The 230,686-nt window shown below is 53.3% G+C and carries 194 protein-coding genes, 1 pseudogene, 4 riboswitches and 1 other annotated feature (1 of these 200 only partly in view); of the genes and pseudogenes, 43 read left to right on the top strand and 152 right to left on the bottom strand.

Going from position 1 to position 230,686, the window contains the following annotated elements; translation table 11 throughout:
* The 4 genes from lepA to gpr form a co-directional block, all read right to left on the bottom strand.
* A protein-coding gene (gene lepA, locus RAC89_RS21070; protein WP_306615636.1) for a translation elongation factor 4 crosses the window boundary here: on the bottom strand, positions 1 to 842 show its beginning. 970 nt of this gene lie to the left of the window's left edge; 842 of the gene's 1,812 nt are visible here — the first part of the coding sequence; it begins with the start codon at positions 840 to 842; its stop codon lies off the left edge, out of view.
* A gap of 89 nt (positions 843 to 931) precedes the next feature.
* Complete coding sequence (locus tag RAC89_RS21065; protein ID WP_306615635.1) at positions 932 to 1,300, bottom strand: DUF3679 domain-containing protein; 369 nt, start codon at positions 1,298 to 1,300, stop codon at positions 932 to 934.
* 37 nt (positions 1,301 to 1,337) lie between these two features.
* Entirely contained in the window at positions 1,338 to 2,582 is a 1,245-nt protein-coding gene (gene spoIIP, locus RAC89_RS21060; RefSeq protein WP_306615634.1) for a stage II sporulation protein P, read from the bottom strand.
* A 173-nt stretch (positions 2,583 to 2,755) separates the two neighbouring features.
* Positions 2,756 to 3,757, bottom strand: coding sequence for a GPR endopeptidase (gene gpr / locus RAC89_RS21055; protein WP_284638660.1), 1,002 nt, complete (start codon positions 3,755 to 3,757; stop codon positions 2,756 to 2,758).
* Positions 3,758 to 3,946: 189 nt separating this feature from the next.
* Here gpr and rpsT point away from each other — a divergent pair, with 189 nt between their 5' ends.
* On the top strand, positions 3,947 to 4,219 hold the full coding sequence (gene rpsT / locus RAC89_RS21050) for a 30S ribosomal protein S20 (RefSeq protein WP_306615633.1): 273 nt from the start codon (positions 3,947 to 3,949) through the stop codon (positions 4,217 to 4,219).
* Between the two features lie 67 nt (positions 4,220 to 4,286).
* Here rpsT and holA read toward each other — a convergent pair whose 3' ends face one another.
* The 9 genes from holA to RAC89_RS21005 form a co-directional block, all read right to left on the bottom strand.
* Positions 4,287 to 5,306 carry a DNA polymerase III subunit delta gene (gene holA, locus RAC89_RS21045; protein WP_306615632.1) on the bottom strand — a complete coding sequence of 340 codons (1,020 nt, stop codon included), beginning with the start codon at positions 5,304 to 5,306 and terminating at the stop codon, positions 4,287 to 4,289.
* Between the two features lie 231 nt (positions 5,307 to 5,537).
* A complete protein-coding gene (locus RAC89_RS21040; protein ID WP_306616157.1) occupies positions 5,538 to 6,794 on the bottom strand; it encodes an anti-sigma factor family protein in 1,257 nt (418 codons plus the stop codon).
* A 52-nt stretch (positions 6,795 to 6,846) separates the two neighbouring features.
* The gene (locus tag RAC89_RS21035) at positions 6,847 to 7,404 is read right to left on the bottom strand and encodes an RNA polymerase sigma factor (RefSeq protein WP_284638657.1); all 558 of its coding nucleotides are present in this window, start codon (positions 7,402 to 7,404) and stop codon (positions 6,847 to 6,849) included.
* Between the two features lie 134 nt (positions 7,405 to 7,538).
* Positions 7,539 to 8,441 carry an EamA family transporter gene (locus RAC89_RS21030; RefSeq protein WP_306615631.1) on the bottom strand — a complete coding sequence of 301 codons (903 nt, stop codon included), beginning with the start codon at positions 8,439 to 8,441 and terminating at the stop codon, positions 7,539 to 7,541.
* Between the two features lie 199 nt (positions 8,442 to 8,640).
* Positions 8,641 to 9,930, bottom strand: a complete 1,290-nt coding sequence (locus tag RAC89_RS21025; RefSeq protein WP_306615630.1) for an NCS2 family permease — start codon at positions 9,928 to 9,930, stop codon at positions 8,641 to 8,643.
* A 53-nt stretch (positions 9,931 to 9,983) separates the two neighbouring features.
* A riboswitch (purine riboswitch) is annotated at positions 9,984 to 10,079 on the bottom strand.
* Between the two features lie 149 nt (positions 10,080 to 10,228).
* Positions 10,229 to 10,699, bottom strand: a complete 471-nt coding sequence (gene ybaK / locus RAC89_RS21020; protein ID WP_306615629.1) for a Cys-tRNA(Pro) deacylase — start codon at positions 10,697 to 10,699, stop codon at positions 10,229 to 10,231.
* Positions 10,700 to 10,762: 63 nt separating this feature from the next.
* Positions 10,763 to 13,282, bottom strand: coding sequence for a DNA internalization-related competence protein ComEC/Rec2 (locus RAC89_RS21015; RefSeq protein WP_306615628.1), 2,520 nt, complete (start codon positions 13,280 to 13,282; stop codon positions 10,763 to 10,765).
* Positions 13,283 to 13,369: 87 nt separating this feature from the next.
* Positions 13,370 to 13,906, bottom strand: a complete 537-nt coding sequence (locus RAC89_RS21010) for a deoxycytidylate deaminase (protein WP_284638652.1) — start codon at positions 13,904 to 13,906, stop codon at positions 13,370 to 13,372.
* 100 nt (positions 13,907 to 14,006) lie between these two features.
* Positions 14,007 to 14,441: a ComEA family DNA-binding protein gene (locus RAC89_RS21005; protein WP_306615627.1), complete on the bottom strand. Its 435-nt coding sequence runs from the start codon at positions 14,439 to 14,441 to the stop codon at positions 14,007 to 14,009.
* A 110-nt stretch (positions 14,442 to 14,551) separates the two neighbouring features.
* On the opposite strand from RAC89_RS21005, the gene comER reads away from it, so the two are divergent.
* A complete protein-coding gene (comER, locus tag RAC89_RS21000) occupies positions 14,552 to 15,385 on the top strand; it encodes a late competence protein ComER (protein ID WP_284638650.1) in 834 nt (277 codons plus the stop codon).
* A gap of 244 nt (positions 15,386 to 15,629) precedes the next feature.
* Here comER and leuS read toward each other — a convergent pair whose 3' ends face one another.
* The 17 genes from leuS to RAC89_RS20915 all read right to left on the bottom strand — a co-directional run bounded on the left by leuS (position 15,630) and on the right by RAC89_RS20915 (position 32,407).
* Complete coding sequence (gene leuS, locus RAC89_RS20995) at positions 15,630 to 18,080, bottom strand: leucine--tRNA ligase (protein WP_306615626.1); 2,451 nt, start codon at positions 18,078 to 18,080, stop codon at positions 15,630 to 15,632.
* 57 nt (positions 18,081 to 18,137) lie between these two features.
* Positions 18,138 to 18,373 (bottom strand) — a binding site (T-box leader).
* A gap of 292 nt (positions 18,374 to 18,665) precedes the next feature.
* Positions 18,666 to 19,487 carry a class I SAM-dependent DNA methyltransferase gene (locus RAC89_RS20990; RefSeq protein ID WP_306615625.1) on the bottom strand — a complete coding sequence of 274 codons (822 nt, stop codon included), beginning with the start codon at positions 19,485 to 19,487 and terminating at the stop codon, positions 18,666 to 18,668.
* Between the two features lie 12 nt (positions 19,488 to 19,499).
* Entirely contained in the window at positions 19,500 to 20,399 is a 900-nt protein-coding gene (locus RAC89_RS20985; protein ID WP_306615624.1) for a CvfB family protein, read from the bottom strand.
* Positions 20,396 to 20,743, bottom strand: a complete 348-nt coding sequence (gene rsfS / locus RAC89_RS20980) for a ribosome silencing factor (protein WP_284638646.1) — start codon at positions 20,741 to 20,743, stop codon at positions 20,396 to 20,398. The genes RAC89_RS20985 and rsfS overlap by 4 nt, the downstream gene beginning before the upstream one ends.
* A 49-nt stretch (positions 20,744 to 20,792) precedes the next feature.
* Complete coding sequence (yqeK, locus tag RAC89_RS20975) at positions 20,793 to 21,371, bottom strand: bis(5'-nucleosyl)-tetraphosphatase (symmetrical) YqeK (protein ID WP_306615623.1); 579 nt, start codon at positions 21,369 to 21,371, stop codon at positions 20,793 to 20,795.
* Positions 21,361 to 21,948: a nicotinate-nucleotide adenylyltransferase gene (locus tag RAC89_RS20970; protein ID WP_306615622.1), complete on the bottom strand. Its 588-nt coding sequence runs from the start codon at positions 21,946 to 21,948 to the stop codon at positions 21,361 to 21,363. Before RAC89_RS20970 ends, yqeK begins: the two co-directional genes overlap by 11 nt.
* A gap of 30 nt (positions 21,949 to 21,978) precedes the next feature.
* Complete coding sequence (yhbY, locus tag RAC89_RS20965; protein WP_284638643.1) at positions 21,979 to 22,272, bottom strand: ribosome assembly RNA-binding protein YhbY; 294 nt, start codon at positions 22,270 to 22,272, stop codon at positions 21,979 to 21,981.
* Positions 22,273 to 22,307: 35 nt separating this feature from the next.
* Positions 22,308 to 23,165: a shikimate dehydrogenase gene (gene aroE, locus RAC89_RS20960; protein ID WP_306615621.1), complete on the bottom strand. Its 858-nt coding sequence runs from the start codon at positions 23,163 to 23,165 to the stop codon at positions 22,308 to 22,310.
* A gap of 28 nt (positions 23,166 to 23,193) precedes the next feature.
* Positions 23,194 to 24,315, bottom strand: coding sequence for a ribosome biogenesis GTPase YqeH (yqeH, locus tag RAC89_RS20955; RefSeq protein WP_306615620.1), 1,122 nt, complete (start codon positions 24,313 to 24,315; stop codon positions 23,194 to 23,196).
* Between the two features lie 8 nt (positions 24,316 to 24,323).
* Positions 24,324 to 24,818: a YqeG family HAD IIIA-type phosphatase gene (locus RAC89_RS20950; RefSeq protein WP_306615619.1), complete on the bottom strand. Its 495-nt coding sequence runs from the start codon at positions 24,816 to 24,818 to the stop codon at positions 24,324 to 24,326.
* A gap of 117 nt (positions 24,819 to 24,935) precedes the next feature.
* Positions 24,936 to 27,152, bottom strand: a complete 2,217-nt coding sequence (locus RAC89_RS20945; RefSeq protein WP_306615618.1) for a transglutaminase TgpA family protein — start codon at positions 27,150 to 27,152, stop codon at positions 24,936 to 24,938.
* Positions 27,149 to 28,399, bottom strand: coding sequence for a DUF58 domain-containing protein (locus tag RAC89_RS20940; RefSeq protein ID WP_306615617.1), 1,251 nt, complete (start codon positions 28,397 to 28,399; stop codon positions 27,149 to 27,151). The genes RAC89_RS20945 and RAC89_RS20940 overlap by 4 nt, the downstream gene beginning before the upstream one ends.
* A 2-nt stretch (positions 28,400 to 28,401) precedes the next feature.
* Positions 28,402 to 29,361, bottom strand: a complete 960-nt coding sequence (locus RAC89_RS20935) for an AAA family ATPase (protein ID WP_306615616.1) — start codon at positions 29,359 to 29,361, stop codon at positions 28,402 to 28,404.
* A gap of 287 nt (positions 29,362 to 29,648) precedes the next feature.
* A complete protein-coding gene (spoVAE, locus tag RAC89_RS20930) occupies positions 29,649 to 30,014 on the bottom strand; it encodes a stage V sporulation protein AE (RefSeq protein ID WP_284638636.1) in 366 nt (121 codons plus the stop codon).
* The gene (spoVAD, locus tag RAC89_RS20925) at positions 30,011 to 31,030 is read right to left on the bottom strand and encodes a stage V sporulation protein AD (RefSeq protein ID WP_306615615.1); all 1,020 of its coding nucleotides are present in this window, start codon (positions 31,028 to 31,030) and stop codon (positions 30,011 to 30,013) included. Before spoVAD ends, spoVAE begins: the two co-directional genes overlap by 4 nt.
* Positions 31,031 to 31,513: a stage V sporulation protein AC gene (spoVAC, locus tag RAC89_RS20920; protein WP_284638634.1), complete on the bottom strand. Its 483-nt coding sequence runs from the start codon at positions 31,511 to 31,513 to the stop codon at positions 31,031 to 31,033.
* 30 nt (positions 31,514 to 31,543) lie between these two features.
* Positions 31,544 to 32,407 carry a DUF421 domain-containing protein gene (locus RAC89_RS20915; RefSeq protein ID WP_306615614.1) on the bottom strand — a complete coding sequence of 288 codons (864 nt, stop codon included), beginning with the start codon at positions 32,405 to 32,407 and terminating at the stop codon, positions 31,544 to 31,546.
* A 421-nt stretch (positions 32,408 to 32,828) separates the two neighbouring features.
* Here RAC89_RS20915 and RAC89_RS20910 point away from each other — a divergent pair, with 421 nt between their 5' ends.
* Complete coding sequence (locus RAC89_RS20910; RefSeq protein ID WP_306615613.1) at positions 32,829 to 34,091, top strand: glucuronate isomerase; 1,263 nt, start codon at positions 32,829 to 32,831, stop codon at positions 34,089 to 34,091.
* 53 nt (positions 34,092 to 34,144) lie between these two features.
* Here the strand turns inward: RAC89_RS20910 and RAC89_RS20905 are convergent, their stop codons facing one another.
* From RAC89_RS20905 to RAC89_RS20890, 4 genes are all read right to left on the bottom strand, one after another.
* Positions 34,145 to 36,988 (bottom strand): RCC1 domain-containing protein, encoded by a 2,844-nt coding sequence (locus RAC89_RS20905; protein WP_306615612.1) that lies wholly within the window; start codon positions 36,986 to 36,988, stop codon positions 34,145 to 34,147.
* A gap of 41 nt (positions 36,989 to 37,029) precedes the next feature.
* On the bottom strand, positions 37,030 to 40,179 hold the full coding sequence (locus RAC89_RS20900; RefSeq protein WP_306615611.1) for an efflux RND transporter permease subunit: 3,150 nt from the start codon (positions 40,177 to 40,179) through the stop codon (positions 37,030 to 37,032).
* Positions 40,176 to 42,275: an efflux RND transporter periplasmic adaptor subunit gene (locus RAC89_RS20895; protein WP_306615610.1), complete on the bottom strand. Its 2,100-nt coding sequence runs from the start codon at positions 42,273 to 42,275 to the stop codon at positions 40,176 to 40,178. Before RAC89_RS20895 ends, RAC89_RS20900 begins: the two co-directional genes overlap by 4 nt.
* A gap of 474 nt (positions 42,276 to 42,749) precedes the next feature.
* The gene (locus tag RAC89_RS20890) at positions 42,750 to 43,292 is read right to left on the bottom strand and encodes a L,D-transpeptidase (protein WP_306615609.1); all 543 of its coding nucleotides are present in this window, start codon (positions 43,290 to 43,292) and stop codon (positions 42,750 to 42,752) included.
* A 190-nt stretch (positions 43,293 to 43,482) separates the two neighbouring features.
* Here RAC89_RS20890 and RAC89_RS20885 point away from each other — a divergent pair, with 190 nt between their 5' ends.
* A complete protein-coding gene (locus RAC89_RS20885) occupies positions 43,483 to 44,451 on the top strand; it encodes a Gfo/Idh/MocA family protein (protein WP_306615608.1) in 969 nt (322 codons plus the stop codon).
* 28 nt (positions 44,452 to 44,479) lie between these two features.
* Here the strand turns inward: RAC89_RS20885 and RAC89_RS20880 are convergent, their stop codons facing one another.
* From RAC89_RS20880 to RAC89_RS20870, 3 genes are all read right to left on the bottom strand, one after another.
* Positions 44,480 to 45,340 carry a helix-turn-helix transcriptional regulator gene (locus tag RAC89_RS20880; protein ID WP_306615607.1) on the bottom strand — a complete coding sequence of 287 codons (861 nt, stop codon included), beginning with the start codon at positions 45,338 to 45,340 and terminating at the stop codon, positions 44,480 to 44,482.
* Positions 45,341 to 45,495: 155 nt separating this feature from the next.
* Positions 45,496 to 46,788 (bottom strand): homocysteine synthase, encoded by a 1,293-nt coding sequence (locus RAC89_RS20875; protein ID WP_306615606.1) that lies wholly within the window; start codon positions 46,786 to 46,788, stop codon positions 45,496 to 45,498.
* 104 nt (positions 46,789 to 46,892) lie between these two features.
* On the bottom strand, positions 46,893 to 47,882 hold the full coding sequence (locus RAC89_RS20870; RefSeq protein WP_306615605.1) for an aldose 1-epimerase: 990 nt from the start codon (positions 47,880 to 47,882) through the stop codon (positions 46,893 to 46,895).
* Between the two features lie 231 nt (positions 47,883 to 48,113).
* On the opposite strand from RAC89_RS20870, the gene RAC89_RS20865 reads away from it, so the two are divergent.
* Positions 48,114 to 48,740 carry a LysE family translocator gene (locus RAC89_RS20865; RefSeq protein WP_306615604.1) on the top strand — a complete coding sequence of 209 codons (627 nt, stop codon included), beginning with the start codon at positions 48,114 to 48,116 and terminating at the stop codon, positions 48,738 to 48,740.
* Here the strand turns inward: RAC89_RS20865 and RAC89_RS20860 are convergent.
* A complete protein-coding gene (locus RAC89_RS20860; protein ID WP_306615603.1) occupies positions 48,633 to 50,078 on the bottom strand; it encodes an amino acid permease in 1,446 nt (481 codons plus the stop codon). The two genes, RAC89_RS20865 and RAC89_RS20860, sit on opposite strands and share 108 nt — an antisense overlap.
* Positions 50,079 to 50,612: 534 nt before the next feature.
* On the opposite strand from RAC89_RS20860, the gene RAC89_RS20855 reads away from it, so the two are divergent.
* Complete coding sequence (locus RAC89_RS20855) at positions 50,613 to 50,807, top strand: hypothetical protein (protein ID WP_284638621.1); 195 nt, start codon at positions 50,613 to 50,615, stop codon at positions 50,805 to 50,807.
* A gap of 67 nt (positions 50,808 to 50,874) precedes the next feature.
* Here the strand turns inward: RAC89_RS20855 and RAC89_RS20850 are convergent, their stop codons facing one another.
* The 4 genes from RAC89_RS20850 to RAC89_RS20835 all read right to left on the bottom strand — a co-directional run bounded on the left by RAC89_RS20850 (position 50,875) and on the right by RAC89_RS20835 (position 55,106).
* Complete coding sequence (locus RAC89_RS20850) at positions 50,875 to 51,717, bottom strand: MetQ/NlpA family ABC transporter substrate-binding protein (protein ID WP_284638620.1); 843 nt, start codon at positions 51,715 to 51,717, stop codon at positions 50,875 to 50,877.
* Positions 51,718 to 51,767: 50 nt separating this feature from the next.
* Positions 51,768 to 52,430: a methionine ABC transporter permease gene (locus RAC89_RS20845; protein WP_306615602.1), complete on the bottom strand. Its 663-nt coding sequence runs from the start codon at positions 52,428 to 52,430 to the stop codon at positions 51,768 to 51,770.
* Positions 52,423 to 53,436, bottom strand: coding sequence for a methionine ABC transporter ATP-binding protein (locus RAC89_RS20840; protein WP_306615601.1), 1,014 nt, complete (start codon positions 53,434 to 53,436; stop codon positions 52,423 to 52,425). Before RAC89_RS20840 ends, RAC89_RS20845 begins: the two co-directional genes overlap by 8 nt.
* Positions 53,437 to 53,514: 78 nt before the next feature.
* A riboswitch (SAM riboswitch) is annotated at positions 53,515 to 53,634 on the bottom strand.
* A gap of 71 nt (positions 53,635 to 53,705) precedes the next feature.
* Positions 53,706 to 55,106, bottom strand: a complete 1,401-nt coding sequence (locus tag RAC89_RS20835; protein WP_306616156.1) for an amino acid permease — start codon at positions 55,104 to 55,106, stop codon at positions 53,706 to 53,708.
* Positions 55,107 to 55,412: 306 nt separating this feature from the next.
* Here RAC89_RS20835 and RAC89_RS20830 point away from each other — a divergent pair, with 306 nt between their 5' ends.
* Both RAC89_RS20830 and RAC89_RS20825 read left to right on the top strand, forming a co-directional pair.
* Positions 55,413 to 56,114 (top strand): DNA-binding response regulator, encoded by a 702-nt coding sequence (locus RAC89_RS20830; protein ID WP_306615600.1) that lies wholly within the window; start codon positions 55,413 to 55,415, stop codon positions 56,112 to 56,114.
* Positions 56,115 to 56,223: 109 nt separating this feature from the next.
* On the top strand, positions 56,224 to 56,400 hold the full coding sequence (locus RAC89_RS20825) for a hypothetical protein (protein WP_306615599.1): 177 nt from the start codon (positions 56,224 to 56,226) through the stop codon (positions 56,398 to 56,400).
* A gap of 98 nt (positions 56,401 to 56,498) precedes the next feature.
* On the opposite strand, the gene RAC89_RS20820 is transcribed toward RAC89_RS20825, so the two are convergent.
* Positions 56,499 to 57,476 (bottom strand): aldo/keto reductase, encoded by a 978-nt coding sequence (locus RAC89_RS20820; protein ID WP_306615598.1) that lies wholly within the window; start codon positions 57,474 to 57,476, stop codon positions 56,499 to 56,501.
* Between the two features lie 328 nt (positions 57,477 to 57,804).
* Here RAC89_RS20820 and RAC89_RS20815 point away from each other — a divergent pair, with 328 nt between their 5' ends.
* A complete protein-coding gene (locus tag RAC89_RS20815; RefSeq protein ID WP_306615597.1) occupies positions 57,805 to 58,824 on the top strand; it encodes an aliphatic sulfonate ABC transporter substrate-binding protein in 1,020 nt (339 codons plus the stop codon).
* 79 nt (positions 58,825 to 58,903) lie between these two features.
* Here RAC89_RS20815 and RAC89_RS20810 read toward each other — a convergent pair whose 3' ends face one another.
* The 6 genes from RAC89_RS20810 to RAC89_RS20785 form a co-directional block, all read right to left on the bottom strand.
* Complete coding sequence (locus RAC89_RS20810; RefSeq protein ID WP_306615596.1) at positions 58,904 to 59,239, bottom strand: DUF4870 domain-containing protein; 336 nt, start codon at positions 59,237 to 59,239, stop codon at positions 58,904 to 58,906.
* A gap of 69 nt (positions 59,240 to 59,308) precedes the next feature.
* The gene (locus RAC89_RS20805; RefSeq protein WP_306615595.1) at positions 59,309 to 59,596 is read right to left on the bottom strand and encodes a hypothetical protein; all 288 of its coding nucleotides are present in this window, start codon (positions 59,594 to 59,596) and stop codon (positions 59,309 to 59,311) included.
* A 129-nt stretch (positions 59,597 to 59,725) separates the two neighbouring features.
* On the bottom strand, positions 59,726 to 60,601 hold the full coding sequence (locus tag RAC89_RS20800) for an ABC transporter permease (RefSeq protein ID WP_306615594.1): 876 nt from the start codon (positions 60,599 to 60,601) through the stop codon (positions 59,726 to 59,728).
* A 23-nt stretch (positions 60,602 to 60,624) separates the two neighbouring features.
* A complete protein-coding gene (locus RAC89_RS20795) occupies positions 60,625 to 61,398 on the bottom strand; it encodes an ABC transporter ATP-binding protein (RefSeq protein WP_306615593.1) in 774 nt (257 codons plus the stop codon).
* 12 nt (positions 61,399 to 61,410) lie between these two features.
* Entirely contained in the window at positions 61,411 to 62,610 is a 1,200-nt protein-coding gene (locus RAC89_RS20790) for an LLM class flavin-dependent oxidoreductase (RefSeq protein WP_306615592.1), read from the bottom strand.
* A 280-nt stretch (positions 62,611 to 62,890) separates the two neighbouring features.
* Complete coding sequence (locus RAC89_RS20785; RefSeq protein ID WP_306615591.1) at positions 62,891 to 63,832, bottom strand: C40 family peptidase; 942 nt, start codon at positions 63,830 to 63,832, stop codon at positions 62,891 to 62,893.
* A gap of 102 nt (positions 63,833 to 63,934) precedes the next feature.
* Positions 63,935 to 64,023, bottom strand: a riboswitch (cyclic di-GMP riboswitch).
* 285 nt (positions 64,024 to 64,308) lie between these two features.
* Here RAC89_RS20785 and RAC89_RS20780 point away from each other — a divergent pair.
* The gene (locus RAC89_RS20780; RefSeq protein ID WP_306615590.1) at positions 64,309 to 65,505 is read left to right on the top strand and encodes a PASTA domain-containing protein; all 1,197 of its coding nucleotides are present in this window, start codon (positions 64,309 to 64,311) and stop codon (positions 65,503 to 65,505) included.
* A 108-nt stretch (positions 65,506 to 65,613) separates the two neighbouring features.
* On the opposite strand, the gene RAC89_RS20775 is transcribed toward RAC89_RS20780, so the two are convergent.
* Positions 65,614 to 66,168, bottom strand: a complete 555-nt coding sequence (locus tag RAC89_RS20775) for a hypothetical protein (RefSeq protein WP_306615589.1) — start codon at positions 66,166 to 66,168, stop codon at positions 65,614 to 65,616.
* A 59-nt stretch (positions 66,169 to 66,227) separates the two neighbouring features.
* On the opposite strand from RAC89_RS20775, the gene RAC89_RS20770 reads away from it, so the two are divergent.
* Positions 66,228 to 66,464: a hypothetical protein gene (locus RAC89_RS20770; RefSeq protein WP_306615588.1), complete on the top strand. Its 237-nt coding sequence runs from the start codon at positions 66,228 to 66,230 to the stop codon at positions 66,462 to 66,464.
* Positions 66,465 to 66,634: 170 nt separating this feature from the next.
* Positions 66,635 to 67,999, top strand: a complete 1,365-nt coding sequence (locus RAC89_RS20765; RefSeq protein ID WP_306615587.1) for an MATE family efflux transporter — start codon at positions 66,635 to 66,637, stop codon at positions 67,997 to 67,999.
* On the opposite strand, the gene RAC89_RS20760 is transcribed toward RAC89_RS20765, so the two are convergent.
* Together RAC89_RS20760 and RAC89_RS20755 are read right to left on the bottom strand one after the other, a co-directional pair.
* On the bottom strand, positions 67,996 to 68,166 hold the full coding sequence (locus RAC89_RS20760) for a DUF3973 domain-containing protein (protein WP_306615586.1): 171 nt from the start codon (positions 68,164 to 68,166) through the stop codon (positions 67,996 to 67,998). The genes RAC89_RS20765 and RAC89_RS20760 overlap by 4 nt on opposite strands.
* Before the next feature lie 125 nt (positions 68,167 to 68,291).
* Positions 68,292 to 69,059: a DeoR/GlpR family DNA-binding transcription regulator gene (locus RAC89_RS20755; RefSeq protein ID WP_306616155.1), complete on the bottom strand. Its 768-nt coding sequence runs from the start codon at positions 69,057 to 69,059 to the stop codon at positions 68,292 to 68,294.
* A 188-nt stretch (positions 69,060 to 69,247) separates the two neighbouring features.
* Here RAC89_RS20755 and RAC89_RS20750 point away from each other — a divergent pair, with 188 nt between their 5' ends.
* Complete coding sequence (locus tag RAC89_RS20750) at positions 69,248 to 69,751, top strand: hypothetical protein (protein WP_306615585.1); 504 nt, start codon at positions 69,248 to 69,250, stop codon at positions 69,749 to 69,751.
* Positions 69,752 to 69,823: 72 nt separating this feature from the next.
* Here RAC89_RS20750 and cysK read toward each other — a convergent pair whose 3' ends face one another.
* The 6 genes from cysK to RAC89_RS20720 form a co-directional block, all read right to left on the bottom strand.
* Positions 69,824 to 70,759, bottom strand: coding sequence for a cysteine synthase A (cysK, locus tag RAC89_RS20745; RefSeq protein WP_306615584.1), 936 nt, complete (start codon positions 70,757 to 70,759; stop codon positions 69,824 to 69,826).
* Between the two features lie 20 nt (positions 70,760 to 70,779).
* Positions 70,780 to 71,517, bottom strand: coding sequence for an ABC transporter ATP-binding protein (locus tag RAC89_RS20740; RefSeq protein ID WP_306615583.1), 738 nt, complete (start codon positions 71,515 to 71,517; stop codon positions 70,780 to 70,782).
* A 1-nt stretch (position 71,518) separates the two neighbouring features.
* Positions 71,519 to 72,337, bottom strand: a complete 819-nt coding sequence (locus RAC89_RS20735; protein WP_306615582.1) for an ABC transporter permease — start codon at positions 72,335 to 72,337, stop codon at positions 71,519 to 71,521.
* Positions 72,338 to 72,388: 51 nt separating this feature from the next.
* Positions 72,389 to 73,450 carry an ABC transporter substrate-binding protein gene (locus RAC89_RS20730; RefSeq protein ID WP_284638601.1) on the bottom strand — a complete coding sequence of 354 codons (1,062 nt, stop codon included), beginning with the start codon at positions 73,448 to 73,450 and terminating at the stop codon, positions 72,389 to 72,391.
* Positions 73,451 to 73,553: 103 nt separating this feature from the next.
* Complete coding sequence (locus RAC89_RS20725; RefSeq protein WP_306615581.1) at positions 73,554 to 74,399, bottom strand: SDR family NAD(P)-dependent oxidoreductase; 846 nt, start codon at positions 74,397 to 74,399, stop codon at positions 73,554 to 73,556.
* Between the two features lie 192 nt (positions 74,400 to 74,591).
* Positions 74,592 to 78,176 carry a glycoside hydrolase family 44 protein gene (locus tag RAC89_RS20720; protein WP_306615580.1) on the bottom strand — a complete coding sequence of 1,195 codons (3,585 nt, stop codon included), beginning with the start codon at positions 78,174 to 78,176 and terminating at the stop codon, positions 74,592 to 74,594.
* 252 nt (positions 78,177 to 78,428) lie between these two features.
* On the opposite strand from RAC89_RS20720, the gene RAC89_RS20715 reads away from it, so the two are divergent.
* The 3 genes from RAC89_RS20715 to RAC89_RS20705 all read left to right on the top strand — a co-directional run bounded on the left by RAC89_RS20715 (position 78,429) and on the right by RAC89_RS20705 (position 80,742).
* The gene (locus RAC89_RS20715; protein ID WP_306615579.1) at positions 78,429 to 79,478 is read left to right on the top strand and encodes an FUSC family protein; all 1,050 of its coding nucleotides are present in this window, start codon (positions 78,429 to 78,431) and stop codon (positions 79,476 to 79,478) included.
* 55 nt (positions 79,479 to 79,533) lie between these two features.
* Positions 79,534 to 80,361 (top strand): MBL fold metallo-hydrolase, encoded by an 828-nt coding sequence (locus RAC89_RS20710; RefSeq protein WP_306615578.1) that lies wholly within the window; start codon positions 79,534 to 79,536, stop codon positions 80,359 to 80,361.
* An 81-nt stretch (positions 80,362 to 80,442) separates the two neighbouring features.
* Positions 80,443 to 80,742 (top strand): hypothetical protein, encoded by a 300-nt coding sequence (locus RAC89_RS20705; protein ID WP_306615577.1) that lies wholly within the window; start codon positions 80,443 to 80,445, stop codon positions 80,740 to 80,742.
* 22 nt (positions 80,743 to 80,764) lie between these two features.
* Here RAC89_RS20705 and RAC89_RS20700 read toward each other — a convergent pair whose 3' ends face one another.
* The 4 genes from RAC89_RS20700 to RAC89_RS20685 all read right to left on the bottom strand — a co-directional run bounded on the left by RAC89_RS20700 (position 80,765) and on the right by RAC89_RS20685 (position 84,259).
* Positions 80,765 to 81,274, bottom strand: coding sequence for a phosphoesterase (locus RAC89_RS20700; RefSeq protein ID WP_306615576.1), 510 nt, complete (start codon positions 81,272 to 81,274; stop codon positions 80,765 to 80,767).
* Positions 81,275 to 81,294: 20 nt separating this feature from the next.
* Positions 81,295 to 82,041 (bottom strand): type I methionyl aminopeptidase, encoded by a 747-nt coding sequence (gene map, locus RAC89_RS20695; RefSeq protein WP_284638594.1) that lies wholly within the window; start codon positions 82,039 to 82,041, stop codon positions 81,295 to 81,297.
* A gap of 124 nt (positions 82,042 to 82,165) precedes the next feature.
* Positions 82,166 to 83,209: a rod shape-determining protein gene (gene mreB / locus RAC89_RS20690; RefSeq protein ID WP_306615575.1), complete on the bottom strand. Its 1,044-nt coding sequence runs from the start codon at positions 83,207 to 83,209 to the stop codon at positions 82,166 to 82,168.
* Positions 83,210 to 83,323: 114 nt separating this feature from the next.
* The gene (locus tag RAC89_RS20685; RefSeq protein WP_306615574.1) at positions 83,324 to 84,259 is read right to left on the bottom strand and encodes a LysR family transcriptional regulator; all 936 of its coding nucleotides are present in this window, start codon (positions 84,257 to 84,259) and stop codon (positions 83,324 to 83,326) included.
* A 130-nt stretch (positions 84,260 to 84,389) separates the two neighbouring features.
* Between RAC89_RS20685 and RAC89_RS20680 the strand changes: the two genes are divergently transcribed.
* Positions 84,390 to 85,478, top strand: coding sequence for a branched-chain amino acid aminotransferase (locus tag RAC89_RS20680; protein WP_284638591.1), 1,089 nt, complete (start codon positions 84,390 to 84,392; stop codon positions 85,476 to 85,478).
* A 52-nt stretch (positions 85,479 to 85,530) separates the two neighbouring features.
* Here the strand turns inward: RAC89_RS20680 and RAC89_RS20675 are convergent, their stop codons facing one another.
* Positions 85,531 to 86,541: a DUF3231 family protein gene (locus RAC89_RS20675; RefSeq protein WP_306615573.1), complete on the bottom strand. Its 1,011-nt coding sequence runs from the start codon at positions 86,539 to 86,541 to the stop codon at positions 85,531 to 85,533.
* A 166-nt stretch (positions 86,542 to 86,707) separates the two neighbouring features.
* On the opposite strand from RAC89_RS20675, the gene RAC89_RS20670 reads away from it, so the two are divergent.
* Entirely contained in the window at positions 86,708 to 87,022 is a 315-nt protein-coding gene (locus tag RAC89_RS20670) for a hypothetical protein (RefSeq protein ID WP_306615572.1), read from the top strand.
* A gap of 46 nt (positions 87,023 to 87,068) precedes the next feature.
* Here the strand turns inward: RAC89_RS20670 and RAC89_RS20665 are convergent, their stop codons facing one another.
* The 3 genes from RAC89_RS20665 to RAC89_RS20655 all read right to left on the bottom strand — a co-directional run bounded on the left by RAC89_RS20665 (position 87,069) and on the right by RAC89_RS20655 (position 93,950).
* Positions 87,069 to 90,104, bottom strand: coding sequence for a glycoside hydrolase family 2 TIM barrel-domain containing protein (locus tag RAC89_RS20665; RefSeq protein WP_306615571.1), 3,036 nt, complete (start codon positions 90,102 to 90,104; stop codon positions 87,069 to 87,071).
* A 227-nt stretch (positions 90,105 to 90,331) separates the two neighbouring features.
* On the bottom strand, positions 90,332 to 92,143 hold the full coding sequence (locus RAC89_RS20660; RefSeq protein ID WP_306616154.1) for an ABC transporter ATP-binding protein: 1,812 nt from the start codon (positions 92,141 to 92,143) through the stop codon (positions 90,332 to 90,334).
* Between the two features lie 64 nt (positions 92,144 to 92,207).
* Entirely contained in the window at positions 92,208 to 93,950 is a 1,743-nt protein-coding gene (locus RAC89_RS20655; protein ID WP_306615570.1) for an ABC transporter ATP-binding protein, read from the bottom strand.
* Positions 93,951 to 94,116: 166 nt separating this feature from the next.
* Here RAC89_RS20655 and RAC89_RS20650 point away from each other — a divergent pair, with 166 nt between their 5' ends.
* Positions 94,117 to 94,734, top strand: coding sequence for an NUDIX hydrolase (locus RAC89_RS20650; RefSeq protein ID WP_306615569.1), 618 nt, complete (start codon positions 94,117 to 94,119; stop codon positions 94,732 to 94,734).
* 41 nt (positions 94,735 to 94,775) lie between these two features.
* Positions 94,776 to 95,801 carry a Gfo/Idh/MocA family protein gene (locus RAC89_RS20645; protein WP_306615568.1) on the top strand — a complete coding sequence of 342 codons (1,026 nt, stop codon included), beginning with the start codon at positions 94,776 to 94,778 and terminating at the stop codon, positions 95,799 to 95,801.
* Between the two features lie 58 nt (positions 95,802 to 95,859).
* Here the strand turns inward: RAC89_RS20645 and trxB are convergent, their stop codons facing one another.
* The 4 genes from trxB to RAC89_RS20625 form a co-directional block, all read right to left on the bottom strand.
* The gene (gene trxB / locus RAC89_RS20640) at positions 95,860 to 96,810 is read right to left on the bottom strand and encodes a thioredoxin-disulfide reductase (RefSeq protein ID WP_306615567.1); all 951 of its coding nucleotides are present in this window, start codon (positions 96,808 to 96,810) and stop codon (positions 95,860 to 95,862) included.
* Between the two features lie 96 nt (positions 96,811 to 96,906).
* On the bottom strand, positions 96,907 to 97,620 hold the full coding sequence (locus tag RAC89_RS20635; RefSeq protein ID WP_306615566.1) for a winged helix-turn-helix domain-containing protein: 714 nt from the start codon (positions 97,618 to 97,620) through the stop codon (positions 96,907 to 96,909).
* Positions 97,599 to 97,994 (bottom strand): Fur family transcriptional regulator, encoded by a 396-nt coding sequence (locus RAC89_RS20630; protein WP_306615565.1) that lies wholly within the window; start codon positions 97,992 to 97,994, stop codon positions 97,599 to 97,601. Before RAC89_RS20630 ends, RAC89_RS20635 begins: the two co-directional genes overlap by 22 nt.
* 150 nt (positions 97,995 to 98,144) lie before the next feature.
* Positions 98,145 to 98,600 (bottom strand): hypothetical protein, encoded by a 456-nt coding sequence (locus RAC89_RS20625; protein ID WP_306615564.1) that lies wholly within the window; start codon positions 98,598 to 98,600, stop codon positions 98,145 to 98,147.
* 207 nt (positions 98,601 to 98,807) lie between these two features.
* Positions 98,808 to 98,892: riboswitch (cyclic di-GMP riboswitch) on the top strand.
* A 100-nt stretch (positions 98,893 to 98,992) separates the two neighbouring features.
* Here RAC89_RS20625 and RAC89_RS20620 point away from each other — a divergent pair.
* Positions 98,993 to 101,149 carry a PAS domain-containing sensor histidine kinase gene (locus tag RAC89_RS20620; protein WP_306615563.1) on the top strand — a complete coding sequence of 719 codons (2,157 nt, stop codon included), beginning with the start codon at positions 98,993 to 98,995 and terminating at the stop codon, positions 101,147 to 101,149.
* 70 nt (positions 101,150 to 101,219) lie between these two features.
* Here the strand turns inward: RAC89_RS20620 and RAC89_RS20615 are convergent, their stop codons facing one another.
* The 12 genes from RAC89_RS20615 to RAC89_RS20560 all read right to left on the bottom strand — a co-directional run bounded on the left by RAC89_RS20615 (position 101,220) and on the right by RAC89_RS20560 (position 115,619).
* Positions 101,220 to 102,101, bottom strand: coding sequence for a carbohydrate ABC transporter permease (locus RAC89_RS20615; RefSeq protein ID WP_306615562.1), 882 nt, complete (start codon positions 102,099 to 102,101; stop codon positions 101,220 to 101,222).
* Positions 102,102 to 102,117: 16 nt separating this feature from the next.
* Positions 102,118 to 103,056 carry an ABC transporter permease gene (locus RAC89_RS20610; RefSeq protein ID WP_284644839.1) on the bottom strand — a complete coding sequence of 313 codons (939 nt, stop codon included), beginning with the start codon at positions 103,054 to 103,056 and terminating at the stop codon, positions 102,118 to 102,120.
* Between the two features lie 92 nt (positions 103,057 to 103,148).
* Complete coding sequence (locus tag RAC89_RS20605; protein WP_306615561.1) at positions 103,149 to 104,774, bottom strand: extracellular solute-binding protein; 1,626 nt, start codon at positions 104,772 to 104,774, stop codon at positions 103,149 to 103,151.
* A gap of 221 nt (positions 104,775 to 104,995) precedes the next feature.
* Entirely contained in the window at positions 104,996 to 107,395 is a 2,400-nt protein-coding gene (locus RAC89_RS20600) for an AraC family transcriptional regulator (protein ID WP_306615560.1), read from the bottom strand.
* Between the two features lie 168 nt (positions 107,396 to 107,563).
* Complete coding sequence (locus RAC89_RS20595; RefSeq protein WP_306615559.1) at positions 107,564 to 109,309, bottom strand: sensor histidine kinase; 1,746 nt, start codon at positions 109,307 to 109,309, stop codon at positions 107,564 to 107,566.
* A 121-nt stretch (positions 109,310 to 109,430) separates the two neighbouring features.
* Positions 109,431 to 109,706, bottom strand: a complete 276-nt coding sequence (locus RAC89_RS20590) for a hypothetical protein (RefSeq protein ID WP_284638575.1) — start codon at positions 109,704 to 109,706, stop codon at positions 109,431 to 109,433.
* Between the two features lie 6 nt (positions 109,707 to 109,712).
* Positions 109,713 to 109,976, bottom strand: coding sequence for a hypothetical protein (locus RAC89_RS20585; RefSeq protein ID WP_306615558.1), 264 nt, complete (start codon positions 109,974 to 109,976; stop codon positions 109,713 to 109,715).
* A gap of 185 nt (positions 109,977 to 110,161) precedes the next feature.
* Positions 110,162 to 111,559: an MFS transporter gene (locus RAC89_RS20580; RefSeq protein ID WP_306615557.1), complete on the bottom strand. Its 1,398-nt coding sequence runs from the start codon at positions 111,557 to 111,559 to the stop codon at positions 110,162 to 110,164.
* Entirely contained in the window at positions 111,546 to 112,223 is a 678-nt protein-coding gene (locus tag RAC89_RS20575) for a rhamnogalacturonan acetylesterase (protein WP_306615556.1), read from the bottom strand. Before RAC89_RS20575 ends, RAC89_RS20580 begins: the two co-directional genes overlap by 14 nt.
* Before the next feature lie 4 nt (positions 112,224 to 112,227).
* A complete protein-coding gene (locus RAC89_RS20570; protein WP_306615555.1) occupies positions 112,228 to 112,884 on the bottom strand; it encodes an SGNH/GDSL hydrolase family protein in 657 nt (218 codons plus the stop codon).
* A 131-nt stretch (positions 112,885 to 113,015) separates the two neighbouring features.
* On the bottom strand, positions 113,016 to 114,269 hold the full coding sequence (locus tag RAC89_RS20565) for a DUF1501 domain-containing protein (protein ID WP_306615554.1): 1,254 nt from the start codon (positions 114,267 to 114,269) through the stop codon (positions 113,016 to 113,018).
* Positions 114,270 to 114,281: 12 nt separating this feature from the next.
* Positions 114,282 to 115,619 (bottom strand): DUF1800 domain-containing protein, encoded by a 1,338-nt coding sequence (locus RAC89_RS20560; RefSeq protein ID WP_306615553.1) that lies wholly within the window; start codon positions 115,617 to 115,619, stop codon positions 114,282 to 114,284.
* Positions 115,620 to 115,793: 174 nt separating this feature from the next.
* Between RAC89_RS20560 and RAC89_RS20555 the strand changes: the two genes are divergently transcribed.
* From RAC89_RS20555 to RAC89_RS20545, 3 genes are read left to right on the top strand one after another with little or no spacing between them, the layout of a single operon-like run.
* Complete coding sequence (locus RAC89_RS20555; protein WP_306615552.1) at positions 115,794 to 116,447, top strand: futalosine hydrolase; 654 nt, start codon at positions 115,794 to 115,796, stop codon at positions 116,445 to 116,447.
* Positions 116,444 to 117,292: a 1,4-dihydroxy-6-naphtoate synthase gene (locus tag RAC89_RS20550; protein ID WP_306615551.1), complete on the top strand. Its 849-nt coding sequence runs from the start codon at positions 116,444 to 116,446 to the stop codon at positions 117,290 to 117,292. The genes RAC89_RS20555 and RAC89_RS20550 overlap by 4 nt, the downstream gene beginning before the upstream one ends.
* Positions 117,293 to 117,305: 13 nt before the next feature.
* The gene (locus tag RAC89_RS20545) at positions 117,306 to 118,127 is read left to right on the top strand and encodes a tetratricopeptide repeat protein (RefSeq protein ID WP_306615550.1); all 822 of its coding nucleotides are present in this window, start codon (positions 117,306 to 117,308) and stop codon (positions 118,125 to 118,127) included.
* A gap of 120 nt (positions 118,128 to 118,247) precedes the next feature.
* On the opposite strand, the gene RAC89_RS20540 is transcribed toward RAC89_RS20545, so the two are convergent.
* Positions 118,248 to 119,552 (bottom strand): glycosyltransferase family 39 protein, encoded by a 1,305-nt coding sequence (locus RAC89_RS20540; RefSeq protein WP_306615549.1) that lies wholly within the window; start codon positions 119,550 to 119,552, stop codon positions 118,248 to 118,250.
* A 305-nt stretch (positions 119,553 to 119,857) separates the two neighbouring features.
* On the opposite strand from RAC89_RS20540, the gene RAC89_RS20535 reads away from it, so the two are divergent.
* Complete coding sequence (locus RAC89_RS20535; protein WP_306615548.1) at positions 119,858 to 120,550, top strand: hypothetical protein; 693 nt, start codon at positions 119,858 to 119,860, stop codon at positions 120,548 to 120,550.
* A 58-nt stretch (positions 120,551 to 120,608) separates the two neighbouring features.
* On the opposite strand, the gene hisA is transcribed toward RAC89_RS20535, so the two are convergent.
* From hisA to fba, 8 genes are all read right to left on the bottom strand, one after another.
* A complete protein-coding gene (gene hisA, locus RAC89_RS20530) occupies positions 120,609 to 121,370 on the bottom strand; it encodes a phosphoribosylformimino-5-aminoimidazole carboxamide ribotide isomerase (protein ID WP_306615547.1) in 762 nt (253 codons plus the stop codon).
* A 59-nt stretch (positions 121,371 to 121,429) separates the two neighbouring features.
* On the bottom strand, positions 121,430 to 123,304 hold the full coding sequence (locus RAC89_RS20525; RefSeq protein ID WP_306615546.1) for a DNA/RNA non-specific endonuclease: 1,875 nt from the start codon (positions 123,302 to 123,304) through the stop codon (positions 121,430 to 121,432).
* Positions 123,305 to 123,585: 281 nt separating this feature from the next.
* A complete protein-coding gene (locus tag RAC89_RS20520) occupies positions 123,586 to 124,200 on the bottom strand; it encodes a ThuA domain-containing protein (protein ID WP_306615545.1) in 615 nt (204 codons plus the stop codon).
* Between the two features lie 7 nt (positions 124,201 to 124,207).
* On the bottom strand, positions 124,208 to 125,302 hold the full coding sequence (locus RAC89_RS20515) for an SGNH/GDSL hydrolase family protein (protein WP_306615544.1): 1,095 nt from the start codon (positions 125,300 to 125,302) through the stop codon (positions 124,208 to 124,210).
* A 181-nt stretch (positions 125,303 to 125,483) separates the two neighbouring features.
* Positions 125,484 to 126,407 carry an aldo/keto reductase gene (locus RAC89_RS20510; RefSeq protein ID WP_306615543.1) on the bottom strand — a complete coding sequence of 308 codons (924 nt, stop codon included), beginning with the start codon at positions 126,405 to 126,407 and terminating at the stop codon, positions 125,484 to 125,486.
* A gap of 157 nt (positions 126,408 to 126,564) precedes the next feature.
* Complete coding sequence (locus RAC89_RS20505) at positions 126,565 to 127,347, bottom strand: DeoR/GlpR family DNA-binding transcription regulator (RefSeq protein ID WP_306615542.1); 783 nt, start codon at positions 127,345 to 127,347, stop codon at positions 126,565 to 126,567.
* Positions 127,348 to 127,443: 96 nt separating this feature from the next.
* On the bottom strand, positions 127,444 to 128,373 hold the full coding sequence (locus tag RAC89_RS20500) for a 1-phosphofructokinase family hexose kinase (protein WP_306615541.1): 930 nt from the start codon (positions 128,371 to 128,373) through the stop codon (positions 127,444 to 127,446).
* Positions 128,370 to 129,236 (bottom strand): class II fructose-1,6-bisphosphate aldolase, encoded by an 867-nt coding sequence (fba, locus tag RAC89_RS20495; RefSeq protein WP_306615540.1) that lies wholly within the window; start codon positions 129,234 to 129,236, stop codon positions 128,370 to 128,372. The genes RAC89_RS20500 and fba overlap by 4 nt, the downstream gene beginning before the upstream one ends.
* A 254-nt stretch (positions 129,237 to 129,490) precedes the next feature.
* Between fba and RAC89_RS20490 the strand changes: the two genes are divergently transcribed.
* Positions 129,491 to 130,534, top strand: a complete 1,044-nt coding sequence (locus tag RAC89_RS20490; RefSeq protein WP_306615539.1) for an SIS domain-containing protein — start codon at positions 129,491 to 129,493, stop codon at positions 130,532 to 130,534.
* A 115-nt stretch (positions 130,535 to 130,649) separates the two neighbouring features.
* The gene (locus RAC89_RS20485) at positions 130,650 to 131,066 is read left to right on the top strand and encodes an NUDIX hydrolase (RefSeq protein WP_306615538.1); all 417 of its coding nucleotides are present in this window, start codon (positions 130,650 to 130,652) and stop codon (positions 131,064 to 131,066) included.
* A 28-nt stretch (positions 131,067 to 131,094) separates the two neighbouring features.
* Here RAC89_RS20485 and RAC89_RS20480 read toward each other — a convergent pair whose 3' ends face one another.
* The 27 genes and pseudogenes from RAC89_RS20480 to speB (RAC89_RS20345) form a co-directional block, all read right to left on the bottom strand.
* Positions 131,095 to 132,312: a Gfo/Idh/MocA family protein gene (locus RAC89_RS20480; RefSeq protein WP_306615537.1), complete on the bottom strand. Its 1,218-nt coding sequence runs from the start codon at positions 132,310 to 132,312 to the stop codon at positions 131,095 to 131,097.
* A gap of 26 nt (positions 132,313 to 132,338) precedes the next feature.
* On the bottom strand, positions 132,339 to 133,151 hold the full coding sequence (locus tag RAC89_RS20475) for a helix-turn-helix transcriptional regulator (protein ID WP_284638536.1): 813 nt from the start codon (positions 133,149 to 133,151) through the stop codon (positions 132,339 to 132,341).
* An 83-nt stretch (positions 133,152 to 133,234) separates the two neighbouring features.
* The gene (locus RAC89_RS20470) at positions 133,235 to 134,056 is read right to left on the bottom strand and encodes a sugar phosphate isomerase/epimerase family protein (RefSeq protein WP_306615536.1); all 822 of its coding nucleotides are present in this window, start codon (positions 134,054 to 134,056) and stop codon (positions 133,235 to 133,237) included.
* Between the two features lie 30 nt (positions 134,057 to 134,086).
* Positions 134,087 to 135,244: a dihydrodipicolinate synthase family protein gene (locus RAC89_RS20465; RefSeq protein ID WP_306615535.1), complete on the bottom strand. Its 1,158-nt coding sequence runs from the start codon at positions 135,242 to 135,244 to the stop codon at positions 134,087 to 134,089.
* 18 nt (positions 135,245 to 135,262) lie between these two features.
* The gene (locus tag RAC89_RS20460; RefSeq protein ID WP_306615534.1) at positions 135,263 to 136,414 is read right to left on the bottom strand and encodes a Gfo/Idh/MocA family protein; all 1,152 of its coding nucleotides are present in this window, start codon (positions 136,412 to 136,414) and stop codon (positions 135,263 to 135,265) included.
* Positions 136,415 to 137,460: 1,046 nt separating this feature from the next.
* Complete coding sequence (locus RAC89_RS20455) at positions 137,461 to 138,588, bottom strand: IS110 family RNA-guided transposase (RefSeq protein ID WP_306612462.1); 1,128 nt, start codon at positions 138,586 to 138,588, stop codon at positions 137,461 to 137,463.
* A 410-nt stretch (positions 138,589 to 138,998) separates the two neighbouring features.
* Entirely contained in the window at positions 138,999 to 140,564 is a 1,566-nt protein-coding gene (locus RAC89_RS20450) for a glycoside hydrolase family 43 protein (RefSeq protein WP_306615533.1), read from the bottom strand.
* Between the two features lie 347 nt (positions 140,565 to 140,911).
* Complete coding sequence (locus RAC89_RS20445) at positions 140,912 to 141,667, bottom strand: response regulator transcription factor (RefSeq protein WP_306615532.1); 756 nt, start codon at positions 141,665 to 141,667, stop codon at positions 140,912 to 140,914.
* A 9-nt stretch (positions 141,668 to 141,676) separates the two neighbouring features.
* Positions 141,677 to 143,566: a sensor histidine kinase gene (locus RAC89_RS20440; RefSeq protein WP_306615531.1), complete on the bottom strand. Its 1,890-nt coding sequence runs from the start codon at positions 143,564 to 143,566 to the stop codon at positions 141,677 to 141,679.
* 59 nt (positions 143,567 to 143,625) lie between these two features.
* Positions 143,626 to 144,666, bottom strand: coding sequence for a TRAP transporter substrate-binding protein (locus RAC89_RS20435; protein WP_306615530.1), 1,041 nt, complete (start codon positions 144,664 to 144,666; stop codon positions 143,626 to 143,628).
* 135 nt (positions 144,667 to 144,801) lie between these two features.
* The gene (locus RAC89_RS20430; RefSeq protein WP_306615529.1) at positions 144,802 to 146,097 is read right to left on the bottom strand and encodes a TRAP transporter large permease; all 1,296 of its coding nucleotides are present in this window, start codon (positions 146,095 to 146,097) and stop codon (positions 144,802 to 144,804) included.
* Positions 146,097 to 146,603, bottom strand: coding sequence for a TRAP transporter small permease (locus RAC89_RS20425; protein ID WP_306615528.1), 507 nt, complete (start codon positions 146,601 to 146,603; stop codon positions 146,097 to 146,099). The genes RAC89_RS20430 and RAC89_RS20425 overlap by 1 nt, the downstream gene beginning before the upstream one ends.
* A gap of 170 nt (positions 146,604 to 146,773) precedes the next feature.
* Positions 146,774 to 148,114 carry a hypothetical protein gene (locus RAC89_RS20420; protein ID WP_306615527.1) on the bottom strand — a complete coding sequence of 447 codons (1,341 nt, stop codon included), beginning with the start codon at positions 148,112 to 148,114 and terminating at the stop codon, positions 146,774 to 146,776.
* A gap of 29 nt (positions 148,115 to 148,143) precedes the next feature.
* Positions 148,144 to 149,343, bottom strand: coding sequence for a M20 metallopeptidase family protein (locus RAC89_RS20415; protein WP_306615526.1), 1,200 nt, complete (start codon positions 149,341 to 149,343; stop codon positions 148,144 to 148,146).
* Complete coding sequence (gene sdaAA, locus RAC89_RS20410) at positions 149,318 to 150,250, bottom strand: L-serine ammonia-lyase, iron-sulfur-dependent, subunit alpha (protein WP_306615525.1); 933 nt, start codon at positions 150,248 to 150,250, stop codon at positions 149,318 to 149,320. The genes RAC89_RS20415 and sdaAA overlap by 26 nt, the downstream gene beginning before the upstream one ends.
* 13 nt (positions 150,251 to 150,263) lie before the next feature.
* The gene (gene sdaAB, locus RAC89_RS20405) at positions 150,264 to 150,932 is read right to left on the bottom strand and encodes an L-serine ammonia-lyase, iron-sulfur-dependent subunit beta (protein WP_306615524.1); all 669 of its coding nucleotides are present in this window, start codon (positions 150,930 to 150,932) and stop codon (positions 150,264 to 150,266) included.
* Between the two features lie 6 nt (positions 150,933 to 150,938).
* Complete coding sequence (locus RAC89_RS20400; protein ID WP_306615523.1) at positions 150,939 to 152,018, bottom strand: dihydrodipicolinate synthase family protein; 1,080 nt, start codon at positions 152,016 to 152,018, stop codon at positions 150,939 to 150,941.
* A 1-nt stretch (position 152,019) separates the two neighbouring features.
* The gene (locus RAC89_RS20395; protein ID WP_306615522.1) at positions 152,020 to 153,036 is read right to left on the bottom strand and encodes an NAD-dependent epimerase/dehydratase family protein; all 1,017 of its coding nucleotides are present in this window, start codon (positions 153,034 to 153,036) and stop codon (positions 152,020 to 152,022) included.
* A 621-nt stretch (positions 153,037 to 153,657) separates the two neighbouring features.
* A pseudogene (locus tag RAC89_RS20390) lies at positions 153,658 to 154,802 on the bottom strand (IS3 family transposase).
* Between the two features lie 216 nt (positions 154,803 to 155,018).
* The gene (locus tag RAC89_RS20380; RefSeq protein WP_306615521.1) at positions 155,019 to 156,260 is read right to left on the bottom strand and encodes an ABC transporter substrate-binding protein; all 1,242 of its coding nucleotides are present in this window, start codon (positions 156,258 to 156,260) and stop codon (positions 155,019 to 155,021) included.
* A gap of 279 nt (positions 156,261 to 156,539) precedes the next feature.
* On the bottom strand, positions 156,540 to 157,820 hold the full coding sequence (locus RAC89_RS20375; RefSeq protein WP_306615520.1) for an MFS transporter: 1,281 nt from the start codon (positions 157,818 to 157,820) through the stop codon (positions 156,540 to 156,542).
* Between the two features lie 51 nt (positions 157,821 to 157,871).
* Positions 157,872 to 158,801 (bottom strand): oligopeptide ABC transporter permease, encoded by a 930-nt coding sequence (opp4C, locus tag RAC89_RS20370; RefSeq protein WP_306615519.1) that lies wholly within the window; start codon positions 158,799 to 158,801, stop codon positions 157,872 to 157,874.
* Positions 158,802 to 158,825: 24 nt separating this feature from the next.
* Positions 158,826 to 159,776 carry an ABC transporter permease gene (locus RAC89_RS20365; RefSeq protein WP_306615518.1) on the bottom strand — a complete coding sequence of 317 codons (951 nt, stop codon included), beginning with the start codon at positions 159,774 to 159,776 and terminating at the stop codon, positions 158,826 to 158,828.
* Entirely contained in the window at positions 159,769 to 160,779 is a 1,011-nt protein-coding gene (locus RAC89_RS20360) for an ABC transporter ATP-binding protein (protein ID WP_306615517.1), read from the bottom strand. The genes RAC89_RS20365 and RAC89_RS20360 overlap by 8 nt, the downstream gene beginning before the upstream one ends.
* Positions 160,780 to 160,807: 28 nt before the next feature.
* A complete protein-coding gene (locus RAC89_RS20355; RefSeq protein WP_306615516.1) occupies positions 160,808 to 161,773 on the bottom strand; it encodes an ABC transporter ATP-binding protein in 966 nt (321 codons plus the stop codon).
* 21 nt (positions 161,774 to 161,794) lie between these two features.
* Positions 161,795 to 163,429 (bottom strand): ABC transporter substrate-binding protein, encoded by a 1,635-nt coding sequence (locus tag RAC89_RS20350; RefSeq protein WP_306615515.1) that lies wholly within the window; start codon positions 163,427 to 163,429, stop codon positions 161,795 to 161,797.
* Positions 163,430 to 163,452: 23 nt separating this feature from the next.
* Positions 163,453 to 164,439 (bottom strand): agmatinase, encoded by a 987-nt coding sequence (gene speB, locus RAC89_RS20345; RefSeq protein WP_306615514.1) that lies wholly within the window; start codon positions 164,437 to 164,439, stop codon positions 163,453 to 163,455.
* Positions 164,440 to 164,722: 283 nt separating this feature from the next.
* Here speB (RAC89_RS20345) and RAC89_RS20340 point away from each other — a divergent pair, with 283 nt between their 5' ends.
* Positions 164,723 to 165,307, top strand: a complete 585-nt coding sequence (locus tag RAC89_RS20340) for an ANTAR domain-containing response regulator (RefSeq protein WP_306615513.1) — start codon at positions 164,723 to 164,725, stop codon at positions 165,305 to 165,307.
* Between the two features lie 176 nt (positions 165,308 to 165,483).
* Here RAC89_RS20340 and speB (RAC89_RS20335) read toward each other — a convergent pair whose 3' ends face one another.
* On the bottom strand, positions 165,484 to 166,467 hold the full coding sequence (gene speB / locus RAC89_RS20335) for an agmatinase (RefSeq protein ID WP_306615512.1): 984 nt from the start codon (positions 166,465 to 166,467) through the stop codon (positions 165,484 to 165,486).
* A gap of 351 nt (positions 166,468 to 166,818) precedes the next feature.
* On the opposite strand from speB (RAC89_RS20335), the gene RAC89_RS20330 reads away from it, so the two are divergent.
* Positions 166,819 to 167,427 carry a transglutaminase-like domain-containing protein gene (locus tag RAC89_RS20330; protein ID WP_306615511.1) on the top strand — a complete coding sequence of 203 codons (609 nt, stop codon included), beginning with the start codon at positions 166,819 to 166,821 and terminating at the stop codon, positions 167,425 to 167,427.
* 59 nt (positions 167,428 to 167,486) lie between these two features.
* Here RAC89_RS20330 and RAC89_RS20325 read toward each other — a convergent pair whose 3' ends face one another.
* The 9 genes from RAC89_RS20325 to RAC89_RS20285 form a co-directional block, all read right to left on the bottom strand.
* A complete protein-coding gene (locus RAC89_RS20325) occupies positions 167,487 to 168,074 on the bottom strand; it encodes a hypothetical protein (RefSeq protein ID WP_306615510.1) in 588 nt (195 codons plus the stop codon).
* A gap of 330 nt (positions 168,075 to 168,404) precedes the next feature.
* Entirely contained in the window at positions 168,405 to 168,956 is a 552-nt protein-coding gene (locus RAC89_RS20320; RefSeq protein WP_306615509.1) for a TetR/AcrR family transcriptional regulator, read from the bottom strand.
* A 159-nt stretch (positions 168,957 to 169,115) separates the two neighbouring features.
* Entirely contained in the window at positions 169,116 to 169,877 is a 762-nt protein-coding gene (locus RAC89_RS20315; RefSeq protein ID WP_306615508.1) for a DeoR/GlpR family DNA-binding transcription regulator, read from the bottom strand.
* 26 nt (positions 169,878 to 169,903) lie between these two features.
* Positions 169,904 to 171,379 carry a rhamnulokinase gene (locus tag RAC89_RS20310; RefSeq protein ID WP_306615507.1) on the bottom strand — a complete coding sequence of 492 codons (1,476 nt, stop codon included), beginning with the start codon at positions 171,377 to 171,379 and terminating at the stop codon, positions 169,904 to 169,906.
* 23 nt (positions 171,380 to 171,402) lie between these two features.
* A complete protein-coding gene (gene rhaA, locus RAC89_RS20305) occupies positions 171,403 to 172,665 on the bottom strand; it encodes an L-rhamnose isomerase (RefSeq protein WP_306615506.1) in 1,263 nt (420 codons plus the stop codon).
* Between the two features lie 23 nt (positions 172,666 to 172,688).
* Positions 172,689 to 173,063, bottom strand: a complete 375-nt coding sequence (locus RAC89_RS20300) for a sensory rhodopsin transducer (protein WP_306615505.1) — start codon at positions 173,061 to 173,063, stop codon at positions 172,689 to 172,691.
* Between the two features lie 31 nt (positions 173,064 to 173,094).
* Positions 173,095 to 175,164 carry a bifunctional aldolase/short-chain dehydrogenase gene (locus RAC89_RS20295; protein WP_306615504.1) on the bottom strand — a complete coding sequence of 690 codons (2,070 nt, stop codon included), beginning with the start codon at positions 175,162 to 175,164 and terminating at the stop codon, positions 173,095 to 173,097.
* 219 nt (positions 175,165 to 175,383) lie between these two features.
* A complete protein-coding gene (locus RAC89_RS20290) occupies positions 175,384 to 176,484 on the bottom strand; it encodes a rhamnogalacturonan acetylesterase (protein WP_306615503.1) in 1,101 nt (366 codons plus the stop codon).
* 51 nt (positions 176,485 to 176,535) lie between these two features.
* Positions 176,536 to 177,756: an oligogalacturonate lyase family protein gene (locus tag RAC89_RS20285; protein WP_306615502.1), complete on the bottom strand. Its 1,221-nt coding sequence runs from the start codon at positions 177,754 to 177,756 to the stop codon at positions 176,536 to 176,538.
* Between the two features lie 188 nt (positions 177,757 to 177,944).
* On the opposite strand from RAC89_RS20285, the gene RAC89_RS20280 reads away from it, so the two are divergent.
* Both RAC89_RS20280 and RAC89_RS20275 read left to right on the top strand, forming a co-directional pair.
* Positions 177,945 to 178,922, top strand: a complete 978-nt coding sequence (locus tag RAC89_RS20280) for a sigma-70 family RNA polymerase sigma factor (protein ID WP_306615501.1) — start codon at positions 177,945 to 177,947, stop codon at positions 178,920 to 178,922.
* A gap of 76 nt (positions 178,923 to 178,998) precedes the next feature.
* Positions 178,999 to 179,424, top strand: coding sequence for a VOC family protein (locus RAC89_RS20275; protein WP_306615500.1), 426 nt, complete (start codon positions 178,999 to 179,001; stop codon positions 179,422 to 179,424).
* A 70-nt stretch (positions 179,425 to 179,494) separates the two neighbouring features.
* Here the strand turns inward: RAC89_RS20275 and RAC89_RS20270 are convergent, their stop codons facing one another.
* The 7 genes from RAC89_RS20270 to RAC89_RS20240 are packed head-to-tail and all read right to left on the bottom strand — an operon-like array spanning position 179,495 to position 193,121.
* Positions 179,495 to 182,248 carry a GAP1-N2 domain-containing protein gene (locus RAC89_RS20270; RefSeq protein ID WP_306615499.1) on the bottom strand — a complete coding sequence of 918 codons (2,754 nt, stop codon included), beginning with the start codon at positions 182,246 to 182,248 and terminating at the stop codon, positions 179,495 to 179,497.
* Positions 182,248 to 183,510, bottom strand: a complete 1,263-nt coding sequence (locus tag RAC89_RS20265; protein WP_306615498.1) for a TRAFAC clade GTPase domain-containing protein — start codon at positions 183,508 to 183,510, stop codon at positions 182,248 to 182,250. The genes RAC89_RS20270 and RAC89_RS20265 overlap by 1 nt, the downstream gene beginning before the upstream one ends.
* Before the next feature lie 20 nt (positions 183,511 to 183,530).
* The gene (locus RAC89_RS20260) at positions 183,531 to 184,166 is read right to left on the bottom strand and encodes a hypothetical protein (protein ID WP_306615497.1); all 636 of its coding nucleotides are present in this window, start codon (positions 184,164 to 184,166) and stop codon (positions 183,531 to 183,533) included.
* 20 nt (positions 184,167 to 184,186) lie between these two features.
* Positions 184,187 to 185,473, bottom strand: a complete 1,287-nt coding sequence (locus RAC89_RS20255) for a vWA domain-containing protein (protein ID WP_306615496.1) — start codon at positions 185,471 to 185,473, stop codon at positions 184,187 to 184,189.
* The gene (locus tag RAC89_RS20250; protein ID WP_306615495.1) at positions 185,470 to 187,881 is read right to left on the bottom strand and encodes a hypothetical protein; all 2,412 of its coding nucleotides are present in this window, start codon (positions 187,879 to 187,881) and stop codon (positions 185,470 to 185,472) included. The genes RAC89_RS20255 and RAC89_RS20250 overlap by 4 nt, the downstream gene beginning before the upstream one ends.
* A gap of 46 nt (positions 187,882 to 187,927) precedes the next feature.
* Positions 187,928 to 191,317 (bottom strand): tubulin-like doman-containing protein, encoded by a 3,390-nt coding sequence (locus tag RAC89_RS20245; RefSeq protein WP_306615494.1) that lies wholly within the window; start codon positions 191,315 to 191,317, stop codon positions 187,928 to 187,930.
* Positions 191,318 to 191,363: 46 nt separating this feature from the next.
* Positions 191,364 to 193,121, bottom strand: a complete 1,758-nt coding sequence (locus RAC89_RS20240; protein ID WP_306615493.1) for a vWA domain-containing protein — start codon at positions 193,119 to 193,121, stop codon at positions 191,364 to 191,366.
* Positions 193,122 to 193,309: 188 nt separating this feature from the next.
* Here RAC89_RS20240 and RAC89_RS20235 point away from each other — a divergent pair, with 188 nt between their 5' ends.
* From RAC89_RS20235 to RAC89_RS20190, 10 genes are all read left to right on the top strand, one after another.
* Positions 193,310 to 193,480 (top strand): hypothetical protein, encoded by a 171-nt coding sequence (locus RAC89_RS20235; protein WP_306615492.1) that lies wholly within the window; start codon positions 193,310 to 193,312, stop codon positions 193,478 to 193,480.
* On the top strand, positions 193,449 to 194,426 hold the full coding sequence (locus RAC89_RS20230; RefSeq protein WP_306615491.1) for a hypothetical protein: 978 nt from the start codon (positions 193,449 to 193,451) through the stop codon (positions 194,424 to 194,426). Before RAC89_RS20235 ends, RAC89_RS20230 begins: the two co-directional genes overlap by 32 nt.
* A 2-nt stretch (positions 194,427 to 194,428) precedes the next feature.
* Positions 194,429 to 196,054, top strand: coding sequence for a hypothetical protein (locus tag RAC89_RS20225; RefSeq protein WP_306615490.1), 1,626 nt, complete (start codon positions 194,429 to 194,431; stop codon positions 196,052 to 196,054).
* A 103-nt stretch (positions 196,055 to 196,157) separates the two neighbouring features.
* Positions 196,158 to 197,003 (top strand): stalk domain-containing protein, encoded by an 846-nt coding sequence (locus RAC89_RS20220; protein WP_306615489.1) that lies wholly within the window; start codon positions 196,158 to 196,160, stop codon positions 197,001 to 197,003.
* An 84-nt stretch (positions 197,004 to 197,087) separates the two neighbouring features.
* Complete coding sequence (locus RAC89_RS20215; RefSeq protein WP_306615488.1) at positions 197,088 to 198,425, top strand: 3D domain-containing protein; 1,338 nt, start codon at positions 197,088 to 197,090, stop codon at positions 198,423 to 198,425.
* A gap of 562 nt (positions 198,426 to 198,987) precedes the next feature.
* Positions 198,988 to 199,305, top strand: a complete 318-nt coding sequence (locus tag RAC89_RS20210) for a transposase (RefSeq protein WP_306612350.1) — start codon at positions 198,988 to 198,990, stop codon at positions 199,303 to 199,305.
* Positions 199,191 to 199,904, top strand: coding sequence for an IS3 family transposase (locus RAC89_RS20205; RefSeq protein ID WP_306616153.1), 714 nt, complete (start codon positions 199,191 to 199,193; stop codon positions 199,902 to 199,904). Before RAC89_RS20210 ends, RAC89_RS20205 begins: the two co-directional genes overlap by 115 nt.
* A gap of 33 nt (positions 199,905 to 199,937) precedes the next feature.
* Entirely contained in the window at positions 199,938 to 200,171 is a 234-nt protein-coding gene (locus tag RAC89_RS20200) for an IS3 family transposase (RefSeq protein WP_306615487.1), read from the top strand.
* A gap of 322 nt (positions 200,172 to 200,493) precedes the next feature.
* Positions 200,494 to 200,784 (top strand): transposase, encoded by a 291-nt coding sequence (locus RAC89_RS20195; protein WP_218094447.1) that lies wholly within the window; start codon positions 200,494 to 200,496, stop codon positions 200,782 to 200,784.
* Positions 200,766 to 201,668, top strand: coding sequence for an IS3 family transposase (locus tag RAC89_RS20190; protein WP_306616152.1), 903 nt, complete (start codon positions 200,766 to 200,768; stop codon positions 201,666 to 201,668). Before RAC89_RS20195 ends, RAC89_RS20190 begins: the two co-directional genes overlap by 19 nt.
* Positions 201,669 to 201,876: 208 nt before the next feature.
* Here the strand turns inward: RAC89_RS20190 and RAC89_RS20185 are convergent, their stop codons facing one another.
* The 5 genes from RAC89_RS20185 to RAC89_RS20165 all read right to left on the bottom strand — a co-directional run bounded on the left by RAC89_RS20185 (position 201,877) and on the right by RAC89_RS20165 (position 208,300).
* Entirely contained in the window at positions 201,877 to 203,268 is a 1,392-nt protein-coding gene (locus RAC89_RS20185; RefSeq protein WP_306616151.1) for a sugar porter family MFS transporter, read from the bottom strand.
* Between the two features lie 284 nt (positions 203,269 to 203,552).
* Positions 203,553 to 204,899 (bottom strand): response regulator, encoded by a 1,347-nt coding sequence (locus tag RAC89_RS20180; RefSeq protein WP_306615486.1) that lies wholly within the window; start codon positions 204,897 to 204,899, stop codon positions 203,553 to 203,555.
* Entirely contained in the window at positions 204,896 to 206,329 is a 1,434-nt protein-coding gene (locus RAC89_RS20175; RefSeq protein ID WP_306615485.1) for a sensor histidine kinase, read from the bottom strand. The genes RAC89_RS20180 and RAC89_RS20175 overlap by 4 nt, the downstream gene beginning before the upstream one ends.
* Positions 206,326 to 207,294: a substrate-binding domain-containing protein gene (locus RAC89_RS20170; protein ID WP_306615484.1), complete on the bottom strand. Its 969-nt coding sequence runs from the start codon at positions 207,292 to 207,294 to the stop codon at positions 206,326 to 206,328. Before RAC89_RS20170 ends, RAC89_RS20175 begins: the two co-directional genes overlap by 4 nt.
* Before the next feature lie 115 nt (positions 207,295 to 207,409).
* Positions 207,410 to 208,300 (bottom strand): AraC family transcriptional regulator, encoded by an 891-nt coding sequence (locus RAC89_RS20165; protein ID WP_306615483.1) that lies wholly within the window; start codon positions 208,298 to 208,300, stop codon positions 207,410 to 207,412.
* Between the two features lie 111 nt (positions 208,301 to 208,411).
* Between RAC89_RS20165 and RAC89_RS20160 the strand changes: the two genes are divergently transcribed.
* Positions 208,412 to 210,478, top strand: a complete 2,067-nt coding sequence (locus RAC89_RS20160) for a glycoside hydrolase family 31 protein (RefSeq protein WP_306615482.1) — start codon at positions 208,412 to 208,414, stop codon at positions 210,476 to 210,478.
* A gap of 68 nt (positions 210,479 to 210,546) precedes the next feature.
* Here RAC89_RS20160 and RAC89_RS20155 read toward each other — a convergent pair whose 3' ends face one another.
* From RAC89_RS20155 to RAC89_RS20130, 6 genes are all read right to left on the bottom strand, one after another.
* Positions 210,547 to 213,792, bottom strand: a complete 3,246-nt coding sequence (locus RAC89_RS20155; RefSeq protein WP_306615481.1) for an alpha-mannosidase — start codon at positions 213,790 to 213,792, stop codon at positions 210,547 to 210,549.
* A 107-nt stretch (positions 213,793 to 213,899) separates the two neighbouring features.
* A complete protein-coding gene (locus RAC89_RS20150; protein ID WP_306615480.1) occupies positions 213,900 to 215,285 on the bottom strand; it encodes an ABC transporter substrate-binding protein in 1,386 nt (461 codons plus the stop codon).
* A 144-nt stretch (positions 215,286 to 215,429) separates the two neighbouring features.
* Positions 215,430 to 217,037, bottom strand: a complete 1,608-nt coding sequence (locus tag RAC89_RS20145) for a response regulator (protein WP_306615479.1) — start codon at positions 217,035 to 217,037, stop codon at positions 215,430 to 215,432.
* Positions 217,034 to 218,788 (bottom strand): sensor histidine kinase, encoded by a 1,755-nt coding sequence (locus RAC89_RS20140; protein ID WP_306615478.1) that lies wholly within the window; start codon positions 218,786 to 218,788, stop codon positions 217,034 to 217,036. The genes RAC89_RS20145 and RAC89_RS20140 overlap by 4 nt, the downstream gene beginning before the upstream one ends.
* A gap of 72 nt (positions 218,789 to 218,860) precedes the next feature.
* Positions 218,861 to 219,745 (bottom strand): carbohydrate ABC transporter permease, encoded by an 885-nt coding sequence (locus RAC89_RS20135; protein ID WP_306615477.1) that lies wholly within the window; start codon positions 219,743 to 219,745, stop codon positions 218,861 to 218,863.
* 22 nt (positions 219,746 to 219,767) lie between these two features.
* Positions 219,768 to 220,688, bottom strand: a complete 921-nt coding sequence (locus RAC89_RS20130) for a carbohydrate ABC transporter permease (protein WP_284644835.1) — start codon at positions 220,686 to 220,688, stop codon at positions 219,768 to 219,770.
* Between the two features lie 178 nt (positions 220,689 to 220,866).
* Here RAC89_RS20130 and RAC89_RS20125 point away from each other — a divergent pair, with 178 nt between their 5' ends.
* Entirely contained in the window at positions 220,867 to 221,829 is a 963-nt protein-coding gene (locus tag RAC89_RS20125; protein WP_306615476.1) for a DMT family transporter, read from the top strand.
* A 44-nt stretch (positions 221,830 to 221,873) separates the two neighbouring features.
* On the opposite strand, the gene RAC89_RS20120 is transcribed toward RAC89_RS20125, so the two are convergent.
* The 6 genes from RAC89_RS20120 to RAC89_RS20095 all read right to left on the bottom strand — a co-directional run bounded on the left by RAC89_RS20120 (position 221,874) and on the right by RAC89_RS20095 (position 230,301).
* Positions 221,874 to 223,268: a family 43 glycosylhydrolase gene (locus RAC89_RS20120; RefSeq protein WP_306615475.1), complete on the bottom strand. Its 1,395-nt coding sequence runs from the start codon at positions 223,266 to 223,268 to the stop codon at positions 221,874 to 221,876.
* 49 nt (positions 223,269 to 223,317) lie between these two features.
* Positions 223,318 to 224,637 (bottom strand): ABC transporter substrate-binding protein, encoded by a 1,320-nt coding sequence (locus RAC89_RS20115; protein WP_306615474.1) that lies wholly within the window; start codon positions 224,635 to 224,637, stop codon positions 223,318 to 223,320.
* Between the two features lie 103 nt (positions 224,638 to 224,740).
* Positions 224,741 to 225,595, bottom strand: a complete 855-nt coding sequence (locus tag RAC89_RS20110; protein ID WP_306615473.1) for a helix-turn-helix domain-containing protein — start codon at positions 225,593 to 225,595, stop codon at positions 224,741 to 224,743.
* A 101-nt stretch (positions 225,596 to 225,696) separates the two neighbouring features.
* Positions 225,697 to 226,824 carry a glycoside hydrolase family 88 protein gene (locus tag RAC89_RS20105; RefSeq protein ID WP_373429972.1) on the bottom strand — a complete coding sequence of 376 codons (1,128 nt, stop codon included), beginning with the start codon at positions 226,822 to 226,824 and terminating at the stop codon, positions 225,697 to 225,699.
* 56 nt (positions 226,825 to 226,880) lie between these two features.
* On the bottom strand, positions 226,881 to 228,491 hold the full coding sequence (locus RAC89_RS20100) for a response regulator transcription factor (RefSeq protein ID WP_306615472.1): 1,611 nt from the start codon (positions 228,489 to 228,491) through the stop codon (positions 226,881 to 226,883).
* On the bottom strand, positions 228,484 to 230,301 hold the full coding sequence (locus RAC89_RS20095; protein ID WP_306615471.1) for a cache domain-containing sensor histidine kinase: 1,818 nt from the start codon (positions 230,299 to 230,301) through the stop codon (positions 228,484 to 228,486). The genes RAC89_RS20100 and RAC89_RS20095 overlap by 8 nt, the downstream gene beginning before the upstream one ends.
* Positions 230,302 to 230,686 lie beyond the last annotated feature (385 nt).

Below are 230,686 nucleotides of genomic sequence, written 5' to 3'. Positions count from 1 at the left end.
GTAACCGTATCCCCGACACGTGTGTCTCCGACGTTCTTAATCCCTGCCACGATGAAACCAACGTCGCCGATTTCCAAGGAATCCACGATGCTCATGCGCGGCTTGAAAGCACCGACCTCGATAACCTCAAAGTCTTTGTCCGTCGCCATGAACTTGATTTTGGAGCCAGCCTTGATCGATCCGTCCACAACCCGCACATATACGATAACCCCTTTATAGGGATCGTAATGCGAGTCGAAAATAAGCGCCTTCAGCGGCTTGTCCGGAGCTCCGGTCGGAGCCGGAACCTTCTGGACGACCTGCTCCAGAATCTCTTTAATTCCGATGCCCGCCTTCGCGGAAGCAAGCACGGCGTCGCTGGCGTCCAGTCCGATCACATCCTCGACCTCCTGCTTCACCCGTTCCGGGTCTGCGCTGGGAAGATCGATCTTGTTAATGACGGGCAAAATTTCGAGGTTGTTATCGAGCGCCAAGTACACGTTTGCAAGCGTCTGCGCCTCAATCCCCTGCGCCGCATCAACAACCAGCAAAGCGCCTTCACAAGCGGCCAGGCTTCGGGATACCTCGTAAGTGAAGTCGACGTGTCCCGGGGTATCGATCAGATTCAAAATATATTCTTCGCCGTCATCAGCTTTATAGTTCAAACGTACAGCCTGCAGCTTAATTGTGATGCCGCGTTCCCGCTCTAGGTCCATCTGGTCGAGCACCTGTTCCTGCATCTCCCGTGAGGTCAATGCCCCGGTATACTCAAGAATGCGGTCCGCCAGCGTTGATTTCCCGTGGTCAATATGAGCAATAATACAAAAATTTCTGATCTTCTTCTGTCTTGCTTGGATATCCATGTCGGCAAACCTCACTAACCTGCAAATTGTCAATACTTTTCATTATAGCAGTTGTGAGGTTCCTCATCAATGGATACCCGACCCACATATTAACTAAGCACCGCCTCGAACAGCTTGATAAAGGCACGAATACCGTTATAGGCCATTATTTGCAGTAAATCTCCCGTCTTATTGCCGATCCGGTTGACTCCCGTGTCAACCTCGAGCTCCGTACGCTCTTGAGGCTTGGACGCAGCCGCGGGCGGACTGCCGGCCGTCTTCGCAGGCACCGCTGCTTTGACCCCTGCGGCAGGTGCGGCGCTGTACGCTTTCGCTTCTGCAGCAGCAGGGGACTTGCCCCCGCTGCCGGATGCGGCGCTCACAGTAGACCCTTGAATCCGCTCGGTCCCTTTGGTCGCCATATCCACGCCGAAGAAGACGCAGAAGGCAAGACCGATCGCGAGCAAAAGCATTTTCATCCAGCTTCCCTTCCCCATAACGCTTATCTCCCTTTCCTCAGCTTTGTGTTTTGGTTTCTTTATTGTCCGCCGGCGCGTTTACTTTCTCTACATTGTTGATCACTTCCGCGATGGCCACTGCCAGCGCATCCGCCGTCCGGTAGCATTCCTCGAAGCTGTTGTCGACGCCGCCGACTTCAATCAGCAGGCTGTTCGGCGAAAAGTTTTGATTATACACACCGTTCCCGTCCACGGATTTCGCATGAATCCCCTTGGATATGCCGGGGAATTTCTGCTCAAGAGCATGATGGACCTGCTCCGCCAGCTCGTAGTTTTGCTTCCAGTTCGGATTTTTCCCTCCGATAATGAAGAACACCTGCGCATAGTCCTGCCCGTTAATCTTAACCGTGGTCCGGTCGCGCCGCTGCGAATCTCTATGAATATCGAAGTAGTATTTCAGATCAGGATGCCCTGCCGATGCTTCCTGAAGAGTTTTTAAAGAATATTTGTAGGACAAGTGGTATTTGAAATCCTTCTCGCTCGCGGGATAATTTTTGTTGGAGTGAACCGCCCCTATTCCTTCCTTCTCCAGCATCATGGCTAGTCGGAGTCCGACATTCGTAATGTTGGTTTTGGCGTCGTATGCCAGATCCGGATCCTTCACTCCCGGCAGCTCCGGCAAATAAGATTCTTGATTGTGAGATTGATAGATAAAGGCTACATTCTTACCGGCCGTCTTGGGCGGCTGGGCTGACGGCTGCGGCTGCGGCTGGGCCTGCGGGTCCGGCTGCGGGTCCGAAGGGGCAGGCTGCTGGCTCAGTTCGGTAATATCGCCCGGCTTGCCGGTCGTGTCCAGCTGCTGCTTCGGATCATAATCCGCGGGAGAATCATAGTTTGGATTCGATTTGAGAGGAACCGAGCGATCCTGTGATAAGACGGGCATCTCTCTTGAGATCAGCGTCTTCGGATCGTTCGGGTTAATATCCGTCATCATCGCAAAGAGAAAGCTAGAAACGTTTGACTGTGAGAAAGTGAAGCTTTTCCGGTCGGCTTGCAGGTGCGGCATCTCCATCCCCATCATATCCATGAAGAAGCGGCTTGATACCGAGGCCGCCAGCCCCTTCATCGATGCGGATGGCGTCGTGTCCGTCATGCGGGACTGCACATATCCTAGCAAGCCTAACGCTATGAAAAACAGCAAGCATCCTGTCATAAGCAACATAACGGCACGAGTGTAAACACCGGCTTCTTGTCCGATTTTGCGATATTTGCTTAGATTAACCGTTACCGCTGGCCATTTCATGTAGGAACTACCTCCTTAAAGCGTATCTACTAACAACTCTATGAGCGGCTAATAGGAGATAGAACCGGGAATCTCATAAATTTCTCTACGATCTAGTAAACTTAAGAACATTCGGCGGCGCCTTGCCGTCTCGCAAATAAGCGTGCACACCGGGGTATGCACGCTTTCCGAGCTTAATGAGTATAGGCCGCTACGTTGTTTACATCCACGGCTTGATGCAGCGCAGCGTTCAAACCGCTGGCAATAATGTTCGCGATATCTTCGATAAATTGGTCGATTTCCTTTGGCGTCACCAGCAGATCATGCCCCAGTGGATCGAGAACCTCCTTCACCAGCTGCAAACGCTCGTTCTCCTGCATGGAATCGAGCAATCCGAGGATCTGACCCGTATTTGCCGTCTGCTGACTGAAATGGCGGTGCATCAGGTCAAACGCCGTGTTCACTATCGTTGAAGCATAAACGACCGTCGGAACGCCGATTGCGATGCAAGGAACGCCCAGCGTTTCCAATGTCAACCCCTTGCGTTTATTCCCGATGCCGGAGCCCGGATGAATTCCCGTATCGGCAATTTGGATCGTCGTATTCACTCTTTCTAGCGAACGGGAGGCCAAAGCGTCGATGGCTATGACCAAATCCGGCTGGGACTTATCCACGATCCCCTGCACAATTTCACTTGTCTCAATCCCTGTCGTGCCAAGCACTCCGGGGGCAACCGCGCTCACCGGACGATAGCCGGGACTAACCTGACCCGGCATCAGCTCGAAGAAATGACGGGTCACCATCACGTTCTCCACCACCATTGGCCCCAGCGCATCCGGCGTCACGTTCCAATTACCGAGACCGATGATCAGCACCTTGGCGTTCGGGCCGATATTCAGCTTCTGCAGGAATTGCTCGAACTGCTGGGCGAATACGGTAGCCACCCGGTCCTGCAAGGCCGTGTCCTTACGGCGAAGCGCCGGTACTTCAAGCGTAATGTAGTGTCCGGGGAGCTTGCCGAGTGCCCGAGAACCCTCTTGGGAATGAATATCAATGACGCTGACCTTAATGCCCTCATCTTCAAAATGGCTTGTATTGACACCCGGTATTTCAGGTCCGGAAGCAGCCGAGGCTAGATCGCGCGCTTCGAGTGCAAGATCGGTATAGGCCGAATAACGGCTTAAATCCATGCTCATGAAGAATAGACCCCTTTCCGATTCGTTCTGCGCCTATATTGTGTGACAAAGCAGAAGTGCTTATACAAAGTTTTGGCAGACAAGCCTTGATGGCTCTATTGCAATTTGGATTATGCCATGGTAGAATATCTAGAGTTGTCAGAATGAACCGTAGGGTTTTCCTGCAAGTTGTAGTAGGAGGTGAACGTCATGCCAAACATCAAATCCGCAATTAAGCGTGTGAAAGTGAGTGAAAAGCGCCGTCTGCGCAATGCATCTCACAAATCCGCTCTCCGTACGGCTGTTAAGAACTTCGAAACAGCTGCTGCAGGTGAGAACGTAGCTACTGCTAAGGAAGCTTTGATCGCTGCCAGCCGCAAGCTGGACAAAGCAGTGACCAAAGGTTTGATCCATAAAAATGCAGCTGCTCGCAAAAAGTCCCGTTTAGCGAAGAGACTCAACGCGATCTCCGCACAAGCGTAAGACAATGAAGCAGATAAAAGACCATGTTTCCGGCACACCCGGATGCATGGTCTTTTTATTTGGCTATTTAGGCGATCAGCTTAAGCAGGAACATTTCGAGTCCAAGCACCTTATCGATTTTGCCGCTTTTCATCTGGTAGTCCAGCTCCCCCAGCTGCCTAAGAATACCGGCCAACCTTTTCATCTCGAACCGGTTCGCTTGTCCCGCGGCTATCTTTACTGCATAGGGATGCAGCCCGAGCTGAGCAGCCATTTGCTGCTGAGAGTAACCCTGCTGCGATAAATCCTTCACTTGAAACATGATGCGAAACTGCCTCGCGATGAGCGCTACGATCTTGATCGGCTCTTCCTTGCGGCGAAGCAGCTCATTCAGCATCGTAAACGCTTGATCCAGCTTCAATTGAACGATGTGCTCGATCAGCAGGAAAATATTTTGTTCGGTGGTACGGGTCACGAGCTGCTCCAGGTCGGCAGACGTTAGCGTCCCCCCTTGTCCTACATAGAGTGCACACTTCTCAATTTCCTTCTGCAGCGTTTGAAGCCCTGTTCCCGAATAAGAAATCAACTGTTCGCTGACCCCCGGTGCCATTCGAAAACCCGCCTTCTCCGCTTCCGCCTGAACCCATTGAGTCAGCTCATCGGAGGATAACACCGAGCAAGGAACCAGCGCATCCGCTTCCTTTAACGATTTCACGATTTTCTTCCGCTCGTCCAGCTTATCGGCAGGAACCGTAAAGACGAGAACGGAAAAATCCGCGGGGGAGCTGAGATAGGCGGTAAGCTTGTCCAGCTTATGCTCTACCTTCCCGCCTTCCTTAGCACCGGTGAGGAAGAAGGCATTCGAGGCAATGACCACCTTGCGCTCTACCATAAACGGCAGTGTCTCCGCCTCCTCGATCACGACCTCCACGGGTGTCTCCGAAAGATCGTACTTCGATACGGCGAATGTCCTCTGATCCGGATCGATCAGCTTCTCTACCAGCTTATCTATCAGCTCTTGTATCAAGTAGAATTCGTTGCCGTAGCAAACATATACCGGAGCAAAGCTCCCCTTCTGAATGTGCCTTATCGCGGTCTTGTAATCCATAGCCTCATCCACCCTTATTTACGCTATTCCCCATCATACCAACAACAAAGGGATTACGTCAAAGCCCTGCGGCTTTGAGCGTAATCCCTTTGCCCGAACCCCATCTATATAAACACCGGAGGGCAGGCTCTAGAAACCTTCCCGTTCCAGTGGTCATACAAGACGTGAATCGAGTGCGATGAACTTAGTATACTATACGCAGCCGCAGAGCAATGTGTGCTGCTTCTTCCATCATTTTATGGGGTCTTTCAGCTTCTCTTCCTTAAGCTCCTTTACCCGAATGGCATACGTTTCCTTCGTTTGCTCGGACACCTTTACTTCATAAGTAAACACAAGCTCGGGAGACCATCCGATGAGGGTGACCTGCTCCGGCTTCCACTGGTAGCTGGAGGTGAAGACCGCCTTCTGCTGCGCATTGTCACGGATGACGACATGCCCCTCCGCATTGAGGGAAGCCGTATATTCATTCCCGGCGGACGTACTTTCCTTCATACCGCTCTGATCCTGAACGGAAGGAGGTGCGAAGGAAGCCATCGGCGGTAATGCCGCAATGCCATACTGCTCACCCGGAGTTTGCCGGAAGTTGCCCATACTGCCTTCCGGGGCTGATTCCGTACCGGGAGATCCCATCTTGCCCATCAATGTGCGCTCCGGCTCCGGAGCGGCTGTTGCTGCCGGCGATTGAACAGGCTCTTGACTGCCGTCAGGCGGAACGACTTGCTTCTTCAATGCCATCGAATCACCAGGAGCCGTTTCCGTCGCTTTTGCGTCCGCAGCGGCTTCAGGTTCTTCCTGCTTCGGGGAAGGAGTCGGTGCGGGCGCAGCGTTTGAAGGGTTGATCTTCTCCGACTGCGGCGGTGCGGCCGGAGCCTTATCTTTCGGGGCTTCGTCCTGCATCGTCGGCACCTGCTTGGATTGCGGAGCATCGGACTTCACATCGTTCGCAGCTGCGGGGGCAGCCCCTTGAGCCATCGGGGCCACCGTCGACGCTTGCGGTGCAGCCCCGTTAACCTCCGGCTTGGCCGAACTGGACGTAGATGCCGCTTTATCCGCACTTCCGGCGCTGATGGAAAGCAGCACTTCCGCCTTCTGATCGTTAGAAGACAATTGCTGCTGACTGAATACGAAAAATCCAAGCACTAATCCTGCAGCGACAACGCCGCCGGCAACGGGAAGCGAGACCCACTCGCGCATCCGCTGGCGCCAAGCCGGTATGTGCCGGCGCTTCGCAGGTTCAGCGGCTTCGACCGCTCCGGACGCCTCACCGGCATCAATCAGCTGAAGTCTTGGCATGATCGAATCAACAAGACTGACGGGCGGCGTCACCTTCGGCAAGCTTTCCAATTCCTGCGAAAGGTTGACTAAACGTTCAAACAGCTCGGAACAAGCCGCGCACCCCTGAACGTGCAGGAGCATTCGGCGATATTCGGTTTCATCGAGATCCTGATCGAGGTATCTCTGCATGAGTTCGATCACCTCTTGACACATCATCCCCGTACACTACCTTTCTGAACGATTCTCATATCCACTCTGCATCCGGTCATCCTTGAAACACGTCCGTACCGGTCTTTTTGTAATCCCGCAGAATCGTTTGCAGCTGCTGCCTGGCCCGGAATAAATACGATTTGACCGTATTGATCGGCAAGTCCAGCGATTCGGCGATCTCGTTATACGAGAAGTCCTGTAAATATCTAAGAACGACGACCGAGCGGTGATGCGCCGGAAGCTGGTCTATCGCCTCTCGAATATCTTTGGCAATATAAGCGGACATAACTTCATCTTCAACGGTTTTGTGCGCGGTAAAGCTCATATCGTGCTCATCGATCGAAACCGTGGGCTTGGAACGCCGGAACTTGTCGATACACAAATTCGTTACGATCCGCTGCACCCACGTTTTGAATTGAGCCTTTTCCTCATAGGAATTAATTTTCGTATATATCCGGATTAACGCTTCCTGTGCGGCGTCCATCGCATCCTGCTCATTGCCCAGAATGTAATAAGCGGTTCGATAAACGTGAGTCTCGATTTCGCGCAGTAGGGTTATTAGAGCGTCGCGATCGCCCGATTGGGCAGCCTTGATGAGTTCTGGCGCTACCACTGGGATCCCCCTCTCTTGCAACCTTACAGACGAAGTGTCCTGAACAAAGGTTGCAGTGACATAGGCTCTTTTTAGCATATCAAAATATGTACTCAAGGTACATACATAGCATTTATTCATAGAAATGCCAACAATTAACGATTTTTACGGCTCTGCCTGCTTTCAGACGGCTTCATTTCCGATACGGCAATACCTAGCAAAATGGTTGCAATACCGATCCATTGCAGCAGCCCCGACGACTCTCCCAATAAAAGCGCGGAACACAGAATGACGACGGGAAGCTCAATCGCCCCGAGTACGGAGGATAGTCCCGTATCCAGCTTCGGCGCTCCTTTGGCATACAGAAAAGTAGGAAGCACCATGCCGAACACGCTGAGCAGCAATCCCCATAACCACAGCCCTTCCTGAAGCGCACCGTTCCATAGAAACTGAGGCGGATAGATGACCGCAACGAAAATAGACGCACCCGTAATCATCCAGGCACTTCGCTGCAGCGCGGGAAGCCCCGTTTCCAGCCGTCCGCTGAAATAAATAAAGAACGTATAGCTCGCCGCGGACAGCAAGCCGAGTATCAACCCGAGGGTATCAAGCTGAGCCAGGCTTTCATACGAAAATCCGGTTGCAAGCAGCGTTCCGCCTAAGATCAGCAGCACGGCCCAGCCTTGATTCCGGCCCGGCCTTTTGCCTTGAAGCAGCCAGTCCAGCAGCAGGCCCATCCATGTAAATTGAAACAGCAATAGAACGGCGATCGATGCATCCAGCATTTGCAAGGAATAATAATAGAACACACCGGTCATTCCGGTGAAGGAGCCCCCAGCCAGCAGCTTCAGAATCGAGCTCTTGGTTACCTTGCGAAAAGATCCCGTTGTATAGCAAAGGATCCAAAGCATCGCGGCCCCGAACATTACTTGACTGCCCGTAACCTCCGACGCGGAGAATCCGGCAGCATATCCCAGCTTCACGATGCTGGATAAAATTCCATACGAAGCAGCGCCTAAAAGCACATAAATACTAGCTTTCCATTTGGTGCTCATCATGTGCACCTTTCTTTCAAAAGTTACCCTCGCCCACCCGCCTGGCCCCCAATCCTCGGAAGCCCGCAACTTATAAATTTAACAGAGATGGCTATAAGAGACAAGAGGAAACGGACCCATTATTGGGAAAAACTTCCTCATCACCAAAAAAGCCCCGATCCGCCTCTTGACGGACAGGGACTATGGTTATTGGGATGACACCTTAGTGAGCCGGGAAAAAGGCCATTTGCAAAATAAAGATCATGCCGAACGCATAAAGCATCGGATGAACCTCTTTGCCTTTGCCGCTAACGAGCTTCATCAGCGGATAGGTAATAAAACCGATGGCGATCCCTGTAGCGATGCTGGAAGTGAGCGGCATCGTCAGCAGAATGGCGAAGGCGGGAAACGCCTCGTCAAACTCCTTCCATTGAATGCGTGCCAGCCCCTCCATCATGAAGCAACCGACAATGATCAAGGTAGGTGCCGTGATGGCCGCAAGAGAGGAGATCGCGGAGATGGCCGGCGAGAAAAACATAGAGATTGCAAACAGCATCGCCACCACCACAGCGGTCAAGCCGGTTCTTCCCCCTGCGGCTACGCCGGCAGACGACTCGATGTAAGCGCTGGATGGGCTTGTCCCGAACGCAGCCCCTACCGTCGTTGCGGCTGCATCCGCCATCAATGCGGAGCGGACTCGCGGGAAATCTCCGTTCTTGGCTAATCCGGCCTGCTCTGCAACGCCGATCATCGTTCCCGTCGTATCGAATATCGTCACCAGCAAAAAGGCAAAAACAACCGTGTACAGACTATGGCTGAACACACCGCCAAGGTCCATATCGAACAGCACCGGAGCCGGCGGCATGGAAACGACGCCTTCGAAATTCAGCAGATTCATGAAATATCCGACGATGGCGGTGACGACCATCCCAATAAAGAGTGCTCCGCTAACTCGCTTGGCCATCAGCACTAAGGTTAGAAACAAGCCGATTAAGGTGAGCACCGTGGCAGGCTTATGCAGATCTCCGAATGCGACCATCGTCGCTTCGCTGGGAACGACGATGCCGGACATTTTCAGCCCGATAAAGGCAATGAACAATCCGATCCCGGAAGTAATCCCGTACTTCAGCGAATTGGGGATGGCTCTCAGAAGTGCGGCCCGGAAGGAGCTCAGACTTAAGAGTACAAATATAATACCGGCAAGGAATACCGTGCCGAAAACAACTTGATAGCTGAGCCCCTGCGAGCCCACCACACTGGCAAAATAAGCGTTCATCCCCATCCCTGGCGCAATGGCAATCGGGTATTTGGCCAGCAGACCCATGATCAGGGTGCCTATGACAGCCGAAATGATCGTAGCCATGAAAACCTGCTCGAAAGGAACGCCGGCTGAGGAGAGAATGGCCGGATTTACGATAATGATATAAACCATGGTTAAGAAAGTGGTGATGCCTGCGATAAGCTCCGTTTTTACCGTAGTTCCGTGCTGCTGCAGCTTGAAAAATCGTTCCATATTCCGCCTCCGCAATATTCTTAGGTGAAAAACAAAAAATCCCGGCTCCAGCGGACACGAGGTGCCGCTTTCGTAGCCAGGAATTACGGTTCCTTGTAGATACCCTTACCCGATTGTAAGGTTATACGAAAGTTTGAATTTGGATTATCATGTTTTCCCCTTTCGTATAATAGACGGATTTCGGTTCGATGTCAATGTGTATAGCTTATATTATTCGGATTTTGGGGATGATTATTTATCTATCCTACTCGCACTAAGTGAATATTCGCGAAAAAGCGAACATTTATTGTATTGCGAATTACGAAAGCTCAGCTACATGAGCTTCCGCCGCCTTGGCCAAATCCGCACCGGACATAAAAATTTGCAGTCCTCGGCGTCCTGCGCTAATGCTAACCGGATTCAAGGAAATCGCCGTGTCATCAAGATACAACGGATACTTTTTCTTCATTCCCAAGGGCGATACGCCCCCGCGAATATATCCGGTAAGCTGCTGCAGCTCCTTCACCTGAACCATCTCCACTTTCTTATTCCCCGACAAAGAGGCCAATCTTCTCGCATTCAGCTCCCGGTCTCCCGGAAGACAGGCTACCAGGATGCCAGTTTTATCCCCTCGTAAAACCAATGTCTTGAAAATTTGGCTGCTATTAATGCCTACCTTGCTTGCAACAGATAATGCATCCAGCTGCTCCTCATCCCATTCATACTCATGTAGCGTATAATGAATTCCCGCTGCGTCCAGCATGCGGCAGGCATTCGTTTTTGAAGACATATCGTACACGTTCCTTCCGGCATATCATAATGTGATTACCTACCATTATAAACGAAATTCACGTTAAGGAGCACCCGCCAGCTTCGTACGGACTTCGATTTTGCCTTCGCTGACTCTCATCTGAATTTCCCCCTGCTGATCCGTACGGAAGAGACTTGCCCCGGAGGTCGCCAGCCTCTCCACGACAAGAGGATTAGGATGTCCGTAGAGGTTATTAACGCCTGCGGAAATCACAGCGTTACGCGGCTGTAACATCTTCAGCCACTCGTCCGAAGTAGAGCTTTTGCTCCCGTGATGAGCTACCTTCAGTACATCCAAATTTTCCGTCAAGATGCTGCTGATCCCGGACCAGCGCTCAAGGACCTGTTTCTCCGCAGCAGCATCCATATCGCCTGTAAACAGCCATCGCGTTCGGCCCATTTCCATTAGAAACACCAAGGAGCTTTCATTTTGTTCCTTTTCGATACGTATGGCTTCCGATTCGCCCGCCTCCGTCCCAAAGGGATGAAGGAACATCAGCTTCGTCAGCTCATCCGCCTCCAATCGGTCCCCGGCTTGCGCCGAGATCAGCTGCGTTCCTTTAGCCAGCGCCGTTTCGAACAGCTTTTCCACCGCATCCGTCGGTTTTAAGGTTCCGTTAAATACTAGGCGGCTGACCGGAATATGCTCTAGAACCGCCTGCAGTCCTCCGACGTGATCCATATCCTGATGAGTCATGATCAAGTAATCGATTCGCTGCACGCCGCGCTGCTTCAGCAGCGGGACGAGCAGCTTGCGGCCGACCTCGTACGGATCCTTCCTTTCCTTCCACTCCTCTCCGGCTTTGCGGAAGCTCAAGGTTCCTCCTCCATCAACAAGCAGGGTCATCCGGCTCACCGGAGTTTGAATCATAATGCTGTCTCCTTGCCCTACATCCAGAAATTGCACCAGACCTGAACCCGTCCAACGAGGGTAGCCGTATCCGTAAAAGAGCAGCGATGAAAAGCAAAGAAAGGAGATCATACATAAGTGCACGGGCCTCCAATTGAAAAATGCAGGCATCTCCTTGGCCGTTTGCAGCTTAGGCTGCGGCGTTTCACCCTCACGGGTTTGCTCCAGCCACTCTACGGCGCCGATAGCACTGAGCGTCAGGAGCAAATAGTACAGCACAATCCATAGAGGGGAAGGCTTCGGCCAAATGGTCTGGAATAGATCCCAGCCGGCCAGCCACTCGATGGCAACGAACAAATAATGATTGACTTGAATAATTAGCCAGGCTAAAAGCTTTCCCGCTGCGGGCCAAACAAGTCCGAGCAGCAGCGCTGCCGTTCCCCCCGGCATAATCAGCATGCTGAATACCGGGACAAGAACAAGATTGGCCGCCAGCGACAGCAGTGAAAATTGGCTGAAATAATAAATCGAGATGGGAAAAGAGATCAGCTGAGCCGTCACGGTTATCGAAACCGCATCTTTTAAGGAAGACTTCTGGATGGGCAGCAGCCGATTCATATATGGCACTCCCAGGATTAAGCCGATCGTCACGAGAAAGGATAGCTGAAAGCTGACATCCATGAGATAGTAAGGCTCCCATAGAAGCATGGCCACCGCAGCCAGCAGCGTAATGTGGAGGCCGTCCTTCAACCGGTTTCGGTACGCGGCGTATAAAGCGACCATCGCCATCAGCCCCGCACGGACGATCGAGGGAGAGGCTCCCGTAATAAGGACGTAGAATGGCATAAGCGCTATGGAGGTGAGTAAATACGTCTCCTTAGTCATCCCGAAACGGCGCATGATCCAAAGCAGGCAAGCCAGGAAGATCGCTACATTCAAGCCGGAAATCGCAATAATGTGTGTGAGCCCAAGCTTGGAGAAGCGTTCGAATTGCTGCGGATCCAGATCGTCGGTAAGACCGACCAGCATGCCCTTCATAAACCCGGCCTGCTCCTCAGGGAACAGCTGGTCCACCTTATCGGCCAGCTTGCTTCTGACCGCATCATTCCAGCGAAGGGGGAGCCACCAGCCCCAGTCATCTGCAGCCGGAGGTAACACCTGTTGAGCGGCCAGCCCCTTGACCGTAAGCTGCCAATGCACCTTCTGTAAACGCAAATACCGCCGATAATCGAAGCCTCCGAAATTTCTTGCCTCCCCCGGCTTGCGAAGCGTTCCGGCCAGCTCGGCCACATCGCCGCGCTTCCAGCCAAGGGCGATCTCCTTCTCCTCCAGCTTCAGCAGCCGGATGTTAACCTGGAGCGACTCACCCTCTTTGTCCAGCAGCTTTGCTTGAAAGCTCGCGCGATCCCCGTCTACCTGTACCGGCGACACAATGCGCACCTTAAATTGCCGCTCCGACTCTTCCCATGCCTCGGGTATCACCGATTGATTGCTGCGGTCGTAGGCAGCATATACTCCCGCAGCAACAGCTGCGACAAGCGTGCCCCGCAGCAGCCATCCGCCGAAGGGCGGATTCCATACCGCCAGGCCGCAGATTAGCGCCGCTCCGGTCAATGACACCTCCCATCCGAGCCATGCCGGCTGAAATACGTAACCCAGCGCATAGCCGGCAATCCAGCATAAGGCATACCATACTAGCGGCCGCTGCTTCATTGCATCCCCCTTTCCGCCGCAATGCAAAGAACCTCTGCACACGGCTGCTTACACCGTTATGCAGAGGTTCTTCCTCTTGCCAGCCTATTAATGTTGAACTTCCGACATAGCTCCTGCGGGAGGCTCATATTCTTCCAACGCGCGGAATCGCACGCCTTTTTGCTCCATGAGCAGCCTTACCTTGTCGCTGTCTTTTGGGTAAGGCCTGTGAAATACGATTTCAATGATTCCGCTGTTCGCCAGCATATTGGCACATGTCCAGCAGGGCTGGTCCGTAACATACACGACCGATCCCTCCCTGTCCTTCCGATCCGTAAACAGAAGCAAATTTTGCTCCGCATGGATTGTGCGAATACAGCGCTGCTTCTTGATGACCTGCTCCTGTCCCTCTTCCTTTACGAGCTCATACTCCTCCACCAGCATACAGCCGGCCTCCGAGCAATCCTGAACTCCCATCGGAGCGCCGTTGTAGGCTGCGCCCAGCAGCTTTTTGCCTTGCACAAGAACGGCGCCTACATGACGTCGACTGCATTGGGAACGCGTAGAGGCCATGTAAGCCATGTCCATAAAATAAGTGTCCCAATCCTTGCGGGGCGTCGTCGACTTCTCCTGCTGCTCTGCCATGCTGACCTCCTGCTTTGCGTCTTTTGTAGTAATTACTCGTATTTTCTCACATGATGTCAAGAAACGGAAGCCATTTTTTTCATCACTGGCAAAGACCCTCTTATTCAAGTACAAGCTGCGGCCTCATTTTGTCCAGCATCTTCTCTCCGATCCCCTTGACGTCCAGGAGCTGCTCGACGGAAGTAAACTTCCCTCCGAGGCTTGTCCTCAGCTCTAGAATCGCACGAGCCCTGCTGGCTCCGATACCGGGCAGCGCCTCCAACTGCTCCGCCGTTGCCGTGTTCAGGTTGACTTTCTGCGGTTCCGCACCCTTAGCGGGCGGCTTAGCTTCGGTTGGAGGCGAGGCCGGTTTAGGTGCCGAATTCTCCTTTGTCGGCTCTCGACGGCTTTCCTCCCGATTCAGAAGCATCCGCATCTCTTCATTCACCGGCTTCCAGCCGTTTATGGCCTGCTGTTGTGCCGACATCGTTGTGTAAAATAAAGCGCCGCCCCCCAGCAGCAATGTGCCGGTCAGGATCAGTCCGGTATAACGCAATTCTCGATTCCTCCTTCAAAAAGACAGACAAAAAATTGACAGCTGGTTATAACGCTTTACTTATCCACATATACATGAGAGAGGCTGCATTCTATTCTGGAGGGATGGTCATGAGAGTAGGATTCATTGGAACAGGCAGCATGGGCAGTATTCTTATCGAGGCGTTCATTCAATCCGGAGCCTTAAGCCCGGAGAACATGGTGGCCACCAACCGCACCATGAGCAAGGTCGAGCGATTGGCGGAAATGTATCCGGGCCTTAGCGTAGCCCGATCCAATAAGGAACTGGTTCAAGCCTGCAGCGTAGTGTTCTTATGTGTGAAGCCGGGCGAGTTCAAGTCGGTCATTGACGATATCGCCGGTATCACGGAACCGAATCAGCTGTTCGTGTCCATCACGAGCCCTGTCCTCATTCGACATTTGGAAGAGCTTCTGCCGGCCAAAATCGCCAAGGTCATTCCCAGCATCACCAACTATGTTCTTAGCGGAGCGACGCTTTGCATTTATGGAGACCGTATCGAGCCGGAGGATCAGCTGCTGCTCGAAAATTTGCTGTCCCACATTAGCGCACCTATCCGCGTATCGGAAAAGTACACTCGCATTTCCTCGGATTTGTCCAGCTGCGGTCCGGCCTTCCTGGCTTACTTTGTGGAAAAGTACATTGAAGCGGCCGTCAGTTTTACCGGAATTTCTCAGGAGGAGGCCACCATGCTGGCCAGCGAGATGACACTCGGCACCGGCAAGCTTCTGACGACGGGCGGCTTCACCCCAGCCTCGCTGAAGCAGCGCGTCACCGTTCCCGGAGGTATTACCGCCGAAGGACTCCGTATAATGGAAAAAGAGCTGGGCGGCGTCTTTTACGACTTAATCCGCACAACTCATGCTAAGTATGATGAAGATGTGGAAAAGGTGGAAGCCAAGCTATTCGGCACCAAAGTCGATTAATGGCGTGATGCTTTCACGCTTTTCCTGTATGATCGCGTGGTTGCTCCTCAAATTCTCTGAAAGTGGATGACCATCTTAGTATCTCCGTGGGTGAATATCTTCAGCTAACCTCGTGCATCTTGTTTGCCGTCATTGAAATCCATTCCATGGTTTGACGGTAAGCAAAATTGCTGAAGACATCTCCCACTGATACGCAGATGGACAACACTTAAGAAAATTTCGGACAAGCCCGCGATATTTTTATTTATCCGACAACAATGTTAACCAGCTTGCCTTTGACTGCGATCACTTTGCGAACGGCTTTGCCGGACATCGCTTCCTTCACCTTATCCAGCCCCATCGCCAGCTCCTGCATAGCTGCCTCATTCGCATCTGCGGCAATCGTCAGACGTTCTACAATTTTCCCGTTCACTTGAACGACAATCTCTACCTCGTTGTCTACCGTCCAAGCCTCATCATATGCCGGCCATGCCGCATAGGTGATCGTGCCCTGATGTCCCAATCTGCTCCACAGCTCTTCCGCCAAATGCGGCGCAATCGGGGACAGCATTTGAGCGAACTGCTCCATTGCCGCCTTCGGCAGGCGATCCGTCTTGTACGCTTCGTTAACGAAAATCATCAACTGGCTGATCGCCGTGTTGAAGCGCAGTGCATCGTAATCCTCCGTCACCTTCTTGATCGTACGGTGCCACACGCGCTTAAACGCCTCGCTGCCAAGCTCCTCCTCGCTGCTAATTCGGGAGTTCAAGCTGCCGTCCTCGCTCACAAACAAGCGCCAGATCCGGCTTAAGAAGCGGTGCGCGCCGTCCACGCCGTTCGTATTCCAAGGCTTAGTCGCCTCCAGAGGTCCCATGAACATTTCGTACAGACGAAGCGTGTCGGCACCGTAGCTGTTCACAATCTCATCCGGATTGATGACGTTGCCGCGGGACTTACTCATCTTCTCCATGTTCTCGCCCAGAATCATCCCTTGATTCACGAGCTTATAGAAAGGCTCCTTCGTAGCAACGACGCCGAGGTCGTAAAGCACCTTATGCCAGAAGCGCGCATACAGCAAGTGAAGCACCGCGTGCTCGGCTCCGCCGATGTACAGGTCAACCGGCAGCCATTTCTTCTGAAGCTCCGGAGAGCAGATCTCCTTGTCGTTCTTCGGGTCGATGAAGCGCAAGTAATACCAGCAGCTGCCTGCCCATTGCGGCATCGTGTTCGTCTCACGGCGCGCCTTCATGCCGGTTTCCGGGTCAACGGTGTTCACCCAATCCGTCACATTCGCCAGCGGCGATTCTCCCGTACCGGACGGCTTGATTTCATCCACATCCGGCAGCAGCAGCGGAAGCTGATCCTCCGGCACCGTCTTCATCGTTCCGTCCTCCAGGTGAAGGATTGGAATCGGCTCGCCCCAGTAGCGCTGACGGCTGAACAGCCAATCACGCAGACGGTAGGTGACCTTGCCTTGGCCTTTGCCGTTCGCTTCCAGCCACTCGATCATCCGGCTGATCGCCTGTTCATTGGTCAGTCCGTTCAGGAAGTCGGAGTTCACATGCTCGCCGTCGCCTGCATAGGCTTCCTTGCTCACATCTCCGCCCTTCACAACCTCTACGATCGGCAAATCATACTGCTTCGCAAACTCCCAGTCGCGCTGGTCATGTCCCGGTACGGCCATAATGGCTCCGGTGCCGTATCCTGCCAGCACATAATCGGCAATCCAGATCGGTACCTTGGCACCGCTCACCGGGTTGATGGCATAAGCGCCGGTGAATACTCCCGTTTTTTCCTTGGCCAGATCCGTCCGCTCCAAGTCGCTCTTGCGCGCCGCGCGCTCCTGATATTCCTTCACGGCAGCCGACTGCCCGGCAGACGTGATGCGCTCCACCAATTCGTGCTCCGGAGCAAGTACGCAATAGGTCGCACCGAACAGCGTGTCCGGACGGGTAGTAAATACCTTGAGGCTGTCTGACTCAAAGCCTTCAATAGCAAACACCACCTCGGCGCCCTTCGATTTCCCGATCCAGTTGCGCTGCATATCCTTAATGCTCTCGGACCAATCCAGCTCCTCGAGATCCTCAAGCAGGCGCTCGGCATACTCAGTAATCTTGAGCACCCATTGACGCATCGGCTTGCGAATGACCGGATGGTTGCCGCGTTCGCTTAAGCCGTCAATGACTTCTTCGTTGGCCAGCACCGTTCCGAGCGCAGGACACCAGTTTACCGGCACCTCGTCTACATAAGCAAGGCCCTTCTTGTACAGTTGGATGAAAATCCACTGCGTCCACTTATAATAATCCGGATCGGTCGTACTGAACTCGCGGTCCCAATCATAAGAGAAGCCCAGCGATTTGATCTGGCGGCGGAAGTTATCAATGTTCTTGAAGGTAATATCCCGCGGATGCTGACCCGTATCCAATGCGTGCTGCTCTGCCGGAAGACCGAACGCATCCCAGCCCATCGGATGCAATACGTTGTAGCCGCGCATACGCTTGTAGCGGGATACGATGTCCGTTGCCGTATAGCCCTCCGGGTGCCCGACGTGCAGCCCCGCTCCGGATGGATAGGGGAACATATCCAGCGCATAAAATTTCGGCTTGGAGTCGTCGTCCAGCACCTTGAAGGTTTTGTTCGCATCCCAGTATTGCTGCCATTTCGGTTCAATAACCAAGGGGTTATACCCTTGCTGTTCCTTCGTTTCTTGTGTCATACGTTTCATCCTCCTCTATCTGCTCAACAAAAAAAGCCCCTCATCCTCTAGCTCACCGCTAGGGACGAGAGACTGGATCTCCCGTGGTACCACCCTAGTTAGCAGCGGGCATGCTTTGCCACTGCTCACTCTGACCCCTTAACGCAGGGCTTACGATCGGGCTAGCTGACATCCAGCAGCTTCACCTTCTGGCTCCAAGATGAGTTCACACCTCGCTATGACCGGCTTGCACCCTTGCACCGGCTCTCTGAAGCATAGCGGACAGCGCTACTATTTCTTATCACAGCTTCATCATGTGTAACTTTATTAGATTATATGTAAAATCCTCCCGCAGTGTCAAGTGTATCCTGCAGAGAGCCGTACTTGTTTTCCTAGTTTAGCCATGCCCTTGTTTGGTCATACTGCTAGCATAATACTTTCACACAAGGAGCCAGACCGAATGAACGGGATCATCAACGGAATCGCCTTATCGCTTCCTCTATGGGGCATCATCCTCTGCATCGTCCATTTGCTGATACGGCTTTCCTCGTAAAGGATACTTTAGGCGGATAAGACGGAGCCATGCCGTCCTGGCCGTCATTCGCTTTATTTTACCGCAACAAAAAACGCCCGCTGCGTATGCTCCGTCGCTTTAGACCACGTAAAGTCTCCGTAACATTCCACCTCGCGGAAGCCGGCCTCGCGCAGCCGCTCTTTCACCCATCCGAGATCGTACGCCCGCTGCACATGAAGCTCCTCCACCCGATGAAACCTTGGTGTGACCGCATCGTCCGAGCCGTATTCGAGAGAGCTCTCTTCCCGGACAAAGATCGTCAGCTCATGCTCGATCTCACATTTACCAGGATCGAAATCGCATGTCCAAATGTAAGCCACATCATCGTCGTTCAGGAAGTAGGGCTGGCCTTCCGCATAAGATTGCAGCTGGTGCCGGGTATGCATGTCGAAGCAGAATACTCCGCCATCGCGCAAACCTGCATAAGCTTGCTTAAAGGACTTTACCAGCTCCTCTTCTTCCGTCACATAGTTCAGACAGTCACAGAACGAAATCACAGCGTCGACCGGTCTTCCCAGCTCCCAATCCCTTAGGTCCTGCTGCAGCCAGGTAACCGAACCGCCCGCAGGAAACTTCCGCTTCCCATCCTCCGCCTTCTGCTGCGCAATCGACAGCATGTCCTCCGACAGGTCAATGCCGAACACTTCTAAGCCCTGCTCCGCGAGCGGAATGGAAATCGTCCCCGTGCCGCAGCCCAAATCCGCTACCGTCCGAGGCATCCCATGCTTCTGCCAGCACTGCCTAGCAAAGGCCAGCCATTCCTCGTAGGGCATATCCTCCATTAAACGATCGTATATGTGAGCAAATTGTTCATAAGCCATGAGCATCCGTTCCTCCTTTGATACAAAAAGCAACCGGCTCCCGTGCTACTCGGAAACCGGTTGTTCCTTGTCCTGCTTCAAATAAGTCCAGCTGCCTTCCTGATACACCAGACCTTCCTTAATCAGCTTACCCATGGCCCGTTTGAAGGCGGATTTGCTGATGCCGAAGCGCTGGCTGATCAAATCCGCGGGCGTTTCGTCCGAGTACGGCATCGCTCCGTTCGGACGCTCCCGCAGAAAGGCCAGAAGCTTGTCGGCATCGTCCCCTCTGCCATGCTCCTTCGCTTGACGCATCGTCAAATTCACGTTGCCGTCCTCCCGCACGAAGGAAACCCGTACCTTCACGGCTTCGCCCAGCCTTAGCAGCTGTGTGCGCTCCGAAGCATGAATCATGCCGATGACGCCGAAGCCAACAACGCCTCCGTCGCATACCACGAAGGTGCCCATCTGCAATGGCTTATAAACACGGGCATCGACCCACTTGTTTCGCCAGCTCGCCGGAGCCGGAAAGCAAAGCGGACGAAGCTCCTCTTCCCCGGCCACCTTGGCGACGAGCCGGCCTTGCCGGTCATGTGCCAGCTTGATAAACACCTTGTCGCCGACCTGAGGTCTCAGCTCATGAAGCTCAGGGAGCTCCTTGAACGGAAGCAGCAGGTTGCGGCCAAGCCCCATTTCCAGGAAACAGCCGAAGCGCGGATGCAGATCGACGACTTCAAGCAGCGCTACTTCACCCAGGGTGACGAGAGGCTTTTTCATCGTGGCGGCAAGCCGATCCTCCGTATCGTAGAACAGGAACACTTCAACCTGATCGCCGACCTGTACCTCTCCCACCGTCTCGCTATAATGCAGAAGCACGTCATGATCTCCCGTCGACAGGAAATAACCGTGGGGTGACACCTCTCGGGCTATTTCCAGCTTGACAAAGGTACCTGCCTCCAGTCTCATACCCGCTCTACCACTTTCGCGTCGGACCATAGCCTTTCGATGTTGTAATACTCCCGATCGTCCCTATGGAATACATGAACGACGACATCGCCCATATCGAGCAGCACCCAGCGCGCCGTATCCATCCCTTCCATGCCGCGGATTCTTACCCCCTGCTCCTCGGCTTTTTTGCGGATTTCCGTAGCGATCGCTTGTACCTGAGTTTCCGAGTTCCCGTGACAAATCACGAAGTAGTCGGCAATGAGCGAGATACCCCGCAAATTCAAGGTTACCAGATTCATCGCTTTCTTGTCTTCCGCCGCGTCGACCGCGAGTGTCATCAACTGTTCTGGCGTTATGGTCATTAAGCTTCCTCCTAGAAAAATGAATATGTAAATGTCACACCTATGAGTCCTATAGCTTCTCCGCTTCTTGGATCTCCTCAATCAAACCGTTACGTGCAAGCACCGTCAGCGGGTAAATCCGTTTTCCTTTTTCCAGCAAAAATGAGATGGTGCCGTCAAAGCCGGCAACCAGTGCCTTCTCTACACTATGTTCGGCGATTTCACGAATATTATTCACACCCGGAAAGTCTCGGCCCGGCTCGATATAGTCAGCAAGGCACACAATTTTCTCCAGCAGGGACATGCCGATTCGTCCGGAGGTATGATATCGGATGGCATGTAACACATCCTCATCCGTGACGCCATATCGCTCCTTGGCTACGATGGCTCCTGCCGGCGCATGCCAAAGCTCTTTATCGTAGTCCAGCCAATCCCCGGGGTCACTGACGTCCCGAAGCGTCTTCGCTTGCTCCTCCACCGGCCAGTACTTACATACGTCATGCAAAATGGAGGCAAGCTCCGCTTTCTCCGGGTCTGCGCCATACTGCCCGGCCAGCTTCACGGCCGTCTGCATCACTCCGAGCGTATGCTCCCAGCGCTTAGCCGGCATCTGGAAACGGACGGATTCGATAAGCTCCTCACGCTTCATACAACCGGTTCACCTCGATATATTGTTGTACCCGATCCGGCACCCAGTAACGAATGGATTTGCCCTGCTGCCTGCGATTCCGAATCTCCGTTGAGGAGATGTCCATCTGCGGCATGACTGCGGCAACGACAGCGTTCCGAATGGCATCCGGCAGCTCAGACGGATTCACCCGGTAGCCCGGGCGCTCCAGCCCAATGAAGGTAACGAGCCGGGCGAGCTCCTCGATCTTGTACCATTTCGGCAAATAACCGACCATGTCCGCCCCGATGATGTAATAAAAATGATGCTCGGGATACTCCGACCGAAGCTGGGTTACGGTGTCAATGCTGTAGGAAACGCCGCCCTTGCGAAGCTCAACATCCACCGGCTTGAACCCCGGCTGGCCTTCGACTGCGAGACAGACCATCTCCCAGCGCTGCTCGGCCGAAGCTCCCTGCGTCCTGGGTTTATGCGGAGGAACATTCGTGGGCATGAACCATACCTCCTGAAGTCCTTCCGACTCCAACGCGCTTTGGGCCGCCATCAGATGACCGTTATGAATCGGGTCAAACGTTCCTCCCATTAGGCCGACCTTCATCCTTCTCCCCCGCTCCCGTACGATCCGGAACTACTCCGGAAGCTCGATTGTCTTATGCTCCTTCGATTCTTTGTACAGCACGACAATTTTACCGATCAGCTGTACGAGCTCCGCTTCGGCGCCTTCAGCTAGCTGCTGAGCTACCTCAGCCCGGTCCTCCATAACATTGTTCAGAATCGTCACTTTAATGAGCTCACGTACCTCCAGAGCCTCGTTGATATGACGGATCAGATGATCGTTCACACCGCCCTTGCCTACCTGAAAAATCGGGTTCAGATGATGCGCCTGCGAACGAAGATAACGCTTTTGCTTGCCTGTTAACATGTTGTCCTGCCTCTATTCTCTCGTAATTTGTCCTTTTAATCGGTGAACGATTGTACAACGACTTCCCTCATCGCCGCAATCGGAGCCGGCTGCCCCGTCCAATACTCGAACGCATAGGCGCCCTGATATATAAACATGCCCAAGCCGCTATGTATGGTCGCCCCCTGCCGCTCGGCTTCACGAAGGAAGCGCGTAGTCAGCGGATTGTACACGAGGTCGCTTACGACCGTACCCGAACTGATCAGCGAGGTATCCATAGGAACCTCATCGACGTTCGGATGCATGCCCAGAGAAGTATTGTTCACAATCAAGGCAGCCTCTCCGGCGGCACCGGCCACTTCGTTCAGGCCGAGACCGATCGTCTGGCAGAAGGAGCTCATCGAAGCAGCCAGCTCCACCGCCTTTTCTTTCGTCCGATTGGCAATATACAGCTTCGAAACGCCTTCCTTCGCGAGCGCATAGCCGACACCTCTTGCCGCGCCACCCGCTCCGAGCATCAGCACCGTTCGGCCTTGCAAATCGATGCCTGTCTCTTCCTTCAGCGAACGGACGTAGCCGATCCCGTCGGTATTATAACCGATCAGCTTCCCGCCCTCGTTCACAATCGTGTTCACCGCTCCGATGATCCTTGCGCCTTCGTCAATCTCATCCAAGTAGGACATGACCTCCACCTTGTGCGGGATGGTCACGTTGACGCCGCGGAACTGAAGAGCGCGAATGCCCGCTACGGCATCCTTGAGCGTCCCGGGCAATATATGAAACGCAGCATATGCCGCATTGAGCCCCGCTGCCTCGAATGCACGATTCAGCATGATGGGCGACTTGGAGTGCCGAATCGGATCGCCGAATACACCGTACATGGTCGTATAGCTGTTGATTTTCCCCTGGTTCATTGCTTATCCTCCCCGTTACAGCCTGAAGCTAAATCAGCGATTCTCTAACCGCTACCTTTACTCCCTTAGGTGCATGGATCACAAGATCCGCTCCGGCCTCCCCGTTAACCTTCACCCAGCCTAAGCCGGAAATCGAAATATCCTGCTGCGTTCCCTTCGGAATGCGAATGGCATGTTTGGTCAGCGGCGGAAGCTCCTCGAGATCCGCGGCATTCGGCGGCGTTAGGAGGGTTCCCTTATGCTCCGCATACAGCTCATCAGCCCGCTCCAGCTTCGTCCGGTGGGCTCCGATGGCGTTCGAGAGGTAGAAGGTAAACGACTGACGCTCTCCTTGTACAAAATCGAAACGGACCAAGCTTCCGAAGAAGACCGTCTGTTTTGCGTTCAACTGATATACGAGCGGTTTAACCGGCTTGTCCGGCATCAGCTTTTGCAAATCCTTCTTATCGACAAGCTCCGTTAAACGGTGCTTGTAGACAATGCCCGGCGTATCGATGATTTCCGTTCCGTCATCGAGCGGGATGCGGACGAGATCCAGCGTCGTGCCCGGGTATTGCGATACGGTCAGCTCGGCCTCCAGATCGCTGTAATCCCGGATAAGACGGTTGATGAGCGTGGACTTGCCGACATTGGTGGCACCGACGACATAAATATTTTTGCCGTCCCGGTATTCGTCCAACGCTTCCAGCACCCGCTCGAAGCCCATATTCTTCTTGGCCGAGCAAAGCACGACCTCAACAACCTTCAAGCCCGCTTCCTTCGCTTGGCGACGAACCCAGTTGACAAGACGGTTCATATTCGTCACCTTCGGCAGCAGGTCGATCTTATTCACCACAAGCACAATCGGATTGTTCCCGACAAAACGGGAAAGTCCGCTGATCATGCTGCCTTCAAAGTCGAAAATATCGACGATATTGACCACGAGCGATTCCGTCGATCCGACATGGCTCAAGAGCCGAAGAAAATCGTCCTGGTTCAAGGTTGCGCTGGAAGCCTCGTTATAGTTCTTGATGCGAAAGCATCGCTGACATATGATCGGGTCCCTTTCCAGGGCCTTCTCCGGCACATAGCCGATGCGGTCCGCATGCTCGGTCTGTATGGAGACCCCGCAGCCTGCGCAGTTTTTTTTATCCGTAAGCATTTCCGTCATCTTGCATCCTACCTCTTCATAAGCGTGATGGCTTTCTCGATATTGCGGTTCACGATCTTGGTGAACAGGCCTTCGTCCTTCAGCTCGATGGGACTGACCAGGATCGTATGCAGTCCGAGCCGGTTGCCGCCTAACACATCGGTCAGCAGCTGATCCCCGATCATAATCGTCTGCTCCGGCTTCAGGTTCATCATGTGCAGAGCTCTGCGAAACGATGCGCCGATCGGCTTCTTCGCCCGGTAAATAAAAGGCAGGGACAGCGGCTCTGCGAATGCGGACACGCGTACCCGGTGATTGTTCGAGACGATCACTACCTGGAAGCCGATTTGACTGACAACCTTCAGCCAATCGATCAGCTCGGGTGTTGCCAGCGGCGCCTTCGCCCCGACCAGCGTATTGTCCAAATCCGTAATAATACCGCGAAATCCCTGCTTAAACAATGTATGCAGATCTATATCGAATATCGTTTTGACCTGCTCATCTGGCTTCAGCTTCTTGAGCAATAACGTTCACCTCAGGATATTGGCTTTCTACGTCAAACTATACCATAATTGTCCTTTTTGTTGCAAAAAAAGAGGCCGGCCCCATAAGCGGTTATCTTATGGAGCCGCCTCCTGCTTCTACATCTGCGACCGCAGCTTCTCCACTATCGAGGCGGTCACCCTGTAATCCTCTTCCGTCACTTCCGCTTTACTGTACTTGGCCTTCTCGAACGTATTCAGCACGCTCTCGAGATCCGCCGACATCCATTTGCTCTGCTTCGTCCAGCGGCGAACCGCTTCCCGCAGCGTTTCGTAATCCTCGCGCACATAGCCGTTACGCCTCAGGATACGCAGCATCCGCTCGCACTCGACGATGATTTTTTGCTTCAGCAGAGAGGCCCGGCGTCTCCTAGCACGCTCCCGAAGCAGCTCCGGCACTTGGAATCTCCAAGCGAGGAATGCTGCAACAGCTGCAGCTGCGGCAACCATCCCGCCGTAAGCCACATGATGCGGCTCCACGACAGAAGCCTCAGGCGCAGTGTCCTCCGGCGTTGTTGCGGCTTCTACCGCCAGATCCGGCTGCAGCTCAGGCGCAAGCGTAGCCCGTGGCAGCACGAATCCGGCCGTCGGCTCGAACGGCACCCAGCCGTAACCGCTGAAGTACACCTCAACCCAGGAATGCGCATCGGAATTGCGCACGGTATAGACGCCGCCGGCATCCGGATCGAGCGCCTCCTCCGGCAAAAAGCCTAGCAGCTCCTCGTCAATGAGCGTGGTGCCGGAAGCATAGCCCTTGACCCAGCGGGTCGGCAAGCCTACGGACCGAGCCATGACAGCCATGGCCGACGAGAAGTAGTCGCAATAGCCTTCCTTAATTTCGAACAGGAACCGATCGACGAAGTCACGGCTGCGTCCTTTGGAAAGGTCCGGCTGATTGTTGTAAGGAAACGAGGATTGCAAATATTGCTCAAGGAGCTTCGCCTTATCGTAAGGCGTCGCTCCGCTTTTCGTAACATCCGCCGCCAGCTGGCGCACTCGTGCCGGCAAGCCTTCCGGCAGCTGCAGATAGTCGGCAAAGTCCGTTTTGTTCGGTACGTCAGGCGCTTTGCGCAGCAGCTCCTCATCGATGACAGGCATTTGGGATACGACCTGATACGTTTTGGGAAACGGCTGCCGTTCGTTGTATTGCAGCTCCGCTTGCTGGGCCGTCCACTGCATCGCTTCAAAGCCGGTCTTGGCTCCATTGATGTCCGTCACCTTCTGAATGGAGAAAGCTCCGAATAACACCGGATATTTCTCCTCGTTCATCATGGTAACGGTCTGGGTGACCTCTACCGTCTGAAGCTTCCCTGCAGGCTGCCTGCTGTCCGCCGGCAGCACACTATCGGCCCTGACGGCAACGGATGCCGCCCGCCGCTCCGAATCGCTCTCTTCCCAGCCACGGCCGGAATAAAGAGATCGAACCTCCCCGCGCCAATAGCTCCGATGAGTCGTATCAACCGTCATAACGGGCGAATAATCGAACTGGAAGCCTCCGCCAAGCGAAGAGTCGTTCCTGCTGTAGCCGGAGGAGGAATCCCCTGCGAGGCCCGGAGCAACGAGCACGCCTTTGCCCGTGGTGAAGTTCATCGGCTCGCCTCGCAGCTGTCTCCACGCCGTGTACGGATCGGTCATGAGCGGCCCTACCTCCGGCATAAGCGCTCCAGCCGTTACAGTGAGAATCAGCCCTATAACCGGAATCGCGATGGAGGACGGATATTCGGCCAGGTAGCCCCATGCAGACGGGTCCTTCCGGCGAAGCTGCGAGAAATGACATAGGATCAGCAAAAACAGCCCAGAGCCTACGACAAACGCAACCTCGGTCCACAAATAAATCATGGAAAAGGAATCGCGGATACAGAGCGCCATAACACTAATCAGCATTAATGCGTAAACCCGCCACTTGACTTCGACCCACCAGATGACTGTGAGATAAACCACCCATGTGCCTAGGCCGAACCATAAATAAGGCGTCAGCTCGTAAAGGTTCAAGAAGAGCTTGGAGGAAAAGAAGCTGCCGAGCGTCATCGGCTCGACGACCTTAAACCTCTCCAGCACAGCCACGTTAATCCAGATCACGGAGATGAGCTGCAGCCCTCCTCTCAGAAGCCAGTGCAGCTTCGGCACATGCTCCCATACAAAGGTAGCGAGCAGAACAAGCTGAACAATCAACACCGTTTCGGGCAGCCAGACGCCGTCCTCTTTGGAAATCCACGAAACAAACTGGAGCAGAAACACCCCGCTTAGCAAAACGGTCAAGCGATGTGTCCAATCGGTAAAAAACAGCTTGCGCAGTATGCTTTTCGACTCCGTCATACGGCACTCCGACCTCCTAACGCCACCGGCAATTCAGCCAGCGAGGAGATGGCATAGCCCGCCATGCCTCTGCTTTGAAGCTGCTTGAGCCAAGCTTCTTTCCCTTTGAGCTCCGGTCCGATCCAAAAATGACAGGGATTCAGCTGCATCTGCTTCAACCACCCCATAATCTGAAGCATCGGCTCCCCGGATACCGGCGTAATGAGAGCAACGAAGCTCCCTGGCGCCATGTCCTGCACCTTCTCCTTCAGCACCTGGCGCATCGTATAAGCTCCGTCGGACTCCACCTCCACACAGTGCTGCATAACGGCCTTCAGCTGATTTTGCCCGAGCTTGGGCTCGAAATAAACGTCGTCCGACCCGTGCGAGACGAGGCCGAGCGACAGACCGCGGTGCGCCCCGTATTGGAACAACGAAGCTGCCACGGAGACGGATAGCTCGAATAGCTCTTCGGCTTCGTACGCCCGCTGCTGGCGATCAAGAACCAAATACGTCTTAGGCAGCGATTCCCGCTCAAATTCCTTCGACTTCCACGTGCCCGTCTTCGCCGTTGCATTCCAGTGGATCCGGGACAAACGGTCCCCGTAAATATATTCACGTACGCCGTTGATTTGGGTTGTTTCACGAACCGCCCGGGTGGTCGTCGAGTGATGGTTCGTTCCCTTCATCATCTGGTGGAACTGCTGCCACTCGCGAATCGGTACGGTTTGCGGCAGCACGGCGATCGTCTGCGGCAAATCAAGAGCTCCGCTATGCTCGAAAAGCCCGAATATATCCTCCGTCACGCACTCGGTCCGGCCGAAGGAATACATGCCGCGGCGCAGCGCGGGCGTTTTGTACTCCCACTGTCCCCGGCGCCGCCAATCCGGGACGATCGTCGTTTCAAAGACAAGCTCAATGCCATTCTTATGCACGAGCCGATCCTTCACAAAAATATAAGGCATCGGCCAAAAGCCGGGGATTTGCAAATCTATTGCAACTCCGACTGAGCTTCCGGCCTCAATGGTCGTGCCGTACTCACTGCTGCTTAAGGTGCGGTGACCCTGAGTCCGCTTAATCCCGCTCCACTGTCCGAGCAATAAATAAATACTAAGAAGAGTAATGATGACAAACAGCATGAACGCCAGCTTCCCGCCCTGAAACAGCAGGAATCCCAAGCTGCCCGCGAAGGCCGCGAGCACGCTCCAGAATTTCGCGCTGAGCCGCGGACGTTCCGCTTGGCCATGAGCGAAGATGGATTTCATCATGATTATTTCTCCCACCGGACAGGCACTCGGACCTGCTGAAAGACGGACTGCAGCACCGTGCCTACCGTCGCCCCTTCCATTCGAGCTTCCGCCTGCAATATGATTCGGTGCCCGAGGACATAGGGAGCAAGGAACTTAATATCGTCAGGAATGACATAATCGCGTTCCTGCAGCAGCGCATACGCCTTGGAAGCTTGAACGAGCGCCATGGTCGCGCGGGGACTGGCGCCGAGGTAGATCGAAGGATGCTCGCGCGTAGCTCGAACGATACTGACCAAGTAACCGGCCACGGCTTCCTCCAAATGCACCTGCTTAACTTGCTTTTGCAGCGCCAAAATCTGATCCACCTCCGCAACCGCTTCCAGTTCGTCGAGCGGGTGCACAATGCTCTGGGATACGATCATCCGGGTTTCCGTCGCTTCATCGGGATAGCCTAGGCTGAACTTCATCATGAACCGGTCCAGCTGCGCCTCCGGCAGCATATAGGTGCCTTCGAAGTCGATAGGGTTCTGGGTCGCCAGCATCAGGAAGGGCTTCGGCAGCTCGTGCGTTTCTCCGTCTACTGAGATATGGCGCTCCTCCATCGCTTCCAGCAAAGCGGATTGAGTCTTGGTAGTCGCCCGGTTGATCTCATCGGCAAGCAGGATGTTTGTCATAATCGGTCCCGGACGGAACATAAACACCTCATCCTTCGGATGGTAGATCGAAACTCCGGTAATATCGGTAGGCAGCAAATCGGGATTGCATTGTATTCTACGGAACTGGCCGCTGATCGATTTGGCCAAAGCCTTGATCAGTACCGTTTTGCCGGTTCCGGGCACATCTTCCAGCAATACATGACCGCCGCCGATCATCGCCGTCAGCAATAACTTAATTTCGTCGGTTTTCCCGAGGATGCATGATTCCAAATTCGTTTGAATGCGCCGCAGCGCTTGCACATCTTCTTTCAACATGGTTTCCATCGTCTCCAGCCTCCCCGTAAGATCATGCACATCATGTCCATAACATCTACTACGTAATAACCGTCCAAAAGGTTTTCCATTCCAGCTGCGGGCAGACTCCTAGAAGCTTACTCTCCATTTTACAGCAACGAAAAAACGCCGTATACGTGTAAAAATACTGAAATTGTTTGTATAATTACACATTTATGCCATATTTCCCGCGGCTTTCTGTGATTCCTACGGAAAAGAGCCCCAAAGCACCGCTTAGCTTAGGCGGTTCCTTTGAGGCTCTCGTAATGGTTTTGTCGTTATCCTTGTGGCTTGAAGACCAGCGCTGCAAGAAAGGAGAAAATGATCGCTGCCGAAATACCTCCGCTGGTCACCTGAAAGATACCCGTGATAATACCGATCGGACCGCTGCGCTCCAGCTCGGACATGGCCCCGTGCACCAAAGCATTGCCAAAGCTTGTTATCGGCACTGACGCTCCCGCACCGGCAAAAGCGATGAAACGGTCGTACAAGCTGACGTCGCCGACCCAAATGCCGTCGACAATCGCACCCAGCACTACGAGCGTACTCATCGTGTGCGCCGGAGTCAGCCGCCCGACGTCCATCATCAGCTGCCCAAGAACGCAAATGGCTCCTCCACATATAAAAGCCCATAGAAATGTCATTCGTAATGCCCCCCGCTTTCTATAGCTACTGCATGTGCGATACAAGGGATGCTCTCCCCTTGCTGGAAGGACAGCGGAGAAAGCAGTGCACCCGTAGCAACGACCAGTACCCGATGCAGCTCGCCGCGCTTTAGCTTTTTCAGAATATGACCGTACGTTACTGTTGCCGAGCAGGCGCAGCCGCTTCCTCCGGCTTGCACCGGCTGATTCTCAACGTCAAAAATCATCAGGCCGCAATCGCGAAATCTCGTTTGATCCATGGCCACCCCTTGCTCCTTCAAGAGATCGCTGGCGATATCAAATCCGACCTTGGCTAAATCACCCGTCACAATAAGATCATAATAGCCCGGCTCACGCTCAAAATCGCGGAAGTGAGCCGTAATTGTATCCACCGCCGCCGGTGCCATCGCGCCTCCCATGTTGAAGGGATCCTTGATGCCTAAGTCAACGATGCGGCCGATCGTAGCGCCGGTCACCACAGGCCCCCGGCCCTCCTTGGCAATAATCGCCGCGCCAGCTCCTGTGACCGTATACTGCGCAGTCGGCGGCTTCTGAGAGCCGTATTCGGTCGGATAACGGAATTGCTTCTCCGCCGTGCTGTTATGGCTGCACGTTGCCGCCATCACATGGGTACCGTAGCCTCCGTCCACAATCATCGAAGCAATCGCCAAGCCCTCCATGGATGTGGAGCAAGCGCCGAAGATCCCAAGGTAAGGAATTTTCATCGAACGGACGGCGAAGCTGTTGCTGATGATCTGATTCAGTAAATCCCCGCCCACATAAAACTGTATCTGATCATTGGATAACCCCGAGTGTTCGACAGCGAGCTTGGCCGCCTCCTCCAGCATGACCTTCTCAGCCTTTTCCCAGCTCGCCTGGCCGATGATATTGTCCTCGTGCACCACATCGAACTGATCGCCAAGCGGACCCCGGCCTTCCTCCGGGCCGACCACCGTTGCCGCACTAAAGATGACCGGCTTATTCCGAAACTCCCAGCTTTGCTGACCCTTATGCATTTACTTCCACCCCATCCCCAGTGCAAGATGTACAAGAGCAATGAAAAACGCCGCGACCGTACCATAGACAATGACGGACCCTGCCAGCTTAAACATGTTCCCCCCGACGCCGAGAACCAGCCCCTCGCTGCGATGCTCTATGGCTGCGGAGGACATGGAATTGGCAAAGCCTGTAACCGGTACGGCAGTACCTGCGCCTGCCCATTGGGCGATTTTGTCATATACACCGAACCCCGTTAGTAAAACCGAAATGAAAATCAACGTGGCCACCGTCGGATTATTTGCCGTTTTCTCCGAGAAACCGAACCATGAAATATACATCTGCGTGATGCACTGACCAAGAAAGCAAATAAAGCCTCCAACCAAAAAAGCCCGAACGCAGTTCATGAAAACAGGCCTTGCCGGCTCCTTCTTCTTCGCAAACGCCTGATATTCCTTATGCGACCAATTCAATGAACCTTTCGATTTTGTTTTCGTCGCCATACCGATCCTACTCCTTCTCTCGTTCTTGGTTTAACGGGATTCGTCAGGTGTCATGCCTGCAATAAGCTGTTTGAGTCGTTCCGCTTGCCTAGCATACTTCTTCATATCATCTTTTGGAGGTGCGGAGGCATCGCGATATTTCAGCAGCTCCGCTTCACATGCCTGCATTGCTTCCAGGAGCGTATCCTTAGTTGCCGTCTGGACTGAATCCGCCTCGTCATTGTACAAGTCAATGTAAAGCCCTCCATCCGTATCCAACTGACCGAAGAAAACCTGATCTAACGTAAGGTTTAGCTTGTCCAGCTCCTTTAGGACCCATTCCCGTGTCACGCCAATTTTAGCTAAAGTGTCGTCCATCAATTCTCCGTCTTGAATTAAGGTATGCGGTGAATGCACTGCCTTAACCGGAAGCTTAATATCATTTGGAGTAAGGGGCTGGTTTCCTTTCTTCAGCATGACACTCACTTCACCGCTTGGCTCCAGCGTTGCAAATTCCACATCGGCCACCCGAAACGTATTTTTTTTGCGCAATTCCTCAAGCAGCTCGTCGATGGTCAAATGTTCTTTCAGCAGATTTTTGTCAATAATTTTACCTTTATCAATAAGGACTGTCTCTTTCCCTTCAAAAAGCCATCGAAGCCACTTGCTGTGAAGAGTGAGCTTCTCTATCCATAGGGGGATAAGCGTCCAAATCAGAATTGCCGCGAGGCCGTGAAAATAGTGCGCTTCAAGCTCCGTTGACATAAACCCGGCCAGCTCGCCCAAAGTGATCCCGGTGACATATTCAAAAAAGCTAAGCTGGGAAATCTGCTTTTTCCCGCGAACGCGCGCCAGCACAAACAAGATGACCAAGGCTCCTAAGGAACGGATGACTATATTTAACGTACCCTCCACGGCTAGAGCTCCTTTACAGACTCAGTAATCAATGCAACAACAATAATTATTTGCTAAAAGCGTCTTGGTTATTTAGTGGATAGGTTTTACTTTACTTGGAAACCCGTCGGAGCAATGAAAAAGAGCCCTTCGGAGACAATTCCGCAAGGGCCGATTCAGTTTCCCGGGCAATTACAAGGCAATCAGCAATAAAATCACGAGCAGGATGAAAAGCACTAAGGCCATCACTGCATAGCTTTGAGCATGCATACGAACCGCTCCCATCAGGCGATTTAAATGTTCAACTAATCACAGCGTATGCAGCTTCGAAAAAAAAGGGCTGTGCACCTGCCTATCTCTATACCATGGATTGGCAATCGTGTTATAATAACGTCATTGTTCACGTTAACATAATCTTATTTTGCAGGAGGCGTCATCATTTATGAGTATTCAGTCGAAGGATCAGCTGCTTGAGTTTGTTCATGAAGCCGTTCGGAATACCCCGGTTACCGACATTCACACTCACTTATTCGCCGAGTCGTTCGGGGAACTGCTGCTATGGGGGGTGGATGAGCTGCTCACCTACCATTACTTAATTGCGGAGACGTTCCGCTACAGACAGGATTTATCCTATGAAGACTTCTGGCAAATGACCAAGCGGGAACAGGCGGATCTGATCTGGCAGACGCTGTTTATCGAGCACACCCCTTACAGCGAAGCGTGCCGCGGGGTCGTTACGGTATTGAACCGGCTTGGGTTCGATGTCGGCAAGCGGGATTTGGAGAAGTATCGCTCTTATTATGCCCATGTGAGTGCAAGTGAGTATATCGACAGAATTCTGGAGCTTGCTAAGGTAAAAACCGTCGTCATGACGAACGATCCGTTCGACGCGTACGAGCGAGAGCGCTGGGCTGAAGGGGGATCCGTTGATCCCCGTTTCTTGGCGGCACTGCGGATTGATCCGCTGCTTAATTTATGGGACGGCACTTGGCCGAAGCTGGCCGAGCAGGGCTATGATGTGAAGGAGGATCTGTCCGGATCCACGCTTGCCGAAATACGCCGTTTCCTGAAGGACTGGATCGCCCGGATGAATCCGCTCTACATGGCCGTATCGCTGCCGAATGACTTTGCTTATCCGGAGGATTCGGTTCGCGCGCGCATTATTGACGAGTGTATTATTCCTGTAGCCCGCGAGGCGGCCATCCCGTTCGCGATGATGATCGGCGTGAAGCGCAAGGTCAATCCGTCGCTTAAGGATGCTGGAGACAGCCTTGGCAAAAGCGATATCGGAACGGTAGAGCGCATCGTCAGCAAATATCAGGATGTGAAGTTTCTCGTCACCATGCTCTCCCGCGAGAATCAGCACGAGCTTGCCGTCACGGCGAGAAAAAACCGCAATCTGCTGATCTTCGGCTGCTGGTGGTTCTTGAACAATCCGAGCTTGATCGAGGAAATTACCCGCATGCGCTTCGAGCTGCTTGGCGGCAGTATCATTCCGCAGCATTCGGATTGCCGGATCCTGGACCAGCTGTTATACAAGTGGGACCACTCGCGCGGCATCATTGCCAAGGTGTTGTACGACAAATATGCCGATCTGTTCGACGCCGGCTGGCGTCTTGAGGAGGACGAGATCAAGCGGGATGTAGAAGATCTGCTGGGCGGCACCTTTTGGAAGTTCCTCGGAAAGCCGGATCCTGCTGCATAAGCTTACGAAAAATAGACCGCCGCGGCGCAAGTGCCGGGCGGTCTTTCCCATAGTTATAATGCTTCTGCCTGCTTCACAGCCTCTGCATCCGGTTCGAGCGTGCCTCCTGCTGCAACCGTAAGCATCCGCTCAATAATGACAATCGACTGCGCTCTCGTTGTCCGTTCCTCCGGAGCCAACCGGCCGCCGGACAGCCCCTGCAGTAAGCCTAGCTTTACGGCATTCTGCAGAGCCCACGTAGGTTGCACTACAGCCTGCGGCGACTGAAGCTCCTTGATTGATACCCGCACGGCAACTCTGGCCATCTCCGCACGAGTCATCGGCTCATCCCATGCAGCCTGGACATCCTCTTGTCCATACACTCCCGCTGCAAGCAAGGCATCGATGTACGGTATGCTCCACGCTTGCCCGGCGGAAGGTGCCGACGTCGGCAGCTTCAACGCCACCGCCGTCATCTTCGCAAACTCCGCTCGCGTGACGGGCAGCTCAGGCCGAAAGCTTCCATCCTCATAACCGTCGACATAGCCCTTGCCGGCTGCGGCGGCAATAGCCTTCTCCGCCCAATGTCCGGACAAATCACCAAATAGAGGCGAGAACCCTCCCACTGCCGTCGGAGTAGTACCGTTCTTAAACGAGCCGTCTCCCAGCTGACCATTGATATTCGAGCCCCAGGTCCAGACGGACCCATCCTGCAGCATGGCCGCCGAGTGCGACCCCCCCGCAGCGATTGAAGCTACTGCTCCGGGTACCGCTACCTTCACCTGCTTTAAACTGCTTGTGTTCGACCCATCCCCCAGCTGTCCCTGAGTGTTCGAACCCCAAGACCATAAGCTGCCGTCCTGCCTCAATGCCATGGAGTGATAACCTCCGGCTGCAATAGCCGCTACATGATTGATTTCCAGGATGACCGGCTCCTTGCGGAGCGTAGAGGTACCGTCCCCGAGCTGGCCGTAAGTATTGTAGCCCCATGCCCAAACGGTGCCGTCCTTCTTTAGGGCCAGAGAGTGCGTCCGCCCTGCTGAGATGGCCTTAACGTCCGACAGGCGATTCACAGGCACGGCGTAGCGCACCGCGTCCCCCTTGCCGTTGCCGAGCTGCCCGCCCGTATTGTCTCCCCATGCCCATACTTTGCCGTCCGAGCTCAAGGCAAGCGCGTGGTTATAGCCGGCAGCAATCGCTTGTATATTGCTTAACCCGGGTATCCGAATCAAGCTTTTCTCTCCCATGATTTGACCGTTCGCAAGCTGACCGAAGCTGTTGTCTCCTGCCCCCCAGACGGTGCCGTCCGCCTTCAGAACGATCGTAAAGCTGTTGCCCACAGCTACGGCAGCCGCTCCGGACAGTCCGGGAATAGGCGCCGGCTCCCTCCTGCCGTCCGTCGTCCCGTCCCCGAGCTGGCCGTAAATGTTGTTGCCCCATGTCCAGACAGTTCCGTCGGACTTCAGAACGGCTGTATGCCCGTAGCCTGCAGCGACCTGCTTCACTCCCTTCAGGGAGCTGAGTGCAGAAGGTTTATTTCTGTAATTTCCTTTGTCCAGGCCAAGCTGCCCGAAGGTGTTCTCCCCGAAGGCCCAGAGCTGTCCATTGTTACGAACCATCGTAAAGCTGTCCCCTGCTGAAAGAGCGACATCCGCCATCGGATAGCTGTCCGTCTTAGGTCCTCCATCCTCCTTACTTGGCGGGGCCGCTGCAGCTTTTACGTTAAAATCCCCCACCTGCTGTGGCTTATACCGGTCTGTTGTCGTTCCGTCTCCCAGCTGGCCGAGCGTATTGTTTCCCCAGGTCCAGAGCGAACCGTCTTCCTTCACTGAGAAGGAATGAAACCTTCCGGTCCCGAAGGCTTCTACCTTGCCTAACGATTCCATCTCCATGGGAACACTATATTGCGCCACTTCCTTCGTTCCCAGCTGCCCCAAGCCGTTGGAGCCCCACACATAAAGTTCATTATCGCGGGTCAATGCCATGGCATGGGAATTTCCTGCAGCGATCTTCTTCACTTTCGGCAAACTTATGCTATTGCTCAGTGTCGATTTATCATTGTAGCTGCCGTCCCCCAGCTGCCCGGCAAAGTTGGTGCCCCATGCGTACAAATAGCCCATATCGTTCAGTGCTAGGGAAAACCCGTTGCCCGCTGCAATCTCCACAGCATCCGTAAAATACGGAATGAAGTAAGGCACGGTGAGATACCCCGTGGAATACTGATTCATCTGGGTTCCATAGCTGGCGGCGCCCCATACGCAAACCTGATTCTTATAGCCGTCGTACGGACTGTTCCATATCGCGAGCACGTGGTTTGCTCCGGATGCGATCGCTTTAATATATTGCAGATTAGGAATCATCGCCGGAACATTTCTCCCGGTCGTCGTGCCATCGCCCAGCTGGCCCCTGTCGTTCGCTCCCCAGGTCCAGACGGTCCCGTCCTTTTTCAAAGCAACCGAATGCGAATTCCCCGCAGCGATAGATACGATATTTTCCAGTCCCTTGATTTGAATCGGCGTCATCCGGTCCGTTTGCGTGCCGTCGCCAAGCTGTCCGCTATCGTTCTGGCCCCAAGCCCACACGGTTCCGTCTTTTTTCAAGGCAAGGGTATGGTTCAAACCTGCGGCGAGAGCTGTAATGCCCGTCAGACCCTCAACCCGGCTTGGAACAAAACGGTTTCCTCCCGCTGTTCCGAGCTTCCCCCGCAGATTATCCCCCCATGCCCATACGGTTCCGTCCGCTTTCAGCGCCACGGAAAAGCCCTGGCCGCCCGTCACCTGCACCATCGGCTCGTTTGCCTGCGAGGGAGCGTCAGCGGCTAACGCAGCCCCCCCTCCCGCAAAGGACGACCATATAAGAAGCAGCAGCATCGCCCAAGACCAGCTGCGCCGTGCGAAATCATTCCTAAATGGCTTCATTGTGTTGTCTCCTTACTGTAATAACCATAGTTCATTTCCTGCTATACGCCGGCAGCCGAATCGCTCGTCAGCTCGGCAGGCTTACCGCGCCGGAAGCGGCGCTTCATCGCATCCGTCATGCCGTCCATTAACGTATACACCACCGGAATCAGCACCAGGGTAATGATCGTGGAGAAGGTCAAGCCGAAGGCCACTACCGTAGCCATCGACGCTTGCGCCTCCGCCCCCTCTCCGAAGCCGATGACAAGAGGCAGCATTGCCAGTACCGTCACTGCGGTAGTCATCATAATCGGCCGCAAGCGCACCTTGCCTGCTTCGATTAACGCATCGTACAGCGTATACCCCCGTTTGCGAAGCTGGTTGGTATAATCGACCAATACGATCGCGTTATTCACGACGATCCCGACCAGCATAATCATCCCCATAATGGAGTTCATGTTGATCGTCCGGTTCGTCAGATACAGTCCTACAATGGCGCCGATAAAGGTCGGCGGCAGTGAGAACATGATGATAAACGGTCCGTACAGCGACTCGAATTGGCTTGCCATCACCATGTAGACCAGCACGACAGACAGAATCAGCATCAGATAAAGGCTGCTGAAGGCACTGTTCGTATCTTGTCTGGAAGCCAAAGTAATGGAGTAACCGTCCGGCGCGGGGATGTTCTTCAAAATCTCCTCCACCTGCTTCATGACGTCGCCAAGCGGCGCACCCGATACGGCCCCTTGCACGGTCGTCAGACGTTCGCCGTTAATATGCCGGATCTGAACCGGGCTTGAGCCCGGCTCAACCTTTGCAATGGCGCTGAGCGGAACTTGAGCTCCCCCTTGCGCATTAATGACGATTTGATTCAAATTCTCGAGGTTGTTGGTGAATTCCGACGGGAATTTCACCAGAACGGAAATTTGCGTGTCCCCCGCTTTAAACTGGGTCGCCACCGAGCCCTGGTAGGCCGTCCGGAGGGCGGTCATGACCTCTCTCGCGGTTACTCCATAGTACGAAGCCGCGTCCCGGTCGATCTTGAGATCATAGGCGGGAATACTTCGCTCCAGCGTATTCTGGACGCTTCGCAGGGTCGGCAGTGTCCGCATCTCTTCCGCAACCATGTCACCCAGCTTGCTGAGCACAGCCATATCGGGCCCGTTCAGATTGACTACAACCGAATCGGCTCCCCCCCCGCCGCCTCCAAGACCCGGAAGCCGAACGGAGGAGCGGGCGTTAACGTTGATCTGCGCACCAGGGTATCCCTGCGTCAGCGTACGCACCTGATCGACTACCTGTTGGGTCTTCAGCGTGCGTTCTCCCAGCGGCTTGAGCGTTACCGCAATGCTGGCGTTGTTCGTGGAGGCGCTTTGAAAGGCTCCTCCCCCCGCGCTGCCCACGGTAGTGAAGATGGTATCGACATCGGGCAGATCCTTGATTTTGTTCTCTACCTTCGTGGCGATATCGTTAGTAATCTCGAATTTCGTGCCTTGCGGCATGCTGATGTTGACATTGAACTGCCCTTCATCGGTAGAGGGCATCAGCTCATTGCCGACGAATTTGACAAGAAAGACGCTTCCTCCCAGCATGGCAACCGTTGCCACAACGATCACCCAGCGATGGCCGAGCGACCAGCGGAGAATCAAGGCATAGCCGGAGGTGAACCGGTTCATTCCTCTGCCGAACCACACGGCAGGGTTGTAGGAGCGGCCTTCAGGCAGCGTCTCCTCATGATGCTTCTTCAGCAGCTTCGCCGCAAGCATCGGAACGAGTGTGATGGCCGCGAACAAGGCGGCGATATGGGAGAAGCTTACCGTAAGCGCCATCGGCGCAAAGAAGTTTTTGATGATGCCGTTAATGAACACCGTCGGCGCAAAAACGGCAATCTGTGCCAGGGCGGATGCAAGCACCGCCGTACCGACCTCAGCGGTACCCTTCTTGGCTGCTTCTATCGGAGATAAGCCCTCATCCCTTTTGCGGAAAATGCTCTCCAGCACTACCACGGCAAAGTCGACAAGCGAGCCGAGACCGAGCGCCAAGCCGCCCAGCGTGATCGTATTGATCGTCTGGTTGCCGAAGTACATCATACTGAAGGTGCTGATAACCGAGATCGGAATTACGACACCGATAATCAGCGTTGCCCGAATACTATTTAAGAACAGCATAAGAACAATGATGGAAAAAATAGCCCCGAACAACGTGTGCTCTATTACCGTATTGATCGAGCTTTTAATGAATTTCGACGAATCGTTCAGCACGGCCAGCTTGACGCCCTCCGGCAGCTGGCTCTCAATTTCCTTCATCGTCTTGCGAATGTTATCGGCGACGGATACGGTGTTCCCGTCCGATTGCTTCTGTATGGATAAGCCTACGCTTTGCTCCCCGTTGCGTCTCGCGTCGAAGGTAACCTCCTGATACGTATCGACAATTTTGGCAAGCTCGCTGAGCGGTACGGATTGGCCGCGTGACAGCGGCACCCGGACTTTTTCAATCTCCCCGGTGGATTTAAATTCGCCGTTGATGCGAAGCGGTACCAGCTGCTGACCTTTATACACCAAGCCGGCATCCTGCGTCTGGTTATCGTTTCCTAGCGCCTGGGTCACCGAATTGAGGGTGAGTCCGTACTGCAGCAGCTTATTCTGATCAAGCAGCACTTGAATTTGCCTAGTACGTCCACCCGTTACGCTAACCGATGCCACACCGTCTACCCGCTGCACGGCGGGGCTGACGACGTTGTCGGCAAGATCGCGCAGGGTCAGCAGATCGGCATCCTTCCCGTAAAGCGATAGGTTCATAATCGCCTGGCTGTTCGGGTCCGCCCGGTTGACGACCGGCGCGTCGGCGTCCGATGGAAGCTGCCTTCGCACCCGGTCGAGCCGTTCCCGCATCGTCTGGGTAGCCTCCATAATGTCGGTGCCGTAATTGAACTGCACCGTGACGGTGCTTCCTCCTGTCCTTGAGTTCGAGGACACGGAGGATACATTGGCGATCGTTGCCATCGAAGCCTCAATCCGGCTGGTCACTTGCGCCTCTACCTGTGCTGGAGAAGCGCCTGCCCAGTTGACGGATACGGAAGCCGTCGGAATTTCCATGTTCGGGTATAGATCCACCGGAAGCAAGGGTGCTGCGATCGAGCCCAAAATCGTGATGGCGATCATCAGCATCATAATGGTAACCGGACGGTTCACCGAGAAATTCGCTAATTTCACTGACTTCCACCCGCTCTCTCGGTTTGCCCTTGGCCACCCTGCGGACTCCCTTGCTGATTGGTCTGCGGCTGCCGCTGATTGCCTTGACCGCCTTGACCGCTTGGCGCATTCTGTCCGCTTTGTCCGTTCTGTCCGCCCTGGTTACCCTGCTGGCGTTGCGTGCGCTGGTTGCCCTGCTGATTTCCTTGCTGGTCCGTTGCCGCACCCGGCTGCCCGTTCGGGGCCCCCTGCTGACGCTGCCCGCCGCTTGGCTGGGCCGCGCCCTCCTGGCCCGGCTGCACCACTTGGACTGCAGCCCGATCGGACAGCAGCTCCTGTCCCTTAACAACGATCTCGTCGCCTTCCTTCAGCCCGCTTGTAATTTCAAACAGCGCGCTGGTAAGCGTTCCGACCTTCACGGACACCTTGCGGGCACGTCCCTCCTGCACGATGAAAACCGCGTTGCCGCTCGGCTGGCTGAGCACCGCATCGGCCGGCACCATAATCGCTTTGCGGCCCTCCGATTTGAGGCTTGACGTCGCAAACATGCCCGGCAGCAGCTCATGCTTCGGGTCATTCACCTGGATGTCAACGCCGTACGACTTCGTCACCGCATCAAGTGTAGGCCGAACCGCCGACACGATGCCATCGAAGGTTTTGTTTAGGGTCGGTACATTCACCTTCATTTCCATGCCAACCTTGATTTTACCGATCGTGGCCTCAGAGATGCTTACTGTAGCCTGAACAGGGTCAACCGCGGCGATCGATACGATATTCGCCTGTGTGCCGGCGTTCTGGCCGACCGGCGTATTAATTGCTGTAACGACCCCGTCAACCGGGGACAGCAGCACGCCGTCCTGGAGCTGCTCCTGCAGGTTGCGCAGGTTCGTTTGGGCCTGCTGGTATTGAGCCTGGTTGACCGCGAGCCCTTCCTTGGATTGTGAGTTTATGTAATCCTGCTCGTTTTGCGCAAGCGAAGCGTTCAAGGAGCTTAAGCTCAGCTGCAGCGTGGCTTCCGCGTTCGCCAAGGCAAGCTGATCCTTCTGCACCGTTTGCGAGTTGGTTTCCATAATCATCGAAAGGTTAGTTTGCGCATTGGTCAGCGTGATCAAATCCCGGTTTAGCTGCTCTTGCGCAAGCTGTACCGCTTGCGAGGCTTCCGCCGTCTCCACCGCGTTCTGCGCGTTAATCAGCGCGGTCTGTGACACGCTCGACGGATTCTGCGCCTGCTCCAGCTTCAGTTGTGCCTGCTGAAGCTTGACCAGCGCTGCGTCAATCCCGTTTCTGCTGGTCACGGCAGCGATATAAGCGTTCTGTGCAGCCTGCACATCGAGCTGCAGCGACTGCAGGTTGTTAATCGCATTCGCTTGGGAGGTTAAATAGCTGTCCTGCTGCGCGGTGAGGGCGTTCTTCGCGTTCTCCAGGTTCGTGTTATAAGTAACGATCGCGCTGTTCAGGCTTTGCTGGGAAATCGCGACCGCTTGCTTCGCTGCCGCAATCGTGTTCTGCTGATCGCTGATCGCCTTGTTGAAGTTCGCTTGCGAGATGGCAACCTGCTGCTTGAGTGTTGCGATCTGATTCTGCAGATCCAAAATACTTTTCTCATTGGTTGCACGCTGAGAAGCGATTCGTTTCTCCGCCGTTGCTTCGGCATTCGCCTGATCCTTAATTGCCTTTTGCAGCTGCGCCGAGCTCACGGCAAGAGCGTTCTCCTGCTGGGATATTTGCTGCTGCAGCGTGGAGGTATCCAGCTTTGCCAGCGGATCGCCTGCCTTAACCCGGTCTCCGACCTTCACCATAACCTCCGTTACCCGGCCGCTGACACGGGAGGAGACGTTAGTAGTATATTGCGGAGTGATTGATCCTGTAAACACCTGTCCGCCGCCCATATCGGACAACTTAACGACCTGCGTCTCTACAGGAAACGAGCGAGGTCCGCCGCGCTGCGCCGGGGAAGCGCCTGGCTGTCCGGGTGCTACCGTACCGGCAGGAGCAGCGCCCTGGGTATTTGGTCCCCCTCCATTCAACAAGGAAACACCGACAACAGCAATGACGGCGATGACTGCTACGGTCGTTACGATCCATTTTTTTGAAACATTCTGGATCCAGCTAAACATGTCCATACCCTCCTGAATCGTTCATTCCTATCCGCACCACATCAAGGAAGAAATCGCTTTCATTATCTGATAATTAAGACAATACATCTTGTTTCAAAATAGCTCAAATTCATGATCAAACTGTGATGGAATTGTGAAAAATGTGTGAAGAAACAAATGTAAAGGCATAATGCGAAGAATGTCGAAGGGAAGTATAAAAAAGAAAAGGACTCCCTAAGGAGTCCCTTTGACGGTGATTTTGGATTTTGGTACCTGAATCTCACGAAAGCCGGATGACTGACCTCCACTCACAATGCAGTACGGGTACTACAGTAACGAGTCTTTGGCACATCCCTCCGCTTCTATATCGATTCAAAACCTGCTTCCACGGTATTATTCGTTGAATCACTCAACGGAACCACACCTCTCTTGTTCACCGTCGATAATAATATGGCCGGTATGAGGTGTCTTTATACGCCGCTTTTCAAAAGAAAGCTATTCGATAATGACAACTACCGTTCCTAATGTTACGTGGCGAAACAACCATTCCACATCTTTATTGTGCATGCGGATGCAGCCGGATGAAGCTCTGGATCCGATGGACCAAGGCCGATTCGTACCGTGAATGCCATAAGTATAACCTCCGGTCCCAGGAACATTCAGACCCAGCCACCGGGTCCCCAGCGGATTATCCTTATGTCCTCCGGGGATTTGCTTGCGCACATACCACGGCTTTTTGATTTTGGTCGTAATTCGAAATTGACCTACGGGCGTCAGGGACTCGCTTCTTCCTGTAGCTACGGGAAAGGAATGAGTTGCATGGCCGTTCATATAAACCGTCAGCCGATTCCACCTCTTGTCAATGACAAGATACATTCCTTCCTCTTTCAGTCCGGCAAGCCGCTCCTGCTCCAGCTGCTTCTGCCTGTCATTAGGAAGAGCGGCTGCTGCTTCCGCTGCGCTCGCAGTGAAGGGCACCAAATAAGAGCCGACAAGAAGGAGGACAAGCAGCATACCATGAATACTTCTTAGTTTCATACCATACAAGACTCCATTCCTTATTTTGCAAGCATTTTACAATAGCTTCCTATATTGTTTGTTTCCTTCGGCATGCCTATGCAATAAGAAAATCTTCTTCTTACCCGACGTTTTTTCCGATTTCCAGGGATTGTCTCCGGGCGTTGTTGCGCTTATGATGGAACTACATGCGACAAAAGGAGGAAAGGTGATGAACATGCGTATCGGCATCGTAGGAACGGGCGGCTTCGCCAAGAAACACGCCGGGATTGTATCAAGAATGGACGGTTGTGAGGTAGTCGGCTTTGCAGGAACAAGCTTGGAGAAGGCGGAGAAGGCGGCCTCAGGATTTGCCGCGGCGGCGGGCTATGAGCAGGTAGAGGCAATGCTGGATAATGGAAAACCCGATGCCGTTTATATTTGTGTCCCCCCTATGGCTCACGGACCCATTGAGCGCAGCTTAATTGAGCGGGGGATCCCTTTCCTTGTAGAGAAGCCCTTGGGCGCGGAAGGCTCCATCCCCGGAGAGCTGGCGAAGCAAATTACCGAGAAGCGGCTGATTACTTCCGTCGGCTATCACCTGCGGTATACGGATGGGGCGCAAAAAACGAAAGAGCTGCTTGAGGGTCGTTATGTCGGATTGGCTAACGGTTATTGGCTCGGAAGCATGCCGGGGGTGTCCTGGTGGCGGACGCTTCAGGGCTCGGGCGGACAGTTCGTCGAGCAAACAACACACATTACCGATCTTGTCCGATATCTTTGCGGGGAGGTCAGCGAGGTATACGCACAATTCAACAGGGTCGTCATGCATGAACGGGTGCCGGGGACGGAAGTTCCCGATAATGGCGTCGTCACCCTGAAGCTCCGCAGCGGAGCGGTTGTTAGCCTGACGAATACGTGCATGCTTCCGATCAACCATACAAGCGGGCTTGATCTGGTGACGGACTTGGGTGTTGTGGAGTTTCGGGCTCATGGGGTCCGCGATATACGCAAAGGTCAAATCACCGAATTTCTTAATCAAACCGATCCATATGTCAAAGAAAATGAAGCTTTCCTTCATGCCGTTCGAACAGGCGATACAAGCAGGATACGCTCAACCTATGAGGATGCGCACCAAACCCATCTGGTATCCATGGCTGCTGTTCGCTCTGCGGAAACCGGCATGCCGGTACGTCTATAACATTACATAAGAAAAGAGGGAATGCTCTTCAGGGAGCGTTCCCTCCTTCTTTTCTATAACGGCTGGGCGGAAGCCCGTAATAATGGGTGAAAAACCGGGTAAACGAATAAATTTCGGGGTAGCCTACAGCCTGTGCTATCTCGGTAACCGGCCATTCCGAATGGAGCAGCAGACTTGCCGCCTTTTCCATACGAAGCTTCTGCAAATATTTGGCCGGAGCGACGCCCAGCTTCTCGGTGAATTTGGTTGAATAGTACGACCTGTGTATGCCCGCTTCTCTCGCAGCATCCTCTACCGTAATTCGTTCACAGAAATGAGCTTCCATAAATCGGATGCTTCGCTCCAGCCAATCGTCCTTTCTCCCTGCCGCCTCCCTGCCTTTACCCGCCTGAAGCGCACTAAAGACCCCATACAGCGCACTCATTAATCGGGCATAGCCCCCAGGCTCATTCGCCTGCGTGAAGGCGGCAAGTGCTCCCACAAGCTCCCTTTCCAGCTCCCGCGTCATCATACGTCTGGCATATGGCTTTTCCTCGGATAGCCCCGCTTCTTGCAAAAGCTCGGGCACCAGCTCACCGTCTACCGTGAGCCAGCACATTTTGAGAGGCTGCCTGCTGTCAGACGGCTGCATATATTCGTACTTGATTCCCGGGAACACACAAAAGAAGTCCCCTTCCTCCAGCTCGATCTGCTGTTCCTCATATAGAAGACGCACGGCGCCATCCATAACAAAATGCAAACTAAATGTTTCCATGATCCTCGGGCCTACGCGGTACGTCGGCTTCGCCAGGTTTCTGCCTGCGCGAAGCGGCCACAATCCGTGCAATCGTTCTTGTTCCGTAGGACTATAAAATAACAGCTCGGCGTATTCCATGCCGTAATCCTGCATTGCCGGTACCTCCCAGATGCGTTTCATGAAAGTTTAGCATACCGGAAACCTAACAAATTGACAAGGATAAAACTAAGGACTCAGCGGGTTGGAACGCAAAAAAAGGCTGCATCGAAGTAACTATTACTTCCGACACAGCCGCTTTTCATTTGCTATTAAGCTTGACTTGCTTCAATCGCCTTAGATAAATCGAACAGAATGTCATCAATAGCTTCCGTTCCGATGGACAAACGGATCAGACCCGGCGTTACGCCGCTCTTCACTTGATCCTCCGGCTTCAGCTGTTGATGCGTTGTGCTGGCCGGATGAATGATCAGCGACTTTGAATCCCCGACGTTCGCCAGATGGGAGAAGAGCTTTACATTGTTGATTACTTTCTTGCCTGCCTCTACTCCGCCTTTGATCTCGAAGCTGATAATCGCACCTTGACCTTTCGGCAAGTATTTTTGAGCAAGCTTATAGGAAGGATGGCTCTCCAGCCCCGGATAGCTTACCCATTCCACGGATTCGTGCTTCTCCAGGAACTCGGCAACCTTCTGAGCATTGGAGCTGTGACGCTCCATGCGCAGATGCAGCGTTTCCAAACCCTGCAGCAGCTGGAAGGAGTTAAACGGCGAGATGGCGGCTCCCAGATCGCGAAGCAGCTGAACGCGCGCTTTGATGATATAAGCAACCGGGCCAACCGCATCGGTATATACAACGCCATGATAGCTAGGGTCCGGAGTGGTCAGACCAGGGAATTTGCCGCTGGCAGCCCAGTCAAATTTCCCGCTATCCACGATGACGCCGCCGATAGAAGTGCCATGGCCGCCGATAAATTTAGTAGCCGAATGCACGACAATGTCCGCCCCGAAATCGATCGGACGAAGCAAGTACGGGCTTGGGAACGTATTGTCCACAATGAGCGGAATCCCGTTCTCATGCGCGATTTGTGCTACGGCTTCAATATCAAGCACGTCGCCCTTCGGATTGCCGATCGTCTCGGCGTACAGCGCTTTCGTTTTCTCGTTGATAGCGGCGCGGAAGTTCTCCGGATTGCTAGGATCTACGAATCGCACCTTCACACCCATTTTAGGCAAGGTATGTGCAAACAGGTTGTATGTACCCCCGTACAAGCTGGAAGCGGATACAATCTCGTCCCCTGCCTCGGCAATGTTCAGAAGAGCAAAGGTAATGGCCGATTGCCCCGAGGAAACGGCCAGCGCCGCAGCACCGTTCTCCAGTAAAGCGATTCGCTTCTCGAATACATCCGTGGTCGGATTCATGATGCGGGTATAGATGTTGCCGAACTCTTTCAGCGCAAACAGGTTGGCCGCATGATCCGAGTCCCGGAAGCCATACGAAGTCGTTTGATAAATCGGAACCGCCCGGGAATTCGTTGTCGGGTCGATTTCCTGACCGCCATGTACGGCTAACGTTTCCGGTAAAAACTGTCTTTCCTCTGACATTTTCCCAGCCTCCATTATTCAACTAGATAATAGCATGGTAAAACTCTCACTATCATTTGAATCTCTACTATTTTACTAAATATTAGCAGCTCTGAGAAGAGTGCTTACTTAACATACAGACGGCTTGTCTCTTCCCATTTCTCTCCCGGAGCCAGTGACAACAAACCGATCTGCTCCGCAGGCAGATCCACCATAGGCGCGTTCACTAAATTCATCTGCGGCTCAGGGCAGAAGAAGCCCGGGGTAGCATTGTTATTCCAGATCATCCAATGCTTATAGGCTGTTCCCGCATCATAAACAAGCGTGACCTTCCTGCGCACATCGGTAAGCTCCATCCGGTTTCGCCCATTCTGCGGATCGGTCGTGTAGTGATTGTCCATCGGCTCGAAGAACGGGGACAAGCCGGTTGTTTTCATCAGCTCCTCCTCCGCGGTTAACGGCTGGAATCTGCCGGTCGGCAGCATGCGCTCGTTCAGCTCGTAGCGCCGGCCTGTCGTCATCATGAACCGGCAGTCATCCGGCGTGCTTCCCGGGATAAACGGAGCGTTCAGCGTCGTATGGAAGGCTAGCAGGCATGGCAGCGGCGTGTCACCGTCGTTATTGACAAGCACATGCTGCAGCAGTCCGTCCTCGTTTAGCGTATAGCTGAGCTTGATTGTGAAGGAATGAGGCAAATAAGCATATACGGAATGCCCGGGTCTTACCTTCAAAGCAAGCGTCACCTTGCTCTCGTGGTCGTTCGATGAGAAGCCCAGCACCTCCCATGGAATATTATGCACAAAGCCGTGAAGGTGGTTATTCGTTTTCTCCTCATTGACGGGGAATTGATATACCGCTCCCTGCCAAGGAAACTTCCCATCCTCGTAACGGTTCGGCGGGAAGAGAACGGGAATGCCGTGAACGATGGGAAACTCCTTGAAGGAAGTCATCTCCTCCTCCGCCGGCTCCCGTAAGAACCTGTATCCGTTCTCCGTATCCCGAAACGCGATTAAATTAGCGCCGATTTCCGGCAAAACGGCGGCTTCATATTGGCCTGCGCGCAGCCATACCGCCTTCTCTCCATGAAATTCTCCCCAGAAGCTTTGGTTCGACATGTGATCCTCCCTAAAATATCAATGTGTAGCAACTTACCTATTCTCGATTCGATCAAGCATTCCTGCCGGTCTTTTCCAAGCAGCGCGAAAAAACTCATCCCCTTCAGAGCGGAATGAGTGGTACGAGCCAACCTGAGTGAATACACTGTACAAGCATCGCTTTGCTTCGCAGAACTCAGCATCGCTTACGAGGCAAGTTTTGCTTCGCAAAACTCTGAGGGGGATCGAGGAATGAGTATTTTTTTTAGCTACATCTTTTTAGGGTTATCGCTCGCCGCTCCGATCGGTCCGATCAATGCGGCACAGTTGAACAAGGGGCTCCGCAGCGGCTTTTGGCATTCGTGGCTTGTCGGACTCGGCGCCATGATCGCCGATATGGTGTACATGCTCCTCGTTTATTTCGGCGTCGTCCACTTTCTGAGCACGCCGTTCATGCAAACCTTCCTATGGCTGTTCGGCTGCTTCGTGCTTTGTTATACGGGTATAGAGAGCCTTATGGGGGCCGGTAAAATAACGAACGCCCGCGATGACGACGAATCCCTGGTAAAGTCGTTCTTTTCCGGCTTTCTGATGTCGCTCTCCAATCCGCTTACCATCTTGTTCTGGCTCGGAATTTACGGCTCCGTGCTGGCCAAGACGGCCAAAACCGCCGGCCCTGAGGAGCTGGTTCTTTATAGCTGCGCCATCATGCTGGGAGTGGTGCTTTGGGATATCACGATGGCTTCCATGGCCAGCACCTTCCGCAAATATTTAACGGCTAGGCTCCTTACCCTGATTTCCATACTTTCCGGCTTGTCGCTCATCGGCTTCGGCTTGTACTTTGGGCTCGAAGCGTGTAAAATGCTCCTTTTCCGGTGAGGAGGCTCCGGCCTTCTTCTTTTTTTTCCATACATACCGCATGACCAAGGTCAATACGCCAATGACGATGATAAATCCAAGACTGATCATGAAGCCGGGGCGGGTATCGTCATGAAACAAGCTGCCGCTGACAGCGCCAAGAATAAGAGCCATCCCGGCAAAACGTTTCGTCTGCCCCCAGCCTGTCAAAGTAAGAAGCTTACCGGAGGTTACTAGGATAAACAGCCAATTATACAGCAGCATTAAACCCGCCGCCGTAGTGACATAATGGTATAACCGATCCGGGAGCAGCAAGGCCATCAAGATGGAAACCATTAAACCTACCGTTGTCAGCCCGATCGCAGGCAATGGCAGCTTACGCTTATACTCCTTGGCGAACACAGGCGGAGCGTCCCCGTCCCCTGCCAGTGTGACGAGAATGGTGGTGACCGCGAATAAAGAAGCCACCATTGTAGAAAATCCGGCAATGATGAAAACCCCGTTGAACAAATGCGGAACGAAAGGTAAATTCCAGTTGTTCAACGCCAGCAAAAACGGACTCTCCTTATCATTAAATTGATCCATGGTTACCAAAACGATCGCCAAGGACAAGGAAATAAGATACACGACGGTCAGCAGAAGAATCATAATTTTCCCTGCTTTCGGCGCTTCCTTCGGTTCCTTGAGACGGGTGGCCATCAGCCCCATTATTTCGATTCCCCCGAACGCATAGAACGCAAACAAGAAAGCTGACCACAGGCCGATCGCCCCGTTCGGGAGCAGCTGCTCTCTTGTTACCGGGACCGATGGGGCGCGCGAACCGCCCGGAAGCCAGCCCAAAAGTCCGATTGCAGCGATCAAGATAAAGATGAGGATCGCGGCTATCTTCATCACGGCAAATACATGCTCCGTCCTCTCAAACCCTTTATGCCCCGTTAAAATCACGATCAAACCAAGCACCGCATAAACGGAAGCGAGCAGCCACATCGGCACATTCGGGAACCAGAATCGGGAGAACAGGGAAAGCGCCGTCATCTGGCTGCCCATAATCAGCAGCTCCGAGGACCAGTACACCCAGCCGCTGCTAAAGCCCGCCCACCGCCCGTAGGCCTTCTTCGCGTAAGAACGGAAGGATCCCTTCAGAGGCTCCTCCGCCGTCATGCGTGCAAGCACATCAAATACCATATAAGTTCCGAAGGCAGCAAGAATGAAGGCGGCTAGAACTGCCGGCCCCCCGGTTTCAATGGCAATGCCGGAACCGAGAAAGTACCCCGTTCCGATGGTACAGGCTACTCCCAGCAGCGAAAGCTGCCACCATTTCATTTTTTGTTCCTTGGCACTTCCATTGGTTTTCTCCATAGTGCGAATCCCTCCGACGCCTAAGGTATGGTTTCAATACCTTATCCTGCTTTAGCCGTTCTTTTTTTATGCACACGGGTCCTATCGCGGCTCCCTCATTCGACACAGCTATCAATGGTTCGATATTTACCTCTCAGCCCGGATACGCATTGTAGCCTGTAAAAAAATGTTATATAATATTTTTGGTTACTTGGAACTACACCATGGCGATCACGATTCGACAAGTGCCTTACCTTGAACGGGAAGGAATGATTGATGAGCTCATTTGGTGAAGAAGCAAGCACTCCGCCGCTCCAAAAAATGCGATAGAACGGCGAATTGATTTTTCAAACCTGAGAACGATTACATGAATTGAAACTTTTTCGACTTCTTTGTCGTATTATCATATAAAAAATCATGATTTGCTGTTTCAACAGATTCAATCATGGGTATAAATGAGTAGAGAAAATTATTTTCCCTATTACACCTAGAAAAGAAGTGGTTCGTTCGAACCATATAATAACGGCTCTATTATGAAAGAGAGGGATAACCACAATGAGTTACGCCATTTGTTATAAGGGTAAGCTGCTCAGTCAGGCAATGGATCGGGAACAGGCGGAAGCCAAGCTGCAGAAGCTCAGCACTTGCTTTATAGGCTTAGAGCTTGTGGAGGTGGAAACGAAGACGAAGGAAGAGACCGCGCCTCCCATTCACAAGGGTATGAATCTGCTTCAGATCATGGAAGCATAATATAAAAAGGAAAAAGCACAAGGTCCGTTCCCGGGAACAGACCTTGTGCTTTTTTTGCTTGTTTGCTCTAGAATGCGGCAATAACCGCGTCCTTGTATTTTTCCTTTATAAAGTTTTTCACATCATCCGAGTTCAGCGCCTTAACCAGCTTCTGCATTGCTTCGGAGTCTTTATTGTCCGGACGCGCCGTCAAGATGTTGACATACGGGGAATTCTTGTCTTCGATAAACAGCGCATCCTTCGTAGGAGACAGCTTCGCTTCCAGCGCATAGTTGGTATTGATCAGCGCAAGGTCTACTTCGCCCAGAGCGCGCGGCAGCATGGCTGCTTCCAGCTCCTTGATCTTCAGCTTCTTAGGGTTGTCGACAATGTCCTTCACTGTCCCCTTTACGCCTACGCCTTCCTTCAGCTTAATGAGGCTGTTCTTTTCCAGCAGCGCCAGTGCCCGGCCGCCGTTGGAAGGGTCGCTCGGAATTGCGACGGTTGCGCCTTCCTTCAGCTCATCCACCTTCTTGATTTTCTGGGAATAGGCTCCGAACGGCTCGATGTGGACACCTGCCGCCTTCACAAGGTTCATGTTCTTGTCTTGATTGAACTGCTCCATGTACGGAATGTGCTGGAAGAAGTTAGCATCCAGCTGCTTCTCAAATACTTGAACGTTCGGCTGGACATAATCGGTAAATTCCTTGATCTCCAGATTTACGCCCTGCTCCTTCAGCTTAGGCTGCACGAATTTCAAAATTTCCGCATGGGGTACGGCTGTAGCGCCTACCTTCAAGGTAACCTCTTTCGCTGCGGGAGCCGGAGCCGCTGCATTGGAGCTTCCGGAGGAAGCCTCCTGCTTGGTTCCGCATGCGGACAAAGAGAGGGCAAGTACGATGGATAAAGCTGTTGTGACTACTTTTTTCATGTGAATGGTTCCTCCTGTAGTAAAAATGCAGTGAATATTTATATGAAGCCTTACTTGCGCTGATACTTCCGGACGAGCCGGTCGCCGAGCGTTTGCAGGACTTGAACAAGCGCAAGCAAAATGAGCACGGTCACAATCATCACAGTGGTCTGGAAGCGCTGATAGCCGTAGCGAATGGCCAAATCGCCCAGACCGCCGCCGCCGATAACTCCGGACATCGCCGTGTACGATACCAAAGTGACGGCTGTAATGGTGATGGCCGCTATAAGTCCCGGCCGGGATTCCGGCAGCAGCACCTTCGTGATCAGCTGCATGCGGGTCGCTCCCATCGCTTGGGCCGCCTCGATAACACCGCGATCGACCTCGCGCAGCGCTGTCTCGACAAGCCGTGCGAAGAAGGGCGCTGCCGCGATGACAAGCGGCGGGATGGAGCCGGGAACCCCTAACGAGGTGCCGACAATCAACCGCGTAAGCGGAATGACCAGTATCATCAGAATGATGAACGGAACAGAGCGGAGCACGTTCACTACAAAGGATAGGACCGCGTAGATCAGCGGCTGCTCCAGCAATTGTCCTCTTCCCGTCAGATAGAGCACGATGCCGAGAGGCAAGCCGATGAGTACGGTGAATAAGGTGGAAGCCCCCAGCATGGAGAGTGTATCCAGCGTATTCGAGCCGATCTCGGCCCAGTCCAGCTCCATAAGCTTATCCATGCGTCAACACCTCCACATCCAGGCCGCGCTCACGAAGCAGGTCGATGGCTCGCTGCGCCTCGGCTCCGGTCTCTCTAAGCTCCAGCAGCAGCTGGCCATAGGGCGTATCCTTCAATCGCGATACCGTTCCTTGCAAAATGACGAAGGGCACCTTCGTATCGCGCATCGTTTCGTACAACACCGGCTCATACGTCATCTCACCGAGGAAGGTGATGAGGATGCGGGTTGTGTTCCCCGACGCGCGCCCCGGCCATTCTGCAGAAAGCGGTTCGGAGGCCTCGGCTACAAACTGCTTCGTAGTGGGGTGCTGCGGCTTCAGAAATACATCCGTAACCGGGCCAAGCTCCACAATCCTGCCTCCGTCGAGTACAGCGACCCGGTCGCAGATCGAGCGGATGACCTGCATTTCGTGGGTAATCAGGACGATCGTGATGCCCAGCTCCCGGTTAATGTCCATAAGCAGGGTCAAAATCGACTGTGTCGTTTGCGGATCAAGCGCCGACGTCGCTTCGTCGCACAGCAGCACCTTCGGATTCGTCGCCAGCGCTCTGGCGATGCCGACCCGCTGCTTCTGGCCTCCGGACAGCTGGGCGGGATATTTGTGCTCGTGGCCGCTTAGGCCGACGAGCCGGATCAGCTCTTGAACCCGACGCTCTACCGACGGCTTGTCCGCCTTGGCCAGCTTAAGCGGAAAAGCGATATTATCCGCGACGGTAGCAGAGGACAGCAAATTAAAGTGCTGGAAGATCATGCCGATCGAACGCCGTTCTACCTGAAGCTTGCGGTCATTCAGTGACGTAATGTCGATGCCGTCGACGATGACCTGCCCTGAGCTGGGCCGTTCCAGCAGGTTGATGGTCCGGATCAGCGTGCTTTTTCCAGCGCCGGAATGGCCAATGACACCGAAGATTTCGCCTTTGCTGATGGTAAGGCTTATATGGGATAAGGCTGTAATTTTTCTGTCTTTTACTAGATACTCCTTGGTAACTTCATGAAGCTGTATCAATTCATCCACCCCCTTGGTTAGGCATGAAAAAAGCCCCTGCACACAGAGGTACAGAGGCTGACTTTATCGCTCTTGTCCCTCTCATCTTCCAGAATCGCGCCGATTCTGGAGGAATTGGCACCATACTTCCCTGCAGTTACGCATGGAACGGTTGCCGGGCTTCATCGGGCCTTTTCCCTCCGCCTCTCTTGATAAGAAGTTTGCTATTATTTTACCTTAGGTCATTAACAAGTAGTAAGTTTATTACGATTTGGCGATACTGTCAACCACTATTTGTTCTCAGGATCGACCAGCTGACAATCCTTGAGCGGGATCAGACGCGTCTTGTGCTTGAGCTTGTAGCCAAAGTAGAATGCCGCAAACAATGGCAAGCCGATGTAGGACGAGAGCAGCGCCTTCCAATCGATTGCATCGCCGGTGACGGCCGAGTAGCCTTGCCCGATCATAACAAACAGGCAGAGCGCGAATGCAAAGATCGGTCCAAACGGATACCACCGCGCTTTGAAGGGCAGATCGTTAATACGAAAGCCTTGCAGCCGATACGCTTTGCGAAAGCGATAATGACTGACCGCGATCCCGAGCCACGCCAGAAATCCGCACATGCCGGACAAATTCAGCAGCCAGATGTAGACGACCCCGTCGCCGAACAGGGAGGTGAAAAATGCCAGCATCCCTACGGCCGCTGTGGCTAGCAGCGAGGTTACCGGAACCCCGCGGCGATTCAGCGCACCAAGCCACTGCGGCGCCTTCCCCTCTTTAGCAAGGACCCAAAGCATCCGGGTCGAGGCATACATTCCGGAGTTTCCGGCGGATAGCACCGAGGTCAGAATGATCGCGTTCATGACGGAAGCGGCAAAGGCCAAGCCGGCATTTTCGAATACGATGGTGAAGGGGCTTACCGCAATATTGTCGACGTCTCCGTTGATCAGCACCGGATTCGTATAGGAGATCAGCATCCCGATAACGAAAATGGCCAAAATATAAAATAAGAGGATGCGCCAAAATACTTGCCGGATTGCTTTCGGGATATTCACCCTCGGGTTCTCGCTCTCCCCTGCTGCAACCCCCAGCAGCTCCGTTCCTTGGAACGAGAAGCCCGCCGCCATGAACACGCCCAGCATAGCCATAAACCCTCCATGGAACGGGGCGTCGCCCTCTGTAAAGTGAGTGAAACCGACCGGTTGTCCGCCCAGAATCCCGAAGATCATGAGCAAGCCGACTCCGATAAACAGAACGACGGTAACAACTTTAATCAAGGCAAACCAATATTCGGCTTCCCCGAAGCCTTTGACCGATAAATAATTAAACAGCAGCATGATAGCAAGGAACAGCACACTCCAAGGCAAGGACGGCGTGTCGGGAAACCAGAACTTCATGATGAGTCCCGCAGCCGAAAGCTCGGCGGCGATCGTTACGGCCCAGTTGAACCAATAGTTCCAGCCTAGTGCATAGCCAAGCGCAGGGTCGACGAAACGTCCCGCATAAGTACTGAAAGAGCCGGACACCGGCATGTAGGCGGCCATCTCTCCCAGGCTGGTCATCAGGAAGTACACCATGATGCCGATCGCCGCATACGCCAGCAGCGCTCCGCCCGGTCCTGCCGTGGAAATGGCCCCGCCGCTGGCCAGGAACAAGCCGGTCCCGATGGAGCCCCCGATCGAGATCATCATCAGATGCCTTGCCTTCAGCCCGCGCTGAAGCTGTTTATTTTGTTTATTGCTCACTTGTACTACCCCTTCTTCCCTATGGACGAATCAATCCAAAAAACATCCACTAGTTTACTAGAAAATGCCGGGTTGTGGCAATGGAATTCTTTAGGCGGTAAGGTAGGTCCCGTTTGATGAAGAAGCGTCGATGCGGTATTATAAAAGTAAAATAACTTTTCGGTTGTAAAGCATACACCGTTCCTCCCTGCGCTCAAGTTAGGGATGGACGGTGTTTTTTTGTGCTTATATCCGGCAGAGGAGTGAAGGCTATTGGTATTCGAAGCTTTGTATAAGGATTTTATGCTTCGTCATGAGCGAGGCTGCTCCAAGGAACGGCTGCGGAGACTGCGGGAAGGACACGGTCACGCAGAACGGTTGTTTCTGGAGCAGGTGTGGTGGCCCGCGGTCGGTCATTTGGACGACCTGCATCCGGAATATGAGGTGTGGGATTTCAAGGACGGCGTAAGGTTCTTGGACTTTGCGTACCTTCGCGGGACCCACCGTGTTTGTATTGAAATCGACGGATTCGGCCCGCATGGCCGCGATCTGAAACGTTGGCAATTTTCCGATCAGCTGACTCGGCAAAATCACTTGGTTCTGGACCAGTGGAAGGTTCTGCGCTTTTCCTATGATGATATAAACGAAAAACCGCGTCGTTGCCAGCAAATGATTCAGCAAATGCTCGGCCGTTGGTTTGGTGTCGATGTGGAACCACAACAGCTCACTTTGAAGGAGCGTGAAATCATGCGGCTGGTCATTCATTCCCGCGGCCCGGTTACACCGGCTGCAGTGTGCGAACGGCTCGGTATTGGCAACAGGCACGCGAGAGATCTGCTCCGGCGATTAGTGCAAGCAGGCCTGCTTTCGCCTGTCTCCGGCCAACTACGCGTACGCTCCTATGGATTGAAACCGGAAGCCAAGCCTAGTATTGTAGTTGATGTTAATGGGAAGAGGGATGCGCGAAGGGGATGATCGTGGTGACGGCGGATAATTACGGCACGCGATGCCGCTATTCCGCTGAATCTCCCCCCTCTCCCCCATGTTTGCGGCATGCTGGGACGTTATTGCCTGCTGAACAGCGTTGGCCGCAACGGGAAAGGGGCAGTTACGGCACGCGATGCCGCTATTCCGCTGGATCTCCCTACCTCTCCCCCATGTTAGCGGCATGCTGGGACGTTATTACCTGGCGAACAACGTTGGCCGCAAACGCGAAGGGGCAGTTACGGCACGCGATGCCGCCGGCATGCTGGGACGTTAACCTCACGGTAGCGCTGATCGCGCGGCGTCACGGACCTCGACATGCCTTACAGTAAAAAAGGATCTCCCGCGACTATCGGCATGGGAGATCCTCACTGCTTATGGCATCTTTTTTCCTCGCGAGGTAACGTAAAGCGAGTACCACTCTTCACGCGTCAGCGTAATGTCCATTGCCGCTGCACAGGCACGAATACGCTCAGGGCTCGTTGTGCCGATGACCGGTTGAATTCCGGCCGGATGGCGCATCAGCCAGGCGAGCACTACCGCTTCCGGCGTCGTTTCCTTTTGCTCGGCAAGCTTCTGGACCAATGCGGCGGTTTGCTTCACGTGGTCCGGCTGCCCGGTCAAATCACGTCCGGTGAACAGGCCTTTGGACAACGGACCCCAGGATTGCACCTGAATATTCTCAAGCCGGCAATGCTCCAGCGTACCCTGGGCGAAATTCACCTCCGCCCCCGGCTTCTGGTTCACGAGTACCCCTGCATCGATCCAATCCAGCTTGGACAGGCTGAGCTCCAGTTGGTTAACGATGAGCGGCACGTCCAAGCTGGATTGCAGCATTCTCATCTGAGCGGAGTTCATATTGGAAACGCCGAAGGTTTTTACTTTCCCTGCCCGCAGCAGCTGGTCAAACGCCTCCGCCACTTCCTCCGGCTCCATCAACGGATCCGGCGGATGCAGCAGCAAAATATCGATGGCATCAACCTTAAGGCGGCCCAGGATGCCGTCAACGCTTTGTACGATATGCTCCTTGGAAAAATCATACCGGCCCGGCCCACCCGGTCCGTCCTCGAACCGTATGCCGCATTTGGACTGGAGCACCATTTTCTCCTTCAGCTCTGGGCGTTCGGCCAGTACTTGTCCAAATACTTGCTCCGCTTTACCATAAGCGTAGATATCCGCATGATCAAACATAGTAATTCCCGCGTTGAGGGCAGCATCTACAGCCTCATGAGCGGCACGCAGGTCCTCCGCAGTTAACGGATCCCGCTTCCAGCCTCCGCCTAGCCCCATACAGCCCAGCACCAATCGGCTTACGGCAAAGCCGCGTTGTTGCAAAGGTATTTTCCTCGACATGTCCAATCTCCCTCCGGCATTACATTGTCATTGGTACCTTACACTCTACCTAGTATAGGCCACCAAATCCCATTAAGAAATATCTGAAAAAATGTTCAGCTACTTACGTCGAGGTAACTACTCGTAAAAAGCATTGACAGCAGCCCAAAATCCTGATAATATTTATTCCATACTATTCCAATGGGAATTATTATTTATAAACATCCACCGTACACAGCGGAGACGAATACCTGCCCGACAGGTATTGGGCTCCGTTTTTTTATTTCGCCCGGTACCTATAAAGCTTAGCGGTTGAAATACGCCCATAATAGAACAGGAGGATTCATTTATGCACATTCGAAAAAAACTAGGGATCATGGCACTGGTGGGAGCCCTCACCCTTTCGATGCTGGCCGCCTGCGGAACCGTGCAATCTACAGCTACTCAAGGCGCAGGAGGCGGCGAAAAGCCCAAAGAAAAGATCGTAGTCAACATCGGGGTGCAAGGAAAGACAGGGATTCTGCCCTATGCCAGGGAAAAGGGCTATTTCGAAAAGGCCTTTGCTTCAGTAGGAGCAGAGGTGAAATGGTCGGAATTTGCCAGCGGTCCGCCGCACTTCGAGGCGCTCACAGCCGGACGTATTGACTTCGGAGCTGTGGGAGGAACTCCTGTCGTGTCCGGGCAAACGGGAGGCGTCGACTTTAAGGCAATAGCCGTCACCTCCGACGGGAAGAAAGGGAACATGATTGTCATCCCCAAAAACAGTCCGATCAAAGAGCTGAAGGATTTAAAAGGGAGAAAGGTCGGGGTGGCCAAAGGGAGCAGTGCCTATAATTTCCTCTATATGGCTATCGATCGAGCCGGTCTGAAAGGGGATGACGTGAAGGTCATTCAGCTGCAGCCGGATGAAGCAAGACCTGCGCTGGACAGCGGAGCCATTGATGCTTGGGCGGTGTGGGATCCGTATGCTACGACGGCCGTTCATCAAACCGGGGCCAAATTCCTCGCTACCGGTCAGGATCTGAACATCAATGCACCCAGCTTCCTGATCGCACGTACAAAGTTTACGAAGGAGCATCCGGAGCTGACAGTGTTATTTCTCAAAACCTACGAGGAAGCCCGTACCTATTTTGTTTCCCATCTGGATGAAGTGGTAGAGGATATTTCCAAAGCACAGAAGCTGGATAAGGCCATCACGGCAGAAGTGTTGAAAAATGCGGAGCCGATCCTGTCGCCGGCTATCCCGGAATACGCCAAGGCGCATCAGGAGCAGGCGGATTTCCTTTACTCCGTTGGGGCGATCAATAAGAAGCTGGACACCACCCAGGTTATTGACAATACGTTCGTAGAGCAAGCCTTAAAAAAATAAAGAAAACCTCTGCATTCAGCAGCGTTAAAAAAGACGCGTCAGCCCGGTTGATTAAGCCGTGCGCGCGTCTTTTTTGTTATTATTTAATAATGGTGACCGATCCGATCAAAGGAAGGGGCTTCGCTTGACCCTGCGCCGCGTTCACAATCCCAAGAATCGCAAAGATCAGAACGAGCAGGTTCGCGATTGGCAGCAGCAGCCAGCCAATCAGCGGAATGATGCCCAGCACGATATTCACCGCAATGCTCAGAAGCAGCAACAGCAGCCCCTGATTGGCATGATATCTTGCGAAGCGGGAATCTTTGGCGACCAGAAGCGGAACGAAGAACAAAATGTATCCGATAACCGCCATCCATTTATTGTTTTGTACGTCTGCTGCATCGTAGGAGCCTAAAGCCGTTTGATTCGTTTCCATAATTACACCTCGGTATCTAAGTTCTAAGCCTAGTATACCGGAATTCGCTGTAGGATTCTGTGTCGTATACTACAATCCTTGTACGGCCGACTGCACATAATTCCTTTCCTGAGAGGCCGAATGGATCGGGGAACCCTCGCCTTCAGTGTAATCCGAGGCCTCTACAGCTTGCAGCATATGCCCGTGAATGCATTGCAACGCATCCCTGCATGCGATCAAATGCTGCACCTCCATAGACAACATCCTTTCAGAAATCTCCTTGGCGGCGGTTTCGCCGAGCCATGATTCAAGCTCCGTCAAGAGGAACGAAACCTTTTCGGCATTAGGGTGATCGGGCTTATCGTTATGTATTGTCATGGTAGTCCCCTCCTCCCTCCATTATATCGAATTTTGTCGAATGAGTCATCATCAAATTAGCGGGATAAGCTGCATGCCCACAAAACAAAGGGAGAAGTGCACCCGCTATGCACATCTCCCAAGTGTAAGCTATCCCGTAAAGCTGTCCCGCCATTTCAGCCATCTTTTTTCCAAGTAACGAACGAATGAATCCGAGCCTTTGCCGACGACAGCGAAAATGATGATCCCGACAAACACGACAGCCGTCTGTGAAAACTGTCTTGCGTCAAGAATCAGGTAGCCGACACCCTCGCTTGAGCCCATCAGCTCCGCGACGACCAAGCCCAGCCAGGCAACACCGATGGACAATCGCAGGCCGAGCAGAATGTTCGGCAGCGCCGCAGGCAGCACAAGCTTTGTAATTTGCTGCCAGCGGCTAAACTCCAGGATCCGCGCCACATCGAACAGCTTCGAATCGACATTGCGTATGCCAAGAAACGTATTAACGTACAGCGGGAAGAAAGCTCCCTTCGCAATAAGCAGCACCTTGGAAAATTCCCCGAAGCCAAACCAAAGGATAAACAGCGGCGTTACCGCAAGATGCGGTATGGTACGGATCATTTGCACGGTAGGGTCAAGCGATTGTTCAAATTTCTTGAACAGCCCTGTAGCCAGCCCCAGCACAAGTCCAAGTCCCCCTCCCAACAGAAAGCCAAGCGCCGCACGATAGATGCTGATCTGCAGGTGCTTGAGGATTTCTCCCGAGGCCGTCAGCTCATAGAAGGTAACGGCAATGGTCGCAGGAGTCGGCAAAATATTGCCGGAAACGAAGCCCAGGGACCCCGCCAGCTGCCACAGGATCAGGATGAGAGCCGGCAATGCGCTGCCACGCGCGGCCCGTATCCAAGTGCTCTCCTTCAGCCCCGCGGAAGAAGGAAGCAGAGCTTCCTCCGAAGGTTGTAGTGTATTCCCCGCTTGAGTCCGGCTGCCGGCGCTTGCGGGTATGGTTTTGGCGGTTAAGCTCATGCATCATCTCACCTTTCCCCTCATTAAATCCCTGAGCTGTCGATCAGCTCCAGCTCTTCGACACGCTCGAATTCGCTTAGCACCTTATGGCGCAGCTGCTGGAACGAAACGGTCGATTTCTTGCGCGGATAGGGCAAATCCACGGGAATCACATGGCGTATCGTGCCCGGCCTCGCATTCATAATCACGACCCGGTTCGCCAGAAACACCGCTTCGTCAATATCATGGGTCACAAGAATCATGGTCGTCTGATTTTTCTGCCATATGTCCAGCAGCACCTCCTGCAGGTGTCCCCGCGTAAAAGCGTCCAGAGCGCCGAACGGCTCATCCAGCAAAAGCACCTTGGGATTCCGGAGCAACGCGCGTGCAATCGCAACCCGCTGCGACATCCCGCCGGAGAGCTCGCGAGGATATGCCTTCTCGAAGCCGTTCAGCCGAACCAGAGCGATCAGTTCATCGACCTTGCGGCGCACCTCCGGATTCGTTAACGGCAAATCGGCCGCAATATTTTTCTCTACCGTTAGCCAGGGGAACAATCGATGCTCCTGAAAAATAAACCCTTTATCGATGCTCGGTCGCTCCACCTTCTCCTTCTCCAGCAGCACTTGCCCACGGTAGTCGGTGTCCAAGCCGGCGACGATTTTGAGCAACGTGCTCTTTCCGCAGCCGCTCGGTCCGATCACCGTGATGAATTCTCCGCGCTTTACTTGAAGCGAAATATCCTGAAGCGCTTGTACCGACCCTTGAGGGGTGGGAAACACCTTGAATAGCCGAGTGATATCCAATAGTACGCTCATGGCTTCAGCTCCTTATGCACTCTCGATAGTCAGCTCCGTATTCTCTTGCGCTCGCTCTGCCAGCTTCTGCTTGACAAGCGGCAGCAGCAGCTCTCCTGTCGTTTGCGCTTCTTCCAGGTTCGGGTAGCCGGATAAAATAAAAGAGGAAATGCCCAAATCCACGTATTCCAGGATTCGATCGGACACCTGCTCCGGTGTGCCTACGAGCAGCATCGAGCCGCCGCCCCTCACTGTAGAAAGTCCTGCCCATAGGTTCGGGGCGAGCAGAAAGTCATGGTCCCGCGACAGCTCACGCAGCTCGTTTTGGCGCTTCTGGTTGGTCGCATCGGTAGTGGCAAAGCGTTGATTGGAATTGTCGATTGCCTTCCGTTCCACTTTACTGATGATGTCCCACGCTTCACGCCATGCCTCTTCCTCTGTTTCCCGAACAAGCACCTGTGCCCTTAAGCCGTAACGAAGCGTTCTGTCGATTCCCTTCTCCCGCTTCAGCTCCGCACGAAGCTGCTCCAGCTCCGCAATCTGCTCGCGTATCCAATCGATCGGCTCCGCCCACATAAGAAAGACGTCGGCCGTTTCCACCGCAGTTCGCTTCCCGGCAGCCGAGCTGCCCCCAAAATATAAGGGAGGGTGCGGATTCTGGATCGGTGCGGGCAAGCTCGCCCCGTCCTCGAGCTGAAAGTACTTCCCTTGGAACTGTACGCGTTCCGCTCCTCCATAGGTAGAATTCGACGCTAGGAAGCTATCCGAGCTTTTCTTCGATTGCGTCCAAACCTCCTTCACAATGTGAAGAAATTCCCTTGTTCGTTCGTAGCGGGCATCATGATCGTGGGCCAGAGGATCTCCGGTAGCGATAAGATCCTGCGGCGAGCCGCCCGTCACCACATTCACCAATGCCCGGCCTCCCGATATATAATCGAGTGAAGCAGCCATGCGAGCCGCCAGGACGGGCGCGATGAGTCCCGGACGGAATGCGACAAGCGGCTTAAGCTTCCGGGTATGGGCAGCGATGGCGGAGCCGACTACCCAAGAATCGATGCAAGAGCCCCCGGTGGGGATGAGTGCGAAAGTAAAGCCTGCTTCCTCCGCCGTCTTCGCTACTTGAATCATGTACTCTGCGGTAGATTCCCTTTCCGGCTTCACCCCGATATATTTGCCGTCGCCTGTCGTCGGTATGAACCAGCCGAACTCCACTTGCTGAGACTTGTTTGTCATAACATTTCACTCTCCTTTACATGTTTGAACGGATTCCCAACGATCAACTCAGAAGGGATAAAAAAAGGAGACTCCTCTTACCTGCTCCTTCAATAGGATGCAAGATAAGCGAAGCCTCCGGTGAACCGGTAGACACATATTAACTATAATTCCAATGTGTTTACTGTGTTTTATTGTGCTCAGTATAGTTCAGTATCCCATGCAGTGTCAATATCTTTTTTCTAACTTCGCATAAAAAGGAAATAGCGAGATCCCGAAGGACCCCGCTAAACGATATCCATTAGTTGGTTGCACTCCCGCCGAATAGGAACCGATATTCCCAGTGACGTCCAGCGATCGAATCGGTCCGAACCCCGCCGGATTCAGGTGAGTAGGTATGAAGCATCATTCCGTCGCCCAAGTAGATCGCTACGTGAGTAATCGTCTCGGCAGTTTTGTCAATGCCGCTGTAATCGGATGCGCTTGAGCCGTTATAGGACATGAAGAACATCAGATCACCACGCTTCAGCTGCCGCCAATCGGAAGTAACGGCGCCCTGCTTTACGTAATCGCCCTGGGCCCGGGAATCTCCCGGCACAACCGTCCGGGTAGCATCCCAAAAGGCTTGCTGCACCAAATCGGAGCAATCGAACGTCGCCGTATCGAACCGCTCCGAACCGAACTCATAGGGTGTCCCGGTGTAAGCGGAAGCCGCTTGTATGATACTTTCAATTCGCTCCTGAAGAGGCAGCACAACGGCCGTTACCGAGAAATTTGCTGTAATATACTTGCTGCTGCTGCTGAGGTAGCCGACCACGCCGTTTTTATCCTTTGCCTTATACCAGCTGTCATTGATTTTCTCCAGAACGAGAACCTCCTCGCCTGTAGACAGCATCCGGATTTTGGACGCTTCGGTGGAAGGACCGGTCCGGAAATTGACCCCATAAATAATTTTTGCATTGCTGATCAACGTTATGTACTTCGAGCTGGAGCTGACATAGCCCATAGTCCCCTGCTGATCCTGAATCCGGTACCAATAGGGATTTACCACATCAAGAACGGTAACGACCTCTCCTGTCTTCAAATAACGCATGACCTGGCTTGAGGTGCTCGGCTGGTCCCGGAAGCTTACGCCGGCTACGGCTTGTGCCTTAGTGGGAACCGTTTCCTCCGCTTGTACAGCGGAACCTAAGGAAAGTACAATAAAGAGTAAGACCAATAAGGATGCAAGCTGCTTCTTCATGCTGTGATAACCTCCGTGTCTTTGGGTTTGGAATGGAAAAGAAAAGAACCCTCTCCTTACCAGCCGTTGAAGAAAGAGGGTTATCCCGGGTTCCCTAGATCCTTCGGCAGCTGGCGAGCATGGTTGAACGATCAACCGAAGCCCCTGTAGCTTTGCGTCACCGGCTTTCGCCGGCTTTGCCATTATCGTGAGAGGTTAACTTAAATCATTTCGTGACTCTATTATAGTTTGAGTGGGTACCGATCGAAAATAGTCGAAACGATGCATCATTTCCCATGGGAAAACAAGGCTTGAAGCCCTATTGACCCCTTGTAATATAATGGAAATATAATATAGTTCACAGCTTAGAGCGGTTCAACGCTCACAGCCTCACCCGATAATTGCAAAATGTTTAAAATTGTTTCACAAAGATTCCGTAAAAATCGCCCGTTGCTTCGAATAGTATGAAAAGAAACTATCCACGGGAGGTCTACACTATGGAGAAACGATGGACTCGTTACGAGCTGCAGGAGCCCTTGATTGCGCTGCATAACGGGCATCTGTACAAGGGACGGGACCTCGCGCTGAGCCGCCAGGTTCTCGTGTTCATCGTCAAGCTTAGCGGCAGCTACCCGGCACAGGAGTATATAGAGGAATTGGGCAAAGGCGGGCATACGGCCTGGCCTTCCCTGCTGCATGTTCTGGATGCGGAGGTTACCGCTGAGCAGGTATCCATCATTCTGCCCTACGAGAAGGGAGAACCGCTGATCCGGTTGATCGAGCATCATACACTTTCCTTCGAGCAGATCGTCAAGCTGCTGGTCGAGCTGGGACACGACCTTCAGGACGTGCTGGAGCGGCGCCCGTTGGATTTTTCCTTACGGGCGGAAAATTTATGGCTCCGGCATGACGGCAAATTGAACATCATTCACTCATGGGATAAGGGAACGGCAAAGGAGCGCCCCGCGAAGGAGCTTTGCCGATTGTTTTTCCAGCTGGTTACCAGATCCTCCCATGTCCCGGAGAACCCCGAACCTTTCCGGGTTCGCCTTGCCGCGGCATTGGCGGAGCTCGGAGTACAGGAATCGGCCCGGAGCATTCTGGTCCAGGCGGCCCAGCGCACCATGCAGGAGCAAACCTCGCTGGCCGCCTGGATACGCAGTCTCCAGGACGCCTTGTCCGGCACAGGTGACCCGGAGGTCGCGTCAGTAGAAGAAACGGAAGAATACGAAGAAGAGGAACCCGTCAGGAAGAGGGGCTGGAGCTCCTTTTTCGGTAAAAAAATGTGGATCGGCCTTACGGCCGGCGTGATCGGACTTGTCGTTTTTATCGGCGTATTTGCTTTACTGTTCGAGACCGTAGGGAAAATGCTTGCTTCAGACGAGAGAAAGCCCGCCGTCACGCAAGCTACGCCACCGGTTCAGGAGAACCCGGTGCAAGAACAGCCGAAGCCCGCTCCCGAGCCGAAGCCTGCCCCTCCGGCCGGAGACGGACCGGTTCAGGTGCCCGCCCTTAAGGGGCTTAGCAAGGAAGAGGCGGAGAAGCTGGCGCTTTCCTCCGGGTTGAAATACGCTTATTTCCTCGAAGTCAACGAGCAGCCGGCCGGTAAAGTGTTCAAGCAGGAGCCCCAGCCCGGCGAAACGGTGGATAAGGGGACCCGCGTTACCTTCTGGATCAGCAAAGGGAAGCCTTAACTGCTATAAAAGCGCCCCTGCGCACGTTTGCCATGGAAGCATAATAAGGCGGTTGAAAGCTTATGTAAGCTTCCTCCGCCTTATTGTGTTTACCGCAAGCCTTCTCGGCTACTTCGCAGCTATTGCCGCCACCGTCGATAAGAAATGGGCCAGCACGGCACCCACTTGGTCGACATGGGACTCATTGATTTTGTTTTTGTACTGCATCGTGACCCTCAGAATATCTTGCTCCGGCTGCAGCAAGCGCTGCTCCCAGCTGTATGCGGTTCGCCGCTCCAGCTCCAGCACCGTGGAATCGGCCCAATCGGCCCACAGCTTGTCCGACTGCGACTGCACATACGACTCGTAAGCCGCCGGCATATCGATCCATAGCTGCAGCGACACCCCGGGCTCCTCCTCCGCAAGACGCAGCCCCCGCAGCTCCCCTGCAAAATCCAGCAGCTCGCTCGTTAAGGTGAAACCGGCACTGCATGCTCCTCCCGTATGACGGAACGTGATGCTAAAGCTTCGGCTCATATCCGCCAGGTTCACCAAATCCTCGCGCATCGTAATCAGAAATTCCCCTTGCGCATCAAGATCATAGGCCTCTCCTTCGAAAACTACCTTCAAATTGTCATAAATCGTCGGATCAAACATACCCATCTCTCCCCCGTCTTCCTGCATAATCCATCCTTATTATTATCATAGTAAAAGGGATTCCCAAAAGAAAGGAGGGACAACCCATGGCTGACAAAGCAACCCAAGCGCAAAATTCCGTGGAAACGGCCCATAACGCCGTACAATCCGCCGAAGCGAACCCTACTGACCGTCAAGTCGCTCAGGCCCAGCGTTCCCTTCGCCATGCGCAAGCTGCCGTTGATCAAGCGTTGGAAAGCAGCAGCAACGAATCGGCAGTGACCTCGTCCGTGAATCAATTAGCGGAGGACCAAGCTGCTATCAACGGCAGCGCTTCCGAATAATCGGAGGGCGATGCCTTAAGCCTGTGTCCGCTGTCAGCATACGGACACAGGTTTTTTACGTTAAGCACGTCTACTTTGGTTTATGCTCCGCTTTCTGGTATGATGTCTAAATGCATTAGGAACTCTTCATTTCTTTCCAGCAAAGCTAACGTAAAGGAACGATCATAAGCATGAACCAGACCTACACCCTGCGTCAAAAAATCAAACAGCTTCTCTTTGTATTATTGCCGATCCTGGGAACTCAGGTGGCCATGTTTGCCATGAGCTTCTTCGATGTGTTCATGACCGGTCATTACAGCGCTGTCGACCTGGCCGGCGTTGCGATCGGAACGAGCCTTTGGGTGCCCGTGCAAACCGGACTCAGCGGCATCCTGCTTGCCGTCACTCCGATCGTGGCGCAGCTTGCGGGCGCAAACCGCAAAGACTCCGTCCCTTTTAAAGTCGTACAGGCCTTATACGTATCGATCCTGCTTTCTATAGCCGTAATTGTCATCGGCATCTTCACTGTTAATCCGATCCTTAGCCTTATGCGGCTGGAGGCGGAGGTGGAGAGCGTGGCCAGGGAGTTTTTGACCGCCATTGCCATGGGAATTCCGGGACTGTTCCTCTATACTGTGCTCCGCTGCTTCATCGACGCACTGGGACACACCCGCACCTCCATGTATATCAGTTTCGTTTCGCTGCCTGTCAACGGACTGCTGAACTACTTGTTCATTTACGGAAAAATGGGGCTCCCCGAGCTCGGAGGAGCAGGAGCGGGCGTCGCTTCCGCCATTACCTACTGGGTTATCTTCCTGATTGCGTGGCAGGTTGTCGCTCGGATCAAGCCGTTTACGGAATATGCTGTCGTCAACCGGTTTTATCGAATTTCCCTAGCCGATTGGAAGGAGCTCCTGACGATCGGACTGCCGATCGGTCTGTCCATTTTTTTCGAGGTAAGCATCTTTGCCGCCGTAACCATGCTCATGAGTGAATACAGCACAATGACCATTGCGGCGCATCAGGCGGCCATCAACTTCGCTTCCTTCCTGTACATGATCCCGCTTAGCATCTCCATGGCGCTGACGATCCTGATCGGGTTCGAGGTCGGAGCGCGCCGTTACCGTGACGCCCGCATCTACGGCCGGCTCGGCATCGGCTTCGCCTTAGGCATGGCTGGAATTTGTACAGTGATTCTCCTGCTCTTTACCAAGCCGATTGCAGGCATCTACACCGGCGATCCGGAGCTTCTTGAGCTGACAGGACATTTTTTACTATATGCCATCTTCTTTCAGCTCTCCGATGCCGTGGCCGCTCCCATTCAAGGAGCGCTTAGAGGCTATAAGGACGTGAACGTTACCTTCATGGTAGCGCTGATATCTTATTGGGTCGTAGGACTTCCGTTCGGCTATATTCTGGCTCATTATACAGAAATGGGACCGTTCGGCTACTGGATCGGATTAAGCACCGGCCTTACCTTGGGCGCCATCGGACTTTTCATACGTCTGGTGCGGATTCAAAAGAAAGTGCACCTGCCCGCAAGCTCCGGGAGTTAAGAAGCGTTAGCCCTCTCCTCCCCTTCCTCTTGCTCAGCGTCCGAGGCCAGGCACAGCCCCGCCTGATACTTGGTGTTGTCCACAAACACAAAGCCGGTGAGAAACACGCTCTCCTCGGGCTGCTTCGTCACGACATGGAGCTTTTGGCAAATCAGACAATAATACATGGAATCCGACCTCTTTTCCGTCATTAAGACAATGATAGACAAAGCATATGCCGGATCCGCGCGAAACATACCTAAAAAAAGCCTGTCAGCACCGGAGCACCTCTCCTGCCGACAGGCTTTTGGCTTTAGCCTCCTGTTTGAATCAGACGTACCGATTGCTCCTGCAGCTGCTGTATATATGCCGGATCCGTCTGCCGGTCCGTGATCACCGTATCGATCTGTTCCCAATCGGCGACATGGGCGAACGACTGCTGTCCGAATTTGCTGTAGTCTGCCATCAAAACCACCTGATCGGCGATTTCGATCATTTTTTGCTTGATCAGCGCCTGTAGCTCATTCGATTCGCTGACCCCCCGCTCCGGATGAACACCCTTGCAGGAGAGAAACGCTTTATCCACGTGATACGTGCGAAGCGAACGCTCCGCAAGAGGGCCTACGTACGAAAGTGAACGCGAAGTGAGCCGCCCCCCGGTGCTGATCACCTGAATTTTCTCCTTCGTGCTCAGCTCCATCGTCACCCTGATCGAATTGGTCACAACCGTTAACGGAACGTCCGGCAGAATTTGGGCCATATACCAGGCGGTAGAGCTCGCATCGAGAATAATCCGGTCGTTCGGTTGGATCAGGCTGATAGCCGAAGCGGCAATGTCCCGCTTTTGCTCGGCATTCGTCGTTTCCCTGACCAAATAGGGAATTTCCGAGGTGCCCTCGGATTGAACGCTTACCGCCCCGCCATGGCTCCTGCGGAGCTTCCCTTCACCCTCCAGCCGGTCCAGGTCACGCCGGATCGTTTCCTCCGTCACCTGACAAAGCTCACTCAGCTCGGTCACCCGAATACTCCCTCGTTCATTCACCAGCTGTACGATTTTCTGCCATCTCTCTGCCACCAGCATCGCTTTCATCCGCTCCCTTGATTTTCCGTACCTATCCTTCCCTGCTCTCTATTGTACAATAAGACGGACAGGCAGACTACCCAAAGCGTTTCGTTCATCAATAACGCGTTCAGAGGTCGGGGATTGACAATTTCTTCATATTCCTCTACAACCTTAGGAAAGGAGTGTTGTTATTGACATTAGTTACGATGAAGAAAAGCAGGTTTGACAGCTTGACTGATGAGCAGCTTGGATGGAGCTGTATGGAGCCAACCTTTGTTCAAATGAGGGGGAAGTCGCTTTCCGTTAAAGCCGAGGCGATTGGCGCTCTTACGAAAGGGCAGCGGGCACTCTGCATGTTTCGTGTGCTCTATGACCATGCCAGGCACTCGCCCGAAGAGTTCTATGCCTGGCTGGCTTATCTGAGGGAGGTCAAGGCGTATGGAGACGGGGTAACGGCGGGTCTACAATTTTTTGGAGACACCCGAATGCTCCGAATCGTCGAAGAAGCGACCTCCTTCATAGAGGAGCGTAACCGCCTGCTCGGACTCACTTGGAACGATGTAACCGTTCAGGATGTATCTAAGGACGCTCAGCTTCAGGCTGCGATGAACGAGTCGTACTTGCACTTCCTTGAGGCCGCGGAGCACAGTCACAAGCTCATCGCCACTTATATTCGCTCACAGCCTCATGAGTTCGTCCAGTGGCAATAACACCGGTATACGAAAAAAACGGTATGCTCCCCGGCTCGACCGCCGGAAAGAACATACCGTTTTCACTGCTGATTACTCGCCGTCTTCCGGCGAAGAGAAGATCCCCATGCTCAGATAACGCTCGCCTGTGTCCGGGGCGATGCAAACCACGCGCTTCCCCGCTCCCAGCTTACGGGCCACCTGAAGAGCTGCAAAGACGGACGCGCCGGAAGAAGGACCTACCAGCATGCCCTCTTGACGCGCCAGATTCAGCGTTGTCTGAACCGCCTCCTCATCCCGGATTTGAATGATTTCATCGTATACCTTGGTGTTGAGGATCGCCGGAATGAAGCCGGGACTCGTCCCTACCAGCTTATGAGGACCCGGCTTCCCTCCGGATAATACCGGGGAGCCTTGAGGCTCCACAACCGCAATGTGCAGGTTCGGCAGGTGCTCGCGAAGCGTTTCCCCCGTACCGGTGATGGTGCCTCCCGTGCCTGCCGTCGCTACGAAGCCATCCAGCTTGCCGTCCATTTGCTCCAATATTTCCAGCGCTGTGGTCACACGGTGAATGTCGGGATTGGCCGGGTTCTCGAACTGCTGGGGAATGAAGCTGCCCGGAATTTGCTCCCTCAGCTCCAACGCCTTGGCGATAGCGCCCGGCATCCTTTGTTCGCTGGGCGTTAAGACGACTTGTGCTCCGTATGCCTTCAGTATATTGATCCGTTCCTTCGACATATTGTCGGGCATAATGAGGATGGCCTTATACCCTCTCGCCGCCGCGATCATCGCCAAGCCGATGCCGGTGTTGCCGCTGGTCGGTTCAATAATGGTCGCACCCGGCTTCAGCAGCCCCTGACGCTCCGCTGCCGTGATGAGTCCGTATGCGGCGCGGTCCTTCACACTGCCCGACGGGTTGCATTTCTCCAGCTTCACATACACTTCCGCCGAGTCGGCCGGAACGATCCGCTGCAGCCGGACGACCGGCGTTTGGCCGATCAGCTCGGTAATATTGTTATACATTCCCATGATGATAGGTCCACCTGCCTTTACTTAGCCAAATCCAAGTGCTTCATGATCTGTTCGCGCAGCTGTACAAAATCCGCCCCGTTGCGGTTGCGCGGCCGCGGCATCGTCGACCGGATGGTCTCTACGATGCGGCCCGGGCGGGGGCTCATTACATAGATCGTATCCGCCAGATAAATGGCTTCATCAATATCATGAGTGATCAGCAGAACGGTTTTTCCCGTGCCTTCCCATAAGCGGATCAGCTCGTTTTGCATCGTAATTTTCGTAATTGCGTCCAAAGCTCCGAAAGGCTCATCCAGGAGAAGCACTTCAGGATCCATCACCAAGGCTCTGGCGATGGATGCCCGCTGTCTCATGCCTCCGGACAGCTGATGCGGGTAATACTTCTGGAAGCCTGCCAGCCCCACCTTCTCGAGCATGGCATCGGACTTTTGTTTACGCTCGGTTTTGGACATTCCGGCAAGCTCAAGCCCGAAGCCTACGTTCTGCTCCACCGTTCTCCACGGATACAAGGCATGCTCTTGGAAAATCAGCACTCGGCTGGGATCCGGTGCTTGAATCGGCTTCGCATTTGCGGTCACGACTCCCGTTGTCGCCGTTTCCAAACCGGCAATCATCCGAAGCACCGTACTTTTACCGCACCCGGAGGGACCGACAATCGCAGCGAATTCTCCCTGCTCCAATCGAATATTGACCTGCTTTAACACCTCTAAAGTTCCGAATGCTTTGGAGACGTTGTCTACATGGATGGTTTGCACGTTATTCAGCTCCTCCCGTCTTCACATAGCGGTAACGGAGCAGCCTGCGCTTCAGCCATTCCAGCAGCACCAGATCGAGCAGCGCCGCGATGGTGCCGATCACGAGAATACTCATGAGAACGCCCTCCATATCGGCAACCTCCCCGCGCCAGCGGGAATAGTAGCCGAGACCGATGGAGGCGCCGCCTACCATTTCGGCTGCGATCAGGGAGCGCCATGCGTTACCGAAGGCTACCTGAGCCCCGGTAATAAACGCCGGCAGCGATTCCGGACCAAACACCTTGAGAATCAATTGCCGCTTGGAGGCTCCAAGCACCCGCGCCAGCTCCAGATGCGTACGGTTCACGCCTTCCGTGGAGTTAAGAACCGAAAGCGCCATTGGGAAGAAGCTTGCAATAATAATAACGGTAATGATCGTAGCATCGCCGAACCCAAGCAGGATAACAAAGAAAGGCACCCATGTGATCGGAGGTATCGACTGCAGGATCGAAATTAAGCTGCGGAGGTACACCGCAAAGCCTTGAGAGACGCCTGCGATCAAGCCGAGCGTAGCCCCAAAAAGGCAAGCCAACGGGTATCCTAAGGCTAGACGGTACAGACTGCTTTTGATCCCGTCGGTAAATTCAGGTTTGTTCGTACTGGCGAGCAAGCGTTTGAACACATCAGGCACATCCGGCAGCAGATAGGCCGGCAGGAACAATGCAGCTATCTGCCAAATAAGAAGAAGGCTCCCTACCGCATACAGATAGGGGAGCACCTTCTTCCAGGAGGAGCTTGACTTCGGTTTCGCTTGTGCCGTCGCTGAGGATGATGAGCCCACCGAGAATTCTCCTTACATATTGATTTTTATCATTCACCTAAAGCGCGTTCTCTATTTCTTCTGTTGCTGCTGCCAAGTAAGGTCAAGAATGTCCTTCACATTCACGGTCTTTTCCAAAATCCCTTGGCTGCTCATGATATCGGAGATTTCCTGCATACGAGTGATTTGGTCAGGGGTGATCTCCCAGTTGAAAATTTGTGTTTCAATGGCTTGTTTAATCACTTCAACCGATTTCATTTCGCCGCCATGATGGGAGGTCATGGTGTCCTTATCCACGAATTTGCTCACGAGCAGCTCGGCGGATTTGGAAGGATCCTTCTGCAGCATTTCGATAGCTTCCTTCTGCGCATCAAGAACCATGTTCACCGCATCGCGGTTTTCCTTCAAGTGCTTATCGGTTGTGATAACCACCATACAAGGGAACGGCCAAACCTTGCCGATCTCGTAGATTTGCTTCATGCCCATCGTTTTCGTCGCAATGCTGTCATACGGCTCGAATACGAATGCCGCATCCACCGCACCGGAGGCTAACGATTGAATCGCTTGCGCCGGCTCGACATACACCATTTGAAGATCCTGCTTCGTCAGATTCGCATTCTTCAATGTAACGCCGGTAAGAACGATATCCGCCGTGCTCCCTTGACCTTGGGATGCAAGCTTCTTCCCTTTCAAATCCTCCACCTTCGTGATGCCGCTGCCTTCCTTCACCAGAATGCTGTGGAAGCCCATCTGCGCGCCGCCGACAACCTTCAGTCCGGCACCCTTGGAAGCCCAAGACACGGCGTTGGTAAAGCCGAGCACGCCCGCGTCCACCTGACCGCCGACCATCGCTTTGATCAGGTCCGTACCGCTGTTAAACTTCTGCAGCTTCGCGTTCAAACCGTGCTTATCGTAAAGCTTCGCTTCATAAGCAAGCATCGCCTGAGCATCGTCCATAACGTTCAAATAACCGATCACGAAATCCTTCTTCGCCGCCGTTGCAGCGCCTCCGGTTCCTCCTGCGGATGGAGCCGCCTCTTGCTTCGCATTCGTACCGCAGGCCGAAAGCACCAGCAGGGTCATGATGACCAAGAAGCTTAGCAGGGCTTTGTTTCTTCTCTGTAGACTAATCAAGATGTGAGCCTCCCTAAATGTGAAAATACCTACTAATATAGTAGGTATTATAGTGGAATGACCAAATATGTCAAGAACTATTCTTTTTCGATAGTTCGTACGATTAAATCTGAAACGGGGGAATCCACCGGCCGTCCACATCAGTAAAACCGTATTCCTCGGCCAGCCGGCCCACCTGAAGCACACTGCCGCTTTTTTTCATCACATCGCGGTCTGCGGCTAACGCACATACGGCCCTCCCGATATAATGAGTCGATTCCGTCCGCTGCAAGGCATCCACCTTCTGCCAATTCGCTTCATCCGTATCATGGCCCGCAAGGACAAGCTCGGTCCTCATCCATCCCGGGGAAAGGGCAACGACCGCCACGCCCTTGTCCTTCAGCTCCTGAGCTAATCCGAAGGCCATACGATTGATGGTGCTTTTGGCCAGATCGTAATAGAACGCGGATAAATACTTGCCGTCGTCCCAGAAGGTCGGATGTACGATAAGCCCTCCTCCTGTTTTCAGGAGCAGCGGAACGGCATAACGATTCATGCCGAGCTGCGCCCGCACACCGCCTTGAAACATCGCATCCCACAGCTCCAACGGATATTCCCAGAAGGGGATCGGCTTAAGGCTCCATTCGAGGTCATGCCCTCCCCAGGCGTTGTTGACCAGAACATCCAGCCTGCCCTGTTCCTTCCGTATTCGCTCCACCAGCGCCTCCGTCTGCTCGTCCTGTCTGTGGTCACATCGGCAGGCATACGCCGTCCCTCCGGCTTCCCGGATTTGGTCGACCGTCTCGTCCACGCTCCCCGGAAAACCGTTCGTCGTCTCGCCGCGCACGCTTCTTCCGGACACATAAACGATTGCCCCTGCCTTCCCGAGTTCTATCGCGATGCCGCGGCCTGCCCCCCTGCTTCCGCCTGCCACCAGAGCAACCTTTCCTGCCAATGTCGTTTCTTGCATCAGTCATCGTCACCTTTCCTTAGGAATGATCCCCATGATAAAAGGCAAATATGTCATCTTCCGTCATGTTTGACAAAAGTAAAAATCGAGCGGACCGAGCCGGGTACCGCAGGTTTGGACACGCCCTCCCCGCAGTAGACAGCCGTTACAAAGAAAGAGGGTACCCGGCAGATGCCGGATCCCCTCTTTCTGTTACTCGGCGGACAGCACGATATGTGCTACCGTAAGCTTAGGAACTTCGTAGGTGAAGCTGTTGCCCGTAATCCGGCTGATCCCTTCCCGCTCGGTAATCTGCGGGCTGGTGCCGTCGAACGCCCATACGCGCGCCGATTTATACTGTGTGCTTCCGGCGATGTTCAAAACGGCATTCATCGCATGGTCATTGTTTTTGTTCATTACAATTAGATGAAGCTTGTTATCGCTGTCCTTAAAGACGGAGCCGTAGATGGAGCTGTTCTCGATGTTGGAGGTTTCGGCCTTCACCTTCGTGTCGCCGAACCTCGCGCCGCCGCCGTCGTAGTTGTTGAAGATCTTGAAGGCTGCCGTTACATAAGGCGCATCCTCTAAGTTGTTCACCATTTTCCAGAAATTCGCCAAATACACTCCGTATTTCCCGAAAATCCCGAGCACATCCGCATGGGCGATTCCGCCGTAGACGTTGTTCTCTCCACCGTAATTGTACTCTGTAATCGCAATCTTCGTTCCCGGGTTGTATTCATCGATCGACTGCTGCAATCTCGGGATGACCGGCAGGAAGGAGCTGTACCACTGCCCGATCCAGCTGTCTTCCGTATAGCTGGGATCCCACAGCGACCGCGGTGCCTGCATACGAGCCAGGTTCGCTTCGAGCTTATCATTGGAGCCGCTGTCCGTGATCCGGTAGCCGCCGGCGGAAATTTCCGGATACCAATGGAAATCGAACACATCCAGCAGCCGTTTGTTTTCCTGCTCGGAGGCGATCCGGAACTTATCGAGGTAATAATCGGCATACCAGCGATAATTTCCTTTCACGGACTCCCAATCATCCGCTGCGTGCATGCTGTACATTTCATCAAAGCTGTAGGCAACCGGGCCGAACATTTCGGCATAAGGATCGACGTGCTTCACGGCCTTGGCCAGCTCGATTCCCTTATTCAATACCTCCGCACTTCCCGGCTTGGCCGGATGCATGTGAGGATGCGTGCTCTTCCACAGACTCGGCTCGTTATCGATCGCATACCCCTTGATGCCCGTAGGCGTCGAGGCATTACCGTGCTTGTTCACGAGCAGGTTGACGAATTCATCCATGTACACCTTGTCGTCGGTTAGATCCGGCGTCAGGCTGAACGGCGCCCCTTTGGCCGCCTGCACCTGCTTCCAGCGGGAAGACGGAGCCGTCTCCGCCGAGCTTACCTCCCCATTCTTGTCCGCCGCCACATAGCCTGCGGTCTGCAGCGTGGTTAAGGTGTAAGCGCCCATAGCTTGAGATTTCTGATGAAAGCCGGAGACGCCGATGCCGGGATCGTCCATATTACCGCCCCACGGGATGCCGCCGTAATACCACGGCACGTAGTTATCGCTTCGATGGAAATAATCGTCGCCGGCATTGGAAGCATTATTTTCCCAATTGTAAGTAGACATCCGGTTGCCGCCCTGACGTCTTGAGCCCCAGTTCTCCGTACCGGTCAGGTCATCATTCGTTCCATAAATATACGGGCTGATCGGTGCGCGCTGGGCCTCCGTATCTACCGTGAAGTTAACGGTGAACTTGCCTGTAGGCACATAGAGCGTGTTCAGCTTGAGCGGCGAGCTCCATGCACCTGTCGTTGTGCCGTCCATCGCTCTCACCCGATACGTATGAGACGTTCCCTGGGCAAGGCCGGTATGGTTGTAGGTTGTTGCCGTGCCTGCATTCATCACGGAGCCGTCGACTTCGATGTCGTAGCCTGTAATCTCTTCCTGAAGCTGATTCCAGGTTACGGTGATGGCGTCCTGCGAAGCTTTCGCCCTTACGTTCTCCGGTGCAGGCAGGATTTGCTCGCCCGTAGTTTTAACGGTCAGTGCCGAGCTCCACAAACTCAGCTTGTCGCCCTTTCTCGCTCTGACCTTGAAGTTATGCCGCGTGCCGGGACGCAGCCACTGACTCAGGAACTCGTTTCCCTGCACGTTTTCGGTGATGGAACCGTCCGCATCCACATCATAGCCGGTTGCCCCCTCCACCGCATCCCAGGTCCATAGGATCGATGTTTCGTCGGGCACCGCCTTGATATTCGACGGGAACGCCGGCATATCGAGCAGCGTCGGCTCTTTTCCCCAATCCAGCTGCCCCAAGCGGTAGCCTGTTGCTTTCTCATTGGCTACCGACTCACTAGAGCCGTTGAAGGAGTAATCGTCGGTTTGCTTAAAGCTCGACCAGTCGCTTTTGTTAAGCCAAGTGTATACGCCCACCTTGCTTCCAGGCTGAAGCGTCCCTGCGTTTTCCTTGAAGCCAATCTCCAAGTAATGGTCCGCGTTTGCCGAAGGAATGGGCATTTTTACGAAGGCGGTCGTGACTTGATCCTTAACAGCTGTCGTCCAGAAGCCGAGCGACAACGGCTTCTCCCCATCGATGGTAAAATAATAACGGGCCTTCACATCCTTCAGCTCTATTGCGTTCTTGCTGATGTTGTAAATTTCAATCCCCGGGCTCGGCTGTTGAGTGGAAGCGTTCGTTCCCGTTTTGATGTTGACTTGCAATGAACCCTTGCTTACGGCAGGCGCTGTTTTCGCCTTTACTTCGCTGCTCCATAGCCCGACAGCATGGCTGCTCTTGGCGCGCACCCGATAGGAATGAGCCGTATCCGGCTGCAGCCCGCTATGGGTATAGCTTGTACCCGTGATAATGTCTACGATGGTTCCGTCCGCTTCCACCTCATACATCACATTACTGTCTGTAATGGCGTCCCAGGTTAAGGCCACCTGTGTTTCTCCGGGAACGGCCTTCAGGTTCGCAGGAGCAGGCAGCGATGGCTGCTGTACCGAGCCCACGGTAAATTGCCCCGCCTGCGCATTGTGGTGATAGACTGCCGTGCGGTCCGGCTTTTGAACGTCGACCGCCACTTGGTACACGCCTTCCGGTGCGTTTGCCGGAACATTCCAGTTCGCCGCCAGCCGCTTCACCTGCGAAGCCTCGAACGTCTCCAGGAAGGTCTGCGACATCGCTTTGGCTCCGCTTGGATCAACCAGGCTCAGCTCGACCAGCGCTTGCGAATACACGCTCGCTACAACCGAGGCGTCTACCTGCACTGAGGTCCCGGGCTGCGCCTGTGCCGGCGTCACACCGGCATTGCTGGTGAAGGTGAGCGTCGGAACTCCCTTCGTGACCGTCAGCTCTGCCGCTCCGGCATGCCATTTGTACATGCTGCTCCAGCCGGTTCCGAACACCCCCATGCTGACAATGTATTTGCCCTCCGGCAAGCCTGCGGGGAGGGTCCATTCAAACGGAACGGTCGCCGGAACGCCGGCTTTGACGCTGATATTGTCCTTGAACATTTGGTGAACCTTCTTCAGCGAAGCGTCGAATATCTCGACGTCTACCAGCAGCGCCGCCGTTTCGGGTACCGTCACCTTCGCATCCAGCTTCACGGCAGAGCCCGCAGGGGCGCTGCCCGGCTGCACTGCTACTGCGGTGTCGACTGCGGCAGCGGCAACCGCGACGGCAGACCCTCCTATCGAATGGGGGCTGATGCTCCCCAGCATAAGCGGGAATGCCAGCAGACATGCAGCGACTTTCTTTCCCATTTTTACAGATGATTCCATTTTGTGAGACTCCTTTCCTTTGTTGAGACGGTAAATCGTAGTTATGAAAGTTTGTTATCGGTCAGTTATTGGGTTCTCGTCTCTGTCCTGACACATCATAGCAGAACGTCCGGAGCGTTTACTGTATGGTTCACCACAAAGTGCGGAAGATAGTTCCGTTTTACCAGTCAGGTGATTCTTAGGAACTATATGCGTAATTTTGTCAAACCCCTTACAATCCGGTAAGATAGAAGTGGAGAGGAGTGACACAGCATGGCCTTCGGCGCCAGAGTTTTAAAAACAGGCATAGCCATTACCTTAGCCCTTTTTTTAGCCGGGCTTCTGCATATGACGCCTCCGGTCATCGCCGCGGTGGCCGCCATTTTTGCCGTTCAGCCGTCCATCTACCGCTCCTGGAGGTACATGTGGGAACAGGTGCAGACGAATGTGCTGGGTGCAGTGCTCGCCATGACGGCGGGCTTGCTGTTCTCGAAGGATCCGGTCGCCATCGGCTTGGTCTGTGTACTGATCATTGCGATTTGTCTGAAGCTGAAAATGGAGGAAACCGTCGGGCTCACCCTGGTTACCGTCGTGGCTGTCATGGATGCCGCCGGGGATTGGCATTTCGCGCTCAACCGCTTTGTTCTGATCATGCTGGGGCTTGGATCGGCCTTTCTTATCAATATCTTGTTCTTCCCGCCGAATCCGAGGAAGCAGTTCATCGCACAGATTCATTCCGTTTTTGCCAAAATGTCGCTGCTGCTGCGAACGGTCATCTCTAACGAGGTGAAAGAGGTCGTTTTCCGTGAGGAGAAGGAGGAGCTTGAGCGAAGCATCCAGTCGATTGCCGACAAGTACCGGCTGTTCGAGGAAGAGACGAAAAAGCTTAAGCGAGGCAAGGTCAGCCACATTCGGCAGCTGATCGTATATAAGCAGATGCTCCTTGCCCTGCAGAAGGGCGCAGCCGTGCTGGATGCCGTCCAGCAGCATTACTTCCAGGCCGTTCGCTCGCCGGAAACCGACACCCTGTACGATGAACACCTGGAGAAGCTGCTGAAATATCATGAGCAGGTGCTGCTCAAATTCGAAGAGAAGCTGAAGCCGGACATTCGTCTTGCCCCTTCGGGCGGGAAAGAAAACGACCGGTTTATCGATACGATGATCGAGCGGTATACCGCGAATCCCGAAGGCAAGGTACGGCTGGCTATCGTAGCGGCGGCCGTGTATGACTACGGCTACCATGTCGGGCGTCTGGATAAGCTGGTGGGGCGGGAGATGAAAGAGGAAGCGGCCGGGGAGACCGGAGAACCGGATGGTACATAGGCCTGCCTTTCTTTGGAAACCATAGGTGTGCAAACCACAGGAGGTACTACACGCTATGGAAAATTCATTTGAGGATGTTGTGCTGCCGGTCACCAGTGTGACTAGCGGTGAGATTCAGGAGGCGGCGCAGGGCATTCACTGCCTGCCCGTTCAGATCGTCAATGTCGTCTTCGCCGACAATGGCTCGGAGGGCTGGGTGCTCATCGATGCCGGCATGCCCCGCTCTGCGGAGGCGATCCTCCGAGAAGCGGAGGATCGCTACGGTTCGATGAAGCCGGAAGCGATTGTGCTGACACACGGTCATTTCGACCATGTCGGCGCCGTCGTCGATCTGGTAGAGCACTGGCAGGTGCCGGTGTACGCACATGAGCTGGAGCTCCTCTATTTGACAGGTGAACGGGATTATCCGCCGGCCGATCCTGCCGTTGATGAAGGCTGGATTGCAAAGCTCTCGCCGCTGTTTCCGAATGCGGGCATTGACCTGAAGCCCCATGTCCGGCCCTTGCCTGCTGACGGCACCGTACCCGGACTGAAGGGCTGGCGCTGGATTCACACACCGGGGCACACACCGGGCCATGTCTCCCTCTTCCGTGAAACGGACCGCTGCCTGGTTGCAGGAGACGCCTTCGTGACGGTGAAGCAGGAGTCGCTGTATCAGGTTGTGCTCCAGGAGCTGGAGCTGAACGGCCCGCCCAAATATTTTACGACCGACTGGTCCGCAGCCTGGGAATCGGTGAAGAAGCTGGCCTCCCTCCAACCCGCCGTTGCGGTTACCGGCCATGGCCGTCCGATTCGCGGCGAGGAGCTGAACAGGGCGCTCGGAGAGCTGGCCGAGCGCTTCGATGAGCTGGCCATTCCGAGCGAAGGGCGCTTCGTGCATTAGACGGCAGCATGCCAAACAGAGCCTTCAGCGTAAGCCGTCGGCTCTGTTTGTACTCTATTATAGAAGGGATTGCATACCCTTATGGCATTCGGCATTAAGAGAGAAGAACTGGCCGCATGGAAGGCAGCCGTGGCTCGCGGGGAGCTCGCCTTCCTCACCCATTACTGGATTGACGAGCGGTTTCCCGGCGTAACGTCGGTCACCAAGGTCGGCTGCTCCGATGTCGAACGATTAGCCGACTGGTGCCGCGCTAACGGACTGCCTCCCCGCCATATTCATCATCGTCCGCCATACCCTCATTTTGACCTGCTCGGTCCGAGGCAAAAGGAAATTTTACTCAAGGAAGGCTTATCGGAGCATATCCGCAGATTTAAGCTGTAACTCAGCGCCGCCGGCGCCCCGATTACTGCTCCTCACTTGGCGTAACCATCGCCTTCAACGCTTCGAAGGATACGGGCGTATAATCCCAATGCTCGACGCACAGGTTGATATACTGATTGCCTTCATACTTCTGCCCGTGAATGTGCCCGTGAAGATTCACATAGGGCATATGTTTGTTCATATACATCGGCTCATGCGATAAGAAGAAAAACCCGCCATAGACAATCGGATGCTCATGCACCTCTTGAAAACCTGCCTCGAGCCACCAGTTACGGCTTCTTCCCCGGTCATGATTGCCCATGACGAGCACCTTATATCCATGGAGTCTGCTGAGGATATCGGCGGTTTTCTCCTTGTTCAAGAACGAAAAGTCCCCCAGGTGATACACTTTATCCTGCTTGCCTACCGCTGCGTTCCACTTCGCGATCATCGCCTCCGTCATCTCTTCCGCATTCTGAAACGGACGATCCTCGAAATCGATGATATGCGCATGGCCGAAATGATGGTCCGAGGTCATAAACACCTTCTGCATGGACACGTCGCTCCCTTACGCTAAGCTACCGTTACGATGATCGGCTCTTGCTTCGTAATGATGATCGTATGCTCATGCTGCGCCGTAAAGCTGCGGTCCGTTACGCTTAGCGTCCAGCCGTCCGGCTGCTCCACAACGAATTCGGCACCCGTGGACAGGAACGGCTCGATCGTAATGACCTGGCCCTCCTTCAGCATCCGCTTGTCATGCTTGTTATACACTGGCCAAATCTCGGAGGGCGCCTCGTGAATCGCTTTTCCGACGCCATGGCTGCATAGATTGCGAATGACCTTGAAGCCGCCTTTAGCCGCCTCCGTCTCAATGATGCGTCCCACCTCGTTCAAGCGAACGCCATGCTTCAGGGAAGAGATAACCTTCATCATCGTCTCATGGGTATAATCACAAAGCCGAACCAGCTCCGGTGTGAACGGTGGCATCTGGAACGAGTGTCCGGTATCGGCCACATAACCGTCCTTTTCGGCACATACGTCGATATTCACCAGATCTCCCGGTTGAATGATCCGGCTGCCCGGAATCCCGTGAGCAACCTCTTCATTAATGCTGATACAAGTGTGACCGGGAAAATCATATATTTTCTTCGGCGCGGACACTGCCCCATGGCTTTGAAGAACGCGCCCGCCGATCTCGTCGAGCTCCTTCGTGGTCATGCCCACCCTGGCGCTGCGCTTCATTTCCTTCACTGCCAGAGCAACGATTCTGCCGATTTCCTTCAAGGCTTCAATATCTCTCTCCGAGCCGACCGTCATCTTTCTCACCACTCCAATACGTATAGGTTTAAACTTATTTTACCACAACCGGAGGGCAAAAGATGTATCCGCACTCGCACATGTTCCACAGGACTCTTATAGCAGCAGGCGGCTCTCCTCCCAACTATTCCGCCGCTTGAACCGGCTGCTTCACGGCAGCTTTCGCGCTTCGGCGCATCCCCAAAGCCGCTTCGAGCAGAACACCGGTCCCGAGCGCCGTACACTCGAGCGGCTTCTCCGCGATCATGACCGGCACGCCGGTCTCCTTGCGAATGCGCTCGTCAATTCCCTCCAGCAGGGCGCCTCCCCCGCATAGCAAAATGCCCTGCTCCACCATATCGCCGGCCAGCTCCGGAGGGCACTGATCAAGCGTGGCGCGAATAGCCTCAACGAGAGAGGCTAGATAATCGTCGATTACAGAGAAGATTTCTTTCGAGCTGATACGCAGCGATCGAGGCAGCCCGGCCACCAGATCGCGGCCCCGGATCTCAATGGAGCGCTCCTCAGAGGAGAGCGTAGCCGAACCGACCTGCATTTTAATCGTCTCCGCCGTCCGTTCTCCGATCTGCATATTATACTTTCGTTTCACGTAATCCATAATGTCTCTGTCAATGGACATGCCTGCCCGCGGAATGGTGTGGCTGGCGACAATGCCTCCTAGCGAGATAATGGCCACCTGGCTTGTTCCGCCGCCGATATCGACAACCAAATGTCCGACCGGCTCGTCGATCGGCAGCTGCGCTCCAAGTGCTGCGGCCAGCGGCTCCTCTACGGCAACCGGCTTGTGCATTCCCTTTTGCATCAGAGTCTCCTCTACGGCTCTACGCTGCACATTCGTGATGCCGCAGGGCACCGATATATAAACTTTGGAGCTGCGCCGAAACAGGCCTCGCCCCTGAAGCTTTTGCACAAAGTGCTTCAGCATGCTGCTCGCCAAATCAAAATTGGCGATCACCCCATTCATCAAAGGGTAAGCGATTTCCACATGGTTCGGAGCTCGTCCGATCATCGCTTGCGCAGACGCGCCTACGGCCAATATTTCCTGAGTGTCCTGACGATAGGCGACAACGGACGGCTCGTGCAGCACGATGCCTTTGTCCCTCTCATAAATAACGGTGTTACAGGTACCCAAATCAATTCCATAAATCGTTTCCCAACGCTTCAACACGCTTCGGATTCCTCCCTTGCTCCCTTTTTCCTACTGCCTAAAGCGGTACTGGGTATCCTATACTATTCTGTCGATACCCCGGTTTTAAGGGGAGAAGGTAAGAAATGGCTGTTATTACCGCTGTCCGCGGTCGAAGGGCTCGTCCGGTTTTTCGGGAGAAGATTCGCGAAAGCTATCGATAAATTGCTGCGCGCTTCTCGACAAATACCGATCCTTGAGCCATAAAATACCTACCTCGGACTTCATTTCGACATCCTCAATCTCCAGAATGCGCACGACGTCCATAGGAAACGAGGACATGACCGACTTTGGAAAAACGGTTGCGCCAATTCCGCCGGCTATAAGGGAAATAATGATAGCTACGCTTGAGCATTCGCAGACGATCGTCGGCTCAAAGCCATGACGCCGGCACTCGTTGACCACCTGCTCATGCATTCGCGTCGTTTTGTCGGTCTTTAATGTGAGAAAGGGGAACCGGGCAATTTCCTTCATCGGAATTGCAGACACTTCGGCATATTCCTTCCACCCGCTGGGGATAACTACCACTAGCGGATCCGAGGGCAGCGGCAGGACGCCGTATTGACTTGAGGCCGACAGCGCCTCGAAAGGCAGCCTGGCCACCACCAGCTCGATGCTGCGCTTGTCCAAGAGCTCGCCGAGAAAGAAGTGATCGCCCTCCACGATTTTGTACCGTACCTGCGGATACCGCTCCCTGAACCGTTGAATGCGCTCCGGCAGTAAGGAAATGCAGGATACGACCGAGCCGATGGACAGCATCCCCTGTACGCTCTCCTCCCGCTCCTTCACCTCGCGAATCGTCTCGTCGAATTGCAGCAGCAGCGTTTCAGCCTTGACACGCAGAAGCTCGCCCGCATCGGTCAGCTTCAGACGCTTGCCGTCGCGGTCGAACAAGCGAACGCCAAGCTCCTCCTCCATGAGCTTCAGCTGCCTGCTAAGGGGAGGCTGCTCCATATTCAACAGCTTCGCGGCGCGGGTAATTTGCCCCTCCTGGGCGATGGTCAAAAAATATTTTAACTGGCGAAAATCCATCCGGCTTGCCCCCATTCCCTTCCATACCTAAAAGGTATGATCAACACATCAAATAGATATTTTTAATATACCCCAAGAAGTGATAGCATTCAATTCATAGACTATTTTACTATAAGGAGAGACGGTCCCTATGGCACAAGCTGCACCTATCCAAATTCAGCGCACGCTTCACAAGAAAGAGAAGCCTAACGAGAATCAGCTGGGCTTCGGTATTTATTACACGGATCACATGTTCATCCTTGATTACTCTACGGAACGCGGCTGGCACGATGCCCGCATCGTTCCTTACCAGCCGATTACGCTGGATCCCGCCGCGAAGGTATTCCACTACGGACAAACGATTTTTGAAGGATTGAAAGCTTATAGAACGGAAGACGGCCGCATCCTGCTGTTCCGTCCGGAGCAGAACTTTCAGCGCTTGAACCGTTCGAATGAGCGTTTGAGCATTCCTCACCTGGATGAAAGCCTGGCTCTTGAAGCCCTGAAACAGCTGGTGCTTGTCGATCAGGACTGGGTTCCCTCCGCACCCGGAACATCGCTTTATATTCGGCCTTACATTATCGCAACCCAACCTGCGCTCGGCGTCGCTCCATCCACTCACTACAAATTCATGATCATCATGTCGCCTGTAGGAGCTTATTACGCAGAAGGCCTCAACCCGGTCAAAATCTATGTGGAATCCGACTATGTCCGCGCCGTGAAGGGCGGTGTCGGAGAAGCCAAAACGGCCGGCAACTATGCGGCAGGCCTGAAAGCACAAGAAGGCGCTACGGAGAAGGGCTACTCTCAGGTGCTCTGGCTCGACGGAGTCCATCGCAAGTATATTGAGGAAGTCGGCAGTATGAACGTGTTCTTCAAAATCAACGGTGTTGTGCATACTCCTGCCTTGAACGGCAGTATTCTTAACGGAATCACCCGCAAATCCATCATTCAGCTGCTGAAGCATTGGAACATCCCGGTGGAGGAGCGTACCATCTCCATTGAGGAAATCTATGAAGCAGGCCGGAACGGCAGCCTTGAGGAAGCCTTCGGTACGGGTACCGCGGCCGTTATCTCTCCGATCGGCGAGCTGAACTGGCGCGACGACAAGCTGACGATCCGCGACGGGCAGACCGGCGAGCTGTCCGGCAAGCTGTACGACACACTGACAGGCATTCAGAAAGGCTCCACGCCGGATCCGTTCGGCTGGACCGTTGAAGTCAAAGAAGCGCTGGTATAACAATAAAGGCAGGCAATGACGTGAAATCCCGCGTCTATGCCTGCCTTTATTGTTAGCCCTTCGCCGCCAAAGCGTCACGATCCACCGTACCCGGCGTTTTTTCCATCCAACCGTTATCGATCAGCAGCTTCGCCCCATCCTCCGCATACGTTAAGATTTCGGTCATCAGACGTGTGTAAGCCGCAACTACATCTCTTCGCATGGCCACTGAAATGGCCGTTCCATAATTCAGCACTCCCGCCGCATTCAGACCGGTGATATGAAAAAGCATCAATTTTTCGGAGAACGGAGGCTCCGTGGAATCCAGCACATCGGAATCCCAGGTCATAGGGGCCGGAAGATCGTCGTCCTTCAAGTAGGATGAAAAGACCTCCAACTGCTTTTGAGCCAAATCCTTTCCTCGTAGGAAATAATGCTTTACCTCAGCGGATTGCGCCGTTTGGGCAAAGCCGGTTATGAGTGCCTTGCCTAGAGCGTTGGTCTGAATATCTGAATAGAAATGGCTGATTTCCAATGCATTGAGCGGTCGCTTGTCACCGAAAAATCCGTTCAAGAAGCTTTCCTTCTGTACATATTCCGCACTTTCCGGCGTCGGGAGGTAGGGGGAGCGAATATACAATCCCTTGGAAAGCAGAATACCGGCTGCCTTATTATATAGCTCCGTGACGGAGGCTAAGCATTCGGAGAAATACGCCCTGACATCGGTCCGGGCCGAAACGGCCAAAGCCATTCCATACAGGGAAAGTCCTTGCTTGGCCACGTTTCGAAGGTACACCAGCATAAAGGTATCGGAAAAGAGTCGACGTGCTCCTACATTAACGTCCTTGTCCGTGAAACCATGAGGTATAGGAAACCGCTCATTTTCAAATATCGTTGTAATCGTCTGCAAATGCTGCTCCGACAAGTGCAACGCGTATTGAACCGCCTGCCGAATCTCCTCGTCCTCCACTAGCTTCATGAAATAGCTGAGAACGCACCGAGACATGCTGTCCCCCATATATCCGCTCCACAGCTGTGCGATTTCCGATGAAGTCAAGCGAATGTTATGCTCCGTTTGTGCCATAAAACTCCCTCCATGGCCTATACTTTTCTTTTATAGTTACCACTCGTGGTGATACTATCCATTATTTTGCTGCTCGCAGCATAACATGGCCTGGCAGGTCTACATATTTGGGGTTTTAGGCGGTCAAGCTAGAGTGAACGAATATCTGCGGAAGGAGCGTGCATGCATGAGTAGCATCACCCTAGGCAGCATCACGATTGATGTTCAGGACGAACGGCTTTATAATGCCGATTATTATACGATTCATTGCGAGCAAGCCCGGCAGTCCGACCATTGGCTTCAGTCGATTCAAGAGAGGCTGGAGGATCCGGAGAGAATCATCATCGAAGGAAAAGGTGCAGACACGAAGGTCTACTCCCGGCAGCCTGACGCCATCTTGAAAATGGCAAAAGCGATGAACGAGCACATGGGCATTAAGGTTACTGAGGAAGAGTTTACCCGAGTTCGCGATCTATTGATTCACAAGCAAAGCGAGTCATAAAACAAGCCGTCCCGGTGTGTTCCGAGGCGGCTTGTTTGCAGCGGCTTTATTCGTCTTCTTTAAATATAGGGTCCACGATAAGGGCAAAAGTAAATTCCTTCTCGTCCAAACGGTACTGCGGCAGCAGCTCCGGTCCGCAGGAATTCGAGCCGACTCCGCCCATCTTGTAATCGAGATGAACGACGGTCTCTTTGCGTTTGCGCAGCTTGTAATCATGCGAAGCTGCTGTTAAATCCTCAGGGGTATAATGTGCCGCGTTAAATGAAAACTCGCCGCCTGCCGGCACGGAGAACCGAAGACCCATTCCGAGCTCATTTGAAACGATAGCCCATTCGGTGCCGTAACGAGAGCCGTTCTCCTGCGGCATAATGTAATTCTCGAACATCTCATCGACCGAAAGCAAGTATTTGCCCTTGCGTGAGCTCTGACGCTTATCGATATAGCTCTCGTGCGGACCGTAGCCGAAATATTCAACCTCCTCCGCTCCCTTAGGCATGATCAGCTGCAGACCAAAGCGGGGAAGATGCACCAGCCCTTCTCTTATCTTCATACGAGCTTCCAGCGCAATGCGCCCCGTCCCGTCAATACTCCACTTGGCTTCACCATGCATCAAAGGATATCGAATATATCCGCCGAGCGAGAAGCTTACCGTAATTTCTACCAAGCTGTCGGACGTTTGAGTCCAGCTGCAGCTGTATACTTTCATTTCAGCCCGGTCGTAGCCTTCCTTTACCCACTGATTTTTGACGTTGCGGTCGTTATCCGTCGGAGCCCGCCAAATCGCAAACTTCGCGGGAGCCTGCAGCATTTCGACGTCATGCTTAGAAATGCTGATGAAGGTGCCGTCGTACAGATCAAATGCATGACGGAAATCAAAGCCCTCCACTCGAAGCACATGTCCATGCTGCGACGTGCTGATCGGTGATTCTCCTTCCGTGACGACTTCTTGAGGTTGGACTGCACCTGCGAAAGGCAGCTCAAACTGCTCAAAGGTAACCTCATGTCCGACGCCTGCCCAAGCGGTTTCCTCCAGCGTACGGAATGTAATCGTTACGAAGTACCGTCCCTTTTCCTCTAATGTCGTATATGGAATTACAATGCTCTCCTTTTGCTGAGGCGCAGTAGTCAGCGGCTTCAGCTGTCCCTGCTGCACTACCTCACCGTCTTTTTCCAGCTTCCAGCTTCCTGTAAGGTGCGACAGATCGATGAAATCGTACAGATTCGTCACTACGAATTTGCCGGTTAGTAGATCCACGGCTTCCACGCGTACCGGGGCAATGACCTTTTTGAGCTCCAGAAGTCCGACATGCGGCTTCCGGTCCGGAGTGACCAGCCCGTCGATACAGAAATTGCCGTCATTCGGTTTATCGCCGAAATCACCGCCGTAGGCGAAGAACGGCGTTCCGTCAGCCGTTTCGGTGTTGATTCCGTGATCAATCCACTCCCAGACGCAGCCGCCCATCAGCTTCGGATATTGGTAGATCACATCCCAATAATCCTTCAAATCTCCGGGGCCGTTGCCCATGGCATGGCTGTATTCGCAGAGGAAGAGCGGTTTTGTATTGGCATCGTTCTTAGCGTACTCTTCAATGTATTGGACGGATGAATACATCCGGCTTTCCATGTCGAGACTTTCCAGATTCGTATTTCCTTTATAGTGCGGGGCCGCTCCTTCATAATGGACCGGTCGGGACGGATCTCTGCGCCGCGTCCACTCGGCCATCGCAATATGATTCACGTCGTAGCCCGATTCATTACCCATGGACCAGATGATCACGCATGGATGATTCTTGTCACGCTCCACCATGCGTTCGGCACGTTCCACGAACGCCGCTTCCCAAGCCGTGTTGGCGGAGAGCTTATGGAAGGCGCCTTCCGCCCAGTGCTCGGCACTCCCCATGCCATGAGCCTCCAGATCCGCCTCGTCAATCACATAGAAGCCGATCTCATTACAAAGCTCCAGAAAGCGCGGATCATTCGGGTAGTGCGAGGTCCGAATCGTGTTCACATTGTGCTGCTTCATTAGGTGTAAATCCTTCAGCATGTGATTGACCGGGATCGTTTGCCCAAGCTCCGGATGGGAATCGTGGCGATTGACGCCCTTCAGTTTAATCGGCTGTCCATTGATCCGGAACACACCGTCTTTGATATCGACCTTTCGAATGCCTACCGGGAAAGCGAGCACTTCTTCCCCGCTATAGAGGTACAATTGATACAAGTAGGGCCGCTCCGCATTCCAGAGCACCGGGTTCGCAAGCTTGAAGCGGAGGGCTCCGCTTCCGTGAATCGAAGCAACGCTTTCGCCGACGAGCCGCCCCTCAGCATCCCTTAGCTCAGCTCGGACCTCCGTAAGCCCCGTCGTCTCCATTTCAGCGGTCAAAGTTGCCTCAAGAAAATCATCGGAGAGCTCCACTTTGTTGAAGGTGTCCCTGATGTGCACGGTATCCCGCGCGAGGAGATAGACATCCCGAAAAATCCCCGAGAACCTCCACAAATCCTGATCCTCCATGTAAGTCCCGTCGCACCACTTCAGCACCATCACGGCAATACGGTTGCGGCCGCTGCGAAGATAGGGGGTCAGCTGGAACTCTGCAGGCACGCGGCTGCCCTGACTATAGCCTACATAGGCTCCGTTCACCCAAAGGTAAAAGCAGGAGTTTACTCCTTCGAACACGATGTACTTGTCCTTGTGATCCCAGCGGCTGGACACGTGAAAATCTCTTACATACAGCCCGGCCGGATTGGCATCGGGAACGAAAGGAGGGTCGCACGGAATCGGATAGTTGACATTTGTATAATGCAGCTGGTCATACCCGTTCGTTTGCCAACAGGAAGGAACGATGAGATCATCCCATTCACTCACATCGGCATGCTCCTCGAAAAAGCCATCCTCTACTTGCTTCACGCTGGAATGGTACTGAAATTTCCAGCTGCCGTTCAACGTTCGGTAAAAGGGCGATCTTCCGCGCTTCCTGGCATTCGCATGAACGGCATCGCCATAGGGAATATAATGTGCCCTCGGCTGTTCCCGATGGACCTGAAGGACACTTGGATCCTCCCAATGCTTCGTTACAGAAATCATAGCTATGATCAGCTCCCGAGTATGGATTGGTATGAGTATATTTTGATTATAGCTTCTCTTGTTTTCAAAGGATATCAAATAATATTATGCTTGATATGACAATATTCATATGATCCGGGACACCCTCCTCATCGCTCTTTACGACCACAAGCTCCTTTCATCGGGAGGGAAAACTGCGTCTGCCGATGCAGAAAGAAAAAGACCGCCGCAGCGGTCCTTTCCCATTCCTATTCCATAACCTCTTGCAGATTCTTAAATTGTCCTGTGAACATCCGGTGATAAGTGCCCTCTTCCTTCATCAGCGCCTCGTGACTGCCTCTTTCGACGATATTTCCGCGGTCGATGACCATGATCGTGTCCGCGTCCCGTATCGTGTTGAGGCGATGCGCTATGATGAAGCTGGTTCGACCCTGCATGATGTTCAGCAGGGCATCCTGAATGTGGAGCTCGGTTCGCGTATCGATGCTGCTCGTCGCTTCATCCAGAATCAATATCGACGGCTTCGCCAGAATCACCCTTGCGATTGCAAGCAGCTGCCGCTGCCCCTGACTTAGATTGCCGCCGTTCTCAGACAACAGGGTGTCGTATTGATTAGGCAGCCGCCGGATGAAAGCATCGGCATTCGCCGCCGCTGCCGCCTCCAGCATCTCCTCATCCGTAGCATCCGGCTTGCCGTACTTGATGTTATCCCGGATCGTCCCGGAGAAGAGATAGGTGTCCTGCAGCACAATACCGAAGCATCGGCGTAAGCTGTCACGTGTGTATTCTTTAATATCCCTGCCGTCTATGAGAATGCGTCCTCCCGTAACATCGTAGAAACGGGTCAACAGATTCACTATAGTCGTTTTCCCCGCGCCCGTCGGGCCAACCAATGCGGTGCTGCTGCCTTCCTCGGAAATAAAGCTGACCTCCTTCAGAATCGGCACATCCGCGCGGTAGCCGAAGCTGACGTCCTCGAAGGTGACCCGGCCTTTCACATCGCGGAGCTCTACGGCACCCGGCGGATCCGCAGGCTCCTCTTTCTCATCGAGCACCTCGAACACGCGTTCCGCACCGGCTACGCCTGATTGAAGAATATTAAAGGTGTTCGCCAATTCGTTAAGCGGCCTGACGAACTGCCGGGAATAGCTTAGAAAGCTTGCGATGACGCCTACCGTAATATGTCCCTTCAAGGCGAGCACGGCCCCGACGATGGCTACCGCTGCGAACCCGATGTTATTAATTACACTTAAGAGCGGCATCAAAAACCCGGACCAAATCTGTGCTTTTAAGCCGACCTCATAAAGCCGTTTGTTAACGTCATCGAACTCCCCAATGGCCTTCTCCTCTTGATTAAACGCCTTGACCACCTCAATCCCGGAGATCGTCTCTTCGATATGCCCGTTCAGTCGTCCGAGCTGCGCCGATTGCTCCTTGAACATGACGCCAGTTTTCCGCGTAATGGTACGTGCCAGTAAATAAACCAGCGGTACCGTGATCAGTGTAGCGAGTGTCAATATCGGACTTAAGACCAGCATCATGATAAGCGATCCTGTGATAGCAATGGAGCCTGACATCAGCTGAACCGTGGTTTGGGATATCGTATTGCTTACATTATCAATGTCGTTCGACAGGCGGCTCATGAGCTCCCCATGCTTACGGCTATCGAAAAAGGCCAAAGGCAGCTTCTGCAGCTTGGCAAACAAGCTCTGGCGCAAGCTTTTGACTACACGCTGCGACACTCCGGCCATAAACCAGCCTTGAAGAAACGAGAGCAACGCATCGGAGACATAGGCTACCGTGAGAATAAGAATCATCGTTTCCAGCAGCCCGAAATCAACCCTGCCATCCGCCGCTGTCATGGCATCGATCGATACCCCGATGAGATAGGGACCCAGCAGCGTTAGGCAGGCGCTCGCGGCGATAAACATGAATATGATCGACAGCCGCTTGCGCTCCTGTCCTAGGTAGGACCAGAGCCTCTTTAGCGTAGCGGTAAACTGCTTGGGCTTCGCAACGGGACCGCGGGCGCGCGGACCGCCGAAGCCGCCTCCCGGCATGCCCGGCCGCTGGGCGAAGGGTACGTCCGGCGGAGGCGACTGGTCTTTGGCGGAATCACCAGGTTTAGACATCGGAGGTCACCTCTTTTCCGATTTGGGATTGGAAGATTTCCTGATACACCTTGCAGCTTTGCATTAACTCCCGATGCTTGCCGACACCAACGATCGAGCCTTCATCCAGTACGATGATTTTGTCGGCATCCATAACGGAAGTAATCCGCTGGGCAATGAGCAAGCAGGTTACATCCCGGGCGTATCTGCGCAGCGCTTCCTTGATCTTCGCTTCGGTCGCCACGTCGACGGCGCTGGTGCAATCATCCAGGATCAGGATATCCGGCTTACGTACCAAAGCGCGTGCGATGGAAAGACGCTGCTTCTGTCCGCCGGAGAAATTAACCCCCCGCTGGCCCAGAACCGTCTCATAGCCTTCCGGGAACGAGGTGACAAAGGAATGAGCCTCGGCCATTCGGGACGCCTGCTCGATCTCCTCCATGGTTGCATCCTCCTTGCCCCAGCGTATATTCTCGGCGACCGTTCCCGTGAAGAGCACCGATTTTTGCGGGACGATGGCAATGGTCTCTCGAAGCTTTTTCGGATCCAGCTCCTTCACATCCACCCCGCCGACCTTGACCTTTCCCGATAATGTGTCGTAAAACCTTGGAATCAAGCTGACGAGCGTGCTTTTACCGGAGCCTGTAGAGCCGATAATACCGACCGTTTCGCCCTTAAGGCATTGAAAGCTGATATTTCTCAGCACAGGCTCGCCCGAAACACCCTCGTAGGAGAAGGTCACGCGGTCGAATTCAATGGTGCCCCGCCGGCTGCCCTCTTTCGCCAATTGGGCATGCTCGTTCCATGTCATAGTATTATCGTGCATGAACACCTCGCCGATTCGTTCTGCGGACGCTCTGGCGCGAACGAACATATTGAATACCATGGAGATCACCATGAGGGCAAACAAAATCTGCGTCATGTAGTTGACGAACGCAATGATCGTTCCAACCTGAAGCTGCTCGCGGTCGACATACAAGCTGCCTAACCATAGTACGGCGATAATTCCGAAGTTGACGGACAGCATGATTGCAGGATTGAAAATAGCCATGGCCCGCATCACTTGAATCGACCGTCCCTGGTATTCGTTGTTCACCTCTTGGAACCGATCGACCTCATGATCGAACCGATTGAATGCCTTCACTACACGTACGCCCGACAAGTATTCCCGCATCACTCCATTCACGCGGTCCAGCGCCTGCTGCACCCTGACGAAGCGGGGATATCCCACCTTCATATTCAGAGCAATCAGCAAGCCTACTACAGGGACAACCACAAGCAGTATAATCGAAAGCTGAGGATCAAGTCTTACTGCCATAATCAAGCTGCCGATGCACAGCAAAGGCGCCTTGACGAAAATTCGCATCAGGCCGTTAAAAAAGTTTTGCACCTGCGATACGTCATTCGTTAGCCTGGTAATGAGCGAGGCCCGTTCGAAATGGTCTATGTTCCGAAATGAAAGCGTTTGTATTTTTTTGAACAAATCACTTCTCAGCTCCATACCGAAGCTCTGCGACACCCGGCTGGCAAAAATGTTGCGCATCGACGCCGCCACGGCGCCAACCGCTGTTATCAGGAACATAAACCCGCCTGTCCGCAGCACATAGTCCATTCGCCCCTCAGCTACCCCCACATCGATGATTTTGGCCATCATTGCAGGCATCAGCAAGTCCGCTGCCGCTTCCATACTAAGGAACAACAAGGCGAAGCAAAACATCTTCCAATGCTTTTTCATATACTTCAATAAAAATCGCAAAAGCCACTCCTCCCATGCTGACAGGTTTCCTTCTTATTCCTTAACCATACTCCTATCCTTTCAAAATGTCACCATTATCTTAGGAAAAATTCAGTTCAACCGCTCCATTTGGAATGCACGCTTAAGTTTCGTATAATTTGATTAAGATGAGGAGAGAGGGATGAGGATGCAGCTTAAATGGCTCGAATGGGCAAAGCAAATTCAAGCGATCAGTCAAACGGGTCTTGCCTACTCCAAGGATATGTATGATTTGGAGCGATTCCAAATGCTCCGGGATTTGAGTGCCGAAATCCTTCACGAATATACGGAAGTGGAGACGGAGAAGATCCGGAACCTCTTCGCGTTCGAGGAAGGCTATGCTACCCCAAAGGTGGATATCCGCGCCGTTGTTTTTCAGGAAGGGAAGCTGCTTCTCGTCCGTGAGAAGCTGGACGGAGCTTGGGCACTGCCCGGGGGCTGGGCGGACATCGGACTTTCCCCCAAGGAGGTCGCGGTCAAGGAGGTTCGGGAGGAAGCCGGGCTGGAAGTAGCGGCCACAAGGCTGCTGGCTGTGCTTGATAAAAAGTTTCACGACCATCCGCCCGCGCCTTCCCATGTATACAAAATGTTTATTTCGTGTCAAATTGTCGGCGGTGAAGCCAAAGAAGGGATGGAGACACTTCAGGTCGGGTTCTTCGCCGAAGACGAGCTTCCTGAGCTGTCATTGGAACGCAATACTTTGGCTCAAGTAAAACGCATGTTTGAATATGGGCGAAACCCCGATCTTGAAATTATGCTGGATTAATAACAGCAAGTGTTTACATATAGAGAGGATAGGATGAATAGATGAACAAGCTTAAGCTGGGATTAGTAGGTACAGGCAATATCGTCAAAAATGCGCACATGCCGGGATGGTCCTCCCACCCGGAAATCGAAATCGCTGCAGTATGCGATACCAACAAGCAGCTTGCCGAAGCGTTTGCTACCGAATTCGGGATCATGGCTGTATATTCGGACTATCGGGATCTGTTAAAGCGCGACGATATCGATGTCATCGGCATCGGAACACCCAACTTGTTCCACTCCGAGGTAGCGATAGCCGCACTTCAAGCAGGCAAGCATGTGTTCTGCGAGAAGCCTGACGCGATCAATCCGGAGGAAGCTGAGAAAATGGCGGCCGCTGCGAAGCAAAGCGGCAAGGTGCTCATGGTTATGCGCAACAACCGGTTCCGCGCCGTTTCCCGGTTCCTCAAAACGTACGCCGATAAGGGCCATATGGGCGAAATATATACCGGGCGCTGCGGCTGGATCCGCAGACGGGGCATTCCCGGCCGCGGGGGATGGTTTACGACCAAAGCATTATCCGGCGGCGGTCCGCTGATTGATCTTGGAGTCCATATGATCGATCTGGCGATCTGGATCATGGGCAATCCTAAACCGATAGCCGTCAGCGGCGCTGCTTATAACAAATTCGCAGGGGAGTCCGAAGAAGGAACCTTCGATGTGGAGGATCTGGCCTCCGGCTTCATTCGTTTCGATAACGGCGCTACCCTGCAGATCGAGTTCAGCTGGGCATCCAATATCGGGGAGGATCAGCGGTTTGTGGAGCTTAGGGGAACCAAGTCCGGATTCTCATTAATCGACGATCAAGTGAAACTATATACCGAGATTGAAGGGGTGCTCTGCAATGTTGAGCCGGTATTCCCTGCAAAGGATCCGAACGGGCATACGGTCAATATTCACCATTTTGTCGATGTCGTATTAGGTAAGGCAGAGCCGATCTTTACCCCGGATCAGGGTGTCGATATGATCAAAATATTGGACGCCATCTATGAATCCGCTAAGCAAGGCAAGGAAGTAACGCTCCATTAATAGAGAAACGCTCCATCCTATAGGTCGCGGATGGAGCGTTTCTTGATTATTTCAGCCGTTACGCTTGTACGGCTTGCCGATCAGCTGCATGGGATTCCTCCAAGAACCGCTCGCATTCAAGAGCAGCCATACAGCCGGTTCCCGCTGCCGTAATCGCCTGTCTGTACTTATGATCCTGTACGTCGCCGCAGGCGAAGACTCCCGGAATATTCGTTTCCGTGCTTCCCGGCTTCACGATGAGATAACCAAGCTCATCGGTCTCCAGCTGTCCGCCAAGAAACTTGGTATTCGGTGTATGACCGATAGCGACGAAGATGCCGTCCGTTTCCAGAAGCTCCTCTTGGCCGGTTTCATTATTTCGTACCTTCAAGGCGGTCACGCCGCGCTCCCCGGCTACCACTTCAAGCGGAGTGCGGTTCAAGCTCCATTTGATCTTTGTATTTTCACGAGCGCGCTCCTGCATAATTTTCGACGCCCGCAGCTCGTTCCGGCGGTTCACGATGACTACCTCGGATCCGAAGCGGCTTAAGAAATTCGCTTCCTCCATCGCGGAGTCTCCGCCCCCAACGACGATGATTCTCTTGTTACGGAAGAAGAAGCCGTCGCATGTCGCGCAGGTGCTTACCCCACGGCCGACGTTTTCCTTTTCTCCCGGAATGCCGAGGTATTTGGCGGATGCGCCCGTCGAAACGATCACCGATTCCGCTACGATCTCGCCTTGCCCCTCCACCTGCAGCTTGAACGGCCTTTGGGACAAGTCGACGGAGTTGACCCAACCCGTGCGGAATTCCGCTCCGAAACGCTCCGCCTGTTTGCGCATATTCGCCATCAGCTCCGGCCCCATAATGCCGTCAGGGAAGCCCGGGAAATTTTCTACCTCTGTTGTCGTCGTTAATTGTCCCCCTGGCTCAGGTCCTTCAATTACAAGCGGGCTTAATCCCGCTCTCGCCAAGTAAATCGCCGCTGTCAATCCACCGGGGCCGGTTCCGATAATGACTGTTTTCAACATATGAATTCCTCCTTTAAGCCACATCTCTATATAAAAAAATCATACCATCCATGCCAAGTTTCTGCATGAAGGTATGATGAAGAGCGTATGAAGGTTTCATGAAGATTCATCTGTAATTCGATATCCTACGCCGCGAACCGTTACGATATATTTCGGCGATCTAGGATCATCCGCCAGCTTCTGCCGCAAGCTCTTAATATGCACGTCGACGGAATTGCTTCCCCCGAAATAACCTTCTCCCCATACGCGTTCCAGCAGCTCTTGCCGGGAAAGAACGCCGCCGGAAGCCTGCAAAAGCACTTTCAGCAGATCAAACTCCGTTTTTGTCAGCTCCACCCGTTCGCTGCCGCGGGTCACAATCATCCGTTTCAGGTCAACGGCAATATCTTTGAAACGCAGCTCCTCCGTGTCTTTGGAGAACCGGAAGCTTTCACTTTGTGTCGAAAGCTCTTCGATCTTCGCCAGCGCTACATCTACCGGACATGGCCAAGGCAAGGCATCTCCCTTGAGCTCTTTTCCTCCCGCACCGTCAACAAGGATAAGCTGTGCTTGACTATTCCCTGCCAGAGCCGGGCTAATCTCTACGCTCCCTTTCGTTCGATCCACGATCAGCAAATCTCCCTGCAGCTTGGATAGGACCGGATCATGCTCACTGTGAAACAGAAGCACGTCATAGCAGCGTACCGTGAGTGCCAGGACCAAGGAGCGGAGAGTGGCAGGATACGGACTGATGATCACAATACGCTTGGTAGTATCGCAAAACGCACCCTCAACGGGGAGCTGCTCTTCTAGTTCTTCGTATGGCTGCATGCTGCACACACCCCCTTGAATAAAAAGTGCTCTCCCGTCATCCTATATCCGGTCTCCGCAGCGATGGCGGCAAGCCATTCCCGCGGCGCCTCCGTCAGCACCTCATCCACTCTTCCGCAGGAGGTGCACTGAATATGCTGATGATCCTCCATTCTGGCATCATACCTGCTGGCATCGCCGTCCAGCTTCAGCTCACGAACATATCCTTCTTCCGTGAGGAACCGTAAGGAATTATATACAGTCGCGTAGGCAACTTGGAAACCGCGGGTTTTTAAGCGCTCAATGATATCGGCGGCGGTCGGATGGTCGTGGGAATCTGAAATGATGTCCAGAATCATTTTACGCTGTGTAGTAAGAAGACCTTTGCGCGTCATACGGACTCCCCTTTCATTTATTTATACTTAGTTTAAATTTAACTCTAAATGAAGAGGAAGTCAACAGGGTCTTGGAACAAAAAAAGGATTCAGCAGCTCCCTGCACTACCGGCAAGAAACCAACTGAATCCTACGAAACAACCTAAATAATCAACTTGCGCTCGCCAGTAGCCGCTTGCACTCCTCCTCCAAATATCCGAAATCCTTCAAATCCCGTAAGCCTTGAAGGATAGTCATCTTATCATCGCCCGATAGCTCCAGCAGCTCGTCCAAATCAATCTTGGGATGCTTCTCCATAAAGACAAGCAAGCCTTTCGCTGCCCAGCTAAGCCGACTATCACGAAAATCGCCGACAATTTCACGGAATACCTTATGCGGCAAAATCCCCCGTTCTACAAGATTTTGGAGTGCCTGCGTCGTCTCCCTCGAGCTCATCCTGCCAAGGCTCGCAATTTCTTTCATATCGGGTATGGAAGCGGTGGCTTCCTGTATAAAGGTGCTTAGTACGATACAAACCATTTGCTCGTAAATGTCCAAGCCCGGTACCTGCATAATTTCGGAAACAGAAAATTGGCGTGTTCCGCCGGAATGCGCGATCGAATTCAAAGTCCCGGTCCCTCCCATTGGATCATGTTTTCCTTTCCATTGTAAGCGATTCATATGACCGAATTTTGTTCAAATCATGTTCATCTTTTTAAAAATATGAGACCATAGCAAAGGAAATCCATATTATTCCATAAATGACACAAAACCAAGAAACAAATGATTGCAATATTACAACATATTGCTATAATTAGTTGTGAAATCATTACTACAGGAAAAAGGCAAACTTATCGAAAGGTAAGGACGCAAAGCCTCAAGCCTAAAGAGCGACCTCTACGGCGGTTGGGTTGCCAAAGTAATCATATTCCTTTCGTGAATATGCTTGCCTTTTCATGCCCAGGCAAGCTTTTTGGCGTTTCCAGGCTTTGCTTACCAGCTGAGGTGATCCTAATAACATGAACGGTCTCATACACAAAATTTATGATTTCTTGAATCAACTTGGAGACGCTACCATGATCACCGACGTCCATGCCGTTGTCATTAAGGTGAACCCTGCATTTACCCGACTCTACGGCTGGGAGGAGCATGAGATCATTGGGCGAAGAATGCCCATGGTGCCCGAGCGGCATTGGGCCGATACGGAGCTTGTTCATCAATCCCTATTAACCAACGGACAGTTCAACGAGTACGAAACGGTGATGCAGGACAAGCGAGGAACCCTTTTTCCCGTCTCGGTCAATTTATCCGTGCTGCGAGACCCGCAAGGAAAAATCTCAGGCTTCATCTGTATTACCAAAGACTTAAGCGAGAGAGCCCGCATACCCCGAGATCTCGAATTAACAAGGGATGACCTTTGTCTCATGACGGAGCATATGACGGATAGCATACTGGTGCTCGATTTGCGAGGCAATTTCACGTACATCTCCCCAGCCTTAAGCCGAGCCATGGGGGTTTCTTCCGACCAGTCGATTCATGTAAAAGAAATCGTTGATCCCGATGAATATGGGCAAGTGATGGAATGCTATGAAAACATCCTCCGCGACAATAAGCCGCATTCCACCGAAATTCGCATGAAGCATGGCGAAGATTGGCTTGTTTATGATGCGAAGGGCTCGCCTATTCTGGAAGCAACGGGAGAAATCAAGTCCGTTATTTTCATATGCCGGGATATAACGGATCGCAAGAAAGCCGAGCTGGCTTTGCAGGAAGCGGAGGAAAAATATCGCAGCCTTGTGGAGGAGGCATTGGTAGGCGTTTATATGTATCAGGATGAGCGCTTCGTTTACATCAATCCCCGACTGGCCGAGATGTTCGGTTATTCGGTAGCCGAAATGAACCGAATCCATCCCTTGAGCTTATTTGCAGAAAAGTACCGGCCGCTTCTTAGAGAGCAATTGAATAATATAAGCGCCAAGCGCACCAAGGACCTGAATCTGCAAGCGGAAGGCGTCAAAAGGGACGGCTCCGCCATCTTCTTCGAAATGAGCGGGAAAGGAACTTTATATAACGGCAAACCTGCGGCCATAGGTACCGTGCTGGATATATCAGAGAGAAGGCGGGCCGAGAATGCCATACGGGAAAGCGATCGAAGATACCGGAAGCTTCTCGATCTGTCTCCCGAACCGATTCTCGTGCACAGCGGCGGCATCATCGTTTATGTGAACGAAGCGTGCCTCCGGCTGCTCCAAGCCAATCAGCGCTCCGATTTGATCGGTACGCATTTATTTCAATTTTTGCAAGATGAGGATACGCACAAGGCCATGCAACGGCTCGAAACCGCCTTAAGCCTAAAAAGCACTCCGGGTTACATGGAATATCGGCTTGTCTCGCTCGACGGTCAAGAAAGAGAAGTCGAATCTTCAAGTACGATGATCGATGTGGTGCTTGGCATTCCGGTCATTCAGACCGTGCTTAGGGATATTACCGAGCGTAAAAAAACAGAAGAGCTTATTCGCCGTTCAGATAAGCTGTCGGCACTCGGACAAATGGCCGCGGGCATTGCGCACGAAATTCGCAATCCGCTCACTTCTCTGAAGGGTTTCGTCCAGCTGCTTCGTTCCCAGTCCTCGGGGCATCCGGAATATTACGAGATCATGCTCTCCGAGCTGGACCGGATCAATGAAATTGTGACCGAGTTTATGAAAATCGCCAAGCCGCAAACGGCACATTTTGAAAAGAAAAACCTTGTGGAAACCTTGGAGCATATCGTTGCCCTTATGAATTCACAGGCTATTTTACATAATACCGAAATCATCATGTACTCGGAGGGTACGGTCCCTCTCATTTACTGTGATGAGAACCAGTTGAAGCAGGTCTTTATTAATATTTTGAAAAATGCCATTGAAGCCATGCCCCGCGGGGGAACTATCACGGTGTTCATTCGTCCTATTTCGGAAGGCGAAATTGATATTCAGATCACCGACCAGGGCGGCGGCATTCCGGAGTCCTTCTTGGCGAAGCTGGGGGACCCGTTCTTCACCACGAAGGAGTCAGGCACCGGTCTCGGGCTCATGGTGTGCTATCAAATCATCGAGGCGCATCATGGACACATCGATATCAGCAGTGAGCTGGGTCAAGGCACGACGGTCCGTATCCGTTTACCGATACAATAATAAAAAAAGGCTGTACCCGGGATGATGAAGTGACCCTCATCATCCACGGGACAGCCTCTTCTCTTTTTACTTACCCCTTTAATGCCCCTACCATAACACCTTTCACAAAATATTTTTGCACAAACGGATATACACACAGAATCGGTACCGTGGCTACCATAATGGTAGCGTATTTGATGGTTTCCCCGATCTGGAAGCGGTCGCCCGCATCCGCCCCCTGCGTCATATTGTCCGTAGAGTTGGCGATCAAAATTTCACGCAGCGTCAGCTGGAGAGGGAATAATTCCCGATCCTTGATGAAGATCGAGGCGTAGAACCAGCCGTTCCATTTTTCCACTGCGTAATAAAGGATCATCACGGCAATCACCGGCATGGACAACGGGATGATGATCTTGAAGAGGATCGTAAAATGATTCGCCCCGTCGATCTTGGCGGATTCCTCCAAGCTCTCGGGAACAGCCATAAAGGCCGTACGCATAATAATCAGGTTAAAGGTGCTGATGGCAAAAGGAATGATTGTCGACCACAGGGTGTCGAGCAGCCCTACATTCTTGACGATAAGATAGATCGGGATTAAGCCCCCATTAAAGAACATCGTGAAGACGATAATGAATATAAAGGCTTTGTTCCACATGACGTTTTTTCTGGATAACACGTATGCTCCTAACGCCGTCATCAGCAGGTTGATCGTTACCCCCGCCACGAGGATGAACAACGTGTTTCTGTAGCCGATGAGAATACCCGGATTCTTGAACACGCTCACATAAGCTTCCAGGCTAAAGCCAAGCGGCTTCAATAGCAAGCCCCGGTGAGTTACGAGCTGGGTGGCGTCACTGATCGACGCCAGGGCAACATACAGCAGAGGATAGAGAGTCACCAGCACCAGCAGGCCCAGCACACTATAGATAACCACATCAAATATACGATCAAACAGACCCTTATCCGTTGTCATAAGCCCCTCCTCCTCCTCACCATAAGCTGCTTTCGTTCACCTTGCGGCTGATATAGTTCGCAGAGATGAGCAAAATGAGATTGATGACGGAATTGAACAAACCTACCGCCGAGCTGTAGCTCCATCCGAACTCCAGAAGACCCTTACGGTAAACGAAGGAAGATATCACATCGGCCGTATCGTAAGTTACCGGGTTATAGAGCAGGATGATTTTCTCAAATCCGACATTCAGCAGGTTGCCCATGCGCAAAATAAACATGATGACGATGGTCGGCATAATGCCCGGCAGCGTGATATGCAGCATTTGCTTCCATCTGCTTGCGCCGTCCATACGGGCCGCTTCGTATTGCTCCTGATCGATACCCATGAGCGCGGCAATATAAATGATCGACTCCCAGCCGATTTTTTGCCAAATTTCAGATATGATGTAAATCGAACGGAACAGCTCCGGCTTCTGCAGCATCGCTTTCCCGTCATAGCCCAGATAGGTTAAGAACGTGTTGATAATTCCTTCGCTGTTCGTAAAGTCCTTAATCATCCCGCAAATGACTACCAGCGAGATGAAGTACGGCATATACGTAATCGTTTGAACCACACGTTTAAAGAGCTGGTGGCGAACCTCGTTAATAAGCATAGCAAGTATGATCGGGGCAGGAAATTCAAACAACAAGGAATACACGCTGATGACTACGGTATTCTTCAAAATGCGCCAGAAATAATAGCTGTTGAAGAAGTCCTTAAAATGCATAAGTCCTACCCAGTCGCTGCCGAGAATCCCCTTCATCGGCGTATAATCCTTAAAGGCAATGACGGCGCCGTACATGGGAGCGTAGTGGAATACAGCATAGTAGAGGAGCACCGGCACCATCATGAGATACAAGTATTTATTCAGCAAAAAGTCACGCGTCAATCGCCTGACAAAGGTCGGCTTGGATCCGGTCAGCTCCCGGGTCATTTCCAATTGTGCGGATTTGGCCATTCCACTCATCTCCTCCTTCCTCCTGACTGACTGGGAGGGCTTGCGCCCTCCTCCGTCATGCATTGGCATTAGCGTTTATTATAACGCTCCAATGCGGCCTTCTGAATTTCAATGGCACGGTCAATCTTCAGAGACTTAAGCTTCTCTACATACTTTTCAAACTGATCCAGCGGCTCTGTGCCGAGAATGATCTTCAGCGTCATTTCGTCGACCAGGGTGTTGACATCGGTCATGATTTTCGCATACTCGGAGCTTTCCTCCGGAGTTGGCGTTACCGGCGGCATCTGGTGCTTCGCTACGTCCGTTTTCCAAACCCCGATGGCTTCACGCTGATTCGGCAAAGCGAGATACTGCATAATGTAACGCTTATCTTGAACGAAAGGCCCGTTGTAGTTCGCGCGGATATGCATGGACATTGCTTGTGCAGGAGCCAGCTTATCCGGATTTTTCAGCAGAAGATCGGTATATTTCGGCTCGCCGTTCTCCAGCTTGTAGCTTACTCCTTCGGTACCGAAGTTAAAGAACATATGACCTTCCGGGCTATAGCCGTAATCAAGCAGCTTTACCGCCAGCTCGGCGTTCTTGGAGGTAGCCGTCACAGCCACCATACCGCCAGGGGAGAACGGCTGGTCTCTTTGTCCGAACTTCGGCGTATCCCCCTTCTTCAGCACCGGGTAAGGAGCGGCAGCAAGCAGACCCTTCGGATCCTTCGCTTCTACAAGCGGCTGCCATTTGCCGATCCCGCCGCCGGCATTGCCCACCGTTGCTCCGGTTGCACCGGATGCGATGTTCGCATCCCACGCCTTGATATCGACGGTGGCGATATTTTTATCGAGGAGCCCATCGGCATACCAGCTGCGGAATAACCCTAGGAACTCCTTGTACCCCTTCTCTTGAGGTCCGAATTTAATTTGTCCGTTCTCCAAATAGAAGCCTCGGGTAACGCCGTAGGCCCCCATGAAAGGCCCGTTATTGAAATCGTTAAACACGCGCGGCTTGCTGTTTACCGTAAACGGCGCCGCAGCCCCTTTCTTTTCCTTAAACGCCTTGAGCATGGCTGTCCACTCATCGATGGTCTGCGGCATCGGGATACCGAGCTCATCCAGCCAATCCTTCCGGACGATCGGTCCCTGGTACACCATCAATGACTCATCCCCCCGCAGGAACGGGAAGGCATAGTAGCTGCCGTTGTCCGTTTTGATCATTTTATCGATCTCCGGATGCTCCTTTAAGTACTTCTTCAGGTTCGGCGCATGCTTATCGATGAGGTCGTTCAGCTTCAGAATGTAACCGTCCTTTATCGCCTTCTCCGGCCCGCCCGGGAAATCGAGGAAGTTGAACTCGATCATATCCGGAAGCTCGCCCGAAGCCAGCATGACGTTCAAGGCTTCCTTAGCCTGATTGGCAGGCGGGGCAGTAAATTTCAGCGGTACTCCCGTTTTCTTCTGCCATTCTTGGAAGAACGGCGTATCCGCATGAGTTGACTTCACACCCGTCAGGTTCGTCGGAAGCTCCATCCAATACGTTAATGTTTTGTCTGTCTTAATGGGGTAAGTAGTGGGTCCCCCCTGCGGGGCCGGTGTATTCTTGTTGTCGGAGGAAGACTGTGGGGCTGGGCTGGAGCAAGCCATGACTGCCGTCCCCATCATCGTTGTTACCACTAGTGCGGAAACGATTTTCTTCGGTTTCTTCATTGGAAGACCTCCTCTTTTATATCCGGATATACCGGTTATCTAAGCCCGAGAAGCTGAATCTCTCGTACCCCAAGTGTATGATATCGCTTTCATTTTGAATATCGTAAATTCATCCAAATCGATCTTCAAAATCGATTTCCCCGATCTTGAAAAGTGACAATCACATCGTTAAAAATGACAATCTTGCATATTTTCAGGATCACCCTAGACGAAAAAAACCGCTATTCTGCGGCTTTTTTCTCCATAAGCTCCTTATATTTGCCCGGGGTGATGCTTTCGTACTTCTTGAACGTCCGGATGAAAGCATTCACATCGTTAAAGCCCACACAACCGGCAACATCGCTGACATTTTTATTCCGATCCGTGATCAGCCTCTTGGCTTTAGCGATCCGCGTCCGGTTTATCGTTTCGAGCAGGCCTTCTCCGGTATGGTCTTTGAAAAGCTTTGATAAATAGGCAGCCTTCATTTCAAAATGATCGCCGATCATCGAGATGTTCAAGTTCGGATCCTTGTAATGCTCCTCAATAAATGCATGAATCTGCGAAATCCGCTCCTCCATGACCCGCTGCTTCGATTGTTGAAGATGCTGCTGGCGGCGTGCCAGCGTATATTCACACACCTTCTCAACAAAAGCTATCAATTGATCCTTCATCTCCTGCATCGTTTCGCAAGAGGTCAGCCGTTCGATACGCTTCTCTACGTGGTGTAGCTTCTGGAGAAGCAGCGCATCCTGCGAGTCGCCGATTTCACTTAACGTTTTGATCAGCGTGCTGGCCAGATTGAGAATAAGGCATCGAGCCATAGTAACTGAAAGAACCGTACCGCTCAGGTTCCGCTGGATGACTTCCTCCAACGTCTGACGCGCCATTGGGAAATCGCCCAGCTTCACGAAGTTGATGAGCTGCTGCTCCAGCTGCAGCGGATAATAATACACTACATCCGGATCTTCCGAAGAGGTAATCTTGTGAATCTCTTCGTAGGATAAAATCTCTTCGCTTCCCATCACCAGCTTGTATTCCATGGCGTCCAGCGCCTCTTGGTAAGCATTCACGATTTCATGAATCCCCTTGTGAATACGGCTTACGGATAAGGTAACCCCAATGTGGTATTTGCTGCTCAGAAATGCCTGTGCTGCTTTGCAAATGCCCAGGAGCTCGGATAACCGTTCCTGCCCCTGCTGCTCGCCGGAGAGATTAATCAAGCACGCCTGCATCTCTTCCATTTCCACTACGTAACCGAGATGCCGTTCATTGACCAGCTCTTCCAGAACATTTTTCATAATAAAATGCATCAGCTTGGTGCCTTCCGGCTCCGCCATGCCCGGGACACGTTCCAGAAAACGTTCGCTATCGGACGTATAAATCATCATCACGGCAAAATCGTCGGAGCGCAGGCGAATATCGAATGCCGCCAGCGACTCATCGACCGGAATTTGACCATCCAGCTTCCCCTTAAGCAAGCGCTGGAGAAAGTTATTCCGCAATATCGGGTGCTGCCGCTTCCGCTCCAGCATAATCCTGTTCATCTCAACAAGCGTGTGATCCACCGCTTCCTGTATGAAGGAGAATTCGTTAAAGCTCCTCTGCCGCGGCATCTCCATTCGCCCTGTCAAGGCGTGAACAAGTCTGCGGACGGGATGATAATTTTTCATTACAAAAAAGGAGGTGAGCAGCATTCCGCCAAGCAAGCTGATCGCAATGCTCATATACGTCAGGCTGCGGACCCGCTCAGCTTTTTCCCAGAAGAGATCGCTTGGAATCAGCGAAACGTATTTCAGCTTAGACTTGGAAGACTCGATAAAGGATACCTCATATTGCTGATTGCCTTTCTTCCATAGAAAGCTGTTGTTCTCCAGCATCGCCTGCTCGAATGCAGTATCAAGCGTAATAGCTTCCTCAGAGGTAGATACCAGCGTTTGATTCATTTCATTTAATATCAGAACATGTCCCTTATTAAAGAGCTCCATGTTCTGAAGCGAGCGAAGAATGCGCGATTGGTCAACCATTATGACATTAGTCCCTACAGGAGCGTTATTCTCCGGAGGAAGGGTGCTTACGAACGCCAGCGATTTATTACGGCTTCCGTCCTCCCTCACTCGAGTCATGGTAATAAAACCCCTGAAATTTTTGCTCGTAACAATGTCCTTCCATTTGGCATAAGGAAAGGCAGCGCTTTCATGAATAAGCTTATAGGCAAATTCGGATTGTCGATAAACCCCTGGCAGCAGCAACGTATCTTTGCCCGGGATATAAATATAAAAGAGGTCAATTAAGGAGTAGGAGGCCTGGTAATTCAAAAAATCCTTCGTTACCTGATACAGGTCGTACATATACTCAGCGGGGTATCTCTCATATTTATTGGAATGCAGCAGCTCGCGGACCTTAACGTTCGTCGTCAGCTCGAGGTTCAGCCGCTCCATCGATTCAAATTGATTATCCATCATTTCACGGACTTGAAGCAGAAGGGAATCGTTCGCTTGATGAATCTCCTGCCCGAGGGTGTTGCTCGATTGCCAATAAACAATGACGCTCATCGAGACGGGCAGCAGCAGTACAGCCATGTAGGACAAAAGCCAGGTCATAAGAACGCTGCGACGGTCGATTCGCCATTTATTCAGCATACAGCCCCTCCCGTTCCTTGTACCGATTCGAAATTTGTGCATCTACCCGTTTGCCTTGACTTTAGCATATTCGCCAAGAGGTGTCTAGAGCTATCCCTTGGAATAAAAATGAGGCTGCAGCCTTAGCGGAATACTCCCCCACTTAGGTGTGCAGCCTTCATTTTATTATTATCCGAGAGGCAACCGTACGTGGAAGGTGATCGTATCAGCGCTTGTAGTGACCCGGATGCCTCCGCGATACTGATGCAGGAGGTCGTTAACAATCGATAGGCCGAGGCCGGAATGCTCGCCCTTCCTTTTGGTTGAGAAGCCCGGCTGAAACATTTGCTTTAATGAGGCTTCATCCGGCACGGTCAAGCAGGGATTGGAGACACTGAGGCACAGCACATCCTTCTCTACCCAGCCCTTCAGCTCCACCCAACGGGAATCGGCAGGCAGCTTAACGACCTCATCGAAAGCGTTGTCCACGAGGTTGCCGATAATTTTGACAATATCGACGGACTTAAGCGCGTTCAAGGACACTTGATTCAGGCTGTGAAACTCGTGACTGAAGCGGATTTTCCTCGTAATCGACATCGCTACCTTCGCCTGCACCTGAGACGCAATTACAGGATGGTGAATGTGGATGATATCATTCACTTCCAGAATCTCATCGACGAATTCCTTCGTATACGACTTCGCTTCCGCAAATTTGTTTAAAGAGATTAACGAATAGATGGTTTGTACATGGTTGATGAAATCGTGACGCTGCCCGCGAATGGTCGTGAACATTTTGTTCATATCGACGATGAATTGGTCCTGTGTCAGCTGGACCGCATCCTCCTTGGTTCGGCGAATAATTCTAGTGTAGATGCTTGCAAAAATGATGCTGAGAATTGTAGCCAGCACTATGATGTAGAAGGCGTTCATAATTTGCGCCTCCAGCTGCTTGCGAATCTCGGCGTAATCCATTACGATGCTGATCACATACGGAAACTCCTTCCCGACGATATCCGTATCCGCCGTTACAGGAATGAAGCTTTTAATCAAACGCTTGCCATCCACCGTTGACGAGAAGGTCACAACCTCCTTGGAGCTGATCGCCGTCTGGACCGTTTCCACATCCGCCGGATCCTTATATTCATAGCTGCCGAAATAAATGTCCTTCTCATATAAGGAAGTAAACTTCGCCCCGTTCTGCCCTTCGTATTGCGGTATGCTTTTGCCAAAGAACTTGGGGTTAAAGCCCGTTACTTCCAAAATAAATTTATTGTCAGCCAGAACCTCCTTGACAATCTGATCGTGCCCTACGAGCTTCTCGAATTCTTTAATCTGCGTTTCGTGGACAAATGGGTTGATAATGTAATCCGTGGTTCCGTCATAATAATAGCCCCACTTATCAATATACGTCGGATCCGTTGCTGCATGCTCAATCGGCCCGGACCAGTAATATTTCAGCTTCTGGCCTTCCGGGATCGTAACCTCCTTATGATCAAGGAGCTGCTGAAATGCCGTAAACCAAAATGTCCAGCCTTTGGTGCTCAGACCGATCTCCTTAGGGTCGGATGACTTCACTCCGACGATATCACCGTTCACTCGTTGAAATAGAGTGATATGTGATATGCCCAATGCCTCGCTTAGCTCGGCCAGCTGCTCGTTGGTGACGTCTTTCGCTTGCGGAGGCAAGGCGAGCTTCGCCGCTACGGCCGCCGCCCTCAGCTCTTGACCGACCAGATCCTCAACGAATCTTGCCGAGGTATGATAACGATTGATCGCACTGCGTAAATCTCCGGCAATCATCTCCGATTCCTTCTGTGAGCTGCGCTCCAGCATCTCTGTCGTCGTGAGAAAATACAATATATTGTTTAGGAGAATGGTAGAAAAGAAGATGATAACAAAGACGGTGATGAACTTCCCCTTTTTCGTGGCGGGCACCTATCTCACCCCAATTATATCTATGGTTGGTTAACTTTGATAAATTATAGCACAAATCGACAGTGAAGAGATGGAAAATCCTCAGAAAAAGTTTCCCGCATACAAAAAAACACAGGCAGCCTTATGCCTGTGCTCCACTGACTTCACCATAATAGGAACGCCGATAATATGTCAACAGCCGGAAATAATGCTGTGAGCTCCGAATATAGGAGGTAATTTGGCAAATGCTTCGCATATGCTCGGTCGATTCGATGCTGGAGGCGATCCGGTAAATCGTATTCAAGCTTCCAATCGCTTGATCCTTGCTGATTAAACCGCCTTCGAGATGGCGTAAGGTCGATTCGATCTCTTCATTAATAAACCACAATACTCTCGGCTTGAATTTCTCGCTGATCAACTGCGTTTACCTCCTCGGGGCATTGGTTTTGCGGCGCTGCATCCCGGCATATTCCGATCCGGGGTCCTGCACGATATGCGGACTTTCGAGCACTCTGGCATCCTTCCAATAGCAATGTACGCTGAAGCCCGGCGTAAAGCCGCGATTCATCATGCAGCCGGAACAAAAGCGGTCGATCTGCTCATCGCTTAACGTGACGATTTTGTTCCTTAAGCAGCAATACACATGACCATGATCGTTCGCTAGATTAATATGCTCTACATATGACATTCGCATCTCCCTACCATTTCTATATGAAAACCTTATATTCATAGTATAACGGATATTGTCCGAAAAATTGCTCGAAACCTCGGAAGGAACCTTGTCGAAACCCTATATAAAAACCGCATAAAATTCCTCGGGCGGAACAGAAAAAAGCCCCGGCAGGAGGCCAGGGCTTGAACGTTTTCGGCAGTCTAGCTGCCGTTTCTTTCCAGCTTGCGGTGAATTAGCCAAATATTGAGCCCGGCGAGCGCCGCCAGCAGAAAGTAAATGGTTCCGTAGGTCGACGGATGCTGTATTGCTAACACATTCCACCCGCTCCATTCGAACTCGACGGTCTTACTCATCACAGCTCCGCTGATCGCACCCGCCAGAAAGTTCGTCAGGTTGTAGATGCCCATGCCGATTCCTGTTTGTTCCTTGGGAAGCGCAGAGGATACAACCTTAGCCAGCGCCGATTGAACGAAGGTAAAGGAGCTGTTGACGAACAGCAGCGCGCATGCCACCGCGACAACCGACAGGCCCGTTACAACGGATAATGCCAGCAGACCGATGGAAAGCAAGCTGAAGGCAACATATAATGTATACTTGCTGCCGCGCCGGTCGACCAGCTTGCCCCCTACACGCCCCATCAGAGCGGCCGCCATCGCGGCAGGGAATAGAGTGAGCCCTATGTCTTGCGCCGAAAGCTGATGCAAGTGGTGAAGCATGATCGGAGTGGTCAAGAAAATGCCGAACACCGTAAACATCGCCAGAAATCCGATAATCAATCCGGAGCGAAACCCCTGCAGACGGAACAAGGAAAGCCGAATAAACGGATTGGATACTTTCTGGGTTCGGAGAAAGAAAAAGGAAAACAATGCCGCACTCGCAAGCAGCCACCAGAAATTGAATTGCGTGACCGACAGCATGAACGTAGAAACGGCGGCGCCAAGCGACCCTGCTCCGATCAGGTCGATCTTCTCACCCGCACGCACATCCTCATCCGGCAAAGATGTTCGAATAAAAGGCAGCACGACGGGAGCGGCAAGCGAGATCAAGAATAACGAATTCCACGAAAAATGACCGGCGATAAATCCTCCGACAATCGGTCCGACCCCTGAGGAGAACGCGATGGTAGAGGCGATGACCCCCATCACCCGCCCCCTCTGTTCCGGCGGAAAGAATCTTACCGGAATGAGCATCACGAGGGCCGGCACACAGGAGGCCCCTGCGGCTTGAATGAATCTTGCTGCCAGCACCAAAGGGTATGTATGCGCGAAAAAACCCAGCGCCGAACCGGCCGCGAACATAAGCAGGCCAATCGTGATCAGCCGTTTCAACGGATATTTGTCCGCCAGCTTGCCATACATGAGCGAGCCCAATGCGTAGATGATGGAATATCCCGTAACGATCCAACTGACCGAGGATGGACTAAGTCGGAAGGAGGAGGCGATATCCGGCAACGCCACATTGAACATGGTAGCATTCATAACGGAGAAAAATAATACGAAGCATAAGGCTTGAACCAAGCTTGCCTTCGCCCCGGCGGTTTTTTCCTGTGTGCGGACAGCGCTCTGCATACGGTCTTTCACCTCCCTATAGCTTGACATGGCTGGAGAGAGGCCATCCTAGTTCTGCAACCTCTTTGGCAATGAGGGCAGCCACTTCTTTTGCCCCCGTCTCATTGAAATGCGTATTGTCCTCTACCCCGTCCGGGTAGTTCGGATGCTCTCCCGGCTGAAGCCATGTAAAGAGCTGCTTGGACTTTTCGGGTCCTAAGGACTGATACAAGCGTCGCGTCAGGAGCTGAGCGTCTATCAGCGGAACCTCAAACTGCGCGGCCAGCTTGCGCATCGCTTCGGGATATGCTCCATGCGTGTCCTTCAGCTCTCCCCGCTCGTCAAAATGTCTTCTTTCGACCGAAGTGAGTAAGACAGGATTCGCCCCCGCCTGCCGTGCCGCGTCTATGTATTTGGTAAGATGCTCCGGATAGGTCGACGCCGGATCCGTGTATCGTTCATTGGTCTTCTGGTCGTTATGCCCGAATTGGATAAACAGGTAATCCCCTTTACCGATCGTATCGGTAATAGGCTTCAATCGCCCTTCCTCGAGGAAGCTCTTGGAGCTCCTGCCGCACATCGCTTCATTCTGAACTTGAACGGAATCATCTAAAAAGAGAGACAGCATCTGTCCCCATCCCGCCATGGGAGACTTATCCGCCGGGTAAGTGGCCGCCGTTGAATCTCCGGCAATATAAACTTTCATTGTGTCCATACCCCTATTCTTTATTCCAGTCAAAACCTACAGCACGGAGGAACGCTCTAGCCAATACCGTATGTCCGATTAAGCTCGGATGAACCCGGTCCCAAGCCAGTGCCGCCGGATAAATATGGCCAAGGATCGCATCCATCGCAGCTTGTGTGTCGACAAACTTGGTATCATGCTTGGCTGCAAGCTCTTTGACTACCTCTCCATATTGATCCATCGAGCGGCGCATCGCATCCGAGCGATTCGGTTCGATATAGAACGGCGTCATAAGAATCACGCCTTTGACGTTCGGAAGCGTCGTAACGATGAGCTCCTCCAGTGTGTTCCTATACTCTTCAATATACACATGTGATTCCGTGATCAGGGGCTGATCGTATTGACGCCAAACGTCATTGATCCCGATCATGACAGAAACCCAATCCGGCTTCAGCTCCAGCACGTCCGTTTGCCATCTTTCCTTCAAATTACGCACCGTGTTTCCGCTAATGCCCATATTGATAATACGGAGCGCCAGCTCCGGATATACCGTCTGAATCAAGGAGTTGACCACGGACACGTAGCCTTTGCCGATCGAATCGTTCCTCCCCTCGCCGTGCGGCCTCTTGCGATCCGTGTCCGTAATGGAATCTCCGATCATAACCAACTTCTCATTCGCACCGAAAATCATAGCTTCTCCTCCGTTTACATTTCGATCTTTTTGGCATAAAACCAACTACCAAAGTATACCACAATCCTTTTCAACAAGTCCTCAAAAAATGAAAAGCAGACCGCACCGTGCAAAGTGCCGTCTGCCTATTTTTACGAACGGAACCATGGAAACGTCTCGTAGCTCTTTCCCAAAACTTCCTTCACGTCACCGCCAAGCCAGCCGTCCAGCAGGGAGGCGTAGATGGACCTGAAATCTACGTTGTACTTCAAATCGCCGTTGTTATCCAGCTTGGTCAAGCTCGGATATTCCCCGTACATGCCTCCGCTTACGCGTCCCCCGAGCAGAAACACAGGGGCTGCCGCACCGTGGTCCGTCCCCCCTGTCCCGTTCTCCTTCACCCTTCTGCCGAACTCGGAGAAGGTCAGGACAACCACATCCTCCGCCAGCCCGTGCAGCTCCAGATCCTGATAAAAAGCACTGATCGCATTGTCATACACAGCTAGCAATTCCGCATGCTGGCCCCGTTCGTCGGCATGATCGTCGAAGCCGTCCAGCTCGGTCCAGAATACCCGGGTTCCCGAGCCTGAGGAAAGAAGCTTGACAACAAGCCGTAAATCCTCTGCGAAGGCACCGGCCGGGTATTCCGTACGATTGTCATATTGCGATACCAAAGATTGGATGGCGCTGACACTGGAATAGGCATCCGTGCCTCGACTCGCGGTCACCTGAATTTTCGTATTGTTCAGCTGCAATCCGTACATGGACTGAAACGCCCTTGCCAGCCTGTTCTTTTGATCATTCGGCGTGTTCGGATTCAGCCATTGGTACGATTCAATCGACTTCAGCAGCGGAGCGCTGACATTGCCCGTCTGAAGCGCCTTGGAGGAATATTTGCCGATTTCAATGGTTTTAAGAGGATTCGGATCCTTCGATAATGCCGATTCCAGGTAACGTCCGATCCACCCGCTCGTCTCGATCCGCTCGGGAACCCCCGTTTGCCATATATCCTTAGACCGGAAATGGGAACGGTTCGGTTCCGGATACCCCACTCCCTGCACAATGCCCAGCTTCCCTTCATCCCACAGCTTTTTAAGCCCTCGCAGGCTTGGATGCAAGCCTACTTGGCCGTTCAGGTCAAGGATCTCCTTTTCCCTATAGGCGAGCGTCGGCCTTGCATCGTAATAAGCTCCCTGTCCGTAAGGGATCAGCGTATTGATGCCATCGTTACCACCGGCCAATTGGACAACGACCAGGACGGGAGCTCTCCTGCCTGCGGTAGCTGCAGACGAAGTCGTCATACCCTCCATAATTTCTGCCTTTAAGGGAAGCTGGGTTGCCCAAGCCCCAGCAGTTAAAGCTGCAATGAAGGACGAGCTGCGGATGAGAAATTGCCTTCGATTCATATTCTACTCCCCCTATTTCATCTGAGCTTCCGGACTTATAAGTATCAGATGGATCAAGCCTTTGAGCATCGTGGCATTCTTCTTGCCTGCCGTTACCTTACCCGAATCGGTCAAATACCGGATCAGCGCTTCCTTTGTCGTTGCCGATATCGGAGTCAGCCGTAAATGAGCAATCCAGGCATCGACCCATGCCTCCGCTCCGGCGTCCCCCGACTTGGATGGGGTTTCCAGATGTTCCGGGTACCTCCGTTCCTTCACCGCAAGGCCCGCAGCCGTTTCCGCGAAACGGTATCTGGCCAGAAGACTGTTCGAGCCAAGCCACTCTTCTCCGGAAGGCCATCCATTGACATCAGGCGGGTAGTATAATTCCTGCCCCATTTGTTTTAAAGCGCTGTTGATTTTGCTGTTCTCCATCTGAAGACCGAAGGCTCTCACAATCCAAATCACATAGTCCACAGGCGCTTTCACCAAGCCTTGACGCTGCTCCGGCTCCCAAAATTCGGGGGATAAGAATAAGGCCGTAAGCACATCACCGATAACATATCGCTCTCGGAAACGTTCGGCAAGACGTTCAATCCATTCTTGCGAAGGACTTTGTGCTGCGTAAGCAGTCAGAAGCTTTTTTACAATAAACCGGCTCAGCGCTTGCTGACGGAAAAGGATCTCGATTACATCCATATCGTTCCATTTGCCGGTTTCTCCTAGTATCAGCTTCTCCCCGCTGTCATGCAGCTTTTCCCTAAATTGCACCTCTCCGGTTTTCTTGTCCGCTCTCCAGCCGGTGAAGGCTCTGGCGGTTTCCTTAACATCCTTCTCCGTGTAATGTCCGATACCCAGGGTGAACAGCTCCATTAGCTCGCGGGCATAATTCTCATTCGGCTTTCCCTTCTGATTCTGATTGGCATCGAGCCAGATCAGCATAGCAGGGTCGCGGCTGATTTTTCGGATGAGTTCCTTGAAGTCGCCTGCAGCCAAGGTCCGAAACAGCTCATTCTGGGTCACCATGAGCTCGCCGTTATCAATCTTCTTCGCGTTGGTGGCGAAATGATCATGCCAGAACAGCGTCATTTTTTCGATAAAAGGGGTTCGTGTATGTATAAGCCGGTAAATCCACTGGTTTTGCGCCAACTGCATCTGTGCGCCCAGCTTCCCTTTTTGTTCATTGACCCTCTCGATCACTTCACCGGCCGAAGGCAGGTAATCGGAGCCGCCGTCCAGCGATTCCCCGCTCACCAAGCGCCGCACCGTCTCTTCCTTCCCCAGCTGCAGCGCCAGCTCAGCCTCTTCCTTGCTAATTCCGAACGATGCCCGCATGAATAAATGCGTAATCTCCAGATCCGACCATGTCATGATGAACCGCGCCCCTCACATTTGTCAGCATGTAACTTTATTATATATGAATTCGCTTACATCCTAGTAATTAAATTTCAATGAATTTCTATTCTTATGCTCCGTTTTGGATGGCTTCCCACAAGATGATATAATAGAAGGTATGAACTTATCGTAAGCCTAAGGAGACTTTCTATGATTCCTAAGAAAAAGGTACTGATTATGACGGCTGTGGAGGGAGAGCGCGATGCCGTACTGCGCGGTCTCGGTTCACTTCCGTCTGTGGAAGTGGCTATCGGCGGTGTAGGCCCTGTAGATGCCGCCATCCATACTACCAAGCTGCTTGCTGCCGGCAAGTATGAGCTTGTGGTCAGCGCCGGCATTGCCGGAGGCTATGCTGGAAGAGCCTCGATCGGCTCCATTGTCGTAGCGAGCGAGATGGTTGCCGCTGATCTGGGAGCGGAGAGCGGGGAGGGCTTTCAAAGTCTGGACAAGCTTGGCTTCGGCTCCTCCCGTGTGGAGGCGGATGCAGATTGGCTCTCCCGAACGGTAGAAGCGCTGAACGCGGCGGGGCTGGAGGTCATTGTGGGGCCGGTGCTTACACTGTCTACGGTAACTGGTACGGCTAAAACCGCTGAAGAGCTGCAGCAGCGTATTACAGGCGCCTGTGCCGAAGGCATGGAGGGCTTCGGTGTGGCTTCCGCGGCCAAAGCCTTCGGCATCCCGGCACTGGAGCTTCGAACGATTTCGAACCCGGTAGGTCCACGAGACCGCGCTGCGTGGCGCATCGGCGATGCGCTGGCGGCACTGGAATCAGCAAGTAAAGCACTACAGGAGGTATGGAAATGAACATCGCTTTTTCCCCTTGCCCGAATGATACGTTTGTGTTTCATGCATGGGTCCACGGTCTGATCCCTGGCGCCCCCAAGCTGGAGGTGATGTACGCGGATATCGATATTACGAACAAGCTGGCGGCGGGAGACGGCGGCGGCTTGGATGTAATGAAAATATCGTACGCCGCTTTGCCGTGGGTGCTGTCCGAGTATGCCCTGCTGCCCTGCGGCGGAGCATTAGGACGGGGCTGCGGTCCGTTGGTGCTTACGAAGGACCCGGAGGCGTCAGTGAAGGGCGGCGCCGTACTAAGCGGACGCACGGTAGCGGTACCCAGCGAGAAATCGACCGCATATCTGCTGTTCCGGTTATGGGCTGCGCAACAGGTACCGGGCGGCGTGGGCGAAGTGATCGTCATGCCGTTCCACGAAATTATGCCGGCTGTCCGCGATGGGAAGGTGGATGCCGGACTAGTGATTCATGAGGCCAGATTCACCTATGGCTCCTACGGACTAACGATGCTGGCCGATATGGGTGAATGGTGGGAGCAGGATACAGGGCTTCCGATCCCGCTGGGGGCCATTATCGCGAGACGCTCGCTTGATTTGAAGTCCATTGCAGGATGGGCGCGCGCTTCGGTTGAATATGCATGGGCCAACCCCGAGGCTTCGCGCGACTATGTGATGCAGCATGCTCAAGAAATGTCACCGGACGTGGCCAAAGCCCATATTGATTTGTACGTGAACAAATTTACCGCCGACCTCGGGGAAGACGGTTATGCAGCGGTTGCCTCCCTGTTAACGAGAGCTGCCGATGAAGGCTTGGTACCGCATATCGATCCAGCCTTGCTAAGGCTGTCATAGGAGGACGCAGGGAATGAAGCCGTGGCTGAAAATACTAATCACGATTGCGGTTCCCGTGATCGTACTCATCCTGTTATTTCGCTGGAATTTGTGGGTCGGCTTGGCAGGTCTAGCCGTGCTGCTCTTCATCATCGTTTATCAGCTCCGCGCGGTATACTACTCCGTTCAGGCGAACGGGTTGTACGCCAAACAGGATTGGAAGGGAGCGGCTGAGCACTTCGGGAAGGCGTACCAGCTCGGGAAGCGTCCGGGCTTTTTAATCTCGCAGGCTTTCGTGCTGTTGAAGGCGGGTGAGCCCGCTGAAGCGGCCAGGCTTCTGGAGCAAGTGATGTCGAAGCCGCTGAACCGGGGCGAAGACATGAACGCTAAGGTCAATTACGCATTAGCCTCTTGGATGCTTGGACGCCAGGAGGAGGCCGTTCGGATGATGGAGGACATCTATCCGTCCTACAAAACCTCCATTGTTTACGGCAACCTCGGTTTGTTTTATGTGATGCGCGGCGAATTGACGCGGGCGCTGGAATTCAATCGTGAGGCTTATGAATACAACGATGCGGATAAAACCATTCTCGATAATCTCGGCCTTACCTACTTTATGCTCGGCCGGTATGAAGAAGCGAAAGAGATTTATGAGAAGCTCATGGCTTTGAAGCCGACATTTGCCGAAGCTTATTACTACTTCGGCCTTACGCTTCGGCAGCTTGGGGATGCGGAGCGTTCGCTTGAGGTGATGCGGCAAGGGCTTGCCTACGAGCCTTCGATGATCACCTCCGTGCGCCGCGAAATGCTGGAGGAGCAAATCTCTGCGTGGGAGTCGGACGCCGGAAGCAGGTAAGCTGCTCAATAGCGGAAATGCCATGCACAAATTAAGGATACGAAATCGGCAGTGAAGCACACGCCGCTGCGCCCAAACGGTCAACGTTCGGGATGCAGCGGCTATTTTATATTTTTTGATTTACGCTAACCAATCGCAATTGGTCTTCTTATCCCACAGCTGTACCAGCTTCCCCACAGGCTTCCTGCTGAACTGCTTAGCAAGCAGGTAAGCCAAATAAAGCAGCCGTTCCGCGCCATATCCCGCCGCGATAGCGATGAATGGAAGTGCCGGAGCCTTATAGCGATACATCCCGTCGATAAACAAGACGATACAAAACGCAAAGACTGCGAAAAAAGTAAACCAAATGATCGATGTCCGGCGGAAAATGCCGTTGACAATCGCTGCTATCGTCCCGAAGATAAATAAGAAGGTCGGCAGCAGGTTATAGATCAGCTTTACTATTCCCCTCACATGAGTGACATCCGTTTTCCATACCCACATGCCTAGAAAAGCAATAACTCTTCTTCCATACAGCACCATAATATGATCCCAGTTATGAATCATATAGCTGAGCACCAGACTATTCATAATATCGATCCGGTAATCAGGCCGATACGCATAATCGTAAGAGGACGCCCTATCGTATATCCAGCCCTTGGCATAAATATTGTATAAAACCATCTTGGCATTAAACTGAATCGAAGTGATCAGCGGAGTGAGCTTATGACCGGCTACCAAATAAATGCTTACCGCGGCGAGCAGAGCAGCTGCACTTCCTACGATATACTTGTGTTTCTTGATAAAAGAGGCTATCACTGCAACATTAAGCCGCTTACGGTATATAATATAGAAGAGGATAAACGCCAGCGATACTACGCCTGTTGGTCTAAATACAAGCATGTATATGGAAAATACGATGAATAAAACGAAGTATGCCTTTTTTTTCGTTTCAAATGCCATCAAGAGCAAATAAATACATAGCAATAGCAAGCTAATAAAGAAGCTGTCCGTTAAAATATACGACGCCCACATCGTAATGCCCCATATATCATAAAAAAATAAGGAAGCGATAATCGCCGTCAGCCGGTTAAAAAGAATGCGTGCGATTTGGTAAACAAGTATTACACTGAGACCGGCCGTAACCGCTTGAATGATGACAACAACCTTCGGATCCTTAAACAAAGCCATTAATAGTGTAAGTAATAGATTATATCCTAAATATAAGATATCGTTCATGTGCAAGCCGATCTTCCAATTGTTCATTAAAGCGCTTGCATAATTTAAGTACCATTGGCTGTCGTCCGAGTAGGGGATCCCCTTGCCGGAGTGAAACCGATATAGGACATAATCAAGCCTTACCTTGATAGACATAAGGACAATGGGAATGATGTAAATGAACTCTTTATCTTTGTATTTATGAAAAATGTGCAGCCATCGGTTCATTTCACACACAGCTCCAAAGGAAAGTTATCGCAGATTGGGAATCTCAATTATACATTCGACAGGAATCGACGATTCCCCTGCTTTCTTCATAGTTTTTTCACAAATTCATTATACAACAATACTGGTAATCTTTCTATAATTTACTTCAGTTTTGCTAGTTTTATGACTGAAAATCTTACGATATCAGCTAAAATTATCATAAATCCGATGGTATGAAAAAAACAGGGGTGGCGAATGATAAGCAAGGCTTCGGAGAGGCCCCCTCTCTAGAGGACTAATCCCTTATCATAAAGGAGTGTATGCTCATGTATAATCAAAATTTCTCCAACAATACCTTCGGTGCATATCAAGGAAATCCGTACCAATCCATGGGAAGCATGCAGTCGTTCTATGGTCAAGGACAACAGGCATTCGGTATGAACCCTTCCCCGGAAGCCTACCATACAGCGAACTATCGCGGGAACCAAATGGGGCATGACCAAGGGCTCCGCGGGGATGCCTTCACTCCGGCTCAGCAGCAGCAAGGCCGCGGCTACGAAACGAACTACAACACGTTCCGTTACGGCGTACGCGGGAATGAGCAAGCTTATAATAATGTAAACAGTGTGTCCTCCCAATTCGGAATGAACCGTCCGATGACCGGCATGAGCACGATGAATATGAACATGAACCGCAGCTTCCCGACCGGCTACGGTCAAGCAGGTCAATTACAAGCCCAAAGCATGTACGGACAAGCGGCATCTCCGGAATCTTATCACTTGGCCCACTACCGCGGCAACGAGCAAGGTCATGACCAAGGCCTGCGGGGTGATTCCTTCTATCCGGCTCAGCAGCAAGGCGGCCGCGGTTATGAATCCAACTTCGGCAGCTTCAGCTACGGTGTCAGAGGAAACGAGCAGTCCTATAACCAAGCGAACAACGTGGCTTCCCAATTCGGCTATACCGCAGCGCCGATGAGCAGCTTCGGAAGCTTCCAAAGCCAGGGTAACTTCCGATAAGCCAAAGACAATAACAAAAAGCGGGTCACCCGACCCGCTTTTGTTATTCTTCATGTATTTAATTGGAAGACTTCCATGAAACCACTTGCTCATACGGAATCGAGCCTCCGAATATGTCCAGGGCGCTGCCGATCGTTAAGTCGATTTTGCCTCCGCCCAAACGGTTTACGAGATCCATATCGGAAAGCTGAGAAACGCCTCCCGCATAGGTTGTTGGAATAGTAACCCACGCGCCGAGTGACTCGACAAGCTCCTTCTCAATCCCTCTGCACATGCCTTCCACATCGACGGCATGGATAAGAAATTCATCGCAGTACTGGGAAAGCTCGTCCAAATTTTGTTTCGTAACCTCATAGGAGGTATACTTTTGCCAGCGGTCTGTCATAACATAATACGAATGATCCCGTTTACGGCAGCTTAAATCCAGCACAAGCCTTTCTTTCCCTACAATTTGGACCAAGCCCTTCAACCGGTCGAAGTCAATTTGTCCGTTCTGAAAAACGTAGGACGTCACAATGACATGGCTGGCTCCTGCATTCAGGTATTTCTCTGCGTTCGTATCGTTGATGCCTCCGCCGATTTGCAGCCCTCCCGGATAAGCCTTCAGAGCGGACAGCGCAGCCTCCTCATTGCCTTTGCCAAGCATGATCACATGCCCGCCGCGAAGTCCGTCCCGGGCATACATGCGCGCATAATCCGCAGCGGACTTATCCGACTCGAAATTGGTAACCAAATCTTCCTTTTGCCCCTCGAGAAGCGTTGAACCGACAATCTGTTTGACTTTGCCGTCATGCAGGTCGATACAAGGTCGAAATTGCATTCCATACATCCTCTCTTAATCTAGCTCTAATGTATAGAATATACCATACCCGGCAAGCCTCATTCCAGACTCATCGACGGATCCTCCGTTTTGTTATCGGCTTCCTGCTGATCGTTACCGCTTCCGAAAACAAATAAATCTCTAATACCTGTTCCGCCGTCAGGCGTGAACACCGGGACGCTGGAAAACATGCTGGTAACAGTGGAAAAATAAAATTCGAACGGCTGCTGTTCCAGATTGCTCAATCTTTGCGAGAAGATGCCGGGAACAACTCGCGAACGGCTTTTCAATTTCTTTTTATAGTCCTTGCCGGTCGCTTCCCTCAAGGCAGCCTGCACTTCGTTCTTGACAACCTCTGTTTGCAGTCTAATTTTTTTCACGGTTTCATTGTAGCTATCCAATACGAACTTCGTCCTCTTGATGCCCGTACCGTTCTGACGATATTCATAAAATTCCTGCTTCAGGCCGTCCTCCGTAGGTTCGGCATCCGTCTTTCTTTGGTCCATAAACTGCCATAGGGCCTTTGTTTTCTCCAGCTTTTCCTTTTGCTCCGTACAATACCCTTTTTGTCTTTGGTATTCTTCCTCATATTCGGCAAGCAAACCCACCTCTTCTTCCCGATCCTGCATTTCCACGGCGAATAAAATCAGCTGCTCCTTATTTTTTGAACTCGCAAGAGGCTTGAGGGCATCAGTAAATAGTTGATTAAAATCAAATGGCACCAGCTGCTCCTCCGGTGTAGCCTCCAGCTCCTGGATGTCCTTCAGGATATCCTCGCGAAGCTTGGCCACAAGCTCGGCTGTAACCGTCTCCTCCTTCACTGAGCCGTAATCGGCAGCGTCCCCGCCTTTCCACTCGTTAGGTGTGATCCCCCGGTCCAGGTCATAGGGCTGCTCCTGATGCATCCGAAAATGGACGGAACGCACTTCAGCCAGCTTTTTGTTCACATCCTTGCCTTCAATTTCCGCATTATTCTTATCCCCATATTCCAGCTTATATCTTGCCGTATGGGTTTTATCCGTATGGGACAGATCGGAATCAAGCTCCTGCGAATATTGATCGTAGGTCTTCTTGCCGCCGCCGTTATTATTCAACGTAGGCTTGCCGAACCTGCCTCCGCTGCCGTTCATTACCGCTTTGGCCGACCAATGCTGCGGGATACGGGTAGGGAGCTGGATCGTCCATGGCTTGTCTTCATCCAGCTGCTTCAAATAACCGTGGTCGATTAATTGCTGCTGATCGACAGCGAAGTTGAGGCTCTTGTAGCTGATCTCCACCGTATAATCAAAATTGGCACCCTTCGTTGCCTTCCGGGCCATTTCTTCTATCGTGTTATTGTATGCGAATTTGTTGTTATCCCCGTCCTGAGGCGCAATGTTCCATTCCTGGTCCGCTTGGATGCCTCCGAGCACCTGGTAGCCGACCAGGTGGCCTCCGTTGTAGTCCATGGCACGCGCCTCATCAGCGCCTTCACGAATGCCCAGCTCCTCATATCCGAAGTGACCTATCGCGGTAGCCAAAGGACCATTCTCGCGTCCCTTTTTATTGATCGTTTTCATATTAATATTCGCTGTCACGGTGTGCGGACGGTCGCAGCTCTCTCCAAGATGCTGGGTCCCTTTAAATTGGGCCTCCGCCACATTCTCTTCGCCAAAAATCCGTTTCAGCGCTCCATAGAAGGTCGGCAAGCCCCTGTCCGCCTGCACGGATGTAAATTTGCCGTCGGAGCCTTTTAAGTCTTTAAGCTCCTCGCTGGAATAAGACTCTTTATCATAAGTATCATAGCCGGTATTGTCTTCGTTCGGCAGCTTATAGGAAGAACGCTGAATGACTCCTGAAGCCGGATTCCTTCCGCCGGCCCGGCCGCGCAGCATCTGGATGACAGCCCGATTGCCTAACGCACTCTGAAGCTGGGCCGCGTGTCCCGAACTCATAGAAGACGGCCGGACTGCGCCGCCGGTCCCCTCCATAGTCTTCCTGGAACTCGACACCGTCCCGCCCTGTTTCGAAGGCACACGTCTATCGTGACCCATTCCCCTTCACACTCCATTACAGGCATTTCATGAATCAGATTTTCTATATTCATTTTTGCATGGAATGTACTAACTGTCTACCCACTATTTCCCTAATCGGTCGGCGGGTAAGATTTATTTAATAGCGAAAAAAACTGCCTTTCCCCCTTACAATCCCGGGAAAAGGCAGTTGAGAGACAAGCTTATCTTTGAATCGCCCACCTGGCGCTGTTCAATATCAACCGACGATAAGAGGTGGGGCGGAAGGAAGGCGCATGATGGCCGGGCTGCAGATACACAACACGCCCTTGCCCGCGCTCATACGCCCAAGCCGCCGGGTAGCGGCTTCCCTCAAACGCATACTCCATAATCACTTGGCAGGCTGCCGAATGTTCCAATTCGAAGAAGTACGGCTCTTCCTCCAGCGTAAAATCCCCAACACCATCCAGCAGCGGATGGTCTGATGCCGTACCGTAGTACTGAAGCGTCTGATACGGCGGATGCGTGATGAACCTGCCGCCGACCAGCTCCTTCAGCTCAGGGAGGCCTGCAACCGAAATGCCGTTGTGAATCGCAAGCAGGCCGCCCCCGTCCTCCACAAATCGAATGACCCCCTCGGACTGTTCCGGTGTGAGCGTTTTTTTCCAGCAATCCGTGTAGGATATGCATAGCGGTGTCTCTCGATGATTCAGAGAATGGAACCGATCGTAATCCTCGGTGCATTCCAGCTCGAAATCTCCCCCGAGTATGGCTTCCAGCTCCTGTCTTACCGGCTCCAGCGGGTGCCAAGGCGCATCCGTATTGTCGCCGATCAACACGATTTTATTACGAACGTTTATGACTCTCTCCTCCTCTTAGTGAATCATCCATTTTAGCGAACGTCTGCTGCTCCATACCCGTACGCTGAAGGATAGGACGAATCAAGGCGGCCAGCTTCTCCCCCATTAAGATATGTCCGTAATCCGAAGGATGGATGAGATCCGATGTCAGAGAGGTGAAATCCGTCATGATCTCGCTGCCTTCAAAGAGGTGAAGCTTTCCATGCCTTTTTTGCGCAGCGTATTGCCGAAGCACTTCATTGAATTGATGCTCATTCACCGCCATCCGATCGTCCTCGGCTTTGAAATACGTCGCCCGGTTCGGGTAGATTGTCGTAATAAAGACCGGCTTGTCCGGATGCCGGCTAATAACCCGATCGAGCAGGTATTTGATTCTATGCTCGAACTCATTGACAGTGAGAACGGATCTCATATTTACACCGAGCTCGAAAAAGGCAAAATCCCAATCGCTGCGGCCGGCAATAAAGTCCGCTACCTCGGGCTCGCATAAGCACGACCCGCTGAGCCCCAGGTTCAGTACGTCGGTTTCCATACGTCTGGCGGCCTGCTGGGTGTATCCGTTATAGTGGCTGAGCGCTCCCGCTCCATGAGTAATCGAGGATCCATAAGCTACAAAGGCAAGCTTAGGCACTTCATCGCGATGCGGTTCGCGAATTTCGTGGCCGTAAGCATCGATGTCATGAAACACGGCGGTAAACCGGTCAAAGAAAATTCGCCAGACGCGAGGAGAGAAGGCCTGATTCCGCAGCACCTCCTCGTGGACTTGAACGAACCTGTCGGGGACCTCCAGATTCAGTGTCGTGATCGCACCGGCTTGAAGCGAATGCGACGAATGGAAAAAATCGCCGCAGAACACGAGCACCTTGCCGCTGGAGCCGTATGCCGATACGGTAACTCGGATGCTGGCGGATTCCGTAACGAACCGAAGCTCGCAGCTGTTCGATTGCACTGCCTTCGTACGCCCCTTGTCGCTCAGAGAGTGACGGACTTCCGCAGGGAAGCGATGAAGGATCACCCCGTTTAGATGTTCTCGCTGCTCTAATTCGGCTACATTGTGAAGCTTGATTCCTTTGTAAATCATCCTTTCACTCCTCACCGGTTATATGACCCTGCTACCATGATCATACCTTGAAACGGAATAGGCCGATATGGTTTTTTTAAAGTAACCTTGCGCTTTTTTAACATCCAATTGCCGAAAAAAAAGAAACCAGCCTTCATCCTTGCTTTATCAGGGATGAAGGCTGGTTTCTTCGGGGGCGATGTTACGGCAAAACATTGCCTGCAGCGCGATAAATCGCATACCATTCCTGGCGGGTTAGATGTACATCAGCCGCTTTACAGCAATCTCTCAGCCGTTCCACGCTCATGGTTCCCGTTACAGGCTGCATGCGGGCAGGATGACGGAGCAGCCAAGCGATCGCGATTGTAGTATTGGATACGCCATACTTCGCGGCAATCTCGTCGATCTTTTGGTTCAGCTCCGGGAACTTCTCATTGCCAAGGAACGTTCCTTGGAACCATCCGTACTGAAATGGAGACCATGGCTGGATGGTGATATCATGCAGCCTGCAGAAATCCAGCACATATCCGTCCCGGTTCACTGCAGCGTCGTTCTCCATGTTGACGTTAATACCGCTGGAGATCATGGTGGAGTTCGTGATGCTAAGCTGCAGCTGATTGACGACAATCGGCTGCTTCACCGACTTCTTGAGCAGCTGAATCTGCATCGGATTCTGGTTTGAAACGCCGAAGTGTCTCACCTTGCCCGAGCTCTCCAGAAGCTCAAACGCCTCGGCAACCTCCTCCGGCTCCACCAGCGTGTCCGGCCGGTGCAGCACCAGGACGTCGAGGTAGTCCGTTTGGAGCCGCTTCAGGATTCCGTCCACCGAGTCCAAAATATATTCCTTGGAGAAATCAAACGAGCCCTGCTCCTTACGAATGCCGCACTTGGATTGCAAAATGAGCTTCTCCCGGACACTGTCGTTCATGCCTATAGCATCCGCGAAGATTTCCTCGCATTGGCCTCCGCCATAAATATCCGCATGATCGAAGAAATTGGCACCTTCCTCAAGCGCCGTCCGAATAAAACGCTCGGCCTCCTTCTTCTCGAGTGATTTCATCCGCATACAGCCGACGGCAATAACAGGAACTTCGAGCGTACTGGTTCCAAGCCGGATCGTTCTCATGTTCGTTCATCCTCCCCTAATTTGTTCCCATCAATGTCCTTGGTCATTGTCTCATACCCGTGCAACCGTTATCAAGATTGTAGTTCACGTTAAACAAAAAAGCTGCCTTGATCCCCGGTCAATGACCGGGGCAGACAGCTTACTTTTGCTTATGCTTCTATGGTGCAATATAAACCTCAAGCTGCTCAGCCCTGCAGGCCTCCTCAAACCAGGTCTCGGGCGATGGGTTCATGATTACTCCTGTAGCCCGCTCTAGCGGAATGATAGTAAACAGCGCGACCTTCTTCAGCTTCGTATGATCGAATACGGCATAAACCTGATTCGAGCGTTCGATCAGCAGCTGGGCAATTCTTGCCTCATACTCCGAATGCGTCGTGAAGCCGCGCTCCAGCGAGACGCCGTCCACGCCAAGGAACATTTTGCTGATATTGATCTTCTCGATCACGTTCTCCGCAAGCGGCCCGATCAGCTCGTAGCTATTCGCACGCATCACCCCGCCGATCACAACCACCTGAACCCCCTCCGCCTCCGCCAGCTCGTAGGCGATGTTCACAGCGTTCGTAACAATCGTAATGTTACTGCGGTTCTTCAGCGCTTTGGCGATGAGGAAGGTCGTCGATCCGCCTGTCAGGCATACGACATCTCCTTCCTTCACAAGGGCTGCAGCCTCTTCGGCGATATGCTCCTTCTCCTCTTGACGGTAATAACGCTTATCGGCGAACGGGATTTCCGAGGTCGTCTGGACGAGCGATTCCTCATAGATCGCTCCGCCTATCGTTCGAATGATTTGTCCCGATTTCTCCAGATGATCCAAGTCGCGCCGGGCCGTGGCCTCCGAGCAGCCGATGGCTTCGCTTAGCTGATGAATGGAAATTTTACCGAGCTTTTTAATTAATTCCAGCGCCTGTGCTCTGCGCTCTGCACTCTTCGAATATTGCATACATTTCTCCTTTGACGATCCGTGTCCGGGTTGCAATGTATTACTCATTTTGAAGGATGAGGGCGGAGAAAGCAAGACCGGACGGGCAAAAACAGATTAGAGGCGAATGATCTGCACTTGCTCCAAACATCGCAAATATTGATCGTAGATTAGATGACCTGCTTGATGCGACATGGCATTCGCCGCTGCTGCGGCCGTAGCCATGGCCAGCTTCTCGGGAGCCGAAACGCCGAGCTCTTCCCCGTACGCCATGCCCGCAACAAAAGCGTCCCCGCAGCCCACCGTATTCACTGCTTGAATCTCGGGAGGGATGGCGCGATAGAGGGCACCGTAGATGAAGGATACCGAGCCGCTGCCGCCCAGCGTAACGCAGGCCTGCGCGATGCCAGCTGCCGCCAATTGCGCCGCCGCTGCCGCCCAGTCGCTTTCCTCCAACTGTCCCCGCCCGAGCCAATCAGCCAACTCCTGCTCGTTCGGCTTTGCAAAATGCGGCCGCGCCTGCAGTCCGAAGCTCAAGGCGGCTCCGCTAGTATCCAGGAAGGCGCGGGAACCGGAGGTATGAATGATGCCGATAAGCTCGGCATAGAGCTCGGCGGGTGCTCCTTGGGGAAGGCTTCCGGCAAGAACCACAACGGCGGAGCGCTCGGATAACCGCCGGAGCGTCGCTTTGAGAGCCTGGATATGATCGTCCTGAATCGTCGGACCCTGCTCCAGCAGTTCTGTAGATTGGCCGCTGTCCTCATCAATGATGTTGAGACAAATGCGAGACTGACCCGGAACCTTGACGAAAGCGGTATGAATGCCGCGTTCGGCCAGCCGTTCCTCAATGAAGGCGCCGCTGCTGCCGCCGATAAAGCCGGTTGCGGTCACTTCCCCTCCGAGCAAATGAACAATTTTGGCCACATTGTTCCCTTTACCCCCGGGCTCGTCAAGTTGTGAAGCAACGCGGTGAACCCAGCCGAGCTGATGTCCTTTTACATAGTAGGTTTTGTCGATGGCCGCGTTCAGTGTAACCGTTGTAATCATCGGATCTCTCCGGCTTTACCGATACATCCGCACAGCTGCATTTTCTCAATCGCCAGCCGCTTGACCGCCTCTTTTGCCGGGACCATATATTTACGGGGATCATTCTCCTTCGGATGCTCGGCAAACACCTGCTTGATCGCGTCCGAGAAGGCGATGCGCAGCTCCGTCGCGATATTCATCTTCGCCATTCCCAAGGAAACGGCCTTCTTCACTTGTTCGGCAGGAATCCCCGAGCCCCCGTGCAGTACGAGCGGCACCTCGATTCGTTCGGCGATTTGAGCGATTCTGGCAAAATCGATATTCGGCTCCCCTACATAAATGCCATGAGCCGTTCCAATAGCCGGAGCTAGAGTTGGAACACCTGTGCGTTCGATAAAGAGGCTGCATTCCTCCGGATCGGCCAACAAAGCGTCGCGCTCATCCACAACAATATCGTCTTCGACGCCGCCCACCTTGCCGAGCTCGGCTTCCACATTGACTCCGGCGGCAGCGGCCACCTCCATTACCCGGCGTGTCTGCTCCACATTCACTTCAAAGGGATGCATGGAGGCATCGATCATGACGGAGGTATATCCGGCGCGTATACACTGGACAATCAGCGAAAAATCCGTGCAGTGATCCAGGTGAAGCGCGATAGGCAATCCGGTGCGGTTCGCCGCAACCGTCGCAGCCGCAGCGATATAATCGGGCCCCAGATGTTTGACCGTACCCACGGTGGATTGAATGATAAGCGGCGATTGTGTCTCGGCTGCCGCCTCCACTACCGCTTGAAGCATCTCCAGCGTGTGAACGTTGAATGCCGCCACAGCGTATCGGTTCCTTCGGGCCGCTTGAAGCATAGCTGTTGATGAAATTAATGGCATGATGAGTTCCTCCCCAAATATAAATAAAAAAGTTTGAATTAACTCGGTTACAAATTGATTGATAATAACATTTTTATGATCATGATAAACAATTTACTCACATCAATCAATCTTTTTTTCATTTTAACAAAATAAATTTAAACATGTGATGCTGTCTATTTTTGATTGGGTTTAACATTTTGTGATTGATATTTTCAGTTTCATGTTTTACACTGTCGTTATAGCAGCACATTTCATTAAGGAGGTCATTCATCGTGAGCCTGACTTATCGTGAAACGAAACAGCAATACGAAGCTTTACAGCAAACCTACGACTATCTGCTTTCCAAACGGGAGGAAATCGTCTCCTTCGTCCGCTCTCATTCGATTCGATCCATCACCTTCGTCGGCTGCGGCTCAAGCTATTGCTTAAGCGAGTCGGCCGCAAGCTCTGTCCGTTTACGGGCGGGGATCCCCTCCACTGCACTGGCCGGAGGCGACCTTATGCTGAATCCGAAGCGTTACCGCCCTCTGCTCGCCGATACCCTGCTGGTGGCTCCCTCCCGCTCCGGAAGTACAAGCGAGGTGGTAGAAGCGGTCCGATTGATTCAGGCGGATCAGCATGTACCGATCCTGGCGATTTCCTGCGTTGCCGATTCCCCGCTATCCAAGCAGGCTGATTTCTCTTTGGAGCTCCCTTGGGCCTTCGACCACAGCGTCTGTCAAACAAGAACGGTAACGAACCTGTATACCGTTAATTTACTGCTCGCCGCCTTCCTCGGAGACGATGAAGAGTTGATTGCCGACGTGAAGAAGGCCATCGATCAAGGTGAGGCTTATATGGCACGTGTGGAAGCCGGTTTACGGGAAACGGCGCGCGCGGCCTGGACGAATGCGGTCGTACTGGCAGACGGGGAGCTTCAAGGGCTCGCTGCCGAAGGCGCAATTGCATTAACCGAGATTGCCAAGGTTCAGGCGCATGCTTACCATCTGCTGGATGTGCGCCACGGCCCTATGGTTACGGTAGGACCGGATACTTTGGTCATCGCAGCAATTTCCGGCGAAGGCACTGTCCATCAGCAAAACCTGCTTCGTGACATTAAGGGGAGGGGCGCTACGGTCATAGCCTTCGCCGATCGGGCCGAGGCGATCCCGGATGAGCACGTCGATCTGGCCGTTATTTCGGACCACGAGCTGGATGTGGCGGCCCAAGGAATTCCGTTTATTTTCCTGCCCCAAATTGCAGCACTGACAAGCGCCGAACGTCAGGGCATCGATCCCGATCAGCCCGACGGCCTGGTGGCATGGGTGAAGCTGTAACGTTCGCCTTGAGCAAAAAAAGCGATACCGGAGAATGCGCTGCACTCCGGTACCGCTTTTTTTCACGGACAAATATGCTAAGATGGAATCAAACTTGGAAAGGAGGTCTTCAAGAATGCAAGGCTACAATGTCATCATGGTATACAACCGGGATGAGGATCAACTATTGCTTTGCAAAAGGCGGAAGGATCCGTATAAAGGACTCAGCAACCTCGTAGGGGGGAAAATCGAAGCCGGAGAAGCCGGTCTCGAAGCGGCTTATAGAGAGCTGGAAGAGGAAACCGGGATTACGAGAAATGACATCGAGCTGCGTCATGTAATGGATTTTACATATTATTACCAGTCTTGTTATGTCGAGGTGTACGCCGGGAGGCTAAAGCATGACGTCTCGGTATCGGGAGAGGAGAACGAGCTCTATTGGTCGGATCTGAACCGGGATTTCTTTGATATGTCCCTATTCGCCGGCGAAGGGAATATCGGTCATATGCTGGAGCAGGTCAAGCTGTACCGGGATCAGCTCTTCGGAGAGTAAACGGGGCGGAGGTCCTCCGCCCTTGTTGTCACTGCATCAGGTCTAGGCCGAACCTGCGAAAATCCCTTGTGTCCAGCTTGTGTCCCGAAGCCCCCCAAGCTATGCCCAGCTCCGAATACAGTAATCCCTTCTCCGCTGCGGAATGGATGGTGGAGACCACGTCACGAATCGTTGTCACAACCTCTCCCTTCTCTTCCTTCACGTCAACATGCTCCGAGGGAACGGGATGAATCCGGCCGGAGGAGGCAAAGGCGCCGTTAGCGGCCACCATAAAGCTTCGGCACGCCTCCAGCGAGCAGTACAGCTCTTGGGTTTCCCCTTTCACCGCATCGATCATGTTGAGATACATATTTCGGCTTAGATTCTCGGATCCATGACGGAACGGGTGCTCTACCTTATTCTCATCCGTCCAGGTCAGCTCATTATTGTAATTCCACACCAGCTCTCCCTTTGTTCCCTTCACTCGGATATGGGGCGGCAGATTGGCATCGTGGCACAGGGTGGAATAGTAGTGGATCGCGACACCGTTTCTCGTGCTTATGCGTACGCAGGAGGTGTCTTCCGTTTCAATCTCATGTCCCTTATACAGCTCGGCCGTTACCCACTCCGGGCATGCCGCCTCCGGGTCGCCCTTGCCGGCGGCTACCAAGCAATTTTGAAACAGATGAGCTAACGGATTATGAATGCTGCCATCCATCACGTAGGCGCCGTTATGCATGATTTTACCCGCCCAAGGAGTTCTTTCGTAATATGTATTCGTGCGTTTCCATGTCCCGATGCCGGTTACCGACACGAGCTCCCCGATCGCGCCCTCCTGAATCAGCTTGAGCATATGACGAAACGCCCGGCCCGAGGTGTGCTGGAAATGGACGGTACAGACCGTTCCGTTAGCGCGCTTTGCTTCCAGCAGGGTATCGAGATCCTGTACGGTCGCCGTCGGGGGCTTCTCCATCATCACGTGAATGCCCCGTTCGATGGCATAAAGCGCCATCGGCTGGTGAAGGTGAATCGGCGCCGTGATCACGACAAAATCAAGCTCGCCATGCGCCTGCAGCAGCTCCTTATAGTCTGAATAATGCCGCGCTCCCATAGCGGTCAGCTGATCATACGAGTCCTTATGCAGCTCCGGCCGGATTTCGGCGAAAGCGATACAATCCAGCAAGCCATCCTGCACCAAGCTGCTGATCTGATTGACATGGAATTTTCCCCAGCCGCCAATGCCTATTAAGGCGATCTTCGTCCCCATTCGAGCTCACTCTCCCGGTTCGCACTCTATTCTTTATGCTGCTGCCGAAATTTATTCGGCGGCAGCTTGACAACATTGCGAAACGATCTGTAAAAGGTAGGCACGTTCTCGTAGCCCACCTCAAAGCAGATCGTAACGATATCCTTATCGGTCTCGGACAGCAGCTTCTGAGCCGCTCGGATCCGCACCTCGGTCATATACTGAAACGGCGTGATCCCGTAGCACTCCTTGAAAATGCCGTTCACATGCCTTGCACTCATGTTCATTTTGCTGGACAGATCGCCGTTCGTGATTGGCTTGAAGTAGTTGTCATCAATATATTTACGTATCCGTTCCGCCCGATAATGGTTCGAATCCGCCTTGGCGCCTTGCTGTTGGGATCTGGAGAGGAGCAATAACACCTCCTGCAAATAAACCCGCAGTGCCCAGCTGCACAGAGCGTCATGATTGCCCTGCTCGAACATCATCTTGCGTAGCAGCTGCCGAATATCCGTAGCCATCATCGGATTAATATAAAGCACCATTGATTGCCTCAGCTGCTTCATCAACAGCCCTCTCTGCACTTCTTCCCCAAGCGCAGCCTCTTCGAAGGCCAGTACAAGCAGGGTCAGTCTGCGGACGGACACGATGGAATGATCCGAGCGGGGCACGATCAGCACGAAATTATCCGGCGTCAGCTCGGACCGTTTGCCCTCCATCGTAATGTAACCGTTCCCATCCAAGACGTAGAGAATTTGGTGAATCGCATGCCGATGCTCAGCGACCTCGTGCCCGTCTCCATGCTTGCTCTCGTAGAGAAGGATGCCATTCTCCGGCAAATCGATCCTCGTTATCTCCATGCAACGAACGCCCCCGTAGAATCAAGTTATTTCCATTGTACTCCGCAGGGGCTTATTCGCAAAGGGTTGTTTCGATCCAAGCGTTACACGTGCTCCCGGAATCTTGCTTTCGTTAAAGTCAGCGCATCGTCTCCCGGCATATCCCAAATGGCCTGATTAAAGATTTCAACCTCGATCGGTCCTTGATAGCCTGCCGCTTCTACGGCCGAGCGAATCTTCTTGAGCTCGATGACGCCGTCTCCCATCATACCGCGGCCAAGCAGCATATCCGGCGTCGGCACAAGCCAATCCGACACGTGGTACCCTAGAATACGCGTCCCGGCACGAGCGATCTCCTCGTACAGCTCGGGATCCCACCAGACATGGAATACATCGACAACCACCCCGACCTCCTCCGGCGCGAACTTCTCGGCTAATGTGTTCGCTTGACCTAAGGTGTTGATGACAGAGCGTTCAGCTGCGTACATAGGATGGAGCGGCTCAATGGCCAGCTTCACTCCATGGTCCTTGGCGAAGGGCACCAGCTTCTCGATGCCTTCCTGCACCCACTGCCTGGCGAGTCCGATGTCCTTGCCTGATGCGGGACCGCATACCAGCACCAGCACATCCGTGCCAAGCTCCGCCGCTTCCTCGACCGCTCGGCGGTTATCCTCCAGCTTCGTCTCCCGCTCCGCAGCCGTCTCCGCCGGAAACATGCCGCCGCGGCATAAGCTCGATACACGAAGTCCGGCATCCCGGATCATGCGGCGTGCCTCCGTCAGCCCCGCCTCCTGCACCTTATGACGCCAAGGCGCGATCCATCCGATCTCGGCCCGGACGCATCCGGCCACCGCCTGCTCTAAGGTCCAGCGCTCCGTCGTAATTTGATTCAGACTTAACCTTTGCATCAATTCCTTGTCCGCCATTCGCAAGCGCCCCTCTCCGCAGTACTTTTGTTATTCCACTCCCGCCAGCAGCAGCATCCGCTGCATCCGCTTGGCCGCCAGCTCCGGATCCGCGAGCAGTCTCGCTTCATCGGCAAGCACGAACAGCTCGGCAAGATGGGTTGCACTCCGCTGCCCCTCGGCTCCGCCCACCATACGGAAATGGGATTGGAAGCCGTTCAAATAAGCCAAAAACACGACTCCGGTCTTGTAGGCATACGTAGGCTTTTGGAAAATATGTCTCGACAGAGGCAGCGTCGGATTCATCAGCTCGTAATAGGCATCCATACGCCCTTGATCGAGCGCCTGCAAAGCACTGGAAGCTACCGGTGCGATCGCATCGAAAATACCGAGCAGCGCATGGCTGTACCCCTGCTCGTCTCCGCTTATGAGCTCCGGGTAATTGAAATCGTCGCCGGTATACATCCGAACCCCTTGCGGCAGCTTGCGCCGCATTTCGATTTCCTTCCCTGCGTCAAGCAGCGAAATTTTGATGCCGTCCACCTTGTCAGCATGGCTTCGGATAATATCGAGGCAAACCTCCATGGCGGCGTAATCGTCCTTATGGCCCCAATACCCGGCCAGCGCCGGATCGAACATATCGCCAAGCCAATGCAGAATGACCGGTTCTTTCACTTGACTGAGAATGCGACCGTACACCCGGCGGTAGTCGTCCGGTCCTTGTGCAACCGCAGCTAAGGCCCGGCTTGCCATAAGAATGATGCGGCCTCCCAGCCCTTCGATGTAGGAGCACTGCTCCTCGTAGGCAGCCTCCACCTGCTCCAGGCTAAGGCCGGGGGCAGCCGGGAGATGATCGGTGCCGGCTCCACTCGCCACAAGTCCCCCCACGGACTTGGCTTCCTTGACGGAATGAGCGATAAGCGTCTTGGCCGCTTCCCATTGAAGGCCCATGCCTCGCTGGGCCGTATCCATCGCCTCGGCAACGCCGAAGCCGAGCGACCACAGACGATGGCGGTACGCCATGCTGGCTTCGATATCCAGCTTCGGATTCAAGATAGGGTCCGTGGTGGCGAAGGGATCGACGACGACATGCGCAGCCGAGAAAGCCGTCCGCTTCTCAAAGGATCCCTTGGCGACCCTGATAGGCTCATATCGGCCAACTTCATACAAATAGGTCGAGCCGTCCTGCCGCGGCAGCTTGATGTGCATATGCTTCCCCTCCTTTTCCTATAGGGACAGCTCAGGGATATCAATCCAGCGGCGTTCCTGCCAGGATTGAATCGCGAGCTCTGCCAGTTGGGTACCTTTAGCCCCCTCGAGGAGATCCCAAGGGAAAGGCGCATCGGCTACGACGTGCTTTAAGAACATTTCCCATTGAATCTTGAAGCCGTTGTCGAACACTTGATTGTCCGGCACTTCCTCCCATTGCTCGCGGAATTGCAGCGGATTCGGGATATCCGGGTTCCATACGGGCTTAGGGGTATTTACCCGATGCTGAGTTTTACAGGAACGAAGCCCTGCGACAGCACTTCCATGCGTACCGTCAACCTGGATGTTAACAAGCTCGTCGCGATCCACGCGAACGGCCCAAGAGGAATTGACCTGAGCGACAATGCCGCCTTCGATTTCGAACGTGGCATACGCCGCATCATCCGCTGTACAAGCGTATTTGCGGCCGTTTTCATCAATCCGTTCGTCGATATGAGTCACACCCAGACAGGACACCGACTTCACTTCACCGAACAAATTGTCAAGTACGTACCGCCAGTGAGCGAACATATCGACAATGATGCCGCCACCGTCTTCCTTGCGGTAATTCCAGGAAGGACGCTGCCCCGGTTGCCAATCGCCCTCGAACACCCAGTAGCCGAATTCCAGTCGGACGGACAATATTTTGCCAAAAAATCCGGAATCGATTAGACGCTTCAGCTTGATCAGGCCCGGGAGGAAAAGCTTGTCTTGAACGACCCCGTTCTTAATACCCGCTTCCCGCCCCAGGCGTGCCAGCTGGGTGGCTTCCTCCAGTGTTTCGGCAATCGGCTTCTCCGTATAAATGTGCTTGCCCGCTTGGATCGCCTTCTTCAAGGCCGCAGCACGGAGCACGGTCGTTTGGGAGTCGAAATAGATGACATTGTAAGGATCCGCCAGGCACTCGTCCAGGTCCGTGCTTACGCGACTGAGACCATGGGCCTCCGCCAATGCGCGCAGCTTGCTCTCCGAGCGGCCCACCAGGATCGGATCCGGCATAATGACATCGCCGTTCGGCAGGGCAACGCCTCCTTGCTTGCGGATCGCAACAATGGAGCGAATCAAATGCTGGTTCGTGCCCATCCGTCCTGTAACGCCATTCATAATGATACCTAGCTGAATCTCTGCCATGTTCTCTGCCTCCAATAGTTCATTTTTTCTCTTCCTCCCTATTGTAGGCCGTTTGCCTGGGGAAGTCTTATTACAATGGGAAACGGATTCTTAATTTTGGAAATAATTTCTCCTCCAGAAAGGTCAGTGGTTCGGGGTTTGTTCATTTCTTAGCTGGCTCAACATTTCTGCTAATAGGCAGCATGTACCCATAATTTCCATGGCAATTTTGGTGATTTGTGCTTACATAGAACATTCCAAGAGCAAGTGTCTCGTATATCGCCATGGCACCCTCTTAAAGATGCCTATTCTCACAAATCCCGTTTTAAACTTGTTTAAGACGCAAATTTCTGCACATGAAGTCAATTTCAAAACGAGCTTTTGTCGATCCCTGCGGCAGACCACGGCCCGGTAATGCTCCCTGTAAAGTTATGAAATCACCTTACTGAACCAAACATGCGTTCTTATACCACTGTAAGATGAAAAAATCGCGTTACAATGCGTCTGATGCTTATCACGGCCCGGTAACGCTCCTTGTAACGTTATGAAATCACCTGATATGAACGAAACCGTCAAGTGCTCAGCACGTACCCTTGATTTGGAGTGCTCTAAAGTAAGCCTGTCAAATGCCTTTTTTGACAGGCGGTTCACTCTGCCCATACTTTTTTACTTCGGTCTGGCTGATCAAGCCAGACCCTGCCCTACGGCGAGTAACGGGGTGCAGGGGGCGTGCTCCCTGCTGTCTTTCTTTAATTTGAGCTTGTGGTTCGAATGAGTTTCATTCCTTGGCACGAGGGCAAAATGGTTCTTTGCGCCGGTTGGCAACCTGATATTCGTGGGTTATCACAAGTGAATTGTATACGACCAGAGAGCTTACCTGCTAAACTTACGACGCGCATGAAGCCGCACTACCTGAAAGATTGACTTTGCGCAGGTGATTTCCGCGGATTATTACTCTCTGCCTTGCTTTAGTACTTTGCCCTCGAGCCAAAGAATGTAACGTAACGCATTGCCTAACTCACTAAGCCGGAATCACTTCCTTTTTCATTCAATCATACCCTTATTTTTTATGCTGTGATGCTGTTTTTTTGCTTATCTACTTCCTTGGCTATGGCCCATATGAAACCTATAAGCTCTCGGGCTACTGCGGCGATGATGGTTCCTTTGTGCTTTCCTTTGAAAAGGAGCTTCTTGTATTTGTGGTGTAATCGCTTTTGTGCTTTCCAGGAGATATTGACAATTTCCGAACTCAGTCCTTTTTGCCTATCTCGCAGCGTTTTCCGTATGGCAGGTGAGCTCCGATAGCTCCAGGCGGCTTCAACCAATACCCTACGTATATGGGCATTTCCAGCTTTCGTTATCCCACCTTGCCAACGACTCCCCCCGCTAGAACGTTCTGATGGCACCAGCCCCACATAACTCATGAGCTGCTGAGGGGATGCGAATCTTCCTGCAATGTGGCCAAGTTCCGAAGCTACAGTAACGGCTGTAATTAGGGCAACGCCATGGAGCCCCTGCAATGCTTGGATCATGGTCGCTTGGCATCCTTCACTCGTTTGCTTCTCCATCTCCGCTTCATATCTTCGGATCCGGTTCGTAGCTTCTTGGATGCTGTTTCGGTATTCTTGGAATACCATATCCTCACAACACCGAGAAAACCGTAAAGTATCTAACCAATTTTCATATGGCTGAGTCCACACTCGAACGCCCTTGGGCGGGTGGATCTGATGGCGAAGCAGAAACTTGGTTAAACGCTGTTTATGCCGATTCCTGTCTTGTACGGCATCTTCCCTGGCCCGAACCAAATCTCGCAAGGCTTCATCCTCGGGACGTGGTACATAGATCTCTGTCAATTCATTTGCTCTCCAGAGCTGCGCTAGACGTACAGCATCTCTCTTATCTGTTTTTATTCGAGTATTCCCCTCTAAGTCTGTTGGTGCGATGACGCTGCATTCCACATACATCTCCAAAAGCCATCGATACAAGACGAACCCCGTAGGGCCAGCCTCATAGCATATACTTAACTTTACGTCATCATCTTTCATTAACTGATTAACTAGTTTACGAACAGCCTCCTTCGTATGCGAGATGACACCATGGAACCTGACGGGTTCATTTCTATTTTCGGGGGCGATGGCTACAGCTATTTTTTCTTTGGATACGTCTAGACCAACATATTTTATGGTTATACTCATTACTAAACCGACCTCCTTTTGTTTGTAGCTCTGTTTTGGAATATTGATTTGATTGCTCAATCAATTGATTTCCAAATTCACCCTACGTAATGCAAAATGGTAGTCGGTTTCGTTCATTTTAACTTACCGTACCAAAAATGTGTTCATCTGCCACCGTAAGATGAAAAAATCGCGTTACAGGCGTCTGGCGCTATATCGGAAATCGCAAGCAGATTTGCGCTGCCAAAGCTCAATTAGTGCGATTGAAGTCAATATTATTATGAATTGACTTCATTAGCAGCTTTCTCCCCTTTACCCGACACATGAAGGCCTATATTTCTGCATGTGAAAAGGGGCTGATCCCCAAAAAGCAAAATTTCTGCTCTCTGGGATCAGCCCCTCTGATATACCCGTTTTTGTTAGTAAGAGATCTACAGCTCTACGATCCGGAACCAGTCTACGTCCGCATAACCGCCTGCCGGCGCGCCGGATTCTTGCGTGCAGAACAAGCCTAGCTTCGCACCGACCCAGCCGCCCGGTACGGCGGTCAGCTTGTCGCCGATCGGGTGGAAGTCCACGCCGTTCAAGCTATACGCGAAAGTACATTCCGCCTCCAGAACCACAGTGGTTTGGAAGTAGATCGTTTCTACGGACGGCAGGTCGACCACCTCCATCGTTTCCTCCGTGGCGCCCTCCTTGTTTCCGCTTCCCGCAACATAAGCGAGCTTCCAGCTCTCTCCCGACTTGCTTAAGGCAAGATAGCGGTAGTCGTAGCCGAAGACCGTAAAGCCAACGCGATCCGAAGCGGTCGCCGGCTTTAGGCTCACCTTCACAGTCGCCGTAAGATTCGGAGCCGGAAGCTTCTGGCACAGCACATTCGGCGTTTGATGCAGCGTCGTTACGCCGGCAGGCAGCGGCTCGGCATACAGTCGAAGCTGCCCGGGGTTCGCTTGCAGAGAATACCAGGAGGACTTCCAATTCGACTGCCACTGCCACTGCAGACCAAGCTCCGGTCTCTCGAATTCGTCGCTCGTGTCCGGTACTTCAATCGGCCATTCCCGTCCGACATTCGGTTTCTTGTACACCACCACCGGCTCGCCGATGCCGTCGCCGTTGGAATCGACGCCCATTTCCGGCCAATCGTTCTCCCAGCGCATCGGCTGCAGGTGAACGATGCGTCCGTAAGCCTCGCGGTCCTGGAAGTGCACGAACCACGATTCCCCCGATTCCAGCTCGACATACCCGCCTTGATGCGGCCCGTTGATCTCCGTGTCCCCTTGATGGAGCACAATTTTATCCTCATACGGACCGTCAACGCTCTTGGAACGCAAGATCGTCTGCCATCCGGTCGGAACGCCTCCGGCCGGAGCAAAAATATAGTAGTAGCCGTTACGCTTATACATCTTGGGGCCTTCCATCGTCGGATGGTTCTCTTCCCCGTCGAAGATAATATGGCCGTCATCGAGCAGCGCTTTGCCGTCGGGACTCATCCGGCACAGCTTCAGCTTGTGCTTGATGCCCGTCCGGCTCTTGGCAAACGCGTGAACCAGGTAAGCCTGTCCATCCTCATCCCAGAACGGGCAAGGATCGATCCAGCCCTTTACCTCCTTCACGAGATGAAGAGGAGACCAAGGCCCCTCCGCGGCTTCCGCCGTAGTCATATAAATTCCCTCATCCGGCGCACTGAAGAAAATCCAGAACTTTCCGTCGTGGTATCGGATGCTGGGAGCCCAAACACCGTCGCCATGCCGTACGACATCGTCATAACCGCCCGGCAGACGGTCAATCGCATAAGAGATCAGCTTCCAATTGACCAAATCCTTGGAATGAAGAATCGGAAGCCCCGGAGAGCTATTGAAGCTGGAAGCCGTCATGTAAAAATCGTCGCCGACACGGACCACATCCGGGTCCGAATAATCGGCGTACAAGATCGGATTACGGAATTGTCCGTTTCCGAGATCTGCTACCCACACCTTGTTTTCTAGATTAGCTGCCATCCTCTTGTCCCCTCCCATGGTAAAAGAACCGATAAGAAAAGCTTCTATCGAAGCCCTTTCAAAGTAGTGCATTCGTGTCAAAAAGGTAGCTTTTCTTGAAACATCAGAATCATTGAGCTCCGCTCAAAACTTATAAATTCTGATGTTATAAAAAAATAAGCGGCTGTCCGCCGCTGCAATACCGTATACAGCAAGTTTAGATAGCCATGTATAAGTCTATTATAGTACATGGCGGATATCAAATTCTTGCTATATTCATGACATAATCGCAAATACTTGAATATTCTTGTGTCATTTCCCCTTGGATCGATTTTCAACAGCACTGCGCGGGGTAGGTCAATTGTTGTTCAGTTCAGCTTCTTCTCCCCTTTACGGAATTCGGAGGGGGTTTCCCCGAGCAGCCGTTTAAACGTGTTGCTGAAATAAGAAATGTCGGCATACCCTACCCGCTCCGCAATATCCGAAATACGCAGGGAGGTCGTTCTCAGCAGGCGCCTCGCTTCCTCCATACGCAGTGTCAGCACATAATCGACGAAATTGACCTTCATCTCCTGCTTGAACAGCTGGCTTAAATAGCTCGGGTTTAAGAATACCGCCCCCGCGGCCTCCTGCAGACTGACCTCGCCGGGCAGCCTTGATTTGACAAAGTGAATCACTTGCTCAATCGTCGACATCTCTCTCGTATCGACGGCATCGCCGTCCCCCTGGCTTTCCAGCGCAGCCTGCTTTTTCAACAGCTTCTTCCGAAGCCCTGTCAGGCAAGTTTCCAGGTCCTCCTCCGTGACCGGCTTCAGCATGTACTCGCTGACTCCGTACTTCATCGCTTGCTGGGCATAGCTGAATTCATCATGCCCGCTCACAATGACCACCTCGGGAGGCCGTTCCAGCTCATGGACGAAGCGAACCAGCTGGAGACCGTCCATGACCGGCATCCGGATATCGGTCATGACCAAATCCACCTCGTTGCGTTCAAGCCAATCTCTCGCCTCCAAGCCATTGGCCGATTCCTGTACCACCTCAAACGGCAGCTCCATCCGCTCCATTGTCTTGCGAAGCGAGGTACGTACCCAACGCTCGTCGTCAACCAGCAGCACCTTATACATAAAGCCCTCCTACTCCGTTCCGTTCCGGAACGGCAATCGTATGGTGACGCAAGTGCCTTGACCTTCCTTGCTGTCCAGCATGATTCCACAGCCTTCACCGAACAAATATTTGGTACGTCTGTGAACGTTCACTAAGCCGATGTGCGAACAGTCCAGCATCAGATCCCGATGGTCCAAATCAAAACGTATCGTTTCCAGACGATCCTCCGCAATCCCGGGCCCCTCGTCTCGAACGTGAAGGAGGAAGGTCTCCTCTCCCTCTTTTTCAGCCGTAATCGTAATGCGGGTCATCCCTGTCGAAGGATCCATCGCATAATTCATGCAATTCTCCAAAATCGGCTGCAGCGAGAACCGGACAATCGACTGCCGCTCGGCCCATTCCGGCAAGCGGAAGCCGTACTCGAGCCGGGATTCGAAGCGAAATTTTTGAATTCGCAGGTACAGCTGGCTCACTTCAAGCTCCTGACGGAGATCGGTCGTCTGCGAGGCTTCCTTCAAATTGTAGCGAAACAGCTTGGAAAGCGCCGAGCTCATCAGCGCAATGTCGTCCGCATCCTTATCCAGCGCCATGCCCCGGATCGTTTCGAGCGCATTATAGAGAAAATGCGGGTTAATTTGCGCCTGCAGCACCCGAAGCTCGGTATCCTTTTGCCGCAAACTCATCTCCGTCTCCTTCAGCCGGGTGAAGTAAATCTCATCAAGCAGCTCCTTCAGCCGCTCCACCATTTTATTGAAGCCCTTCGCCAGCATGCCGAGCTCATCGTTGCTTTCTATCACCGTCTTGGTATCAAAATCACCCATTTCGATCTTGCGCATGCTTCTATGCAGATCGCGGATCGGACGAATGATGCTGGCGGTGAAGGCGGCTCCGATCAGGTAAGCGGCAAGCAAAGTAAGGATCGTAGTCCATAATATGGTTTGGCCGATATGGTTAACGCCCTGCGTCAGCTCCTTGTAGGGCACCACCGTAAGCAAAGTCCAGCCAAGCTCACTGGAGCGGCTGTAGGTCAGCAGCTCCCGGCGATCCTGCCCCATAGCGAGCGAGCCGCTGTCTGCGGTAAGCCACTCGCTGTAATTCGACTTCTGTCCGAGCTGCTGCACATCCGGATGGAATACATAATGCCCCTTGGAATCCAGGATGCTCATAAAGCCGGTCCGGCCGATCGTCACGACCTGGGCAATTTCTTGTATCCGCTTAAAATTAACATCGATGACGATCATTCCGATAGGCTTTAACGTCGTCGAGCTGAAAATGCGCTTGGCGATGGTAATCACCGGCTCCTGCCGGTCCTGCTGCCTGATGAAGCGGCTGACGAGCATCGGCTCCCCTGTAAGCGGCACCGCCTCATACCAGTATTCCTTCCTCATCTCCTCCGCCGGCACCGCGTTCTGCAAGGAAGAAGTATCGATAATCCGCAGATTGTCGATCAGCAGGGTGATCCCGGAAATATCCCCTCTCGAATAGGCTGCATTCATAAGGATTTCCTGAACCGAGCCGCGGATGCCGCTTTGCTCAATTTCCTCCTGCGTTTGCATCGAGAGAAACTCGCGCATATCCGGGTGGTTGATCATTTTTAGCGTCGTAATTTCAAAATCCCTCACATAATGCTCGACATGCATCTTCACCTGCTCAATGATCTGCCAGCTGGATTGCTGCGCTTCTCTTTCCAGTACCTCGGAGGAGCGCGTATATGAGATTAAGCCGACCACGAGCATGGGAATCATCACCAGCAAGCCGGAATAGATCAGCAGCTTAACCACGAGAGGATGATCTCTTAGTAAAATGTGGTGCGCACATCGTTTGACTATCTGCACTATGCGGTCCATCGGAAGCACCTGCCCATTAACGTTCTTCTCACCCTTCACATTCGACAACGGGCCGCGGAAAACCTCTCGCACAGCGTGCGGCAGGATGAAAGAAGAGACTCCGTCTGGCAGAGCCTCTCCTTGGGTCCTAACTATTTCTTGCTTTTGTCAATCGCGTCAAGCACTTCTTTATACTCCGGCCGGTATTTATCGATGACAGGCTTTACCGCCTCCTGCCAAGGCTTCAGGTCCTGCACCTTCGTGATGACCGCACCCGCCGCCTTCACCTTGTCCTCGGACTCCTTCTCATACTTCTTCCACTCGTCTCTTTGATACTGCACGGAGTCCAATGCCGCCTGCTTAATCAGCTTCTTATCCTCATCCGACAGCTTATCCCATACCGTCTTGCTGATGAGCAGCACTTCCGGCACACGCTGGTGCTCGTCAACCAGGAAATTTTTTGCCACCTCATAATGCTTGGAGGAATAGTAGCTCGGATAATTGTTCTCCGCTCCGTCGATGACGCCAGTCTGAATCGCGCTGAATACTTCGCCGTAGGCCATAGGAGTGGCGCTGGCCCCGAGCGCTTTCATAATATCGATATTGACTTGGTTTTGAATGACCCGAATCTTCAGCCCTTTCAAGTCCTCCAGCTTCGTTACCGGCTTCTTCGTATAGAAGTTTCTGGAGCCCGGCTCGTAATACGTAAGCCCTTTCATTTTGGATGCCTGCAGGCTGTCGAGCAGCTTCTCACCGGATTCCCCCTGGAGGAACTTCCACATATGCGCTTCCGAGTCGAAGATATAAGGCAGACTGAACACACCGTAATCCTTATTGAAGCTGGAGAGAATGCCTGTGCTGACCCTAGTAAATTCGATGGCTCCCAGCTGCACCTGTTCAACGACCGCCTTCTCCTCGCCGAGCTGGGCCGACGGGAACACATCGATTTTGATGCGTCCGCCCGAACGCTCCTTGACAAGATCGGCGAACTTCTTATCGCCCAGCGTCGTAGGGTAATCCGGAGGATGTGTCTCCGCGAGGCGGAACGTATAGCTTGGCTTCTTCACCTCTGCGGCTCCTCCGGCTGCGGGATTCCCTTGCGGCTTCTCCGTCCCTCCGCAGGCGGCCAGCAGGCTTCCGGTTAGAAGTATCGTAGCCATCGTCGTCATCAGTTTTACGGGTGTTCTTTTCATCGACATTCTCCCCTTTATTCTTAGTGGTATCTGTTGAACTGTTATTAGTATAAATGAAAGCGCTTTACCCCGGAACAGGAGTCATTTTATATTTTTTTGTAACTTTTTTAGGATTCCATATCCTTGTTGCTCATCCTATTTATTCAAAATGAGATCAGGCAGCCACATGACCAGCCCCGGCACGTAGGTGATGAGAAACAGTACCCCCACCATCGCCAGGAAGAACGGCCAGGAGGCTTTCGTCGCCTGCTCTACTGTCACCTTACCTATCGCACAGCCGATGAACAGCACCGTCCCGACGGGAGGCGTAATCAGCCCGATCCCGCAGTTCAGCACCATGATGATTCCGAAGTGCACCGGATCCATCCCCAGCTGGGTCACGACCGGCAGCAAAATCGGCGTCATGATAAGCAGCATCGGAGCCATGTCCATCGGTGCACCGAGCAGCAACAGGAGAATGTTGATCATGAGCAGAATGAGCAGCGGGTTGTCCGTTACGCTCAAGAACAAATCGGTGACCATCGCCGGAATTTTCAGGTAAGCCAGCACCCACCCGAGCGCATCGGAGGCCGAAATAAGGAAGAGCACCATAGCGACCGTACGGAACGTCTTCTTGAAGATGACCCAAGTATGCGACATCGGGAGGTCCTTGTAAACAAAAAACGTCAGAATGTACGCGTACACGCAGGCGATGGCTCCGGCTTCCGTTGCGGTAAACCAGCCGCTGAAAATGCCCCCTAGAATAATCACTCCCGTCATTAGTGACAAAAAGCCTTCCTTGACGATTCGAGGCACCTCTTTGAGCGGAATCGGCTCGCCCTTCGAATAGCCGCGCTTCACGGCAATAATGTAGGAAACGGTCATCAGTGTGGCCAGCAGCAGCAGCCCGGGAACGATCCCGGCCAGGAACAGGGCGGAAACGGAAACGCCTCCCGCTGCCAGCGAATAGATCAGCATGTTATGGCTCGGCGGGACGACCACGCCTTGAATTGCCGCGGAGGTGGTGACCGCAACCGTGTAGTCGGCGTCATAGCCTTTCTTCTTCATGGCCGGAATGAGGACGGAGCCGATGGAGGATACGTCCGCTGCGGCCGACCCGGAGATGTTGCCGAAGAAGAGGCACGCGATGCAGTTTACCATAGCGAGTCCGCCGCGTACGGCACCGACGAAGAGCTGGGCGAATTGAATCAGCCGGGTGGCCAGGCCCCCTTCTCCCATAATCGTACCTGCGAGAATGAAAAAGGGAATCGCGAGCAGCGAGTAAGAATTCATCCCCTGAACCATGCGCTGGCCTACGACAATCCAGGGAATGTCCAGGTACATGACCGTCAGCAGCGTTGAGCCGGCGATCGTCAGCGCGATCGGAAACCTAAGAAGCAGCATAAGTACAAAGCTTACGGCGAGAATGATCGTTGCTATCGTCGGATCCATTAGCTAGGCACCTCCTCTTCCAAGCCGTGATGTCGTCTCGTATCTACGCCGAACAGGGCAAGCGCACTGTAAATGCAAATCATCAAGCCCGTAATCGGCATCACGACATAGTAGAGACTGTTCGTCCAGCCGGTCGCCGGCAATGTATTCGCATATTGATCTACGGTAAATTGCCAGCCGGTGCTGAGCAGAAACAATCCGAAGCCGAAGATGCACAGCTGGATGACTTTGTCCCACACCCGGTTAAACCTTGCTCCGAACAAATTCGTGAACGAATCCATGGCGATATGAAGCTTCTCGCGAAAGCCGATCGATATGCCCATGAAGGAAAACCACACCATCAGCAGAAGCGTGACCTCCTCCGACCAGAAAAATACGAAATTGAACAGCTTGCGCGTCACCACCTGCAGGATCACGATCAGCGTCATGCCGCATAGCGCCGCAAGCGAAATGCCCTCAAAGAATGAATCCAGCGATAAGGCAAGCTTCTGCATCCGTTTCTTCATCTGTTTCCTCCCTTTCATCTTGTAAGTGCTTACATATAGGTATTGTATAGGCTGGGGACCGCTCAGATAAGGGAGGCGTTTTTAGAACTTTTTGTAATATTTTTAGGTGGTAAAAGCAAAAAAACATGCCGGACCTCCGACATGTTGGTTGGTTGCTGCATTTTCTCTTTTTACACATTCGTCAAAAATGGAAACCGTATAATCTGCTTAGGCCTTCCTTTGGCGCTGCGGCGCTCTTCGCGAACAACCTCCGCCAGATCGGCGTCCACCCATTGCAGTATCAGCCGGTGGGTGCTCCGAACGGTAATGCCGAGCGCGGATGACAGCTCATGCACATCATATTCGCTCTTACCTGCCCGCGAAGCGGAGCTTACCAGCCTGCTCAAGTAGGCTTCCGTCAAGCCCGCCTCCTTGGCGCGCTTCACCAAATCGGCGTCCAGCAGCGTAATCGTGCCGGAGGCAGGCTCGCCCAACTCAATCGGCCCCAGCAAGCTCTCGTCCTCCCGGACAATAAAGCAGGTGGCGCCCCCCGCTTCCTGCGCCCGGATTAACGCCGTTCTGGCGTGTGTTCCCGCCTCATTCGCCGTGCGGCCGAAGCCGATCCCTATGCTAAAGCTCAAGCTATGGCCAATCCTCTTCTTGGGCGCGAGCGGAATGTATTTATACCCTCCCGTCAAGCGCTCGAAGGTGCCGCGTGTCGTCACAAACAAATATTCATCACCGCCTACCATCGTCATATGGCCCTCCAAGGTTTCCACATACTCCAGCATCAGCCTTTGAATATCCAGCTTGACCCGCTGAAACTCATGCTCGGACCTTGTATTCTCCGCTACCTTGCGGAAATCGTCCACTTGGACGAGCCCGAACACGATTTGGGACTCCTTGCTGCGTCGGGTTTGCGTCGACAGCAGCGCCCTCTCCAGCGATACGACCGCATCCTGCTCCGTGGGCAGCACCCAGTCGCAGGGAACGCCCTCAGCCGCTAACGCCTCATAGACCGACCGAAGAGCCGTCAGCGCCCCCTGGGAGCGTCCCGAGCGAAACTGCTCGAGATGAAATTTCTTGATTTCCTCTACATCGATCCGCTCTTGCGCGGGGCAGAAGATCAGCTCCGGCAGTTGTTCGCCCAGCTCTTGAAAGGCATGGCGGAACGGCTGCAGCGGCAGGGTATCGACCGACATGGGACCAAGCCCCCAGAGCCGGTTCATCCGAAATAAGGAACGGTACAAACCGGACCCTGTGAGCGGGATATAATGGACTGGAATCGTCAAATGACATTGTTCGATGCAAAGCTGGTACGCAATCGGCCCGGAGTAGAGGATGACCTCCACCTCCTCGGCAAGCGCGTCGGTCAGCTGGACGGCTTCATTTACGTTCTCATAAATTCGGCAAATCGGCTCGAAGGAAGGAAAGCCCCTTGCGGCTTTGCGAAGCAAAGCCATCATAGGAGCAGGTCCGATAAAGCCGATTCGAATTCCTTTAGTCATGGAAGCCTGATCAGATTCCGTCATGTGTTGCATGTACCCCCTGAGCTACAACGTTATGTCTTGGGCAGCACCAAGGATGCCAGCATGGCCGCACCCGGAACGAGGCAAGCTTGATCCGCTGTGTATTTCGGATGATGCAGCCCAAACACTTCATTCGTATCCCCTATTGTACCTGACCCCAGCCAGAATAAACAACCGGGTACCTCCTGAAGGTATTTGGCAAAATCCTCGCCGGCCATCGTCGGTGCCGCTTCATGAAGCTTATCGCTTCCAAGCAGAGCCGCCGCCGTTTGCTTCACTTTATCCACACACTCCTCAGAGCCGGCAAGTACCGGGGTTTGCGGGATATAACGAAGCGCCGCCTGGCAGCCATGAGCTGAGGCGATATGCGTAATGATGCGCTCCAGCTTGCCCGGCATTTGCTTTTGCAGCCCGCTCGAGAAGGTTCTCACCGTTCCCGTAAGCTCGGCGGTACTCGGAATCACATTGTTGGCATCCCCGGCGTGAAAGCTTCCGATCGTCACAACGGCGGACTCAAAGGGAGAGATTTCCCTGCTCACGGCGGTCTGCAGTCCGCTGACAATACCGGAAGCGGCTACGATAGGATCGATGCATTGATCCGGAATAGCGCCATGTCCCCCGCGACCCGTTATGGTGATTTCGATCCGGTCGACGGACGCCATCATGGAGCCTTGGCGAACCGCAACATGCCCCGCTGACAGTCCGGGCAGGTTATGAAGGGCATAAATTTCGCTTACTCCCTCCAGAACGCCTTCCTCCATCATCGCTGCGGCTCCCGCATTCAGTTCCTCAGCCGGCTGGAATAAGAAGCGGACAGTGCCTGCGAGCCGATCGGCATGACGTTGAACGATTTTGGCCGCTCCTATGAGAATGGACGTGTGAATGTCATGCCCGCAGGCATGCATATGTCCCTCCCGATGGGAGCGGTAGGACAGGCCGGTCTCCTCCTGAATCGGCAGCGCATCCATATCCGCTCTCAGCGCGATCACCGGTCCCGGATGCTTGCCGCGGCATTCGGCGACAACCCCGGTTCCGCCGATGCCCTGCTTGACCTCCAAGCCTGCTTCGCTCAGAATCGTCGCGACAAGCGCAGCCGTCTTCTCCTCCTGAAACCCAAGCTCAGGCCATTGATGGAGCGCCTGCTGAATCTGCGTCATTTCCCTCTCCAGTTCCTTTGCTGCAGCCCACACGGACTGAAAAGCGAGCTCAGGCTTCACCTGATTCGTGCTCATGCTGCTCTCCCCCCTCTTCGCCTGTGAATTCCTGTGAAAATAACTGCTTCGCAATGGCCTTGCCCGTAGCGGATTGAGCCAATCCGCCCTTCGCGGTTTCCCGGAATTGCTCCGGCATTCCGCTGCCTACCTCATACATCACCTGAACAACCTCATCGGCCGGGATGACGCTTCGCACCCCCGCTAGTGCCATATCTGCAGCCGCCAGAGCCGTCACGGCGCCGAAGCCGTTACGAACGATACATGGAATCTCCACCAGTCCTGCGACCGGGTCGCAGATGAGCCCCAGCGAATTTTTTAAAGCCAGCCCGACGGCATGGACCGACTGCTCCGGTGTCCCTCCCCTAAGCTCTACCAGTGCGCCCGCCGCCATGGCGATGGCCGAGCCGACCTCCGCTTGGCAGCCTCCTTCCGCACCCGAGATGAAGGAGTTATTGGCGATGACATGACCGATTCCTCCGGCGCAGAACAGCCCCATCGTCATTTGCTCGTCCGTCCAGCCGAAACGTTCCTGAGCGCTGACGAACACCCCGGGAATAATCCCGCAGGAGCCCGCCGTAGGCGTTGCTACAATCAAGCCCATGGAAGCGTTGACCTCCGATACGGAAAACGCATAGGTCATGGCGCGGCAGGCATCCGTTCCGGCGTTCGGCTCGCCGTTTTGCTGCATATAGGAAGCTACCCGCTTCGCATCCAGTCCGGTCAGACCGCTCCGGGAAACCGTGTTTTCCGTCAGACCGCGATGAACGGCATCCTTCATTACCCGATACAGCTCCGACATTCGGCCAATTACTTCATCGGCAGTGGTGCCGGATTCCTTGCATTGGTCCGACAGCATAAGCTCGGATATGCTCTTCCCTTCCTCCTCACATCTGCGGACCCATTCCAATAAAGAGCGAGACATCATGACAGGCAGCCCCCTAACGATTCATGTCCACTTCCCGCACCTTCGACACATGAGCCACACCGGAAATTGCGCCGAGCAGGCTTGGAGCAAGCCTTTGATCCGTTTCCAGGATGGCCAGCGCCCCCGCTTCACGTCCTTGCCGATCCAGGCTCATTCGGGCAATATTGACCGAGGCGCAGCTTAAGAGCCGGGTCACCTCGGCTATCACTCCAGGGCGGTCGGAATGATAAATGAGCAGCGTAGGCGTATCCGCCGTGAACGAGCAGCGAAACCCGTCTACTTCCCGTATCACGATATTGCCTCCGCCGATGGATGCCCCCGTCAATACCAAGCTTTCTCCCAGCCGCTGAAGCTGTAATGAGACGGTATTCGGATGCTCGGCCGCCGCCTTGGCTTTGATAAATTCCGTGTCCATTCCTTCGGATTCAGCAAGCTGCTTCGCGCGTGGAATTCCCGGGTCATTTTCGCTTCTGCCCAGCAGGCCGCCCATAAGCGCCAAATCCGTACCATGTCCTGCGTAGGTTTCCGCAAAGGAACCGTACAGTGTGATCCTAGCCCGCTCCGGACGGCCTCCAAGTAATTGATAGCCCACCCGGCCGATGCGCAGAGCACCGGCCGTATGCGAGCTGGACGGACCGATCATGGCCGGACCAATGATGGAGAATACATCACGGAACCTCATGAAGCATCAATCCTTGAGCCAGCGTTCGAGGTTCGCAGCGACAAAGGCATCGTCATGTAAATGCGGGTACGCTTCGTATACCCGGGTAATTTCCTCTGCCTGCCCTTCGGAGAGCTCCTCCGCCGGGTTGAGGCACCAGCGTCCCGCCAGCAGTCCCTGCCGGCGAAGCACCTCATGGATCCCAGGAATACAGCCGTGGAAGGCGTGGGACGGATCGAAGAAGGCCGCATTGCAATCCGTTACCTCCACATTGCGCGTGAGCCACTCGGACGAAATGCTTCCGCGTTCTCTCTCCGCCTTGATTTCTTCTAGTAATTGCACAGCGCGATGGGTCCACACGGCCCAGTGACCGAGCAATCCTCCGACGATCCTTTTCTCCACGAGCTCGCCGTGAATTGGGAAGCGGTAGGTCGTCAGCAGATCACCGATAATGTTGTCGTCATTGCCCGTATAAAGAGCGATCTCGTCTCTGCGGCTCGATTCCATGACCGCCCGCACAACGTCAAGCGTCTGATATCTGTTGAAGGGCGCCATTTTGATCGCTACCACATTAGGGATGTCAGCGAAGGCTCTCCAGAACGAGTAGCTGAAAGTACGCCCGCCCACCGAAGGCTGAAGATAAAATCCGAAGACCGGCATGATCTCGGCGATCCGCCGCACACGATCAAGGTGTTCCTCCTCGGTTAATCCGGTGAGACCTCCCATACTGAGGAGTCCGCAATCATAGCCCAGCTTTACCGCCAGCTTGGCTTCCTCCCGCGCCTGTTCCAACGGACCGCAAATGCCGGCGACCCGAATAAAGGGACGGTTCATGCCCTGCTGCTCCGCACGGTTGATTTCCTCCGCCGCGAGCTCAAGCACTTTGCCGAATAAGTTGATTTCCGGCTTGCGGATTTCGAACTGGGTCGAGTGCACCCCAATGGCAATACCGCCTGCTCCGCTGTCGATGTAATATCTCGTTAACGCCCGCTGCCTTTTCTCGTCGAGCTTTCGATCCTGGGTCAGTGCAAGCGGATGTGCAGGGATCGCTAAACCTTCATGAAGTGCCGTAAGCTTTTGCTCACTTAAACGCTTTTGGACGTCCATGTTAGTAGTTCCCCTTTCTTTCTTGGAAATGAGTAGGCTTATTCCACGTTTCGCCCTCGTTCATCACCCATTCCGCAACCCAATCGATCATTTGCTGCAGGCTGATCTTCGGATACCCGAACAGCTTATGGCATTTGCCTGCATTGCTAAGCAGCGCCGTATCCGCCTCCGTACCTGTAAACACCGGCTCCTTCCCCATCCGCTTGCCGAACTCGTTCGCTACGAAGCGAAGAGGTACCGTCTCCGGACCGGTTACATTGAGAAGGGTTGGAGGCGTATTGCATAAGGTTAACGAACGAATGGCGATTTCATTCGCATCCCCCTGCCAAATACAGTTCATATGACCCATGGTTACATCAATCGGCTTACCTGACGAGACGGAGTTGGCGATTTCAAGCAGAACCCCATAGCGTAAATCCACCGCGTAGTTCAGACGGTAAATGGTCATCGGAATATCGTACTTTCTGGAAAAATGCTCGAAAACCCGTTCCCGACCGAGGCACGATTGCCCATACTCGCCGATTGGGCCCGTTGCGTTGTCCTCCGATGCTCCTCCGGAGAATACCGGGGTTAAGGGATACACATTACCGGTCGAAAATGCAACGATCCTGGAGTTGCGGTACTTCTCCGCCACACGGCCCGGCAAATAAGAATTCATCGCCCAAGTGAAATGCTCATTGCCCTTGGTGCCGAACTTGTTCCCCGCCATGTAAAGAACATTGGCGACTTCCGGCAGCGCCTGGAGCTGGCGATCGTCCAGCAGGTCCACCGCGATCGTTTCCACTCCGGCGCTTTCCAGCTCTTGCTTGAGCGTGCCGTTGGAGAAACGGGAAGCACCGATGACGCGTTTGTTCACACCCGCTTCGCGAATCGCATTGACCGCCAATTGGGCGAGAGTAGGTCCCATCTTGCCGCCTACTCCGAGCAGCAAAATGTCTCCTTCCAGCGAAGCGATATCCTTGATTAATTCGGGTGACGGCGTTGCCATTTGCTTTTCCAGTTCTTGAACGGTTCTCATTGTTCATCCACCTTTGCCATGTAGTTGATCCTTGCCTTACCTCCATCATAATCAGCGTCTATATTAAAAGACAAGTCTTTATGTTGTCTTTAATTATGGTGCTTGTCCTTTGATCCGCCGGCAAGTATCTCTGCCGATCCACATTACGCGGGCAATCGCATTTCTGCTATTGCAGACGGTGCCCGCAACACTTTTAGCGCGCGCAGTTGCACATCTGCGATTACTTGTGCCCTCACGTGCCTCCCGAGCACTCACTGACGCAGATAGTCGCATTTCTGCTATTGCAGACGTTATTCGCAGCACTACCAGCGCGCGCAGTTGCACTTTTGCGATTACTTGCGCTCTCACGTGCCTCCCACGCCCTCTCCGACGCGATAATCGCATTTCTGCTATTGCAGACGGTGCCCGCAACACTTTTAGCGCGCGCAGTTGCACATCTGCGATTACTTGCGCTTTCACGTGCCTCCCACGCCCTCGCCGACGCGGATAATCGCATTTCTGCTATTGCAGACGTTATTCGCAGCACTACCAGCCCGCGCAGTTGCACATCTGCGATTACTTGCACTTCCACGTGCCTCCCACGCCCTCTCTGGACCTCTGTCAAGAAAGTAGACACAGAAACTATGAAACCTGGTGTTGTTCATAGTACCTCTTCTCGCACTGATGCGGGGTGAGATAACCAATCGTCGAGTGGATGCGGATCCGGTTGTAGTCGAACTCAATGTACCGGTAAATTGCATCATACGCCTGTTTTCGGGTGTGAAACTTTGTTTGGTACACGAGCTCTTTCTTCATTACGCTGTGGAAGGACTCGATACATGCATTGTCGTAGCAGTTGCCCTTACGACTCATGCTGCCAATCATCTCATGCTTCGTCAGCCGCTCGCGGTATTCGTTTGAGGCATACTGTGAGCCTCGATCAGAATGGTGAATTAGACCTGGAGGAGGCTTTTGCCGTTCACAAGCCTGGTCAAACGCTTCCAACACTAGTTCTTTGGTCATTCGCTCCCCAAGCGCCCAACCGACGATTTTGCGAGAGTACAGGTCCATCACGCTCGCTAGGTAAACCCAGCCCTTAGATGTCCCAATGTACGTAATATCTGTTACCCATACCTTGTTCGGTGCAAGTACGTTAAAGCCGCGGTTTAACACATTGTCATACACCGGTTGATTATGTTTCGAGTTGGTGGTTGCTTTGTATTTCTTCACTGTGCAAGAGCGCAGCCCCATCTCTTTCATCAGGCGAGCCACTGTTTTCGTCGAGATGGTATCGCCTTCTTCACGCAATTTGGCTGCAATCTTATCACTGCCGTAACGACGCTTGTAGGCATAGAAATGATGCTGGATTCGCTTCATCCGTTTCTTGCGAAGCTTTTCCTGTTCGCTTGGCTTTCGGTTCAGCCACTTGTAGTAACCGCTTCGGGAAACGCCCATCACAGAGCACATCTTCTCAACACGAAACTGGAAGCGGAATTTACGGATAAACGCGTAAATCAGTCTCGGTTTTTCGTGAAGAAGTGCATCGCCTTTTTTAGAATCTCGTTCTCCTCTTGAAGTTCTCGATTCATCTCTTCGAGCTTTTTGAGTCGTTCGTAATCGACAAACAGTTGCGACTTTTCACCCGTGTTGGTAAACTGCTTTCTCCACGCTCGAATGCTGCTTACAGGGATATCCAATTCTTTGGACACTTCGGCTGGGGTTTTCCCACTCTCTTGCATATGTTTTACGGTTTGACGCTTGAACTCTTCATCAAAATGCTGACGAATATCTCCCATGACACACCTCGACCTTTTAGTTTATTTTATTGTACCAGGTCGCTGATAGAGTGTGTCTACTTTCTAGTCTAGCTCCACTCCGGCGCGATTAATCGCATTTCTGCTATTGCAGACGGTGCTCGCAACACTTCCAGCCTGCGACGCTCCCCCAACAACCAAAAAAAATCCCGACGACGATACCGTCGCGGGATCTGTTCAGTTCAGCCGTTACCTCTTCGCGGATTCAATCGATTTGTCCGCCTCTTCCTTGGCCGCTCGAAGTGCGGTATTCAAATCGACTTTGCCCATCGCCAAATCAAGCAGCTTTGCTGTTATCGCATTTTCTGCGTTTTTCTCAAACTCCGTCTTCGGCGAAATCGGAGCAAATTTGTTATAGTAGGCGGAGGCCAAATTTTTGTCCTTGTAGCGGCTGTTTTGCCCAAAGGCCTTCTGGATCTCCGGATTCTTCAGCACCGTCATTCCCCCGCGCTTCGAAAGCTCCATCTGATACTCCTCGGACACCAAATACTTCAGTACCTCGAACGCTTGCTCCTTGTGCTGGGAGAACGAAGGAATCGCCCAGTACACCGGATACTGCTGGCTTCCTACGCCCGGTCGCTCCTTGTAGGTCGGATATGCAGCCAGGTCCCAATTGAAAGGTACGGGATCGGCGCCAACCACCTGCCAGTCGGAGAACACCCCGAAGATCGCCACCTCCTGCGATTTCAGCCATTCGCCGGAATAAGGTAACTTGCCCTTCAGCTCGCTAATCTTCGCCTGATAGCTTGAATCCGCCGCCGGGGTCAATATCGGACTCAATATTTCTCTCCACTGTTCATTGTCGAAGGTGGATTTCAAGGTTTTCGGATCCACGAAGGGCACCGAGAACGGATTCATTCTCATGCTATGGCTTGGCGAGATCGATAGGCCGACATATTGCTTGCCTCCGTCGGAGCGATTCAGCTTGCCGGCCGTATCATAGAGCTCTTCCCAGGTCATCCCGTCCTTCAAATAGGGAACATTGAATTTATCAAAAATATCTTTGTTGTAATAGAGCGACATCCCGTTTGTTGTTACGGGCAGCCCCCAAATTTGGCCCTTCCCGTTCTCCTTCAGCGCATCGATGAGCGTAGGCTCGAATGCGGAAAGATCCACATTGTGGCTCTTGATCAGATCGCTCAAATCGAACGCAGCGTTGTTTCTCGGCAGGGTGGAGAAGAAGGTGCCGATCGACTCATAATAAAGATCGATATTGGTCCCCGCCACGATCAAATTCTCAAACTTGCTCCCGTCCCCGTCTCTCGGATTAATGTATTTGATCGTGATATGAGGAAACTTCTTGGTAATGTAGCTGGCAAAGTTTCTCTCGAATTCCTCGCGCCCCGTTCCACCAGCCGAATAAACCGTAAGCTCTACGGGCTGGCTCGAAGCCGCAGCGGACGGAGCCTTGGACTGAGGCTCTGAGCTCACGCCACCTCCATCAGTTCCTCCAGCGGCACACCCTGAAATTGCAAGCGCTGTCAATAACGTTGAAACAAACCAAACCTTTCTCTTACGCATCGAGACTCCCCCTCGTGAAGTAACGCCGGCACATAACAAGCTAACCTTCTGGCGATTACTTCACATTATAGCAGTCCGGCCCCCGATCCCTATGGGGCGATTCCTGCTTCTTTATGGGGGGATTGTATTCGATTCCGGCGTTCACTGACCCCACAAGGAAACAAGCCTGCCATTCCGGCAGGCTCATCCCTATTGCTGAAGCGAAGGAAGCTCAGCCTTCTGAAGTGGTTCCTTCTCCTTATTTAAATTGGAATGAATGTAGAACATCAGGAGCGCCGCTATGGATGCCAAGGTTCCAAGGAAAAAGACGGAGTCAATCCCCCATAGATCATAAGAGTAGCCGAACAGCAAAGGTCCGATCATTCGTCCTACATTGGCGAAGCCGCCTGCCAGTCCCATGTAGAACGGGGCGTTCCGGCCCGTTTTCTCGGACAAAAAGGTCGGTATCGTCGGCAGCAGCATCATCTCACCCAGCGTAGCCAAAATCATGCCGATCACCAGATAAACATATTCATCGTGGAAGAAAAGGATGAAGGCGAAGGCCGTGACGGTGAATATCGCGCTCACCAGCATTTGATGAACGATGTCCTGGGCGAATCTGCGTTTAATCCAGCTAGTAAACGGCTGAGCCAGAAGAATGACCAGTCCGTTTACCGTCCAGAGCAGGCTGTAAAACTTCAGGTCGAGGCCTTTTTCCTCGATGTAGGGAGCCACGCCGTTCGCCCACTGGGTGAAGGACAGCCAGAAAAACATGGAGCCGATGGAGACGAACAAGTACAGCCTTACATTGCCGAGCAGCTCCATGCGATTGAGCCGTACCGGCCCTGTCTGACTTCCCTTCCCCGAACTGTCCTCCTCGGCACCGTCTGCCGATGTGGTAACCTCCTTCATAAAGAAGAAAAGGAAACAGGCAAACGATAGAGTCGTTGTTGCCGTCAGCACGTAGGTCAAGGAAAAGGACACGGAAGCGACCAGCCCGCCTACCATAGCGCCGATCGAGAGCCCAAAGTTATTGCATACATACATGACGTTATAAAGCCTGCGCCGGTGCTCTTTCCAGCGGAAGCCGATATAAGCCGAAATGGATGGCATCGCAATACCGTTCACGAAGCCGACCATACATACAAGCGCAATGTACAAGGGCCAGCTGCTAGTCATCGCAATGGCGTATAGACAGATTGCCGAAACGAGGAAGGAGCCGGAGATCATCTTCTTGGGTCCGACCCGGTAATACAGGTTACCGCCGACGAACTCCCCGATGACACTGAACAATGCCTGATACAATATGATAAGTCCCGCTTCCCCGTACGATTTGCCCATCACATTGTGCACATATAACGTCGTTAAAGGCCACATGACCGCTTTTCCAGTGGAGTTAACGAAGCTCGCCAGCAAAAAAAATAGCGCATCTCGGGGAAAACCGCCGAATATACGCGTAGCTGCAAGCGCCAAACGGTTATTATATCTCATGAGTATCCACCGCTTTAATGTAGAATGGAGAGGGGGTTCCTCTCTATGCCGTTAAGCATTGATTTTCTTAGGATCCATGGCATCGCGGATGCCGTCGCCGATAAAGTTAATGGACAGTACGGAAATAATGATGATGAGACCCGGAGGAATCCAAAGCCAAGGCTGGCTGGTCAAAGCTGTAATCGATTGGGCGGCATTGAGCATATTTCCCCAGCTGGCTGTGGGGGGCTGTACGCCCATACCGAGAAAGCTAAGGGACGATTCAGATAAAATGGCGGCAGCCGCGCCGAACGTCGCATTGACAAGGAGCGGTCCCATCGCGTTCGGAAGAATATGCCCGAAGACCAATCTGGGAGTACTAAGTCCAAGTGCAATACCGGCTTTGACAAACTCCGTTTGGCGAAGAGACAGCACACTACCCCGCACCAGCCTAGCCACCGCTGGCCATCCCAGCAATGCCAATACGATGATTATATTCGATAAGCCTGTTCCAAGTACAGTCACCAGCACCAATATTACCATGAGCTGCGGGAACGACATAAAAACGTCCATCACCCGGTTGACCGCCATATCAAACCAGCCCCCTAAATAGCCGGCGACGGCCCCGATCGCAGCTCCGATCACCACATAAAGCGCCACTGTCACGATACCTACCGTCAAAGACACACGCGTTGCGTATATTAGTCGGCTTAATACGTCCCGCCCGACCTGATCCGTGCCAAGCCAGTGCTCCATCGAAGGAGCGGCGGTGAAGGCATTACCGATGGCGTTCGGATCATAGGGAGCCAGCCACGGAGCGAAGATCCCTACAAGGATCAGCAGCGTCAGAGCGATGAGGCCGGCCACGGCCATTCGGTGTTTGGCAAACCTCCTCATGATGATTTTCGTGTAGCTGTCGGAAACGAACACCTCGGATTTCTCCCTGAGCAAGGAGACGGTATTTGAGGCATGCAGTTCATTTTGCACATCAATGGAAGACATCGCGCTTCTCCTCCTTCCGTTTCATTAACTATACTTAATACGCGGGTCTACAACGGCATACATAATATCCGACCATAGGTTCGCCGTCAGAACGGTGAGAGCAGCCAGCATATTCACTCCCATCAATAACGGAAAATCCCGGGAAAGTATCGCCTGGATCGTCAGCTGACCCATGCCGTTCCACTGGAAAATGCTTTCCGTGATGACGGCACCGCCGATCAGTATCGGAATATCAAGTCCGGCAATGGTAATGACGGGAATGAGAGCATTCTTCAGCGCATGCTTATTGACGACCAGAAATTCTCCCAAGCCCTTGGCGCGCGCGGTCCGCAAATAATCCAGGCCGAGCACCTCAAGCACACTGGATCGGACGTAACGAACCATGCCCCCCGCAATGGACGTGCCTAGCGTGATGGCCGGCAGCGCGAGATGCGACACCGTATCCCAAAAGCCTCCGTCCTTCCCCATCGTGTGCATGCCGCCGGTCGGCAATATACCCAGCAGAACACCGAACACATAGATCAAGCCTAGCCCGAGAAAAAAGCTGGGTGTGGAGACACCGAGGAAAGATCCGGCGGACATCAGATAGTCAAACTTGGAATTCACCTTCACTGCGCAATAAATACCGATTGGAATGGCGATGACATAGCCGATGACAATGGAGGTGCCCATGAGCAGCAGGGTCGGTCCTACGCGCTCACTGATCAAATCGGCGACCGGCTGGAACGAGCTGAACGAATGTCCTAGGTCCCCATGGGCCAGGTTCAGCAGCCACTTAACATAGCGGAGCATAAAGGGATCGTTCAATCCCAGCGCCTCTCTGCGGATTTGCTTATCCGCCTCCGAGACGTCGGGATTCACATACATATCCACGGGATCCCCGGGCGCCAAATTGATTATAATGAAATTCAAAAACGTGACGCCCAGCAGCACAGGAATGGCAATAAGCAATCTTCGAATCATATAGTTAAGCATAGGCAGCCCCTCCAGTCTCAGACAAGGCCGTATCGTTCATCGGAAAATGGCAGGCGGCGAGGTGGCCCCCCTCACCGCTTAAGACAGGCTCGATTTGCCTGCAGGCGCTTTGGGCCACCGGACATCGAGTATGAAAGCGGCAGCCCGCCGGAGGATTCGCCGGATTCGGAACGTCGCCTTCCAGCACGATCCTTTTCTTTTTGCGCATATGGGGGTTGGGAACGGGATACGCATCCAGCAATGCCTTGGTGTACGGATGCTTCGGCGCCGAGAAAATTTGCTTGGTCGGCGCAATTTCGACGATCTTACCCAAGTACATGACGGCGATACGATCGCTCATATACTTCACAGCTCCAAGCCCGTGACCGATGAACAAGTACGTAAGCCGGTACTGCTTCTGAAGCTGCTTCAGCAGATTCAAAATTTGCGCCTGAATTGATACATCGAGCGCCGATACCGGCTCATCGCAGACGATCATCTTCGGCCGTAGGGCTACCGCTCGAGCTATGCCGATGCGTTGGCGCTGACCGCCGGAGAATTCGTGCGGGTATTTGCCCAAGCTCTGAGCCGGCAAGCCGACGACCTCCATTAACTCTGAAGCAATCCGAATCGCCTCCGCCTCGCTAACCCCCAGCAGAACCTGCATCGGCTCCGTCATTAGATCCGCGATGCGCTTGCGAGGATTCAGCGACGAATACGGGTCCTGGAAAATCATCTGCAGATCGGTTCGAAGCTTCCGCATTTCCTTAAGGTTCATTCGAGCCACATCGTTGTCCTGAAACCAAATGCTTCCTTCCGACACATCCTCCAGGCGAATAATGCTTCGCCCTAGCGTGGATTTCCCACAGCCGGACTCTCCGACAAGCCCCATGGTTTCCCCAGGATAAATGCTTAAGTCGATTCCGTCTACGGCTTTAATGCTGCCGACGGTCCGGGAGAATACCCCTTTTTTAATCGGATAATGCTTCTTTACCCCTTCCAGCTTCAAGAGAGGCTCTAACATGGCAATTCCCCCTTTCCTTGTTCTTCCCTTACCCCACTACCGGAAACCAACAGCGAACCTTATGCCCTTGGGTATGCTCTCTAAGCGGCGGGGGCTCCTTACACCGCTCCGACGCGAAGGTGCATCTCGTCTGATACCGGCACCCGGCCGGCATGCTGCGCAAGGAGGGTACGGAGCCCGGAATCGACCGAAGCTCCTCCTCTTCCAGCTCCACATGCGGGATGGAACCCATCAAGCCTACTGTATACGGGTGCATCGGGCGGTCAAACAGCTCGTGCACCTCAGCTTCTTCAACCACCTGACCGGCATACATGACGATGATCCGGTCCGCCATTTCCGCCACGACGCCAAGGTCATGCGTGATCAGCATAATGGACGTCTGATGGGTGCCTCTGATTTTCTTCATCAGCTCCAGAATTTGTGCTTGAATCGTTACATCCAGCGCCGTTGTCGGTTCGTCGGCAATGAGCAGCTTCGGATTGCAGGCCAAGGCCATTGCGATCATGACACGCTGCTTCATCCCGCCGGACAGCGTATGCGGGTACTGCTTCATGAGCTCCTCCGCCCTAGGGAAGCCGACCTCCTTCAGCAAGCCGACGGCATGGTTGAACGCTTCTTTGGCACTCATGCGAAGGTGGAGACGGATCGTTTCCGTGAGCTGGTTGCCGATCGTATACACGGGATTCAAGGAGGACATCGGATCCTGAAAAATCATGGCGATATCCTTGCCCCGCAGCTTGATCAGCTCCTTCTCCGACATGGCCGCCAGATCCTTACCTTGAAAAACGATGGCGCCGCTCTTGATGTAGCCGTTACGGCCAAGCAGGCGCAGGATGGACAGGGAGGTGACGCTTTTGCCGCAGCCGGATTCGCCTACAATACCGAGCGTCTCCCCTTGCTTCAAGGAAAAGCTGACATCATCCACCGACGTTACTTCTCCGTCCTCTGTTCGAAACGATGTTTGCAATCCGCGGACCTCCAATAGCTCGTTCATCGGCTCACCCCCTAATGATGGTTACTTACGCGTCCAAGTGTTGACATCGTAATGCATGCCGTCCGTCACGCCGCCTTTGCCGCTGACGTTCTTGTTTAAGGCAATGAGATTGAATTCCGAATATACCGTAATGAGCGGCACTTCCTCCTGAATCAGGTTCTGCAGCTCCGAATAAACGGCGAAGCGTTTATCCTTGTCGGTTTCACTCATCCCCATGTTAAACAGCTCATCTACACGGGCGTTCTTGAACCGCATATCGTTCAATGCAGCCGTAGAGCGGTACACGTTCGCGGGACCGTCCGGATCCATAATGCTCCCGAAGCTGCTGAGCGCAAGATCGAAATCCCCCTTCACCAGCCTGGATACCGTCGTCGGAAAGTCGAAATTGACCTGCTTCACCTGAAGTCCGATGGCCTGGAAATTTTGCTGAATGATGTTGCCGGTCATCTCTCGGGTCCGATCGCCCGTCGGCACGATCAATTCGATCGGCTTGTTCATGTCGAAGCCCGCTTCCTTCAACAACTGCTTCGCCTTCTCCGGGTCATACTCATACGCTTTGACGTTCTTGTCATGGTAAGGATGCGAGTTCGAATACGGGCCGTTCTGCAGCTCCCCGGCATCCGGCATCAGCTGCTTTACGATCGTCGGACGATCAATGGCGTAGGCCAGCGCTTGCCGCACCTTTTTATCCTTGAAGCGCTCGGTGTTGATCTCGATGGAGTTATAACGCCTTGTCGGCTCCTCCTTGGTAGTAAGGTTCGGGATCGCCTTCACGGTCTTCCACTCTGCTGCGGGGATATTGCCCACGCCTTGGGCAGCATTCATGTCGAGCTCGCCGGACTGAAGCTGTGCAACAATATTGGCGGCCGGCATGATTTTGATAAACACCTTCTCGATCTTCGGGGCTCCTCGGTAATAGTCCTTGTTCGCTTCGAGCTCGACGTAAGCTTTGTTCTCGTACTTGACAAACTTATAAGCGCCGGAAGTAACGTTCGGATTTCTCCAGAACGGATTCTGATTCAGCTGGGCGGGTGCCACGTTCTCCAGCATGTGTTTGGGAACAATAAGAATGTCGGAGAATCGTTCATAAATGAGATTAGGGTCCACCGGCTTCTTCGTTTTGATCTCCAGGTGCTTGTCGTCGATCACCTTAACCGAGCTGATCTTGGCTTCTCCCTCGGCCAGCATGCCTTTCTCATTCAAGCCATCCAGAGCGAAGATCGAGCTGCGAAGGGTCGTGATCGTCTTCGGGTTCGCGATCAGATTCAGGGTAAATTCAACATCGTGCGCCGTTACCGGCTTACCGTCCGTCCATTTCGCCTCCGGATGGATCGCGATGCTGAAGGTTTGGTTATCCTTGGTGGTAAACGATTCCGCTAGCATCATTTGAAAGTCGAGCGGACCTACCGTTTTCACGAGCGAATCGAAAAAGTATCGGTAGGTGAACACCGCTCCGCTGGAGCCGCTGCCGTCGGAATCGATCGGATTGAACATGAGCGGGGGATTGGTAATCCCGATGGCGAGCTGAGCAGGGCCGGCAGCGCCTTGGCCTTGGGTCTGGTTCTCTTCTGTCGATTTCTTAGAAGCGCTGCACCCTGCCACCAGGAGCGCACATACGATGGAGCTGACCGCCAAGCTTCGATAAAGTGATTTCATAGTACGTTTCCCCCTTTTTGGATTTATAGAGCCGGCATAACGGATGCAGCGTCTTCTGCCGCCGCTTGCTCAAGACGTCGTCTCACAGCCAGCAGGCATACGAATTCGAAGGCGATGTTCGCAGCATTCAGGGCAGTAATCTGATTTGTATCGCGATCAGGAAGCACCTCGACCAGGTCGAAGCCAATAAAATTCAAGCCGGCCAAGCCGCGGAGCATTTTTTGAGCCTCGTAGGTGTTGAAGCCGCCGACCTCCGGAGTCCCTGTCCCCGGTGCAAAAACCGGATCAAGAAAATCAATATCGAAGGTCAGGAATACAGGGCGGTCGCCGACCTTCTGCTTCACCTTGTCGCACAGCTCCGGTATCGCCAGTTCCCTAACGTCATCCGTAGTCAGGACCTCAAAGCCCATCGCTCTGGCATCCTCCAGATGGTTCGCTTTGAAGGAGCTGCCTCTCATCCCCATTTGGATGGAATGCTCGGCATCGATTAACCCTTCATCCACCGCATAGCTGAAAACGGCACCGTGCGACCACATACGTTCCGGGAATTTCGATCGGCCTGTATCGGAGTGGGAATCAAAGTGCACCAGGCAAACCGGTCCATGCTTCTTCGCGGCAGCTCTCAGATGCGGCAGAGAAATCGAATGGTCCCCTCCCAGCAGGATCGGTACGATACCGGCTTCAAAGACCGGCGTTAGCTGCTCTTCAATGACTTCATAAGATTGCTCGATATATCCCGGGTACACCCGAAGATCTCCATAATCGATTCCGGATAAATATTCAGAGATGTCGATATTGTGAACCGGCGAAATCGGGCGAATTCTCTGGGACATGGTGCGTATGGCAGACGGACCGAACCTTGCGCCTACGGCATAGCTGACTCCCGTATCGAAGGGAACGCCGATGACGGCAAAATCCACATTCTCTACAGCTTGCACATGAGGAAGATGCATAAACGTATGAATTCCGGAAAACAGCGGCTTACCCATTTCAATTTGCGGACGATACATAACCACTCACACTCCATCCCATTTTTTTGTCTCTAGAAAACAAACAGGGGCCGTTCTGATTTTCAGAATCGGCCCCATTGCCTATACAAGTCATCGCATTCAGCGTGGTTTAGTGTACTCCAATGTTTATGTCAATATATATTACACTAATTTTCTGAAAATTAAGTGATTTTGAATTTTAGTTGACATTTACCTAACATAATATTGAATTATCCGTAGTCTGTGTTATATTATCTAACATATAATCCCCGTTCTACATTCCATCCTTGAGGTGATGATGATTATGAAGATCCTGCATATTCATGATATCCCGACAACCAAGTGCAACGTGGGGCAACAATTAAAGGAATTGGGTCACAGGGTCAAATCCATTCCAGCTGAATTGCTGAGTACCCTCGGCCCCGTCCGATTCGAGCTGATCGTCCTCGATGTTCCCGCCTGCCGGCTCAAGAAGTGGCTGCAGGAGGCGAACCAGCATTTCGCGCTTCCCGTCTTTTGGTGGTGTGAGGAGCAAAAGCCTGTCACCACGGCGCCGTACCAGAAGATTGACGGAATGCTGTTCTGCGGAATGAATCCAATCGAGTTGCAGTGGTCGCTTCTCGTAGGCCTCAAAAATTATGAGCATCGCATTTACCTTGAGCGGGAGTACACCTTCCTTTCCAGCAAATTCGAGGAGCGCAAGCGCATAGATCAAGCAAAAGCCATCATCAGCAACTCCAATAACATTAGCGAAGCTAAGGCTTACGAGATGATGCGCACACAAGCCATGAGCGAAAGAAGAAAACTCATTGACATTGCCGAAGCCGTGATCACAACCAGCCGATTAAATATGAAACCCGGGCACGATGCTAGGCGAAGAAAAATATAAGCTATAAGAAAAGCTTCTATCGAAGCCCTCTCGGGGATGTACATTCGTGAGCAAGAGGAAGCTTTTCTTGAAACATTAGAATCCTTGAGCTCCGCTCAAAACTTATAATTCTAATGTTATAAATAAGCACCCGCCTTCCGTAATACCGGAAAGCGGGTGCTTCTCCTTGCTGCGATTTATTCTTGGACGGCGGCTGATTGTTTTATACCTGCGGCGTCCAGTGCACTTCGGCGATGCAGTGCGAGCAGTGTGATGAATTCAAAAGCGATATAAGCGGCATTCAGCGCAGTCACCCTCGTCGGATCTCGGTCAGGCAAAACCTCGACAAGATCACAGCCTACCAGACGAATCCCGGCAAGACCCCGGATCATCTGAAGCGCTTCATAGGTGGTGAAGCCGCCTACCTCCGGGGTCCCGGTTCCGGGAGCGAACACAGGATCAAGAAAGTCAATGTCAAATGTCAGAAAAACCGGCCTATCGGCTACCCTTTCCTTGATTCGGCTGCACAGCTCAACAGCGCTCAGCTTTTTCACGTCATCCGTTGTCAGAAGCTCAAACCCGAGCTCCCTAGTCTCATCATAATGGGTCAAGCTGGAGGTGCCTCTCATCCCCATCTGAATTGAGCTGCCGGTATCGATCCAGCCTTCCATAGCTCCGTGCCAGAACATGCTGCCGTGACCGAATTTCCTTTTCTCGTCGATATGCTTCCATGCATCCGAATGGGAATCAAAATGGACGAGACTGATGGGGCCGTACTTTTCCGCCGCCGCCTTCACATGAGGGTAAGAGATGGAATGATCTCCCCCTAGAATGATCGGCACAATCCCCTTATCATAAATCGGCTTTAACTGTTCTTGAATAATCTCGTAAGTTTGTTCGATATACCCGGGAAACACCGTCAAATCGCCGTAGTCAATACCTGATAAATATTCACTGGTATCAATTCCTTGGGCCGGGTTGGTCGGGCGGATACGCTGAGACATTTCGCGAATCGCGGAAGGACCGAACCGCGTCCCTACCGCATAGCTCGCTCCCGTATCGAACGGATTGCCGATAACGGCATAATCAACCTGGTCCAGTTCTTGAACATGCGGCAGATGCATAAAGGTGCGGATCCCGGCAAAGCCAGGCTTGCCCTTTTCGAATAACGGACGGTACATGAACAACAGCTCCTTCGCAATTTGGTTGAAAAAAAGAAAAGCTTCTATCGAAGCCCTTTCAAAGTAGTGCATTCGTGTCATAAAGGCAGCTTTTCTTGAAACATCAGAATCATTGAGCTCCGCTCAAAACTTATAGATTCTGATGTTATAAAAAAAATGACCACCCTCTTATGCGATAAGAAGGCGGCCCCATTGCCGACTCGAGTCATGTCACCGTTGACAAACCCGAATGATTCAATTACGTTATTAATACGTGATTTAATATAACATAAGAATTTGGAATTATCAATACTTTTTGCGATAGATGTTATATTATATTACATAAACTAAACACAAGTGAGGTGCACACCCATGAAGCTGATTTGCGAATCGGACGACGTACAGGACTATCTAGCCGAAACGGAAGAGCTTGATTGGCAGCATGCGGACATCAAGAGACTGCTGCCCCAGCTGGTTCAGGATCGAACAGATGAGCTCGATATTATCCAAAGCATATTCGAGTTCGTAAGGGACGAAGTTAACCATTCTTGGGATATACAAAGCAGACGCATTACCCGAAAAGCGTCCGAAGTGCTGCAGCACCGCGAGGGGATATGCTATGCCAAATCAAATCTGCTGGCCGCCCTGCTCCGGCTTCAGGGCATTCCGGCCGGCTTTTGCTATCAAAAGCTAACGATCGGAGATACGCCGGATACCGGTTATTGCATTCATGCATTGAACGCCGTTTATTTAGCTTCGGAGAACCGCTGGATTCGGCTGGACGCCCGCGGCAACAAGGAAGGGATCAACTCGCAATTTTCGATTCATGCCGAACAATTGGCTTTTCCGGTCCGCACCCAATATAACGAGGTGGATTATCCTACGATCTATAGCAAGCCCAACGCCAAAACCATGCAAGCTCTTCGGACGAATACGGATTGCATAGAGATGTATCGATATCATCTGCCGGTAGAGCTGTAGCCGGCTGCTGCGATCTAACGATGTGATTTTCGTCGGCTTCCGGCGGGTTCCTGTCATGGTTATTTTAGGTAACGATGAAACCAATTATACACGCCGTTACCCTCGATATAATCCGGCGCTCCCGGTTTGCTTTGGTCGATAGGGTGTGCGAACCACCAGCCCATCCCTACGAAGGCAATGGCCGCCAGAACGAGGAGGCGGAACCCCCCTCTTGCCAGCTTCATGTGAGTTTGACGGTATAGTATAACAACAAGACCGATGACAAGGAAGACAAACAGGGAGCCCGCGGCGATTTCAAAAAGTGATCCGATATCCTCGGGAGGCTCCCCGATCGTAATGGTATTGGATACAATTTCCCCTAACGTATAAGCCCATTGGCTGATGATCAATCCTTTTGCGATCCATCGCTTCCCTAAGCCTTCTCCTAACCGCTGCCATAAGACGATTACAACCAGCTCGACCATGAGCATGCTGAATAAGGTAAGACCTGCCAGCATCGGGTCCATCCAATCGGTGACCGGCATGCGGCCGTCCCTTGCTTTCATAGCCACATAGCCTAACAAGGCTCCTGCCAGGGGCAAGCCCAGCAATAAGGAGCGTGTCAAATTGATTAACGCTGATGAATCTTGTTCTTGTGATGGCTTCACGTATAACAATCCCTTCATAATTATTTGGATTATTATTGATTAATCAATAATATCTAACGATCCTTGACGAGGCGGGTACATAAGAGCGTATCGCTCAGCGACTAAGCATTTCTGCAAAAGTGCAACTTTCGCAAGTTACTCTTATCGATAATGATGAGATTTCTGCAAATAGGCAGCAATCCGAGCTCACATCGCCCGATTTCAGCCATAAAGAGCTCTGAAAGATGCGTCTTAGCACAAATCTCGTTTTGTACCCAAGTTTGGAACGTAGATTTGTGCTCTTTCGCAGATTTACGTATGGAGATACAAGACATCCCCCTTGAACAGCGGCTACTTCGTGCCCTTCAGCGTAAAAGCCGGCTTTAATTCGGGCATCTGGAGTACGGCGGCTACGTTACAGAGCATCCCGTTGGACATAAAGACGCTAACCACCTGGTCAGGATCGGAGAGCTTCGCAGCCACCACCCGTTCATACACCGCCGTACGGATGGCCCACAGCTTCTCCCGCACAAGCTGACGGATCGCCTCCTCGGAGATCACCATCGCCTGCATCTGCATAATGATCTCATTGCGATGGGAATCCATTAAGCCTTCGTATACCTCGATAAGCCTGGGAATCAAACGTTCCGGAGGAGCCTCGGCCAGGGCAAAGGAGCGCAGGATCCGATCAAATGCGCGATCCAGCGCCGCGATGAAAAGCTCCTCCTTATTTTTAAAAAACTTAAAAATGTAAGGCTGTGAAATCCCCGCAAGCTCTGCAATATGTGCGGTGGTCGTTTTGTAGTACCCGCTCTCGGAAAATACCTGCACGGCAGCCTCAAGGATCTCCTCCCTCCGGTTACCGGACGAACTATCCGAAGCTTTTGCGGTTTTCTTAACCAAAGAAGCACCTCCAATTACGATTAGTGATTAATCAATCACATACATTTTACCAGCCATTCCCCATCTTATCAAGTCCCCCAATCTCGCGAAAAGCAAAACAACCGTCCTGAGACAGTCCCTCGCGACCTGCTGTCCCAAAACGGTTATTATCCTCCACTACTATACCGTTATCACTGTAATTCCGCGATCCTGCAGCTGCTCTAGCGTTTCCGGAGCAATGCGGCGATCCGTAATGATGACATCGATTTCGGACAAATCACTCACATGCGTAAACGATTGTTGGCCGAACTTGCTGGAATCGACGAGCAAAATGACCTCGCTCGCCATGCCGATCATCCGCTCCTTCATCCGTGCTTGCAGTTCATTGGATTCGCTGATGCCGCGCTCCAGATGAACCCCCTTGCAGGAGAGAAAGAGCTTATCCACATAGTAGCCGTCCAGCGAGCGTTCAGCCAGAGGCCCGACAAACGACAGCGAGCGCTGCGCCAGAATGCCCCCTGTTGAGATCACTTCGATCTTCTCTTTGCCGCTGAGCTCGGTTGCGACCTTGATGGAATTGGTTAGAACGGTAAGCGGAACGTCCGGCACCTCCGAAGCCATGTACCAAGCGGTAGAGCTCGCATCAAGCAGAATGCGGTCGTTCGGATCGATCCGTTTGATCGCCGCCTGCGCAATCCGCTTCTTCTCCTCCGCATAGGTGATCTCCCTCTCAAAGAAGGGAATCTCCGGCTGTTGCCCGTCCTTCACGCTTACCGCACCGCCATGCGAGCGGCGAAGACGTCCCGCTTGCTCCAAGCGGTCGAGATCGCGGCGGATCGTTTCTTCCGTAACCTGAAAAATGTCGCTAAGCTCGGAAACTCGGATGGAGCCTCTTTGGTTAACCAAGCCTACTATTTTCTCATAACGCTCCGCAACTAGCATGGCTTACCTCTTTTCCCGCTCTTTACTTATTCTGCGATTCCCGTCAGCTTGCAGAAGCGTCCATATGCAGCGCCCCACTCAGCTTGAGCCTCCGGCATGTATTCCGTTACAGGGAAGGAATCCCGAATAGCCTGCCGCGCTTCCCAAATATCCTTGAAAACGCCCTGCGCAATCCACTGCACGGCAAGGTTCCCGAGGGCGCTGCCTTCGGAAGGTCCGGCCCACACCGGCTTGCCGATCGCATTCGCCGACCACTGGCACAGCAGCGTATTCTGAATGCCGCCGCCGACCATATGCAAGCCGTTAAAGCTTTGACCCGAGAGCCGCTCGGTCATCTCCAGCACATACCGGTACTTTAGTGCCAGGCTCTCCAAAATGCAGCGCACGAATTCGCCGGCGGTTTCGGGAGCTTGCTGACCGGTTTGGCGGCAGTATTGCTCAATCCGGGACGGCATGTCGCCCGGCGCAAGGAACAAGGAGTCGTCCGGGTCGATGAACGATTGGAACGGCTTCGCCTCTCCAGCCAGCTTCACCAGCTCAGGGAAAGAGTACGACTTACCGGTCTTCTCCCACTCGCGGCGGCTTTCGTTCAGGATCCACAGCCCCATGATGTTCTTAAGCAGACGGTACGTTCCGTAAGCCCCGCCCTCGTTCGTAAAGTTCAGCTCCTGTGCCAGCTCGTTAATAACCGGCTCCTGTACCTCGGTGCCCATCAAGGACCATGTACCGCAGCTGAGGTACGCGAAGGACCGATCCGTTGCCGGAACAGCCGCTACCGCGGAGCCTGTATCGTGCTCGGCTACCGCAAAGACAGGGATGGAGGGAACACCCAGCTCCTCGCATACGGATGCCTGAAGCATGCCCGCTTTGCTGCCCGGCTGCAGCACCTCGCCGAACCAGGATTCCGGGAGGTCAAGCTGCTTCAGCAGCTCCCGGTCCCAGCTTCCCGTTGCCGGATTAAACAGCTGGGTGGTCGTTGCATTCGAGAACTCGTTATGCATTTCACCGGTCAGGAAATATCTCAGCAAATCGGGAATCATCAGCAGCCGGTTTTCCTTCTGCAGCCAAGGGGAGCCCGCTTCCTTCAGGGCAAACAGCTGGAAGATCGTATTAAATTGAAGGAACTGAATGCCCGTTCTGGCGAAAATCTCCGATGCCGGGATGCGGGCGAACAGCTTCTCCATCATCCCTTCCGTATGGCGGTCGCGGTAATGATAAGGATTGCCCACAAGCTCGCCGTTCGGACCGATAAATCCGAAATCGACCGCCCAAGAATCGATTCCGATGCTGTCGATTTCGATGCCTTTATTTTTGGCAAGTATAAGGGCTTGCTTGATTTCGTGATACAGCCGTAAAATGTCCCAGTGCAAGCGGTCTCCCACCTGCACCGGATCATTGGTAAACCGATGAAGCTCCGTGATCTCGATCTTGCCGTCAGTCAAACGCCCGAGCATCGCTCGGCCGCTGCTCGCGCCCAAATCAAAAGCGACAATGCTTCCCAAAGGATATCACCCTTATCCGTTAATTAGTTTCCGCGCTTAAGCAGTACTTCCTGCTCGTAGGCTTTTACTTCAGCAAGCCATTCCTCGCGAACCGGAACCCCTTTGGATGCGCAATAGTAATCCCACACGGCGCCGAAAGGATACGATTTGAATTCTTCCGTCAGAGCAAGACGTGTTGTGTAATCGCCTTCAAGCTCCGCCTTCTTCAACGCTTCAACCGGATCGAGCAACGCGCGAAGCAGCGCTTTGATGGTGTTGCGGGTACCGATGACCCAAGCAGCAACGCGGTTGATGCTCGCGTCGAAGAAGTCGAGACCGATGTGCGTTTTGTCCAGCAGGTTGCCGCGCACTAATTCCCGGGAAATATCAATCAGCTCATCGTCCAGTGTCACGACGTGGTCGCTGTCCCATCTCATAGGACGGCTTACGTGGAGCAGAATGCCATCCGTAAACAGCGATAAGGAGGACAGCTTATTGGAAATCATTTCTGTCGGATGGAAATGACCCGCATCCAGACAGATCAATTTGTTGTTTTGAATACCGTATCCCATATAGAACTCGTGGGAGCCTACGACGTACGCCTCAGATCCGAGACCGAACAGCTTGCTCTCGACCGCATCCAGGTTGTGTGCCGGGTTCAGCTCTTCGGCGAACACTTCGTCCAATGCCGCCTTCAGGCGCTGTCTTGGCGCCAACCGGTCTGCCGGCGCATCCTTGAAGCCATCCGGTATCCATACGTTGGTGACGCACGTTTGGCCAAGCTGCTCGCCGAAGTAAGCGCCGATTTTTCTGGACGCCTTGCAGTGATCGATCCAAAATTGGCGAATGGAGGGGTCCGGATGGCTAAGGGTAAACCCGTCCTTTGACTTCTCATGAGAGAAGCAGGTCGGATTGAAATCTAGGCCTAAGCCCTGCTCTTTCGCCCATTCGACCCAGCCTTGATAATGCTTGGGCTCCAGCTGGTCGAGCTCGACCTTCTCTTCCGTATCCGCATAAATCGCGTGAAGGTTCACCTTATGCTTGCCGGGAATCAAGGAGAACGCTTTCTCCAAATCCGCACGCAGCTCGGCCGGTGTTTGTGCCGCGCCCGGGTAGTTGCCCGTTACGGAAATGCCGCCGGTCAAATCCTGCCCGCGGTTCAAGAATCCCCTTACATCATCGCCCTGCCAGCAGTGCATGGAAATTTTGATTTTTTCCAGCTGCTCGAGCACTTGATCGACATCGATGCCATGGGCTGCATACAGTTGCTTTGCCAATTCATAATTGGCTTGGATGGTCTTATCCATTGGATCCGCACCTCATTCTGGGATTATTTAATCGGGAAAGCCATGACGGACATTAGGGCGTTCTCGGCCTGGGTCGAATCCAGACGGCTGTATTGTACGACAACGGGAATGTCGCTTCTCACTTCAATGGCATAAGGAACTCCAAGCGGAATCTTGTTGCCTGCCTGATTGGCTAAGGAGCTCGTGCGGATATGTCTCGTACGACGCCCCGGCACAATCTCTAGGATTTCTTCAATCGGCTCGCGATCCTCGAAGAAGATCGTCAGTTCAAGGTTCGCCGCTTCCGCCGCGGTATTCAATACGCAAATGGACTCGTGACTGGTTAACGTTCCGGAGCTTTGCTCCGGAATGTAACCGTCAGGAATGATCCATACCTTCTCGCCTGTAGCTGTTGGCATAGGAAATTCCTCCTCAAGAGTGATCATGCTATTAGCGGGTAAAGGCAGCCGGTACGCCGCCGTCGATCGTCAGCATGCAGCCTGTCGTCTTATCCGACTTGGAAGAAGCGAAGAAGGCAACCCCTTCGGCGATATCCCGCGGATAGATGTTCACGAGCAGCGTGGTGCGCTTACGGTAGTATTCCTCCAGCTGATCCGGTTCGATGCCGTAAGCCGCGGCACGCTCATTGCGCCAGCTTCCGTTCCAGATCGCAGAGCCCTGCAGAATGGCATCCGGGAGAATCGTATTCACGCGAATACCGAACTCGCCGCCTTCCGCTGCGATACAACGGGCCAGATGCGCTTCCAGTGCCTTCGCCGCGCTGTAAGCCGTCGCATTTTTACCGGCGTATACGGAGTTCTTGGAGCCGATGAACACCATGTTGCCGCCGATGGCCTGCTCCTTCATCAGGATGAATGCCTCGCGGGCAACCAGGAAGTAGCCGGTACCCAGCACGTTCATGTTCAGGTTCCATTCCTTCAGCGACGTTTGGTCGAACGGACTGGAGGTAGCGAGACCCGCATTGTTGACGATAATGTCTACACCGCCGTAAGCGATCGCCGCTTCGGCATAAGCCGCTTTAATCATCTCTTCGCTTGTTACGTCAACCTTTACTGCAACAGCACGGTTCTCTCCGTACTTCGCGTTGATTTCCGCAGCCACCTTCTCTGCGCCTTCGAGGTTCAGGTCGGCCAGCACCACGTGGGCGCCTTCCGAAACCAAGCGGCGTGCCGTTTCGCTGCCGATTCCGCCGGCCCCGCCTGTAATAAAGGCTACCTTGCGGGAGAATTCCGCTTCAGCAGGAGCCAAAGACAATTTGTACAGCTCCAGCGGCCAGTACTCTACGTTGTAGGACTCGTTCTCGCTCAGGGATACGAACTCGCCAAGCGCCGTTGCACCTCTCATAACGGCGATCGCGCGGTGGTACAGAGCTCCGCTGACTTGCGACATGAACCAGCTTTTACCTGTATTGACCATTCCTACGCCAGGGATCAGAATTACGCGCGGAGCTGCTTCGAACATGACGTCGCCCTCGTTCTTGTTGCGCTCGAAGTAAGCCTGATAGCTTTCCTTGTAAGCGGCAATGCCTTCCTTCAGCTTCGCCTTCAGGCCTTCCACGTCATCCACATTCGGCGTCCAGTCGATGAACAGCGGAACGACTTTGGTGTGTACCAGATGATCCGGACAAGCCGCGCCGACCTGGGACAGGGTAGCGGAATTTTGCCCTCCTACGAATTGCAACACGTCATCCGCATCGTCGAAGGAAAGAATCATCTTCTTCACGTCGCTGACTGCGCCGCGGATCGTCGGCATCACTTGCGCTGCAATGCTTCTGCGAACATCAGCCGGCAGAGCTGCATGCTTCACGCCGCCGAATACCTTCTCTTCTTGCACGCGCGCTTCAATATAAGCTTCCGCTTCGCTAATGATCTTGATCGTTTGCGCGTACGCCTCCTCGGAGGTTTCTCCCCAAGTAACGAGACCGTGCTTCTCCATGAGCACCAGCTCAGCCTTAGGATTGCTCAATACGCCTTCCGCGATCATTTTGGACAGCTTGAAGCCGGGACGAATATAAGGAACCCAAACGAACCGGTCGCCGAAAATCTCTCTTGCTACCGCCTGACCGTTGTCCGCGCAGCAAAGGCTGATGATGGCGTCAGGATGGGTGTGATCTACATGCTTGAACGGAAGAAAGGCGTGAAGCAGCGTTTCAATCGATGCCCGCGGATGCTTGGCGTCGATCATACAGTTAGCCAGATAAGCCACCATGTCCTCGTCGGACATATCTTCCTTCTCGAACAAAGGACGAATGTCTTCCATGCGCAAACCTGTAAAGTTAGACGCTTTCATCGTTGCCAGGTCGGAGCCGCTGCCCTTCACATACATCACTTCGATATCGCGGCCGCGGAAATCCTTCACGATGGTTTTGCTGGAGGTATTGCCGCCGCCATAGTTACATACACGGCGATCGGTTCCGATCAGATTCGAACGGTAGACCAATTGATCGAGTCCTGTTGTCAGCTCTGCTGCTTTAGAAGAATCCCACAAACTTTGTACCATGTTGATAATACCTCCGAATGAATGTTTATTTGATTTTGTTTTCATCTTAACACATTTGTTTTGTTCTGAATACAACAAATTCAAAAATAATCAAAACAAAACAAAGGAAAGATATCTTACACAGCTTCCCCTTCGCATGCTGAAAAACCCGGCCTTAGGCCGGGTTCAAGGAAAGGATCATTGGCCGCGCAGGCGACGAGTACAATCAAGTCGTTTCAGCTACCTCAGATAAGACGCAAGCGGCTCTACGCCGGCTTCCCGGATGCATTCCGCCACCAGACGGGCAATGGCAATTCCGCCCTCCTCGGAGAAGTGGGTATTGTCCTGCGCCCCCTCCGGCATACTGGCATACCGGCCCGGCTCCGCCCACATAAAGATCCTTTTCGTCTCGTCTGCGCCTAGCTTCTCGAACAGCTCCTTACTCTTGGAGGCCAGATCCAAAAAAGGAACCTGCTCTCTGTCTGCCAGCTGGCGCATCGCTTCGATATATTCGCCGTGGGTATTCTTGATTTGACCCTGCTCGTCAAAAAATCTTCTATGCATCGGAGCAACCAGCACCGGATGCGCTCCGCGTTCCCGAGCACCGTCGATGTAACGTTTCAGGTACTGCTGATACGTAGTGTAAGGCAGCGTGCCCCCGTCATTGTCCTTCTCATCGTTATGGGCAAACTGAACCAGGATATAGTCGGCCGGGCGTACCCTTCTCCACAGCTTGGTCAGTCTGCTTTCATCGATAAAGCTCTTCGAGCTTCTGCCCGAACGGGCATGGTTGCAAACCGCCAGCCCTGCTGTAAAACATTTGCCGATCATTTGCCCCCAGCCCGTGTAAGGGTACTGGCCGGAAGCTTGATCCGTCACCGTGGAATCTCCCGCAAGAAACAGCGTGGGCACATCGGGCGAACGTTCGATCTCGATCTTCCGAACTCCCGGGGCGGCACCGGCAAAGGCAAGCTTCAGCTGCCCGTCTTCCACATGTACCGCGAACGTCTCGCGAATCGTCTCACCCAGGGCGGTTTCAAGCGTATCCAGCACTAGATGTCCCTGACCTGCCTTAATCGTTGTAGCAGACGGGGCCTCCGGCCTGCCGACCGTTACGGTCACCTTGTAGTTGCCGTAGGGCACATCGACCAGAAAAGTGGGAACATGCGGTATAAAATATTCTCCCGGCCAGGAATCCCGCATGTCCTCATTTCGCGAAGGCTCGGGAGATTGGGCATAGCCGTATCCCCGCTCCATGTCATAAGCATCCTGGGACTCGATTCGGATCACGCCGGCTCCGGCCTCTTCGGGAGCAAATGCAAATTGGGCGCTCCATTTCATAGCACAACCAACCCTTTCATTGAATGCATTTCTAATTCTTTCTTGGAGCTATTATAAAGACTGCTTAGGCAGCGTTTCAAATTCAGGAACATCGACCAAGTACAAATTGCCATAGCCGGACATATCGCTGGTAAAGAGCAGCTGCTTCCCGTCCGGGCTGAACCGCGGGTGCACGTGAATCTTTTGCGACTGAAAGCTTCCCCTGTGCCTGCACAAAATCCTGGGGCCTTCCAAACGGTCACCCGTCTTTTTCCATAAACAGATTGTGTCCTGAAGCTGCTCGCCATGGTAGGCGCTGGTCTGCTGCCCGTCACCTGCAATCAGGCTGGAATCATTCGAATGGACATGCATGTTCTGGAACGGAAAAGCAAACTCCTCTCCCTCCGCATTATCGTATAGGACGGAGCCGATAAATTTGCCGTCTTTGTTCGACAGCGATTCCGTATAGCCATGATAGCCGATTCTTATGCCATCCGCATGCCAATATTCATGGCCGACAAACACATGATCCGCCGACGCTCGGATCTTCCAGCGGTCTCCGGTTTCGATATTCAGGCACCAGATCCGATGATCCACCAAGTCCCACGGTCCTTCATGACAAAAGCTAATTATATGCGGCTGCGTCGGCGAGGCATTCACATGTCCGATCCAGACGTTATCCTCGTGGAGCACCTTTGCCTCTCCGCCCTCTGCGGGAATAAGCAAAATCTGGCAATGCGGCTTGGCCCTGGCCGTTTCCTCGAAGCCGATATAACCGGCTCCGAGCGACGCCTGTATCCGATCGGACAGATCCTCCTTGATACCGGCGCAGAGCCACTTCCCATCGGCGGTGCAGCTGATATTTCCCAGGCTATAACGAGCCGGTGTCTCGTAAATGACTTGTTCCTCCAGCGTCTCAAGATTCAGAGCGATGATAAGATCGTCCCGTCCGAAGTAGGCTGCTTTTCTCTTAGGATTTACATATGTCCCTTGAATTGCTGCTCGCGCATCCTTATACGCTGTCAGCTGGGTAATTTCACCGGTGGTAAGATCCATGCTGTACAAGTTCGCAGCATTCTCTCTGTCCGAGCCAAACAACAGCTTCCTGCCGCCTTCATACCAGCCGTCATTCGTGAAATACAGATGAAAGCTATGCGACAACACATCCGTCAATTGACGCATAGGTATGCCTGTGATGAGGTCCTTTGTCATTTTCCACTCTGCCGGCCATACGCTTCCCTTGCCGAAACGATTCATGCTGCCATTCACCTGACCTTTGTTTGATGTAATCACTCCCACCTTACTCGTACCTGATCTTTCCCGCCATAATAAGATCTTGCTGCCGTTCGCTCGCGGGCTTGTACATTTTTATCTGGTTTGCACAATGTTGCACGATGTTGCCGGCCTCTTTCAAGCACCGCCCGATCTTGTGATATAATTGGATAAAATTGGGCCAAAAGATAGTAGAGGAGACGTGGGAGATGAGGAAGTTCGATCAGCACAAGCATTCCGGTACGTTAGAAACGGACCTTGTCATCGCGGCTGCCGGCGGAGATGTCGAGGCTTTCGCCGAGTTAGTACGAATGTATACGAATGCCGTATGCGCCATTGCTTTTGACATCCTGCGGGACTACTTTCATGCCCAAGATATCGCGCAGGAATGCTTCGTGAAAGCGTTCCGTTCAATGCACAGCCTCCGGCAGCCTGAACGATTCGGAAGCTGGCTGTATGCCATCGCTCTTCATCTATCCATCGATTATAAGCGGTCACAGACCCGCAAATCCCATCTGCATAAGGAGCTCGGGCAACTTGCGCTCAGGGAAAACGAACGGCAAGCGGAAGATATGATCATCCGGCAGGAAATGCGTCTTGATGTCAAGCAAGCGCTCCAGCAGCTTGATGAAACGAATCGTACTATCCTGCTGTCCTTTTATGTCAGCGAAATGACGATGCCCGAAATCGCCCGCATGCTAAACATGTCGGTCACAGCCGTAGAAAGCCGAATGAGGCGAAGCCGCAAGCTGCTGAAGGAGCAGCACCTGTCCGCTTGGGCCGGGCATTTCCGAAAACGCGAAGCTTCCGACAAGCTGGTGGTCCCCGTCATGGAACGGATTGTCAAACAAGCCGGCCAATTTTATATCCCCGTGTCGGATAGAGGCCAATCGACCGAATGGTTCGTCCGTGTCCTGGGCCTCTCACTCGACCACAACGGACACATCCTGCTGCCGTCGGGTCATTGCTTGTTTTTGATCGAAGTGCGCGTGGATGTGCTTCGGGAGCACGCTTCGTCAAGGCGGCCGGCCGTAGTTTTCCTGATTGAGAACGAAGATCAATTTTGCCGGACATTGGAGGAGCAGGGAGTTCGAACGGTGCGGGAGGAGGCCCCGGGAATAGGGCAAATGCGCGTCTTTTTCTTTGATCCGGACGGTAATCGTTACGGCGCTTTTACGGCGTTCTAATTTTTTTTGAATAGCGTGACGGTTTTTTGCGGATGGAATCGTCTATATACTGAAACCAATCGAGGAGGTTATGGAAATGCAGCAACCATTCACGGATGTTGAACAAACGACTCATGCTACAAAGACGCCGCTTGTTAAGGGGGTGTTGTGCAGTTACTTGCCGGTAGCGAGCCTTGCCCGGTCCAGAGCGTGGTATATGCAGGTGCTTGGCTTGAAGGCCTTTGATCGGAATGACAGCATCCTGATCATGGGCAGCGGTCAATGGATTTTCCTCATCGAATCCAAGGACAGACCCAATGCCAACTTTACGACTGACAGCTGGGAAGGGAAAGACTTTGAAATGTTTTCCCTTACGTTCGAGACCGACAATATCGTTGCGCTCCATCAGTCGCTTGAAGAGCATGGCGCAGAGGTCGAACCGATCACGGACAACGGCTCGTGCGGACTGCAATTCCGCTTTAGAGATCCGGACGGTAACCGTTTCAACGTTTGGCAGAATTGAAATAAGCAGCGTAAGGCTGCCGATTAATTATCGGCGGCAGCCTTATGCTGCGGAGATAAGCTTTGTATGGTCATCGACTTCCGCTATTTGATCGCGTCCCTGTAGTCTTACCGGCGGGCGATCCGCCCGTGCTCTTACTGGCTGACTGCGGTTTAGTCTCCGGAAGCGGCGGTCCTATAAGGGGTTCAAGCACAACTGTCTTCCGAATCGTTTCGCTGACACCGCCATACTTGTTTTGCGCCTTGAGGCTGAACACATTCTCCCCCTCACGGAGCCTCACCTCGCGGCTGACCTGCCCTTGCCCGATCAATTCCCCTTCGAAATAAATGCTGGGCTTTCGGTCCAGCGCATCGGTCGCTTGAATTTGGAGCGTTACCGATTCGGCATACGTCCGGTCCGGCACGCCGGTCACCTGCAGCTGAGGCACCGGGCTTATCAATAACGCAGCCGCCGGCTTCCAGCCTGCCAGTCCGGCAATCAAGAGAATCAAACCCAGCAGGATGGCCAGCGGTTTTCTTCGCGCCATAACAAGCTGCTGCCATTTCGGCGCTTGGCGCCGTTTGATCTCTTGGAACAACGCCCTGTAGGCCGAATGAGACACGGCCAAGAACCGCCGGGAAACCTCCTTCTGGCGTAGTCCCCGATGATCGTAACGATCAAAATACCGGTGCAGCGCCGCACGATAATGCGGCTCTATCTCTTCGCCTGCACCTGTGAACCTTGGATCGGTAATACTCCATTCAATGAAATCATAAACGGAATCTTTGCCGCCTTGTGCCGCCATATACGCAAGAAATCGATCGAAGTCATATTTCCCTAGGCCTGTCCGCCCTCTCTCCTGGCCGGCATAAAAAGCGAAGGTGACAGCTCGGAAGGCCTCGACGGGAATTTTGCCCGTCCACGCCCGACGTAAAAACTCTTGGGCACGCTCAAGCTCCAGCGGCCCGAGCTGAAGCAAGAGCTCCTCCGCCTGCTCCTCTTCTCCCCTTTTCAAGGTAAGGATGTAATAGATCGAAGCCCATAAATCAAAGGTTAACCGCTGCCCCTTTGGCATATACGACAGAAGCCTCGGGTCCGGGCGATTCAGCATAAAGCCCATACGAAGCAGGTCCTCAGCCTCAAGCTCCCCTAAGGATAAGCCTTCAAGCAGTTGAAGCTGCAGCTCAAGCTGCATCAGCTCACTGTACTCTTCATAACGCTGCAGTCCCTCCACGGCAGGCAGCTTTTCGAAAAAAGAAAATAAGCCGGAAGCCGTCTCTATCGCCCGTTTCCCCGAATCTTTCGTTACAAGCCGCCGCAGCGCCGCTTGGGTCTGCCCGGCGAAGAAGGATACCGGAAGCACATCCGCATGAGAGGCCCAGAATGAGAGCTCGGTCATAAGCCCCCGGCTGCCCTCCGCATTCTGCAGGGCTACCGAAACACAGCCCTCGGCCGCTGCCGCCGACTGGGAATAGAGCTCTTGGAAGAAGGCGCGGAAGGAGAGCGGATGCCGCCGCAAGCTATCCAGCAGCTCGTGGCCGGCATTTGTACCGCCTGCCGTCAAGGCACGCATAACGAAGAGGGAAAGAGCACGCCGCAGCAGCACCTGCTCTCCAGGAACGGCATCCGCTTCGCAGGCTAGCATGGCGTCGGCGAGAGCGGAGTCAGCCGTCCGCCCTACATGTCCCGTTTCAATACGAAGGAGCTGAACAAGAAGCTCATGCAGCTTCTCTTTGCCCCCTGCTTCCCTTCCTTGCTGCAAGTACTTCTTAAGAGCCTTCCACACTCCGGTCCGATCCGCATCATACAAACTCGCTTCCCCTTGTCCGATTTCAAATAGACGGCATAACTCTTCATAGGCCGATACGGAATACGGCAAGCTTTCCTCCAAACCCTCCAGTGCCTGCTCACAATAATCGAACAGCTCGCGCAGATGTTCTTGCGAATGGCGCCGATGCCATATCGCCTCCAGGAGCCCGGGTGCCGCCGTCTTCGAATCTGCGCCTTTAACTTGACTGCCCCGGGCTGCGGATAAGTCGAACAGCACGTCCCGTTCCAGCTGACTGCCTGCCTGTCGAAGGGCTTCCTTATCCAAGAAGGTCACGTGAATATGCTGCTTGGCCTCCGCTTCCCCGGAGAAGGTGACTACGCCGAGCTTCCGTCGGTAGGCATAAGGCAAGCAGTCGTACACCAGCTTCATAAGCTCGCGCGCGTCCCGCTCAGCCTGAACGGCTGCCTCACTCAGAACAATATATACTTTGCGGCGGTTCGTGACGGATGCCATAACGGACAAAAGCAGCTGCCCGAACAGCTGTCGGTCCAAGCCTAACCGCGCCAGCAGCCGATCCGGCTCGTTTTCCGGCCGGGATTCGGCGGCCAGCAGCCTCTTATCGTCATTCTCTAGCTCCGGCAGGCTCTTGCCTTGCGAGTCATCATAGCTCTCAGAGAAGCTCTTCAGCCGAAAGATTCTATCGCTGCTTCGAAGCCATTCCTCCCGCAGCGCGGAAGGGACGACATATTGTTGAGTAAAGAACGCGCTGCGCTGTCCCGTGAAATCCGCTTCTACAAAGACCGTCTGCCCTATCACCAAATCCCCATGCTCCGACGGATACACAACCAGCGACGGCGGGTAGTACGTTTGCTCCGCATCATTAGCCAGTGAAGAAACCGGTGCAGGCGTCGTTCGCGGAGCCTTGTAGTAACAATAAGGATGCAGGACGGATTTAATAAAGGCGCTGTCCAAGCCCGGCGATACCGCAACCGTATCGAAGCCCTCGTTGCTGCGGAACACCCCTTCGCGGCAACGGGTATAGTAATGCTGCTGAATTCGCAATGCTTGTGCCATCACCGGCGATCTCCCCTGTCGATATATTCGAGCTGGTGAAGCAGCCATAGGAAGGGCTCATCCACTCGGATCGGGCTGATAACACCCTGAACCTGCCGGTTCACGGGATTGGAGCCTAAGGCTGACACGGCAAAATAGGCCGTATTGCGGAAATACACATCGACCGCATCTTTGAACGGCCGGTCCACCTTTTCGATGAACCTGCCGATTTCCCCGTTAATATTTTCAAACTCCGTACGGTCTAAGGCCCCGCGGTGTCTTACATCACGGAATACATTGCTGTTAGGCTGAATATAATCGCCGTCTTCCTCCTGCAGATGAAGCAGCATATCGCTTTTGGTCAGCACAATCGCCGTCGGGATGTCGGTCTTGCCGCTTCGCTGATGCGAAATGAAATTTTCGTATAGAGAAATGACTACCTCCCTAGGTTCGTCATAGCGGGCGGCAAACTCTCCTTCCTCACCGAGGTTCAGGCGAATCTTATCGCGAATGGTGCGAACCTGCAGCGGGTCCACCAGGAACAAGATGCCTGACGAGTTTTGAATGTGGGCGGCATAAATGTCCAAATAATCTCGCTCTACCATCCCCTCGCCTGCTACATCGAAGAATACAAGCAGCAGCGGAGCCTTAGTCTCGTCCTTGAACACGAATTGAAAAATAAAAGGCTCCTGCTGCTCGTTCGGGTTCGTCGATTGCAGCATGCTTCCGCGCTCGAAGATCGGTTCATGATACTGCTGGCGAAACTTCCGGGAGATGTCCGCGCTGAGCGGCATGCAGGCTGCATCGAAATGGGCCGCCGTCTCGGTCTGAAGCATATGAATGAGCGACGTCATGTAGACGGATTTGCCGACCTGGGAGGCTCCGACAATCGAGATGATATTGCTCGGCACCTGCCCCGCCGTAATCGGCAGCTCATTGTGACACTTAGGGCATAACCGCTTCCGTGTTGTGACGCCATAGCGGTCCGTGACGCCCACCAGCACCTCGCCGGAATACATCCGATGCTCCTCCGGAATCAGCTCAGGATCGATAACGGCTTCCATATCGGGCTGAGCGAGCCGGAATTTCCGGCGCCATTCATTCAACCTCATATCCTCCTGCAGGGCGAATTCATCATCGTGCTCCTTCACGTGAGCTGCCCGGAATACGACCGCAGACGGCTCGTATTTGGCGAAGCAATACGGACATACAATGCTATAGAACGGAGGCCTTTCCTTTGCCTGCGGTTGTTTGTCGAAGAACTGTTTCAAAAAGCCCAGCATGGCTGCTTCCCTCCTCCTGATTACTCCGGTACGATTTCGTAAAGATCCCCATACAGCCTGCCATCGGTCAAAAAGATCCGGATCCGGTCCTCCCGACCGATCTGAATCTCAGGCAGCTCCGTGACCCCCGCCGATAAATCCCGGTGGAGAGGATACCGCGTCCCGTCCCCGGGATGCAGCGGAACCCCGCCTGATTTTTTGACATAACATAAGGCTTCCTTCGGCACGGGTATTTCGCAGGTTAAGCGCAGCTTCGCCGAACGATGCTTACCGAACCATCCCCAGCCGTAGCGGATCGAGCAGCGAAGCTTCGCCCGCCCTCCGTTGAAACGGGCTACATGCTCGCTGTCCGACTGCCGAAGCGCCGTCAGCTGCCCCTCCTTCATCACGCACGGATATATTCTGAATACGCGAACGCCAAGAAAATCGGCAGGCACCCGGTACCCTCCTCGAGCCTTGTATTCCTCCCGGGTGTACACCTTCCACCTGCTTTCGTTCTCCTGCTCTGAGGCCAGCTCGTCTCCGGCGGCGAAGCTGCATATTTTGACATACTGGATGTCGGAGGGCCAGTGCCAAGTCAAAACGCACTCTCCTTCCGACAGACGGCAAGCAGCCTTCGTAATCCGCTGGCCGTCTCCGGGTGAATCCCCCTGCATAGCTTTCCCTCCCCAGTCCATTAACGGAACCGACTGCCGGCACGGTCTATGGACGTATTCGCGCTTTTCGAAAGGGCAGGCGGGTGGCCGCTGCGCTTAAACGGTCGCATCCCTGCGCCCCCTTCGTTCTCCTTCACTCCGTAAAGGTAGGTGGAGGCGGATAGTCCTGCGGCCAGCAGCAGATCCGCGCCGGCACGTACTAGAACGGGACTGCTGTCCGGAAGCGAAAGCTCCAGCAGAAGGCCGGCCAGCAGGCCGGCGACGGCTCCGCCGATCAGGAAGCTTCGAGCGAGATGGCGATGATCGAATACGATGCCGAGCGATAGTCCCATGAGTCCTCCCAGCAGGAGCAGACCGACCACGCGGGCTGCGGCCCGGTACAAGCTGTCCGCCTCGCCACCTCCTCTCGCTTCCATAAGATGCCATTGCTGCTCTGAGGAATAGATGCTTCCGAACGCCTCCGGTACAAGTGCCGCTTGATCCGCATGGCGAAATGTCCCGCCGGTCGCTTCCGCCAGCTGCCGCAGCAGTCCCTTTCCTTCCTCATTGCCGGCAGCGGCCAGACCGACGGTATGAATGGTCAGGCCTGCGGTCGTGTAAGGGGCCGTTACGGCCGGAGCATCGGTCGGACTGTACCCGTCCGAAAGAAGAATGACGGCTCCGCGTCTCTTCGCCGTACCGCTCTCGATCATATGCTGAGCCGCCTGCTGCAGCGCGCCCGCAATATCCGTCTGTCCAGCGGGAGCCGCCGCCTGCTTCAGGCGGGTGACTATATCCCGTCTCACGGAAGGGTCCTTTACAGCAGCGAGCGGCTGCAGCCACGACACCTTCTCGTTAAACAGCGCTATGGCGATTCGTTTATCGGCCGCTATACTCTCCACTAGCGACGCTGCCGCCTTCCGGCTTTCCATTTGTGGGTCGGTTTCCTTCATACTTTCCGACATATCGAGCAGCACCACGTAATCCTGCGGTTCGGCGCTTCGTCGCAGATCAAAGCCGTAAGCCCACTGCATAAGCGTCCCGGTTGCCAGCAGCAGGGCGAAGGAGGCGGGCACCAGCCATTTCCATCCGTCCCCCGCATACCGCAATCGCCAGTTCGCCCCGTTCAGCCGGGGGGCTATCGTTTCGGCCAGCAGGCCGCCCAAAACAATAAAGAAAGCAAGGGTGCCAAAGTAAAAGCCCATGAGCAGTGCATCCCCGAGTGTGCCCGATAGCTGCATAAGCATCCATTCTCCTGCAGCCCAGCCGGCTAAAGCGCCTGCTCCGCTAAGGATGATAAACAGTTCATTGATTTTACGCCGCATCATCCGTCCTTTTCTCCACCCTCCGTCTGAACATTCAGCCCAAGTCCAAGCATTGTCTCCCAATCAAATCTGTGCAGCTTGTAGCCGTTCTTTACATACTGCTCGTACAGCGGCTCTCCGCTGCGGTATACCATCAGATCCTCGGTGCGGAAGCCTCCCATAATTTTCAGCTTCTCCACTCCCGGCCTTTGCCCGTCATGGATGCAGCCGAGCTTACCCTGCGTCCGTTCCGCCGAAGAAAGCGCGTAGCGGATCAATTCGCTGTCGGCATCGCCGAACAAGTAGCTTTCCTCATAACGGTGCTTTTGGGTAAAACGGTATACGTCGGCACGAACAGCTGCTTCTTGCTCCAGATGGCTGCACAAATCCTCATACAGCTCTTCCTTGGTAAGCACCTGCCGATTTTCATATCTGATATTGACGTTGGCCCGCTCCAGCAGCTCTCGCTCGAACGGCTGGCAAAACAAGGAATGGGCAAACCAATCCTGCTCAGCCATCAACATCAGCCTCTTAAGGTAGGCATCATTACCGGCATCGAGATACGCAGTAACATGACCCATCCGCCGTTCGTCCAGCTCAAACCGCTTCCCCCATCGCGTCTCCAGCTCAGAGCCGATGAGCTCTACGGCCTGGCCGTAATATTCCTGTACATTCCTGCCGATACCGTCTCCGGCCTGCGAAGCATGCAAACGACATGCCTCCTCCAGCTGGAGCTCTATATTCCCGAGCTGCTCCACATATCTCCCGAGCAGCCGATGCTGCTCCTCCAGCATCCGCTCGCATCGTACCAGAAGCTCCCGCTTCAGCTTAAGCTTCAGCAGCTCAAGCCTAAGGCGGTACACCCGCTGCAGCAGCGCATCGACCAAAGCCTTCAAGGACGCCCTGCCCCCAAACCAGCGAAGCACCCCCTTGCGATAAGGTGCCAGCTCCGTCAGGCTCTCCTCATAGGCCGCTTCCAGCTCGGCCCGGCCGGAAGCCAGTCGATGCTCGAGCTCCTTCCGCCATTCTCTTACAGCATAAGCGATCCCCTGCCGATCCTCCTCAGAGGTCCAGCGAAAGGCTGCCCACAGTCCGAAGCGCCGATTGGCGACCACATTCTCTTCTATTCGCCGCCTCAGGCGTTCTGAGAAGCTCTCCGCCTCCAGCTCCTCGCGAAGCCGCTCGGCGAACCGTTCGAAGAAATCGCGGGCATGTGTGCCGAACCACGCCGTTTCGGCCTGCCTCAGCGTGGTTCGACCCAGTCCTTGTTCCGAAAGCGGCTCATACAGCAGCCCCCGCATCTCCTCCACCGGATCGGGGAACCGCTGCAGCAGCGCATCTACAGATTCCCGGGCATGATCGGCCTCCAGCCCCGCCGCCGCCAAGGCATCACGCTGCCCTGCGGGCTCATGTTCCCTCAACACCTGCACGAGTCTGCGGTGCAGCTTCAGCAGTACAGCGGAGACGATGGATTGGTCCGGCCGGGCCACCTTCGCGAGCCCCGCTGTGGCCAGCTGCGGCTGAGAGGCACCGGGCGACATCAGATTCCGGAGTAATAGCTGATGATTATACTGGCTATAAGCCGGCTGAGCCTCCTCCGGCTGCCGGCAGCGAAGGAAGCTTAACCGGCTGATGATCTCACTGCAGACAGCCGCATTGTCCCGAGCGAACAGTCCGCGTTCATCCTTGTCACCTAGAAGATAGACGGTCTCAAAGAGAGGTGACGCCGCATGCTCCGCCCGAAGCTTGATGCCGTCGGCCGTAACCAGAAGCGGCGCCTCGAAGCGGAAGGTGCGGCTCTGCATGAGCTCAAGCTCCTTCAGAAAGCTGACGGTCAAAGCCGCATCGTAAGCATAATCTTCCCGAGTCTGCTTCTCCCGCATCAGTACGAACAAGTCGGCGGACACGGACCGGAAGCTTCCCGCAAGAACGGTTCGGGCCAATACGGTGATCTCGGGCAGCAAACTGCTATACGGATCATCGGCGCTTACCACCACGGCCAGATGCACCTGCTGCAGGGAGCCGTACAGCCTGCCCTTATCCCCAATGGCTCCCGTAAGCTGACGTAGAACGACATTCAGCTGCCGGAGCCTCGTCTCCTGCTCATATAGCGTCCTTGGCAGCTCGGCACGGGTGCTGCGCTTATCCTCGCCCGATTGCGGCAGCGGATACTGCCAATGCAGTACATGCTCGGCCGGTTTGCCTCCGGCTTCCAGCTCAGCGGTACTTACAAATAAATAGCTTACCCCTTCGGGATGCGTCCATTGTGTCCGTTGGTGCTCGTACAGGTGCTCAAGCGCCGATCGGGATCGATCCCCGAGAACCAGGAGGACAAGAGGCTTTTGAAGCATGCGCCTCCCGCTATCTCCCGATTCCCTTTGCTTCCACAGCTCCTTATCCTCCGCTGCCCAGGCAGCAAGGCGATCTTCCATGACCGTTATTCCTCCTCCCTCCCGGACACGCAGGCCCGGTCTCGATTTATTTCAAGCTTCGTACCATCTCGCTTACTTTGCCGGCCATTTCCTTGTAAAAGCGGTACATCTCCTCGCCGTCCGCATAATCGCCGCGATCATAGTCCAATACCGCCTTGGCTTCGCTGTACACCTCGGACATTTCCTGCAGCTTCTGTACCAGGCCGGCGATATCCTCAGACGCCGTCAAGCTGCGGCTTCGCTCCAAGCTTTTGCGCTGCAGCTGGGCCTTCTGCTTCGGGTCGAGCCCGCGCAGCTTGCCGTACAGCTGAAAATCCAAGAACCTGCCGGCCTGCATCACGTTGGCAAGAGGCTCCCAAGGATCCTCCTCCGGCGAGTGATCGTATACATAAAGCGCACCTCTGCGGACGATGGTTCCGGTATAAAGAGCCTCGATATATTGCTTCATGAGCCGCTCTTCGTCCAAATGCGCTCCCAGCACCTGATCGAGCCGTTCGACCTGCCGGCGCAGCAGCCCGTATTTCTCCAGTTCCTCGCGTACAAGCTGAAGAAGCTCGGGCGATCGAATCAAGTTTTCCTTGGCCATCTCTTCATTTACGCTGCCGAAAATATCCCTTACCTTCTCCGAAGGAAGGCCCTGCTCCAGCAGCCCGCGCAGTTCACCTGCACAACGCTTGACCTCGCTTAGGTTTGGGCGAGCCTCGTGCAGCTGCATCGCGTAAGCCGACAGTTTCCGCTCCAGATCAAGCGGTCCCGTCAGGACGCACTCGTAGCGGTGGATCGTTCCGCTGTCGGCCGATTTTTCCCGAATGATTCCTTGCTCAAGAGCCTTATCGAATACAGCGCGAACCTCCGCATTATAGCTGCGGATTCTGCCGTTCACGTAGGTGTCTCCCCAGGACCGCTCCGGGATCGGAGAAGGCAGATACGTCCAATTGACCTTCTCCGTCTGCACCAGATGCCGTCCGATGCCCTCCGGCTCAAGGATCGAGCGCTCGTAGCTTTCTTCATACACCTTCAGAGGTGTGTACAAGAACAACGGTACGCCGTTCTGCGTGTTGAGCCAGAAAATACGGTTGCGAACCTCGCTTTCCTTAATGGTAAAACGGGAGTTGGCAATCGCATTGTCCTGGAAGTTGCGAATGCCCTTAAATATATTCGGCGCCTTTACCGGCACCGATACGAAGCCCCAAGACGGAAAGTTAAAATGCCCCGAGGAATTGGTCAAATGAAACACCGGCTTGGCTTCTTCATACAGCCTGCCCGCAATTTTCTGCTCGACAAGCTTCTCCAGCGAATCCTCGTGACCGTATTGGATCACCAAATATTCCTCCATCGACTTGGTGATCAGTTCACCGAAATGCTCCGTCAAAAATTCCGAGATGGAACCGACGACGTCGACCTCCTGCTCCTTCACCCAATGGTTCGCCTTCTCCAGAAGCGCCCTGGTGAATTCCCGAATCAGCTCCTGCGCATTGCGGTCCTCCGTCATTCGTCCGATCATCGAAGCCATGTCCGGTACGCCGACGACATTCCAGTAATACGTCTTGTTCCCCTTATGGTCGATCTGCTCTTCGCCGTTCATCAGAATCTGCCCGTTCTTCTCGAAGATCCGGTTCAGCTCGTTCAGCAGCTCCGTGAATACTTGGTAGATTCTCGTGTTGTCCTGGTTGATCAAGGTATACAGATCCTCATAGAATTCGATCATCTGCTCCATGCGCTCCCGGTCGCTGTGAAGCAAATATTCTTGTATTTTCGCCTCGATATAAGCATCCTTCTTGCGATCCTTGGAAATAAACGCGCTCTTCGCCTCGCTCAGCTTATCCAGTGCGCTTTCCTGCGCCGCATGAAGATCGCGGGGGATCCGCAGCAAATTCTCCTTCAGCGCTTCGATATATGAAGAGATCAGCTTCAGCAGACAGAAGCCCTTGTCCTGCAAAATCATCCTGGAGGCATAGAACGGCCCCTGCTCCGGATGCAGGAACACCCGTGTGATCTGCTCGGTAAAGCGCTCTTTGATCTCTCCGGGCAGCTGCTTGCGGCACTTGATGTACTCCTCGCGCGCTTTCGATAAATAGCTTTGCTCCAGCTCCGTATCCAGATCGACCACCTGCTGCTTCACCACGTTCGTGTAGCTGAGCCGCTCGCTGTTCTTGTAGCCTGGCAGCGGTTCGGGGACACGCTTGTCAAATTCGCGATGCAGCGAATCGGGATCGATCGCCAGCTTATGAGCCAGCTTCTCGACGTCCTCCTGCTTCGGTCCGGCCTGGAACATCGTCTCCATGCGCTGAAACACCTTATAGGCAAGGTAGGTGGTCATTTCCTCAATCGGCAGCACCGCCGAGGAAGCGCCCAGAATGTTGTATTGATAATTCGCCGCATAGGCCTTCGGCATTTGGTTGATGTTGGTGCGAATGTTGCTGATATAGTCGTGAATGGCAAACTCCTCGCCGGACTGCTTTTGCTCGCTGGCCATGAAATTCGTAATATTCTCGGCCGTCACGTTCATGCAGTAATCGTAGGCGTTTTCCAGCAGCTTCCCCTCCAGGTTCGTTGCCGAAATCAAATGAGCCAAATTAAACGGCGGCATCGGGGACTGCACGTTCAGTATGCTGCCGTACTGCTGCTTGAACCGCTCTCCGCGTTCATCCACGTTCATCCAATAGTCGAGCTCCTTCAGCGCCGCATACCCGTTCTTCTTGATGTATTCCCGGGAATGCTCCGTCAGGCTCTTGTTCGCCAAATTCACGTCGGGTGTGAACAGATAGCCGAGAATGTTCACCTTATCGACTCCGGCCGAGCCGTAGTCCCGCTCCAGAATGCCCCGGACGATATAGGAGATATCGAGGAAGCAGCCGCTGCCCGTACCGCCGGACAAACCGGTAAGTAGGAAAACCATCAGCTTCTTATTGGTACCGACCATTAAGGACTTGATTTTTCGTTCGATCGTCTGCACGACCTGTACAATTTTCGTAAAAAGCAGCAGGCGGCCCGCCTGACGAACACCGGAGGCCCCATTGATGCCGTCCGTAATCGTCAGCTCCGGGGAGAGCCATTCCTTGATATAAGGCTCAATCAGACTGCGGTTCTGCAGCACGCTCCCGATTTCGGCATTGGCCAGCAGAACGAATTCCGTCATCGGATCGAGACCGATCCCTTTGTAACGCTTGCCCCGGTCATGCTCGTTCGTCTCAAAAGCCAGAAATTCGATGTTGGCAGGCTTCTCCCGCTTCTTCTTCGTATAAGGATCCTCCGGCAGCTTAAATCTGCGATTCACCTGATATTTCAACCTCAGCAGCGCATCGATGCCGGTGCCTCCCAGTCCGATCACGAGCATCGGATTGTCGATCGTATCTACGCGGATTTTTTCACTGACAATGCCACCGCCAAGCGATACGTCCAGCTGTTGAATATGTTCTCTTACGACTGCTTTCATATAGTAACCTCCCGTGGGCTGCATAAGTGTTTTACAATGTGTCGCTTTATTTCATGTATTCGAGGACAACGGAACGGTGGACCCCGCTTAATGCGATGCGAACCCGGTCTCCGGCACGAAGCTCCTTGCCTGACGCCGCATCCAGCACCCTGCCGCCCTTCTCAATCACACAGGCTGTCATATTGCGAAGAAGCAAACAATCTCCCGGTCCCGGGCGCAGGATAATATCCTTCGTCTCCGCCAATTCCGGAGCGAGCTGCAGCAGCTGATGCAGCGTAACCTTGCCCTTGAAGGCATTCAGCTTCCGGTATTGCGGCGTGGTTCTTTCCCCCGTATCCTCGTCCTTCACTTCAATTACGACTTGGCCCACGAACCCTTTGTTTGCCTTGCGCCATAGAGCCATAACGTACAAGCCGGCTGCGGCCAGCAGAACGATACCTACAGCGATCCATATCCAGCGGGCTCCATTCGCCGTCTCCTCGCCGGAGGGAACAGGGGATGCCTGGGAGCCGCCTGACGCCGTAAGCTTGACGGGTGCCGATTCCCTTGTATACCCCGCATCTTCGGCCCTGACTTTTATTTCGTATTCATGGGCCTGCGGCAGCTTGTAGCTGCCCTTCAGCTCCTGAGAGCCGGGGGTTAAAGGAAGCTCCTCAGACTGTCCGGTCTGCAGGTCCGTTACGATAAGTGCGGCCTTTAAACGCTTGTACAGCTCCGGATCGTTCGCCTTTTGTCCGCCCGATTCCAGGTAAGCCGTAACCGGGACCTCATCTCCGCTGCGCCAGGCTTTGCTTGGCAAAGGCTCCATCGTCAGCTTCAAATCGTAGTTATAGACGAGCGATATCTTAATTTGGTCCTTGGGTACGCCTTTGACCTGCAGACGCCACATCCCCTGCTCCGGCTGTACCAGCTTGACCATCGAATAAGCCTTGGACACCGAGTGCACCACACGATCTGAGGGAATGGCGACAGCTTGACCCTTCGGGTCCAGGAGCTTGACCTCTACCGGCGTGCCGGACATGATCGAGACATTCGCCTCCTTCACGCTTGCATTCGGAATCTCAATGGGCACCTCCTGATACCCTCCGCTGCCGACCAGCTCTTGAAGAGGCACCACCTTCAGCTTCAAGTGACGCGCGTAAATTTCGCTCAGAATGCCCGGAAGCTCGCTTGCCGAGCTGGTCACGAACGTCTTCGCCCCGGTTTCGGTCGAAATCCGCTCCAGCACCGCCTGATTCAGCTGGCCGTCGGCATTCAGTCCGATCGTATAGATCGGAATCCCCTTGCTCTTCGCCCGGTCGACCGCCTCTGCAAGCAGCCGATCCGAGTCGCTCTGCGATCTGCCCGGCGGCAGCGAGTTGTTGCCGTCCGTCAGGAGTACGACTACTGGAGTATGGGACGGATCGGCTCCATTCTCCAATACCTTCAAGGCTTCATCGACGCCGACGGCAAGGTCGGTGTAGGGTCCTCTATCCAATTGGTCCATAAAAGCTTTCAAGCTCGTCTTCTCGGACGGACCCTTCATTTGAAGCAGCGCCTTCTCGCGCATGATTCGGTCTGTATAGGCTACAATGCCGATTTTGTCTCCTTCCACCGACGCCATATCGACGAACAGCTTCACCGCCTCGTAGCTAACCTTATTGCCGTCGCTCTCGTTCATAGAGGTGCTCACATCAACGGAAAGCACGGCATCCATGCGTACATTGCCGTTCGGGCCCGACGCTCTGACTCCGGCAGCAGCGAATAACAGCAAGGCGAGAAGAAGTGATAATAGGATCACCATCGATTTATTGATTACGTGCATAGGCCTTTTCCTCCAAACAAGCGCCGTTTCACCATTTTGTGGCGCATCTGTAGTATTTTGACGAATCTGGATGTAAAATGGTTTCAATATCGCTTGTATTTGTTTATATTACCTGGTACTAATTAAGAAAAACTTTCTCAAATCTTACGTTTTTCTTAAGATGCTCACAACGACCCAAGGAGGATGTTATGCTTACCCTGATCGTTCTAATTGCTGCCGTATGCTTTGCAGGGGTCCGGTGGCTCACCTTCGTCTATTATAAAAAACACGACATGACGCTCGAGCAAATCGATCAAGAATTGGCAGGGCGTTTCCAGGAGGGATCCCATGAGTCCCAAGATACCCGTACGACTCCCTAAGCTCATACGAACCGCCTATTTGTTTCACCGGCTGCGGCAATGCCATCGGTGCGGCGCCTACAGCAGCTTAAATCCTCCGGCTTGTCCCGTTTGCGGCGGAGAGACGTGGCAGCCGGTAGCCGAAATCGCCAAGGCGATAGAGCGCAAGCATGCACAAACGGAATTGCTGATCCTTGGCACCATCGTCACCGCCGCCTACATTGCCTCCCGAAGCTTTAAGGAGATGGCGGCCGCCTTGCTCGTCGGCGTCGTGCTGCTCGTTGTGCATGCCTTGATTCGCCGTCATTATGCCCCTTATCTACTTAGACGAACGATTCGACGCTCACTCCTGCAAAATCACGAAAAAATTCGACAAGGCCTGTTGAACGATATCGAACAAGCAGAATCCGACCTCGCTCAAGACAACTATCCTGCGGCGTATGAAAAATTTCGCGAGATCGGCTTCTTCCTGAAGGATAATCCGATCCGCATCCTGCAGCTGGCCTGCCTCAATCGGTTTATTCTGAGAAGCGACATGGACCTCGAGCTCGATTCGCTGATTCCCGAGCGATTTGACGGGGAGTTCGCCGCTTACTTACTGGACATTTGCCGGGTTAAGCCGGGTCTGATCGGCCGTGCCTCCATCGAATACACGGTAAAATACCGGCAGGAATTCGAGCGGCTCCCTTACGGAGAAGAGATTCTTATCGCTGCCGCCGGTGCGGCCTTGCGTGTCAGAGCACACTTGCCGCTCTTCCGGGGGCTCGTCCTTGATTACGCCGAACGGCTTCCCGAGGACCGCCTGCATCGCTTGCACCTGCTTGCCTCGGAACGGGCGGCGCTCGATCGCGAGCTGTTCAGTCAAGTTGAGCAAATATGGAACCTGCGCTATGGTCCCCTCCCCCCGGCCGCTCAAGCTGAAGTGCTAGACACCACCTATGAACAGACGAAGAGAGCGGGAGAATGACCATGGGAAATCTATATCAGCGCGCGAACCGGCTGCAGTGGACTGCTGCGATAAGCCTCGGCGTCATGCTCGCCTTATCCGGCTTGAAAACTTATGGTGCGGTGCAAACCGTTCGGCAATATGAACAAGCGGAGACGTACCATGCAGCCGGACGGCTGGTGGAGGCCGAAAGGCTGTATCGGCAAGCGGAAGCCGCCTGGGGCTTTGATTACCGGAAAGAGGTCATCCGCGCCGCCTTGGAGGAGCTGACACCGGTTGTGCAGGTGCTCGAGTCGGTGGACTCGCTATCGAGGTCTATAACGGCAGCTGCGGCTGCCAAGGATGTCGGCGGACTCGTGAAGGGATACAATGAGTATCAGGTGGCGAAGAAGAAGTATCAAGCTGCCGGGACCGCTGCCGGAGAACGGTTTGTTGGTGCTGTAGAGGAGGCAAAGCTGGAAGCTCAGCTGGCGGATGCTTTCTCGGCGGCGCGGGCCGCCGCGGAGCAGCGGCTTCGAAGCATGAAGCCGGCCGAAGACGCCGGTGCTGCGGCTGCCGAGCTGATCCGCATCCCCTCCGTGTATTACGGCGGGGATGCAGCGAAGCGGAAGGCCGTCGACACCCTCCTACAGGCGCGTGATATTGCGAGGCTCGACGCGCTCGCCCGTTCGAAGCCTTATCTCGAGGTGTGGGCTCTTGGTGAAGAGCTGCGGCAGTTCTATGTCCAGCAAGGCTGGGAAGCCCCATGGGTTGCTCCCAAGCTGGAAAGGCTCGCCATCGGCACCCTCACGATCCTCGAGAAGCAGGACTTGAGCAAGTTTCTGGATGCTTCCCGCGAGCTTAGGAAATATGAAGCATGGGTGCCATCCGGCGGGAAAGCGGACTCTTACATCCAGTCCGTGCTTCAGCAGCGCACGGCTTCAGCCGCTTCGCTGGAGAAGTCGGGAAAATACGAGGAGGCCATCGCACTCTATCGTACGCTGGGCGCCCTGACGGATACGTCCCAAGCCATCGCCTCGGCGGAGCGGCGAATGCTTGCCGCCGATCCGTTGAAGCTCTTGGCTGGTGCCGGCGCCAAAAGCAAGCTCGTCTCAGCGGCACGGCTGACAGGGCGTAACGGCTCCGTTCAAGCCGTCGCATTAAACGAAGCCGGCACCCGGCTGTTTCTGGCGGAGCTGCCGAGTGATGAAGGCACGGCCCCGCTGCTCATGAACATGACCATCGAGCCCGCGCTTCGAACAGCCTCCCTTCGCTCTATAGAAGGATCGGACCCGAACGGACTGCAGCTGCTGCTGGCTGAGGGAGCTTCCGCCCAGCGGAAGGCAAGGTTTTTGCTTATGCAGGTCAAAGCCTCCGGCTTGGAGCCCTTGCTCGATCTGGAAGCGGACGGCTTCACTTTACATAAGAACGGCGAGATCGAAGCGATACGACCCGCTATCGAGGGACCGAAGAAAGGCAGCAGCGTGCTTCGAGCTCTGTACCGCCGGGAACAGGATAAGTATGTCCTGATTCATACGGATCTTGAAGAGAAGCCGGTTCCGAGGAGCATGGACCCCGAGAAGCCCGATGAAGGCAAACCTGTAGCAAGGCCCGCTGCCGGGAACGCTTCAGAAGCGCCAAGCGCTAAGCCTAGACCATCCTTGCCGTAAGTCCGTATGGCGGCAAGGCCGCCATCGGCAGGATTCATTAGCGGCGATGTGGAATGAATAAACAAATGAAATAGATTTAGTCCTAAACAAAGGGGATAAACAAATGTCGGCAAAAAAAATGACTGCTTTACTCTGCCTGCTTATGGGATGTGCCGGTGCCGTGCAAGCTTCCGGCATCAATGGGGATTACAAAGGGGATCCCATCGTTCGAGTTTTAACGGAGGGCAAGGAGCTTCAGGCAGAGGATGTACCTGCCGTAATCCATGACGGGCGGACCGTAGTTCCACTCTATCTGTTGAAGCAAGCCGGCGTTTCCGTCCAGTGGGATCAAAGCAATTACCAGGTTCAACTATCCTTTCCGGATCCCAGCCGAAATTTCACAAGCATTCTGCAAACGATAAATGCGAAATTGAAAGATTATGACGCAAGAAACGCGAGAATCGTCTTTGATGAGCAAGGCCCCTACCTGCAAATCGATTTGCAGATGGCAGGCGACTCGAACAGGAACAATGACAGGATCATAGCCTTAACGGGATTTTTGAGAGATGTCAATCTGGATATGCTAGTCGTATACACCATCCATAATAACCAGGTTATGAATGTCACTTCCGTACAGCGTTCGGATGCGGAGCTATTTCTGAATAAGAAGCTTCCGGAGCATGAGTTTATCAAAAAGTGGAAATCAATCACAGTCACCTCTATGACAGACGTTTCTTCACTAAACCTGCGGCCGGAGCCGGCGGCCACAGCTCCCTCTTCTCCGAACAAGGCGCAAGCAGCTTGTAATGAAATTATGGCTTCCTATGTAATACAGAATCAACGTGAAGTGAATACCTATAATGCCGGCGGCGCTAACAGGGACCCGAGCGGGTTTCAGCAGCATTTACAGAAGCTGAAGGAAAGCACCAATTCTTTGTTAAAAGAGGTAGGTTGTCCCCCGGTTGAATAAATATGATCCCCTCCCGATTGACGAATCCAGAACCTTCCAGTACAATGTTCGACGAAGTCAATAGCGAATCATCGGGAGGACGATATGGGGTCAAACAGCATTACCGCCCACGCGCTTGCAGGGCTTTTACTGATCAGCGCAATGTGCGGCCCGGCTGCAGAAGTCCGCGCATCGGCAAGCTTTATAGATACAGAAGGTCATTGGGCGGCTGAAGCTATCGAGTGGGCCATCAAGAACCACATAACGGAGGGGTATCCAAATCGTACCTTCCAGCCGGACAAGCCGGTGACGGAGGCGGAATTTCTGGCCATGCTGTTTCGGTCCACCCCCGTTACAGAGGCAGTGTACGCTGCCAACCCGCCGGTAACAGCGGAGGCCGTGTCCAAGGGCAGCTCGGCCCATTGGGCGGATGCCCTGTATACGCAGGCAGATAAGCTGAATTATCCGGTCATGGGCACGAACAGCCTTGAGAAACGCGCCCTACAGTTGACGCGGCTCCGTGTAGCCGAGCTCATGGCGGGGGTCTATGGCTATTCTTATCAAGGCGAAGCTGCCGTCATCTTCGTGATGGCGAATGAGCTGGCGGAGGGGAAGGATGACTCCTTCACAGTAGAGAGCTTCCGCGGAGGGGAGCCGATTACCCGAGCGGAAGCACTTGAGGTGCTTAGGCGCTCGAAGGTGCGGCAAGCGTGCCGGCCGGCCGAGCCTGCACTTACCCGGCTGGCGGTGAGAGACTCTTCATCCTCCGGAACACCGGAGGTAAAGACTTACTGCAATCAGCCTAAGCGTGCGCCCGATCAAGCTGCGCCGTCATCCCCTGCTGACACCGGCGGTTTGAAGGCTGACATCGTGTCGAACGGAGTGACCACTAATCCTGCGCCGGAGCCACAGCCTCAGTCGCAGAAGGCTAATGAGAATCCCGCTGCCGAACAGCGCGTATATTATGTGATCAAGAAAGGGGACACCCTCTTTAAGATTTCCCGGCTATTTGGAATTGGAGTACAGGAGCTGACGGAAGCGAATCATCTTGCCGATGCGGGACAAATCAACATCGGTCAGCGGCTGTACATTCCCGGCTTTCGTTTACCCGAAGGGGAAGGCGAGATCACCGTCAGCCATGTTATTACCTCCACCTTGACCGCCTATACCGCGGGGTACGAATCAACAGGTAAGGTGCCTGGAGATCCGGCCTATCGGGTAACGAAAAGCGGCACCTACGTCGAAGAAGGACGTACCGTCGCGGTAGACCCGTCAGTCATTCCGTTCGGTTCGAAGGTGTATATTGAAGGCATCGGTTACCGGACCGCCGAGGATACGGGCTCGGCCATTCTCGGCAGCCGATTGGATCTGTTCGTTGAAAACGTGGACGTTGCACGTCAATTCGGTGTTCAACGAGGCGTAACCGTGTACGTGCTGGGGTAGCTGGAAGCAACGGAACGATCGAAACAGATCATTTCTAAAAAATACAAATTACTTCATGTCTTTGCATTCAAACTCAAAAGGATTTCTGCGTAAATACAACAATCCAAGACCATTTGGCTCATCTGCAGCCATTGCGCTCTCTTAAAGCTGCCTATTCTCACAAATCCCGTTCTGACCTTATCCTGGCAGCGTGGATTTCTGCACTTTAAGTCAATTTCATAATTTAGAAAGCCCATGTGGAATACGGTTTTTCGGCAAACAAAAAAGGAGAACCTCCCCACATTAAGTTTGCCTAATTGTTTAAGCAGCGAACGGCTATTGAACGTGTCTTTGCTTCTCAGAAATTATACTTTGGCATGAGCACTGCACGGAGGCTCAAAAAATGGGCGTTTGCCGACCGCGAACTATGTTACCTAACGTGCCTGCGGCATATAGCGTCTGGCGCTTATCACGGCCAGGTAATGCTCCTTGTAACGTTATGAATGCAGCTAGAATAAAAAGTGGACACATCGTTAAGTGAAGTTAGATAATTAACTTAGCAAAGAACAATGAGGTGTCCACCATGGGAAATCAACGGCAGCGTTACAATGAAGAATTTAAAAAGCAGACAGTCAAATACGTACAAGAACAGACCAAGACGGTGCCGGAAATCGCGGCGGAGCTGAACATTCCGGCAGGAACAATCCACAACTGGATGTCTCAGTACCGTTCATTTGAAAATGAGCCGCTAGCCAACCCGGAAAAGCTTCGTCAAATGAAAGAAGAATTGGCAGCAAAAGAACGCGAAGCCAAGAAAAAAGATCAGGAGATAGCCGATCTCCAAGAGGAGCTGGCCATTTTAAAAAAGGCTCTGCACATCTTCAGCAAAGAAAAGAACTAAGGTTCCAGTTCATTGAAGATCACCGCTCCGAATTTCGAATGGAGAAGATGTGCAAAGTGCTGCAGGTATCCAGGAGCGGGTTTTACAAGTGGCAAACGGCTACAGCAAGTGAGCGAGAGAAACGGAAGACGATGGTGATGGAGCGGATTTCCTACCATTTTCACGACTCTTATGGAAGATATGGCAGTCCCAAGATCACCCGTTTACTATGGGCTGAACAGTTTAAGATTTCAGAGCGCACAGTCAGTCTCTACATGAAGGAGCTAGGGCTGCGTTCGTGCGTTTCTCGTAAATTTAAGGTACAGACAACCGACTCTAACCATGATCTGCCTATTGCTCCAAACATCCTGAATCAGGAATTTGATGTGAAAAAGCCAGAGAAGGTCTGGGTAGCAGACATTACCTACATCCCTTGCCGAGAGGGCCGATTGTACCTTGCCAGCATCTTAGACTTATGCACGCGTGAGATCGTCGGCTGGCGCCTCTACGATCGAATGACCACAGACTTAGTTGTAGACACGTTACAAGCCGCCTATGAGGCCAAGAAACCTCAGAAAGGGCTCATCCATCATTCAGACCGCGGCTCACAGTATGCCTAAGATGAATACCGTAAGAAATTGAAGGCTTACTCAATGAAAGCCAGTATGAGCCGAAAAGGGAACTGCTATGACAACGCTTGTATCGAGTCATTTCACAGCATATTAAAGAAGGAGCTTATTTACCGCACCAAGTTTAAAACGAAGCAGCAGGCTTATGAAGCCATTTTTCAATATATTGAGTTCTTCTACAACCGTAAGCGAATCCACAGTGCAATCGGCTATGTATCGCCGGTTAAATTTGCTGCGCGTTTTAAGAAGCCTGCTTAAGCGTTCACTTAACGGAGTGTCTACTTTCTTGACAGAGGTCCAGAAATCACTTTACTGTACCAAATATATGTTCATCTGCCACTGTAAGATGAAAAAATCGCGTTACAATGCGTCTGGTGCTTATCACGGCCCGGTAACGCTCCTTGTAACGTTATAAATTCATCTTACTGTACCAAATATGTGTTCATCTGCGACCGTAAGATGAAAAAATCGCGTTACAGGGTGTCTGGCGCTTATCACAGCCTGGAGTGCTACTATAATTATGCAGTCGAAAAACACCCTCGTATGAAATAAAATGAAGATGACGAGGGGACGAGAGACAATGAAACGGTACGACAAAGTATTCAAAGATGAAGCAGTAAGATTGAGCGACGAGATTGGACCAAAGAAAGCTGCTGAGCAGTTAGGCGTAGCCTACCACACCTTGCAGGATTGGAGAAAGCGAAGAACTCTGCACGGCGACGGAGCGCATGTCGGAAGCGGACGTGCTTACCCATCTACCGAGAAGACTGCCCGTGAAATCGAATTGGAAAGAGAAATAGGCGAGTTGCGCCGCGCAAATGACATTCTCAAGGACGCACTCGGTTTTTTCGCATTAGACCGGAAGCGGTAAAGGCGTGCCAGCTCTATGCTTACATCCGTGAACGACGTGGCCGTTGGACCGTCAAGGAGATGTGCGAAGTACTGGCTGTCAGCGAATCGGGCTATTATCGTAGCTTGAAGCCAAGACCCAAACAGGAGCGGCAAGAACGCCTTCTGGTCAACATTAAAGAAATCATCGGGGAACATGAAGACAACAATAATTACGGTGTCCAGCGTATTTTGCTGGCGCTGTCACAAATAGATATTAAGACCAGCTACAGTACCGTCCGTCGGATTATGAAGATGCACGGCCTGCTGAAGAAAGTGAAGCGTCATCCAAATGGCATTACACGCGAGGATGCTGCAGCTCAAAAGAGCGAGAACCTGATCAAGAGAGATTTCAGTGCCTCAGCCCCCAACCAAAAGTGGCTATCAGATATCACGGAGGTTCCTTGTTCAGACGGCAAGTTGTATCTATCCGCCGTACTGGATTGTTTCAACGGAGAGATTGTAGGCATCGCCATGGACGACAACATGCGTAAGGAATTATGTATCCAAGCTTTCGAGAACGCCTGCAGGGCAAGAAGTGCTCGCGGAATGATTTATCATAGCGATCGCGGCAGTCAATTCACAAGCCGCGCTTTCCGAGAGAGCCTGGCTAAACGTGACGCCGTTCAAAGTATGAGCGGCACGGGGCGTTGTTATGATAACGCACGAATGGAAAGCTTCTTTGCTACGCTCAAGAAAGAAAAGCTGTACAAGATCAAGACCGAGTACTATCCGATGGCCTACATTAAATCGATCATCTTCAGATACATCATGGTCTACTACAATAGACGGCGGATCTACACCTCTAATCCGGGGGGCTGGCCGCCATCCATTTATCGCGAAAGAATGCTGTCGCAAGCAGCCTAGTAACGGGATGCCTGTATGAGTGTGTTTTCAAACTGCACTTTTATTGACAACTCCAGCCCGGTAACGCTCCTTATAACGTTATGAAAACACCTTCTTAAGCAGCTTTGCATCCCTTGCTGGCTGGCGCGACGGCCTACTCACAGGCGAAACTAACATATCAAAAATAAAAGCAAAGGGGTGCTGCCGCGGCAGCACCCCCTCTTTAGCTTTATTTAGCCCACAAGCTTTCGATTTCTTCAAGCGATTTGCCCTTCGTCTCGGGTACCAGGCGCACGGTGAAGAAGAAAGTAAACAAGGACATGGCCCCGAAAATCCAAAAGGTTATTGCCGGTCCTGCCGTATTCAACAGCGGCGGGAACGATTGGGACACGATATAGTCCGCCGCCCATAGCGCCATGGCCGCTACAGCCGTTGCAATCCCGCGAATGCGGTTCGGGAAGATCTCCGAGATGATAACCCATACCACCGGTCCGAGCGAGATGGCAAACGATGCAACATAGAGCAAAATGAAAACCAGTACCCAGGGTCCCGACGTGTGGCCCGATTGAAAGGCCGTCCCGATGACGATCAAGCAGACGGTCATGGAAGCGGAGCCGATGAGCAGCAGCGCCTTGCGCCCGACCTTATCGATAAGCCATAAAGCCAGTATGGTAAATAGGAAATTGATAAATCCGACCATAATGGTTTGAATCAGGGAGGCGTTGGTGCCGGCTCCCGTCTGCTTAAAGATTTCCGGCGCATAATACATGACCGCATTAATCCCTGTGATCTGCTGAAGGATCGCCAGACCTACCCCGGCAATCAGCGCAAGTCGCAGCCCGGGGCTCATCAGCTGTCGCAGCGTTCCGGCTTCCTGCCGGAACGATTCCTTGATGTCCAGCACCTCCTGCCTTGCAGGCTCTTCGCCGTGAATCTTCAGCAGGATCGGCAAGGCCTCTGCCGCACGCCCCTGTTTGATCAGCCATCTTGGGCTTTCCGGCACGAAGAAGAGGAGAACGAGAAACAGCAGGCCGGGTACCGCACCGACACCGAACATCCAGCGCCAAGCCGTGCTGACTGCCCATGCCTCGTCTCCTGCTCCGGCTATCCAAAGATTGATGAAATACGTAAGAAAAATACCCGTAACAATGGCAAGCTGGTTCAAAGCCACTAACCGTCCGCGATATTTGGCCGGAGCGATCTCCGCGTTATACAGCGGGCAGACGGTTGAGGTAATCCCGATACCGATACCGCCGATCATACGGGCAATAATGTATGCGGTAAACGTAGCCGGTAACGCGGAGCCTATCGAACCGATAATGAACAGCGCGGCTGCGCCGATCAAAACCTTTTTGCGCCCGAATCTGTCACTGACCATACCGGACATCGCCGCCCCGACGATACAACCTATGATGAGACTGGAAACAGCCCAGCCTACCTCCACCTGCGTTAAAGCGAACCGCTGCTCCATAAAACCGACTGCGCCCGATACGACAGCCGTATCAAATCCGAATAATAAGCCGCCTAGTGCGGCAACAATAGACACTAACGTAACAAAGATCAGACTAACCTGAGTTTGATTGCCGGCAAGCTGCCCGTCTTGCTCTTGGCGACCGTTCATCGTAAGTTCCACTTATGTCTCCCCCTTCGCCGTCATACGGATCCGAATCTTGATGTATGTTATATCTCTAAGCAGGATGCCTTGAGCTTACATAGAGCTAAGCGAGCTCATTATAACACGGTCGATTCGCGGACAGGCGAGCGATTCCCTTCATTATTGTGTGTTGTACCCGCATTAAAAAGTCATCAAGCGAAAAAATATGATTTGCGCGGGAAGGCTAGCATTTTTTTACCGCAGAAGCACAAAAAAGTCCTTGTCTCGAAGACTTGGACTTTGTATGGAAGCTATTGAATTTGAGTACGATATTCCGTAGGCGTAAGGCCGGTTACCTTCTTAAAAACCCTGCTGAAATAATTCGGATCCTTATACCCCACCTCATAACACACTTCTTTCAGACTGAGCCGGGCTTCCGCGATTAACGTTTTGGCTTTGTCGATACGCAGCCCTGTGACAAAATCGATAAACGTATCGCCGAATTGCTGCTTAAAGATTTTGCTGAAATAATGGGGATTGAGATGCACATAATCGGCCACCTCCTCGAGCGATACCTCTTCCGTATACCTCTCCGTAATATACTTTTTCGCCCGGTCCAGCACCGTTAAGGTCTGCAGCTCCCGCTCCTCCCGAATGCGCTGAAGCGCTGCGGTAACATAGGAACGATGCAGGCCGTCCGAATCCGCAGACGACTTCGAGGCTTCCCGGGCGCTCATCTCTTTCCCTTGCTTCAGCTCGTCAAAGTGGCATACCGTGCCGCCGTTCTCGCTGCAGGTGGAAGCAATGACCGCTTCGAAGTAGGATTTGCGAAAGCCCGCAGCCTCCTTTCCCTCCGAGCCGATGCCAACGAAGATGTCTATGCCGAGCTGACGGTTCGCAAAGCTGCACAGCTGCTCGCCGTATTTCTTCACATGCTCGAGCCAAGCCGTTCCGGAAAGCTCCGAACGTTTATGGAGGAACACCGTCATATGAAGGTCGATGAGTGAGCTGACAATGCAGGGCAGACCGTTCGTTTTGACGAAGCTTCGAAGGCTGTCGTAAATTTTTCGTTGATCCAAAGAACGAATGTCGGGAGGAAAAGCAACCACGAGAGCACAGCCTTCCTCCAACGGAAAATCAAGCCATTCCGACAGCAGCCGGGCATCGGCCTCTACAATTTGATCGACCATGAACATCAGAGAGAGCTCGTTCTCCATCAGCGGCTCCAGCTGAAACATTTTATCCCGAAGCTTAAGCTCGTCCATCCGTTTCCGCTTTTCTTCCTCCAGCTCCTGAACGAGCTGCTCAAGCGTGCCGACAAGCTCGTCACGTTTAGCCGGCTTCACGATGTAGCTGCTCACTCCCAGGGTCAGCGCTTCCTTGGCATAAGCAAAATAATCGTAAGCCGTAACAAGCACGAACTTGGTTTCCGGCAGCCGCTGCTTGATCTCCCGTATGGCCGCAAGCCCTTGAATACCGGGCATGTTCACATCCATCATGACGATATGCGGCCGATGCTCTTCCGCGCGCTCGATGGCGGTTCTTCCGTTCTCGGCATGAATGACTTGGAACCTGCCGGGCATTTGATTCCTGACGATCCATTCTAAGCCTTCCCTCTCGAGAGCTTCATCATCCGCGATCAACAGTCGATAGCTCATGACATTTTCCCCTCCTCTCCCTGAGGCAGCAGCAAAGTAACGGTCGTACCCTCTCCCGGCGTGCTGACGATACTCACCAGGTCATGGCGGCCGTAGAACAGCTGCAGCCGTTTAAACACGTTTCTTGTGCCGAGCCCCGTCGATTGCTTCTTGTCGGATTCCCCTTCCAGCCGCAGCAGAGCTTGCCGCATCTCCTCCGTCATCCCCCGCCCGTTATCCTGAATGGCAATTTGCACTCCTTCGGGAACCCGGCGGATATCCAGCCGAAGCAAGGCTCCATTCTCCATCCCTTCCAAGCCGTGAACGAACGCGTTCTCGACAAGCGGCTGCAGTGTAAGCGCCGGTACCTGTACCGATAATACGGCTTCGTCATAGGATAGCTCAAACCGGATCCGATCGCGAAAGCGCGCTTGCTGAATCGTGAAGTATTCCCGGATATGCTCAAGCTCATCCTGAAGCCGTACAGGCTGATCCAGCGTCCGAAGATTGTACCTCAGCAAATTCGACATCGACACAATCAGATCGCTCGTCCGCTCGGCGCCTTCAATCAGTGCCAGCTTGGACAGGACGTTCAGCGTATTGAACAGAAAATGGGGATTGATCTGGCTTTGCAGTGCCTGCAGCTCCAGCTCCTTCACCAGCTTATCCTTCTCCAGGCTTTGCTTGTCCTTCTCGATCAAAAGCTTCAGCTCGCTTGACATTTGACCGAAGGCGGCTGACAGCAGACCAAGCTCATCCCGGGACGGCGTATCCGACTCGCGAGACCCGTCTTCCAGGTTGCCCTTGGACATCGAGCGGACCCGCTGAACCAGCCGGGAGACCGGGACGGTAATGCTTCGGGAAATCCACAAGGCCAGAGCGATACTCATCAAGGTGTTGATGACGAGCACAGCCATAGCCAACCGGGTCATGCGGGCATTTTCGCTGCTAATTTGCCTGTAGATCGGCTCAAAAGCAGTCAGCTCCAGCTCAATAAGACTCTGACCCTCCTCCCGAATGAAGCCCGTTGTTTTCTCCGCTTCCTCGTAATGGGAGACAGCCGCCAATGCCGATCGGTTAGCCGCCGCCTCCAGCGCCTTTTGTTCCTGTTCCATCAGGGTGTCCAGCATATGAGTATAGTTCATTCGTGCAGCGGAAGGTAAAGAAGTATTTGTCTGAGTTACTAACGTCTCGCGCAGCTCGTGGAGTCGGCCATGGAGCTGCGCAATATCCGTCGGTAACCTTTCTTCCGGACCGGTCAGCAAGCTGTACAGACGGCGAAGGCTGTCCTCTGCCGTATGAGCGGTTTCGCTATAAAGAAGGATTCGGTCCATCATCAGGCCGTAGCTTCGCTGTACGAGAGTGCCGCTGGCAAACAGAAGAAATGTAACAAGATTCACCAGCAGAACCAATAAAGGAAGAAACAGCAGCAGCTTCGTCCGGATGCTCATCGGCAGATCCCTCCGGCTACCGTGATGTCCGTGTAGTGCATAGGGCCAGGGGCACGGCCTGCGAAGTAGTCATGCAGCAGCGAAACCGCCGTTTGTCCCATCTCCCGGGGCTGCTGGACAAGCGTTGCCGAAATGGTGCAGGCTTGGATCCCCTCCATGGTCTCGCGAAGATCGTCAAAGCCGAAGATCGTCATGCCGTTCGCTTGAACACGCTTGACCGCATCGAGAATGCCCACGGCGTCCAGCGTGCTGAAACCGATCATATAACCCACCCCTGGATGCTTCAGCAGCAGTTCTTCCGCTTGCCGCGACGCCTGAAGGCGGGATATGTGGGATGACCGAACCTCAACAATCGACAGCTCGGGATAACGGCCGATGACCGAACGAAATCCGTCCAGCCGTTCCCTCTGATTGCTGGCCTGAAGCTCCCCGACGAGTACGCCGATCTGTCCCCGCCCGCCGGAGGCTTCCACGACAAGACGCCCCATACGCTCACCGGCTTCCGTATGATTCGAACCTACATAAGCCAGACGTTTGCTGTCCTGTTCGTCCGTATCCACGGTAATGACAGGGATACCCTGCGCGACGGCTTGATCAATAAGCTCACGGTAGGCCGGGTCTCCCAGGCCCTGAACCAGCAAAGCATCCACCTTCGCCGCGATTGCTTTCTCAAGCAGCTTCCGCTGCTCCAACGGGTTGATTCGGAACGGTCCAGCATAGTCCAGCTCATAGGCGTGGGCTGCGGAAGCCTCTCTGGCTCCCTGCTCGACCGTACGCCAGAAGGGGTTGTCCAGCTCCTGGGAGATCAACATGATCCGCTTCGGCCGGTCGCCCGCAGGCTGTTCCTGTGTCAAGGATCCGACCCATTGATGAATTCTCAGGGTAGAGAGCAGAAACATGACCAAACCCGTGGTGAAGAGAATACTTAATGTAATAACGACGATATTCCAGTTCCGGTTCGACATCGATAACTCCTTGTAAATAGCAGCGGTCTTGGCGGGAATTCCCTGTATATTGCCTAGTATGCCCATTGGGCGGGATTCCCATTATCGAAGACGCAAGACGGACTTCCGACGCGGGTCAATCGTTTCCGAATTTGCGGATTTTGCTGCTCCGATACTTTAATGGGGTCGTACCGACCACCCGTTTAAACAATTGGATAAAATAGGAGCTGTTAGCCACCCCGATATTTCTTGCGATCTGCTCCACGGAGAGCGTAGTCGTCTCCAGCAGCCGGCACGCTTGCTTCATACGGCGTGCGGTCAAATAATCCGTAATACTGCTGCCTGTTTCCTGACGAAAAATCCGGGAAACGTAGTTCGGTGACAAGTGCGTCTCCTCCGCCAGCCGCTCGAGATTGATCTCTTCATGATAATGCTCCTCGATCCACCGCATCAGCGTCTCCGAATAACGAAGGGTCCGCCGGTCCTGCGGCTGCAGCCCGGGCTTCTCCCCCGCCGTCGGCACCGATTCGGGAAGCGTATGGATGATCTGAAGCAGCAGCATGGTAAGCTCCTCCAGATCATCTCCTTTTCCTCTCCGCTTGGCCTCATCGTATTGTTCAAAGAGGCTTTCCATCATCCCGGTCCGGTGGTTCAAATCAAACACGTGGGCTCTGTTCGAGCTTTGCCATAACGCTTCGAAGCGGGCGAGCCGGCTTGGGAAGGAGCATAGCAGCTTTTCCGCCAGCAGCGGATCCGCGTAGAAGATGGACCGCACATAAGGCCGCTCCGGGGATACCTCCGCATAAATCTGATGAAGCTGGTACGGAGAGAAAAGAAAAAACCGGCCCCGCTTAATGTCAAACGTGTGCTGATTGACGACGACCGTCCCTTTTCCCTCATGGACCAGTACGAACTCGCAGCATTGATGAAAATGATAATATCCTCGAAAATTGTGCTCCGTACGAATATCGTAGTCCCAGAATATGCTGGACGGAGCCAGCGCAACAGGTTCGAACAGCCGATTCATGCTTCCACCACATTTGGATAAGATTCAAACATTTTCTCATAGTTTATCATAACTTTTCACGGAAAAGTACGGATATAATCGTAGATAATATCACTGAAAAGGGGAAGACCTATGAAATCGATCGCAAATGGCATATGGCGGGTTCGCTTCGGCGAACCGGAAAAACACACTCCGATGCAGCTACGTGAGACTGTCATGCAAACGGAAGCGCTGGACCGGCTTGGCAGCGTGGGAGCTCCACCCTTCACCGAGCATGAGATCGGCATCAGGCTGAGCAAACGGGGCATTCATATCGAGCTCCCGCTGTCGGCGGAGGAGCATATTTACGGCTTCGGACTGCAGCTGCACCGGGTCGATCACACGGGACGAAAAAAGGTGCTGCGCGTCAACAGCGATCCGGTTGCCGATACCGGGGATACGCATGCCCCTGTACCGTTCTATGTCTCTACGGCCGGCTACGGCGTGTATGTAGACACTTCCCGTTATGCCGCCTTTTATTGCGGGACAAACCTGCGCAAAGGAGCCTCCGAGCACAAGAAGCAAGAGCAGAAAGCAATCGGCACCTCCGAGATCGAATTATACGGCTATCAGGTATCGGAAGGAAACCGTTCCGTCGTGGTCGATATCCCTTCAGCCCAAGGCATCGATGTATATTTGTTCGAAGGGCCCGACATGGCGACTGCAGTACAGAGGTACAATCTGTTCTCCGGCGGAGGCTGTCTGCCGCCCGCTTGGGGCCTCGGCATGTGGTATCGCGCCTACAGCGCGGCCAAGAAGGAGGATGTCATGCGTCTGGCCGCCACATTCCGGGAGGATCGGATGCCGGTGGATGTATTCGGCTTCGAGCCGGGCTGGCAGACGAAGGCTTATTCCTGCTCCTTCGTTTGGGATGAAGGCCGCTTCCCCGACCACGAAGCGATGCTGAACGAGCTCTACGGCATGAAATACCGGGTCAATCTGTGGGAGCACCTCTTCGTCCATCCCATCTCGCCGCTGTATCAGGAGTTAAAGCCGCATTCCGGCGATTATGAGGTGTGGGAGGGACTCGTGCCGGATCTGTCGATTCCGGAAGCCAAAGCAAGGTTTGCGGAGCATCACCGCAAGGAGTTCGTCGACAAAGGGATCGCCGGCTTCAAGCTCGATGAATGCGACAGCTCGGACTTCGTCCATTCCAACTGGTCGTTCCCGGATGTAACGGAGTTTCCTTCCGGCATGGACGGAGAGCAGATGCACAATCAGCTCGGCACGCTGTACCAGGCCGCCATTCTGGCTCCCTTCGAGCAAGCGGGCAGAAGAACGTTATCCCAGGTCCGGTCCTCCGGCGCTCTTGCTTCACCATATCCGTTCGTCCTATACAGCGATTTGTACAACCATAAGGTATTCATCCGCGGGGTCGTTAACTGCGGCTTCTCGGGTTTGCTGTGGTCGCCGGAGGTGCGTCAGGCCGAATCGCCCGAGGATTTGATCCGAAGAATTCAGACGGCCGTTTTCTCCCCAATGGCGCTGCTGAACTGCTGGAGAATCCCGAATCCGCCGTGGATGCAGGTAAACCGGGAAAAAAATGTACGCGGCGAATTTCTGAGCAATTACGAGCATATTCGCGATATTTGCCGCGCGCTGTTTGAAACTCGTATGGCTCTCATTCCTTATCTGTACACGGCCTATGCCAAATACAATCTGGAAGGAAGGCCGCCGTTCCGCGCGCTCGTTATGGATTACCCGGACGATCCGAATACGTTCGGGATCGATGATGCCTATATGATGGGCGAATCGATGCTCGTCGCTCCTATTGTGACAGGCACGACCGAGCGCACGGTGTACCTGCCGAAGGGCGGCTGGCGCTGCTTCTGGACAAACGCCGCTTATGAAGGCGGACAATCCTACACCTTCGCTCCCGGACTCGAACGGATTCCGGTATTCGTGAAGGACGGCACGCTGCTTCCTCTCGCCGAGCCTCTGCCTTATGTAGCTGATGGCGCTGTCTTCGACGTTACGCTGCACAGCTACGGGCAAGGCGTACAGGAATGCGTCCTGTATGAGGACGACGGCTGTTCCTACGCATATCGGGAAGGACAATACAATTGGGTTCGCCTCCGCGTAGATGCCGATGGCACCGTACACACGCAGCGTACCGGAAGCTACGATGGCCGGCACTATAACATCATGGGCGTGAAATAACAGACAGCGGAAAAACCCCTTATTCATCCTGAAATGGATGGCTAAGGGGTTTTGCACCTGCCGTCAGTCTAGTTAAACGTAAGCAGAAACGTTCGAATTTCGTAAGGCTTCAAGTAGAAGCTCAGCTCAGTCTCTTCGTTTTTGGGCCCTAACGGGCGCTCCATCAGATCAAGCTCCTGCCAGCTTGCGAGCGGCAGCTCACACGCAAGCCGGACCTCTCCTCGAACACCGGCATATTCATGCAGTCGAACGATAACACCTTCCTCGTCCTCCGCCTTCTTAATCACATCGATGAAAGCCTTGCCGTCCCCGCTCAGAGACAAGAAAGAGAATCGGCTTCGTCTTCCGGGCGCGCCGCAAGCAACCTGCAGCGGCTGGTTCAAATCCCAAGCGGACTGCACTGTGCCTCCTTGATACCAATCCCCTTCATGCGGCAGCAGGGAATATGTGAAGAGGTGATTGCCCTGATCCGCGTTCGGATCCGGTACCATAGCCGATTTAATCAGCGTCAGGCGCATGACATTTCCTTTGATATCATAGCCGTACTTGCAATCGTTAAGCAGGCTCACCCCGTAGTTCCGCTCCGACAAATCCGCCCACTGATGAGCGACCGATTCAAACCGGGCGTAATCCCAGCTCGTATTCCAGTGTGTCGGCCGTTTGACATTGCCGAATTGAATGTCGTAGGTGGCTTCCGGAGCATGAATGGCAACCGGGAAGGCTACCTTCAGCAGCTGACGCTGCTCGTGCCAGTCCACCTTCGTTTCGAAGTCGATTCTCCGGTCTTTCGCGTAGAAAATCATGTTTTGTCGGATAACTGATTGCCGGTAGGTCCATTCCAAAGCAATGACCGTACGAACCGGGCCTATCTCCTCGATCGTCAGTCGGTTCAGCCGCTCGACCGGCGACATTTTCTCCTGATAGAAAATATCGATATCCCATGCTTCATGGCGGCTCTTCGGCTTGTCCTCAAACACTTGAAATACGTTGCCTGCCTGGCCTTCCGCCAGCACGTCACGCCGGGATTTCTTATCATACAGCCGTACCAGCTGGCCTTTGTCGTTCCACGACAGCTCGTAATACGGCGTGATGAGCCCGTTCTCCATCTGACGAAACGGAAGCTCAGCCTCGTCGCGCTTTGTCTCGCCTGGTACAAACGTCAGAGTAGTATAGCCCATGGATGGAACCTCGGACAAATGAAGATAGGAGTTCCCATCCTTGACTTGCGCCGTAAGGCAGCGTTGGTCTGCATCCACCCATGTCCCGTGAACACCGATCGGAATACGAACCACGCCCGAGCGGTTCCAGGAAGCGCTGTTCAGCACCGTGAACCGCTGCTCCCCGTTTACCGGCACTTCTTTGGCAGCTGCCGAATTCACCTCAGCTTCCGTCGAACCGAGCCACAGCTGCTCCTGCAATCCGCAGATATCCCCGGAACCGGAGCCGTCCGTTAGGCGGGCTGTCGCATCAAGGCAGACCGACCTCCCGAGCTCGAACGCCTCGGAGTATTCCGCGCGCGAATCCTCATATACCTCCCCGATGGATGATCCCGGAATAATATCGTGAAACTGGTTGCGCAGAATGATTTGCCAGCCCTTGTCCAAGGAGCTCTTCGGATAAGCCTCCCACCGGCCGGCCTCGGAAGTCTCCAGCAGGCTGCTCAGCACACTCATCCATTCGGCCTCGCGATAAAGCAGCTCCAGCTTGCGGTTGGCCCGCTTGTTATACGCTTGGCTGGTATAGGTTCCCCTGTGCAGCTCCAGATAAAGCTCGCCGTCCCAAGTATGGACATATTGATCGGTTTCGGCGATCGCTCCCTTCAGCTGCTCGAAGTATTCGTCGGCGCGTCCCGTGATGACGCTAGGTATGCCCGGCATATGCTCCAAGCGCCGGCGCAGCTCCAGCATCTCGCGGTTGACCCCGCCTCCGCCGTCGCCGTAGCCATAGGCCAACAGAAGATTCCGGTTGATATCCTTGTCCCGGTAGCCCTCCCAAATGCCCTGAACGGATTGCGGAGTGACGCTGCCGTTATACGTATAATAGAACGCCCCCTCGCTGCCGCCGGGATCCGGAGTCGTGATGAAGTGAGTCAGCACCTCGCTTCCGTCAATCCCCCGCCACTGGAAGGTATCGTGCGGCATCCGGTTGTACTGATTCCAGCTGATCTTGGTCGTCATGAACATGTCGATACCGGATTTGCGCAGGATTTGCGGCAATGCCCAGCTGTAGCCGAACACGTCGGGCAGCCACAAATAATTGCATTCAACGCCGAATTGCTCACGGAAGAAGCGGGTTCCATACAGCAGCTGCCGAACCAGCGATTCGCCGGACGCGAGATTGCAATCGGCCTCCAGCCACATGGCTCCTCCAGCTTCCCAGCGTCCTTCGGCTACTCTCTCGCGGATCCGTTCAAACAGCTCCGGATAGTCCTCCTTCAGATACGCGTAAAGCTGAGGCTGCGTTTGTAAAAAAATATAATCCGGGTACTGCTCCATAAGGCGAAGCACCGTAGAGAAGGAACGAGCCGCTTTCTCCCGCGTATGGCGCAAACGCCACAGCCATGCGACGTCAATGTGCGTGTGCCCGATGCAGCGCACGGTTACCGGGTGATGCTTCGGCATCTCCTGCAGCTGTGTCCGAAGCAATGCGGCGGCTTCCTTCACGGAGCGATAAAATTCCTCGGAGCCGGGAGAAGACCAATCGAGCAGGAGGAACGCCCGGTCGAGCGCCGACAATAACGAGTGCCGATCCGCATGGTTATCATCCAGCAGCTCCACCGTTTCCAGCACAGCCCGGCCCGTATAGTATAAATCATCCGTTTCCTCGTCAAGCCATCCGATCACGGCACGCTTGATTTGACTCTCGATAGGAGCAGCCTTCCCATACCCGTTCAGACCGGACCACAGCCGAAACCGGAACTGGAGCGTTTGTCCGGGAGAGGACGCCGGAAGAAAAACCTCCTCATGATTGCTGTCCACTCCTTGATAAGGCTCGCCGTTCAAGAAGAGCAGCGATTCGAAGCCGCTGTTATTCCCCGACCCGGTCTGACCGAAATCAAACCGTCCAAGCACCTTTTTTCCCATCCAATCGGCAGGGATTTCACAATCGAAGGCAAGCCACATATACAAGTCGCGGCCGCTCCAGCGATCGCCGATTCTCGCTTCCGACCATTCGCCGTCCTCCGGCGGGTACACCCCATTGGCGCCGGCCGGATCCCATTGCTTGCGCATGGACTGAATCTCCCGCTCCTCCCGGTAACGAAAGGCTTCCAGCTCCCTGATTCGCGCGGCTAGCTTTTCTTTGGTCCAACGCATTCGACATTTCCCTTCCTTCCGATCCCCAAGATGTGCAAACGACAGTCCTCAGCACCCGTGCATCGGTACCGAGAACTGTCATTTTCATCGGGAATGTATGTTATTGGTTACTTCGCCAGCGTTCCCTGCAGCTTGCCTGCGTCAAAATCAGGAATCGGGGCCGCTTTCGTATCTCCTGCCGCCTTCGCCTTCTCCAGCGCAGCATTATAACGGTTGCTGAGATCCTGGGTGATTTGGTCGATATCACCGCCGGTGATGATATATTTCATAAATACGTCCGACTTCTTAGGACCTTCGAGCCGTCCTTCGGAAATAATGATCGGTGCTGCCGGGTAAATCCCGTCGAGCTTCGTAGGCAGGAAGCCTTGAATGCTCGGCACGTCAGGCACCTTCGCCTGTGCATTGACCGAAGGGATAACCGAGATACCGAAGCCCTTCTCATGATAAGGCGTTTGCACCTCATCGCTGTAGATCATCTCGATCAGCTTCCACGCCTTCTCTTTGTTAGGTGAATCCTTGCTGATCGCCAAATAACTTCCGGCAATAACTTGTACTGCGCCGTTTTGCTTGCCGTCAATGGTAGGAGGCATCGCTCCTGCCCAGCGGATGTTCGTCGGGAACTGATACTTGTAAACGCCCGGCTCACCGGAATGGTTGAAGTACATTCCGATTTTTCCCTGAGCAAACTGTGCGCGAAGCGGGTCGATATCGAGCGATTCCGAGCCCGGCAGCATGCTGCCGTCCACCTTCATCTGACGCAGCGCTTGCGCCACCTCTTTGTACATGCCGAAATCGAATTTGCCGGTCTTGAAATTGTAGCCTTCATTGCCGTCCGGCTTGCTCAAGCTGGCAATGGTGTACGCCACGCGCTCGAAGCCTGTCGGACTTTTAAAGTTACCTGCAAAGCCGTAAGCCCCGATGTCCTTCCCGGCCTCCGTGATTTTCTTTGCGGCCGCGACCATTTCCTCGAGCGTTTTCGGCGGCTCCTTAATGCCTGCCTTTTCGAACAGATCGATGTTATAGATGAGTCTCCAGAACTGTCCGATATTCGGAAGCGTATAAATCTTGCCCTCGTACGTATTTTTCTCGTCGATCAACAGGTTGGCGAACTTCTTCTTCATGTCCTCGCTCATATACCCATCGAACGGCTCCATATAGCTTTTCTTTACCCAAGTTGCCAGATTCGCCGAGTCGACGCGGAAAATATCGGGCGACTGCTTGCTCGCAAAGGAGATATCGACGGATTGGACATAGTTATCCGCCATGACCTTGAGCTCCACTTCCGTGTCCGGATACTTTTGCTCGAACTTAGCAAATACCTCTTTCAAATAGTCGACATCATGACGATCGTTCGTCCAATAGGTCAGCTTTGTCTTTTTACCGCTGTCCGCGGCGTTGGTTCCGCCCTTGCTCGGCTCCGGTGAAGAAGCGCAAGCAGCAAGCGCGCCGGCCAGAAGGACGCTGATTCCTGCTTTTACCCATGATTGTTTCATTCCATGCTCTCCCTTTTCCCTGATGAATTCAATGCACGCTTTCATTATAAACAACTCCGTCCTCCGGACAGGAAGGACAAAATAACTTTCAAGGGTAGGAGAAACGACTTTCCTGACTCCGCATGATCACGGACCCCGATAACCTCAAGTAGAGTAATGGGTCCGGAACTCGGTTGGCGTCATGCCGGTATGCCGCTTGAACAGCTCGCTGAAGTAAGGCCGGTCCTCGTAGCCGAGCGCCAGAGCGATGTCCTGCACCTGCTTTCCCTCGAGCACCATCTCCTTCGCTCTGTCCATACGCTTCCCGATGATATATTGGGCAAGCGTTTGGCCCATCTCTTTCTTGAACAGGCTGGAAAAATAGCTTGGGCTCAAATGGACGGACTGGGCGCATTCCTGCGCCGTGAGGTTGCGGTGCAGATTCAATTCGATATATTCCACAGCTTGGCCGATCAAATGTCTGGCGTCACTGTGCTGCCGCTTCGTCATGATGGAGCAGCCGAGGCCGCAAAAATCCTCAATCCGGCGCTGCATGTCGGTGAAGGAGGCAGGCTTCGATTTGATGATGTCCGCCAGCCTGGCCTCAAGCAGCAGCTTGTCCTGCTCGGTCGCCTTCTCGACAAAGATGCGCAGCATGGCGTGGGAGAGCTCGCTGCACAAGGCCCGCATCATTTCCGGCTCGGGCGGGTTATGGCTCCAGTCCTCCCAGATGTCCTGCAGCTGCTCCACCGACTTTGCCCCGTTGCCTGAGCGAAGGCAGTAAAATAAAGCTTTTTCCTTCTCCGGCGACAAATAAGGCAGCGCGGAAGCGTGGTCTGTCGTATAGCGGTATACACTGTCCCCGCCGGCATAAAAGCTGTTCGTCAGTGCGGCTAACGCCCGTTCATACGAAACGCTCACTCTCCAGGCCTCGTTTACCAAGGTGCCGAGCCCGATCGAGATGGTGTGATGCGTATACCGCGATATATTCTCACGGCACAGCTCGGCAAGCGCCTCGCAGTCCATTCCCCCTGGCGGATTCACTACCATGACGAACTGGTCGATGCTCTCCCGGAACACAATCCCTTTCGTATGCGTAGATACGGTCTCCTCCAATATGTTCTGGACCGCAAAGCGGATCAGCTCCACTTCATTGACGGGAAGCTCCTTCGTGCGCTCGGCGAATTGATCGATCTCGGCCACCATAGCGACGACCTCGTTCTCTTTCATATCGATATTCAGGAACTCCCACTGCTGACGGAGTCTCGTCTGTGTGCTTCCGTAGCGCACCAGCAGCTTCATGTACTCCTGTCTAAGGAAAGGCAGGCTTTCTCTCAGCTTCAGCTCCATGTCCGCCATCTTGGAGGACATTTCTCTTTCCCGAAGGATCTCTTCCTTGGCTGCGAGAACGGCATCCAGAACCTCCTGCTTCGTAAACGGCTTAACAATATAGTCGAAGGCCCCAAGCCTAACCGCCTCCTGGGCATAGGAGAAATCCGTATAACCGCTCATATAGATCAGCTTCATCCAGGGGAATTCCTCTTGGATCCTTTTCATCATCTCGATACCGTCCAAATACGGCATGCGGATGTCCGTTACGATAATATCGGGGCGCACCTCGCGGATCAGCCGCAAGCCCTCTTCCCCATCAAGTGCCGTAGCCGCAACCGTAATCCCGTGCGCCTCCCAATCCATCTTCGTCGTTAGGCCGCGGACCACCGTCGGAATATCGTCTATCACACAAAGCTTGATCGGCAGCGCTTGATTGCTCATCGCTCCTCCTCCTTCATAAACAGCGGAATCGTCAGCATGATTTCCGTCTCCACATTCGGCTCGCTTCGTATGGCGAGTCCAGCCCGGGCTCCGTAATATAACATCAGGCGCGTACGCACGTTGGACAGCGCATACCCTTGACGGGACGCCGGGTCCATGGTCAGGCGGTTCACCCAGTCTGCATCCATGCCGCTTCCATTATCCAGGACCCGGATGATCAGCGAGTCCTTCTCCTTGCTTATGACAATCCGAATCAGGCCCTGATGCCGGACTTCCTTCAATCCGTGCAAAATCGAATTTTCAACCAGCGGCTGCAGCAATATTTTCAATATGGGCGTATCGTGTAATTCGGGATCACATTCGATGGTGTAAACGAATAAATCCTCATAGCACTTTTGCTGAAGCGTTAAATACTGGCTTACGTGCTCTATCTCCTTGCCGAGCGTCGTGATTTCCTGGCCGCTGTTCAGTCCCAGACGGAACAATAACGATAGCGAAACCACCATTTCCTTCACATCGTCATACTCCTCCATCTCGCATTTCCAAAAGACGGTATTGAGCGTATTGTATAAAAAATGCGGATCGATTTGGGCTTGGAGCGCTTTGACCTCCGCCAGCCGCTTCTCCTTCTCCTGCTCGCGAACCTCGGTAATCAGCCCGCCGATCGTTCCCAGCATGCGGTTAAACTGATTGCCCGCTTCGCCGATCTCATCCATAAACGGACTATCGAACCGGGCGCTCAAATCGTTCTGCTCCACCCGCTTCATGACGTGCTGCAGCGTACGCAAGGGCTTCAAGAGCATATAAGAGAGATACCTGGCGAGAAATAAAGCGATCACAATACAAGCCGCCATGCTGAACCAAATAAACCATTGAATTCGTTTCATCGGCTTCAGCAGCTCTTGCTTGGACTGATAGCCCACCAGCACCCAATCCTCGGCAAAATTGGACTGCGCGTAATTGATCAGCATAGGGCCTTCCGAGGTATCGATTTCAAAATGACCCGTGGCTTGCTCGGAGAATCTTTGCTGAAGCTTCGGCTCTTGAAACCACCTCGGCTGAGAAGCCGACGAAAGGACGCTCTCCCCCGACTTCGTCAGCAGCATAAAGCTCATCGATTCGTTGGAGGAATCCTGATGCAGCAGCTGTTGAATGCGATCTTCTTTTACATTCGTTATGACATAAACATCGGACATATAATAGTCGCTTAGCGGACGCATAATCAGGCTGATCACCCGGCTTCCATCCATGAACAAAGGGTCTTGGTGTCCCGTTATCCATTGCGGCCTGGGATCCTCTTTAAGCTCGCGGTACAGCAAGGTTTGCTGGAATGGAACCTGGTACTTGCGGATTTTGGTGGTCGGATAAAAATCTCCGATCGGGGTGGACAAAAGGATAGAGTCAATCGACTGCTCCGTGATTTGTACCTGCTCGAACGGCCCCTGCATTAAGGAAAGATTCGTAAAATACCGGTCACGGCTTCTCGTCTGCACATCCCGCATCGTTTGCTTGTAGGCCTCGCTCAGCATGAGCGTCGAGGACGCTACAATGATTTGCTTCAAGCGCTCATCCAGAACCCGAACGGACTTATCCAGCAGGTCTTGGCTCAGACCGAGCGCACGCTGTTCCATGGCACGGGAGGCGTAATAATTAGACAGTAACCCCGTGACGGCAATGCAGAAGACAATGAGAAGGGTAAAAGAAACCCATATTCTACGGTTTAACGTGCTGCGGTACATCCACTGCTTCATCCTGCTATCCCCCACAAAAAGAATAAAACTCTAGCAGCCGCTAGAGTCTATCAATCTTTCTTTCCCACCCAATTATCCTTTAACGGAGCCGGCCGTCACCTGCATGAACGACTTGTTGGCGAAAACATACACAAGCAGGATCGGGAGCAAGGAAATACATGCACCCGCCAGCATCAGCTGCTGCTCGGAGGCCTCCCCCATTCCGTACCGCAGGCTTGCAAGACCAACCGTCAGCGTCTGCAGGTCCGGCTGCGTCATCGTGAACACCAGCGGCAAAATATACTCATTCCAGGCATTACGGAACGTGAACAGCGCCGTGACGCCAATGGCCGGTGTCAATAGAGGCAGGATAATACGCAAGTATACGGTATAAAAGTTGCATCCGTCAATCAAGGCGGCTTCATCCAATTCCTTAGGAATCGCCTTAAAGAAGCCGATCAGCATGAAGAAGGCCGTAGCATGGGCGCTTACAAGCAAAATCACGACGCCGAGCAGCGATTTCTGGAGATTCAGGCTGATCATCAGATCGAACTGAGGACGCAAAACGACCGCACCGATCGATACGAACAACGTGCACGATTGAAGCACGACATAGAAGCGTTTGCCGCGGAAGGGCACACGATCCACCGCATAGGCGGCCATGGAGGCAACCGCAATGGTACCTACTGTCGTCAGTGTTCCCACAAAAAAACTATTCCATGTAAATTTTGCAAAATTGGCCGATTTCCATGCCTTTACATAGTTGTCGAAGCGCCATTCCTTCGGCCAGAAGGTAGCCCCTGTCGTCAAATCCAGATTCGTCTTCAGCGAGCCCAGGATGGCCATCAATATCGGAAAGACGGTGAAGGCCAATACCGTTAAGAGAAACAGCCAAAGCACTATCGTAGACAGCAGTCGGGCAGGACGAAGTGTCCGCTTGTATGCTTTTTCTTTGCTAGCTTGCGCGATCGCATTCATTGTTGATCTCCTTTCGCTCGGATCAGTACATTTTGTTCAGCTTTCTTGACAGATAGAAGTACACCAGGGTGATCAGGCCGACAATCAGCGCTGTTGCGAAGCCTACGGCACTACCGTAGCCGAACTGCTGGGTCGTAGTGAGACTGCCTGCGGATACCGGGAAGAACAGCTTGTACAGGTATAGATACATAACCTCCGTCTTGCCGTAGGGTCCCCCTTCCGTCAGCACCATGATGCTCTCATAGCCCTTCAGCGAAACGGTAATGGCGAGCATGATGATCATCTGCATGACCGGACCCAGCATCGGGATCGTCACATGCCAGAGCTTCTGGGCTGCGTTGGCGCCGTCCAGCGAAGCAGCTTCGTACAGATCGTCAGGTATGCTTTGAAGCCCTGCGATGAACAGCAGCATGTAGTTTCCGACGGCCCCCCAAATGGCGATCATGATCGAGGTCAGCATGGCATAATCCGGACCGAGCCAATCAATGGAAGCGGAAGCCAGGCCGTATTTCACCAGAAGCTGATTCACCGTACCGTTATACGAATTAAAAATGACGTAAAAAACGATCGACATCACCGATGCGCTAATAATCGTAGGCATGAAATAAACGGCTCTTAGAAACTGTCTCCCCTTGATCGCCTTATTCAAAATGACCGCAAGGATTAAAGAAAGCGGTAGGGTGACAACAAGCTTTCCTGCCGCATAAATAAACGTGTTGCTAACCGATGACCAAAACTCGGCATCCCGCATCAGCCGCTCAAAATTTTCAAGTCCTATAAACACCGGCTGGCCATACCCCTGATAATCGTAGAACATGTATTTCAATGCCCACGTGATGGGATATACTCCGAAGATTAAGGTTAAAGCCAAGCTCGGCAAAATAAAAATCCAGGCATTCAGCTGCCGCTTTGCTGTTTGCACTTCTTCTCCCCCTGTCTGCATGTTGTGTGTGTTTATCATAAACGGAATCGCGAGCGGATCGTTATGGAGAATCCGACTAAACGAAGGGGAGAAAGCTACTTTTTTGCCGTGCGGAAAATGAGGAAGCATCTAGCCGATGACAGGGCTGTCCGCTCCGTGGTAGGATAGAGGGATCGATTTTATTCACTTTATCTTATGTATGAAGGAAGCAGGGAAGCAACGAATGAAGGCGGAACTATTTTTTAAGCATCCTGCGGGGATCGCCGCTGCGGCCATCGGCTCGACCTTGTTGTGGGGAAGCGCAATCCCGATGATCAAGGTTGGCTATGCCTTGATGGACATCGCTCCGGGAGACATGCTCAAGCAGGTGCTGTTCGCAGGCTACCGATTTACGCTGGGCGGACTGATGATCCTTTTTCTTATGGTCCTGCTCGGCCAATCCTTGGCTATCGTCCCCAAATCTATCGGGATGGTCTGCGCGATCGGCGGAGTGCAGACGTTTATGCAATACGTCGTATTTTACATCGGGTTAAGCTCGAGCACAGGCACCTTCGGCTCGATAGCGGCCGGCGCGATCTCTTTCTTTCAGCTCTTGCTGGCGCATTTTTTGTTAAAGGGCGACCGGCTGAATGCACGTAAGCTGACCGGTATGCTTCTCGGCTTTCTCGGGCTGGTGCTGCTGTCTATGAAAGGCGGGGGAGCGCTGCTGCATTTCGGCGCAGGGGAGCTGCTGCTGCTGATTGCGGCCTTCTGTGCGGCTTGCGGCAATATCCTGTCGAAGCTCGGCTCGCAGCGCTTGAGCGTTTTCTACATGAACGGATATCAAATGCTGCTCGGAGGGATTGGCCTCACTGTCGTCGGACTATTCAACGGGCACTGGATGCCGTTCGAGCTGAGTGCGGCCGGAATCGCCATTCTGGTCTACCTGGCCTTCGTATCGGCGGCCGGCTTCGTCTTGTGGAATTTGGTGCTGAAATACAATTCCGTCGGAAGCATCTCGATGTTTCTGTTTTTCATTCCGGTGTTCGGGGTGCTTTGGTCCATGCTGCTGCTGGACGAAAAACTCAGCTATACGGTTATCCTCTCGCTGGGGCTGGTCAGCACGGGCATCATTCTGATCAATCGTACACGTCAGACGGCTGCAGCGACGAAGGAGCAATAAATACAGAAAGCGGAGCCCGCATTTATGCGCAGCTCCGCTTTCGTCTATACTTCTTTGTCTATCCGTGCGCCATACTGCTCTGCGAGCAAAAACGTCTGGGCAGCCGTACCTTCCTCTCCCGGCAGGACATCCGCAACATAACCATTCCTCTCCGAAGCCCGGCTCCAGGTCAACCACTTTCCGGTTTCCCGGTGCTGCAGCCTGCAAGCGCCGCCGGAAGGCTCCGGCACGATTCTCCAATGCTGTCCGCCTTCCTCCGGCCGGTCCGTTAGGAGCACCACAGACTCCTCATCTTGTGACAGCGTTCCCAGATACTTGCCGGTGGCCCGATGCCGGATTCGAACGTATCCGCTGTCAGCCTCCTCCCGTATCCACAATTGAGATTCGTCACGGTAGGAAAGCTTCTGCAGGACGATCCGGGAATCTTCATCGGCAGGAGCGGCGTAACGCAGGGAACGGGAGCGAATCCGAAACATGCCGCTGGGTGTCCGGCTCGTTTCCGCCGTTCCTGTACTTAACTCGACCTTTAGCGTGTCAGCCCAGTGAAGCTCCATCGTTGTAGGCGTTGGAAAGTGAAGCGGCAGCAGCACATAGGAGGACGCATGGTAATCGCTAGGATCCCAGCGGTCCCCAAGGTATAGATAGGTCTCGGATTCCGTGCCTTGGACCGGTAAAATATAGGATGGCTGGGTATCCCATGCGGTCGGTCCGCCGATATCATACAGCTTCGACCATCGTCCGGTCAGGCTGTCGGCGAAGGCATACTTGGCTTGATTCGGCTCCCAGCCCGTGCAGCCCGACGTAATCATGAAGTACACGCCATCCCGTTTCAAGACGGCCGGGGCCTCGCGGTATTGTCCGGGCCAAAGTGTTCTCACGTGCTCGTCAACGGACAAATAATCGTCGCTCAAGCGATACATATGCAGATCCGCATTCTCGCGAGAAGCGGAGATGAAGTAAGCGGTACCGTCGTCATCCACGAACAGCGTACAGTCTCTCGACATATGTCCGATCGGGTTGAAGCTGCCGTGGTACACGTAATCTCCGTCCACCGTATCGCAGGTGGCAACGGCGCAGCGCGCCGCACCGTAATCCTTCCCGTTCTCCCAGTGCATCCACATGACAAACTTGCCCGTTGCCTCGTTGTACACGACCTTCGGTCTTTCCATATTGCAGCCGGTTCCCTTATCTCTATCGGTAACAAGCTCAGGAGACGTTCTGGTTTCGATGGGCCGGAACACGGAATCGACCGTCAGCACGTTGCCGCGAAATTCCCATTCCGTCATATTCTTGGACCGGTAGCAGGCTACACGGTTTCTGCCCTGCCGGTTCTCGCCGAACCAATACACATATTCGCCCATGCGAAGCATGCCGCCCCCGTGCGCATGAATCGGATTTCCGGATGTGTCTGTCCATAAGCACCCGTTCGATAACCTCATACTCTTCACCTCTTCGGCAGGATGTATAGCCTTAGTAACAGCGCAAGCTTTACTTTTTCCCTGTCGCGGCATCCACCTGCCGGATATGGTTTTGTATGGCTTCGTCCGCCGTGCGCAGGGCTGTGTTGACATCCTGTTCCCCCTGGAAGTACTTCGCCGCCGCTTCGTTCAGAAACTTCCCGGCATCCGGGTATTTGTTGGTTGCCGTATAGGCGGGAATGTACCGGCCTTTAAAAATCGCTTCCGTATGCTTTCCTTGCAGTACCGGCATATCCGCTCCAAGCTCCTTTCGGATGCTCTGCTCCTTCAGCACCGACATTTTGCCCGACGCCCGGGTCAGCTTCTTCTGGATTTCGTCCGAGGTAATCGTCTCGATGACCTTGAAGGCCGCATCCTTATGCTTGCTTTGCTTCGTGACAAACATGACATGCTGGTCGACCATTCCGGCTACTTCCGGCTGATCCGGGTGAACGGGGTACTGCGCCATATCCCAATTCAAGCCCTTAGCCGCATCGGATTGCAGCAGATTCAGGTTATTCCCCGTGGCGAACATGGCCAACGTCCTGTCTTTGATAAACTGATTCCGCTGATGGACATTAGGCACTCCTTCATTGAAGGGAATCGTATTGATTTTGTATTGGAGCTCGAGAATTCGTTTCCACTGCTCGTTATTGACATTCGAATTCCCGTCTTTCACCGCAGGCAAAGCGATCTGCAGCGCCAGCTTGCCGTGTCCGTCCGTATCCAATCCCCGGTAACGGACGCCTTGGTCTTCCCGGCTAACCCGTTTGGCAAGGGCAATCGTCTCCTCCCAGGTCATGCCGTCCTTGGGGTACTCTACGCCGAATTTATCGAAAATGTCCTTGTTATAATAAAGCACGTTAAAATTGGCATCGTAGGGCAAAGCTACGAGTCCGCTTGGATTGTATCCCCGAATTGTATCCAAGTAAACGCTGTCAAATCGGTTTGCATCCAGGTTGTGTTTTTTCATGAGCGGCGTTTGGTCCTCCACCAGATCCAAATCCTGATAATCCGGAATCAGATTCACCCAGGTAGCCACCAAATCGGGAACGGTGCCCGCAGCGATCATTTCCTTGATGTTCTCTCCCTTGAGCATTTCGATTTCGATATGAGGATACTTCTTCTTAAGCGGTTCCACGATCAGCGATTGAAAGTCTGCCTCCGTAATCTCCGACCACTTCTGCGCCATCAAGAGCTTGACCGGCTCCTCCTGCTTCTGCTGCGGATTTGCAGGACTTTGCTCGGACGGCACGTCAGAAGGTGCCCCGCCGCCGTTCGTACATCCCGCCATCCATCCGAAGCTCAGGACGGCCGTTGCTATCAATGCCGCATGATATCGAAATTTCATGATATGCCCCCTCGAATAAAAATAGTATCACTTATGAAAGCGCTTCATGAAGCCATCTTATCACTGTCCCTGAGGAGCAACAATTAAAGGACGAACACAAAAATTACAATTTTGCACTCGCTTCGCCGGAGCGATACCTAAAGGGGGTGACCCCAACATGCGAACGGAAAAACGTAGAGAAGTATGCGGGGGAGGAAAACGCCAAGGCTTCGGCAATCGCCTCAATCGAAAGCGTGGTTTCCTGCAGCAGTTTTTTTGCTTTTTCCACTTTCACCTTCATCAAATAATGCTTGGGAGAAACACCGTACACCTGCTTGAAGCACTTGGTCATGTAATTCCGATGCACGTGCAGACGCGCCGACAATTCCGACAAAAGCACCTGCTCCGTCCCGCCGGAGGTTTCCAGCACATAAGCGACCTCAGTGGCAATTTGATACCTCGATAAGGAGGTCGGCGCATTCATCGCGGTATCCGGAATCACGATCTTCTCCAGAATGAAAGCAAGAAACTGCATCATATTGGACTGGAGGATCATTTTCTGGGTAAAGGCAAGCTCCTCCTCGGAACGAAAAAGCGAGATCAGCCTCTGCATCCAGCCGTGGATTTCTCTCCTAATGTCCGGGGACTGCTGTACGCTGGCAATGGGCTTCCGCAGGGCATGGAATAAGGAATGAACCTCTCTCGGCTCGACATCAAAATGGAAATTGAAAAATCGGCTTTCCTCGTGCGTTTCCAAATAATGAAGGTCATTCGAGTTAATCAGGATGAAATCCCCCGATTCGAGCGGATATTCCACTCCGTTCACCCATTCGCTCATGCGTCCGGTTTCGCAATATAAAATTTCAAACAACGGATGCTTGTGCGTAGGATACGATGAGCCTTTCTCCGCTATTTTGTAAAGCACATTCCAAATATGAAACGAGGTGAAGAAGCCGGAGTAAAAGAAATTTTCTTTCATATCTGCTCCTTTCCGAAAAAAGAAGAGCCCGAAAGGCGATCCTTCGCCCTGAGCTCTTCTAGTTAGCCGTTGATTTGTGCAGCCTATCTCTTCTTTCTACTTTACCAGAAGAGCTCTCCGTGACCAAGCAGCCTTGAGAGGCCTTCGACGAAATAATAGTCTCCGTAAATCAGCGGTACGTCCATATTTTTCCGTTCGGGGTAATGACTCGTTCCATGCAGGATGAGTCCTTCTTCTTCGTCCGTCTCCCAAGATCCGTAATGGGCATAGAGGGAGTACAGAATTTGTTCTCCCGCTTTCCGGTACAGGCTCCGCTCTTGCCCGGACACCTGGTCTGCAAGCAGCAGCAGGCCGCAGGCCGCGCAGGCTCCCGCCGAGGAATCGCGATAGTCCGGCACTCCTTCCGGCAGCCGGAAATCCCAGTGCGGCACATGATCCTCAGGCAGGTTGGCCATAAAGAAGTGCGCCACCCGCTTCGCCGCGTTCAGGTAACGCTCATCCCCCGTATAGCGGTAGCTGAGGCTCATGCCGTATAAGGCCCAGGCGGTTCCCCGAGACCAGGCCGAGTCCGGCGCATAGCCTTGTCCGCCGTTCACGCTAAGCTTCTCGCCGGTTTCCGGATCGAAGATGACGATATGGTTGACAGAACCGTCCGGGCGGATAAAATGAGCAAGCACGGTATCCGCATGACGGACCGCAATATGTTTATATCGCGGGTCCCCCGTCACTTCCGCGGCCCAATGGAGCAGCGGCAGATTCATCATGCAATCGATGATCGCCCAGCCCTCATTGTGATCCCCTTCTCTCCACGGATTCCACGCCCGAATATAGCTGCCCTGCACGTTAAAGCGCGCAGCCAACAGATTCGCAGCCAGCAAGCCGCGGCGCTTGGAGTCTTCCTCGCCGAGCAGCTTATATCTGGCAACACTGGTCAGCGTCCACATGAAGCCGATGTCATGATCCAGCTTATAATAATCGCTGATCACCTGATCCAGCTGCCGCTCACAGGACTCCGCCAGCTGTTTGAGCGTCTCGTCCTTCGTGTCCCGGTACAGCAGCCACAGCAAGCCGGGCCAGAAGCCGGCCGTCCACCAGGAGGGCGCCTCCAGGACATATTTCCCGTTCTTGCTCGCATGCGGGAACCCGTCTCCGATCCGCTTGCTCGTCCATGCTACCTTCTTTACCGTCCGGGTCCAAGCTTCCTGAGCCCAATGTTCCGCCATTTTCATGTTTGATTCCCCCGCTTTATCGTTTTTTCATGCCGCAGCTCTCCTGCGTTTCAACGTTATCCCTCGCCGCGGTATTCATTCGGTGTCATCCCGGCAACGGATTTAAACATCTTGATGAAATAGCTGTGATTCTCGTAGCCGAGCGTTTCACCGATCTTGGCAACGGATAAATTCGTTTGATCCAGCAGCTCTTTGGCCCGGGCCACCTTCATCCGGTTCACGTACTCGATGAACGTCTCGCCCGTTTCCTTCTTGAACAGTCGGCTGAAATAACTCGGATTCATATACAGATGCTCCGCCACCTCATCCAGGCTGATCTTTTTGTTCAGATGAAGGGAAACGTACTGGCATGCATCCAGCACCTCGGTGCGCTTGCTCAGCACCTTCACCCCTTCGACGATCACCAGCGAGGATTCAAAAAAATGAATCATCCATTGCTTGATTTCCTCCAGCGTGTCCATCTCCAGCAGTTCACGGTGCAATATCTCCACGGAAAAATGATTGCGGAACAGCTGCATCGCTTGAAGCTTAAGCTTCAGATCGAGCACCAGCTTCAGCAGCCAGTCCTTCACCGTTTCCGGACGGAAGTGGTGGGATTTTATAAAATCGATCCACTCCGTTACCACCGGACGGGCTGCCGCGCCGTTGCCTTCGATCAGCATCTCCCGGAAGCCGTTGACCGCATCATCGTAGGAGGAATAAAGGACGGATTCCTCGGTAAAAGCAACCGGCGTCTTCTTCTGAATCGACTGGCTGCTCATATAGAAGCGTTGGCCCGCCGAGCCCAGCAGCTCCATCAGCTCATGCTTTAGCTCGATCGGACGGATGCAGGTTTGCCCGATAATAAAGGATAGCTGGATCTTCAAGGTAGCCTGTACCATCGTTTGGATCCGCTTGAGCAGCAGCACGGCCTCGTCGTAAGGATTGCTCTTAATCCCTCCGCCGGAGGGAATCAGCAGAAAGGACCTTAATACGTCATACGTGAAATGAACCGTATCCTTCCCTTCCGAGGCCAAGATCTCCTCCAATATATTATTCACGGCAAACCGGAGCACATCGTCCGTAACAAACCGCTGCCTGGCAAGCCGCTGACCGTCGATATAACACGCAATCGGCAGGCACACGCGGTCCTTCAGCTCCAGGCCGCAGGCGGCCGCATCCTCGAACCAGAGCTGCTCCGTCAGGATGGGCTCGTGAATGGTCGCCCGTATGAAGCTTTCCTTATGCCGCTCCTTGTTGCGATTCACCATATTTCGCAGCTTCTGCTGATTTTCCATACTGTTGTGCTCTTCATCCAGCTTGCGCTTGTGCTGCTCCAGCAGCCGGCGTAAATCCTCGGGATCGAGCGTGTCCTTCAGCAGGTAATCCTGGACATTGAGCTTCATTGCCTGCTGCGCATAATGGAATTCACTGTGGCAGGTTAAAATCACCACATGCGTCGTCGGCTGCAGCTCCTTGATCGCGCGGATCAGCTCAATGCCGTTCATCCTCGGCATGCCGATATCGGTAACAATAATATCCGGCAATTGCGTTTGCGCCGCTTCCAGGGCGACGGCTCCGTTCTCATATTGACCTACGAGCTCTAAGCCGAGCTGCTCCCAAGGGATAACCTCCGACAGCAGCTCCAGTACCGGGTAATCATCATCCACCAGCATGACTTTATACATGGGCTGTCTCCTCCTTTTGCATAGGGATGGTCATAATCACGCTTGTCCCGGCCCCCGGCTCGCTGTTGATCTCCATGCGGAACGCTTCCCCGAACGTCATCCGCATTCGTTCATAGACGTTCGCCAAGCCTAAGCTGGAGAAGCCTTTTTTATCCGTTTCCGCCGTGACGGCCTCCCGTTTGATCAAGCGGTTCCGCAGTGACGTAAGCGCCTCCTCGTTCATGCCTTGGCCGTTATCCTCCACTCGAATGCACACATATTCGTCCTGAGCGGTTGCTTGTATGCGAATCGTCCCCGCCTTCTGACTCAGACCGTGAATCAGCGCATTCTCAATGATCGGCTGAAGAAAGAAGCGCGGAACCTCTTCGCGGAACGCATCCGCGGCGATGTCAATGTCCAGCTCCACCTTTTGCTTCTGCCGCATGTTCATCAGCTTCATATAGTCAATGACCATCTCCACCTCATCGTGAAGCGGAATATTCCCCTGATCCTGGATCGTCATGCGCAGCAGCTTGGATAAGGAGCTGATCATATCGGCGCTTTCCCGGTCCCCGCGGCCCAGCACCTTCATCCGGATCGAATTCAGGACGTTAAACAGAAAGTGCGGATTGATCTGCGCCTGCAGCATGTTCAGCTCGGCCTTTCGCTTGCGGGCCTGGGTATCGGTTATTTCAACGATCATCTGCGAGATTCGGTCGAGCATCTGATCGAACGATTTGCCAAGCCGGCCGATCTCATCCTGTCCCCGGATGTGGGAGCGCAGATGCAGCTCGCCCTTCTGAACGGACGAAGCCACCTTGTCCAGCTTCAGGAGCGGCTTGGTAAATGCCCGTAAAGCAAGCATCAGCAGGATCAGGAACAAAACAAATGAAACGACCTGGAACAAAAATACGTTCTCGAAAATGGCGTTGATGGGTGAAACCGCCGTTCGGTAAGGTGACAGTGCTACGAGCTTCCAGCCGTTAAACACAATGTTATAGCTTGATATTAAATAATCGACATCGTCGATATGGACAATGTCGGGATCTGCATTTTTCTTGGATTGCTCAAGGTAAGTGAACACTTGTCCTACCTTGTCCTGATTGGAATGGGACAGGATGCGGTCCTCTTGATCCAGCAGCATGACTTCTTGGCCTGCCTCGAGATTTTGAAAATACTGGTGGAGTTGACTTTCCAATATCGAGACCACCACGTACCCGTAAATCGTCAGATCCCCATGCCGCAGCGGCCGCGCAACGGTCAGCTGGTACGGATTCGTCTTCTGATCGCTTTTAAATACGGTAGGAGTAGTCCCAAGCCAATAGGAATTGAAGCCATATACCTTGTTTGCTTCCTCAAGCCACGGTTCTTTCAGCAGCTTGTCCGGCTCGAATTCGTAGCTCTGATAGTTGGTATAGTACAAACCGTTCTTCAGAACCACGGTAAGGTAGCTCTTCTCGCCCGCGGCGGTCAAGCCCTCGATCATATTCAAAATTTCATTTCCCGCGACGTATTGCTCTGTGGTAAGAGAGCTGTACTTATCATATTGGGTTTCGTTCAGCTGCTTTAGGAGCATCTGTGTGCCGGGATCCAGCTGAATGTAGTTGATCAAATACAGCATGTACTCCAGCGTATTGGACACATTCCCGTCCACCAGCTTCAGTGTTTGTCTTGCATTGGATACCGCCTGATTCTTTACGGCGTCGCGTGTCAAGTAATTGTATACGCTCATCGTGACCAGGGCCGGAAGCATAACGCACAGGACGGATACCAGGGTCAGCTTCGTGCGGAAGGACTTTATTGATAACAGGTGCAGCCAACGCCGGATCATTCCTTTCCCTCCCCTCTCCATCATTATAAAACTTCGTCTCACCCTAGCATAACGTTATATTGACATCCTATTCTACTATCTTTACTTCCTTTTGAAAATGTATGCGAAATAACCGATTTCCATCGCATGATCCGTTCCTATCCCTACCGTTGATTGGATCAAAAGACATTCCGGTCGGGTCCGGATCGAGGCGGTTTTTTTCTCTTTGAACTAGCACAATTCTGCAAATAGGCAGCTTTTTCCCATGGTTTCAATCAGAAAGAAAGTAGATTTCTTCGTATATACAACATTCCTGGGCCATTTGCCTCGGTTTCGGACATTGTGCCCTCTCAAAGGTGTCTATTCTCACAAATCTCGTTCAAACCTTCGTTTGGGATCGTAAATT

The organism is Paenibacillus sp. GD4 (genome assembly GCF_030846225.1).
Lineage (GTDB): Bacteria > Bacillota > Bacilli > Paenibacillales > NBRC-103111 > Paenibacillus_G > Paenibacillus_G silviterrae.
Note: the sequence above shows the minus strand (reverse complement) of the source record. Positions and strands in the feature narration are given on the sequence as shown.

What these genes read in the sequence shown, in the direction of transcription:
- RAC89_RS20225 (WP_306615490.1), top strand. Translation starts at nt 194,429, where the DNA reads ATGGGAAATCTATATCAGCGCGCGAACCGGCTGCAGTGGACTGCTGCG.
- RAC89_RS20245 (WP_306615494.1), bottom strand. Translation starts at nt 191,317, where the DNA reads ATGAAAGCAGTCGTAAGAGAACATATTCAACAGCTGGACGTATCGCTT.
- RAC89_RS20545 (WP_306615550.1), top strand. Translation starts at nt 117,306, where the DNA reads ATGAAGCCGTGGCTGAAAATACTAATCACGATTGCGGTTCCCGTGATC.
- RAC89_RS20620 (WP_306615563.1), top strand. Translation starts at nt 98,993, where the DNA reads ATGAACGGTCTCATACACAAAATTTATGATTTCTTGAATCAACTTGGA.
- RAC89_RS20315 (WP_306615508.1), bottom strand. Translation starts at nt 169,877, where the DNA reads ATGCTAGTTGCGGAGCGTTATGAGAAAATAGTAGGCTTGGTTAACCAA.
- RAC89_RS20420 (WP_306615527.1), bottom strand. Translation starts at nt 148,114, where the DNA reads ATGACGGAATCTGATCAGGCTTCCATGACTAAAGGAATTCGAATCGGC.
- RAC89_RS20780 (WP_306615590.1), top strand. Translation starts at nt 64,309, where the DNA reads ATGGAGAAACGATGGACTCGTTACGAGCTGCAGGAGCCCTTGATTGCG.
- RAC89_RS20865 (WP_306615604.1), top strand. Translation starts at nt 48,114, where the DNA reads ATGAGTATTTTTTTTAGCTACATCTTTTTAGGGTTATCGCTCGCCGCT.
- RAC89_RS20350 (WP_306615515.1), bottom strand. Translation starts at nt 163,429, where the DNA reads ATGAAATCACTTTATCGAAGCTTGGCGGTCAGCTCCATCGTATGTGCG.
- RAC89_RS20895 (WP_306615610.1), bottom strand. Translation starts at nt 42,275, where the DNA reads ATGTTTAGCTGGATCCAGAATGTTTCAAAAAAATGGATCGTAACGACC.
- RAC89_RS20880 (WP_306615607.1), bottom strand. Translation starts at nt 45,340, where the DNA reads ATGCAGGATTACGGCATGGAATACGCCGAGCTGTTATTTTATAGTCCT.
- speB (WP_306615512.1), bottom strand. Translation starts at nt 166,467, where the DNA reads ATGTACCGTCCGTTATTCGAAAAGGGCAAGCCTGGCTTTGCCGGGATC.
- comER (WP_284638650.1), top strand. Translation starts at nt 14,552, where the DNA reads ATGAGAGTAGGATTCATTGGAACAGGCAGCATGGGCAGTATTCTTATC.
- RAC89_RS20340 (WP_306615513.1), top strand. Translation starts at nt 164,723, where the DNA reads ATGAAGATCCTGCATATTCATGATATCCCGACAACCAAGTGCAACGTG.
- rhaA (WP_306615506.1), bottom strand. Translation starts at nt 172,665, where the DNA reads ATGGATAAGACCATCCAAGCCAATTATGAATTGGCAAAGCAACTGTAT.
- RAC89_RS20125 (WP_306615476.1), top strand. Translation starts at nt 220,867, where the DNA reads ATGAAGGAAGCAGGGAAGCAACGAATGAAGGCGGAACTATTTTTTAAG.
- RAC89_RS20265 (WP_306615498.1), bottom strand. Translation starts at nt 183,510, where the DNA reads ATGCTGGGCTTTTTGAAACAGTTCTTCGACAAACAACCGCAGGCAAAG.
- RAC89_RS20460 (WP_306615534.1), bottom strand. Translation starts at nt 136,414, where the DNA reads ATGGCAGAGATTCAGCTAGGTATCATTATGAATGGCGTTACAGGACGG.
- RAC89_RS20845 (WP_306615602.1), bottom strand. Translation starts at nt 52,430, where the DNA reads ATGGATAAGCTTATGGAGCTGGACTGGGCCGAGATCGGCTCGAATACG.
- RAC89_RS20775 (WP_306615589.1), bottom strand. Translation starts at nt 66,168, where the DNA reads ATGCAGGAAGACGGGGGAGAGATGGGTATGTTTGATCCGACGATTTAT.
- RAC89_RS20700 (WP_306615576.1), bottom strand. Translation starts at nt 81,274, where the DNA reads ATGCAGAAGGTGTTTATGACCTCGGACCATCATTTCGGCCATGCGCAT.
- yqeH (WP_306615620.1), bottom strand. Translation starts at nt 24,315, where the DNA reads ATGACGGAAATGCTTACGGATAAAAAAAACTGCGCAGGCTGCGGGGTC.
- yqeK (WP_306615623.1), bottom strand. Translation starts at nt 21,371, where the DNA reads ATGAAGCGTGAGGAGCTTATCGAATCCGTCCGTTTCCAGATGCCGGCT.
- RAC89_RS20535 (WP_306615548.1), top strand. Translation starts at nt 119,858, where the DNA reads ATGTATAATCAAAATTTCTCCAACAATACCTTCGGTGCATATCAAGGA.
- RAC89_RS20855 (WP_284638621.1), top strand. Translation starts at nt 50,613, where the DNA reads ATGAGTTACGCCATTTGTTATAAGGGTAAGCTGCTCAGTCAGGCAATG.
- RAC89_RS20580 (WP_306615557.1), bottom strand. Translation starts at nt 111,559, where the DNA reads ATGTCAAGCTATAGGGAGGTGAAAGACCGTATGCAGAGCGCTGTCCGC.
- RAC89_RS20275 (WP_306615500.1), top strand. Translation starts at nt 178,999, where the DNA reads ATGCAGCAACCATTCACGGATGTTGAACAAACGACTCATGCTACAAAG.
- RAC89_RS20605 (WP_306615561.1), bottom strand. Translation starts at nt 104,774, where the DNA reads ATGAAGAAACCGAAGAAAATCGTTTCCGCACTAGTGGTAACAACGATG.
- cysK (WP_306615584.1), bottom strand. Translation starts at nt 70,759, where the DNA reads ATGGGAATGTATAACAATATTACCGAGCTGATCGGCCAAACGCCGGTC.
- RAC89_RS20505 (WP_306615542.1), bottom strand. Translation starts at nt 127,347, where the DNA reads ATGCAATATTCGAAGAGTGCAGAGCGCAGAGCACAGGCGCTGGAATTA.
- RAC89_RS20175 (WP_306615485.1), bottom strand. Translation starts at nt 206,329, where the DNA reads ATGAGCATCCGGACGAAGCTGCTGCTGTTTCTTCCTTTATTGGTTCTG.
- RAC89_RS20425 (WP_306615528.1), bottom strand. Translation starts at nt 146,603, where the DNA reads ATGAAGAAACGGATGCAGAAGCTTGCCTTATCGCTGGATTCATTCTTT.
- RAC89_RS20430 (WP_306615529.1), bottom strand. Translation starts at nt 146,097, where the DNA reads ATGGATCCGACGATAGCAACGATCATTCTCGCCGTAAGCTTTGTACTT.
- RAC89_RS20485 (WP_306615538.1), top strand. Translation starts at nt 130,650, where the DNA reads ATGCAAGGCTACAATGTCATCATGGTATACAACCGGGATGAGGATCAA.
- RAC89_RS20550 (WP_306615551.1), top strand. Translation starts at nt 116,444, where the DNA reads ATGAACATCGCTTTTTCCCCTTGCCCGAATGATACGTTTGTGTTTCAT.
- RAC89_RS20280 (WP_306615501.1), top strand. Translation starts at nt 177,945, where the DNA reads ATGAGGAAGTTCGATCAGCACAAGCATTCCGGTACGTTAGAAACGGAC.
- RAC89_RS20270 (WP_306615499.1), bottom strand. Translation starts at nt 182,248, where the DNA reads ATGGCACAAGCATTGCGAATTCAGCAGCATTACTATACCCGTTGCCGC.
- RAC89_RS20235 (WP_306615492.1), top strand. Translation starts at nt 193,310, where the DNA reads ATGCTTACCCTGATCGTTCTAATTGCTGCCGTATGCTTTGCAGGGGTC.
- RAC89_RS20905 (WP_306615612.1), bottom strand. Translation starts at nt 36,988, where the DNA reads ATGAAGCCATTTAGGAATGATTTCGCACGGCGCAGCTGGTCTTGGGCG.
- RAC89_RS20140 (WP_306615478.1), bottom strand. Translation starts at nt 218,788, where the DNA reads ATGAAGCAGTGGATGTACCGCAGCACGTTAAACCGTAGAATATGGGTT.
- RAC89_RS20475 (WP_284638536.1), bottom strand. Translation starts at nt 133,151, where the DNA reads ATGGAGATAACGAGGATCGATTTGCCGGAGAATGGCATCCTTCTCTAC.
- RAC89_RS20710 (WP_306615578.1), top strand. Translation starts at nt 79,534, where the DNA reads ATGGAAAATTCATTTGAGGATGTTGTGCTGCCGGTCACCAGTGTGACT.
- rpsT (WP_306615633.1), top strand. Translation starts at nt 3,947, where the DNA reads ATGCCAAACATCAAATCCGCAATTAAGCGTGTGAAAGTGAGTGAAAAG.
- yhbY (WP_284638643.1), bottom strand. Translation starts at nt 22,272, where the DNA reads ATGTTAACAGGCAAGCAAAAGCGTTATCTTCGTTCGCAGGCGCATCAT.
- RAC89_RS20675 (WP_306615573.1), bottom strand. Translation starts at nt 86,541, where the DNA reads ATGGCACAAACGGAGCATAACATTCGCTTGACTTCATCGGAAATCGCA.
- gpr (WP_284638660.1), bottom strand. Translation starts at nt 3,757, where the DNA reads ATGAGCATGGATTTAAGCCGTTATTCGGCCTATACCGATCTTGCACTC.
- RAC89_RS20130 (WP_284644835.1), bottom strand. Translation starts at nt 220,688, where the DNA reads ATGCAGACAGGGGGAGAAGAAGTGCAAACAGCAAAGCGGCAGCTGAAT.
- RAC89_RS20785 (WP_306615591.1), bottom strand. Translation starts at nt 63,832, where the DNA reads ATGAAGAAGCAGCTTGCATCCTTATTGGTCTTACTCTTTATTGTACTT.
- RAC89_RS20365 (WP_306615518.1), bottom strand. Translation starts at nt 159,776, where the DNA reads ATGCTTAACTATATGATTCGAAGATTGCTTATTGCCATTCCTGTGCTG.
- RAC89_RS20260 (WP_306615497.1), bottom strand. Translation starts at nt 184,166, where the DNA reads ATGCAGGGGGATTCACCCGGAGACGGCCAGCGGATTACGAAGGCTGCT.
- RAC89_RS20985 (WP_306615624.1), bottom strand. Translation starts at nt 20,399, where the DNA reads ATGAGACTGGAGGCAGGTACCTTTGTCAAGCTGGAAATAGCCCGAGAG.
- RAC89_RS20635 (WP_306615566.1), bottom strand. Translation starts at nt 97,620, where the DNA reads ATGCAGCCATACGAAGAACTAGAAGAGCAGCTCCCCGTTGAGGGTGCG.
- RAC89_RS20795 (WP_306615593.1), bottom strand. Translation starts at nt 61,398, where the DNA reads ATGAGCGTACTATTGGATATCACTCGGCTATTCAAGGTGTTTCCCACC.
- RAC89_RS20575 (WP_306615556.1), bottom strand. Translation starts at nt 112,223, where the DNA reads ATGGACACAATGAAAGTTTATATTGCCGGAGATTCAACGGCGGCCACT.
- RAC89_RS20455 (WP_306612462.1), bottom strand. Translation starts at nt 138,588, where the DNA reads ATGAGTATAACCATAAAATATGTTGGTCTAGACGTATCCAAAGAAAAA.
- RAC89_RS20610 (WP_284644839.1), bottom strand. Translation starts at nt 103,056, where the DNA reads ATGACCCGGGAGCTGACCGGATCCAAGCCGACCTTTGTCAGGCGATTG.
- RAC89_RS20555 (WP_306615552.1), top strand. Translation starts at nt 115,794, where the DNA reads ATGATTCCTAAGAAAAAGGTACTGATTATGACGGCTGTGGAGGGAGAG.
- RAC89_RS20330 (WP_306615511.1), top strand. Translation starts at nt 166,819, where the DNA reads ATGAAGCTGATTTGCGAATCGGACGACGTACAGGACTATCTAGCCGAA.
- RAC89_RS20525 (WP_306615546.1), bottom strand. Translation starts at nt 123,304, where the DNA reads ATGAGTTCGGGACACGCGGCCCAGCTTCAGAGTGCGTTAGGCAATCGG.
- RAC89_RS20860 (WP_306615603.1), bottom strand. Translation starts at nt 50,078, where the DNA reads ATGGAGAAAACCAATGGAAGTGCCAAGGAACAAAAAATGAAATGGTGG.
- RAC89_RS20120 (WP_306615475.1), bottom strand. Translation starts at nt 223,268, where the DNA reads ATGAGGTTATCGAACGGGTGCTTATGGACAGACACATCCGGAAATCCG.
- sdaAB (WP_306615524.1), bottom strand. Translation starts at nt 150,932, where the DNA reads ATGAGGTTCCGTGATGTATTCTCCATCATTGGTCCGGCCATGATCGGT.
- RAC89_RS21010 (WP_284638652.1), bottom strand. Translation starts at nt 13,906, where the DNA reads ATGGCAGAGCAGCAGGAGAAGTCGACGACGCCCCGCAAGGATTGGGAC.
- RAC89_RS20240 (WP_306615493.1), bottom strand. Translation starts at nt 193,121, where the DNA reads ATGCACGTAATCAATAAATCGATGGTGATCCTATTATCACTTCTTCTC.
- map (WP_284638594.1), bottom strand. Translation starts at nt 82,041, where the DNA reads ATGACGGTCGGCTCGGAGAGAGATATTGAAGCCTTGAAGGAAATCGGC.
- RAC89_RS20105 (WP_373429972.1), bottom strand. Translation starts at nt 226,824, where the DNA reads ATGAAAATGGCGGAACATTGGGCTCAGGAAGCTTGGACCCGGACGGTA.
- sdaAA (WP_306615525.1), bottom strand. Translation starts at nt 150,250, where the DNA reads ATGATGTCTCGCTCTTTATTGGAATGGGTCCGCAGATGTGAGGAGGAA.
- RAC89_RS20355 (WP_306615516.1), bottom strand. Translation starts at nt 161,773, where the DNA reads ATGAACGAGCTATTGGAGGTCCGCGGATTGCAAACATCGTTTCGAACA.
- holA (WP_306615632.1), bottom strand. Translation starts at nt 5,306, where the DNA reads ATGGATTACAAGACCGCGATAAGGCACATTCAGAAGGGGAGCTTTGCT.
- RAC89_RS20750 (WP_306615585.1), top strand. Translation starts at nt 69,248, where the DNA reads ATGAAGAAAAGCAGGTTTGACAGCTTGACTGATGAGCAGCTTGGATGG.
- RAC89_RS20770 (WP_306615588.1), top strand. Translation starts at nt 66,228, where the DNA reads ATGGCTGACAAAGCAACCCAAGCGCAAAATTCCGTGGAAACGGCCCAT.
- RAC89_RS20670 (WP_306615572.1), top strand. Translation starts at nt 86,708, where the DNA reads ATGAGTAGCATCACCCTAGGCAGCATCACGATTGATGTTCAGGACGAA.
- RAC89_RS20705 (WP_306615577.1), top strand. Translation starts at nt 80,443, where the DNA reads ATGGCATTCGGCATTAAGAGAGAAGAACTGGCCGCATGGAAGGCAGCC.
- RAC89_RS20170 (WP_306615484.1), bottom strand. Translation starts at nt 207,294, where the DNA reads ATGTCGAACCGGAACTGGAATATCGTCGTTATTACATTAAGTATTCTC.
- RAC89_RS20100 (WP_306615472.1), bottom strand. Translation starts at nt 228,491, where the DNA reads ATGTATAAAGTCATGCTGGTGGATGATGATTACCCGGTACTGGAGCTG.
- fba (WP_306615540.1), bottom strand. Translation starts at nt 129,236, where the DNA reads ATGCCATTAATTTCATCAACAGCTATGCTTCAAGCGGCCCGAAGGAAC.
- RAC89_RS20215 (WP_306615488.1), top strand. Translation starts at nt 197,088, where the DNA reads ATGGGGTCAAACAGCATTACCGCCCACGCGCTTGCAGGGCTTTTACTG.
- RAC89_RS20755 (WP_306616155.1), bottom strand. Translation starts at nt 69,059, where the DNA reads ATGCTGGTGGCAGAGAGATGGCAGAAAATCGTACAGCTGGTGAATGAA.
- RAC89_RS20180 (WP_306615486.1), bottom strand. Translation starts at nt 204,899, where the DNA reads ATGAGCTATCGACTGTTGATCGCGGATGATGAAGCTCTCGAGAGGGAA.
- RAC89_RS20480 (WP_306615537.1), bottom strand. Translation starts at nt 132,312, where the DNA reads ATGGGGACGAAGATCGCCTTAATAGGCATTGGCGGCTGGGGAAAATTC.
- RAC89_RS20470 (WP_306615536.1), bottom strand. Translation starts at nt 134,056, where the DNA reads ATGGCGGACAAGGAATTGATGCAAAGGTTAAGTCTGAATCAAATTACG.
- RAC89_RS20110 (WP_306615473.1), bottom strand. Translation starts at nt 225,595, where the DNA reads ATGAAAGAAAATTTCTTTTACTCCGGCTTCTTCACCTCGTTTCATATT.
- RAC89_RS20395 (WP_306615522.1), bottom strand. Translation starts at nt 153,036, where the DNA reads ATGAGAACCGTTCAAGAACTGGAAAAGCAAATGGCAACGCCGTCACCC.
- trxB (WP_306615567.1), bottom strand. Translation starts at nt 96,810, where the DNA reads ATGTTGAAAACAGTCATTATCGGAACCGGCCCCGGTGGATTGACAGCG.
- RAC89_RS20680 (WP_284638591.1), top strand. Translation starts at nt 84,390, where the DNA reads ATGGCACAAGCTGCACCTATCCAAATTCAGCGCACGCTTCACAAGAAA.
- leuS (WP_306615626.1), bottom strand. Translation starts at nt 18,080, where the DNA reads ATGACACAAGAAACGAAGGAACAGCAAGGGTATAACCCCTTGGTTATT.
- RAC89_RS20815 (WP_306615597.1), top strand. Translation starts at nt 57,805, where the DNA reads ATGCACATTCGAAAAAAACTAGGGATCATGGCACTGGTGGGAGCCCTC.
- RAC89_RS20435 (WP_306615530.1), bottom strand. Translation starts at nt 144,666, where the DNA reads ATGAAAAGAACACCCGTAAAACTGATGACGACGATGGCTACGATACTT.
- RAC89_RS20885 (WP_306615608.1), top strand. Translation starts at nt 43,483, where the DNA reads ATGAACATGCGTATCGGCATCGTAGGAACGGGCGGCTTCGCCAAGAAA.
- RAC89_RS20510 (WP_306615543.1), bottom strand. Translation starts at nt 126,407, where the DNA reads ATGAGAACGATCCGGCTTGGAACCAGTACGCTCGAAGTTCCTGTTATT.
- RAC89_RS20760 (WP_306615586.1), bottom strand. Translation starts at nt 68,166, where the DNA reads ATGTATTATTGTCTGATTTGCCAAAAGCTCCATGTCGTGACGAAGCAG.
- RAC89_RS20570 (WP_306615555.1), bottom strand. Translation starts at nt 112,884, where the DNA reads ATGATTTTCGGTGCGAATGAGAAGTTGGTTATGATCGGAGATTCCATT.
- speB (WP_306615514.1), bottom strand. Translation starts at nt 164,439, where the DNA reads ATGTATCGTCCGCAAATTGAAATGGGTAAGCCGCTGTTTTCCGGAATT.
- RAC89_RS20415 (WP_306615526.1), bottom strand. Translation starts at nt 149,343, where the DNA reads ATGAGCACGAATCAGGTGAAGCCTGAGCTCGCTTTTCAGTCCGTGTGG.
- RAC89_RS20560 (WP_306615553.1), bottom strand. Translation starts at nt 115,619, where the DNA reads ATGACATGGTCGGATCTGGAGATTACGCATTTATTCATGCGGGCATCG.
- RAC89_RS20615 (WP_306615562.1), bottom strand. Translation starts at nt 102,101, where the DNA reads ATGACAACGGATAAGGGTCTGTTTGATCGTATATTTGATGTGGTTATC.
- RAC89_RS20800 (WP_306615594.1), bottom strand. Translation starts at nt 60,601, where the DNA reads ATGAGCTTAACCGCCAAAACCATACCCGCAAGCGCCGGCAGCCGGACT.
- RAC89_RS20185 (WP_306616151.1), bottom strand. Translation starts at nt 203,268, where the DNA reads ATGAACGGTCGCCAAGAGCAAGACGGGCAGCTTGCCGGCAATCAAACT.
- RAC89_RS20445 (WP_306615532.1), bottom strand. Translation starts at nt 141,667, where the DNA reads ATGTATAAGGTGCTGCTGGTTGACGACGAGCGTTGGGTACGTACCTCG.
- rsfS (WP_284638646.1), bottom strand. Translation starts at nt 20,743, where the DNA reads ATGACCATAACGCCAGAACAGTTGATGACACTCGCGGTCGACGCGGCG.
- RAC89_RS21040 (WP_306616157.1), bottom strand. Translation starts at nt 6,794, where the DNA reads ATGTGTCAAGAGGTGATCGAACTCATGCAGAGATACCTCGATCAGGAT.
- RAC89_RS20200 (WP_306615487.1), top strand. Translation starts at nt 199,938, where the DNA reads ATGAAAGCCAGTATGAGCCGAAAAGGGAACTGCTATGACAACGCTTGT.
- RAC89_RS20820 (WP_306615598.1), bottom strand. Translation starts at nt 57,476, where the DNA reads ATGTCGAGGAAAATACCTTTGCAACAACGCGGCTTTGCCGTAAGCCGA.
- RAC89_RS20650 (WP_306615569.1), top strand. Translation starts at nt 94,117, where the DNA reads ATGCAGCTTAAATGGCTCGAATGGGCAAAGCAAATTCAAGCGATCAGT.
- RAC89_RS20095 (WP_306615471.1), bottom strand. Translation starts at nt 230,301, where the DNA reads ATGATCCGGCGTTGGCTGCACCTGTTATCAATAAAGTCCTTCCGCACG.
- RAC89_RS20970 (WP_306615622.1), bottom strand. Translation starts at nt 21,948, where the DNA reads ATGAAGGTCGGCCTAATGGGAGGAACGTTTGACCCGATTCATAACGGT.
- RAC89_RS20220 (WP_306615489.1), top strand. Translation starts at nt 196,158, where the DNA reads ATGTCGGCAAAAAAAATGACTGCTTTACTCTGCCTGCTTATGGGATGT.
- RAC89_RS20290 (WP_306615503.1), bottom strand. Translation starts at nt 176,484, where the DNA reads ATGAAATGGAGCGCCCAATTTGCATTTGCTCCCGAAGAGGCCGGAGCC.
- RAC89_RS20115 (WP_306615474.1), bottom strand. Translation starts at nt 224,637, where the DNA reads ATGAAATTTCGATATCATGCGGCATTGATAGCAACGGCCGTCCTGAGC.
- RAC89_RS20835 (WP_306616156.1), bottom strand. Translation starts at nt 55,106, where the DNA reads ATGATGATCTCGATCGGGGGCTCCATCGGGACCGGCTTGTTCCTGGCC.
- RAC89_RS21030 (WP_306615631.1), bottom strand. Translation starts at nt 8,441, where the DNA reads ATGATGAGCACCAAATGGAAAGCTAGTATTTATGTGCTTTTAGGCGCT.
- RAC89_RS20160 (WP_306615482.1), top strand. Translation starts at nt 208,412, where the DNA reads ATGAAATCGATCGCAAATGGCATATGGCGGGTTCGCTTCGGCGAACCG.
- RAC89_RS20585 (WP_306615558.1), bottom strand. Translation starts at nt 109,976, where the DNA reads ATGTCATATGTAGAGCATATTAATCTAGCGAACGATCATGGTCATGTG.
- RAC89_RS20500 (WP_306615541.1), bottom strand. Translation starts at nt 128,373, where the DNA reads ATGATTACAACGGTTACACTGAACGCGGCCATCGACAAAACCTACTAT.
- RAC89_RS20210 (WP_306612350.1), top strand. Translation starts at nt 198,988, where the DNA reads ATGGGAAATCAACGGCAGCGTTACAATGAAGAATTTAAAAAGCAGACA.
- RAC89_RS20135 (WP_306615477.1), bottom strand. Translation starts at nt 219,745, where the DNA reads ATGAATGCGATCGCGCAAGCTAGCAAAGAAAAAGCATACAAGCGGACA.
- RAC89_RS20360 (WP_306615517.1), bottom strand. Translation starts at nt 160,779, where the DNA reads ATGTTAGAGCCTCTCTTGAAGCTGGAAGGGGTAAAGAAGCATTATCCG.
- RAC89_RS21015 (WP_306615628.1), bottom strand. Translation starts at nt 13,282, where the DNA reads ATGAAGCAGCGGCCGCTAGTATGGTATGCCTTATGCTGGATTGCCGGC.
- spoVAC (WP_284638634.1), bottom strand. Translation starts at nt 31,513, where the DNA reads ATGGCGACGAAAACAAAATCGAAAGGTTCATTGAATTGGTCGCATAAG.
- RAC89_RS20165 (WP_306615483.1), bottom strand. Translation starts at nt 208,300, where the DNA reads ATGAATCGGCTGTTCGAACCTGTTGCGCTGGCTCCGTCCAGCATATTC.
- RAC89_RS20810 (WP_306615596.1), bottom strand. Translation starts at nt 59,239, where the DNA reads ATGGAAACGAATCAAACGGCTTTAGGCTCCTACGATGCAGCAGACGTA.
- RAC89_RS20540 (WP_306615549.1), bottom strand. Translation starts at nt 119,552, where the DNA reads ATGAACCGATGGCTGCACATTTTTCATAAATACAAAGATAAAGAGTTC.
- RAC89_RS20400 (WP_306615523.1), bottom strand. Translation starts at nt 152,018, where the DNA reads ATGGACGTCCAAAAGCGTTTAAGTGAGCAAAAGCTTACGGCACTTCAT.
- RAC89_RS20645 (WP_306615568.1), top strand. Translation starts at nt 94,776, where the DNA reads ATGAACAAGCTTAAGCTGGGATTAGTAGGTACAGGCAATATCGTCAAA.
- hisA (WP_306615547.1), bottom strand. Translation starts at nt 121,370, where the DNA reads ATGCAATTTCGACCTTGTATCGACCTGCATGACGGCAAAGTCAAACAG.
- RAC89_RS20450 (WP_306615533.1), bottom strand. Translation starts at nt 140,564, where the DNA reads ATGGCAGCTAATCTAGAAAACAAGGTGTGGGTAGCAGATCTCGGAAAC.
- RAC89_RS20660 (WP_306616154.1), bottom strand. Translation starts at nt 92,143, where the DNA reads ATGCCGGGAGGCGGCTTCGGCGGTCCGCGCGCCCGCGGTCCCGTTGCG.
- RAC89_RS20725 (WP_306615581.1), bottom strand. Translation starts at nt 74,399, where the DNA reads ATGCAAGAAACGACATTGGCAGGAAAGGTTGCTCTGGTGGCAGGCGGA.
- RAC89_RS20790 (WP_306615592.1), bottom strand. Translation starts at nt 62,610, where the DNA reads ATGACAAACAAGTCTCAGCAAGTGGAGTTCGGCTGGTTCATACCGACG.
- opp4C (WP_306615519.1), bottom strand. Translation starts at nt 158,801, where the DNA reads ATGTCTTCCATTGATGTGCAAAATGAACTGCATGCCTCAAATACCGTC.
- RAC89_RS20765 (WP_306615587.1), top strand. Translation starts at nt 66,635, where the DNA reads ATGAACCAGACCTACACCCTGCGTCAAAAAATCAAACAGCTTCTCTTT.
- RAC89_RS20945 (WP_306615618.1), bottom strand. Translation starts at nt 27,152, where the DNA reads ATGACGGAGTCGAAAAGCATACTGCGCAAGCTGTTTTTTACCGATTGG.
- RAC89_RS20665 (WP_306615571.1), bottom strand. Translation starts at nt 90,104, where the DNA reads ATGATTTCTGTAACGAAGCATTGGGAGGATCCAAGTGTCCTTCAGGTC.
- RAC89_RS20375 (WP_306615520.1), bottom strand. Translation starts at nt 157,820, where the DNA reads ATGAGATATAATAACCGTTTGGCGCTTGCAGCTACGCGTATATTCGGC.
- ybaK (WP_306615629.1), bottom strand. Translation starts at nt 10,699, where the DNA reads ATGTCTTCAAAAACGAATGCCTGCCGCATGCTGGACGCAGCGGGAATT.
- RAC89_RS20630 (WP_306615565.1), bottom strand. Translation starts at nt 97,994, where the DNA reads ATGACGCGCAAAGGTCTTCTTACTACACAGCGTAAAATGATTCTGGAC.
- RAC89_RS20600 (WP_306615560.1), bottom strand. Translation starts at nt 107,395, where the DNA reads ATGCTGAATAAATGGCGAATCGACCGTCGCAGCGTTCTTATGACCTGG.
- RAC89_RS20875 (WP_306615606.1), bottom strand. Translation starts at nt 46,788, where the DNA reads ATGTCAGAGGAAAGACAGTTTTTACCGGAAACGTTAGCCGTACATGGC.
- RAC89_RS21065 (WP_306615635.1), bottom strand. Translation starts at nt 1,300, where the DNA reads ATGAAAATGCTTTTGCTCGCGATCGGTCTTGCCTTCTGCGTCTTCTTC.
- RAC89_RS20685 (WP_306615574.1), bottom strand. Translation starts at nt 84,259, where the DNA reads ATGGATTTTCGCCAGTTAAAATATTTTTTGACCATCGCCCAGGAGGGG.
- RAC89_RS20935 (WP_306615616.1), bottom strand. Translation starts at nt 29,361, where the DNA reads ATGGAAACCATGTTGAAAGAAGATGTGCAAGCGCTGCGGCGCATTCAA.
- RAC89_RS20805 (WP_306615595.1), bottom strand. Translation starts at nt 59,596, where the DNA reads ATGACAATACATAACGATAAGCCCGATCACCCTAATGCCGAAAAGGTT.
- RAC89_RS20940 (WP_306615617.1), bottom strand. Translation starts at nt 28,399, where the DNA reads ATGATGAAATCCATCTTCGCTCATGGCCAAGCGGAACGTCCGCGGCTC.
- RAC89_RS20870 (WP_306615605.1), bottom strand. Translation starts at nt 47,882, where the DNA reads ATGTCGAACCAAAGCTTCTGGGGAGAATTTCATGGAGAGAAGGCGGTA.
- RAC89_RS20155 (WP_306615481.1), bottom strand. Translation starts at nt 213,792, where the DNA reads ATGCGTTGGACCAAAGAAAAGCTAGCCGCGCGAATCAGGGAGCTGGAA.
- spoVAE (WP_284638636.1), bottom strand. Translation starts at nt 30,014, where the DNA reads ATGACATTTCTATGGGCTTTTATATGTGGAGGAGCCATTTGCGTTCTT.
- RAC89_RS20565 (WP_306615554.1), bottom strand. Translation starts at nt 114,269, where the DNA reads ATGAATCGAAGGCAATTTCTCATCCGCAGCTCGTCCTTCATTGCAGCT.
- spoIIP (WP_306615634.1), bottom strand. Translation starts at nt 2,582, where the DNA reads ATGAAATGGCCAGCGGTAACGGTTAATCTAAGCAAATATCGCAAAATC.
- aroE (WP_306615621.1), bottom strand. Translation starts at nt 23,165, where the DNA reads ATGAACCAGGGGAAAATCAACAGCTATACGACCATGTACGGTGTATTC.
- RAC89_RS20850 (WP_284638620.1), bottom strand. Translation starts at nt 51,717, where the DNA reads ATGAAAAAAGTAGTCACAACAGCTTTATCCATCGTACTTGCCCTCTCT.
- RAC89_RS20255 (WP_306615496.1), bottom strand. Translation starts at nt 185,473, where the DNA reads ATGATGCGGCGTAAAATCAATGAACTGTTTATCATCCTTAGCGGAGCA.
- RAC89_RS20295 (WP_306615504.1), bottom strand. Translation starts at nt 175,164, where the DNA reads ATGGTACAAAGTTTGTGGGATTCTTCTAAAGCAGCAGAGCTGACAACA.
- RAC89_RS20230 (WP_306615491.1), top strand. Translation starts at nt 193,449, where the DNA reads ATGAGTCCCAAGATACCCGTACGACTCCCTAAGCTCATACGAACCGCC.
- RAC89_RS20715 (WP_306615579.1), top strand. Translation starts at nt 78,429, where the DNA reads ATGGCCTTCGGCGCCAGAGTTTTAAAAACAGGCATAGCCATTACCTTA.
- RAC89_RS20910 (WP_306615613.1), top strand. Translation starts at nt 32,829, where the DNA reads ATGAGTATTCAGTCGAAGGATCAGCTGCTTGAGTTTGTTCATGAAGCC.
- RAC89_RS20195 (WP_218094447.1), top strand. Translation starts at nt 200,494, where the DNA reads ATGAAACGGTACGACAAAGTATTCAAAGATGAAGCAGTAAGATTGAGC.
- spoVAD (WP_306615615.1), bottom strand. Translation starts at nt 31,030, where the DNA reads ATGCATAAGGGTCAGCAAAGCTGGGAGTTTCGGAATAAGCCGGTCATC.
- RAC89_RS20145 (WP_306615479.1), bottom strand. Translation starts at nt 217,037, where the DNA reads ATGAGCAATCAAGCGCTGCCGATCAAGCTTTGTGTGATAGACGATATT.
- RAC89_RS20150 (WP_306615480.1), bottom strand. Translation starts at nt 215,285, where the DNA reads ATGAAACAATCATGGGTAAAAGCAGGAATCAGCGTCCTTCTGGCCGGC.
- RAC89_RS20300 (WP_306615505.1), bottom strand. Translation starts at nt 173,063, where the DNA reads ATGCCAACAGCTACAGGCGAGAAGGTATGGATCATTCCTGACGGTTAC.
- RAC89_RS20720 (WP_306615580.1), bottom strand. Translation starts at nt 78,176, where the DNA reads ATGGAATCATCTGTAAAAATGGGAAAGAAAGTCGCTGCATGTCTGCTG.
- RAC89_RS21025 (WP_306615630.1), bottom strand. Translation starts at nt 9,930, where the DNA reads ATGGAACGATTTTTCAAGCTGCAGCAGCACGGAACTACGGTAAAAACG.
- RAC89_RS20515 (WP_306615544.1), bottom strand. Translation starts at nt 125,302, where the DNA reads ATGATTTACAAAGGAATCAAGCTTCACAATGTAGCCGAATTAGAGCAG.
- RAC89_RS20465 (WP_306615535.1), bottom strand. Translation starts at nt 135,244, where the DNA reads ATGCACATCAAGCTGCCGCGGCAGGACGGCTCGACCTATTTGTATGAA.
- RAC89_RS20890 (WP_306615609.1), bottom strand. Translation starts at nt 43,292, where the DNA reads ATGAAACTAAGAAGTATTCATGGTATGCTGCTTGTCCTCCTTCTTGTC.
- RAC89_RS20250 (WP_306615495.1), bottom strand. Translation starts at nt 187,881, where the DNA reads ATGGAAGATCGCCTTGCTGCCTGGGCAGCGGAGGATAAGGAGCTGTGG.